Genomic DNA, 230,686 nt, shown 5'->3' with positions numbered 1-230,686 from the left:
TCCGCATTTTTCTTTTGCTCGTCAGTAATGGGGGAAGTTTCAGCAAAAACACCGAAACTGCATGCACTTACTAGTGCACCAAATGCTAGATTCCTAGCGATGTTATTCAATCGGGACATGTGTTCTCCGTGGATTATTTTTATATTTTTGTTTATTTGCGTGAGCAAAAATATGACGTGCTTATCATAGCCAAATTGAGGTGTGCTTTCGAGGTAAACCACAAGCCGAAGTAGTAAGTTAATCGCAAAGCAGGTCTACTTGGTTGTTAAAAATAATGTTACCTTTTAAAAAGGAAAAATAACAAGGAAAGTAAATATGAAAATACCTCTCTATACTTATTTCAAAAATAGAACATTAGACTTCTTGCGCATTATCAACGATAAGACTTATTTCGGTTCATTGGTTTGTGCGTTTTTGCTTGTTGGATGTGGCGGTAGCTCAAATGATAACGACAGTGTAGTAAGGCCAGATTCAGTACTAGGCGTATGGTTTGGGCAAACTTCAACAGTTGAAGATGGGCAAGAAGAGATTGTTATTGCGGTCTCCTCTGAGGGTAAGACTATTGTATTTTCACAGGCCTCGCGAGACACGCTTATTGCTCACGGCGACATAAGCGAAGATACCTTTACTTCTGATGATACCATGCTGTATCCAGGAGAAGGCATGACTAAGCATGGCACAATGCAGCTCACAGCGAATGGTGACAGTTTAGAAGGCTCAGCGACAGTATCGGATCTTACCCTGGATTTCTCTGCCTACAAGGTGGGCGCTACCGAGGATGTTTCACTTATCGATATTGCTGGCAATTATTCAAGTTCTTGGTCTGCTGGCGCTTATACTCGTTCGTTTGCTATCGATAACGAAGGTATGATCAGCGGTTCAGATACTAATGGTTGCGTATACTCAGGCTCTGTAGAGCCAATTAGCGGGATCAGGTCACTTTTCGATATTACGATTAAGGCGGAGACCTGCTTTGAAGATTTCGAATATGAAGGGCTTCTCGCTTATGGTGTATTTCCCTTTGAATATCAAAACTCAATTGTTGAGGGAAATGGTATTGTCATAGCAACAGAGGCTTCATCAAGAGCTTATGCTTTTCGCCAATTTAGCCCTCAAGATTAGCGTTATCTGATACATGAACAAGGAGTCTATAGACTCCTTGGTTGAACCTTAGAGGCTTGCCTTAAGTTCTATTTACGCTTTTTCTTAAGCGCCAATTTTTGCTTTTTCTCTTGTTCTTTCAGCACTTCGTTGATAAAACTCTTTCTGCCGAATTCACGGGTAATAGTACACTTATTTAAATCAAAACCGCGGGCAGGGCAGTATTCTCTGCCGTACAAGATAATCTGCAGATGGAGGTCGTTCCATCTTTCTTTAGGGAACAGGCGTTTTGCATCGCGCTCTGTTTGCTCTACGCTTTTTCCGTTCGATAACCCCCAGCGGTACATTAAGCGGTGAATATGAGTATCTACCGGGAACGCAGGAATACCAAAGCCTTGAGACATAACCACCGCGGCTGTTTTGTGGCCTACAGCAGGCATGGCCTCCAGCGCTTCAAAGTTTGCTGGAACTTCACCATTGTGTTGTTTGATGATCATATCGGACAAATGCCAAATGCCTTTTGACTTCATAGGCGATAATCCACAAGGGCGGATAATATCTTGTATTTCTTCAATACTCATTAACACCATGTCGTAGGGGTTATCTGCGCGAGCGAACAGCTTTGGCGTAATCTGATTAACGCGCTCGTCAGTACATTGTGCCGATAATAGAACCGCAATGAGTAACGTATATGGGTCTTTATGATCTAAAAAAATAGGAATTTCTGGATAAAGGTCATCCAAAATTCTCATTATTTCTTTTACTTTTTCCTGCTTAGAAAGCGGCTTTGCCGGCTTAACTACATCATTCATTTCTATATACTTTTTTAATATGGTCGCTAAACAAGGTGTAAATTTTTTAAGTGGAAACGTTTGCGCCATTTGCTGAAGTTTTCACTTACTCCGTCAAGCCATGCTAACAAATATAGTATGATTTAACTCTCTGCAGTGACGCGCACGCGCTCAGCTTTCACCGCAGGCGATGTTTGCTTAGCTGCTAACTTGGCATCTACGCTGTTTTTAATAGCAATAAGAAGTCCCATTCCTAAAAACGCACCCGGCGGTAATATGGCAAGTAAGAATGGGTTTTCTGTGTTGAACAGTGTAATAGTCCAGTTCGCAGCAATGGGTCCGAATAGCCTATCTGCACCCGCTAATAACGTACCCGCACCCAATATTTCTCGCATGCCGCCTAGTACAACTAATACAGCAGTAAAACCTAAGCCCATCATAAGCCCATCGTATGCGGACGCAAGGGGCCCGTTTTTCGACGCAAAGGCCTCAGCGCGACCTATAATGGCGCAGTTAGTTACAATCAGTGGAATGAAAATACCTAACGCTAAATAAAGGTCGTAGGTGTAGGCATTCATTAGAAGCTGAACAATGGTAACAAATGCTGCAATAATCATAACGAAAACAGGAATACGAACTTCGTTTCTCACCACATTTCGAACGAGTGAAACGGTAACGTTACTGCCAATTAGCACCAACATGGTAGCGAGACCTAGCCCTAAACCATTAATGAAGGTAGCAGTAACAGCTAGTAAGGGACACAATCCTAACAGCTGCACTAACGCTGGGTTGTTCTTCCAAAGCCCTTGCAAAGACAGATCGTGAAAGTCAGTCATGTTATAACTCCTCTACACTATGAGGTTGCGTTTCATCCACGTTAACGGCATCTATTGTTTCAACCGAATCTGTTGTTGCACAGGTGTTAGGGGCGGTGAATAGCGCATTTTGGTTAGCCTGAGCGTAAAGTAAAGCCTCACGTACGGCTGTGACTACCGCTCTTGGCGTTATAGTAGCACCTGTGAATTGGTCAAATTCGCCACCATCTTTTTTGACCTGCCATGGAGCTAAATTATCTGGTGAGAAAGACTTGCCGCTGAAGGTTGTGATCCAATTGCTTACTGCAAGCTCTATTTTATCACCAAGCCCAGGGGTTTCTTTATGTTCGATTACGCGTACGCCAAGCACTCTCATATTGGTCGCTTTTATTTCAGGCGTATTCATTTCGGGAGAACTTGCGTCGAGCTTTGCCATATCGGTAAGCGGTAGTGCAGAGGTATTGAGGTTTTCACCCTCACCGCTACGGGCGTCGTTTTGCATACTCTGTTGTTTATGGTTGCCAGTATGTAGCTCTACTTTTACACCGACAACAATATCTATATCACCGCTATAACCATCTGGAGCGGTGGCTTCCAGCACGAGCGCGCTAGGTTCGCCGTTTAGCGTGGCACGGTATACCTTATGGGCTTTTTTTATGCCCAGTTCGGGGGCTTCGACTTCTGTGCAGTTGGCGTAAAGGGCATTGTCGTGGAATTCACTGGGCACAACTTCATTAAGTACGCTTAGAAGCTTTTGCTGCTTTTGTTGCTCAATTTTGTCTTGAGTGCCGAAAAAGGTTAACGCTATCAACGCTGTGGTAACAACAGCAAACGCGCCTAACATAAGGCCGTTTTTGGCCAAGCTTTCTTTCATCATTACTGCTTACCTCGGCCTTTGCCCACATTTTTACCGTAAACACGGGGGCGGGTGTAATAGTCAATAAGCGGTACCGCCATATTCATAATGATCACCGCAAACGCTACCGCATCGGGGTAACCACCAAACGTGCGTATTATAATTACCCAAAAACCAATCGCAGCCCCAAATATAATTCGGCCTTTTGGGGTCGTTGACGCTGAAACCGGATCGGTTGCGATAAAGAAAGCGCCTACCATTACTGCCCCATTGAATAGGTGGAATAGTGGTGAAGCATAATAATCGGCGTTAACTAAATGAAGCAGTGATGCACAAACTAATACGCTTAGCAGCATGCCACCTGGGATGTGCCAGCTAATAACACGGGTTTTCCATAGGTAAAGACCGCCAAGTAAATAGGCTAGGCTCACCATCCCCCATCCTGCACCAGCAGCGTCGAATATACCGCCATCGAAAATCGGTTTAGCTAAAGACTCTGAATAAGTAACACCTTGCGTTAAGTCAGTTTTTAACGTGTCTAGCGGTGTAGCCATGGTTACACCATCGGCAATAGTTTTAAGCTGAGTAACATCGTAGCCGCTGGTAGTAAAGCCTGTAAATATCAATGATAGCGAGTCAAAGAAGCTTGGCGTAACACCAGCATGGGTTGTAGGAGGGAGCCATAGGCTCATGGCTGCCGGGAATGAAATAAGTAAAACCACGTAGGCTATCATAGCGGGGTTAAAAATATTGAAGCCAAGTCCGCCATAGACTTGTTTAGCAACCGCGATCGCAAAAAATACTCCAATGACCGTCATCCACCACGGCAGAGTAGGTGGAATACTAATAGCGATTAATAAGCCTGTTAAAACCGCGCTGTAATCAGTAAGCGTGCGTTCGATAGGGCGCTTTCTTAAAAATAAAATAATCCCTTCAATAACCAGTGCACTTACTACCGCAATAACCGCTTGAATAAGCATGCCCCAACCAAAAAAAATAGATTGGGCTATCATGCCTGGGATCATGGCGTAAACGACCATGCGCATGACCTGTCCGGTATCGCGTTTAACCCGTTGGTGTGGTGAACTCGATAAACTTAACTTCATTCTGATTCTTTCTCTTGTTCAGCCGCCGCTTTTTTCGCTTTTGCTTTTGCAATGGCTGCTGCTATACGCGCTTTCTTTTCATCTTGGGCAGTGGGTTGAGAAGTTGCTTGCACGCTTGTTACTTGTTCTGCTTCATTAGGCGATTCGCTCTGCTCATATTCCTTGTGGCTTTCTTGTTCAGCAGTATCTTGTGAGGCTACTAAATCGTCATTACCTCTTTGAGCAAGTTTCTTTGCTTTGGCCTTTGCAACGGCGGCAGCTATGCGCGCTTTTTTCTCGTCAGCTTCACTTGTAGATGGGGCGTCGTTAGTATTCTCATTGGGCGTGTTGGATACATCCTGCGCTTTTTGCGTTGGAGCAGCCTCTATGCTGAGGTCACTATTGTTAGCATCTACTTGCTCGCCTTTTATATTATCTTCTAAATTACCTTCCTGTTTAGCCGCTTTTTTGGCTTTTGCTTTCGCCACGGCGGCAGCAATGCGGGCTTTTTTCTGTTCCGCTTCGCTCAAGTTGCTAGATGAATCTAGAGCCTTGTTATTCTGAGCACTATTATCTTGGCCATTGGTGCTTTGAGGATTTGCGTCTTTTGGCAAGTTAACGTCTTGGCTATCTGTGTCAGCTTCACCAACAGGGCTAGATGCTTCTACTTTTTGCGACATTGCCTTTTTGGCTTTAGCTTTAGCAACGGCAGCAGCTATCCTAGCCTGCTTTTCATCTTTAGCATCCATTTCACCTAGGTGTTCTTTAGACTGATTGTCTTGTTGCTCGCCTAGTTTACTGGGCGTAGTCTGCTCAGATTGCCCGCTTGCGTTATTTTTAGCGGCTTTTTGCGCTTTTGCTTTAGCAACTGCCGCTGCAATTCGCGCTTTTTTCTGTTCCTCAACTGATAGGTCTGAGTTAGTTTCAGTCTTTGAAGGTTCAGTATTTGAGGGCTCAGTATTTAAAATTCCAGCAATTTTTTCGTCTTGAGAACCCGCTTGGTTTTCTGTTGACGCATCTGAATGCTGGCCACCTTGAGCTGCTTTTTTCGCTTTCGCTCTGGCGATAGCTGCGGCTACTTTGGCCTTTTTATCATCTACTGGTGATGATGCCAGAGCTGCAGGCTCAGTGGCGTTCCTGGCTTCATCTGAACCTTGAGTTTGGGCTGCTTTTTTGGCTTTTGCTCTGGCAATGGCAGCGGCTACTTGGGCTTTTTTATCCTCTGCCACTGAGTTTGATTCGTCAGCGTTTACTGGTGTACTTTCGTCCTTAGCCTTGGCTTGCATTGCCGCTTTTTTCGCTTTCGCGCGAGCTAATGCCGCCGCTACTTTATCTTTCGCCTCACTTGCACCAGCATCAACCGCGCTATTTACATTATCCACCGCTGCAGCATTTTGTTCTTTGGCTTTATTTGCGGCTAAACGCGCCTCTTTTGCTTTTCTATGCTTAGCTTCACGCTCAAGTTTTTCTCGCTCTAAGCGCTCTTTACGTGCTTCAAATCGCTGCTTTGCCTTTTCTGCCTTATTCTTTTCATCGCGCTGGATGCGTATTTCAGATTTAGCTTGGCGATAATAATGCACCAGAGGGATCTCGCTGGGGCAGACGTATGCGCACGCGCCGCATTCTATACAGTCGAAAAGGTCGTATTCTTCGGCTTTTTCGTATTCTTTTGCTTTGGCGTGCCAAAAGATTTGTTGGGGAAGCAGTGAAGCAGGGCAAGCATCGGCGCACGCGCTACAGCGAATGCATGGGCGCTCTGCATTATCATCTACGAGCTCTTTTTTGGCCGGAACCAGTAAACAGTTTGTGGTTTTAACTACAGGTATAGTAGCGTCTGACAATGTAAAGCCCATCATAGGCCCACCCATAATCACTTTGGGCGCTCTCTGTTTTTTCGGATTGTAGTTTGATTCATCTAATAGATGAGAGACGGGCGTACCCAACAGTGCTCTGAAGTTACTAGGGGATTTAACTGCTTCACCAGTTACAGTAACAATACGCTCTATAAGCGGCTTACCATGCAAAATAGCGTCTGCAATGGCATAGCAGGTGCCCACGTTAAACATCATCACGCCTACATCGGCGGGCAAACCATTTCTTGGTACTTCTCGGCCAGTCAGTACCTGAATAAGCTGTTTTTCACCGCCAGCAGGGTATTTAGTTTCAACGCTAACAACGCGATAGTCTTTCTTATCCTGACAGGCAATATTAAGTGCCTCAAACGCTTCGGGCTTGTTGTCTTCAACCGCGACTACAATTGCTTTAGGTCCAATAAGGTGAGTCAGAATGTCTAAACCTTGGCGTATTTGCCAGGCATGTTCGCGCATCAGGCGATCATCAGATGTGATATAAGGTTCGCATTCAATGCCGTTTAGAATGAGGAACTCAACGGGTTTGGATGTTGAGGTTTTAATGTGGGTAGGGAAGCCTGCGCCCCCCATTCCTGAGATACCTGCTTGGCAAATGGCTTCGATTAGCTTGTTTTTATCTATATCGCCATAGTTAGCAATTGGAGATAGGTCGCACCATGTGTCTTTACCATCCGGGCGTATCGTAATACACATTTCTGTCAAGCCACTAGGATGCGCGACAACATGCGGCGCTATTGCGACGACTTCTCCAGACGTGGGCGCGTGTACAGGTACCGAAAAAGGGGAGGAACTTTGCGAAAGAACTTGCCCTTTTAACACGGTATCGCCAACTTCTACGCAGCATATACCGTCTGAACCGATATGCTGTCGCAGTGGGACTATTAATAACTCAGGCAACGACGGTTTTTTAATTGCCGACGTATTAGAAAGTGATTTTTTGTCGTCAGGATGTACACCACCTGGAAATGAGTACATCTTCCCCGTTTCAAGGGTTTCTATAATTGAATCAAAGCTTGGATACATCACAATTACGATACCATTTTGATAGGGATATCACCTTTAGGTGATGATTCGAAATCCCACTTCCAAGTGGAAGTAGTTTGAACGATTGGCACCATGTCAATGCAGTCGACGGGGCAAGGGTCTACACATAAGTCACATCCTGTACATTCATCAGTAATAACTGTGTGCATATGTTTTGCGGCACCCAATATGGCATCGACAGGGCAGGCTTGAATACACTTAGTACAGCCGATGCATTCATCTTCTCGAATAAAAGCAACTTTCTTAACGTCTTCTTCGCCGTGTGCTGCATCAAGTGGTTTGGGTTCAACCCCCATCAAGTCTGCGAGTTTTTTGATTGTTGCCTCGCCACCAGGTGGGCACTTATTTATGTCATCGCCATCTGCAATAGCTTCAGCATAAGGCTTACAACCTGGATAACCACATTGCCCGCATTGGGTTTGGGGTAACACAGCATCGATTTGCTCAACTAGTGGGTCGCCCTCTACTTTAAAGCGAATGCTCGCATAGCCCAAGACTAGGCCAAAAATAAGGGCAAGGACACCAATTGCAATAACAGCAAGTATGATAGCAGTAGACATTGACATCACACCTTCACCAATCCACTAAATCCCATAAATGCGAGGGACATGAGGCCTGCAGTAATCATGGCGATAGACGCGCCTTTAAAAGAAACGGGTACATCAGCTGCAGCTAGGCGCTCTCGCATGGCTGCGAATAACACTAACACCAGGGAGAAACCTACCGCAGCCCCGAATCCATAGATAAGACTCTGCATGAAATTATGTTGCTCGGTAAGATTCAATAAAGCGACACCAAGAACTGCACAGTTGGTTGTGATAAGAGGAAGGAATATACCTAATAATCTATATAAGGTAGGACTTGTTTTATGCACGACCATTTCTGTGAACTGCACAACTACTGCAATAACAAGAATAAATGCCAGCGTTCTGAGGTAGCCAATACCTAAGGGGGCAAGTAAATAGGTTTCAACTAAGTAACTTGAAGCGGAGGCAAGGGTAAGTACAAATGTTGTGGCCATAGACATACCCATAGCGGTTTCTAGTTTTCCAGATACACCCATAAACGGGCATAAACCGAGAAACTTAACCAACACGAAGTTGTTAACCAGTACTGTACCAATCAATAGCAGTAAAAATTCAGTCATGAATAACGCAATTCCTTCGAGGAATCTTGACGGACAATGCCCGCGAATTAAAAAGAAAAACAGATTAGGTCTATTATCCCTTTTTAGAACGGGTTTAACAACTTGATTGAATTAGGGTTATTTAATGTCTAAACGCGTTGTTTTAGGAATTAAAATAGAATGAAGTGGGTGAGACGATTTAGAAGCCAACTAAGTGGCTCCCCCTCCCCGACTCGAACGGGGGACCTGCGGATTAACAGTCCGTCGCTCTAACCAACTGAGCTAAGGGGGAATCGACACCTAAGTTGTTTGCTGAAGTTGGCTCCCCCTCCCCGACTCGAACGGGGGACCTGCGGATTAACAGTCCGTCGCTCTAACCAACTGAGCTAAGGGGGACCTGTGCTTCAACGGAGGCGAATATTAAAGACGTACTTAGGAACTGTCAACAACATAAATGAAATATTTGTACTGACTGCGCAAAAAATAGCTTTTTGCGGCTTTAATGCTCATTTTGTCGTCAATGTAATGAAAGTAATGGTTAATAACTGCTCATTATTACTTCTTAGCGTGTAAACGAGTGTGCTTTTAATTTCTGAAGAAATGGTTTTTCCCGTTTTCTCGTATATCTCGGTAAAGTTAAGCGCTATAACTAAAAAGAATAAAAAATTGCTTCCATACTGTTATTATGTACAGGCTTTAATAAATCTGTAACCTGTACCTGAGGATTAAAAGGTTAGTCACCACTTACGTGATGAGAATTTAATCGAGCACGAAATCCCGTCGAATATGGTCTAGCGCTAGTTATCCACTAAATCTGTGGATAACTATGTTGATAGCTTATATTCGTCTAATGTTTTTATGAGATCAGGTATAACTTGATCCGTTTGAATAGTACAGCTTATGTTGTAATAATCTATAAAATACATAGGGTTAGGTCTTTTTTGGCGATCGCGATTCTCGATCTAAATAGATCGGTTGAACAAAAAGTAGCTTGTGTGTTAATTCAACGAATGACTAAATGCTATCCAAATAAATCCGTGCTATTTCTCGGTAGCTTACAAGTTGTTAACATTTTTGTTGGTCTTTCAACCGTTAAGCTATGAAAGTCTGATGCGAACGAACTTTAGTAGGGACAATATTAAAAGTGAAATGAATTAGAAATCAAACTGTCATAGATTTACAGAGGCATTGAATGCGCAAAATTACCTATAAGTACTGCTTTTACCGAATAGCGTACGAATTCGTAAAGCGTATGTACTTTTGCCAAAAACACAGTGTTTCTTCTCTCCCTCTTGTGCTTTGCTGTGTTTATCGAAACAGCGTGGCTAAATAGCGTTCACTCTTTTACACTAACGCGCAGTTAATAAGGGGATTTTAGTTAGCCGGAGCTCGAGTGATAAAAAGTAACGCTAAACAACGTACTTCCGACTTATTGGGAGCAGATATAGGTATTACGTTAAAGCGTATGACTATCCCTATGATATTGGGGATGGTAATGATGATGAGCTTTGGGCTTATCGATACCTTTTTCGTGAGCTTGTTGGGTACAGACCCTTTAGCCGCTATCAGTTTTACCTTTCCAGTGACCTTTACAGTAATAAGTCTGAACATTGGTTTAGGTATAGGAACATCTGCAATAATAGGGAAGTTGCAGGGTAGTAAGGAAATAACTAAGTCTCGACACTATGCTACAGGCTCGCTAATGCTGTCTGTTTTACTGGTAGGGACATTGGCAATAATTGGCTTTTTTACCATAGAGCCTGTGTTTAAATTGCTTAATGCGACAGACAACTTAATGCCATACATATCTGATTATATGGGGTTGTGGTATTTGTCGAGCATCTTTTTAGCTATGCCGATGGTGGGCAATAGTGTGCTGCGTGCGTGTGGCGATACCCGAACACCCAGTATAGTTATGGCGGCGGGCGGTGGATTAAACGCATTGCTTGACCCCATCTTCATTTTCGGACTTGGTCCCATTCCGGCGATGGGAATAAAAGGGGCGGCGCTGGCTACTTTTATTGCATGGATAGTCGGTGCACTATGGATACTTTATATTTTAGCCGTCCGGCGAAAGTTGATGTTGCCTCGACTACTAACACTAGCCGAACTGCGTGATAGCAGCCGTGACATTCTGAAAATAGGGCTGCCTGCGGCAGGTGCAAATATGCTAACCCCTGTTGCTGGTGGTGTAATGACAGCTGTAGTTGCTGGTTACGGCGCCGAAGCGGTTGCAGCTTGGGGGGTAGGTAATAGAATGGAGTCTATTGCCAGTATTGTTGTGCTGGCGCTTTCTATGACGCTGCCCCCATTTATCAGCCAAAACGTAGGAGCAGGGCAGGTAGAGCGGGTAAAAAAAGCATATTCGCTTACTTTGAAGTTTGTTCTAGTTTGGCAGTTCGGCATTTTTCTGGTTATGTGGGCAATGTCTAGTTGGATAGCCGTTGCTTTTGCTCATGAAGCAGAGGTAAGCGTATTAATACAGCTGTTTTTGATGATTGTGCCACTGGGTTACGGCATGCAAGGCATTATCATTCTGACTAATTCATCGTTGAACGCAATGCACCGCCCCATGACGGCGTTAGTATTAAGTGTCATCCGCTTATTTATTTTCTTCGTACCAATAAGCGTTGCCGGTAGTTTTTTCTTCGATCTGAAAGGGTTATTTGCCGGTACCGTCATCGCAAATATTGCAATGGCGTGTGTTTCACTTGTTGTTTTCAAGCGGGCGCTAGCTCAGTTGGAAACAGACACGGTAGATGCTCAGCGCGGCTAGCACTAATCTCGTTTCGCTATATTTTTAAGAAAATATGCCCGCAAAAAATATTAAGCAGTAAGCTAAAGGAAAGGTTAAATAAATGAGTAGAGGGTTTGAGCTTCATTCTAAATACAAGCCAGCGGGCGATCAGCCTAAGGCCATTGAAGCTTTGGTAGATGGCTTGGAAAGTGGTTTGGCCGGCCAGACACTGCTGGGTGTTACGGGGTCAGGTAAAACCTTTACTATGGCTAACGTCATTAAAGAAGTGCAGCGACCCACGCTTATACTGGCACACAATAAAACACTTGCGGCTCAGCTATACGGGGAAATGAAAGAGTTCTTCCCCAATAACGCCGTAGAGTACTTTGTTTCATATTACGACTATTATCAGCCAGAAGCTTACGTTCCCAGTACCGATACCTTCATTGAAAAAGATGCCTCGATTAATGATCACATCGAGCAAATGCGCTTATCTGCCACTAAAGCTTTGATGGAGCGCAGAGACGTTGTCATTGTTGCGAGTGTGTCAGCAATCTATGGCTTGGGCGATCCTGAATCCTATATGAAAATGCTGTTGCATCTTCGACAGGGCGATACCATGGATCAGCGTGATATTCTACGTCGCCTTGCTGAACTGCAGTATAAGCGTAACGATTTGGCCTTTGAACGGGGTACATTTCGCGTGCGTGGCGATGTCATTGATATTTTCCCCGCCGACTCTGAAAAGCAAGCCGTAAGGGTTGAGCTGTTTGACGATGAAATAGATAAAATTAGTTTATTTGACCCGTTAACGGGCGCGGTGGATAAGTCAGTTATTCGCGCGACGGTTTTCCCAAAAACACACTATGTAACACCGCGAGAGAAAATCTTAAATGCTATTGAGCATATTAAGGTCGAATTGGGCGATCGCAAAAAGCAGCTTCAAGAAGCGAACAAGCTAATTGAAGAACAACGTATTTCACAGCGTACCCAGTTCGATATCGAAATGATGATGGAGCTAGGCTATTGTTCGGGCATCGAAAACTACTCCCGCTATCTGTCAGGACGTGCACCGGGCGAGCCACCTCCGACCTTATTAGATTATTTCCCAGCAGATGGGTTGATGTTCATCGACGAATCTCACGTAACTGTTTCCCAAGTGGGAGCCATGTATCGAGGGGATCGCTCTAGAAAAGAAACCCTGGTGGAATTCGGTTTCAGATTGCCATCTGCGTTAGACAATCGCCCGCTTAAGTTCGAAGAATTTGAGCAAATCTGCCCTCAAACCATTTATGTTTCTGCAACGCCGGGCGACTATGAGTTGAAGAAAACTGACGGTGAGATAGTTGAGCAAGTGGTACGCCCAACAGGCCTATTAGACCCGGTTATTGAAGTACGCCCTGTAGCAACTCAGGTCGATGATGTACTCTCTGAAATTCAAGAGCGTGTAGAGCTCGACGAACGTGTGCTCATTACTACGCTAACAAAGCGAATGGCCGAGGACTTAAGCGAATACCTAAACGAGCATGGCGTAAAAGTACGCTATCTACATTCTGATATTGATACTGTTGAGCGTATTGAAATTATTCGCGACTTGCGGTTAGGTAAATTTGACGTATTGGTCGGTATCAACCTTTTACGTGAAGGTTTAGACATGCCTGAAGTCTCGCTCGTTGCTATTTTAGATGCCGATAAAGAAGGCTTTTTGCGGGCCGAACGCTCTCTAATTCAGACTATTGGTAGAGCAGCCCGTCATGTTAATGGTAAAGCTATTTTATATGGTGACAGCATTACTAAGTCCATGAAAAAGGCGATAGACGAAACGGATCGTCGTCGTGAAAGGCAAATAGCACACAACGAAGCTAATGGTATTACGCCAATGCGACTCAACAAGCCTATTACCGATATTATGGATTTAGGCGAAAGTGCGCATCCTGCTTCTGGTAAGGTAAGACTGCGCAAAGTTGAAGAAAAGAAAAAGCAACAGAAGACAGCAAGTGCAACCGAGTTGATGGATCAAATTACTGAACTTGAAAAGCAGATGTTTGAATATGCCCGAGAGCTTGAGTTTGAAAAAGCGGCTTCACTTCGTGACGATATTGAATCACTAAGAAAACAGGTAGTTGCGCTTTCTTAAGCATTTTACACAACCAAGGCCCTCAAAACTTATTGGGGGCGCTCCACTTGCCAGACCTTCCTGATGGACGAGTTTAAAATGTCCATACGCTTTGTTGTGTCATCTTAATGTAGAACCACTATACCTACGGTAACACGCCGCGATTACGGGCATTTTAACTCTCGTTGAGTGGGTAATTATCTATACGGACTGGTATAAAGTCTTTAGCGCACATGTTTCGTATAAATCTGAATAACACATCATTATCTTCTCTTCACCTTCGCTTATGTTCTTTTTACTTATGTAAAAATATTCGCGTAGACAACTATTTACTAAACAGAAAAGTTAGCTTTTTATTATTAAATGAGACGAAAAGCAGCAAAATGTCGTTGTAATAGCACGATTAGTTACATATAGTTCTCGTTAGAGTATCTATAACTATACCTAAAAACAGGTGCTAATATGCTTAATCGTCTTCAGGAGTCAGATATCAAGCTACTGCGTGTGTTTTATGCTGTAGCAAGCTGCAACGGATTTACTGCGGCTGAACCCGTGTTACGTATGCAACGTCCAAATATCAGTGCCGCCATTAAAAAGCTGGAAGAGCGTTTGGATTTGGTGCTATGCCATCGTGGGCGTGGTGGTTTTCAAATGACAAAAGAAGGTGAGGTGGTTTTTCAAGAAACCAAGCGCATCTTCAACGCATTCGATAACTTTGTATTCAACCTCAAATCCCTACACGATGACTACTCTGGTCATATCACGCTAGTGTTAATGGCAGGCCTCCCTCTTTCAATGCACATGGCTGTAAGTAAAGCGGTTAAAAGTACAATGAAAAAGTTTGATGATATCCATGTGAATATCCAAACTCGCTTATATAACGAAGTAGAACATGTAGCGCTTTCGGGTGAGTGTCACCTAGTGGTTTCAACCTATGACATGGTAAAACCCGAATCAGTGACTTTTCACCCTGTGGGAATTGAAACTGAAGGGCGTTTATATTGTGCGCCAACCCATCCGTTGGCAAAGTATCGCGACACTGAACTGCCAGAGAATGTGAAAATTGGTGATTATCCTGCGATTGGTATCGCTGGCCTGTCATCGGCTAATTATATTGAAGATGAGACCAGGCTATCTATTCAAACCTTTTCTGATTCTTTTGACGCCGCAATGTCCGCAATTATGACGGGCGAATATATCGGATTGTTACCTGATTACATGGCAAAAGAGCAGGGGGCGGCGTTAGGGCTTGTGCCTATTGCACAAGGTAGTCTCTTTAACTTTAGTCACGAGTTGTTTGTGATGAACGGCAAGAACACGCGATTAAACCCGGTATTGCGTCACTGCATTAAAGAGTTAAGCTATTTTATTTCTGAAAGTCAGAAATAGATTCATAACCACCGCTAATATAAAAACACCTCTTGTTTTAAAACGTTCATAAATGCGCGTGAAACAAGAGGTGCCTTTTATAAAGACTGTTTATCTGTATAAATAGTGCTTATTCGTACTCTAAAGGGTCGGTAGCGTTATTTTCCTTAAAAGCTTCTAAACGCTCTTCACATGCACCGCATTTCCCGCAGGCTTTTTCTCTGCCGTTATAGCATGTCCATGTTTGCCCATAGTCCAAACCCATTGACAAACCGTCGGTCAAAATAGCTGTTTTGCTGTCGTCGATATAAGGCGTCATAATGGTAACGGGGGTATAGTTTGCAATACCGCATACATCATTCATTTTATACACGAATTCTGGGCGGCAGTCGGGGTAAATGGCGTGATCCCCTGAATGTGCACCATAATAGACTTCATTGGCGTCCAAACTCACAGCATAACCAACCGCCAATGACAGCAATATCATGTTACGGTTAGGCACTACCGTTTGTTTCATGCTTGGTTCTTCATAGTGGCCTTCAGGCACGTCGATATCTGACGTTAGAGCAGAGCCGCCAATAAGAGTGTTAATAGCGCTAATATCAACAATTTTGTGTGGCACATTAAGTGATTGACACACGCCAGCCGCATAGTCGAGTTCTTTTTTATGACGCTGACCGTAGTTAAAGCTTAATGCGTGGACTTTTTTGCCTGCCTTTAGTGCTTTGTGCAGTACCGTGAAAGAGTCCATGCCTCCTGAATAGATAACAACAACATTTTCTGACATAGTTTTTTGAAGATTTAAGAAATTATCCCCGAATTTTATGTGATCCTTGGTAAAATCCCAACATACAATCGTTAAAGGGTGTCAATTTGTCTGTAATGTCCACATTAAACATCAATGAGATGTTTGAAACTATCCAGGGTGAAGGAGCTCACACAGGTATTCCTTCTATCTTTGTTCGCCTGCAGGGCTGTCCTGTAGGCTGCCCATGGTGTGATACCAAACATACATGGGAAATTAAGCCTGATTTAAGTGTTTCGCCACAGGCGGTGATAACCAAAGGTAAAGAGTCAGAAAGCTATTTCATCTCAACCGAAGACGCCTTACTGGCCGAATTTAGTAAACAAGGGTACGTGGCAAAACACGTGGTCATCACAGGTGGTGAGCCTTGCATGTATGATCTACGTCCGTTGACAACCTTGCTACACGATAGTGGTTACACCACACAAATTGAGACCAGCGGCACCTTTGAAGTTATGTGTGACGAGCGCACTTACGTTACCGTTTCACCTAAAATAAATATGAAAGGTGGATACGATGTTTTAGTCAGCGCATTAGAAAGAGCAAACGAAATTAAGCATCCTATTGCTATGCAAAAGCATATTGATGAGCTTGACGCGCTGTTGAGCAATGTATCATCGCTAGAAGGAAAACAGGTTTGTTTACAACCAATTAGCCAGCAGAAGCGAGCGACTGAACTGGCTGTGCGTACTTGTATTGAGCGCAACTGGCGGCTATCTTTACAAACACACAAATACATTGGCATTGAGTAAATGTTTAATACGCATCGGCCTCTTGGAAGAATAAAACGCGACTATGAGTGCTCAACTCACTCTTTAACTCACTCTTTAATTCAACGTGGGCATAAAGAAAATGCACAGCTTAAACTTGCTTAAAAAAGCTGTTACTGCAGCGATTACTTTGTGTCTTTTGGCTATCGTACCAATGGCTGATGCCGCTACGTGGACGATTACCTACCCCAGGCCTATCGACGACTCTGACGCGCGGGCTCAATATCCAATCGCTTTACTTAAACTGGCTCTCGATAAAACAGGTGTTAATTACGAGCTGCGTCCTTCGGATCGCATATTACTGACGAGTAAGGCTATGCGTCAGCTTCGTGAGAATAGGGAAGTGAACGTTGTCTGGAGCATGACAGATAACCAGCGTGAAAAAGAACTGACTCCCATTCGAATACCTATCGCCAAAGGGCTTATTGGCTTTCGGGTCTTCGTTATAAACGAAGATAAGAAGTCGAAGTTTGATAACGTATTGTCGCTAAACGATATGCGTAAACTTGTCCCTATCCAAGGGGAAGAGTGGCCCGATACCAAAATTTTGCAAGCTAACGGGTTCAATGTCTTCACTGTGCCTGAATTTCGTGCTGCGTATGACATGATAAAGCAAGGAAAAGGCGACTTTTTTCCCCGCTCGGTGATGGAGGTGAGCGCAGAACTCGAAGAAGAGGGCCTTGTCACTAACCTCTACCTTGAGCCTTCAATGGCACTTTATTACCCCACAGCAATGTATTACTTCGTTAATGTAAATAATAAAACATTAGAAAATCTCATTCACACTGGGTTAAATAGAGCCATAAAAGACGGGTCATTTGACGACTTGTTTGAATCTACCTATTCGCCTATCTTAGAATCTCTAGACGTTAGTGAGCGCAAAATATTTACTTTGGAAAACCCATTGCTTCCTATTGAAACGCCTCTCACTAATTCTGCACTCTGGTATAAAGTAAAACAGCAATAAAAAACGCAGCCTAAGCTGCGTTTTTTACATGTTGTTTTTTCGCTGCGTCTATTAAGACTCGCCAGCGTGAACGTCTTTCATTGAGCGACCAGAAGGGTCGGCATTGTTCTTAAAGCTCTCGTCCCACTCAAGAGCTTCTGCAGTACTACAGGCGATTGACTTGCCGCCTGGTACGCAGCGCGCAGCACTCTCTTGAGGGAAGTAGCTCTCGAAAATAGTGCGGTAGTAGTAGCCTTCTTTGGTGTCAGGTGTATTTACTGGGAAGCGGAATTCCGCAGTAGCCAGCTGCTGGTCGGTTACTTCGTTTTCAACAAAGTCGCGAATTGAGTCAATCCACGAATAACCCACGCCGTCACCAAACTGTTCTTTTTGACGCCATAATACTTCTGCTGGAAGGGTTTCGCCGTTATCAAACGCTTTACGAAGGATCCATTTTTCCATTTTGCCATCAAGACACATCTTGTCTTGTGGGTTAAGGCGCATGGCTACGTCAATAAAGTTCTTATCTAAGAAAGGAACACGTGCTTCAACACCCCATGCTGACGTTGCTTTGTTGGCACGAGCACAGTCAAACATATGAAGACGATCGAGCTTACGTACCGTTTCTTCGTGGAACTCTTTGGCATTTGGTGCCTTATGGAAATACAGATAGCCACCAAAGATTTCATCAGAGCCTTCACCCGATAGCACCATTTTAATGCCCATCGCTTTAATTTTACGGGTCATAAGGTACATAGGAGTCGCGGCGCGGATGGTGGTTGTGTCGTAGGTTTCTAAATGGAAGATAACATCACGAATGGCATCTAAACCTTCTTGAATAGTGAAGTGAATTTCATGGTGAACGGTACCAATCATATCCGCTACTTTCTTCGCTGCTTTAAGGTCAGGAGCACCTTCAAGACCTACAGCAAAACTGTGTAGGCGTGGCCACCACGCGTCAGTCTTGTCTTCATCTTCAACACGTTTGGCTACGTACTGCGCAGCTACAGCAGAAACCAGTGATGAGTCTAGACCTCCAGATAACAATACTGCGTAAGGCACGTCAGACATCATGTGTGACTTCACTGCTTTTTCAAACGCTACGCGAAGTTCGTCTAAATCGCTTGTGTTGTCTTTTACGTTGTCGTATTCCATCCAATCGCGTTTGTAATACTTAGTGATTTTTCCTTCTTTGCTCCACAGGTAGTGACCTGGAGGAAATTCACTAATTGTCTTACATACACCCGCTAGTGCTTTCATTTCTGACGAAACATAAAAGTTACCGTGTTCGTCATAACCCGTATAAAGCGGAATAATGCCAATATGGTCACGGGCAATCAGGTAAGCGTCTTGTTCTTCATCGTAAAGAATAAACGCGAACATACCTTCTAAATCATCAATAAAGTCGATGCCTTTTTGCTGAAAAAGCGGAAGGATAACTTCACAATCTGAACGGGTTTTAAATGGATACGGCTCATCTAAGTCAGCGGCTAGCTGCTTGTGGTTATAAATCTCGCCGTTAACAGCAAGAATTTGCTTATCGTTTTGGCTGATAAGAGGCTGAGCCCCTGTATCTACGTCGACAATCGCCAGTCTTTCGTGACAAAGAATGGTATTGTCATTATTCCAGATACCCGACCAGTCAGGGCCACGGTGGCGCAATAGTTTTGATAAATCGAGGGCTTGGGTTCTGAGTTCAGACACATCGGTTTTGATATCAAGGATACCGAAAATACCACACATATAACGGATTCTCTCTGTTCACTTGTTGAAAAAAAATAATAGAAGCTTTTTTCTGTCGGTACTCGCGTACGAGTGGGCGAAGGATTGTTTTTATTCTTTTTTCGCGTGCCTTGAATGTGCCAGTCTGACAGGAAATTGCAAGTACATTATGATGAGAAAATGGAAATACTTATTCCTTTTATCTCAAAATAGCCGTTTATTAACATTTTTATCCTATTTTGAGTGCATAAATAAATAGCGCGTGAGTTTACTGAATAGTAAAAAATAGCGATTCGAAGCTGCTTGAATCAGTGCTTTGGGAATGATAAACAAGAAAGGGCCTATGAAAAGGCCCTTTTAGCTTTAATGCATAACTAAGCATTTTTAACGTTTAGAACTCAGTGCGTATATTAATTTTTGCGCTGAAACTCACTTGCTTCATTCCATTTAGGCCAAGCATCTGCATTCGCAACGCCCACACCTACATCAAACAGCATCTGCGTGTCTTGAACAATACCGCTTAAGTCCCAATCATCGCGATATTGGTCGCACACTTGATGGTAACAGCCTGTCACGATAACGTTCATACGTTTTCTATATTTAGCCGTTTCTTCATCTGCTGGCTCATTGCCGCCCTCTGCATAAAGTGCCGGTACACCTTGTTTTGCAAAGCTGAAGTGGTCAGAACGGTAGTAGTAACCGGCTTCAGGTCGGCCTTCTTGGGTAAGTGTTCGGCCTTGCTTTGCCGCAGCGGCTTCAAGGTAGTCTTCCATTTCTGATTTGCCCATGCCTACAACAGCAACGTTTTTGGTTTTACCCAATACGTTCATTGCATCCATATTGATGTTTGCAACGGTATTTTCAATAGGAATAACAGGGTTGCTCGCATAAAACTTACTACCCAGTAGCCCTTGCTCTTCAGCCGTAACCACTAAAAACGACACTGAGCGCTTAGGCGCAGGCGAAAGTTCTGAATAGGCTTTAGCCATAGCAAGCATTGCTGCAGAACCTGTGGCGTTGTCGTGAGCGCCGTTATAGATTTGGTCACCTTCTTTGCTTTCGTCTTTACCTAGATGATCCCAATGGGCTGTGTAGATAATATGCTCATCAGGAAACTCGGTACCTGGTAACGTGGCGATTACGTTGTTGCTTTCTGACTTTTTGAAGGTGTTTTTCACGGTAACCGACGCTTTGATATCCATCGCTTTGCTATATGGACCCTGCATAGCGTTTGCTTTTTCTGCCTCGAAATCAAGGCCGGCATCGGCAAACACTTTTTTCGCTGCATCTAACGTAAGCCAACCTTCAACCGCAACGCGGCTCGCGCCTTTGTCGGCACTAACTAAACCATACTGAGGACCACTCCAGCTGTTTGCAACAACAGACCAGCCGTAAGACGCTGGCGCGGTTTCGTGAACAATAATGGCGCCCGCCGCCCCTTGTCGGCTTGCTTCTTCGTATTTGTAACTCCAACGGCCATAATAGGTCATGGTAGTGCCTTGAAACTTACCGCTTTCTGGGTTTTCGAAACCAGGGTCGTTGATTAGCATAACCACGGTTTTGCCCTTAACATCTAACCCTTCGTAATCGTTCCAGTCGTATTCTGGTGCATTTACACCGTAACCAACGAACACCAGTTCAGAGTCTTCAAGAGATACCGAGTTTTGCTCGCGTTTTGAAGAGGCTACCATTTGCTCTTTGTAGGCAAAGGTATTGTCGCCAATGGTCATGGTCATATCAGGATCAGCAGTGATCTCCATAAGCGCTACTTTTTGAAGGAAACTATCCCCATTACCAGGTTTAAGCCCCGCTTTTGTAAATTCGCTTACTAAATAATCAATGGTTTTCTTTTCACCTTCAGTCGTTGGCAAACGACCTTCAAACTCGTCGGAAGACAAGACTTTTAGCGGCTCGCGAATATCAGCATCAGAAATACTGTTGTAAACGCTGTCAAAGTTAGAAGCCACAGGCATACTTTTCAGGGCCGACTCGTTTGTTGAGGTGCTGTCGTTGTTAGGAGTGCAAGCACTTACGCCTAAAAGGGTAGGTACAAGCAATGGCAAAAACATTTTTTTCATTGTTAGTCTCTGTTTGCTCTACAATACGCGACCAGTATAGAGAAAACCCCAAAGCGAACCAATAGTTGATATGCAATCAAACTTAATCCCCTTCTGTAACGACTACTTACTAAAACACGCCAGTAAACCGGTTACGGCGCTTCTTGAAGAGGTTGGCTTGCTAAGTAACGACGAATTCCCTACGCCTGAACAGCTAAATGAATTAGCGACTCGGTATTATGAGCATTGGCAGGGGCCTGTGTTCAAAGGGCAAAGCCAGTTCCCAAATGATGATCAACGTTATTATGAGACTATCATTAGTGAAGACGGTGTAGTTCCTACTCGAGAGCAAAGCTGGCACGACTTATTTAATGCACTTATTTGGCTGCAATTTCCTAAAACAAAATCTCTATTAAATGCGCTACATATCAGCGATATCAATACGCACGGTGTAAACCCCAGAACGGCACGCCGCAACCGCATTACACACTTTGATGAGTGTGGTGTAGTGCTTGCCATTGAAGCGCCTGAGAGCATTGCTTTAAAAAAGCCTGAGCGCTTGACAACACTTGCGGGCTCAAATAATGAAGCACCAGATAAGACCATGAGAGGTACGCCACATAAAAGTGACACCCTTGAAACGTTTTTAGCGGAATTAGCCTCCCATCAGTGGGAGCGTGTCTTTATTGAAAAACGAGCACTGTGGCACACACAGGTTAGCCCTTTTATCTTCGGGCACGCGAATTTAGAGATGATGCTAAACCCATTTGTCGGCCTTACCGGCAAGTGGTTAGCAGTGGCTGTACCAAAAGGCTTTAGCCGTCTCGATAAATGGCGGCAGCGCTTGGTGTTAGATAATGCGATGACAGTACGTATCAAAGCGTTAAATTATTTTGAGAGCACACCGCTTTTAAAGCCATTGCCTCTGCTTGGCGTACCTTTGTGGCACTATCAACAAGATGAAGTGTTTTATCAGAATAAAGACTATTTTAGACCGCTACGGGAGGGAAGTAAGCCGACAATTCAGCTACCATTATGGTCTTAAGAGTTTGGCGCTGCCCCAGTTTTATCGGAGCAGCGTCAACAAATAGCCAAATGGAAAGCGGACTATTGAAAGTGTCTTTTAAAATAGCGCTAAAGCAATCAACCAAATGCCGTAAATAACCACATACGGGGCGCTTGCAATGAGTGCCGCTTTCTTAAGAGGAAAAGACGTCCATTGAGAGATGCCTACAGTGGCCAAATAAATTCCCCAAAAAAGCTCTAGTCTTAAAGCTTGCCCGAAAGCATACCAAGGCGAGTCCATAGGAATACTTGCAATAAAGCCCAAAGAAGCTGGTGACAAGATTGATGGAGCCACCTGATGGTCGCCCGCGAACATCAAAAGCGCAACGCCAACTAAACCAGTTAGCACGTATGGCATTGAAAGCCACCATGCAAAACCGTACCAATCTGTGAAACCGAAAACATGGCTATCGTCTGAACGAGTCATCAGGTTTACGTAAACGGCATAAACAGCGTTAACGATAAGAGGAATAAAAAAAGCGCCGATAATAGAAGACCAAAGAAGCGCATCTCTGGTAAAGAAAGCCTTCATCTGTTCTTCTTCAGCCGGGCTCATATCACCTTGTGCGGCAATGTTCATTTCTGCAAACCACTCAATATCGACAAAGTTCACATAGAGATATTGTGATACCAGCGTAATCGCCATAACCAAGATAAACGGCATCCAGCTCCAGTTGTTGTGCTCGCCAACTGCTTTGAAGACGCCATTCGGTTTAAAAAAGATATCATTACACGCTTGGAAAGGATTCGTCACAGTGTGCATCCCTTGCTCCTCTTTCTTAGTTATTATTTGCTGTTCAGTTTTTGTGTAAAACAATGATTGTAAATTATTGTTCGTTAACACGTGGATAATTATAAAGACTACTGGCGGGCAAAGATTATGTACAGAACAAGATTCTGATAAAGAAACATTTTTTGTAAGGGAAAATGAATAAGGCTAGTTAATTGTAGTGCGCATGCTCGGTTAAAAAGCAGTAAAAAGGGAAGCTAGGCTTCCCTCTTATTTTCTATGGTGGCAAACCATAAACAGTCTATAGATAAGTTATATTCAGCAGTGTTAGCACTATTGTGCTGTACATCACAGATATAGGTAGCCCTATCTTTATAAAATGCGCAAATTTGTAGTTGGCAGCGTTGTAAACTAAGAGGTTGGTTTGGTAACCAAATGGCGATATAAAGCTCGCGCTTGCCGCAAAGGCAACTGCTAAAGCAAATGGCATTAGCGGTGCGCCGATAATTTGCACTAGCCCATAAGCAAACGGGAACATTAATGCTGCAGCCGCATTGTTGGTTACAAACTCGGTTAAAAGTAAGGTGAATAAGTAGATAACCACGAGCGCTACAAACCAGTCAGTACCCGCCAAAAGAGGCATTAGCGCTTCGGTTGTCGACATAATGACCCCAGAGTTTTCGAGTGCAGTGGCTAAACTCAGCGCACCGACGATCACAACAATCAAGTTTAGCGGGAGGTTTCGCTTCATTTCGCCGTTTGACGTAACCCTAACACCGATAAGCACAGCGGCTAAGAACAGTAGACCGATAGCTAATGAAATTATATTAGTCGCGGCTAATAATACTGTGGTAAGGAAACCGCCGAGGGTGATCCACTCTTGCCTATTAGTTAATGGGCGGGCAATTTTTTGCTCAGATAGAATAAAAAAGTTCTTATTCAAGTTTTGACGAGTTGCAAAGTCAGGACCTGTTGCTAAAAGTAAAAAGTCACCGGCTTGAAGTTTTATTTCTCCTAACTTTCCTGATAGTTGTTCACCGTCTCGACGAATGGCCACGACAGCAGCATCGAACAAAGCTCTGAAGCCAAGTTTTTTAATGGTCTGCCCGATAACCTGAGCGCGATTAGCCACCACTACCTCAGTTAAGCTTTCACGCAATACCCCATCGGTTTCTGCGAACATGCTCAGACCTTTTATGTGGCTTAAGTTATCTAGCTTTTGCACATTACCCGAGAAGATTAGCTTGTCGTTTTCCAGAATAACTAAGTCAGGGCCAACTGGAGAGATAAGGTTGCCATTGCGCACCACTTCTACCAAAAATAGCTCGGGCAGGTTACGTAAGTGGTTTTGCTCTACGGTTTTGCCGATTAACTCTGAACCTGGTTCAACTTCTGCCTCAACCATATACGCGTTATAGTTACTATTTTTGTTGCCGATATTGGGCAACAAAGGTAATAACATGAACATAAGAAGGCCACAACTTAGTCCTGCAATAGAGCCATACAAAGTGAAGTCGAAAAAATTGAAGCCTGGGTGCCCATGCTCTTGCAGAAAACTATCTACAATAAGGTTAGTTGAGGTACCAATTAATGTAACGGTACCACCGAGTATTGCGGCGTAGGAAAGCGGGATCAGTAATCGGGAAGCGGGGTGATATTGATTTTGCTTTATGGGGCCAATAAGACTGGCCACAATTGCCGTATTGTTAAGTAGTGCCGAAGAAACAAAAGTGAGTGAAAACAGTCGCCAATAAGACTGCGTAAAGTTAGCACTAACGAGTTTTCTGCCAATGCGTTTTATTAACGCAGTTTTATCAATAGCACTGCTCACTAAAAGTAACAAAACAAGGGTGATTAGGCCCTTGTTTGTTAAGTTCAGCAAGATGTCATCAAGAGATAACTGCTGGGTAACTAGTAATGCTAACACTGCACCCGAAAATACAGTGGAAGGGCGCTGACTGGTAAAAATCAGCGCGCATATCGTACTGGCAAAAATTGCCAGTACGATGAACTGGGTCACATCCATATTGCTCCAGTCCTGCTTATAGTTTACTGATATCCACAGAGTTCCAATGCGGGAAGTGCTTGCGAACTAATGCATTGAATTCAAGTTCAAACTCAGAGAAGTTAGGCGAAGTATGTTGTGCATCACCGGCAATGTCGTCGATGATCATACCAGCACCTACTGTACCATTGGTTAAACGGTCGATAACGATGAATGAACCAGTAGGACGGTTGCGCTTGTAGGGGTCACAGGCGACTGGCTGAGTGAACTTAACGTCAACCACACCGATTTCGTTAAGGTTTAGGTGCATGGCATCTTTTTCTTCCAGCGTGTTCACGTCAATTTGATTATCAATATGAGCAACAACCCCTGGCGTTGACTTAGTCGCAAACTTAAACAAGTATTGCTTGTTTGGCATTAGCGGCTCTTCTGCCATCCACACTAAATGCGTTTTGAACTGAGTATTAAGTAGTGGCAAGTTATCTGATTTAACAATCATGTCGCCACGAGAGATATCAATTTCATCTTCAAGAGTAAGCGTAACCGCTTGAGGTACATAAGCGCGCTCTTGATCGCCTTCAAACGTAACGACTTGCTTCACCTTTGATTTCTTGCCTGATGGAAGTGCAGTCACTTCATCGCCTGGCGCAACCTGACCTGATACAACCGTACCGGCAAAGCCTCGGAAGTCTAGGTTAGGGCGGTTAACATACTGTACCGGGAAGCGGAAGTCTTCTTGGTTGTCGTCTTCACCAATTTCGATGTTTTCTAGCATCTCCATTAGGGGTGTGCCGTCAAACCAAGGCGTATTTTCGCTTTTACCTACTACGTTATCGCCTTCAAGCGCTGAGATAGGAACAAACTGAATGTCAGGGATATCAAGCTGTTCAGCAAACTTAAGATAATCTTCCTGAATCTGCTTGTACACTTCTTCTGAATAGTCCATTAAGTCCATTTTGTTGATTGCAACAATAACGTGCTTAATACCTAGAAGTGAAACTAGGAAGGAGTGACGCTTAGTTTGCACCTTAACACCGCCACGGGCATCAACAAGAATAATCGCAAGGTCGCAAGTAGACGCGCCTGTTACCATGTTACGCGTGTACTGCTCATGCCCAGGGGTATCAGCGATGATGAATTTACGTTTTTCGGTAGAAAAGTAGCGGTATGCTACGTCAATAGTAATACCTTGCTCACGCTCAGATTGAAGACCGTCTACAAGAAGGGCTAGATCAACTTTCTCACCCGTAGTACCCACTTTTTTACTGTCTTTTGTAATAGCAGCAAGCTGATCTTCATAAATCATTTTTGAATCGTGAAGTAAGCGACCAATAAGGGTACTTTTACCGTCGTCTACGCTACCGCAAGTAAGGAAACGTAGCATGTCTTTCTGTTCGTGTTGCTCAAGGTAAGACAGAATGTCCTGTCTTAATAATTCGTTTTCGTTGTTCATGTTATGCGCTCACAAGGAAAAAGGGGTTTAACACAGACTCTTTTTGGTTATAGGTAAGAGCGTCGGCGTTGTCATCTAATGGATTTTCTGGATCTAAAACAGTTACATTTGCTCCTGCAGCTAGTGCGACTGCATGTGCTGCACCTGTATCCCATTCAGATGTTGGGCCCAAACGAGGGTAAAGATGCGCTTCGCCCTCTGCCACTAAGCAAAGTTTTAGTGAACTACCCATCGCCACAAGCTCGGTTTCACCTTCAAGCTGTGCCAATAAATTTTGAATTTCAGGACTTTGGTGAGAACGACTGCCTACCACTTTCCACACTTGTGCACCATCGTGCTTGCGTGCTGAAATTGAGGTAAATTCGCCGTTTACTTCGGTCCATGCACCTTCACCTACAATACCGACATAGCTTTTGTTTAGCGCTGGCGCGTAAACCACACCCATTGTCGGTTTGCCGTTTTCGATAAGTGCAATGTTTACCGTAAATTCACCATTTTTCTTAATAAACTCTTTGGTGCCATCTAGCGGGTCAACCAGCCAGTATGAGGACCATGTTTTGCGTTCATCCCACGAAATATCTGCCGACTCTTCAGAAAGAATAGGCAAGTCCGATTCTGCTTCAAGGGCATTTACAATAACGTTATGGGCGGCAAGGTCAGCTTCGGTTAGCGGGCTGGTGTCTTGCTTTTCATAAATAGCGAAATCTTTTTCGTAAATCGCCATAATTCTATCGCCAGCTTCTTTGGCAATAGTTAGCACTTTTTGTGCAAGTGTATTTAAAGGCTGTGTCATTACACCAATCCCTTTTCTTGAAGCAAAGCATACAAACGCTCAGCGGTTTGCTCTGCCGGTTCATCCTGATAGGTTAAGTGTACTTCCGGTGATTCAGGCGCTTCATAGGCTGAATCTATGCCTGTGAAATCCTTGATCTCGCCGCTGCGCGCTTTCTTATACAAGCCTTTGGGATCACGCTTTTCACACACTTCAAGTGGAGTATCAACAAACACTTCCACAAATTCACCGTCTTCCATTAGGCTACGGCAGTAATCGCGGTCTGCTTTAAACGGAGAAATGAAAGCGGTAAGTACTAGGGTACCAGCGTCAACAAATAGCTTCGCAACTTCACTGATGCGACGAATATTTTCAACGCGATCTTTGTCGCTGAAACCCAAGTCGCCACATAAGCCGTGACGTACGTTGTCGCCATCAAGCAGATAGGTGTGCTTGTTTTGCTCGTGAAGCTTTTTCTCAAGCAAGTTAGCTAATGTTGATTTACCAGAACCACTTAAACCAGTAAGCCAAAATACGCGAGGCGTTTGGCCTAGCTTTTCAGAGCGCGTGGTTTTATTGACTTCGTGTTTATGCCAAACAACGTTGTCTGTGGCCATTAGAAGTACCCTTCCATTTTCTTCTTCTCCATAGAGCCTGCGCTGTCGTGGTCAATAACGCGACCTTGACGCTCAGATGTCTTGGTAAGCAGCATTTCCTGAATAACTTCAGGCAAGGTCGCTGCTTCTGACTCTACCGCACCAGTCAATGGGTAACAGCCTAGGGTACGGAAACGCACAGAGCGCATCTCTGGTACTTCACCTTCTTCAAGTGGCATGCGGTCGTCATCAACCATAATAAGAATGCCGTCGCGCTCAACCACTGGGCGGGGCTTAGAAAGGTAAAGTTGTGGAATATCAATGTTTTCTAGGTAGATGTATTGCCAGATATCTAGCTCAGTCCAATTAGACATTGGGAAAACGCGGATACTTTCGCCTTGGTTAACTTGTGAGTTATAGATATTCCAAAGTTCTGGGCGCTGGTTTTTAGGGTCCCAGCGGTGGTTACTGTCGCGAAACGAGTATACACGTTCTTTTGCGCGAGACTTTTCTTCATCGCGTCGTGCACCACCAAACGCAGCGTCAAACTTATATTTGTTCAACGCTTGCTTAAGCGCTTGGGTTTTCATGATATCAGTGTGTTTCGCTGAGCCGTGGCTGAACGGTCCAACGCCAGCTTCAACACCTTCTTCATTAATGTGAACAAGCAAATCAAAACCGTGTTTCTCTGCTTGCTCATCGCGGAACTTGATCATTTCGCCAAATTTCCACGTGGTGTCTACGTGTAGAAGTGGAAACGGAATTTTGCCTGGCGCGAACGCCTTACGGGCAAGGTGAAGCAGTACTGAAGAGTCTTTTCCTACAGAGTAAAGCATTACTGGGTTTTCAAACTCAGCAGCTACCTCACGGAAAATTTGGATACTCTCGGCTTCGAGTTGTTTCAAATGCGTTACAGACGGGATACTAGCAGTCATTTTGAAGTCCGAATTTATGTTATATACAAAAAAGTTATATGCGGGTTATTTTTCTGCATAGAACGATAACACATTTAAATTCAAAAGTAGTATGCGATTTTGCTATTTAAAATAGCAATCTTATTCCAATAAATAAAACTGTCATGCAATTGAAGCATAAGGCCCTATTTGTCAGGGGTAGAAAAAGATAAAGCCCTGCTTAGAAAACTAAACAGAGCTTTGTATTTACTCTTATTAACGAGGTATTTTTTTAATTACTTTCCATTCAGCTTGGTCTGGAATGCATCGAATGTGTCTACCACGCCTTCTCTTGGTGTACCTGATTTACTCAAAATCATTATGGTTAAGCTCGATAGAATGAACCCGGGGACAATTTCATACATCCACGCACCAAGCTTTTGGCCTCCGATTTCTATCGGAAGATAAATCCACAGTAGTACAGTCACAGCACCAACTATCATTCCGCCTAATGCCGCGCGGCGAGTCATTTCACGTTTAAATAAGCTAAACAGGACTAGCGGGCCAAATGCCGCACCAAAGCCCGCCCACGCATTACTTACTAAGGTCAATATAGTGCTGTCTCTGTCATAAGCCAGATAGATAGCAACAAGTGCAACAGCAACAACACTTACGCGACCCGCTACTACCAACTCACCGTCAGACGCATCTCTGCGCAGGAAGGCTTGGTAAAAGTCGCTGGTAAGTGAACTAGACGTTACTAGTAGCTGGGATGAAATAGTACTCATGATAGCCGCTAGGATCGCAGCTAATAAGAAGCCACCAATAAGTGGGTGGAATAAAATTTGAGAAAGATAGATAAATACTGTTTCTGGATCAATATCATTGCCGTTACCGGTTATATAAGCCAACCCGAATAAACCCGTCATTAGCGCGCCGATGATAGAAACAATCATCCAGCTCATGCCGATGTTTCTAGCGGTAGGAATATCTTTTACCGAACGAATAGCCATAAAACGAACGATAATATGTGGCTGACCAAAGTAGCCTAAACCCCATGACATCAGTGAAACAATACCGATTACGCTTAATGCTTCGTTAGTCGAGGCATCCATAAATGCATCAAATAAAGCAGGGTTAATGGTATCTAGTGCGTCAATTGAAGCCCCAATGCCGCCAAGCTCACTGATGACCACAGCAGGTACCATAATAAGTGATACGAACATTATGCAGCCTTGCACAAAATCGGTCATACTCACTGCCATAAATCCACCCACGAGGGTGTAAGCAACGACAACACCGGCGGTAACGTACAAACCTGTCTCATAGGTTAAGCCAAAAGATGTCTCAAAGAGCTTTCCACCAGCGACAACGCCAGAAGAGGTATAAAGCGTGAAGAAAACGACTATTACCACAGAAGCAATAACTCTCAGTAGACGAGAATTATCGGCAAAACGGTTCTCGAAATAGTCGGGGAGGGTAATGGAGTTGTTAGCCACTTCGGTGTAAACGCGAAGGCGCGGAGCGACCAACATATAATTTGCGAGTGCACCTAGAACTAACCCGACGGCAATCCAGCCTGCAGATAAGCCCGATACGTACATAGCACCAGGTAAACCCATGAGCATCCAGCCACTCATATCTGATGCGCCTGCTGAGAGTGCGGTTACAGCGGGGCCTAACTGGCGGCCGCCAAGCATATAGCCTTCTACGTTGGTGTCTGTTTGCCGATAGGCGAAAAGGCCTATTCCCAACATTACAACAAAATACAAACCCAACGAGATTATCGTGCCAGTAGCCATATAAATTCCCTATGTTTTTTCTTTCATGCTAACACCTATGACTTAGAGTCTCCACGTCAGTCGGCGACCTTGCTTGTTTTCTATACGGCTATAGGTAAATAAAGTTTGGCAAAATTTTTAATAAGCGAAAGATTCTACTCGCGCGCGCCCAGACCTTTTTGCTTTGTAAAGGAGTTCGTCACAGGCTTTAATAATAGTATCCAAATTTGTTTCTCCGCCGACATTTAGCAGCCCGGAAGAAAAGCTAACTGAAAACTTTTTATTGGTATGCGTCCAGTTTTTTTGGTGAGAAAGCGCAACATTTAACTCATCGAGTATACGCTTGGCCGATTGTTCATCTGAGTCAGAGAAGTAGATCAAAAATTCTTCACCACCATATCGGCAAAGCTTATCTGATTTTCTAATCCTATTATTGATGATTCGAGTGAGTGTAGTTAGCACTTCGTCGCCTACGGTGTGGCCATATCTATCGTTAATCTTTTTAAAATTATCAACATCAAGCAGGGCTATGCACGATGTATTGTTGCCCTTAAGCGACTTCTTAAGGCTGTTCAACATTGCGCGACGGGTGAGGGCGCCAGTAAGAGAGTCTCGTTCCGCTAGTAAGTCGCTTTGTCGTTTAGAAATCCAAAGCCACAAAGCAAGTATAAGAAGAATAGTGACAATGAGCGCAAAAATAGTGGTTTTCATTGCCTCTTTATCGGTGGATAGCCCTTCTTTTTCGTCTCGCAGTGCGTTGATTTCTTTTTGTCTATAATGGACAAGCTCAATATCCTTCTCAATGCTGTTGGAGAAGTCAGACGAAGAAAACTGAAATTGCTCTGTGTTCTTCTCGAAGAGAAGTTGGTTGTACGCTTTTAAATGCTCATAGGCTTTTTCGTAATTGCCTGCAGTATCGTAAATTCTTACAAGTTCGCGTTCTTTTCGTAGCAGATATTGTTTCTTAAACTCAGTCGCAGTTAGCTTCTTTAAAACCACATCTTCGAATTTATTAACTGACAAAGAGAGCTGTCTTTCATTATTTTTAACAATGGCTTTATAAGACTGGTAAAGATAAACAAGCTCTTCTGGATTAATTTTAGTTTTATCTATATTTAATGTATCTATCTTGTTTACGACGGACTGTATTTCGTTATCATGAGTTCGCCGAAAACCCATCATGAGTACTCGTAGTCGTTGATAGAGGGTTAGAAACATTTCAAGTTCGGTATTTCTAGTTTTTACGAACTCTAGGGCCTTATCAGAGATAAGAAGCGCATCTTTGTATTTACTTTGAAGAAGAAGAGAGTCAACCGAAGTAAAGTACGCCCATGTAATGAATACATCATTCAACTTGCTTTGCTCGATTATCTTCATCGAATGAGTGAAGGCTCGACTTGGTACCGATAGCTCAGTAAAAGCGATTCGAAGCCATTCATGGGCAGTATCGCTGTCTAATGCATTTTCCATAGTAAGCGTAGAAGAGCGGGCAGGTAAGTGGGGGAGAGCATACTCTAGTTCATTAATTGCTTGAATAGGGTTAGCTAGGGTGAGTTCCATTGACAGCCACACACTAGCTATGGCGGTTGCTGTTTTGCTACCCGTTTCCAGAACTTCACGCTTTAAGCGTTTAAGAGCAGGCACTGTAACATTGATTCGTAATGAGGAGCTGTCAAAGTCGTTAACTGCTCGGGCATAGATATAATACGCCCTTGCGGCAGCGTACAAATCTGTATTTAGCGATTTTAGCTCGTTCCAGTGGCTCTCTAGTAACGGTGTCTTAACGTATATTGGAACTCGAGGGCCTTCCGTTTCGTTAGCTGTCCCCGTAGCAAATAAATGTCTAAAGATTACGCCTTCACTACTATCATCAGTTTGAATTTTTAAATCTTTGATTTTAGCTTTTATCTGGTCATTATCAATATCAGATTGATTATTCCAGTTATAGATAGTTATTGCTGCTAATCGACTATAAGCATCTAACTTTTTAAGCCTCAACTTCTCAGAATTGTTGTCTAACTGTGCTTGAAGCGAGTGACTGAAAAAAATGATGAAAAGTAGACAAAACTTCACCCTTGTAAAACGACACCAAGCGGCCATTGAATTTGCTACCTCTATACTGCGGATAAGCTGAAATGTTTGCTGATAATTAAAACGGTTTTTTTAATCCTAAAGTATAAGTTTTATTGCGTATGTTTTCACCTTAAATTTAGGCAAAAAAAATCGACCACAGTGGGCCGACGAAGGGAAGTGCGTAAATTCAGCACTTTTCTAGAACGGGGACCTGGCTTTTTTCTAAGCCGAAAATTGAATCCTCTCAGATACGGCTTTTTTCATTTCACTCAGGTCAGCATCTTTATCGCCCACTATCATGACATTGGCGTGTCTCATTTTGATGCTTTCACCGTGGTACTGGTCATCAGAGAATTCACTAGGTACAGTGACATCACCGCGCTCAGGCACAACAAATACCGACATTTTCCCTTGTGGGGTATCAAGGATAAGGTGCAGGCTTCTCACTGTACTTAAGTGACAATAGTTCACCACTTCAACACCATCAAGCATCTCACTAAAGCTACCGCCAAAGCTTGCCAATTTTGCATTTACCATATTCAAATCAGCTGGAAGTAGCGAATGCGCAGTTTCCATTTCGGCGTACTGCATATGCGCTAGCGCTTGGCCACCAATACTAAGCGGTTGGTGGTACCACATGGTAAGTCCGATACCTATAGTGAAAGCAACGGATGCGGCCATCGCCAAATACCAACGACTTCTGCGTTTATAGCGATTAAACTCGTCAGTCGACTGTTGCCAAATGAGCTTGCTAGCAAGGTCTTCTGGAACATCGACTTTTAAAGCTTGCTTTAATTGCTTATCTAACTGCTTTTGTTCATTCCAGAAATTGCGTTTGCTTTCATCCGCTTTCGCTGCTTCTACAACATCACTGTCAGTCGTTTCTGGATCGGCGTAGATTCGACGCCTAAATTCTAACTCATCCATTTATACGACCTCTCTGTTCATTTTGTTTCTCTAATGCCTCTTTCAGCTGGTTTCTCGCTCTAAATAAACGCGTCATTACTGTATTTTTATTAAGCCCTAATTGATTGGCAATCTCTTCACCACTGAACCCGAAAATCAATTGAAGGATTAAGGGTTCGCGGTATTCCACACTTAGCCCACCTAACAGTCGCTGAAGCTCTCTGTCTTTCAGGTCGCCGTCTGCATGTTGGGTGTCATCTTGTATATGACAATCGTCAATATCTACCGTGTCGAATTGCTTGCGCTCAAATCTGCGGGCATTCTCACGACGAAGAATGGTGATTAACCATGACTTTGCCGCCTTTTCATCATTTAGGGCGTCTAACGAACGCCACGCACGTAGAAACGTTTCCTGTACAACATCTTCAGCAATGCTCTGGTCTTTTATAAGCCAGAATGCATAGCGGTAAATGTCGGCGTGAAATGCCTTTACCAGTGCTTCATATCTTTGGTGTTTTGCTTTCATACCCGATAAGACCTGACCACTGTCGGATTTATTTCGCCCAAACATAAAAATATCCAAAAACTTAAAGAATTTTCACTATGGCACAAAAAACGCGCCATTTCGTTATCCGAAAGGCGCGTTTTTATTTTAATTCCAGTGATCAGAGCACCTGTTTAGGAATGCTAAGCACTTTTTTGAGTGGCAATCCAAGCGTTGATATTTTCTTCTAAAATAGAAAGTGGTACTGGACCGTATTTTAGCACCTCATCATGGAAGCCTTTCCAATCAAACTTATCACCAAGTTCAGTTTGAGCATGCGCTCTAAGCTCCATGATTTTTAGTTTGCCAATCATATAGGCAGTGGCTTGTCCTGGCATGGCAATATAGCGCTCAATGGCTTTTTGCGCGTCATACTCTGGGTTTGGCGTGTTTTCAATAAGATAATCTACAGCCTCTTCACGACTCCACTTCTTCGCGTGAATACCTGTATCAACTACAAGCCTGCAAGCTCGCCATAGTTCCATAGCTAGACGGCCAAAGTCTGAATAGGGGTCTTCATAAAAGCCCATGTCTTTTGCGAGTTCTTCAGTATAAAGGCCCCAGCCTTCTGTGTACGCGGTAAAGCTCAAGAACTTTTGAAATTGCGGCACGCCTTCAAGCTCTTGTGCAATTGCACGTTGCATGTGGTGACCGGGAATGCCCTCGTGGTATGCCAGCGCCTCTAGCTGATAGGTCGGCATCGCTTTCATATCATACAGGTTTGCATAGTAAATACCTGGGCGGCTGCCGTCTTGCGCTGGGCTTTGATAAAACGCTTTGCCCGCAGACTGTTCGCGAAATGCTTCGACGCGTTTAACAATCATTGGCGCTTCTGGGAGAATTCCAAAATATTCAGGAATAGCGTCTCGCATGTCATCTATGGCAGTTTTCGCCATATCAAGGTATTGCTGTCTGCCTTCATCTGTTGAAGGTAAATAGAATTGTTCGTCTTCACGCATGAAAACAAAAAACTCTTGCAGCGTACCCTCAAATTTTACCTGTTTCATAATGTCGCGCATGGCGTTGTGTATGCGCTCTACATTATCTAGGCCAATTTGATGGACTTCATCAGCAGTAAGGTCAGTAGTAGTAAACCAGTTAAGGCGATTTTGATACCACTTATCGCCGTTCGGTAAACGCCATACACCATCGCCTTCAGGGGTTACTTCACGCTGGTGGGCTAGTTCTTCAATAAACTTTTCGTAGGATGGCATGACCGATGTTACCAAAGCGGCTTTTGCTTCGCCTAGCAGCGTGGTTTTTTCAGCTTCTGTAATATCAAGGTTGTTTACTTTGTTTTGAAAATCTTCCCAAATAGTTGAAGGCGTTTCACTGGAATCAAATGGTGCGCCGGTAATTACGTTTTTAGACGCATCAATCATTTGGTCATAAGCCCATGCCGGTGGGAATACGCCAGCTTTTTCACGAACTTTCATCTGTTCGATAACTTGGTCAAAGTAGGAGCGTACATTGTCTAAACGACCAATATATGCCTGAGCATCTTCTTTGCTTTTTACACTGTGAATATTGATAAGAAAGCTGGGCACTTGAGTATGCGCAGCGCGGAACTGATGCACAATGTAGCGGTGGTGTCTAAATTCGTCGTTAGCCAAGTCACGTTCAATGCCAAGCTTATACAGGCGCAAGCTTAACTTTTCTTGCTCGCTTAACTTGCTGGTGTCGAAACTATTAAGCTTCTCTAAACGGTTTTTGGCGATAGCAACACGGGCATCGGCCTCCTCATCACTGATGTCGTCCCACTTGTCGTAATCCCACTTTTTGCCGAGGTAACTCTGAAATAGGGGAGAACGCTTAAGATCTTCTTCGAAAGTACGCTCAAAAAATGCATTAAGGCGTTCAGACTCAGACTGTCCAGCAGGCTGTTCTGTTTTAATCGGCTCTGGCGCTGTTTGCGCGGTTTCACTTGCTGGAGAGCAAGCAGCTAATGTGGTAACTGCCAACGCAATTGGCGTTAGCTTTAGTAGTGTTTTCTTCATTCTATTCCCCGTCGCGTTTAATTGATTATTTTTATAGGCTACAAGCGGTTCGGATTTTTGAGCCTCTCAAAGGGCACTAAAGACCGAGACTTGTGCTGAATATTAACTACAGATAATGCTTTCAAAACCCTTGCGGCTGTCGTTCAGCTCTATGCAAGGGCTTTAATTACTCAGGTTTCCATGTATTAGCAAATGAAATGCGTTTTATGAAGCAGGATACAAGTTAGATAGCGTGTGGCTGTTCTTTGCACCTGTTTGCTGCCATTTGCTGCGAGCGCGCTTTATTTCATCGGTAAGTTTTTCTAACGTCTTAGATACTTGTTCCGATTGAGCACGTTTATCAGTTTGACTAGCCGAGAAGCGCAGTGCGTAAAGCTCATTTACAGCGGTGTTAATTTCTTCAAACTGTGAAACCTGTGCTTTCCCGCCAGTTAGTGTGCTTATCCATTGCTTAAGTGCAAGAGTTACTGAGCTGGTATCTTTTGCTTTTATCACTGCCATAAGTTTCTGATACTGCGCTTTCTCATCAAACTCATCTGTAGCAATTAAGCGCTGTTTAGGGCCGTGAGTTTGCCCAATAAATCGAGCTTGTTTAAGTTTCCTATAGGTGAATAACCATCCAATAAGTGCAACTAGCAAGAGTACAAGCAGCACACTGCTCACAATCCAATTAGGCTTTGCTTTTTCGCTATGCCCCGCGTTACTGGCAGTGCTATCAGACGGTTTGTCTTCTTTACCAGAGTCATTGGCGGGCTTGACTGCAGTTAACGGTAAATCACTTTGAGTGCCTTCTGCGGACTGACTGCTTGTGGATTGAGGGTTATTTTGATTATTACTGCCAGTCGCCGGAACTACCGTAATGGAGCGAGCAGGGATCGTGGCATACTCAGTTTTTTGAGTAAGCGTATTAAACCAAGGAATAGTAATTTCAGGTAATACGAAGTCGCCAGGCTGCGTTGGAATAACTGCCAAAGACGTTTGGCGCTGTGAAATTAAGCTCTGATCTTTTTCCACTGTCGTTGTATTTGATTGATCTGGATATAACTTAAAGTTCGGCGGATAAAACTCAGGAATGTCCGGCAGCTGTTCTTCTACCACGCCCAGCGCGGTTAGTGTAACAATACGTGTTACCGGTTCGCCTGCGACAAAGCTATCTCCCTGCGGCCACTCTTCGTCAACTCGAACCATTTCAGACGGCAACCAAGGGTAGTCAATTCCCTGAGGGATAGGTTTGATGTTTACCGTAATGTCAGGACCAACACGATTAATTTGCTGGGTACGATTAAAGAAGCCAAAACGCTGGTTAGTGTTAGCCGCCATTACTTCACCTGTAAAGATGGGCCCCCTTAGCGTGAACTCACCTGAAGCTTGAGGGACTACAGCAAATTGACGCTCAATAATCTGATATCGTCTGCCGTTTACTATATCGGTATACTGCTTATCTCCACCTAGTTGGGTAATTTCCGCATTTTGCATTTCTGGTGATTGCAGGCTGCCCCTCTCAATATTGCTCGAGAGAAAAAGCTTAACAGTGTACAGCAGCTGTTGGTTTAAATAGGCCTCTTTCAAGTCGATATCTGTAGTCACGAAATAGTCACGGGCCACGTTACTTTGTTCTTGAACAGGAATAACTTCAACTTGAATAGGCTTTGTTGACTTTCCTTCAATAGTTAACGAAGGAATAGTGAATGTACCTTCTTTTCGAGGGAATAACGTGGTGGTCCAAACCGTAGTGCGTTTGGTGTCGAAATTGACGATAGACGTTTGGCTACTTACCGATGTCCTGCCCACTACAAAGTCTTTTAATAGGGGAGAGCTGTCGAAGGCATCTCTATCGGCGCTTCCATCGGCGGTAATGGTTAAACGAATAGCTTCATCGAGCATAACCGGATTTCGGTCAATGGTTGCTTCAACTGAATTTACATCGGCATAGGCAGCCGCGCTAATGAGTAGGGTTAGTAAAAAAATTATTCCTGTAGATTGTAATAAAGCTCTCATCTACCAATCACTCCGGTTTGAAGGCATACGTTGACGCTGACGCTTTTGTGCTTCTAATTGCATTTTTCGTTTTAGTAAGAATGCTGGGTCGTCTGGCACGCGACGCATTAAACCTTCCATTCGCTGTAGTTCTTCTTTTTGTGCATCAGTAAGCTGGGCTTCTTGACCTTGCATTGCTTGAGCTTCCCGCTGTGGTTCTTTTTCGTCTTCTTGCGCTTGCGCATTGTTTTGCTGCATATTATTACGCTGTCCTGACTCTGCATTTTGTTGCTGTGAGTCTGATGGCTCGTTCTGCTCGCTCATCTCTGGCTGTTGAGAATTATCCCCATCATTTTGTTGTTCATCATTAGAACCCCGCTGGTTTTGGTCAGACTGTTGGCGCTCACTTTCATTTTGCTGGCCATTTTGATCGTTTGAACCTTCCTGCTTATTCTGATCTCCCGATTGCTGCTGGTCGTTATTAGCGCTATCCTGGGCATTATCTTGAGCGTTGTCTTGTTGGTCATCGTTACTATTTTCGCTCTGATTCTGCTGCTGGTCTTGTTGTTGCTGCTGTTTCAGTAAATCCTCAACAACTTTTTTATTGATTTTCGCGTCTTCAAACTCAGGTGCTTCGTCTAAAGCCAGCTCGTATTTCTCGATCGCTTCTTCAAGCTTTCCAAGTTTGGCCAACGCATTGCCCTGATTGTAAAGGCTTTCAGCGCCTGGAATATTTTTGTAAGCATTTAAAGCACCTTCATAGTCACCTGACTTAAAAAGGGATGATGCTTTCCACGCTTCGCTATTGAACTGGCTAACGGCGTCTTTGTATTTACCTCTTTGGTATTTATTCAAAGCTTCCTGATTATCATTCATAAATGGCTTTTGCCACCATGCAAGCGGTTCAGGTTTATTTGCCGTTGCTGGCGTAGACCCTTCCAACATTTTCGCGCTTGGAATAGACGGCGCGCCCGAAGATGTACCTATACTTTGTGCAGCGTGGGCGTTTTTCACTATTGAAGGGCTTAGCAGGCCAACCAATACAATAAATACTAATCCGCGCTTAAACGCAAAGGCCGCAAATGGCAGAAGTAGCAGTAATAAGTAAGGGCCAACTTCTTTCCACTGATCTCCCTGCAAATTACTCTCTTCTTCGTCTTCTTCACTGTTGCCTTTATCTAACAGCGATACCGCGGCTAGAGCATCAATATCATTGTCGTTAGAAGTAAAGGATTCAAAGCGACCGCCGCTCGTTTTCACTACGCCTTTCACCGCGCTTTCATTTAGCTTGGGAATAACAATGCTGCCGGTGAAGTCTTTTAATAGTTCACCGCTTTGCTGCCTAATAGGCGCGCCTTCACTTGTGCCAACGGTAAGTGCATTTACCGTAAAAGGAACAGATGCTACATATTCTTGAAGTTCTTGTTGTTGCTCTAACTCTATACCGTCAGTAATCCAGTAGATCATGCCTGTGTTATAACCCGCATTTGTTAACAGTTCAGCAGCACTTTCAATACCCAGCAATGGGTCGCTTCCGGGTACGGGCATTATCTCGGGCGAAAGACTGGGGATTAAGGTGGTAATATTCCCAGCATCTTCGGTTAAAGGGCTTATAACGAACGCATCGCCCGCATAAGCAACCAAGCCCATTTCACCCTCGCCGATGGCGTTAACTAAATCTATGGCTTTGTATTTCGCCCTTGTCAGTCTGTCTGGCGTCATATCGGTCGCACGCATCGAAAGCGACATATCTATTACTATAACGTGCCCCATTTTTAGCTGATATACTGGCTGGGGGAGGCGCTCCCACGTCGGGCCGGCAAGCGCTATAACACTCACAACCCACACAAAAGCCAGCATCCACATTGGCGGCTTTGCGCCCATCTCGGTTTTGCCAATCACCATATATTGATAAAGGTGAGAAGGGATCACCGACTGCCAACCAGACTGTTTAGCTGTGGTTCTTCTAATTAAAACCACAAGCAACATCAGGGGCACAAGTGCCATAAACCATTCGGGGCGTAAAAAGTGAAATTGATTTAAGAAGTCGAAATCCATTATTTCGCCTCCCTATTTGTTTGAGTTGTTTGTGCTGCATTAGCTGAGTTTAGCTGTTGGGTTGACATGTTATTTCGCTTTTGTACGAACCAACGATATAAAGATATAGAAATAGTGATAAGAGCCCACAGCGCTGACAATAAAATTGCAGCTGCTAGGGGGTAATAAAACAGTGCGCTCAATGGGCGCATTTTACGAGTTTCACCTTCGATAGGTTCAAGCGCATCAAGCTGTTGATAAATTGCCTGAAGCTCTTGAGCATTTCTCGCCCTAAAGTATTGGCCGCCAGTCGCGGTAGCAATATCAGTTAACATGCCTTCATCAAGTTCTTGCGACGGGTTTATCTGTCGGCTGCCAAAAAAGCTTTGGATCAGCATTTTGTCGGCGCCCACGCCAATAGTGTAAACTTTCACACCTTTACTTATAGCCAATTCTTTAGCTTGCTCAGGCGTAATATTTCCTGCGGTGTTTTGTCCGTCAGTAAGAAGAATCAACACATTATTAGATTTTTCCCGTTCGTCAAAGCGCTTCACTGCTAAACCAATTGCGTCGCCTATGGCAGTTTGTTCTCCTACTAAACCAATCACAGCTTCACTAAGAAGCGTAGAAACGGTGTCTCTGTCATAGGTCAGCGGTGCCTGAACATATGCGGTATCGGCAAATAAAATTAGCCCAATTCTATCGCCCACGCGGCGCTGAATAAAGTCATACACGACTGATTTAGTCATGGTTAAACGGTTAACTTGTCGGCCATTTAGCTGCATGTCATCTATCTTCATACTGCCAGATAAATCCACCGCTAACATCATTTCACGGCCTTCATTAGGTATGCTCACAGGTTCACCTAACCACTGAGGCCGAGCGGCAGCCGTTACCAGCAACAGCCATATCAAGCTACTTGCTACTAGCGGTATTTTGGTTTGTTTTAATTGGGTTTGCTCCGATACATCGCCAGGTCGCAAACTGGGAACTCGCAGCGCGGCCATAGGCATATCTTGGGCTTTTCTAGACAGTAGGCGTACCAAAATTGGTAAAGGCAGAGCAAAGAAGACCCACCACCAAGCAAAATTAAGCATGATGCGGCTCCTTTACATTTTCAGAGGAAAGGCCGTTTACCGCCCGCTTATTTTTCGGGAGCTTCGCTTTCGAAAGCCAATTTTTTACCGCCCCTTTGCAGGTTTCAAAGTCACTTGGGTTAGGGGTAGCTTGGTAAACATTGCTTATCAATAATGCCAAGTCACCTTCAAGTTTGTTATCACGACTTTTTAGAGCAGATGTTAAGAACGCTTGCCATTGTTTGCCGTATAGCCCAGCAACCTGTTGAGTTGAGTAATAGCTGATAGCGGTGCGCTTCAAAATTGAGTTTAGGGCTACCGGCCAATTACTTTGTTGTGCTGAAATTGATTCGAGCAATGCTAATGCTTGCTTACGAGGCTTGTTATGCCGTACGTGAGCAGAAATAGCTTTGTAGAGACCAAATAACACCAATAAAACCGCGGCGATAAGTGCCCACCAACCCCAATCTAATGGCCAAATACTGACCTCATTAGGCACGTGTATATCGCGCAGCTGGGCGAGGGGGGCTTGCTGCTGAGGCGCTGCCGGCATTTGATTTGCAGGTGGCATCGATTGTACTGACTTAGGTAAAAGGTTTGATAAAAAATGGGTTGAAAGGTTATTGCTTTGCATTAATCAAGCTCCAACCATTGTTCTTGTTGCATATTTTGAAGCTGTTCATCTAAAGGAAGGCCGGCACTCACACTGAATCTGGCGATATTAGTTTTGCGCAACGTATCGTAAATTGCGCTGTTGTGTTCATTTCGCCATTTTAAATATTGCTGCTGTTCGGTATTGTCACCTAATACCCAGCGCTGTTGATTGTGACCATCTGAAACACTAACGGTTTGCGGTGAACTGGTTTGTGGCAAGGCATGCTCTATCGGGTCATGGATCACAATAGCCCTTACTTCACAATGGCGCGTCAAGTGACTTAAATGCTGAATAGCCTGGGCGCTTAAATGCTGAAAATCTGATACCAGATAAACTAAGCTTCCTGGTCTAGCTAAACGTCTTGCGCGCGCACACGCATCGGCAAAAGCTTGTTCGTCTTTTGCTTTGTCAGCTTTAAACAGTGTGCTTTGTTCATGTAATGCCATGAGCTCATGACAAACGTGAAGTACTGCTTTTTTGCGAGTAAGGGGTTTAATTTCTTTGTGCTGTTGTTGGTTAAATAATAATGCGCCAACCTTATCGCCGCGGGCCGCAGCAGACCAGCTAATTAATGAAGATACATGCGCGGCCTGAACGGCTTTGGTAAGCAGTTGTGTACCAAAGGCCATTGAGGGCAGATAATCACAAAAAAGAAAAACCGGGCGCTCCCGCTCTTCCCGATATACTTTGGTGTGAGTTTTACCCGTGCGCGCAGTAACGCGCCAATCAATAGCGCGAATATCGTCACCGGGTTGGTAATGACGGGCCTCGTCAAACTCCATGCCTCGGCCCTTATGCTTGGTTAAATAGCTCCCAGCAAGTTTGGCTCGTGGCATACGTTTTGGCGCCAAGCTAAAAAGCTTGGCCAACTGCTGGTAGCGAAGTAACTCTGCACTAGACAAAGAGACACCGTTACATTGCAGCTTACTCAGCTGCGCTTGTACATTCACCATAGCTTAAGGAACTGCGACAATAGCAACAATCTTATCGAGTACGTCGTTAATCGTTATACCTTCTGCTTCAGCTTGATAAGACAAGATAATACGATGGCGAAGTACGTTATGAACGACAGCTTGGATGTCGTCAGGCCCGACGAAATCTCTACCGCTAAGCCAAGCGTGGGCACGTGCACAGCGGTCTAAGCTAATGGTGGCGCGAGGACTTGTTCCCATCGCAATCCACTGGCCTAATTCTGCATCAAAACTCGCTGGCTGGCGGGTCGCCATTATTAATTGTACCAAGTATTGCTCTAACTCTGGCGCCATGTATAAGGACAAGGCTTCTTTACGAGATGTGAAAATATCATCTTGTGTTAGCGTAGGCGGTGTAATAGGCGGCTCTGAAAGTGCTTCCCCACGAGTTAAACGCAGTATTTCTAATTCGGTCTCTGCACCTGGGTAATCTATGTCTACGTGCATTAAGAAACGGTCAAGCTGCGCTTCAGGTAGCGGATACGTACCCTCTTGCTCTAATGGGTTTTGCGTTGCCATAACTAAAAACAGCGGGGGGAGGGGATAAGTTTTACTGCCCACGGTAATTTGACGTTCAGCCATCGCCTCTAGTAGCGCTGACTGAACTTTCGCGGGTGCACGGTTGATTTCGTCAGCTAACACTAGGTTATGAAAAAGCGGGCCTTTTTGGAAAACAAATTCGCCGGTTTCGGGGCGATAAATGTCTGTCCCGGTTAAGTCGGCCGGTAAAAGGTCTGGCGTGAACTGCACACGATGGAAATCACCGTCAATACCGTTAGCTAACGCATTAATTGCCCGTGTTTTTGCAAGTCCAGGTGGGCCTTCTACTAGAAGGTGGCCATCGGCCAAAAGAGCGATTAGAAGGCTTTTGGTTAACGCGTTCTGACCAATGATCTGCTGGTCTAAATAAGCGTGTAACTGTTGAAACTGCGCTGCTGCCATAATGCAAAATTTCCGTTTGAGTTCTCGTTATCAGGAAGTGTCAGTTGACCAATAGTGTTAATTAATCAATTAAAAAGTGATCGCCTTAGTAAAAAGTGAATTAACTAACATTACGTTAGTCACACTTTACCGTAGTCACTCTTTACCTTAGTCACAATGACACAAAACAGACTTTAATTTCCATATAAGGTTCATTCTACATTTCTTCAAGTCGTTAAATAGTAATAAAAATGCGATATGTGGTAGGGCATTAACAAGTTACTTGGGCCACCAGAGCATATTTATAGGAGGTAATTGGACGTTTTGCCGATGGTTTGAACTGCTCAGGTAAACTTTAGTTTCATTTATATTGCCCTTAGCTCTGCATTATTTGCTATTTTGTTCATTGTTTGTAAAAATCAGGTTTATTACAGGTCAGACCACTTTGTAGCAACGAGCTATTTTTAAAGTCGGTCATCAATTTAGGTGCATTATGGCAACAAAACAATCAGTTACTACCCGAGAGGGTGATCGCATCGCCATTGTCGCGGGGTTGCGTACTCCGTTTGCGAAAATGGCTACATATTTTCACGGCGTACCGGCTGTTGATTTAGGTAAAATGGTCGTAAACGAACTTCTCGTTCGCCATGGTGTTCAGAAAGAATGGGTTGACCAAGTTGTTTACGGTCAGGTGGTGCAAATGCCTGAGGCGCCAAATATTGCGCGTGAAATCGTGCTTGGTACAGGCATGAATGTTCACACTGACGCTTATAGCGTATCTCGCGCTTGTGCGACGAGTTTTCAGTCTACGGTCAACATCGCTGAAAGCATGATGGCCGGTACGGTTCAGGTGGGCATCGCAGGTGGTGCAGATTCAACATCAGTATCACCTATCGGCGTGTCTAAGAACCTTGCACGTGCTTTGGTAGATTTGCAGAAAACCAAAACCCTTGGTCAGAAGCTTAACATCTTCAAGCGCTTAAGCTTAAAAGACCTAGCGCCTGTTCCACCTGCGGTTGCTGAGTATTCTACCGGTTTGTCGATGGGGCAAACTGCCGAGCAGATGGCAAAAACACATCAGATTTCTCGCGAAGAGCAAGATAAACTAGCACATCGCTCGCACAGCCTAGCCGCTGAAAGCTGGGAAGCAGGTAAACTGTCTAGCGAAGTCATGACTGCTTATGCGGAACCGTACAAAGGCGCGCTCGAGCGCGATAACAATGTACGTTTCGATTCAAAGCTTGAAGGCTACGCGAAGCTTCGCCCAGTATTTGATAAGAAATACGGCTCTGTAACAGCTGCGAACGCAACCCCACTGACAGATGGTGCCTCTGCAGTGATCATGATGACAGAAAGCCGAGCCAAAGAATTAGGCTACACACCGTTAGGCTACATAAAAAGCTACGCGTTCTCGGCAATCGACGTGTGGGAAGACATGCTAATGGGGCCGTCGTACGCGACACCTATTGCGTTAGACCGTGCGGGCATGACGCTAAATGACTTAACACTAATTGAAATGCATGAAGCTTTTGCTGCGCAGACGCTTGCTAACGTTAAGATGTTTGCCAGCGACAAGTTCGCAAAAGAGAAACTAGGGCGCGATAAAGCGACCGGCGAAATTGACATGGACAAGTTTAACGTAATGGGAAGTTCAATTGCCTATGGTCACCCGTTTGCTGCAACTGGTACACGTATGATCACGCAAATGCTTAACGAGCTGAATCGCCGTGGCGGTGGTACAGGTTTAGTGACGGCATGTGCTGCAGGTGGTCTAGGTGCGGCAATGATTGTGGAGACAGAATAATATGAGTCAGGAACAAGAAATGACAAATGAAGTTCAGCCAACATCAGGCGCATTTACGCTAACTAAGCAAGATAATGGCGTTGCTATTCTTAGCATGGACGTACCTGGCGAGAGTATGAATACGCTTAAAGCTGAATTTGGCGATGAAATATCAGCCATGCTTGACGATATCGAGCGTGATAGCAGCATTAAAGGTGTTGTATTGACGAGCGGCAAACCAAACTCATTCGTCGCGGGCGCTGATATTACTATGCTAGCCGCGTGTAAAACTGCTGAAGACGCCACGACTATCGCTGCAGGCGGTCAAGCTATTTTCGATAGAATTGAAAACATGAAGGCTACCTTCGTCGCAGCGATTCACGGCCCTGCGTTAGGTGGTGGTTTAGAGCTTGCGCTTGCGTGTCACTATCGCGTATGTACCGATTCATCTAGTACTCAGGTAGGTCTACCTGAAGTGCAGCTTGGACTATTGCCAGGCAGTGGTGGTACTCAGCGTCTTCCTCGCCTAATAGGCATTCAGCAAGCAATGAAAATGATGCTAACTGGCTCGCCTGCACGGGCCAAGCAAGCCAAGAAATACGGCATTGTTGATGAAGTTGTTCCGCATAGCGTACTTTTGAAAGTGGCAGAGCAGTTTGCTCTTAAACGCAAGCCAGAACGTGAAGCTCCGCAAAAAAGCGCTATGGACAAAATGTTAGAAAAAACGGGTCCAGGCCGTAACATGATGTTCAAAAAAGCCCGTGAAGCAACGTTTGCAAAAACCAAAGGTAACTATCCTGCACCGGCTTACATTATTGACGTTATTGAAACAGGCATGAACGAAGGCATGAAAGCGGGGCTTAGAGCCGAAGCGGAAGCCTTTGGTAAGCTAGTGATGACGCCGGAATCTTTCCAACTTCGTCAGATTTTCTTTGCTACAACTGAAATGAAAAAAGAAAACGGTGTTGAAGGTGTTAAACCTGAAAAGATGAAGAAAGTAGGTGTGCTTGGCGGCGGTTTGATGGGCGGTGGTATCGCATATGTAACTTCAACTAAAGCCGGTGTGCCTGTGCGTATTAAAGACGTACGTGCTGATGGTATCGCAAACGCAATGAAGTACAGCTACGACATCTTAAATAAAAAGGTGAAGAAGCGTTTCATGCGTAACAGCGAAATGCAGAAGCAGTTAGCGCTTCTTACCGGTACGCTGGATTATAGCGGCTACCAAGACGCGGATATCGTGGTTGAAGCGGTATTTGAAGACCTAGATCTTAAACAGAAGATGGTGGCGGATATTGAAGAGAACTGCAAAGAAAGTACAATCTTCGCATCTAACACTTCGTCTATTCCAATTACACAAATTGCAGCGAAAGCGGCACGCCCTGAAAACGTGATTGGCCTCCATTACTTTTCGCCAGTAGACAAAATGCCGTTGGCTGAAGTTATCGCTCACGACAAAACGTCGGACCAAGTCATTTCATCTACGGTAGAGTTTGCAAAGAAGCAAGGCAAAACACCAGTTGTTGTTAAAGACGGTGCGGGCTTCTATGTAAACCGCATTTTGGCGCCTTATATGAATGAAGCGGCAAACCTTATTCTTGACGGTGAGCCTATTGAGCATATCGATAAGTCTTTAGTTAAGTTTGGCTTCCCGGTAGGCCCTGTGAAACTGCTTGACGAAGTGGGCATTGATGTTGGTACTAAAATTATTCCATTCCTTGTAGAGGCGTTTGGCGAGCGTTTCACTGCGCCGAGTGCGTTTGATAAAGTACTGGCAGATGGCAGAAAAGGTAAGAAGAACCAAAAAGGGTTTTATTCTTACGAGGGTAAGAAGCCGGGTAAAGAAGTGGACGAATCAATCTACGAATTACTTGGGTTATCGCCATCTGCCAAACTAAGCGAAAAAGAAGTAGCAGAGCGCTGTGTATTAATGATGCTAAATGAAGCCGCTCGCTGTTTAGACGAAGGCGTCATTCGCAATGCCCGCGACGGCGACATTGGTGCTATCTTCGGCATTGGCTTCCCTCCATTCTTAGGCGGTCCTTTCCGTTATATGGATACACTGGGAATTAAACATGTTGTTGCTCGTTTAAACCACTATGCTACTGCTGTAGGCGGTAAGTTCGCACCTGCTGACGTGTTAGTGAAAATGGCAGAAAATGATCAGAAATTTTATAGTTAAGTTTATAAAATGTTAAAAGCCGGGCTTTGCCCGGTTTTTTTATGTCTAATATCTATTTTTGCTGGTTTATTGTTCTATTTTGGGTAGAATTCGCGTGGTTAAAAAATAAACGTGTCAATTTGTTGGCGTCGATTATCAATGGGTTAACTTCAATAATCGATGGAAACCAGCAACTTCGCATAACTAGGTTAAACAGCTGGAGGTAGTGTGATTTCACTCGTAGTATTAAGCGTTATCTTTTCTCTGTATTTTTATATAGAAGCGTTTAAATGGGGGATGAACGCAAAGAAATGGGCAATAGCGGGTTTCGTATTAGGTCCAATCTTATTACCTATGTTCTCTATCTCTCGCCACATACATTGGCGTAATGCAGTAGGGTTTAATAATCTTTATATAGCTGCGTAAACATAGCAATTACGCTTAATTAACTTATTCTATTATCTTCAGATATAAAAAAAGAGAGTAAGCACTCTCTTTTTTTGAAAATCGTTTCAACTTCAAATTATAAGCCTACGCCATAGCCGCCACCTGTTCTAGGTTTTACGTACTCTAGCTGAGTAGTGGTTTCTTTTTGCGAATCAGGAGCCTGTTTAGCGCCTTCTTGCTTGTCGGCAGCAACTGGGGTAGCGGTAGAAAGTACTAGTGCAACTGCGTACTCTTTTAACATGTTGATTTCCTCTGATTATTATTTTGAACGAACAAACAAAGCCGATTTTTTATATTTGTTACCGGCTCTCTAGTAGTAGCTAGATACGTGCCAACTCGGTTAGGTTTGCATATTGTTATTAAAAATCAATGGGTTAATCTTTTTTGTGTGTTGTGGTTAAAGTAGAGAAAGCGCTAGCGCCATTATAATGACACTAAAGTCTAATATACGAAGGTTTATGGGGCGAAATTTTGCCCTAGTTTGCCGTTTAGGAGGAAGCTAAAAGACAATTAATGCCTTCATTAAGAGAAGGCGTTTTAAAACTGGCTATTGCCTAAAAGCGTGTGCAGCTTTTGATTTTCTGTAAGTAGCTTTTCAAAACGTTCTGCATTTAATGGTCGGCTGTATAGGAAGCCCTGCAACATTTCGCAATCGTAACGACGCAATATGTCTAGTTGAGACTCTTCTTCGACACCTTCGGCGACAACTTTAAGGCCTAGGTTGTGGGCAATGTTGATGATGGCCGCAGCCATATGGCGGTCTACATTGCTTTTTGCAATGTCATCAATAAAGGCTTTGTCGATTTTTAAGGTATTTAAAGGGAAGCGCTTTAAATACGCAAGTGATGAGTAGCCGGTACCAAAATCATCTAGTGCCAGGTGAATACCGCGCTCGCGCAGTCTCGTCATCATCTGAAGGCCGTTTTCAGGGCTTTCCATTAGCGTACCTTCGGTAATTTCGCATTCAAGGTGCAGTGGCGATAATCCCACATCGCTTAGTATTCTATTTATTCTGTCGTCTAAATCTGGCAGTTCGAACTGTTTTGCCGAAATGTTGACGGCAACGCGCCCGCTAAACAAACCTTGCTTTACCCAGCGTTTAGTATCGGCGCAGGCTTTGCGTAGTACCTGCTCGCCAATTTCAATGATTTGGCCGGTCTGCTCTGCTAACGGAATAAATTGCCCCGGGCTTACTATGCCTTTTTGCGGGTGTTCAAAACGTACTAGGGCTTCCATGCTAACCAGTTTCCCCGAGGCTATATCCACTTTGGGTTGGTAATACACGGTGAACAGGTCGTCTTTAATGCCTTGACGGATCAAATTTTCAATTTGCAGCTGCCTAACCGCGTTTTGATTCATTTCACCGCTAAAGAACTGATAGCTGTTGCCGCCATTATTTTTGGCAAAATACATGGCCGTATCAGCATTTTTCAGCATTTCCTGTGGCGACTCGCCATCGTCAGGGTAAAAGGCAATGCCAATACTCGCGCCTAACACAAACTCTTGTTTATTGATAATAAAGGGGCGCGACAGGGTATCTAACAAGCTTTGTGCATAATGGGTCACAGTATGAATATCAGCGTTATCTTCCATTAAAATACTGAACTCATCGCCACCCAATCGATAACAAGTGGCATTTTTGCCGGTAATACGCTGTAGTCGCTTGGCTATTTGTTTGATTAATATATCGCCGGTTTGATGGCCTAACGAATCGTTAATTTTTTTAAAGTTATCCATATCCAAGCAAAGCAGTGAGTGAGCGCTAGATTTACGCACTAGGTTCTGATGGCTCGCCTGGAAGAACGAACGGTTAGGGAGTTCGGTCAACGGGTCGACATTGGCAAGTTTCAAAAGCTCTTTTTCAGTACTCTTACGAGACGTAATGTCGCTGAAAACTCCAACAAAGTGACTTATTTTGCCGTCTTCATCGTGTACAGCATCAATATTTAGCTCCATTTCGTAGCGCTCGCCGTTTACTCGTACGCTCTCTACTTCACCAGACCAGTTACCCTTAGACTTAAGGGTTTTCTTGATTTCCTCGGTAAAGGCGTCTGGGTATAAATGAAAATGCATAAAGCTGGCAAGTGCTTGGTCACGTGTTTCACCGGTATAGCTGCAATATGCATTATTAACGCTAATAAATTTAAATTGGGTATTAGTAATAAATACCCCTTCTGAGATGTTCTCAATCGAGCGCTTAAACAAGTTAAGCTGCTCTTCAGCTTCTTTTAAGTGGTGAATATTTTTGAGCGTGCCTGTCATTCGCACCGGCTGCTCGTTGTGGTCGCGCTCTACCACTTTTCCGCGATCAAGTATCCAAATCCACTGGTTTTTAAATGTCTTAGCACGGTAGGGCCAGTTCATAAAAATCACTACCGCCTTCTAAATGTGCTCTGAGCGCAGATTTAACACGAGTAATATCATTGGGGTGAATATTGGCATCATAGGCGCCAGTAGTACGAATATCGTCTTGAGGGAAGTCTAGTGTACCCCAGGTATTTGCACGGTATACCTGACCTCGATATACATCCCAGTCCCACAGCTCATCGCCTGAACTCCACAGGGTTAACTTCAAACGCTCTTCAGACTCTTTTATGGCAAGCTGATTTGCTTTTCTTATTTGGTATTGTCGTAAAATGAAGGCAAAAAGAGCCAATGCAACTAAACCGTAGAAAACAAGGGCTACGGTGTGAAGCCAAGGAGGGCGCTCTATGGTTATTTTTAAATTTCTACTTTCAGACCACGCTTTACCTGGCTCTTTCGCCTGTACTGAAAATGTATAGTTACCGAAAGAAATATTGTTAAACTGAGCAGTACGTTCTTTGTCGACGTAGACCCACTCACTTTCAAAACCGCTAAGCTTATATCTATAAGTCACCTGATCTGGATAAACCGGATTAACCAGCCCAAACGAAATACTAAAGCGGGTTTCGTCGTGCTTTAGAGCTAGTTGCTTTTCATAGGTAACATTTTCTTTTAAAGATAAGTAGCTCGATGCTTTATCATTTTCATTCTGTTGTTGCCTAGCTTTTGCCAACGAGCCAAATACACTAATTTGATACAATTGTGGAGGAAAAGTTCGCTTAACATGGTCATTCTCTCCAATTGCCTGCTTAGAAATTTTAACAAAGCCTTTATTACCACCAAAATAAATCGTTTTATCAGAAGTGGCAATAACAGCGCCTTCGCCAAGTGAGTTAAATTCTAACTGAGCGTTCGGAATACTATCCGCCTCTCTTAATGTGGGCAAGTGAACTTTATGAACACCTTTAGCATCTGAATACCAGATGCTATTTTCTATCGCAGTCGTTGAAGTGATAAAGCCGCTTTGGTTATCCCTCTCTTGCTTATTCAGTAGGGCGAAACTTTTTTTATCTAGCTGGATAACACCATCTGAGCGTGTGGTTAACCATAAGCCCGAAGGAGTTTCATGCACGCCATATACCAGAGAGTTTATGCCGTTGGATGAGTCCAGAACTCGAATGACTTTATCTTCTTTAACTGAATAGATAACTAATTTTTCACCGGCCCTAAACCAAATGTTATTATCGTTGTCTTCATAGATCGCTAAAATATTTTTGGTTTGGTCAGTAATAACCCCTGTTATTACTTCGTTGTTTTGTACCTGCCCTGAACTGGAGTAAGTATTTATAGATAAAACGCGGCCATCTAATACCTGAAGCCAAATTGCCGAGTTGCTTTTAAAAATATGGTCGATGAATGAACCTTTAAAATACTCATGCACTAACTCAAGGCCATCCCCTGTGTCTTTAAATACGAGCAAGCCGACAGATGACGCGATCCAAATATTATCCTGGCTATCAATTTCGATATCCCAGTAGTGTACGGCAGGGTCCATCTCTTCAAAAAAGTCGAAAAACGAGACACTCCCCGTTTCGCGAGATATTTTTCCTAGCCCTTTTTGCTGTGAAACTAGGTAAAGTGCTTTATCGCTGTTTTCTGCAAAAGCCCAAATGGTAGAGTAATTATCGTCGCTATGGCGTTCGGAATTATAAACAGGTTGAAAGTGCACGCTGGCATATTCAGGGTGGTACTTAAAAGCGCCGCGATGAAAGGTTGCGGCCCAGACCACGCCCGTACGGTCCTCAATTACTCGAAATACGATTGCCGATGGAATACCAGTAGAACTATAGATATCTGAATTCAAATGCAAATAATCAGGTCGATAATCAGCCGATATAGAGCTTTCAGCAGCATCTGACAATAAAAACAGTCCAATATAAGTACCCACCCAAATATCTTTACCAACAACAGAAATTGAAAAAGAATTAACTTCTTCGGTGACTCCCAAGTCATCGCTTTTAATGCGCTTTAAAATGCGGCCGTTAGAGGCTAAAACGATAAGGCCCTCATTTGTTGCTAACCAATAATTACCGTTAATTACAGTGATATCGTGAAGCGCGCGTATATCTAGAGAAACACCCCAGGGGTTAACTTTGCTTGCGTTGTGAACTTCCAACGTTTCAGAGTCTATTATGGCAGCGCCGAATTGGTTAGAGCCTACCCATATACGGTTAGCCTCTTCAAAAATCACTTTTATAAAACTTTCTTCTTTAAAGACTTGCGTTAACACAATTATTTGGGATTTTTCTCTGGAGAAGCGGTAAAGAAATTTACGGTCAGCAAAAAGGATATCACCATTTTTCGCTTCTGAAATTGCCGTGACTAAGTCTGTTTTTATCACAGAGTTGTCTTTATTAAAGACTTTAAAGTCATCCGATTCTGGCTGATAAAGTGCCAGCCCTGAATGAGTTCCAACCCACAGCTGTCCTTCGGAGTCGACAAATAGTGTTTGAATGTAACCGGAGGGTAAAGAGTTAGGATCAACGTCTGATGGGTGGTATTGCTTTACATCATAACCTGAATAGCGGTTAAGGCCATTTGACGTTGCTAGCCAAATGAAGCCCATATCATCTTCCACAATATCTAAAACAGCGGTGTCTGATAGGCCGTGTTGCTTATTCAATTCTGTGAAATGAAGATCAGAAACTTCTATCGCCTTCGCAGGATTAAAGTAAATTCCTGACAAAGCCAACAAAAGAAGCAGCATTGAATTAATTAGGGTTGAGCGCACCTATACACCTTTGGCATACGCCATTTATTATTTTTTTATTTTTTTACTGGCAGCATCCCTAACGACCAGAGTAATAAATATGCCGAATTAACTGAGTCTCTACAAGGACTTTTTAGGGTTAACAGGGATGATGGGTTACTTATTAAGCAATGCTAAATAAGTTTGGAAATAAATCCGGTGTCTATTTATCGACACTGTGGTCAAAAACTTGACGTTTATATCTTGTCTAAATCCTTGGTTGCTATGTGTTTTCTGTAATATGTTGACGAAAAAGAAATATTATGGAAAGAATTTAAAGCCTGCTACTCAAGAAAGACAATAAAAGAGGGCATAAGATGGTCCTTAAACTAAAAGCCGAGTAGCCGGAAGTTTGTAACAGCGCAATAAAAGAAAAACATGCTCAGTAGTAAGGTATTTCTTGTTTGAAGTGTGAAATACTGTTTATTGTACGTTTCTCTTGGGTGGAAATCGCCTCGAACTTTCCTTTTGAAAAAAGGACAAGTTCTCCACAGCGTTCACGCTTAGCAAGTTGCTGCGCAAACCCCTGGATTTCTTCAAAACTCAGTGCTTTGACTCGCTCCGCGAGTTTTACGTTTCGATTAAACCCTAGGTCCTGTGTACCCAAACTCACCCATAGCCGCTGAGATTTCATAGAAAGCGTTAGATCTCGTTCCTCTAACTGTTTTATTAAATTCTGCTGAATAGTCGGCCAGTAGAAGCGATAGAACTCAATTTCATTTAGTTGCTGAAATAAAAAGTCGGTCATTGCATCTAACAAATGCTTCGGGCTGCACTGCGGACTTTGGATGTAGAACGCGATACCAGGGTGCTGGTTGTGCGGCACATAGCCGGTTCCTACAATATAACCCAATTGCTGCTCTGTTCTTAATGCATTGAAAAATGGGGCGGCCAGCATTTGCTCTAATACCATGCAGAGCGCCGTGTCGGTAAAGCCCGGCGAGGGGGCTTGTAGATAAAGCACTACCGCAGAGTCATCGTGGTTACAAAGCACTTCATGATAAAGCGTTCCGCCCACAGGAAGCTTAGATACCGCCCGTGAAAGCGGTCCACCACCTGCATTTTTACATTGTTTTTGTAGGGTTGCTGAAAAGGCTTTTGCTTCTTCGCTAGCCCAGTTTCCGTGCATAAATGCTTCGATAAAATAGTGTTCAAAAGCACGGGTTCTGAAATTAAGCATCTGCTCGTAAGAGATGGTGTCTATCACATCTAATAGTTCTACCGGCGCCTGAGTGTTACGCTGTATGAGTACACTTAATCGTGAAAATAACCGGTTAGTGGGTTTATTTAATAAAGAATTGTGAAGACTCTGAATCTGCAGCGCTTTGTGATGTTCAAAGGCTTTTTCATCAGGTATGAAATCAAGCACGGCAGCGAGAAGCTGATTGGCTAACAGGGTTTGTTGATTAGTGAAGCCTCGGGTGTGAAGCGTAAACCCAGCTTGATGTCCATATATACGATAATGCAGACCGGCTATTTCGGCTCTGTAATATTTAGCTTGCAGGTAATCATTTAACGCGCCCAGCCAGATGCGTTTAGCAGCAACAGCCAGTAGAGAGTCAGAAAATTTCGCCGCGTCAAAAGAGATATAAATATCGCCTTTAGGGCTATGGAACTGCTGATCTTGGGCAAACCAAAAGCGATAACCTCCATTATCCACTAATTTATTAGGAATATTAAAGCCAGCTTCAGGCAAAATGAGGCTGTATTCACTTGCTAAATAAGGGTTAGGTGGAGGAAGCTGCAATTGACTAATGGCCTTTGGTGACGCAAGTTCGCGCAACAGTTCAGGCGAAATTTTCTCTACACTGTATTCGGCTTCGTAGAACGCACAAACTTGTGTGGTTTTCACGTCTTTAGAAATAACCTTAAGGCGAATGTTATCCGGGGCGAAATAGGATAAAGCATGTTCAATGACATCTTTATCATAGCTGTCTATGGTAGAGCGCAGTTTTCCTATTTCGTTTGCTCCAAAAATAAACTGGTGCTGCGCGTATTCAGTCACCACACTAAGTGGCTTGATATTTTCTTCGTACTCAAGAGCTAAAGTATTTAACTTTGATTTTTCGTGAAAGCGCCAATCTTCATGGGATGCTTCTCGAATTATTGAGATGTAACTAAATAATGCTTCCAATACGCGGGTTTTGTTTTCCAGCCCGTTTTGAGTAAGCTGGAAACTAACATTGAAGTCTTTAAAATTGTCTCCCTCAATACCCGAACCAGCAATAAGGTTCAGCGCCCAGTCTTTTTCTTTAAGGTAGGCAAGCAAACTACCTTCGCCTTCATCGCCAATTAAATGACTAATATAATTCAACGGTTTCGTTTTATAGTCATTTTGTAAAGCGGGTAGGGCGAATGTCACTATCATTCGCTTTGCTGACTGAAGTGGGTGAATGTTTATTTGTATACCCAATTCATTTTCGGTGTAAAGGACAGGCCAGTCATCTGTCGCTAACTGTCCTGACGGCATACTTGCAAAACATTGATGCACTAATGCTTCAAGTTGAGGTAAAGGCATGCTACTGGCAATACACAGGCACATGTTCTTTGCGCAGTAATAAGTATGGTGAAGTGCTTTGAGTTGTTGCTTTAACGCAGCGCCCCCATGTTGAGAAAAGGTATCGCTATTACCTACTGAGAATTTAGCGAAAGGATGCTGTGGATTACAGGTTTCTTTGTGAATTTGATAAAGGCGACGAAGGTCATCTTTTTTCTTGAACTCAAATTCCGCATGTATGTTTTTTATTTCGTTGGCGAGGGCTTCTTCCTCGAACAAAGGTTGCCTAAGCATATCGGCAAAAGCAGGTAAGGTTTGCGCAATCGCGTCACCACTACAATTAAAATGGTAATTAGCGTATTCGGTGCCAGTCCACGCGTTTATGGAGCCCCCATGCTGTTCAATAAAGCCATTTATAGCGTTGGGTTTGGGTAAGTGCCGGCTCCCCATAAAAAGCATGTGTTCCAAAAGGTGGGCTAACCCCTGACAGTCGTTGGGGTCGTAGAAGTGTCCTGCTCGTACCGCCATAGAAACGAACGACTCATTTGCCTCGGGCGTATGACACAGCATAACACGCAGGCCGTTAGGCAAAGTTGTGTGATGCGCGTTTTCTAAGTTAATCGTGTTATTCACATTTTCCCATATATGGTCAAGGGCACCTTACTGCTGGAGCATCTATTAAGATAATCTTCACAAAACATTAAATAATAGTCGAAAATTCACATTATTCACGGTTTTGCGCTAGGCGTAGATTCAGCTCTCTGATATCGTTAGCGTACTTTCATTAATACTATGCGCAATGTTATGTCAGGTCAAAGTAGCAACGACGACATTTATCTTTTCATTATGCGTCACGGTGAAGCAGAAGCGCCTCGACTCGATGACAAAAGTAGACAGCTTACCTCGGTAGGCCGGGAGCAAGCGAAGTCCGCTGCACTATGGCTAAAAGGTCAGTATTGCGACGAGGGCGTTGTTGATTTAGCGCTTGTAAGTCCGTATCGCAGGGCTAAGCAAACCTTTGATATGGTGTCGTTAGATGTGGTAGCGAGTAAAGTTGAAAGTAATGAAGATATTGTGCCAGAAGGCTCGCCGCGTTTGGTAAGTGATTATATCGACGGCCTGCTTCACGCAGCAGTTAACTCTAAAAAGCCCATTAAAAAGCTGCTTGTCGTTAGCCATATGCCACTAGTTAGCTATTTGGTTGATGAGCTTTGCCAGTCCTATACCACCAGCTTGTTTTCTACAGCGTCAATCGCGGTTATTAAGTATTCTTTGAATGAGCACAAGGGCACCTTGGTTACGCACTATCAAGGTCTCTAGTTCTGTCCACTCATTCTCACGTGACTCAATAAAAATTGAACAAATACTTGTTAAGTATATCCCTGTCCGGTCGATAGCCTTTTTGAGAGTGTCAAAGTTTATTCTATTGAAGGGTTGGGAAATGGACAGCAAATCTATTCCTGAGCTCCTTAAACGTTCATTGCAATCGCATATGGCGGAGGCTGATTTACGTGAAGATGAGGAGACGCAGGATATTATTGCCAGGTTATCTGAACTATCAGATAAAGTCGCTGCTGCAAAAGCAAGAGCGCTGGCAAATCGTGCACAACGTCTCGCTGACGAAACAAAAGGCTAGCAGATAAGGTCAAAAGGTATAATAACCACTACATTGCTTAGTGGTCATTATTTGACTCGTTAGGTGCAACATAATATTCCGGCATAATCCTGACAGTTTTTATCATGCTTTCTGAAATATCGACGATTTCAAGGGGATAACCTGCCAAACGCACGCTGACCTTGTTTTCTGGAATATCTTCAAGATACTCAAGTAATAGGCCGTTAAGGGTTTTCGGTCCTTCGGTTGGTAATTTCCAGTCCATTTCTCGGTTTAATTCACGCACGTTAGCGCTTCCGTCAACTAATACCGAACCATCTTGCTGCACGTGGGCTTCTTTACTGTGGTCTGGGACCATACTGGTGGTAAAATCACCGATAATTTCTTCAAGAATATCTTCCAGGGTCACCAAACCCATGATATCGCCATATTCATCTACCACTAGAGCAATGCGCTCTTTTTCTGCTTGAAACTTATACATTAGCGTATGCAGAGGCGTAGATTCTGGGGTGTAGTAAATCTCCCGTACTGCGCGAAGCAGGCTCGACTTGGTAAACTGATCTTTCGATAAAAGCCGCAAAGCATCACGCACGTGTACAAAGCCTACCGCATCATCGACGCTATCGCGGTATAACAACACTCGGGTGTGTTGAGCATGGGTCAAGGCTTTTTGAATTTTCTTCCAGTCGTCATTGATATCTATGGCAAAGATTTCGGCGCGGGGCACCATGATATCTTCGGCAGTGACGCTTTCTAAATCCAAAATGCTAACTAACATGTCTTGGTGTCGCTTAGGGATCATAGCACCAGCTTCAAACACTACCGTTCTTAGCTCTTCTCTGCTCAATGAATCATCATTGCCATTTGCAGGACTAATTTTTAGCAGTGCAAGAATACCGTTGGTAATACCGTTTATAGCGGCGACAAAAGGGTACAGTAGAGTGAGTAATGGAAGCAGAATAATAGAACTTGGAAAGGCTATCTTTTCTGGATAAAGTGCCGCCAAGGTTTTAGGGGTGACTTCTGCGAAAATTAGCAATACTAACGTTAGGCCAAAGGTGGCGGCGAACAGCCCCCAATAGTCACCAAATAGGCGAATACAGAGTATGGTGGCAAGCGAAGAAGCCGCTATGTTAACAAGGTTGTTACCGATAAGGATGAGGCCGATTAGGCGGTCTGGTCGTTCTAGAAGCTTTGCAACACGCATAGCCGAGCGGTTGCCTTCTCCTTGCAAGTGCTTAAGTCGATAACGATTTATCGACATCATGCCTGTTTCTGAACTAGAGAAATACGCAGATAGTAATATGAGTACGCCGAGCGCGATAAACAGCGTACTCGTTGATATGTCGTCCAATTAAGGGGTTCCTGTCTAAACTAAGGCTTCAAATGTATTGATTTGAGGGGTGAGTTTCAAGGGGTAATTGTTGATATCACCCTAATTACTTAGAAAGTTCAGCGTAAAGTGAGAGCCGCCTAGCCATGTTGTTGATAGACTCGGCGGCTATATGTGTCTCTATTTAAAGAAGGAACTCGCGAACCAGCTTGCTACCAAAATAGGCAAGAGATAAAAGCGTAACACCCAATACCGTCATTACAATGACCTGACGCCCGCGCCAACCTCGAAGTTTCTGGCCTATCAGAAGAATAAGGAAAACCACGAGCGCTGCAGCGGAAAGCACCGTTTTGTGCGCGTAGGTTTTATTAAACATGTCTTCTAAGAAAACAAAACCGCTAATAAGCGACACGGTTAATAGGCAGGTGCCTGCAAGTAATAACTTGAACAAGATGTTTTCCACCAGCATTAGAGGCGGTAGTGATGAATGGAGTAGCGCCGCACCTTTTTGTTTAAGCCTATAGGTAATGTACGACATTTGAAGTGCATACAAAAATGCAATGACCAAGGTACAGTATGCAAACAAGGATAAGCTGATATGAATAACCAAGCCGGGCTGCAGTTCAATATGCATGATGTACGACACGGGAATAAACTGAGAAGCAAGTACCGAAAGGCAAGCAAAGCCGAATACAACGGGAAGTAAAATTAAATTCGCAATAGCGCGGGCGAAAATGAGCATGGAAATGGTGATTATCCACGACACTAAAGAAAGCACGTTGGTTACACTCATATCCTGACCTGGCGCAACGATAATGGCGTTGGAAAGAAACGCGATATGTGCAATTGCCCCTACACTAGCGATAGATAGACCTAAACGTTTGTTTGGGCCGTCTTGATGTACGAATTTGCCAATAAGCACTGCCGCAGCCAACGCGTAGAGTAAAGCAGCAGAAATGGCGAAAAGGGTGTTCATGATGCGTCCTGTAATAGGTAGGTGATGTCTTCACCGACTGAGTCGGTATTGATACTTCAACTTGCAAGTAAATTCAACCATCTCCTTGATTTTGTTTGTTTCACACCCACTTTTAGTGTGGTTATATAAAGCTCGCATATCTGTGGTCTATTAACCTTTGCCGCGTATCCTAGTGTTAGAACGACAACAAAAAAACAATAGATACCTGAGCAAAAGTTTAAAAATTTAACCGCAATTGTGGGTACGTTACGCTTCGCTTTTACGTTACAATGTGGGCATTACGTCTGAAATAAAAAGAAGTTTCATACTATGTTTGAGAATTTATCAGAACGCTTAGGCCAGACATTACGAAATGTCAGCGGTAAAGGGCGTCTTACTGAAGACAATATTAAAGAAACGCTACGCGAAGTGCGAATGGCACTTCTTGAAGCCGACGTGGCGCTTCCAGTGGTCAAGTCGTTTGTTGCACAGGTAAAAGAGCGTGCTGTTGGTACAGAAGTGACCAAGAGTCTTAAACCTGGCCAAGTATTCATTAAAATTGTTCAGTCTGAACTAGAGTCTGTGATGGGGGAGGCGAACGAGAAGCTTAACCTCGCTACTCAGCCTCCTGCTGTTGTGCTAATGGCTGGCTTACAAGGTGCGGGTAAAACCACCTCTGTAGGTAAACTCGCCAAATATTTAACAGAGCGCGAGAAAAAGAAAGTCATGGTAGTGAGTGCCGACGTATACCGTCCCGCCGCTATCAAGCAGCTTGAAACCCTGGCCGGTGAAGTGAATGTTGCTTTTCATCCGTCAACGATTTTACAAAAGCCGATTGATATCGTTAACGATGCCATTGTTGAAGCGAAGAAGAACTTCTTTGATGTACTGTTAGTGGATACCGCAGGTCGTTTGCATGTTGACAACGACATGATGGACGAAATTAAAGAACTTCACGCTTCCGTTAAGCCTATTGAAACACTGTTTGTGGTTGACGCCATGACGGGGCAAGATGCTGCGAATACGGCAAAAGCCTTTAACGATGCGCTTCCGCTTACCGGTGTAATCCTTACCAAAGCGGATGGTGACGCTCGAGGCGGTGCTGCGCTGTCGGTTCGCCACATTACCGGTAAGCCAATCAAGTTTATCGGTATGGGGGAGAAGGTTGATGCACTTGAGCCTTTCCACCCTGAACGTGTCGCTTCTCGAATCTTGGGCATGGGTGACGTACTTAGCCTTATCGAAGAGGTTGAGCGTAAAGTTGATAAGTCAAAAGCCGAAAAGCTGGCCAAAAAGGTGCAGAAAGGTAAAGGCTTCGATTTGCAAGATTTTAAAGATCAGCTTGAGCAGATGAAGAACATGGGCGGCATGATGGGAATGCTTGATAAGCTGCCTGGCATGGGCGGTATGTCTGATAAAATTAAAGATCAGGCCAATGACAAGCAGTTCAACCAAATGGAAGCCATAATCAATTCAATGACGCCGGCTGAGCGTGCGCGCCCTGATATGATTAAAGGTTCACGTAAGCGTCGTATTGCGGCAGGTTCAGGTACGCAGATTCAAGACGTAAACCGTTTGCTTAAACAGTTTACGCAAATGCAGAAAATGATGAAGAAGATGTCTGGCGGTGGCATGAAGAAAATGATGCGCCAAATGAAAGGCATGATGCCACCGGGCGGTGGCGGCTTTGGAGGCCCTGGCGGTCCGGGCGGCCCAGGTGGATTTGGCGGGGGCGGCTTCGGCGGAGGCGGCGGCTTCCCACCACGCTAATTAGCTATAGTTCTAAAACGACCAAAAACCTCAACAGCAGCAATGCATTGAGGTTTTTTTGTTTTTGTTGCATCCAATATCAAATGTGGTTCGTTTGGCTTGTTGAACAGGACGTGAGCAGTATCTATCGCACAGATTCGCGGTTGACAGCGTCTCTTAAAATAGAACAAGTATGGAGATGAAGATGGAATTCAACAAAACTTCGAAGCAAAAAATGAGATTATCATTATTAGCAACGGCTATGGTTTTTGCTTTAAGCGCCTGTGATGGCGACGATGGGACCGACGGACTAAATGGCACAGATGGTGTCGATGGCACACCAGGCCAAGACGGCGCGCCCGGTTTGGCTGCTGCAACTTTTCTTGTTGCCAATAATGGTGATGATAATCGTAATACGGTAACGGCAGTCGACCAAAACGCTAGCGCGCTAAGTACGGTAACCACTGGCGCAAATGAAGGTCTTGTCTTCACCAATAAAGGTTCTCTTATTCAAGCGGGTGACAGTGACTTACCGCTTTTAAGAACGCAGTGTAATTTTGATGCACAGACAGATTTCATGATGAATAAAGGGCGCGAGATAACGGGGGCGGCTACCGGATTAGTCAATCCTAAAGGTATAGCTTTCGCTGAAAATACTGGCCTAGTAATGGTGGCAGACTTTAACGGTCAAAAAATAAGTGTGTTTGGTAGTCAAGCGGCAGGGGACGTTGCACCTATTGCTGAGATAATGGTATCTGCAAAACCATGGGATTTGGCCTACGACGAGCAAAGCGATAGGTTATTCGTAGCACTTACCGATGGCACGCTAGCGGTGTACGACGATGTGGCAAGTTCAGATTTTGCACCTACTGTGATGCGTTCAGTTGTTCCTTCGGATGCCGATGGAAACCAAATTTCAATTAATTTACACGGCATTGTGTACGAGCCTAAATCTAACCGTATGGTGTTATCAGATGTGGGTGATGCTTCTGTGGCCGACGACGGTCAAATATTTGTGATTGAAAATGTATCTTCAGCAGATGGGGCGGCTGTACCAACCAGAGTAATAGGCGGAGCATCTACCCAGCTTGGCAATCCAGTAGACATTTTTCTCACCGGGTCTAACCTTCGCGTGGCGGAAAAATCAAACGACGCCATTCTGGTTTTCTCAAATATCTTCAACGGAGAGAGCGGCGATATTGCACCGACGTTATCAACGCCATCGGTGAAGCCGGAGTCTTTAGCTGAGTTTAGAGAATTAGACGAAATGAAAGACGCTTCGGACGACGGCATAACAACTATGCCTATTATGGGGCTTTCGGTATCAAGTAACCCTTCAACTGAAAGCGAAACAACAGGGCAGGTGGCTCAATACAGCGCAGTATTATCCAGCGAGTTGAGTTCTTTTGATGCAGGTATGAGCATTGAAAGTGCTGCGTTTACGGCAAGTGGTGACGGTGTTATCACTTTTGATGATTTGGATACATCAACAGGCGGCTTACTGGTAATCAATCGCTTGAAAACTATGCGCGATGAGATGATGTACAGCGATAGTTACGACCACATGATTATGGGGAGTGAAACCGGGCTGATTGCACCGAAAGGGTTAGATATTGTTTCTGAAGCCGGTGTGGTATTTGTGGCTGATGTTAATGAAAGTACGCCTGCTGTAAGAGTATTTTCGCCATGTGCATCGGGTAATGTTGCGCCTCTATTAACGCTTGAAGCCGCTGATGGTGGACGTCCTTGGGATGTGGATTACGACCCATCGACTGACAGTGCGTATTTAGCATTAACCAACGGTACTGTTGCAGTTTTTGAAGAAGTAATGCGCAAACTTCAAAGCGGTGAGACCGTAATTACAGGTGAAGATAGGTTAATCGTACCAGCGAGCGACGGTGCTGCATTTGAGGCACCAACGAACATCCATGGTATAGACTACGATAGCCAAAGCGATAGCCTAGTTATTTCTGACGTTGGTAGCGCTGCAGATGCAACAGACGGCAAACTTTATGTCATTGCTGGTGCTGGCAATGCAGATGGCTTAACCGATGTATCGGTTAATATTGCAGGGCCGAGTTCAATGCTGGGTAACCCAGTGGATCTGATGCTCAGCAACGGTCATGTTTACGTCGCGGAAAAATCAAACGGTATGATCCTTCGCTTCGATAACATTTTAAATTCAGCCTCGGGTGACATTGCGCCGACTTTCAGCATGATGTACCCCGCGCCAGAGTCTGTGAATGTACTAGCTGTTAAATAGGTAAAGTAGTGGTTGGAAGGCGCATAATAGCGCTTTCCCACGTGATAGTTTAAAAACACACTGTCAAAGCTAAATGAGTGCGGTAAGTAAACCTGTGTATTGCTTACCGCCATTTTTAAAAGAACACCTGAAAACGTTTTTCGACTACTCCCAGTATCCCTTAAAGTGAAAACATCGATTGAGTAGCTTCAATTGCAAATCAAAGCGTACCTTTTCTAATAACGAAGTTAGCAAACTTCACTCGTTCTTCCTGTTGGCGTAACTTATCTATTTCAGCGGTAGAGCGGTAAATACCCCACTTAGGGCGGATGAAGTCCTCATTAGATACACCGCGCCACATATCTATATTTGTTTCGTTAATATCTACTATAGTAGCGTCGTCGCTAACGCGGGTTATTTGCATGGTGAAGTTGCCTTCATCTAAAAAGGTTGCTTGCACAGATACCTTAACCCACTCATCGGCGATATCGCTCCAGTTTGCTCGAACTAAATAGACATCGCTGGTGCGAGAACCGTCAGAGTTAAACCCTACACTGTGTCTTACTTGTAGTTCTTTACCGGAACTGTCTTTTTCGACAGCGGAAAGGGTAATAACGGGCTGATCGTCGTTACCATTACTATTATCTTCACTGTCGTTTCGTGCTTTAAGCTGGAAGAAGTGGCTAAACTTACTGGTTAAAGACATATCGCTGGCGACATAGAAATACCATTCAAACTGCATAGTGTCCCCTTCGAACCCGAGTACTTCGTCATCGCTTTTATCATAAGTTTTTATCTCGTTGCGCTGACGGTCAGACTGAACACCTTTATTAAAGTCGTCATCTCGGTGGGCTAAAAACACAAAGTGGGGGCCTACAACGCTATCGGTTTCCTCTAAAATATGCGGCGTAGAAGTATGATCGCCAACGAACAAGTCGGGTGCTTCTATGCTGCCTTCTCCAAACACGTTCTCGATTGATTCGTAGGTTTCGCTAGCGTTTGCAGCGCCCGGGGCACTGAGCAGGATTTCAGACACTAGGGTAAATTCTGCTTGTTCTTCAGTGGGCGTTTCTCCACCACCTTGAGAATCAGGTACAGAAACAGATTGATCGGGTGTATTACTTTTAGAGCTACCTCCACAGGCCGATACAGCTGTCACAACCAATGCAATTAAAAAGAAGTAAAAAAGTACTATTAGGGTTTCTTGTAAGACGTTTTCGTTTTTGTTGTTCGTAGACACGGCTTTTACCAAATGTTTATCATTGGTTAATAAGATGTTTTAAAATTGGTCGACCAGCAAGTGTAAAAGTTAGTCTATTTAGAAATATTATTGAATTTTTTATTTTTAATTTGAAGCGGGGCAAACCTCGAAAGAGAGAAACATGAAACGTTCTTAAAGCCATAGCATGCTTTGTAACCAACAAATCACCGCGCATCTGTGCAAATTCGTGAATTCATAATACACTGACGGGCTACATCGTGCGCATGTGCTCGGCTTCTATTCGATATACAGAATTTTTGTATACCTAAGCAGGCACTATTTTGTGCTGTGTGAGGATTCACGCGGCAGAGTTATTGATACAGGAACACTATGGCAGGCTTAAAACGTATTATTCTTATCGACACGCATTTACCGGGCGTAGTCGAGCTAAAGCTTGATGGACACACCAATATTTGTGGTACCAATGCGTCGGGTAAAACCACGCTTCAGCGACTTATTCCCGTGTTTTACGGCGAATACCCTAGTCGTGTGGTACCGGCAACCCGCGATAGCTTTGAACGCTGGTACTTACCGCGCCTATCTAGTTTTATTATCTATGAATATACACGCGCTGAAGGCGACCTATGCCAAGCTGTATTAAGCTCAAACGGAACCGGTGTAAATTACCGTTTAATTGGTAAGCCGTTTGAAATTGGTGACTATCTAATAGAACAAAAGAATGGCAAGCACGCCAGTGTGAGTAGCGCAAAGCTTGCACGCGCCATGAAGCGCAATAATATACTGGTAACGAGCTTACTGAATACCAAAGACTTCCGCGCAATCATTCAAAACGACCAAGGTGTGCTCAACCAAAGTAACAATGCGCGCGAATTATTAGGCTACGCCAAAATCTTTAGTTTGTGCGAACCTTCAAAGCATATGCGCCACATAGAAAAGTTGGCAAAAGCGGTGCACTCTAAAGAAGGCAAAATGGAAACCATTAAAGCCATGATTGCCGCTATTTTAGAAGAAGATGGCGTTACGCCACCAACTTCAGGTCTTAGCCGCCATAGGGTTGATGACTGGATTAAAGAGTGTCATCTAATTAAGCAGTTCGACAAAATTCGCCCTGAGTTTTCTAAACTCGAGCAAGCGGACATGGCGCTAACAAGTACCGAGCAAGTGCTTGCTAATCTTAAGCATAGCTTTGAACTCGATAAGACATATTTAGCAGCGCGGGTTGAAACTACCAAGAACGAGCTTGATGAAAATAGCTTCCAGCGAAAACAAACGGACAGTGAATGGGGTGATACCCGCGATCATTTAAACCAAGTTATTTCTTCTGCTCGCGCCGATGTGGAAAAGTTTACTAGCGAACTGGATACGGTAGAGCGTGAATTCGACAAGTGGCAAGACGAAAATATTGAGCAGCTTAAAGAAGACGTTGCAAATCTAGCGCAGTGGCAAAATGAAAAAGCCATGGCCGACAGTCGTTACGTTTTGCTCACTGAAAAGCACCAGGACATTGAGTCAGCCTACAACAAGCGCTTAGCTGAGCTAGGTGAAAAGCTTTCAATTACTTTGGAAGAAATGTCTGCAGCTAGACAGGAAGCTGCAGAAAACAAAGCTGAACAACAGCAGAGCGAGCGTGAAGCGTTAAGTCGAATACAAAGCGATTACAACAGCCAGCTAAGTACGCTACAGCATGATTACCAGAATCGTTTAAATGATCTGAAAGTAGCGGAGGCTGAGCTTAAAGCTTCACTTAGTAACGCAGGCTATAACGAGTTTGAGCAATCTCAGCTAGACATTTTAGACGCGGCTATAAAAGAAGCCTCTATTAATGAAGATTCGGCACGTGGCGAATTACGACAAGCGCAACAAGCACACAGTAAATCAGTAGAATTTCGCAAAGAATGTTCGAATGCGTTAGACAAAGCGCGCAACGCCTTTCAACAAGATGAAAAAGCGGTTAATAAAATTAATGCGCTTCTTTACCCCGGCGAAGGCGCGTTGCTTGAGTTCCTGCGCGCCAATGTAGACGACTGGGAATTATCCTTAGGTAAAGTTATTCGTCCGGAGCTACTCGAGCGCACTGATTTAGCCCCTGTAATGGCAAAGGATGCACAAAGCGCTAGTGATACCTTCATGGGCGTTAAGTTAGCGCTTACTGAATTGGATACCCCTGACTACGCCTTCACTGAACAAGCACTCAAACAGCAATTGCAAGAAGCTGAAATACGTCAGGCTGCCGCCCTTGCCGCGCAAAACGAATGTGAACAGCGTTTAGCAAAAGCCAACGAAGACGTGCGTAACGCAGAGCTTGTGGTTACCCAGAAAGACAACGCAGTCAAGAGCGCGGAAGCCAGTCGTAAGCGGGCACAGCAGGACCGCGATACGGTGCTCAGTGAATACCAACAAGCGCTTTCTGCACGTAAGCAAAAAGCCAAAACTAAGTTAGAAGCTAATCAGCAGTCGCAAAAGCAGGCGAAGGCGCAGTTTGAGCTTAGCCGAGACGAAATCAAAGACCAGCAGCGTGAAGCGGAAACCGAGCACAAATTTCACTGGCAGCAGCTTATTGCCGACAGTGAGGCGCGTATTTCTCAGCTTGATAACGATATGCGAAAAGCGAAGGAGAGTGCTGCCCAAGACCGAAAAGATATGCAAGATTGGCTAGAAAGCGAATTAAGCAATCGCGGTGTGGATGTTGATGAAATAGGTCAGCTTAAAAAGCAAATTAATAAACTTAAAGAAAATATTACACGCACTGAAACGCATCGTCATAAAGTGGCTGACTATGAACGTTGGTACACAAACGTATTTACTAAGCAAAAGGTGATTTGGCAAGAAGGCTTGTCTAAGTCGCGTAAACTATTGGGTGAATCAGAGCGTGATTTGGCAAGCAAACAAGCCACATATAAAGCTAATCGCGAGCAACTTCAAGAGCAGCATGCACAGCTTGAAAGTACGCTCAAAACTGCCAGCGAACATTTAGAGCAAGTTAAAACGTTGAGTAAGTCGTTAGCTAAGCTAACGCTTCAGGCTGGAGACGAAACAGCAGAAATTAAGCACGATGATGTCAGTATTAGTCAGCGTATCTCGGAGGTACAAAGCCAGCTTCAGGAACGGGAAAACTTATTGAGCGATGTACGAGCTTATGTAGAAAGGTTTGATCAGCTAATAGCTGCGCAAGCGGGGACAGGTCTATCTGACACCTGGGAACGCGCCCGTGAAGAGTGTGCAACGCTAAACGCCCACGGTGTGAAGAGCTTTGATCACCGTCGCATGGTGTCGCACCTAGCACAGCTTCTGAATGTGATCGTCCCGCAGAAACTGCAGGGCTTGCGTGAGCAAGGCCGTATATTCGGTGCTGATCTCTCGCAATACTATTTCGTTCTTGCCGATATTGATAAACGCATTGTGTCGCAAAGCCGCCGCATTACCCAAGAGGTGGACGGCGATCTTTCCCTTGATGGTGTATCAGATTCTGCTGTTAAAATTCGCTCGCGTATCAGCGAACTTGAATTTTGGCCTGAACTTGAGCAATTCAGAAAACTCTATGAGCACTGGATGGAAGAGGGAGCAAACGAGCTACCGGAAGAAGAATACGGGCAAAGTATGCGCCGGGTATTAGATATTCTTGGTCGCGCGGCACTTACCGGCGGTATCAGCAAGCTACTTGATATTGAGCTTCACCTGCGTGAGGGGAACAGCGATCTTGTTATCCGCACCGACCGACAGTTAAACGAATCGTCGAGCCACGGTATGGCCTACCTTATCCTGTGTAAATTCTTACTTGCCTTTACCCGTCTTTTACGAGGCGATGCCGACGCTACCGTGCATTGGCCCATTGATGAATTAGGTACACTTCACCAAAATAATGTGAAGAAAATCTTTGAAGCCTGTCAAAACAATAACATCAGTGTAGTGGGGGCGTTCCCTAATCCAGAATCGGAAGTATTGACGCTATTTGAAAACCGCTACTTGATAGATAAAGTGACTCGCCAACTGCAGGTGGTTCAACCAAAAGCAAGCTCGATAGGCGCACGCATAAAACTAAAAAAAGAAGCAGAAAAGAACAGTGAAGTAGCAGGCAAGGAGACATCAGCATGATGACAGAACAAGGCCGTGTACTAAGTGCACTTTTACAAGGCGCGTTTATTTGTCAGGTGACCGATGAAGAGGCGTGGCGTTTTCTTAAATCAAGAGATAACGCTGCTCAGCTAGAGCCCCACTTAGCATTGCTGAACCGCACACTCTCAACTACCGCAGAAGGTGATGTATTCTTTGCTAGCTTCCTCACCATTGGTGAAAACGAACGTAAAGTGCTAACCCAGCAGTTCCAAGATACGGCGTCTAACCTTGTCCCTCTGGTCGAGTGGTTATTACTGGTTCAACAAGCCAATGAATCTGACATGCCAATAACTATGGGCAGCGCTATTCGTTTGAACGAGCTGCAAACAACCATTGAAGACACGCCGGCCTATGCCGAGCAATTAGAGAAAATTTCGCGCTATCGTATGTTCGGTTCTACCAGCGTGAATTTAGATGGCCAGCTAAAACAGGTTTTTAAACGCTTAACAGAAATGGGTTACTTAATTAAACCTAACCCGGATAAACAGATTTATCTGGGCACGGGCAAAATTGAGCACCTTTATGAAATGCTACGTTTTATCGACGAAACTGAAGCGTTGAGTTTATCTGAGCAGGCGGAGGCCGCTATTTCGCAAGGTAGTTTGATATGAGCCAGGTGTTAATTCAGGCGGGGACTAAACTACTAAATGCGTTGGGTCGTCACAGCGACCTTATTATGCAGGCGTACGTTAATGGTTCGGTAAAAGAGCGCGACCACAGCCCTAAGGTATTAGAACAGCTCGTTCAATTAGGTGTTTTGTGGCGCCCTGAAGCGCAAAGTGAATTGCGCTTAAAAAGCGCGGTAAGAACGCTTCTAGAAGGAAGCCTACAAGACGAACGCAATCGGACCATCAATGCCAATATTGGTGCGTCGCTTGCTAGCCTTAAAACACTGACCGAGCATTATAAAGAAGCGCTTCATTACAACAAATATAATGAAGCAGCAGCCCACATGGGTGATTTAACCGAGCACGTGTATCAGCTTTCAGAATCATTGAGTAATAGCGTGCGTGTGATGTTCGGCCGTATTAATAATGAATTTGGTTATGTGTCGTCGGTTGAAGCTAAAATTCGCGAAAACGAGTTAGCGCAAGGGCAGGTAACGGATTTGCTTGCTCAGCTTGAGTGTTTCCGTTTCGATGAGTTAAGTGAACTGGCTGGGTCTAACCGCGAACTACGCCATTTATTGGTAGTATCGCTCCAGCAGCGCTTTTCTAAAGCCGCACAAGAGTTATCTGTTGTACAAGCGCGTTTGCTAGACTTGTTAGGCCGATTTAGAGAGTTTCAAGGTCGTACCCGGTTACTTAAAGGTTTTTTGCTACACATGGAGCAGCAGCCTGATTTTGCGCCGGGTAACTATGCTAATCTGACCAATGTGCCAGTATTGTTTAATCAATCAGACTCGATTATTGCCAATGCAGCAGCTGACGTGAATAACGTTGAGCACGAAGCAGATTATCAAAATATTGTGGCGTCTTTGACCCATGTACACAAACGTCAGTCTCAGCACGAAGATACTAAGCCTGTTGACATCGATGTGACCGAGCAATCTACTCTGTCGCTTGAAAAAGATCCCCTGCAGCAGGCAGTTGAAGCTTACTTCTGTGAGGTAATTGATTCAGGCCAGCCTAAAACCGCCCTGGATTATTTTGAAGAGCAGGCTTTAGACTTTGATCCTGAAGTATGGATTTATCAGGTAATTGGGGGATATCAAGCCCTAAACGATGAAGATAAGCAGTTTTTTGCATTAGAATCTCACGGTAATAACGATAAAGTCTATACAGGCAACTTCTACATCAATGACATCACTTTGGGCTTGCGTTGATGCCATTTCCTAAGTGCCCCTAAAGTTTGTTGAATAAAGTCTGGACCCTGTAAATCAAAGGGACGCCAGACTTTTCACTTAGCTACGGTTAGTTGGTATTTAAAGTGAACTTTCAAATTCGAACAATGCAAACCTTCTCGAGAGTCTTTCATATTTTGCGGTGACTGCCACTTGGAACCTGTTAAAAAAGACCTATAATGCAATAGGTGTTTACACTAATTTAACATTGTGAACTAAAAGCATCATCGCTGCGTAATGTTACCGTCAATCGAGCGGTCTATATTAATAGAACGGTGGCCTTTGGAACCAAAGTAAAGGCTGACAGGTCCTAAAGCAGTCACTAAGCGCTTTCAAGCTTTCGATGTTTAATCGCTCGATGCAGGCACAGAAAATTTACGCTACTGCTAGGATGCAGAGCATGTTGTGGTACTGCTGCGTACAGTACGAAGAGGAAGAGAGTTATGCAATTATCAGAACAACAAAGTTTTAACCAAGCCCTTATCAAACTTTCAGTTTTACTTTATCAGGTCGATGGAATGGTAACCTTGACCGAACAAGACTACTTGAATGCTATGGTTGAATCGTTAGATTGGCAAAGCCCAATCTGTCGCGAAGCATTTCTAAACGACACTATCTATCAAGCTCGAAAAGCCATCGATACTGGCGATACTGTTACTTTCTTAAAAAGTCTTAAAAACGATCTATCGTTTAATGCAGAAAAAACGTTAGAGGTAGCTATGGCGATTACTGGTGTAGATGGCGAGCGAAGTGAAGAAGAAACCGAGCTTCTTTCATTACTTACTCATAAATTACTCGCTAAGGCATTGGTTTCGGGTAAAGATACACTGCAATAATCGCTTTTCATTACCATAAACCTATACGTTAACCATGCCTAAATTTACTTTTAAAGCAGTGCACGTGTGCGCTGCTTCTGTTGCGCTGTTCTCATTAAGCGGGTGTCATTCGTCGCACAGTTCTCAATTCAGTGCCAGCACTCAGGCCTTTCCGGTTGGTGTTCAGCCTTTCGATAACTACTTGGATAATGTCGAAAGTTATCTTCTTGAACACAGAACATTTATTTCTGATAACCAAGCAAAAGAGATATCAATGAATATGCCTTTTGAATGTGGTACACAATACCGAGACATCGGTGTGTTGCTGGTTCATGGCCTTGGCGATTCACCTTATTTTTTTCGCGATGTAGCAAACGCTATGTGTGATGAAGGCATTCATGTAAGAAGTATATTGTTACCGGGTCATGGCTCAAAGCCAGGGGATATGCTAAACGTGAGCTATGAGCAGTGGCAGGCAGAAACAAATCACCACATAAGGCTGTTTTCTGAAGAAGTAGATAACCTCTACGTTGGGGGCTTCTCGACGGGTGCTAATTTAACCACTATTGCAAGTTTTTCAATGGCCGAAGAGCTCGATATTAAGGGGCTCATGCATTTTTCACCGGCCTTTAAGTCACGCTTTTTTGTGTCCCGCCTGGCGCCTTACATCGATTCATTGTTTCCTTGGCCTAATGTAGAAGAGGAAGACAATCCAAGTCGTTATAATTCCACGGCTATGCCGGGGTTCGCTGCCTATCAGGAAAGCGTAAACGTGCTTCAAGACTTGTTTTCTCAATCAGAAGAAGAAAAGCGAACTTTAAATCTTCCTGTGCTGATGGTGGTGGCCGAAAAAGACAGTGTTGTGGATACTATAAAGATCGCTGAACAATTCAGAGATAATTTCATTCATCCACGTAAATGTTTATTGTGGCAAGGTGAAAATGTACCTGAGGTATCCGATAATACCCTCATTATGCAAACCATGGACTTACCCGAGCAGCGAATTAGTGCGGCCTCTCATATGAGTACTCTTTTTTCTGAACATAACATCTTGTATGGAACGGAAAGTAGGTTTCGCATTTGTGACAACGGACAAGGAAGTGATGCTGAAGCGCGCTGCAGAGCAGGAGAAGACGTATGGTATGGGCCCTGGGGATTTAAACCAGAGATAGAGAACAACGCGCTTGTCAGCGATAAGGAAGAAAGAGTGTACGCGCGGCTCACCTATAACCCTTACTTCGATAGAATGGTCGGTCAGTTGCTAGCCTTCACTGGTAAGACTAAAACTTTCTGTAAAAGCCATTAAGAAGTTTAGTTCTTATATCGCGATTAATTTGTCTTTCTTATTCGTGCAGTATTTTAACAAAAAGCGCCCAAGCTAAGGACGTAATAACATTTATGTTTGTTATTACGCCCTTAGCTTAGTCATCTCTTTTAGTTCTTGGTGTACACAGAGTGGCAAAGTAACTGCCTAATCTCGGTTTGACTGGGTTTAAGCACGGCTTGGACATGGAAATACGGCACTAGCACCGCCTAAACACCGCTTAAATAGGCACAGCGCCTACCTAAGCGGGGGAACCTTCTAAGAGTGCTGCGCGTTAGCTTCTTCCATCTCTTTTTCAAGCTTAGCGCTTTCATCTGCACGAGGTTTGGTAAAGCGTGCTAGTGCTAGGTAAAGTACAGGCGTAAGGTAAAGAGTAAATACCACTGCAATACCAAGGCCGCCAAACACAACCCAGCCAATAGCATTACGTGCTTCAGCACCTGCTCCTGTTGATAGTATTAACGGAAGGCCTCCTAAAATGGTAGATACCAAGGTCATCATAATGGGGCGCAAACGCACTTTTCCGGCTTCAACGATAGCGTCGTAGATACCAAAACCTTTATCGCGAAGCTGGTCCGCAAACTCAATCAGCAGGATAGCATTTTTGGCAAGTAGACCAATTAACATAACCAGTCCAATTTGCGAGTAAATGTTAATACTAGTGCCGGTTAAAAACAGCGCATAAACCGCAGCAGCAATACCAAAGGGCACAGTCAGCATAACTACAACAGCGCTATTAACGCTTTCAAATTGGGCGGCTAGTACAAGCAATACAATAACAAAAGCTAAGATATAGGTGAGGGCAACCTGCTTAGACGTTTCTTCAAAGGTTTGTGCTTCACCTAAAAAGACTAATCCGATGCCATCGGGCAAAGTATCTAGCGCTAGCGCACGTATTTGATCTACTACCTCACTAAGTGCCACATCTTCTGGCAGTTCCATCTCCACTTTTATTGCCCGTCGCTGGGCTTGACGTTCTAGTTCAGCAGCAACGCCTTCTTCGCTAATAAATGCAACACTAGAAAGGGGCACTAGGTTTCCGTCGACACTTTTTACATACAAACTGGTAAGCTCTGACGGGTCTAGCGTACTGCGATTATTCGTTTGCAACATAATAGGAATAGCTTGGTCGCCTACGTTCAAATCGGCAATATCATCGCCATTAACAGCAGCGCGCAGCGTACTGGCGATGTCGGTAAGCGGCACGCCCAACTCCTCTGCACGACGGCGGTCTATATTTACGCGCATCTGTGGTTGAGTAGGGTCATAGCTAATTCTGGGTCTGCCAAGTTCGGGCAGCTTTTCCTCAAGCTGCCGGGAAAAGTTTTGCGCTGCTAGAAAAATGTTTTCATAGGTATCACCGGTAAGCGCAATCTCCAAACCGCCACCTTGACCACGCAAATTAAGGCTATTGCCACCAAAGGCGTTGCCAGGCGCACCAGGAATTTGCTGTAGTTTAGGGCGGATTTCGTTAACGACATCTTGAAGTGATTTATCCCGTTCATCCCAGTGCTTAAGCGGAGCGGTAATAAATACAATGTTCGGATCCCATGAACCTACTACCGTGTAAATCGAATCTATGGTGCCGTTTTCAACATAAGGAAGCAGCAGTTCTTCCATTTTCTCGGCTTGTCTATCCATAAAGTTCAGCCCCGCGCCATCAGGGCCTCGAGCAAATATCCGGATTGTGCCTCTATCTTCGCTCGGCAAAAGCTCATTATCGATATTTTGTGACAGTATATAAGCACCACCGCCAGCGGCTAGGCTAAGTATGCCTACTACCCAGCCGTATTTAAGGGCTTTTAACAGTGAAGCTTGATATATACCAAGGCATGCATTACCAAAACGGCCAAAAGTTTTACTAAACAAACCGTTTTCTTTCGTTTCTTTTACTTTAAGGCGTGCGGTAAGTGCAGGCACCAAAGAAAGCGCAACAAAAGAAGAGATTACGACAGCGCCTGCTAATACGCCGCCAAACTCTCTAAACAATCGCCCAGCGGTTGACGGAAGAAATGCGATGGGGATAAATACAGAGGCAAGCACTGCAGTAGTTGCCACTACCGCAAAAAATACTTCCCGGGTACCAATTACGGCGGCAGCACGAGCACCTAACCCCATACTTCTGCGACGCTGAATATTTTCAGAAACAACAATCGCATCGTCCACAATCATACCCGTGGCCAAAACAAGGGCGAGCAGGGTAAGGATGTTAATTGAAAATCCCATGCCCCATATAATTGCCAAAGCACCTGCCAGTGAAACAGGGATAGAAAGCGCCGGAACAATGGTCGCGCGCCATGAACCAATAAATACCAATAACGTCACTACCACTAAAGCAACGGTAAGGCTAAGCGATATCACAACTTCTTTTACAGAATCTCTAATAAACTCTGCGTCGTCTGCCGTTACCGTGATATGCATGTCGGTGAAGCGCTTGTCTAGGTCTTTGACCATGGCTAGCACTTCATCAGAAATTTCTATGGTATTAGAGCTAGCTTGTCGAATGACTCCTACGCCAATAACTGGTGTGCCGTCTAAGCGAACTACGCTGGTAGTATCGGCGGGGCCGAAATAAACACTGGCGACATCATTAATGCGAATATCCCCGCTCACAACAATGTTACCAACATCTTCTGCCGAAACTGACGTTGCATCTGCGCGCACGATAAGTGCCTGTTCGGCCGACTGTATACTGCCAGCGGGAACATCAAAAGGCGCGAGCGATAAGGCATCGGCTATATCACTCATTGAAAGGCTAAAACTGGTAAGGCGAAGCGGGTCAACGGACACGCGCAATACACGCTCTCTGTCACCGTTTAGAGTAACGTCAGCGACGCCTGGAATACTGAGAAACAAAGGGGCTACGTCTGTATCGACCCGCTCGGTGAGGGTTTCCATATCCAATGTATCACTAGAAATAGCAAGGCTAACAACCGCTTGGGCATCGCTGTCTGCGCGAATAATTGCCACTTGCTCTACATCCTCAGGAAGTTGACGCTGCACGCGACTTACCGATTCGCGTATTTCATTCGCTGCATCTTCTAAATTGACGCCGGGACGAAATTCCACGCGTACACGTGATGAGTTTTCCTCACTTTGAGCTGAAATATTCTTTACACCGCTAACGCGGGCTACAGCACCCTCGAGACGTCCCGTTATTTCAGCATCGACTGTTTCGGGCGAGGCACCAGGAAACTCGGCAGTAACAGTTACACGGGGAGTATCAACATCAGGAAGTTCCCGCACTTCAAGCCCGCTCAAAGCAGCAAGACCTGCAATAGCAATAAGCAAGTTTAAAACGACGATTAAAACTGGGCGTCGTATCGACAGTGAGGGAAGGTCGCTGACTGAAGACGATAGATTTGGATCACTCACCTTGAGGCCCTCCGGCCAGTTCAGTGGTAATTTCTTGGCCTGTACGTAAGCGCTGAACACCTTCTGAAATTAACGCATCACCCTCTTCGATATCGCCTGAAACTAAAATGGTTCCTCTTAAACGCTGGTGGACACTTACGTCCACACGTTTAGCTTTCCCGTCTTCAGCAAGCCAAATGTAAGCGCCGGTTGCTCCCCATAGTAATGCGGCTTCAGGCACGGCCGCGTAGCGATCACCTTCAATGCTCAAATTAACTCTAAAACTCATACCCGGACGGAATTTATCCGAAGAGTTATCTAATAATGCGCGCGCACGAAGAGTGCGATCAGCTTCATTAATACGAGAATCGACCTGCGCTATTTCGGCTTTCACCAGTTGCTCTTTGTCGCTCCAAGGTTCAAGTGTGACGCTCGGTGCATTTAGCAAAACAGGAAGGGCGGCTTCAGGCGCTTTGAAGTTGATAAATAGCTTGCTTCGGTTGTCTAGTGTGGTGATGACTGTTTGTTCGTTAATCCGATCGCCTACCTCAACATCGGTAATGCCAACAATACCGTCAAATGGCGCAACAATATGTCTGTCTTCTAAATCTGCTTTCGCTTCTTCTAGTGCGACCTCAGCAAGGTCGCGCTGAGTGCGTGCTAGGTCTAGTTCACTAACGGGCACTGCACCTTGTTTATAGCTTGAGGCTAAGCGCTCTACCGTGCGCTGGGCATCTTCTAGAGTAAGCTTAGCGCGCTTCAAGGCAGTTTGTTGCCGTCTATCGTCAAGGCGAACCAGAACCTTACCTTTCTCCACCGATTGGCCTGGTACGAAGTTGATTTCTGTTACTTCATCAGAAACGGCAGGGTACAACACGATAGAGCGTACGGCTTCTGCACTGCCAACCGCTTCTACTTTCCGTGTTTCGTTCATAAATTGAATGGGCTTGGTTACAACAAGCTTGGCCTGTCTGTCGCCCATAAACTGCGCGTTCGCAGTTGATACCATCACTAAAAAAAGAGCACAAAGACGTGTCCATGTCTTTAATGCATCATAGACTGAATATTTCATTTTAAACCCGTAGCGTTAGTTGAGTTTACTCTGCTCGTCGCTGTAGAGAGCGGTAAACCCTTTATTTTTGTATGACCAAAACGGATGTTTAATAGCCGATTGGTTAACCTAATTGTTTGTACCGTATAGCACCACAGGCGGTTCAGCTAAGCAATTGCAGTTCAGCGTATTCCCTGTACAGGGTATCGCTTTTCATCAAAGAGGCGTGATTGCCACTTCCCACAACCTGACCTTTATCCATGACCAGAATACGGTCTGCATGCTGTACTGTGGCTAGACGATGGGCAATGACAATGCTTGTTTTACCTACCATTAATCTATCTATGGCTTGCTGAACCATACGCTCACTCATGGCATCAAGGGCACTTGTTGCTTCATCAAGAAGTAAGATTGGTCGGTCGGCTAAAATAGCGCGCGCTATAGCGATACGCTGTTTTTGCCCACCAGAAAGCTTCACGCCCCTTTCGCCTAACTGGGTGCTATAACGTTCATCAAGGCTATCAATAAATTCGTGAGCAAAGGCTTGCTTCGCAGCATTTACGACGGCTTCATCTGTTGCTTCAGGACTGCCGTAACGAATGTTCTCCATTACAGTATCTGCAAACACCACGGGCTCTTGGGTTACTATCGCAATATGTCGCCTCAAGACATCAATGGGCATTTTATTAATAGGCGTTCCGTTAAACAGAATTTGCCCGCTACTTGGGTCGTAAAAACGCATTAGCAATTGAAAGAGGGTGGTTTTACCTGCACCACTCGCGCCAACTAAAGCAAGGCGTTCTCCGGCTTGTATATCAATGTTCAAGTTATCAAACAAAGGTTTACTATCTGGATATGCAAAGTTGACCTTGTCCAACTGAATTCTTGGGGCGGCCTTGGAAATTAAAACCTTATCATCAACCTCTCTGAGGTTAGATTCTACTGCGTGCTCAGGCTCGGTAATTTTCTTCGCCTCATCTGATACAGGTTTGATAGCTGACTCAGTAGTAAATAGTTCGTATAAACGTTCGCTTGCCCCCACACCACGCTGTACTTCGCCTATGACTTCACTAATTGTGGCTACACTGCCGCCAGCCATAACGGCATAGAAAAGAAAAGCTGAAAGCTCGCCGACCGTCATGGTTCCGTCGAGTACTTGCCTTGCACCTACCCACGCGATAAAAATTATAGCTGTCATGCTGATACACATAATGCAGCCAATTAACAATGAACGGTAATGGATACGCTTTTTGGCTACGTCCATAGCAAGCTCCACTTTTCTAGAAAAATGTAGGCGTTCGGCATTTTCAGCTGTGTAAGCTTGAACTGTCATTATTTCATGTAAACTTTCATCAATACGCGCGCCTAGATCTGCCACTTTGTCTTGGCTTGCTTTTGCATAACGACGAACTTGGGGCGCGAGTACTTTAATTGGAACGAGTACTGCCGGCACGGCAACAATTACACAAAATGTTAGCAGTGGGCTGGAAAAGGTCATTAACGCCAATGCACCTACGAAGGTGACAATAGAACGCAGCGTCATGGATAAACTCATTCCCACTACAGTTTGGATGATTGTTGTATCGCTGGTAAATCTAGATATTACTTCTCCAGTTCGAAGCTCTGCGAAAAATGACGGTGGCAGCGAGAGAAGATGCGCATATACTTGGTTTCTAATGTCAGCGCTAACCCGTTCACCGAGCCAAGTCATTAAGTAAAAGCGCGCATAAGTTGCCAAACAGGCGATGATGGTTATAGCAAGCACCATAACCGTAGCTTTGTTTAAGGTGTCGGCGGCATTTTCGATAAAGCCGCTATCTATCGCGTATTTAATGCCTTGTCCAAGCAAAAGCCATGCGATAGCTGCGGTAAAAAGGGCAATGACAGCGCCTACAACTCTCGTTTTATATTGAAGTAAATGTGAGCCAATCCACTGTAAGACTTGCTTTGTTGATACGGTTGGTAGCGGTGTCGTCAAAATTACCTCTTTGCGTGCATTACTTCTTTAAAGCGCTATCTTTAAAGCGCCATTTGACATTGATGATTGGATTATACGGTAAAGCGTGTACATTGGACGTAACCAATGCGACTACAGCGACAGTATTTACGCTGGGATGAGAATTTAGTGAAGCATTAAACGAGTAACGCAGTAAATTAATAAAGCTAAATTTATGTAGCGTTAACTTGAGTAAAGAATTAAGTGTTTTCGTTAGGCAGCGGCCAGCAAAGGTGACATTGATGGAAGAGAAGCGAACTTTATATTACGTGCACGACCCAATGTGCAGCTGGTGCTGGGCGTTTGTTCCCGCCTGGGAAAAAATACAAAGGGACTTGCCCAGTGATATTGAGGCTGTCTATTTACTTGGCGGTCTTGCACCAGATAGTAGCGTACCGATGCCTGAACAGATGAAGCTTACTATTGCTGGATACTGGAAAACTATTCAAGAACGAGTACCAGGCACCCAGTTTAATTACGATTTTTGGACGCAATGTCAGCCTCGTCGTTCAACCTATCCTTCTTGTCGCGCGGTTCTTGCGGCAAAAGCGCAGGCTAAAGATAGTGATGAAGCAAAAGTATTAGAGCAAGCAATGATCAAGGCAATTCAAGAAGGGTATTACTTGAACGCAAGAAACCCTTCGGATTTTGATACCTTGATAGCATTTGCTAAAGAAATAGGGCTTGATGCTAAGCGTTTTGAGTTAGAGCTTAATAGTGAAAGTACGATTGAGAAATTAAATGAAGAAATTCAGCTATCACGCAGCATCGGTGCACAAGGCTTTCCCAGCTTAATACTCAACTCGAACAAACTTGCTGAGGCAGAAGATTCAAAGTCACAAAAGCTGAAAAATGTACAGTGGCAAAACGTTCCTTACGACTACAACGACGCAAGTGTAACCCTGCGTCGTCTATAATCGTTATTGAAAAAAGCGAGTACTTTTAAACTGTGCCTTCCTTGCATTGTTCAAGGCGTAAATTTCCCACCGATTTTGGGTATTCAACACGGGTTGTAACGATGTCAGAAACTGGGACGCCAGAATCCGTTTCTTGGAGCCATACTTTCATATCGTGATGGTCACGAGATTGGTTGAGCGAGTAACGCTTGCCGCCTTCTAAGTTTACATCTAGCCTAACTATCGCCTCGCGAGTGGTACCATCAGGCAGGTCAGTGTTTACGACACTGGCTTGAACAAATAGAACATGCTCTCCCGGCTCAACATCCCGAAGAACTAACGCACCGTTAGGGCGTTGGTTAAAACACATCAACTTTACGTACTCTCGCTTATTGTCAAAGGCTTCTCCGCGGTTAGCGAAAAAGTCTATACGAGCTTCATTGGGTTGGACTTCTGCTTGTTGTGTGACCATATCTGTAGCGGATGAACACGCGAAAAGTGGAGCAATTGATGTAGCGAGTATGAGTGATGATAATTTCATTCGAATAATCCTTCTTCGTGATCCATTTACTGAAGCCTTTGATTAACAAATGCGCCAGAGAAAAACTAAAATCCAGTTAACTGCCATCCTTTAAACTGCATATGGCTTAAGTTTTTTATCCACACTAAATCCTAGTTCTACGTTAACAATACACCACCAGATGATATTTTAAAGAAACTTGCGAAAGATCATGCATGTGTATTTGCGTTCTTAGGCCATCACCTACTTACGGGAGCGATATTGAACTAAACAAAGGATAAATCAGGTTTTTACTTGCATTGAGTGGTGATATCCGTATAATTCGGCGGCCTTCCAATTGGCGTCTAATTTTTAGTCGTTGAATGAAGGCTTAAGTTAACGGTAACGCTACAACGAGTTTGAGGCATTTATGGTTACTATTCGTTTACAGCGTGGTGGCGCGAAAAAGCGTCCATTTTATCAACTAGTGGTGGCTGATAGCCGTCGTGCAAGAAACGGTCGTTTCATTGAAAACATCGGTTTCTTCAACCCAACTGCACAAGGTCAAGCGGAACGTCTTCGCGTAGATCTAGAGCGTGTAGATTACTGGGTTGGCGTAGGCGCGAGCTTATCAGATCGCGTTTCTAGCTTGGTAAAAGAAGCGAAAAAATCTGCAGCGTAAGCTGTTATTAACTGGTGGTATAGATGAGTCTAGCGTCTGACAAAGTGATTGTTGGCAAAATTGGCGCACCGTACGGTGTTAAAGGTTGGGTCAAAATCAACAGCTATACAGAAACGCCAGAAGGTATTTTCGAGTACACGCCTTGGTTTCTTGGCGAAGAAAGAGAATACCAAATTGACCAGTGGCGACCGCACGGTAAAAACCTCGTTGCAAAAATTGTGGGCGTTGATAGTCGAGATGATGCCGAGCGCATCAAAAACTTGGATATCAATATAAATGCTTCACAGCTGCCTGATTTAGGTGACGAAGGGGTTTATTGGCGTGAGCTCACCGGCATGAAAGTGGTAACAACGCAAGGTTACGACTTAGGTGTGGTGAAAGAAGTGTTTAATACAGGAGCGAACGACGTGATTCACGTTAAAGCGAACGTAGGTGATGCTTTTGGTCAAAAAGAAAGACTATTACCTTTTGTGTTCGACGAAGTCGTACAAGAGGTAGATAAAGAAGCGAAGGTCATTAAAGTTGACTGGGACCCGGGGTTTTAAGTGACACCGGAAAAGTGGTTTGGCGTTGTTAGCCTGTTTCCAGATATGTTTGCCCCTTTTACCCAACAGGGTGTGATAGGACGAGCTGTTAAGTTTGGAACGGTATCGGTTGACACCTTCAACCCCCGTGACTTTACACATGACCGCCATCGTACAGTAGACGACCGCCCCTACGGAGGCGGCCCCGGTATGCTGATGATGGTAAAACCGCTAACTGACGCGATACAAGCCGCCAAGCAAGTGGGCGGTGAAAAAAGTAAGGTGATCTACTTATCACCCCAAGGGAAACCCCTTGACCAAGCGGGCGTACAACGCCTTGCTAATATTGACCGCACAATTTTAATTTGCGGGCGATATGAAGGCATCGACGAGCGGGTAATCGAAAGCCATGTAGATGAAGAAGTGTCTATTGGTGATTACGTGTTAAGCGGCGGTGAACTACCTGCAATGGTCCTTATGGATGCCGTTGCTAGGCTTGTTCCCGGTGTGTTGGGGCATAAAGCTTCAGCAATCGAAGATTCTTTCACTGACGGTCTTTTGGATTGTCCGCATTATACGCGGCCCGAAATACTTGATGGTCAAAAGGTACCTGAGGTGTTGTTAAGTGGGGACCATGAAAAAATTAGGCAGTGGCGATTGATGCAGTCATTAGGTAGAACCTGGCAGCGTCGCCCTGAATTGTTAAATCACCTAGCTCTGACTGAGGAGCAACAACGTTTGCTTGATCAATATCAAGCACTGTTGCGGCAAGATGACAGTTAACTAGGACGAGAGGATATGATGAGCAAAGTCAGTCAAGATATCATCAAAAAAATCGAAGAAGCACAGCTAAAGACTGATGTTCCTGCGTTTGGTCCAGGTGACACAGTAGTTGTTAAAGTTCGCGTTACCGAAGGTGACAAAGAGCGTCTTCAGGCATATGAAGGTGTTGTTATCGCTAAGCGTAACCGTGGTCTGCACTCGTCTTTTACCGTGCGTAAAATTTCTAGCGGCGAAGGCGTTGAGCGTGTGTTCCAAACACACAGCCCGGCAGTTTCTTCAATTGAAGTTAAACGTCGCGGTGCGGTTCGTCGTGCTAAGCTTTACTATCTACGTGAGCGTTCAGGTAAATCTGCACGTATCAAAGAGAAGCTTAACTAAGATTACTAATCCTTGCGTTATTGTTAACTTCGAAAAAGCCCGCTTCAAGCGGGCTTTTTTGTGCCTGAAATTCGATCTTTTTCCTGTTCTATCCATTACATACATTAAGGTTTTTTAATAGAGAGCAGAATGACTTCTGAATATTTCATTGTGCTAGGCATTTTGGGTGTCGCGTTCTTCGCTATATCAGGCGCACTGTTGGGGCATGAGAAGAAAATTAACGGTTTCGGAATAGTGGTTGTGGGCGTTATGACGGCGCTCGGCGGAGGCACGCTAAGAGATTTACTTTTGGGAAAACCAATATTTTGGGTAGAAACATCCGAATACCTTTTAGCAACTTACAGTGCGATTATCGCTACTGTGTTATTAATACGCTATTTTCCGTCTCCTTCAAACTCTTATTTCATTTTGATTGATACAATAGGGCTCGCTATATTTAACGTAATAGGTATTGAAAAAGCCTTAATTAGCGGTACAGGGATGATTGTTGCTTTAACCATGGGGATGACCACAGGCATATTCGGTGGTTTAATGAGGGACGTGGTGTGCAGAGAGGTGCCTTATGTTATGCGTGGAGATATCTATGCGAGCGCTTGTTTTGCGGGAGGACTAACATATGCCGCGCTATTTGCAGTCGATATACCCTATATTTGGTGTATTTTGGGCTCAGTTGGTGTAACAGTTTTAATGCGGATAGCATCACTTCATTGGGGAGTGAATGTAGATTTGTTCAGAAAACGGACGTCAAAGCCTTCAAAAAAAAACACTAGTAGTAATTAAATTCCTCAATAGAAATTACTATGTAAAGCTGTGTTAACTTCTTGGTTCACACAGCTTTGTTAGATGTAATACCAGTCCGCTAGATAATTAAGCCATAAGAGAGAGGGCTTCAATAAGTGGCTTATTCTCGCTGTCTATAGTGTGAACAATATGTTTGTGCAGTCGCTTTTTGTGTTCGCCAAATATACCTCGCTTTTTATCAAAGGTTTTGGCGTAGTTCAGCGCACCCTCCAGCAAGCTTTCATGAGTATCGTATGCTTTCTCGACCACATGATCTTGTTCTAATTCCTTACCGGAAACACGTCTTCCTGAAAGCTTCATTTCGTTAAACCGATAATAAGGCATCGCTTTTTTAACAAACTCAATCATTCCCGGCAAAAAGGGAATAGATAAGTCTACCTCAGGGAAGCAGAAAAAGCCTTTGTCTGAGCGCATGAACCTAAAGTCGCAAGCACACGCCAAAATTGCTCCATTACCAAAGGCGTGGCCATTGATAGCCGCGATAACAGGGAGTGGGTAGAGGAGTAGGGTTTTAAATACATTGTCCATGTCATGCATGAACTGCTTAATTTCATCATTGCGCCCCGCTTTCATAGCCGGCATCAGCCAATCGGTATCAATACCTAAGCTAAAGCATTTCTCATCATTTGATGTGATCACCAGTGCTTTACAGCTTTCATTACTTTTAACATCATCTAAAGCTAAAAGCATCTCTTTTGCAAATACAGGGTTATGGCGGTTTTCACCATTTGTCATAGTCAACGTAGCTACGTTGCCAGTATAGGTGATAGTTAAATGTTGCATCGTGTTCTCGTTATTATTCCTTTGTGACAATCATACAAAACCTAGACAATGAATGAGAAATTTAGCTTATTTATGCCCGTTAATAACTCGAGCTACATAAATTTAAGGTACATAGATCTATGGTGCTCGAAGATGTGAATCACTAACGTAAGCACGCTTAGCTTCTTCGAGGATAAAAAGTGAAGCAAATATATATTAAATTTATTGCCACTCAATTGGGATTATCGGTGTTGATGTTTGCTGCCTGGAGCTTTTTTAGTGGCATCGAGAATGCAAGAGAGATGTTATTTCTAATAGCAGTCTTATCGAGTGCGATGGCTGGCGATGTACTTATGGGGGACGCTTACAAACTGGGCAAGCTAAGTTAAAAGGATTAAACCTCACTGCCGATTAAAATTTGAGCTTTAAATATGGGGCATTGCCATTTAGTCATGCTCATTTGCTTCGAATCTACCCTAGATTAAAGTATTATTCGTTATTGCTTGCGCGATTATGCTTAAGTTGTTAAAAAGTCAATGACGTTAAAGAAATATAGAAAAGCTGGTTGTATAATAAAGTTTACATGCAGATTACACACTCTTTTGGCGTTTAATTTTCCGTTTTTATTTGTAGTTAAGAGAGTAAGAGAGCTCCCATGATCAAGGACACCGTAAATAATGTTCACGTAAGTACAGAAGATGTACTTATTACCCCAGAAGCGCTTAGTGCTGAATTGCCTGTGTCAGACAAAGCGTTAGCGGCGATATCAGAGTCGAGAAAAATCGTATCAGATATCATTCATCGCCGTGATCACAGATTACTTGTTGTGTGTGGTCCCTGTTCTATACACGATATTGAAGCAGCCAAAGAGTATGCGCTTAAGCTTAAAGAGCTTCATGAGTCATGCAAAGATACGCTGTTTATCGTTATGCGTGTGTACTTCGAAAAGCCGCGTACTACAACAGGCTGGAAAGGCCTAATTAACGACCCTCATATTGATGGGACGTTTGATATTGAAACGGGTCTTCGCAAAGCAAGAGAGCTTCTAATTTGGTTAGCTGAGCTGGAATTGCCTGTTGCTACAGAAGCACTAGATCCAATAAGCCCTCAATACCTTGCTGAACTATTTAGTTGGGCGGCTATTGGTGCGCGCACCTCTGAGTCACAAACACACCGAGAAATGGCCAGTGGCCTGTCGATGCCAGTGGGCTTTAAAAATGGTACAGATGGAAGCCTAGATATTGCAATTAATGCGCTTAAATCTGCCGCCTCAGGCCATCGCTTTATGGGAATCAACAAGCAGGGGCAGGTAAGTATTATCGGTACCAGTGGTAACCCTGACGGCCATATCATTCTGCGCGGCGGTAAGCAGCCAAATTACGATTCGGTATGTGTATCAGAATGCGAAATTGAGCTTCAGGATGCTGGATTGACTGCGGGGCTAGTGGTTGACTGTAGCCATGCAAATTCTTCAAAAGATTACCGTCGCCAGCCGTTAGTTGCGCAGAACGTGGTAAATCAAATCCTGGAAGGTAATCAGTCTATTATTGGCGTTATGCTGGAAAGTCATTTGAAGCCCGGTAACCAAAAAGCGGAAGGTAAGAAGCCCGAAGAACTAGAGTACGGAGTTTCAATTACAGACGGTTGTATCGATTGGGAAACAACAGAAAACTTAATCTCTCAAACCAGAGATAAATTAATAACTGTGTTACCCTTACGCCAAAATAAGCGCACGGTGGCCTAATAAAAAGTGACGCCTAATGGGCAATATAAAATTGCCCATAAGCCCCGTGCCATTTGATTCAAGGATAAGACAGAATGGCCGATTTATCGCAGCACTTAAAACAGTTAGATACGCTGCGAGAAGGTATCGACGAGCTGGATTCCCAGCTTGTCGAGTTACTCGCAAAACGCAATCAAATCACAACCCAAGTCGGCCAGATTAAGGCTGAAGCAGGCATGCCTGTTTATGTACCTGAACGTGAAAAAGCGTTGATTGCATCACGCCGCGCTCAGGCCGAGGCACTAGGGGTTTCTCCCGAGCTCACAGAAGACTTATTACGACGCGTAATGCGAGAGTCTTATCACACGCAAAATAACAAGTATCGATGCGTAAAACCCGATACTGACAACGTCGTAGTAATTGGTGGTGCTGGTGCACTTGGTCGCGTGTTTGTCAGTTTATTTGAACGAAGCAACTATAAAGTTTCGGTGGTTGAAAAAGACGATTGGGAAAGTGGTAGAGCGGCATCGATGCTTAGCTGTGCTTCACTCGTTGTTGTTGCTGTACCTATAAACTTAACAGAAGCCGTGATCAGCAAATTAACTATGCTGCCAAAAGATTGCGTGCTCGCAGATATAACGAGTATTAAAGCTAAGCCTTTAGAGGCGATGCTTGCCGTGCATAGCGGTCCTGTTGTTGGATTGCACCCTATGTTTGGCCCTGATGCGCCAGGCATGATCAAACAAGTCGTTGTAGTATGTGATGGACGCCATAGTGAAAAATACAGTTGGCTGATTGAGCAAATGCGAATTTGGGGGGCCACGATTCATGACTCAAGTGCACAAGAGCACGATCAAGCTATGGCGTATATTCAGGTCATGCGTCACTTCAACACTTTTGTGTACGGGCAACATTTGAAAGGTGAAGATCCTAACCTTGAATCCCTGACCATGTTTAGCTCGCCTATTTATCGATTAGAGCTAGCAATGGTTGGAAGACTGTTTGCACAGTCTCCGCAGCTTTATGCTGATATTATCTTTAATAACCCCGACAATTTTGCACTGCTACGCCGTTTTTACGAACGTTTTGGAATTGCATTGTCATTACTTGAGAGTGGCGATAAAAAAGGGTTTGTCGAGCAGTTTATGAGAGTCGGTGCTTGGTTTGGAGACTACGCGAAGAAGTGCTTGGTAGATAGTAAACAAATGCTATTAAAGGCAGATGACGGTCAGCTTCTAAGAGATAAGTAAACCAAACGAATGAATAAGAAGGCGAGCCAGTGAGCTCGCCTTTTTCGCGTTAGTCAGTCAGTGCACTTGCTGCTGCCACTTTGGTAGGGCTAATTTCCTCACTTGGGTAACATCCCAATACTTTGATGTAGCGCGTAATACCACGCAGAGCATCAAGGGCATTTTGTACAGGGCCGTCTTCTACGTTGCCTTCCACATCAATGTAAAACATTTCTTCCCAAGGGTTACCCGGAATTGGGCGAGATTCAAGCTTAGTCATGTTAATGCTGTTTTCTCGAAGCACAAGTAGCGCTTCAACAAGAGCCCCCGGCTTTTGAATAGTAGACATTACAAGGGTTGTTTTAGCTGGCACTTGTAACGGCACTACCACTGGATTGCGTGCCACAACAATAAAGCGACTGTGGTTTTCTTTTTGATTCGCTAAGTTACTCTTAATTGCCATAAGGCCGTATAGATTGCCGCCAGCTTCGCTTCCAATAGCAGCTACGTCGTCGCGCTGAAGTTCGCTAACTGTCAACATAGCTGAGCTTGTGCTGTCCATGGTTTTTACTTCAATGTTACCGAGTTCTGCTAAGAAGTGGCTGCATTGGGTGAACACCTGTGGATGCGCATAAAGCGTTTTAATCTTATCTATACTGGTGTTAGTTCCCACCAACAATGTATGTCGAATAGGGTGGGTAAGCTCGCCAATAATACTTAGCTGAGTATGCTGCAGCTGATCGTACACTTCATTGATACTGCCCGAAGTTGTATTTTCAATAGGCAGAACCGCGTAATCAGCTTCTGTACTTTCAACTTTGTGAATGATTTCAGCAAAGCTCTGGCAGCCTATTTCAAGTAATTCCCCAGGTCTACGCGAGAAATACTTCTGCGTAGCTAAATATGAGTAAGAGCCTTTGTCGCCTAAAAACGCCACGCGGTTTAACGGCAGTGTGCTGCCTGGGTTGGCGCGCTCTGCAAGCATAGCTTGTTGGTTTAAAACAGAGTCTTCGATAATAACGTGAAAGATCTGTGTTACATAATGAGGGTCTAAACCGATATTTTGCCCTTCTTTTATTAGGCGAACTAACAGCTGTTCTTCGCGCTTTTGATCTCTCACTGGGATGTGATGCTTTATTTTCGTCTCAGCAACTTCGTTGGTTAATTTTCTGCGTTCTGAGAGTAGTGTAAGTAATTCACTGTCTAAAGCGGTAATGCGCTCTCTAACAGTATCTAATGCATTGTCTGACATAGGGTTCCCGTGCGAGTCGTATAAAAATGTTGCTAAAAAAAAACCTCCCTGGAGGGAGGTTTTCATGCATGTAGCTGCGCCTCCCTAATTAAAGGATGTAAACGCAAAAAAGAAAAATGCTACGTGCTTTATATTCTGTTTCATAATGATGAATGTATGTTGAAGCCCTATTTGTGTCAACTCATTTTTACAAAATGTATAGTCGTTTTTGATATGAGGGTCTTGAAAAAGAAATAAAAATAAGTTTGCCGCAAGTCGAGAGCCTTTCGCGATATGCGGCTATAGTTTAGAAAGGCTTTAAAAAAGCTAGTTACCTAAAAGTGCAGAGAGCATTTGGCGTACTTCATTTGGCTCAAATGGCTTATCGCACAACGCATTTACCCCAGTTTGCTGAATGTTTGCCATGTGGGCGCTATCTGCCGATTCAGACGTCACCATAATAATAGGAATGTGGGTGGTTTCTGGATTAAAACGAATGAACTCAGACAATTCTCGACCATCCATTTCCGGCATATTGTAATCAGTCACAACGAGATCGAAAGCTTGGTCTTTTATCAAAGTAAGTGCAGCGGCACCATTTTCTGCCTCTTGAATTCGCTGTAGCCCCATACCTTCAAGCACGCGTCTAATATGATTTCGTGCAAGTTTGCTGTCATCAACCAGCAGCACTCGAACATCGTGTACGTCGAATAAATCGAGTTCTAATTCGTCGTGGTTTATAAGGTCAAGGCTTGCGTTTAGCGCTCGCGACAAGTGAAGAGGCTCAAACGGTTTGGGAAGAATAGCGGCAACACCGGCTTGTTTAAATTCTTCTAACTTGCTCAATCGATTTTCGCTAGATACCAACATAAATGGAATGCTCTTAAATTCATCATCTTCTTTGATGAATTTAAGAAGTTCTAATGCAGTTCCATCTTCATAGTACATTGCGCTAACAATTAAATCGGCGCCATGTGCTTTAACTGCAGAACGGGCTTCGGAAAGGGTACTGACGGGGTCAATTTCCTTAACGTTTTCTTTTAACAGCAACGTAGTAATAATTTTTCGTTGTGTATCAGAAGGCTCAACCAAAATAATGTGTAAATCAGAAATTGACAGCTTTTCCATTTCAGACTCTTTTTGTTATATGTTTATGAAAAAGTGAGAGCGAACCAGTAGTTTTGTATCGCTAACTACCAGCAAGCTTAACTTTGTACCCTTTGTCGGTAAGTAGCGAGCGCAGCTTTTCTCTGTCATCAGTTTGAACTTCAATGACTCCCTCTTTTACTGCCCCACCGCAACCGCATTTCTTTTTTAATTCTGAGCCTAATTTCTTTAGTTCATCTGAAGGGAGATCTAGCCCTTTGATTAACGACACGCCTTTCCCTTTGCGACCCTTTGTTTCTCGATGAATTCGCACTACGCCGTCAGTGGAAACTGAACGTTGCTCAGCTTTTTGCTCAGGCTTTATTTTGCCGCTCTGTGTACTGTAAACCAAAAGAGCGTCTTGCCAATCTTGCATAAATACCTCAATAAATTCTGTAAAACCATCTTTAATACACAAAACAAAGTGTAATCATACGAAAGTTTAATTAGCCTTCGATGGCGATGTAGAAAAGTTCAACTAAACTAAGAATAGCAAAGATAAAAGCAACTATTGAAGCATTTCTGCTGACATTTTAAGGAAAGCATATGGAAATAACGTCGAACTATCAGAATCAAGGGAAAGTGTTAGTTATCGATGTAGGTACAAAGTTCGACTTCAGTAAAGTGGAGGACTTTAGAAACGCCTACAGTGAACTTAATAATGAAGTCAGTCATATCACTGTCGACCTTTCTCGTACAGAGTATATGGATAGCTCAGCCTTAGGCATGTTGCTAAATATGCAAAAAACGCTTGCCGAAAGAACGCTTACCTACAGCATCGAAAATGCCCGACCGCAAGTGGCTAAGATCCTCAAAATATCCCGGTTCGACAAGAAGTTCGACATTAAATAGCCTGTAAAGGACCCCTTTCTTGAAAATCCTTATTGTCGATGACGAGGCTATCAACCGTACTTTATTGACTAACATGCTTTATAACGCAGGCTATAAAAAATGCGTAGAAGCCGTCAATGGCATAGAGGCGATTGAAAAGTTCACTGAAGAGCAGCCAGATCTCGTGCTGCTTGATGTGGTTATGCCGGGCCTGTCAGGCTTTGATGTTGCGCCTAAAATTCGACAACTCGCAAAAGGCCCTTATCTTCCAATTCTTTTTATCACTGCTTTAGAAGATAAAGACAGTTTAGTACGTTGTTTGGAAGTAGGGGGCAATGATTTTGCAACTAAACCCTTCGACCGTCATATCTTAATTGCAAAAATTCGAGCGCATTTAAAAATACGCGCGCTCAGTGAATACGTTGAAGAACAAAACAAGACACTGCGACTCTTTAACCAACGGGTTGCTCGCGAGCACTCCATCGTAGAACATATATTCAGCCATGCCATCGTTAATCGCCCAGAAGTGCAGGCGCACTTCAATTGTTTCCTCAAACCTGCTGAAACCTTTAACGGCGACTTATTTCTGTGTGAAGCGAGCCCAAGCGGTGGCATTTATTTCATTGTAGGAGATTTTACCGGTCATGGTCTTGCCTCGGCCATTGGAGCGCTGCCTGTGACGCGTGCGTTTCAGGAGTTAACGCAGCAAGGCGTCTCTGTATCTGAAATTGTTAGTGAACTAAATCAAATACTCATCAGGTTTTTGCCCAGTGACATGTTTATGGCGGCAGTTATCGGTGAAATTAATGCTCAAGGGAATCGTATAAATCTATGGCAAGGCGGGATGCCTGCAGTGATTATCCCTGCTAAAACGAATATGTTGCTGCGGAAATTCTCTTCTCGCCACATGGCTTTGGGTATTTTGGAAGAGCATGAGCTAAACACGGATACTGACACGATTAATTTAGGGCATAACGAGCAGTTGGTTGTATGCAGTGACGGGCTTATAGAAATTTCCAATGACGACGGAGATATGCTGTTAGAAGACGGGTTAGTTGACATAATAAAAGAGCAAATGACAGAGAAGGGGGCTATTAATGCAAAGTCTTTATTTGACCGCGCCAACGCACACTGTGCGACATCTACATTTCATGATGATGTGACCCTGGTTGTATTTACTTCAAAACCAATAAAGATGGCGTTACACAGCCAAGTCGAAAGTAGTTTTCCCTCAGTACATGAAGTTGTTCTTGAGGCAAAACATCTTAAAGAACCCGATGTTCTGCCTCGTGTACTTCAATTAACCGGGCAGTGTGAGGGAATTCAAGGTATCCGCTCAATTGTGTACACGGTTTTATCAGAATTATTTAATAATGCACTTGAGCACGGTATTCTGAATTTAAACTCAAAGCTGAAGCGTGATAGCAGGGGCTTTCAACAGTATTACGAAAACCGTGAAGCGTCATTAAGAGTGTTGGAACACGGGCGAATTATCATAAGAGTCGAGTCCTTACCCATGAAAGGTAAAGTGCTGATCTCGGTTGAGGATAGTGGACAAGGGTTTCAATGGGAAGATAAAACCTATTTAGCAAGAACTCGCTCATCTAATGATGAGTGTCACGGTCGAGGCATTCCCCTTATCACCGCACTCTGCGAGAGAGTATGGTTTGAAAATAACGGAAGCAAAGTCCTTTGTCTGTTAAGCACTCAACATTAGCCAAAGGCTAGTCATGCCTTTTTAGCTTTGTTAACGTGGTCTATATAACCTTCCCCCCCCTAGAGTTATCCAAGGAATTAAGCAACTAATCGAAATCTCCTTCCACTCAGTATGAATTAGCTAAATACTCAGTTTCCTTTAGTAAAAACTGTGTTGCCATAACTTTAAACCTGAGGGCTTATGCTGAAATCATTTCTTAAACTCTTTGAAGAGTCTCACAAAAAAGAGGAACCTGCCTATACCATCGAACTTGCCACGGCTGCCTTACTTAGCGAATTGGTTAACGCAGATAATCAGGTAACCGATACGGAAAAAGAAGAATATGAAAAGCAGCTTAAACGTTTGGTAAATGTCGATGATGAAGCTATAGAGCTTTTGCTAAAGCGAGGGCATCAAACAGCGGATGATGCAGTAGACCTTGTTCACTTTACTCAAGTTCTCAATAAACATTATTCTGCAGAGGAAAAAGTTAGCGTAATTAAAAGCCTTTGGGTTATCGCGTACGCTGATAAATCATTAGCGCCACTTGAAGAAAGTACGATAAGACAAATCGCAGATTTGCTGTATGTTCCTCACAGCCAATTCATTAAAACAAAGCTTGAAGTTGTTGAAGGCTCGAAATAATCAACGTTTAATGCGGTGAAATTATTACCTTTAAAAATCCATTTTTAATTTTTTAGTCCGTGACATACTATTGCAGTCAAAATAATAAAAAAGTGGCTGTGTTAAGGAGGTCGTCAACCTTGCATGTACCGCTTTAAACAAAGTAGTAGGCAAGGACACATAAGTGTTAAAAACATTGAAAATTCCCATTGGGATTGCCGTGGCCCTATCCACCGCAGTCTTAATCACTTCAATCGCTATGGTTAATAAATTAGACAATAGCGAGTCTGTAGTTGAGGTGGTAAAAAACAACACCGCCGCTTTAAGTAATTCGCTTGCGCTACAACTATCAGTGATAATGGAAAGAAACCCTGGAAACGATGCGTTACTTTCTACGCTGTTTCAACCCATAAAAGAATATGAGCATCTTATATCTGCAGCCTTTTACGACAATAACTATAGCGTTATTTCTTCATTTCAACCCGAAAGAGTGCTCGAAATAAGCGACCCAGCGGTGCCCAAAACTCCACAAAGTGTTCCTTTTGGTATGAACCAATACGAGGGGGTCATTGTGGCCCACCAAATTGTTGGCAGTAGCCTTTATCCCCTAGGGCACATTGTTATTTATGCCGACATCGACAACGTTCAAACAACAAATAGTGCTCGGCAGTTTTTAGAACAATTACCTGTTTTTCTGGCACTTTGGCTATTGTGTACTGGCGTATGTATTTTCATAGTATCCCGATTAATTTCACCTTTGGCCTCGTTAAGGCGGTTTACACAAGACGTGTTTGAAACCAAAGATTACGCGCTAAGAAGCTCGATAAATTCTTCTAACGAGATAGGCAGGATAGCCACCAATATTAATAGCCTGTTAGATGCAATCGAAGTTGAGTTACTTGTGAACTTTGAACAAAAAGAAACCTTGGTAGATCAGCAAGAGACAATGTCTCGCCTTGCAAATTTTGATAGTTTGACAGGGTTACCTAACAGGCAGTTTGTTCTTGATAATCTGAGACTGGAATTAGCCCGAGCAAAGAGAAATGACGAAGATTTATTGCTGTTATTTTTCGACTTGGACGGCTTTAAAGGAATAAATGATTCGCTAGGACACGAAACTGGCGACCTTATTTTGATAGAAGTTGCAGATAGGGTGCAGTGTTTACTCAGAGACGGTGATTTGTTTGCTCGGTTAGGTGGGGACGAGTTTTTAGTTCTACCAGATAGAGATGCATCGGCAGATCAAGCAAAGCGTTTAGCAATGCGGTTAATTACAGCGTTCGACGAGCCCTTTGAACTTAGAGGGCTCTCACTTACCGTGGGGTTGAGTGTCGGCGTAGCTACAGCTTCTGATGCAGGATATGACCTAAGTGAGCTTATGAGTAACGCTGACTTAGCCATGTATCGTTCAAAGGCAAGGGGAAGGGGAAGCTACACATTATTTACGCCGGATATGGTGGAATCTCACAAGCGTAAACTGCATCTAGCCAATGGTATTGAACAAGGTATATCCAACGATGAGTTTGTCGTTTACTACCAGGTTAAAGTAAACAACAACGGGAACGTAATTGGTGCTGAAGCCTTGATTCGTTGGCAACATCCTGAGTTTGGCCTTGTTATGCCGAACGAGTTTATTCCTATTGCAGAGCAAGGCGGGAAGATCACCGCTATTACGCAATGGGTCATCAAGCAAGTGTGCATGGATATGCCCGACCTTACACGCTGGGCAAAGGGGGATTTCAGAGCCTCTATTAATCTATCGGGCCATGATTTAAGAAGTAATCAACTGTTCGATCATATTTACAATACGTTTACGCTTTATGACGTGAACCCAGAGAATATTGAATTTGAAGTTACCGAAAGTGCTTATCTTGAAAATTTCTCGCTTTCCAATAAGTTTTTCAGGCGCATTAGTAATATGGGATGTGCTATCGCTCTTGACGATTTTGGTACGGGTTATTCGTCTTTGAGTTACCTCACTCAAATCAATATTGATACCCTCAAAGTAGACAGGCAGTTTGTGACTGAACTCCAATCGTCAGAACGAAGCCGACTAGTAACAGGCGCTATTATCGATTTGGCAAAACGCCTATCACTTTCAGTTTGCGCTGAGGGGATAGAAAACCTTGACCAATGGCATTATCTAATAGAGCACGGCTGTGACAACGTTCAGGGGTTCATGTTTAGTAAACCTATTCCCATCAATGACCTTGTCGCTTCTCCCTACCAGTATAAAACTGGACAATTCGTGTAAAACTATAAAAGTATGCCGGCAATATTGGCGACATACGTTCATGACCAGTGTTTCTTTATTGCAACACCCGCCCTTTAATTACAGGCAAGGGGCAGATGGGGGGTGGCTTAAGTTATTGTTATAAATATTAATATTTCTTTTGGTCTGAAAATGGCATAGGAAGTTTAAATGCATTAAACATAGTGGTTAATTGAAGACTAATGGTAATATCCACATCACTGATTGCAAAATGGCGGTAACCAACAGAGATTAGCAATTGGCGAATTGAGAAGGATTTTAAAAAGCGTTTAGCGGAGGATTCATGATGAAACGTCTCGAAAAAGTTTTCTTAGCACTTTGTGCCGTTACTGCGGTACAAGCCGTTGCAGTAGCCGACGCGCATGCTACACCAGCGCGCACGCTAATGCAGAAATTAGACACAGACAAAGATGGTCTTATATCACTTAAAGAAGCAGTAAGACATACAGAACTACTGCGAAACTTTGGGCTGATTGACGACAATGAAGACGGTAAGCTTTCAGAAGCCGAGTTGGCAAAGAGCAAGCTTACGCCAGGTAACAAAAAGCTCACCGCGAGTGAGTAGATAAGAATATCAACATCTATGAGGGTAGGGTTCTGATAAACAAGGTATCGTTTGGTGAGCGCTTGGTACAACTTGGTTCACTAAGGCAGTTAACATTAGGAAGTTTTGTACTGGCCCTTATTCCTCTTATTGCGCTTCTTTGGCAAAGCCAAAGCGACTTGGCCAAGGTAGGTCAAATGACTACCCTAGAAACACGCTTTGTGGTCGATGTTGTAAGTGATATGCAACGTCTGGACAATGCAGTGGTCGATGTTGAGCGCAGTATCAGACAGTTTGCCGTTTTACGTAACGACCGGGTGGCGCAGCTCTCTGATAATGCCATAGACCAATTTGCTGTGGCGGCCGATAACTTATGCCAGGCGCTTTCCGTGCCGACAACCTGTTCCCGTTTATCTGAGCAGCTTAATCAACTCGCCGAATATCGTGCCATTGAAGATCAGCTGCTGCTTAATGCGTATCTAGCATCAGTAGGAGATAGTGTTGACCAACTGCGGGACGATGTAGAAGCGGCCATCACAGAGCGGGTTAAAGTACAACAAGACGACTTAAACGCCATGCAGGCAAAACAGGCATGGTCCACCGCAATGCTGGTTAGCGTGTCGTTACTTCTGATATTGATGGGTAGCCAACTGATTGTAAATCCCGTTAATAACCTCAAAAAAATTATTCGGATCATGGCACATAGCGATGGTCAGCTTCCCCCACTGTCTAAACAGGCACCTAGAGAACTTATTGATGTAGAGAAAGATTTGCACTGGCTTTACGATCGACTACAGCAGCTAGAGCACATCAGAACCGCTCTATTGAGGCATGCCGCCCACGAACTAAAAACACCCTTAGCAAGCATTAAAGAAGGCTGTAGTTTGTTGTCAGAAAACGTGGTAGGTGAATTAAATAACGCTCAACGAGAAGTTCTGTCATTACTTACTGCAAGTACCCAGCGTCTCAATACTCTGGTTGAAAAACTACTCGACTATAATCTGCTACTACAACAAGCACAGCCTAAAATTGTTGAAAGTAATGCAAATAAATTAGTTGATGCCTGTTTAGAGGATTACGCCCTTGCCATTCAAGATAGAGAGGTAGACGTGAATATCTCCTCATCTTCAGTACATATAGACGAGGAATTATTTAGAAGAATACTTGATAACCTAGTGTCCAATGCTGTAGCACATGGAGCAGTTGGACGGCCGATAAATATTAGCCTTTATAACGAAAATGATAGCCTTGTACTGGACGTCGCCAACCGAGGAAAGCGCATAGCGCCAGAATCAGTACACACGCTGTTTGAACCTTTTATCCGCGGGACCGAGCCAAGAAACGACAATGTTATCGGAACGGGGTTAGGATTATCAATTGTTGCCGATTGCGCTCGACTAATGCATGGTGATGTAAAAGTGGTAGATGTAGACTATGCCGATGTTTGCTTTAGAGTGACCATTCCGCAACAGGAAAAATAAAATGAGAATAAGTGGTTTAATTGTTGCCTTACTGGTACTGACAGGATGTCAGAGTTTAACCAGAAACAGCAGCAACACGGGTGAGCCAGAAGAAGTGACACCTGTAACAGAAATAGAACGTGGTATCTGTTTGTTTAACGAGCCGCCCCCAGTTTTCGAACACAATTGTGATGCGGCTTATTGGCTTAATACGTGGATTGCAGCAGCCAACCAACCTTGGATGGAGCGTAAGCAGGCTTTAAAAGCATTAGGGGATTCAGCGTTTGACACCATCCATGCTTATATCTTAACGCTACCCACTGATACCCCTTATCAAGATAGGTTGCGCGCACAACTAGCATTAAATGATATCGCGGGCACATTCACGGCAGAAGCCCAAGAAGTAGTTAATGTTATTGCTGCTTCGCAAAACAACCAGATAATGCAGCTTGAGTCTGCAATGGTAGTGTTGGAACAAGAAAATACATCTCGTGGAGAGAAGGTTAAGGCGCTAGAACAAGAAGCCGTTAACCTGCGTAAAAAATTAGAAGAACTGTTGCAAATAGAAGCAACACTGATGGACAAAAACAGGAGTACACAACAGTGAGCGAGAAGGCGAGTAGTAACCCTAACTTATTGTTGGTTGATGATGATAAAAGTTTATTGCGCTTGTTGACTATTCGCCTTGAAGGCGAGGGGTACAATGTGACCGCAGTGGAAGACGGTCAATCGGCGCTGAGAAAACTTCAGAACGATAACTATGATGTTGTATTAAGCGATCTACGCATGCCGGGCTTAGACGGTTTAAGCCTATTTGAAGAGATAATGGGAATTAGAAAAGACATCCCCGTTATTTTAATGACGGCCCATGGCACTATTGCCGATGCGGTTGCTGCCACTCAGCGCGGTGTATTTGGTTTCCTACCAAAACCCGTTGATCACGATGAATTGCGCGCATTATTGCAAAAAGCATTGAGTCAATCTCAAGCTGCGCAGCCGGGGGATTGGGCAAAAAACATAATCACCCGTTCACCCGAAATGCTCAATGTCCTTGACCAAGCGTTTCGTATTGCCCAGCGCGAAGTATCTGTTCTTATCAGTGGCGCCAGCGGCACAGGTAAAGAACTGTTGGCGAACGCTATCCATAAAGCCAGTAACCGCAGCGATAAACCATTTGTAGCCATTAACTGTGGTGCGCTACCTGAAAACTTACTTGAATCTGAATTGTTTGGTCACGCAAAGGGCGCGTTTACTGGCGCTGTAGCAGCTCATCCTGGCTTATTTAGGGAAGCCGACGGTGGTACGCTATTTCTAGACGAAATTGGCGATATGCCAATGACACTTCAAGTTAAACTTCTTCGCGCATTACAAGAACGCCAGATTCGTCCGGTTGGCAGCAGTAAACACGTAGATATTGATGTACGTATTATTTCTGCCACGCACAAAGATTTGCATAAAGAAATGGAAGAGGGCACCTTCCGCGAAGACTTGTACTACCGCTTGAATGTAGTCAACCTTAAGCTTCCATCGCTGAAATCGCGTAGTGAGGACATTCCACTATTGGCTCGCTCGCTGCTTCAGCAAAGTGCACAGCGTCATGGTGTGAATGTAAGTCAGTTCTCTGACGATGCAATGCAGCAGTTAGTGACTTCATCTTGGCCGGGTAACGTACGTCAGCTTGTAAACGTGGTTGAGCAATGCGTAGCTTTAACGCAAACACCTGTCATCCCTCTACATTTAGTAGAACAAGCTCTTTCCGCTACTAAGCAGAGCTGGCCAACGCTCACAGAGGCTCGCGACGCCTTTGAACAGCAATATCTTCATAAGCTTCTTAAAATGACCGATGGCAATGTAACGCGCGCTGCTGAGCTTGCAGGTAGAAACCGAACGGACATGCACAAACTTATGAAAAAGCATGATTTAGACGCGGCTGATTTCAGATAAGGCAGTTTTAAATTGTGACTGAACTAACAGGGGCTAAAAGCCCCTGTTTTTATTTCTGCATTATTCTTTAGTTTATTTTTTGAACGGAAACGGTGTAAGCCACTAACATTCTACTATCTTTATATTAGGTGTTATGTATATGGTGATACACTATGTTTTTGCATACCAATGTAGCCACACAACAGGCTACAAACACCCTGTTTGGTGTAAACAAAGGCCTGAGTCGTTCCTTCGAACAACTCAGTTCAGGGCTTCGTATCAACAAAGCGAGTGATGATGCGGCGGGCCTCCAAATTTCTGAGCGTCTTAGCAGTCAAACAATCGGACTCAATCAAGCCGTCGAAAACGCTAATAGCGGGCAAGCGCTGTTACAAGTAGTTGATGGTAGCCTAAGCGAAGTCACTCGCCATTTGAATGACATTCGCACGCTGTCTATAGCTTCACAAAACGGCATCTACGGTAAAAGCGACCTAGCTTCTATAAATCAAGAAGTTCAGGCGCACCTCAACGAAATAGCACGTATTGCTGACTCTACTACTTATGCAGGTGAGAAACTTTTTGACGGTAACTTTATCCGCGATTTTGCGATAAGTGCGAACGGCAGCAGCAACATTCGCGTCGATTTAACGCAAGATGGTGATGGGATTGGTCTTGCCGGACTGGGTTTGACGGGGTTTTCAGTATCAGCGTCTGGTCAACAACCTCAAAGCTTGTCAGGGCAGAGTGTATCCGGATCGAGCGCACTAAATGCCGGCGAAGTGATACTTCAAGCGCAGGATAATCCCGGAGAAAAAAGATTGAGCGTTTCAACCGATAGCGGGTTAACGTTTGTAGAACGGGCTGTTCAGTTAGTGGAAAATCAAGGCGTTAATGCGGCGCTAATTAGCACTACGGCCAACGAAATTTTAGGGCTCAATGCAACAAGCACTAATTTGGTAACAGGCGATGTAATCCTTAATCAGGCCAATGCCGATATCCGCGTGGCTACCCCGACAGGCGAGTTTCAAATATCGTCGAGTTTGAACAGCAAAGTCGGTCAGTACGATGCGCAAAGTGCACAGCAAAATGGAAGCGCATTAGACATGGTCGATAACGCCATTGAAATTATAAGTAATTTGCGAACAGATATGGGGGCAACGTCAAACCGCTTTTCTTCAGCGCTCAAAAGTATGTCGAGCACGAGCGTAAATTTACAGCGTGCCAGTGCCCAAATAACTCAGTCGGATTTTGCTAGCGTTACTGCCCAAGAAACGCGTTTTTCTATTCTACAGAAGGCCAATATCAGTGTCTTAGCAATGGCCAATCAAATGCCACAAAATGTTCTGTTCCTGTTAAATTAAACCTACACTCGAAGTAGTGTGTGGGATGACAAACTTAATGTTCTGAAAAAATGATAATTTCCGCTGTGCGAGCATAGTTTTTTAAGCTCACTATTTCAGTATCTGTAAAGTATCTTGGTTCATCAAACAGGAGGCATAAGGTACCTAGTTCATAGCCGTCTTTATTACGTAAAATTGCACCCGCATACGCACGAATATATGGCTTGCCAGTTACCAACGGGTTATTAGCGAATACTTTGTCAGCTTTTGCATCAGGTACTATTAAATATTCCTCTTCTGCAATGGCATAAGTGCAAAAAGAGATGTTACGCGGTGTTTCTGTAGCGTCCATGCATTGACGCGACTTAAACCATTGACGGTCTTCAGCAACCAGGCTTACCAAGCAGGTTTTAGCACTAAATTCTTCCTGTACTTTTTTGGTAAGCGTATCAAGTTTTTCGCTGGGGGAGGTGTCTAATATATCTAACGATTCCAAAGCAGCCAGACGTGCTTTTTCGTATTCATGATTCATTGAGGGGGTCACGATAAAAAGTGGTTTAACACAAAAACTAATAACAGCCGTAGTTTACCTTTAAATCAGAAAAATACTATCTATTAAGCAGTTATTGTCTAAAACAAGGCGTTTTGAGCTGGCTGATTTCTAATTGAAAGATTGTCTAACCGGTGGGCTATCTCTTCAGCGTTGTACAAATCAATAAACTGTTGCGCCAGCCATGGTGCGTCTTTGTTGTCAGGGCGGTGACAAAAAAAGTACACATCTTTTCCTTCGCTTTGCCAAAGCTTCACTTTTTTCACCCAAGGCAATAAACAGCGAACGTTGTCTTCATCCACGTCATTACCCACAAAACGTACAATGGGAGTTTGACCAGTGGCGATAACGTTAACGGGAACCCGCGGCTTTTTCTGCCTGACTTCTTCCAGCATTGCACGCTTATCTATTCCCCCTGCATCTAAAGACCCGCTAAATAAAGCTCGGGTGTCCATGATGATTCTATTAACACCGTGGCGGATCAAAAGTTGGTTAAGCGCTTTTTCCTCATTACCTTTAGCGAAAAACGCCAAGTGGCGCACTTCAACTGCTACGTTTAATGTTTGGGGTAGCGCTGCTAGAAATGTATCCAGAATGGGCAATTTTTCTGGCCCGAAAGAAGCAGCGAGTTGCAGCATCACCACCCCTAACTTTTCTTTTAGTGGGCTTAACAAAGAAAGCTGTTGAGCCACCTCTTCGTCACAATGCTGTAATTGGTGAACATGAGTAATGTTCTGATGAAACTTGAAGGTAAATCTAAAATGGTCGGGCACCGAATCGCGCCATCTCGCCACGGCGTCTTCATGGGGAAGGGAGTAAAATGTGGTATTCCCCTCAACCGTATTACACTCATTAGCATACAGTGACAACCCATTATCAGACTTGGGGTAATTAGCAAACCAGGTGCTCGGCCAATGGCTGTGTTGCCACATTGGCAATCCAATATAGAGATTTCCTCGCGATATGGCTGATTTGTGTATATTTGTCATTGGGCTTTATCAAGCATTTGTTTATACTATGCGGCCTTTAAATCATTACATTATGCATGTTGTGGGTGGGCCGGTAAATTGGCCAGCAAGTTTACGCGAATTTTGGCAAAGTCTTAAGCCTCAAAAGTAAACGGTTTTGAACACCAATGCGTTGCATGCGAAGCAAGAAGAAAACATCAGGGGTCAAGGACCATGCGCACAGATTACTGTGGGAATATCGATTCATCATACATTGGACAAGAAGTTACCCTTTGCGGGTGGGTTAATAAGCGTCGCGATTTAGGCGGTGTAATTTTCATCGACTTACGCGACCGCGAAGGTATCGTACAAGTGGTGTTCGACCCAGATTTACCAGACGTGCTATCGGTAGCGAATACCTTGCGCAGTGAGTTCTGCGTTAAGTTAACGGGAAAAGTACGCGCGCGTCCTGAAGGTCAAATTAATAAAGACATGCGCACAGGTGAAATTGAAATTCTAGGTACAGGCCTTGAAGTGATCAACAAATCTGACGTACTTCCACTGGACTGGAACCAAGAAAACTCAGAAGAACAGCGCCTTCGCTATCGTTACCTAGACCTTCGCCGTCCTGTAATGAGCCAACGCTTGCAGTTTCGTGCAAAAGTAACCGGTGCTGTACGTCGTTTCCTAGAGGAAGAAGGTTTCTTAGATATTGAAACACCTATTCTTACTAAGGCAACGCCAGAAGGTGCCCGTGACTACCTAGTGCCAAGCCGCACGCACAAAGGCGAGTTCTTTGCACTTCCGCAGTCGCCACAGCTTTTCAAACAGCTTCTGATGATGTCGGGCATGGACCGCTACTATCAAATCGTTAAATGCTTCCGCGATGAAGATTTACGTGCTGATCGCCAGCCAGAATTTACCCAAATCGATATTGAGACTACGTTCTTAGACGCTGACGGCGTGATGTCTATTACCGAGCGTATGATCCGCGACTTGTTCAACAAGATGCTAGATGTTGACCTTGGCGACTTCCCGCGTATGACTTACGCAGAAGCCATGACGCGCTTTGGTAGCGACAAGCCAGACCTACGTAACCCGCTAGAGTTAACAGACGTTGCCGACCTACTTGCAAACGTTGATTTTAAAGTATTCAGCGGCCCGGCGAACGACCCGAAAGGTCGCGTTGCGGCTATCCGTGTACCTGGTGGTGCCTCGCTTTCGCGTAAGCAAATTGACGAATACACCAAGTTTGTAGGTATTTACGGTGCAAAAGGTTTAGCGTGGATTAAAGTCAACGATGCTGGTGCTGGTCTTGAAGGTCTACAGTCGCCAATTCTTAAATTCCTAACGGAAGACATTACTAACGCAATCATTGAGCGCTCTGGCGCACAAAGCGGCGATATTCTATTGTTCGGTGCAGACAGCTACACAGTAGTGACTGAAGCAATGGGCGCACTTCGTCTTAAGCTTGGTGAAGATTTTGAGCTTCTTGAAGGCGAGTGGAAGCCACTTTGGGTTGTTGACTTCCCAATGTTCGAAGAATTTGACGGTCAGCTTCACGCTATTCACCACCCGTTTACCGCGCCACGTGGTTTAACGCCAGAAGAACTTAAAGCTAACCCAGCTGAAGCCTTATCTGACGCGTACGACATGGTATTAAACGGTGTTGAATTAGGCGGTGGTTCTGTACGTATTCACAATGAAGACATGCAGTCTACGGTATTTAACATTCTTGGCATTGACGATGAAGAAGCGAAGAACAAGTTTGGCTTCTTGCTTGATGCACTTCGCTTCGGTGCGCCACCGCACGCAGGTCTTGCATTCGGTTTAGACCGTCTTGTCATGCTAATGACGGGCGCAACCTCTATTCGTGATGTAATGGCGTTTCCGAAAACTACTACAGCGGCGTGCCCGTTAACATCGGCGCCTAGCCCAGCAAATCCACAGCAGCTTGAAGAGCTCGCTATTGCTACGGTGAAAAAGCAATCGTAATTTATGGCGTATAAGAAGCCTGAATCTGCACTGGTAGTGTTGTATGACCAACACTACCGAGTGCTGCTTTTACAGCGACAAGACGACCCCACCTTTTGGCAGTCGGTAACCGGCGCGTTAGAAGAGGGGGAGTTACCCTTAGAAACGGCCTACCGTGAAGTGTGTGAAGAAATTGGTATCGATGCCAAAGCACACGGATTTGTGGTGAACGACCACGGTAAGCAAAATAAATATGTTATTCGTAGCCGCTGGCTACACCGTTATCCCCCAGGTACTGTGCACAATACAGAGCACGTATTTTCCCTTCAAATAAACAGCGATTTACCTATTGTTTTGACAGAGCATTTGCAGTTTGAATGGGTGTCGAAAGATGAAGCGTTAACGCGTTTATGGTCTCCCTCCAATAGAGAAGCGGTATCTTTGTTTGTACCGAGTGTGCCTTAATGGTTATACTGGGTATAGATCCAGGTTCTCGGATTACAGGCTACGGCATAATAGCACGCAAGCAAGGTAAGCTAGTGTATGTGGCAAGCGGATGTATTCGCGTTGGTACAACCGATTTGCCTTCTCGTCTTGCTAACATTTTTACCGGCGTTGGCGATATTATTCGCCAATATAAGCCTGAACAATTTGCTATTGAGCAAGTATTCATGGCGAAAAACCCTGACTCGGCGTTAAAGCTTGGACAAGCGAGAGGTGCAGCCATAGTAGCAGCCACTCAAGCGCAGCTTCCTGTTGCCGAATACAGTGCAAGGCAAATTAAACAATCGGTAGTTGGCAAAGGTGGCGCCGATAAAACGCAAGTTCAGCATATGGTTAAGCACCTGCTGAATTTAAGTGGTACACCGCAAGCCGATGCTGCCGATGCTTTAGCCGTCGCCTTGTGTCACGCACACACCGAACAGAGCCTGATAAACATGGCAGGACAAGCTCGCAAAACCGTACGTGGACGATTGCGCTAATCCTGCCAGAAGCTAACGCTTTTACAGAGATTATTCATGATAGGACGAATTCGCGGTACGTTGGCTGAAAAACAGCCTCCAGAAATTCTTGTAGACGTAGCTGGTGTTGGTTACGAAATTCATATGCCCATGACCAGTTTTTACCAGCTGCCAGCAGTCGGTGAGGAAGTGGTGGTATATACCCACTTTGTGGTACGTGAAGATGCCCAGCTTCTTTTCGGCTTTGCCGATAAAATGGAAAGAGGCTTATTTCGCGAGTTAATAAAAGCTAATGGTGTAGGCCCTAAACTGGGCTTAGCTATTTTATCTGGTATGTCGGCTGGGCAATTTTTGGCAAGTGTGCAGAATGAAGACGTTTCAGCATTGGTAAGTTTACCGGGTATTGGTAAGAAAACCGCAGAACGTTTAGTGGTCGAACTCAAAGACAGGCTCGCTAAGTTTGGTAAAGCGCAAAGTATTGTAATGCCGCCGCCTAGCAGTGACTTGTTATCGAATAACACTATTGTCGAAGTAAACGACGCCCGTGAAGAGGCACAAAGCGCACTTATCGCATTAGGCTATAAACCGGCACAGGCCAGTAAGCTGGTTGAAAGTGTATACACTGAAGGTATGGAAAGCGAAGCTGTAATTCGCGAAGCCTTAAAAGCCGCTATATAATGGCGCGCGTAGTGAAGTCAGCGGTCATGATGTGATGCTGTCTTCGTGTTATTCCCTAAAGTAGAGCTATCATGATTGAAGCAGACAGACTGATTACGCCTGACGCAAGTACCGAAGACGAGGTGATTGATCGTGCCATTCGCCCTAAAATGTTGGAAGACTACACAGGGCAGCCTCACGTTTGTGAGCAAATGGAAATATTTATTCAGGCGGCACGCAATCGAGATGATGCGCTCGACCATCTTCTTATTTTTGGCCCGCCAGGTTTAGGTAAAACAACCTTGGCAAATATTGTGGCTAATGAGATGGGGGTAAATATCAAAACCACGTCTGGGCCTGTGTTAGAAAAAGCCGGGGACCTTGCCGCATTGCTTACCAACCTTGAGCGCAACGATGTATTGTTCATTGATGAAATACACAGGTTGAGCCCAGTAGTAGAAGAAATCCTTTATCCGGCAATGGAAGACTACCAACTTGATATTATGATAGGGGAAGGGCCAGCTGCGCGCTCTATCAAGCTCGACCTTCCTCCTTTTACCTTAGTGGGGGCCACCACACGCGCAGGCTCATTAACATCGCCATTACGGGACCGTTTCGGGATTGTACAACGGCTGGAATTTTACAATGTAAAAGACCTCACTAGCATCGTTGCAAGAAGTGCAAGCTATCTTAATTTAGAAATGAATGAGGAAGGCGCTCAAGAAGTGGCACGTCGCTCTAGAGGTACACCGCGTATCGCTAATCGCTTACTTCGCCGTGTTCGAGATTATGCCGAGATTAAATCTGATGGTACCGTAGGCGCTGATGTCGCTGCTAAAGCCCTCGATATGCTTGATGTAGACAAAGAAGGCTTTGATTACATGGACCGCAAATTGCTTACGGCTATTATTGAAAAGTTTGATGGAGGGCCAGTAGGCTTAGACAATTTGGCCGCAGCCATTGGCGAAGAGAAAGAAACCATAGAAGACGTAATTGAACCCTTCCTTATTCAACAGGGCTTCTTACAGCGCACACCACGGGGACGTATCGTGTCGCAGCGCGCCTATCTGCACTTTGGCTTTACTCCTTCAGAATAATTCAACGCTTTGTTTAACAGGGGGTTGATTTGTATTAAAGGCCTAGCTGGATAGCTGGGCTTTTTTAGGCTTAGGCAATAGTTAAAGTTATACAGGTTTATGCTAAGTGGAAACAAATTCGGCTCGTTGTAGAACGCGGGTATAGAGCGAGCGGCTAGTGTAGGTGCTGATTACTTCGTTTGAAACAATGTCAAACTGAGGGTAAAAAAAAGCCCGCTCAGAGAGCGGGCTAAAACAACAAGTGTTGAAGGAAATAAATCCAGGGAACTCATGTCTAACAGGAGAAAAACTCTTGCATGACCGTGCTAAGCACCATCACGCTCTGTACGACTGATGCTGTGCATTATAGGGAGTGTTGAAAAAAGCACAATTGAGTAAAATTGTTGACAAAGATTAGAAAAACTAATGTGTTAAATATGTGTTTAATATTGGTTTAGTTTTGATTAATGGTTAGTCTTAACGGGGTCTGTAGGGATTTTTTGTTCTGCATTTTATCGCTTAAAATAGTAGTTCTAACTACATTTGGGATTAATTAATTTAAAGGTGAAGGAATAGTTATGCATTTACATCAGGTAAGAGTGTATTACGAAGACACCGACGCAGGCGGCATAGTCTATTATGCAAATTACCTTAAGTTTATGGAGAGGGCCCGAACCGAGTGGCTTCGCGGGCTAGGTTACGAACAAGATACGCTAATGGAACAATCCATAGCTTTTGTCGTCAAACACGTTGAAATGCATAACTATGCGCCCGCGCGGTTTAATCAGTTGTTGAGTATTGAAACTCGCGTTGTAGAATTGAAAGGCGCTAGTATGACGTTTCAACAAAATATTAAAAATGAACAAGGCGTTACCTTAGTATCTGGAAATATTAAGGTTGCCTGCGTCGATTTGGCTGTAATGAAGCCAAAAAGATTACCACGTACTTTGTTAGGGGAAATTTCGCGTGTCATCTGATCTCACTTTTATTGGCTTGTTCTTACAAGCAAGCTTTATTGTTCAACTTGTTATGCTTTTACTATTAAGCGTTTCAGTCGCGTCTTGGACATTTATATTTCAACGAAGTAAAGCACTGTCAGCTGCTCGCAATGAAATGCGTCAATTTGAAGATAAGTTCTGGTCAGGCGCTGACCTGAACCGTCTTTATCAAGAGCTGTCAGCACGAACTAACCTAACCGGTATGGGCAGCATCTTTTGTTCAGGTTTTAAAGAGTTTGTTCGCCTGCGCAAATCAAACACGGCAACTAACGGCATTGTTGACGGTACGTACCGCGCTATGCGCGTTTCTATGTCTCGCCAAGTAGAAGAACTAGAAAGTCGTCTACCTTTTTTAGCTACTGCAGGCTCTATTAGTCCTTACATTGGTCTTTTCGGAACTGTTTGGGGAATAATGAATGCCTTCATCGCGTTAGGTGAAGTACAGCAAGCTACCCTTGCAATGGTAGCGCCTGGTATTGCAGAAGCGCTTATTGCAACTGCCATTGGTCTATTCGCCGCTATTCCAGCTGTGATCGCATACAACCGCTTTAGTCACCAAGTTGAAAAGCTAGAAAATAGCTATGGCAACTTCATGGAAGAGTTCTCTGCAATTCTTCATCGCCAAGCGGTTGCTGCGCAAGCACAACAACAAGCCTAAGCGTTTACATTCCAAACGGAGGACTTGTTATGTATGTAAGAAAACGCCGCAGACCGGTATCAGAGATAAACGTTGTACCTTACATCGATGTGATGTTAGTGCTACTGATTATCTTCATGGTAACGGCGCCACTTATTTCGCAAGGGGTAAAGGTTGACCTGCCTAAAGCAAGCGCTAACCCAATCGAGCAAGAAGATAACCCACCCATTATTGCGTCGGTAGATGTTAAAGGCCGCTACTTTTTGAATGTTGGTGAAGACCAAGAATCTCCAATTAGTGAAGATGAACTGGGCGCTATTGTTAAAGCACAGTTGACCAAAGAGCCTAATACACCCGTAGTGGTTAAGGGCGATGGACAGGTGGCGTATAACGAAGTGATACAGTTGATGGTATTGTTGCAAGAAGCTGGTGTGCCTTCAGTAGGGTTAATGACGGATCCGGTTGAGTAAAATAGATATGTCGAAACCTGAAGTGTCCAACAGCACTGAGCACAAAAATGCTTCTTCGGAAGAAGGAGCGCGCGCGGGGGCGAAACAAAAAGGTAACAAGAAAGAAAGTAAATTGACGCCTGAACAACTTGGTTTATACAAGTCGTTAGGCCTGCATGCCATTATTGCAGCACTGTTACTTATTAGCGTCAGTTTCTCGCCCGAACCGCTTCCTAACGCTCCCTCTAATGCGCCAGTAATTGAAGCAACCTTTATTGATGCGCAAGCGATAGCCGACCAGAAAAAGGCCCAGGCACAAGCCGAAGCGCAGGCGCGAGCCCAAGAGCGAGAGAAACAAAGAAAAGCACAGGCGGCAGCAGAGAAAAAACGTCAACAGCAGCTAGCTGCAAAGCGAGCTCGAGAAAAGCGTGAAGCTGAAGCCGCCGAGGCGAAAAGACAAAAAGACTTAGAACGCCTTGCTGCGCAAAAGGAACAAGAGCGCAAGGAACGTGAAGCAAAAGCGAAAGCTGAAGCCGAGCGTAAGAAGAAAGAAGCGGCTGAACGTGCAGAGATGGAAAGGATCATGCAAGAGCAGTTAGCGCAAGAGCAAGCGGCTCAGCGAGAGCGTAGACGAAAGCAAGTGTTAACTGAAGTTGAGCGCTACACTGCGCTAATTCAGCAAACTATCAAGCGCAACCTATATTCTGACGACAGCTATAGCGGTAAAACTTGTCGCTTGAATATACGGCTGGCGACCACAGGATTTGTAACCAGCATTCGTGTACTTGGTGGTAACGACGCGCTATGTCGCGCCGCAGAGAGTGCAGTGCGCCGTGCAGAAAAGCTACCTGTGTCAGATGCACCCGATGTTTACGAGCAGCTAAAAGACATAACTTTAAAAGTGGAATTATAGTGGTATGAAAAAACTAGGTTTATGGATAGCGCTTATTACGATGGCCTTTAGTGTCAAAGTATTTGCATCCTTAGAAATTGTAATAACCGAAGGCGTAGATAGCGCCCGGCCAATCGGTGTTGTGCCATTTAAATGGAAAGGACAAGGCAGTATGCCAGGCGACATTTCTAAAGTGGTGATGGCTGATTTGATGCGAAGCGGTAAATTTAACCCGGTATCTGTAGATAAAATGCCACAGTATCCAGAAACCGCTGAGCAAGTGTCTTACACAGCGTGGGCAACGCTTGGTGTTGATACCGTATTAGTAGGAAGCATCGAGCCTCAAGGCGGGGACCGCTTCCTTGTATCTTATGAACTTATTGATGTGCTTAAGGGGCAAGTTGATAACGGCCAGGCTAAAGTACTTAAAGACGGCAACTTAGTATCGAGTAACAATCATGTTCTTGCTTCCCGTCAGGCGGTAATTAACGGGCGAGATTTTCGCCAGTATGCGCATCGAATTAGCGACATCGTCTATGAAAAATTAACCGGCGTTCGCGGTGCATTTTTAACGAAAATTGCTTATGTCATTGTTCGCGACCGCGATACCGTGGACAAGCCTTATCAATTAGTGATTGCAGATTATGATGGCGAGAACGAAACCCGTCTGTTGTCGTCACCTGAGCCACTTATGTCGCCGGTATGGTCCCCTGACGGCGAAAAGTTAGCTTATGTAAGCTTTGAAAACCGTAGACCACAAATATTCATTCAAGATATTTACACCAGTGAGCGTACACGCATTACTGATTTTCCTGGAATAAACAGTAGCCCTACATTTTCGCCAGATGGCAAGCAACTTGCTATGGTTTTATCGAAAGATGGAAACCCTGAACTCTATGTGATGGACTTAGCGACGAAAAATCTGCGCCGAGTTACACGCAATAGAGCGATTGATACGGAGCCTGCATGGCTACCCGATGGCAGCGGTTTAATATTTAGCTCGGAACGGGGTGGTAAACCCCAGATATATAGCGTAAATTTAAATTCTGGGAAAGTAAGGCGCGTTACCTTCGTAGGTGAGCAAAACCTTGGCGGTACGCTAACCCCTGACGGCAAGCAAATGATTATGGTCAACCAAACTAATGGGAACTATCACATTGCTAAGCAGTCTTTGGATGGTGGTTCACCTCAAGTACTGACACGGACGTACTTAGACGAATCACCAAGTGTAGCGCCGAATGGAAGCATGATTATTTACAGCACCCTTCACGAGGGGACTCAAGTACTATCACTTGTCTCTTTAGATGGGCGTTTTAAAGCTAGGTTACCAGCAGCCAATGGGCAAGTTAAATCGCCAAGTTGGTCACCATTTTTGTTCTAACAATTTAACGACTAAACAATAAAATTTAAGGATTAGTAGGATGCAAATGAATAAAGTGATGAAGAGCTTCATTATCGCATTGCCAGTAGTGACAATGATGGCATGTTCTTCAGGCCCTAGCGAAGAAGAATTGGCAGCTGAACGTAACCGTCTTGCACAAGAACAAGCGGCTGCAGAAGCTGAAGCTCGTGAAGCTGAAGCACAGCGCGTTAAAGCCGAAGCTGCTCAGCGCATGAAGCGTCAGGAAGAAATGGTTCAGCAAGAAATGGAAGCGCTAAAAAACGAACAAACTGTTTACTTTGACTTTGACCGCTCAAGCATCAAGCCAGAGTTCCAGCGTATTCTAGACAAACATGCGGCGTTCTTGGTTAAAAACCCAAGCACTAAAGTGACTATCGAAGGTCACACTGACAGCCGTGGTACACCAGAGTACAACATCGCACTTGGCGAGCGTCGTGCACAGTCTGTTGAAACTTACCTACTTAATGCTGGCGTAAGCAGCAGCCAAGTAACAGTGGTTTCATACGGTGAAGAAAAACCAGCAGTGATGGGTTCTACTGAGTATGCATTTGCTCAAAACCGTCGCGGAGTGGTTGTTTACCGCTAATGACTATTCTGGCGAATAAGACATTAAAAATGGGCGTCACGTTAAGTGCCGCCCTTGCTGTTTCTACCGCATTTGCGCAAGCGCCTGTGGTAGACGCCAATGGCGGCAGTGAGTTAGAGCAGCGTATCGTTGTGCTAGAGCGTATTGTAAAAAGCCGAACCGAAATGCAGCACAGGCTTCAAACCCAGCTAGACAACATGCAAATGGAAGTCGACCAACTACGCGGTGCGGTTGAAGTGAATACCAACGAGCTTCAAAAAGTACTTGAGCGTCAGCGTGAGCTTTACCTTGAAATAGATAAGCGCGTAGAGGCTCTTAAGCAAAGTGGTGCGCTACAGGGGAGTGCCATGCCTAGTGCAGGTGTTGACCCAGGCTCAGTAAGTTCAACGCCTTCACCAACGCCAGCACAGGCTCTAACGCCACAGGCAGGTGAAGATGAAGCGTATGAAAATGCAGTGAACCTCATTCTCAAGTCTCGTGAGTACGATAAAGCCATTCCTGCGTTTCAATCGTTCATTTCGCGCTTTCCAAACAGTGGTTACGCGCCAAATGCGCATTACTGGTTAGGCCAACTGTTGTTTAATAAGCAGCAGTGGAGTGAGGCAAGTGAGCAATTTAATATTGTAGCTAATCGCTTTACCGACTCTACTAAGCGCCCTGACGCTTTGTTGAAACTTGGTGTAATTGCCGAACGTACGGGAGACAGTGCAACGGCTCGACAGCTGTTTCAACAAGTCGTAAATGAATATCCAGATTCCTCAGCAAAACGCCTTGCTGAATCTAGATTAAATAACTTGTAATGAACAAAGCCTCTTTTAAAGAGGCTTTTTTATGAGTTAAACAAAAAAACTCCAAAATATTTCGCTTTAGCGACCTAAAATTCGTGCACCAAATTTTACTGTGCTCCGTAAAAAAGCAACTAAACTCGATTAACACTGGTATAAATACTCAGCGATTTGTTTTCATTTTGACCGTTTAGTCGTAATTTGACAGAAAAATGAAAATAAAAGGACGTTATGGGTTGCGTCGAATAAAAATCTGAGTATTATATGCCGCCGTTGCCAAGACACAGGCAACAACAGGAAAGAAAGGGTCGTTAGCTCAGTTGGTAGAGCAGTTGACTTTTAATCAATTGGTCGCTGGTTCGAATCCAGCACGACCCACCACTTTCTCTCCTAGCATCAAATGATGGGTCGTTAGCTCAGTTGGTAGAGCAGTTGACTTTTAATCAATTGGTCGCTGGTTCGAATCCAGCACGACCCACCATCATTTGAATTGCTAAACTTATCTGTGTGTCACTTGATGGGTCGTTAGCTCAGTTGGTAGAGCAGTTGACTTTTAATCAATTGGTCGCTGGTTCGAATCCAGCACGACCCACCATCAAGTCTTCTTAACGTTCAAACCACGCTACTCAAATCGCACATTCTGAAATTCAGTTTTCATTTCTCTTTGCATTGTCACTCATCTCATTTGCACTTTAATCTAGTTTACTTAACCCCATGTAGTAGAAAAGGTAAGTACAAATACGACTATTTAATTACGCTTATGTTGAATAGGTAGTATGTAATTTTTATGACAGTTGGGTATAATCCGCACCCTTGTCGCAACAGAGATGTAGGTTAATGTCAGTAGCATTTCGAGTGGAGCAGGTAGAGTACCCGTTCCCAGCAAAACCACAGCCATTATCAGAAGCACGTAAAGCTGAGTTAAAGGCAGAGATCAAAGCCTTACTTAAGGCGCGTAACGCTGTGCTTGTCGCACACTATTACACCGACCATGAAATTCAGGCGCTTGCTGAAGAAACTGGCGGTTGTGTAGCTGATTCGTTAGAAATGGCGCGATTTGGTAGAGATGTAGAAGAGCAAACATTAATTGTTGCTGGCGTTCGTTTTATGGGTGAAACGGCGAAAATTCTTAGCCCAGAAAAGACCGTGCTAATGCCTACCCTTGAAGCGACCTGTTCCCTTGATATCGGTTGCCCGGTAAAAGAGTTCAGCGAGTTTTGTGATCAGCACCCTGACCACACTGTTGTGGTTTACGCAAATACTTCGGCGGCTGTGAAAGCGCGCGCTGATTGGGTAGTGACGTCAAGCATCGCGCTGGAAATTGTTGAGCACTTAGACAGCCAGGGCAAAAAGATCATTTGGGGCCCTGACAGACACCTAGGCTCTTACATTGCTAAGCAAACCGGTGCTGACATGTTGATGTGGCAGGGCGAGTGTATTGTTCACGATGAGTTCTCTGCGCAGAAGCTTGCTGATATGAAAGCGCTGTACCCGAATGCGGCAGTTTTGGTTCACCCTGAATCACCCGCAAGCGTGGTAGAGATGGCCGATGCGGTTGGTTCAACCAGTCAGTTGATAAAAGCCTCGCAAACCATGGATAACGACACCTTTATTGTTGCTACCGATAAAGGCATCTTTTACAAGATGCAACAACTTACTCCAGAGAAGACGTTTATAGAGGCTCCAACGGGCGGTAACGGCGCTACGTGTAAAAGCTGTGCTCACTGTCCTTGGATGGCAATGAACGGCTTAGAAGCGATTAAGGCGTCTTTAACGGGCGAAAGTGATGGCCATGAAATCTTTGTTGATGATGAATTGCGTAAAGGTGCACTTATTCCCCTAGACCGCATGCTTAACTTCTCAGCCGAGTTAAAAGCGAAAGGCGGACTATAAGCGCACGTTTTATAAGCACTTGTTGAATAATTTCCAGCAAGTTCTTGATTAAGCGCGCGGCTTTACCTACTATACGCGCGCTCAAGGGTTTTCGTAGTTGAAATCTTCTTGATACAAAATTTGGAGAGATGGCTGAGTGGCTGAAGGCGCACGCCTGGAAAGTGTGTATACGTTTATAGCGTATCGAGGGTTCGAATCCCTCTCTCTCCGCCAAATACAAAGAACCGGCTTTAGGCCGGTTTTTTTGTGCCATAAAAATTATGGTTTAAGTAGTAATAAAGAGTGTTGTTAATATAAGTCGCCAGCTAACACTCTCAATTCGTGATCTTCCGCTTTCTGTTCTAGGTATCTCTACTACGTAGTATTCGCAATTCTCTATTGTTTTCTACGGAGCACATTTCCATGGTATCTCGAAGGAGTTTCATCAAAGCTGGGGCTGCACTAGGCCTCACATCAGCAGTAAGTTCTAACGCACTCGCAGACAAGCTTAAAATCAAAGCGTCATCTGGTGAGGTTATGCCGACCAGAGGGCTCTACAATAGTCACGAAATGTTACCCGTAAACAGGCCTGGGGACAGTAAAAGGTACCGCCCTCTATCGCGTATGGGGCTGGGAGGCTTGGCCGCTGGCAATGGTTTCAATACCATATCGCCAGATGAGGAAATTTTAAGTATGCTTCACGCAGCTTGGGATTCAGGTATACGTTACTTCGATACCTCACCGTTTTATGGTTTAAGTTTAAGTGAACGCAGATTTGGTGACTTATTACGTAACAAAAGTCGCGACGATTATGTCCTATCCTCTAAAGTTGGTCGTTTACTTACGCCTTCTTCAGAGCCTCTAAAGAAAAAGTGGCATTGGGCAGACCATTCCCCCTTTCACTACAAATATGACTATACAGCGTCAGGTACACGACGTTCAGTAGAAGACACCTTACATCGTATTGGAGTGTCGTCTTTAGACATAGTCTATATCCACGATCTTTCTCCGCAAAACAGCGATATGGGCGAGGACTGGGTAAAGTATTACGATGAAGCCGTTAAAGGCGCAATGCCTGAGCTTTCAAAAATGCGTGACGAAGGCATCATAAAAGCTTGGGGGTTCGGTATAAATACACCTGAGGCTGTTTATAAATCGCTTGAAGACTCTGACCCTGACATATTTTTACTCGCACTGCAGTATTCATTGCTCGATCATGAAAATGCGTTAGAGAAAACCTTTCCTATGATAGAAAAGCGCGATATGTCGGTGGTAGTGGGCGCACCGCTTAATGGTGGCTACTTGGCTGGACGCGATAGATTTAATTACGACAGCGCAATACCTGAAAAAATGAAGCAAAAATATGCTGCAATTAGCAATATTGCTTATAAATATGGTATCGACATGAAGACAGCGGCGTTACAGTTCGCAGAAGCGCCAGAAGTTGTTTCAGCAATAATTCCTGGTGCAAGAACCGAAGAGCAAATACACGAAAATGTAGCTGCAATGAAGGTTAAAGTACCCAACGACTTTTGGAGTGAGCTTAAAAGCGAAGGGCTTATTGCCCAAGCAGCGCCAGTCCCCAATGCTTAACGCAGCACTTAGGGTCATGAAATATTGGCCCTTTTATTATTTTAGCTGTTCATCTTAAAGCGCTTAATTGTTATTGCACTTCACCTAACGACATCAGCCAGTCATCGCTATTTGAAAACGTTCTCGCAGTGAGCGCGTAAACATAAATATCAAAGGAATTTGCCACTTCAATGGAGAATGCTATGAAAAACAACGTGCGCACAGCTATTGTCACAGGGTCATCGCGAGGTATTGGTGCTGAAATCGCTAAACGATTGAGTCAAGAAAACACTCAGGTTGTTGTAAATTACTCGGGAAGTGAAGAGCAAGCGCAAAGTGTGGTTGATGATATAAAGAAGAAAGGGGGAGTCGCGTGTGCCATTCAAGCCGATGTATCTGATATTAACGATGTAAAACGTCTATTTGATGAGACTGAAAAGCAATTTGGTTCGGTCGATATACTTATTAATAATGCGGGTGTTTTATCTATGGATGCATTAGCAGATGTGAGTGAAGATACCATTCATCAACATGTGGATATCAATCTCAAAGGCGTCATGTTCACCACGCAGCAAGCAGTCAATCGACTAAACCAAGGTGGTCGAATCGTAAATATATCTACCTCCATAGTTGGTCTTAAATTGGAAAAATATGGCGTTTACGCCGCAACAAAAGCTGGCGTTGAAACGCTAACAGCTATTACGTCTAAAGAGTTACGGGGAAAAGACATTACGGTAAACGCAGTTGCACCAGGCCCGACTGATACTGATTTGTTTATGAAAGGCAAGTCGGAAGACTTTGTTGAGAAGTTAAAAAATATGGCGCCGCTAGAACGTTTAGGTACGCCAGAGGATATCGCTAATGTTGTAGCTTTCTTATGCAGCGAAGAGAGTATTTGGATAAACGGTCAAGTTATCAGAGCGAATGGTGGCATTGTTTAGAACTTATTGGGTTTAAAACTCTAATTAAAAAGAAACCCGTTATTAAACGGGTTTCTTTATTAGCAAATTATATAGCAATCTATTAAGCGATTAAGCTAACGCCTCTAGTTAGGTAGGCGCTATCCTTAAGCTTTAGTTACTTAGCAATTTGCTGGTGAACTTTGATTAAGTCAGGAAGCTTTTTCGCGTAAATCGCTTTCTTAGTACCTGGGTGGAGTAGTTGGCTTACAAAAGTGCGTAGGAAGCCAAGTACAAACGTTTGAACTCGGTCAGCGTCTGCTTCACCTGGGTTAGCGATAAGCTTTTCTGTTTCTTCTTGTACTTTATGTACAATTGGGTCCATGGTGTCTTTGCCTGCGACAAGGTCGTTGCCTGTCACTACACCTTTGCCAAGTAAGTCGCGTACGGCATCGTAAAGGTCCGCAGAAACCGCATTGGTTTGCCCCCAATTTGCAATGTTGTACTCTTCAGAAATTTTATCTAGCTCTGCAGTTGGATCGCTAGATTTCAATAAGCCTTCAATAAGTGTGTGCGCTTCGGTTTGTTTTACAGGTGTTGATAATTCTGACATGATTTACTTGATGAAATAGTGAAAAAACGTTTTATAAATACTTTTCTATTTGCTGTCAAGGTGGCTAATTTTTAGACGTAATTATTTTTTTTACTTATCAGTCGGTTACACTTTATCGTGTGGCAAAAACCGTTAACAGTTATAGACTAGGTTATTTTTTCCATGTCACTTAAGTTAGTTTTACGATACATACCATGAAAGCCATTTTCTTCGACCACGACGGTACACTAATCGACTCAGAAATGACGCATTTCGAGTTATGGAAAGCCATGCTTGCGGATATGGGCAAAGAACTGACATTTGATTATTACCACACGCGTATGGCTGGTATTTCAGTAATGAACAATGCGAGCGATATCATTCAGGATTTCTCGCTTGCTCTAACGCCCCAAGAACTCTTTAAGAAGAGAAGGGCGCTAACACTACAGTTTATACAGCGCCAAGCGTTTCCCTTGATGCGTGGTGCAAAAGAAGCCCTTATGTTCTGTAAATCTCATGACTTGCGCGTAGCTATAGTAACAGGAGGCGCCCGTTTAGCGGTTGAAAAGACAGTGTCTTTCTATGGCTTTGCAGATATCGTTGAGTGTATTGTTTCCTCTGATGACGTAGTTGAAGGTAAACCATCACCTGATTGCTATTTAGCAGCCTTATCGCAAATGCAGTTGGCACCACATGAAGTGATGGCAGTTGAAGATACAGAATTTGGATTACAAGCTGCTGTTAGCGCAGGAATTAAAACTGTGGCAATTCCCACGCCCTTGTCGGCTAATCATGATTTTTCTAAAGCGGTAGGCGTGTTTGAAAGTCTTGAGGGCTGGGCAGCTTCGCTGCCCCAAAGATAAGGAGAGCTTCGCTGCCCCAAAGATGAGGAGAGCATCGCTGCCCAAGAGATCAGGAAAGCATCGCTGCCCCAGAAGTAAATAGAGCGGTAACTATGCAGTCATCCGCTTATCTTCTTTCTGCGTTTTCACTTGCGGCCTCAAACGTCCAGGAAAAGGAAGTGTAAGTAGAGTTCGTTTTGCCTTCGCTTCTTTACCTGTTGCCTTACCTGTTGCCATTTCAACGGTTTTCGCAACACGAATATTATCGCTACGTGAGGTTTTCACTTCACTATCATTAGTAACTGCCGCAAAAACTTCACTTTCGTACTGGGCTTCTATCGCATTTTCAGCTTCTAGAAAAGCAATACCAGCCTTCTTGCCAAGGTTGTAATCGTGACGAAGTTGCGCATCTGTGCTACCTAACAGCTTACTTTGAAGCTTGTTAGGTGCAAAAATTTGAATTACCTCCACCCCTTCAGGTGGATTTTCGATAAACGCTAACTCTTTTTGATACGCATGTTCGTGTTGCAGTAAATAGTCGATAGTTTTCGGGCAGGTACCCGTTGCACACATCACTGCGCTTAGCTTTTGTAGCCAAGGTGATTGGGCTTGAAAACCCTCATCTACGGTTCTGATCACTACGATTTTGGTAGCACCACGGTTGTAAGCCTCAGTTACAGGTAAAGGCGCGGCTAAACCACCATCTAAGTAAAAATCAGTATTCGCAGCTTGCTTGGCTTCAATTTCAGTGTGAAGCGGAACGCCTTGTTTATATAACAAGGGCAGTGCGCTCGATGCTTTAATCAATTCAACCCAGTTGTTTTGGCTTTTCATAGGGTTTAGAAAATAGGCTTTTCTGTCTCGAGAGTTCGTAGCCGTAAACAGTATTTCTCTATCTGCCACATTGCTTTTAGCGGTATCTAAATCCAGTAAACGGTTCGCTTCTTGGGTTTTATCAAAGTACCAGTCTAAATCGACAATATGTTTGCCCATTAAACCGCGGCCCATCTGAAAGAAACGCTTGTGCCGTGTTAACCCTCGAATCAAGCGTTTTGCATAGCCTTTTTGACGTGCCACAAAGCTTGTTAAGTTTTGCGAGCCTGCCGATGTGCCAATAAGGATATCGAAAGGGTCATGCCCCGCATCTAACCAGGTATCCAGTACACCTGCTGTAAAAATACCGCGTTGGCCGCCACCTTCTGCAACCAAAGCAACTTTGCTACTGGCAGAACGTTCTGCATTGCGAGTATTGGTTAACGCAGTTTGTTGACCGAACATGATGACCCTCTACTTGACCATATATAAATTGACTACTCGGTCTAATTGTAGGGAGATCACGTACGAGGGGAAAATTGAAATATTGAATCAAACTAATAGAAAATAACTGATACAAAACGTATTTTTGTTATTAGTATGTGTCTTTTATATTTACATTTTGATCATTGCGAAGCAGTCTAACTAAATAGCAGAAAGTTAGGCATGATAGGAAAAACATCGATGAATATTGTGGTGTTAGGCGCGGGTAGTATCGGCTGTTATGTTGCGGGTTGTTTGTTGGCTTCGGGCCCTGTGTTCAACAGTTCAAATACGCTTACACTTATAGGCCGGCAACGATTATGCAACGACATCGTAGCAAATGGATTGAAAGTGACCGACTGGCGGGGCCGCAAACAAATGACCGATGCTAATCACGTCAATTTTTCATTAAATAACGATAGCTTAGCTAGTGCAGATATCATTCTACTATGTGTTAAAAGCCAAGATACCGAAAGCGCTGCCAGAATAATTAAGCAGTATGGAAAGCCTAATGCGCTTGTGGTTAGCCTGCAAAACGGTGTTCGCAACGCTGACCTATTACGACAACATTTAGAACAGGTTGTTATTGCAGGCATGGTGCCTTTCAATGTTTTTTACAAAGGGGGAGGGCACTTTCATTGCGGTACTGAGGGAGATATAGCTTTAGAAGATCCCGGTAATCACTGTGCAGAATTCATTAAGGCACTTGAAAGCGCTTCGCTGCCAGTGACGGTTTATAGTGATATGGCGGCAGTACAGTATGGCAAGCTTATTATGAACTTGAATAACGCGGTCAATGCATTGTCGGGCATACCGCTTAAATCGCAACTAGGGAATAGGCAATACAGGTTGGTAATGGCAAAAGTATTGTCCGAGGCGCTGACAGTGCTAAACGCCGAAGGGATAACACCTGCACGTACTGGGAAGGTTATCCCCAAACTTATGCCGACAATCATGAAACTACCTAACTTTTTGTTCAACTTGGTCGCTGCATCGACGCTCAAAATTGACCCCGAAGCCCGCTCTTCCATGTATGAAGATTTGGTATTAGGAAGGCGTACTGAAATAGACTATTTAAACGGTGAGATAACTAGGTTAGGCAAAAAACATCATATAGCTACACCGGTAAATAAGCATATCGTTGAACTAATTAAACAAAGTGAGCAGGCGCAGAAAGGAAGTCCTCACTTACCAGCAAACTCACTATCGGGCAACTAAAGAGCGCAGATAACCTTTATATAAAAGAGCGCTACATTGCTAAGTAATCATTAAATATTTCATTTTTATGTCACTTTTGTGTCAGCGCTCTTGATTCTTATACTAAAGTATATATCCTTCGCATAAATTTCCGTTTTACGTAGTGTGCTTTGTTTTTCAGAATTCATTCTTCTTTTTGCCTTATATTTAATGCTGTTTTAACGTTATTTTTCTCCTCGGCAGCGTTAGCGTCTAAGGTTGATGCTGAGCGAGTGTCTTACGAGACTTTACCCGAATACAATGGCGACGGTTTAACATTTCAAAGTGACAACAACGGCTTTTCGTTGCGTGCTCGAGGGAGAGTGCAGTTTCGCTATGCTAACCCTGGCATTGGCCAGCCAACTGAACTTGCCGACTTTAACCACAACGCTGGAAATCAATTCGGTATTAACAGGGCGCGAGTTAAATTAGACGGTCACATTGCTATGCCGTGGATTAACTACGCTGTGGAATACGATGCCGTCGATCAGCGCACGCTAAGTGCGACGCTAGCCTTTGAAAAGTATGATGCGCTTCGGTTTAAGTTTGGTCAGTGGAAAGTTGAATATTCCAGAGAGCGCAGTGTTAGCAGTGGCGGTCAACAAATGATGGATCGTTCTATCATCAATAGAATATTCACACTAGACAGGCAAATGGGCGCTTCTATCTACGGTTATATCGATAACGGCGGTGCTGCTAATTTCAATTACTGGGCAGGTGTGTTTAATGGTTCAGGTCGTGGTGACTATAGTAATCATGACGGTGAGGCCATGTATTCGGGTCGACTGCAGTGGAATTTTTTAGGTAAAGAAGTCGGTTTTAAAAATAGCGACATTGCTCGTTCATCTACTCCGAAAGCCGCGATAGCTATCGCGGGCGCTAAGTTTAAAAGTCAGTTCACGCGTTTCTCTTCATCTGGAGCAAGCAATTTGACCCACTTTGATGAAGGTGAGACTGAAGGGCAGTACGATATTCAGCAGTTTGTGATTGACGGTGCGTACTTTTATCAAGGCTTTAACGCGCAGGCAGAATATCACGAAAAGGAAATCGTGGACGTAGCTAATGACAACATCAAAACAACATTACGCGGATATTACGTTCAAGCTGGCTACTTTATAAATGAGACATTAAGCTGGTGGCCAAAGCCTTTAGAAATTGCTGTCCGCTATGCTACCTATTCACCTAATACTAGCGAAAAAGACGAAGATTTTTACGAAAAATCACTGGCGTTTAACTGGTTTTTTAAAGGTCACGACAACAAACTTACTGCGCAGGTAAGCAGAATCTCTCTTGATCAGTTCGATATTGAAGTCGGCGATAGTACAATCTATTCACTGCAGTGGGATGTAAGCTTTTAGCCTTGCACTCGGCATACACGGCCGTACTTTGCATTTACCGTAACGGCGCAACCCAACGAACAGAGTTATGTCTGTATAGTCGACTCGATAATGATTAGTGCTATGATACTGTCAAATTCGCGCATCGCCAGGCATAACCCTCATGCAGGAAAGTACTAAACTTAACTATGTTGAATTTGCATCCCTTGATCTAGAACGTTCAAAAGCCTTTTTCGAAAATGCTTTTAGCTGGTGCTTTACTGACTACGGTAGTGAGTATAGTGCCTTTAGTAATGCAGGGTTAGAGGGTGGCATATTCGCAGCGGAACGGGTTTCAAAGGCAGAAAGCGGGGCGCCCTTGTTAGTACTCTATGCCGGTAACATAGCTAAAGTACAGTACAATGTAGAAAGCGCGGGCGGAACAATTACCAAACCCTTATTTAATTTTCCCGGTGGTTGCCGTTTTCATTTTGTAGAGCCAGGTGGCAATGAACTTGCTGTTTGGTCTGAGTCGGCTTACTAGGATCATACTCTTTTCTGATGTTTTACGTATATTACGAGGAATACTAGAAATAAAAAACGCCTTACCAGTCACTGGTAAGGCGTTTTAGGATTTATTAAGTAAAACTAAGTATTAGTTTTGCTCAAGCACAATGCGCAACATTCTGCGAAGTGGCTCTGCAGCACCCCATAAAAGCTGATCGCCAACGGTGAACGCTGAGATATACTCAGGGCCCATGTTTAGCTTACGGATACGACCTACTGGAATAGACAGGGTACCGGTAACTTTGGCTGGCGTGAGTTCCTGCATAGTTACATCACGATCATCAGGCACGACTTTTACCCAATCATTGTGCTTAGCTAAGATCTCTTCAATCTCGCTCACTGGTAAGTCTTTTTTGAGTTTAAGCGTAATCGCCTGGCTGTGACAGCGCATAGCGCCTACGCGCACACAAATACCATCAATAGGCACTTCACTGCCCTTAATACCTAAAATCTTGTTAGCTTCGGCTTGTGCTTTCCACTCTTCACGGCTTTGTCCAGATGGAAGCTGTGAGTCGATATACGGAATTAAGCTTCCTGCAAGAGGAACGCCGAACTGCTCGCTTGGGTATTCTGAGCTTCTAATAAATTCAGCTACTTGTTGATCGATATCCAATATAGCGGTAGCCGGATCTTCCACTTTATCTTTAACATTGCTATGAATCGCGCCCATTTGGCTAATAAGTTCACGCATATGCTTAGCGCCAGACCCTGAGGCCGCTTGGTAGGTCATCGGTGATGCCCATTCAACAAGGTCTTGTTCAAATAAGCCGCCTAGAGCCAACAGCATTAGTGACACTGTGCAGTTTCCGCCAACGTATGTACGAATACCTTTTTCAATGCCACTATCAATTTCTTTACGGTTCACTGGGTCTAGTACAATAATCGCATGGTCTTTCATGCGAAGGGCCGACGCTGCATCAATCCAATAACCATTCCAGCCAGACGCGCGAAGGTCGTCGTAAACGGCTTTCGTGTAGTCACCGCCCTGACAAGTAATAACAATATCTTGTTTTGATAGCGCCTCGATGTCGTGCGCATCTTCTAAAACACCTGCATCTTTGCCAGCAAAGTTTGGCGCTGCAATACCCTTTTGAGAGGTGGTAAAAAAGGTGGGCTCAATGTGCGCGAAATCTTGCTCTTCTTGCATGCGCTGCATTAATACTGAGCCAACCATACCGCGCCAGCCCACTAAACCTACTTTTTGTTGTGACATTAAATTGAGAACCCTTGTTACTAAATTGAAAAGTACCTCATCATATGCGCGTTAATTTACATGTGGCACACCACTATTTAAAAGTGGGTAAGGGCACCAGCGTATCTTGCACATGATGGCGAACGCCCCGATAGAATGCGGGCGTAATACCTGTCGTTTTTTATTTTTATTCCCGCAGTCTAAGTGTTATTGAAGTCGCTGGCTAGATGGTTTTTATAAATTATCTGTTGCTGATATAAGCATTTTAAACAGCATTAAAACGAAAGCTGTTGATTATATAGATTACATTGAAACAGCTTTAAGCAATTACACCATTATCAGTCTTCTACTTCACTGTTAATGTACCCCAAAGCAGGTTGATTGGTATATGTCGCTTGCACTGAGTTTTGGGCTTTATTTACGGCAGAGTATGAGATGAAGACGATATTGATAACTGGGGCGACTGACGGCATCGGTCTAGAAACAGCAAAAATGTTAGCCAAAGAAGGACATAACCTTTTTTTACACGGCAGAAGCCAAGGTAAATTAGATAATGTTAAAGGCGCATTAGAAGCGCAATTTCCCAAAACCAGCATTACTGTTCTTCAGGCTGATTTATCGTTGTTTGACGACGTTAAAAAACTTGCCGTAGAGTTAAAAGCAAACACCGACCGTTTAGACATACTTATCAATAACGCAGGTGTTTTTTCCATAGAAAACCCTATTACTGCTGCAGGGCTAGATGCTCGGTTCATGGTTAACACTATTGCGCCCTATATGCTTACGCTGTCCCTTGCAGATGTTATGGATGAGCACAGTCGTGTGATTAACGTCTCTTCTGCTGCACAAGCGCCGGTGAACTTTGCTGCCCTAAGAGGTGAAACTCAACTTTCGGATGGCGCAGCTTATGCGCAGAGTAAGTTGGGTATTACTATGTGGACAGCTTATCTTGGGGAAAAGTATCAGTTAAACGGACCTAAGATGGTTTCGGTGAACCCTAAGTCTTTATTAGGTAGTAAAATGGTTAAAGATGCCTATGGTATTGCAGGTGGCGATTTAAAAGAGGGAGCTAAAATATTTATTGAGGCAGCACTATCTGAACGTTTTGCTAACGTCGCTGGCGATTACTTTGACAATGACCATAATACTTTTGCATCTCCACACCCTTTTGCTAGTTATTCAACGAATAGAAAAGCATTGATATCAGAACTTGAAGTAATTATTTCCGCTAACTAGCTATGCTTTTTTGGCAGTGCTAGATGCACGCCACCGGCAAATGAAACGCTGTAGGGGGAGTTCCGGCCCCCATATACTCACATCCATCTCAATGAATCTTCACTTGCTTTTAAAAGCGCCCTCGAAATTGCTGGCCTTGAATTTGCTAATCAAATTTACTTTAGTACCTTCAGATAATTCCTTACAATGTGTAAGGAAATATAAAGTGCCAAGATACGCTTTATGGAAAACGTAGTTCTTGGTATGAACAATTGGAGTGAGAAAAGCATGCAGTACGATAGTTATAACAAATTTGCTACTACTACGGTCATTCTACATTGGCTGGTGGGATTAACCATTATAGGGTTACTTGCCACAGGTATCTACATGACAGAGAACAATGTCTACGAGCTATTTAATTGGCATAAGGCATTTGGTTTTCTTGTGCTAATAGTCGCGATAGCCCGCGTTATATGGCGAATGAAAAATGGTTGGCCCAGCCCTGCATCGAACTACAAGCCAATTGAGCACAAGCTTGCATCTATCGTTCATTGGGTTTTGATCATAGCTACTTTATTAATGCCTATTTCAGGGTTGATGACGTCAGTATTGGGTGGTCACGGTCTATCCGTGTTCGGATTAGAAGTATTTGCTCAAAACTTTAGCGTAGATGACCCAGAAAAAACCTTACCGATTAATTATGAGTTATCGAAGTTAGGAGGCACTATTCACTTCTATCTCGGATATACCGTTATTGTTGCTTTATTGCTACACATTGCTGGCGCACTTAAGCACCACATTATTGACAAAGACGGTACGTTAAAGCGTATGCTGGGCAAAACAATTAATGAATAAAGTGTGAAACACTCAAATTCTTCTTTATAGCGCAGCATTGAGTTAGAAACTCAAAGCTGAAAGGAAAGCCGAGTTAATAAATAACTCGGCTTTTTTTCGTATTAGAAAGGTGCAAAACTATCTTTTGGCGTGTTGGGAACTGTCCACCTCGATTTAGCAACCGCTTTCGACGTCGGCAAAGCGCCTCGTGGTATTTGCATACTATTACCATATAACCACAACACCATATTGGTTCTACTGCCGCCAGTAATAGGCTGTACGGCGTGAGGTACGCTGCCTCTATGCAGCATAGCAACACCAGGTTCAAACACCGTACGTGTCACTTTTCCCGTGTTCTGATTAAAGAAGTCTACTTCCGACCCTTTAAAGGTTTCCCCTGGCACGTTAAGGTTTACATTCATTGTCGCTGCAGACGCATCAGTATGCGGGCGAAGCGATGTATCCATACCTTCTTGATATTGGATTGAAAATCCGAAGGTTTGGCTATCGAATCCCATGACCTCAGGGAACAATAAGCGAGATATAGGACGCATGTATTTGTCCATGATCACGTTATAAAAGTCTTGGAACGTTGGCGCTGCTAAATACCCTTCAGAGCGTGCATCTAGCATGCCGCCGTTGCGATTCAAAGCAATACCATAAGGAGGGCGAACGGGAATACCCGCATCAGCTACACCGTCAAGATAATTTCGCAATAATTGCAGTTTGTCGACATCGAACAGCTGAGCTTGGTATACACCTGGCACGACTTCCTCCCACAAATCTGCCACTGCTTGTTCTTTTGCTGGGTCTTCCCACGCTAGCGTGACAGCATTGCGAAGTGGCTCGCTTATCAAACTTTCGGTTACCCACTCAGCTAATGGTTCGTTTTGCACATCCCACTCTTTCCATGCTTTTTCTAATAGCGAACGGTTGGTATCCCAAAATCTTTGTACGGACGGTGCTCGTTTAAGCATTTCATCTCTTGAAGGAAGGGTAAGCGCACGAGCCTGTTGCAGCGCTCCTACTGACTCTATTTCAGTACCAGTGTTTTCTACATAGCTTTTTACATCAGACATATTTGATCTCCAATTTATTGTGTCACGACCAACCCTAAAAGACTTATTAGGTTGTGTGCCATTTGATGATTGAAGAATATTTCACTTTCAAAAATATAAAAATGCGTTATTTATTGAGTCAGTATTTAGTTTATTTTGATAATTAGACATTCACAGCCTTGTTCACGCTTATAGTTGAAGAAAACTAACGGTCGGTTTCTCTGCCGCTTAGTTATTAACTGCTTTCAGAATATGTTAAGTGCTAGCGAAAGGAGATTATCAACATAATCTAAATACTGCTTCAGCCTGTAAGTGGTTTTTCATATTTTTTGCTACGGGTATAGTTCGCCCCCTAAACGGGTTGGGTAGGTTTCAAAACCCAGTATTCCGGTGATTTTTACTTTTTCGGGGGAAGCGATATGAATGCATCTGTAAATTATCATGTTAAGAAGCCTTTTACTCAGGCTTTTGAATTTGACGTGGACGGTATAGACGGCAATTTGGTCTCGCCTGAGTTAGATACAACGGGTGTTAACGTTTGCGACCTTAGAGAAAGCCAAACAAACACGGTTTTTGAGGTCCATGGAATAACCTTTTTAGAAAAACTGAATGCGGTGGCTTATCCGTTCACGGCTGAACAAGAACAAGTGTACAACAAAGAAATTCAAACATTGCTGTCCACACATGTCAGTGCAAAAGACGTACTCGTGTTCGACCATACCATTCGTATAGACGATGAAAGCGCTTCTCGGCGGCCAGCCAGAAATGTTCATAACGATTACAGCGAAAAAGGAATTCAACAACGCCTTATTGACTTAGTGGGCGAACAAAAAGCGGCTGAATACAACAAGGGACATTTTGGCTTTGTAAATATTTGGCGACCGGTAGAAGACACTATAATGTCATCGCCGTTAGGCTTTATTTGCCCAGACTCTATGAACGATGAAGACTGGATGACTATTGCTCTAAAATACCCAGACCGTCAGGGAGAGATTTTGGGCGTGGCGGCAAACCGTCAACATCGTTGGTTCTACAAATCGAAAATGCAGGTGGATGAAGCTATCATTTTTAATATATACGACAATAAAGGCTTACCTTATTTGGCCCACAGTGCTTTAGATATGAAGGAAAAGGGCGCTGCCGACAATATCGTACGCAAGAGTATTGAAAGTAGGATGTTGGTTAAGTATTAGGGGGCTTGAGGCTCGCTAACTCATATCTTCATCGTCTAGCCGGCATTGGTTTGCAAAGATAAGGTAGTCGTCTGGCGCCGATATCTTATTTTGTTTCGCTTTGTACATAGCAATATCGGCCAGCTTAATTAGGGCATGCAAATTGCGACTTGTTTGAGGGTAAAAAGCCACGCCGACGCTCATTGAGACTACAGTCGGCTTGCTATCGTTATTAAAATAAAAAGGTTGTTTAACACCAGTATTCACTTTTTCTATAACGCTTTTTACAGACTCTTCATCATCAGCTTGCAGTAACATCATAAATTCATCGCCGCCCCAACGTATAGCGACATCGTTTTTGCGTATTTTTTCTTTTAATTGTTCAGCAACAAAAATGAGCACCTCATCGCCTGCGTCGTGGCCGTAAATATCGTTTACTGCTTTAAATCCATTAAGATCGATTAGAGCTAAAGCAAACTGATGCTCTTTTCTCATGAGTTTAGCAATGAGCTTTTCACCACCATTTCTATTATAGATACCCGTTAAGGCGTCGAAGTCTGCTTGCAGCGCAAGCTTTTGTAACTCTTGCCTACGACTCGAAATATCATTTAACGTAAGCTGGTAGTAACGTTCATTTTCTTCTGTCAACAATGGGCTAGCAATAAGTTGAACCCAAATAGCACTGTTATTTGCGCTGCTTTTTAACTTGTACTCACCTGTAGCAAACTCGTTTCGCGCAAAGGCCTCTTTAAGCGCAGACTTCATTGCCTCAGGAGTGTCGAATAGCTCATCTAACAGCTCGCCGTAGCCTTGCTTTATCCGAAGCCCCGTCTTCTCTACTAAATCATTAAACGCATCGTTGCGAAGCTCTATCATGCCATTTTCAGTCATTAACACGGTTGCAGTTTTGGCGTTCTCAAACAGCATTCTAAATCGCTTTTCAAGAAACTCTATTTCTTCTCTAAGCTGACGCTCCTGGGTAAATTGCTCTTCAACTTTATTCAGTAGCTGATTGGTGTCGTAAACGAGTTTACCTATTTCACTGCGGGAGTGATATTTAGGCGTTGGGATCCTCTGAGATGTTCCAGGCGTGATTTGGTGTAAAGAGCGGCCTACTCGTAACATAGGGGAAATAATGATGTAATAGGTGATTATCAATGCCACTATGCCAACTACTAAGGCTTCAGCGTACAGTGAGTAGCTGTTATCGGTACTGGTTTTTTCTGCTTGGTGAATAATGTATTCAAAGTTGGGGTAGACATTCACCTCAGCAAGTGATTCTTCTGGCATAAAAGGATGCCTGACCACAAACACCCTAGGTTTAGTGCCTTTATTAATAGCTTCAGTCACATTCGTTTGGTAGTAAAGGGCTTCGCTTTTTATCGAGGCCGCTAAAATTTTGTCAGTTTTAACTAAGCCATTAATAGCTTCTGTGGCCAAGTCTTCATCTTCTAAGAAGGCGGCGATGGATGCGGTTGCGCCAACGGTTTGGTAAAGCTCTTCAATATCGCTGTTAGCTTCGCTTATTTCGTTTTCATACGTGACACGATAAAAGAACTCAGCGGTAGTAAATACCACTATCATTGCCGCTGCGACTAGAAACAGCGAAAAACGAAACCCCAGACCTTGCATGTTAATCAAAACGGTATACTACCTTCATACTGTCGGTCACAGTCGACTCATACACATAAGCTAGCGCCGATTCGTCTTGCTCAAGCCGTCGCTTGATATCGTCGAGGGTTTGTTCCACCGCAGGAGGTTTAACGCGGCCTGAAAATTTAAGTCGCGACCAGTAGGCATTCACCCTTGCAAGGGGGAGCCCAACCAAAGACTTGTAAAACTGGCTTTTTAATTCGGAATCTAGTTCTACATCAATAGGCGTGGCTTCTTTTCCATTGGGGAACGCCGAGTATTTACCCATAAATAAATCAATTAAGCCTTTTTTATCCAATACCTGTAGATCATTATTAAGGTTAGTGACAACGACAATTTTTTCTTGCGCTTGTGCCATGAAAGTTGTGCATTGCATTAGCAGCGCTAAAGCAATTATCAAGGGGAGGCGTTTAAATAATTTCATGCTCCTCCCCTTAAAAGCTAAAGCTTAAAGCGAGGAATAAGGTGTGCGCGACACCCTCTTCATCGTCAACAACTAAACCATCGCGTGCTCGAAGCCCGGTGCCTCTTGCTTTGATGTCAGTTCGTTCAACTTGCGCTTTAAACGCTAGGTTTTCTCGTAAGTCCCATCGCCAACCCACAGAAAACGATTGCTGGCGATGTGCTAGCGTGCTTGCTACTTCTTCTACAAAAATAGCTAACTCGGCAGTATTCGCGTTTATTGGGAAGCCTGGCTGCTCTTCACTAAGGTAGTACGGATCAGCCTCTGCAAAAGAATACAGCGCATAGAAAGTGTGGGCTCCGTAAAGATAGCTAAGATTGAGAAAGCCGTTAAAAGAAGGTCTCAGTGCGATAGAGTCTGAATCTATATAGGATAGTTCTCCAGATAGGTCCCAATCACCCAAGAAACGATTAAAGTACAAAGAAGTGTATTGAATTGTAGCGCCGCGTAAGCTTAATGAATCGGCAAACGCATTGGCACCGCTCCAAAAAGGCTGAAGCTGTGCAACGGAAGTGGAAACGAACGCGGAGTCAGCATTGTCGTTTTTAGCTTCAGTTTGGGTATGTTTTAGCGCTACGCTCCAGTCAAAAGCTACAAATTCAATGCCTAATGAGCGTAAATCGTTAAATGTTATCGGGCTATAATCGCCGCTGGTAAAATCGCTTTCACCGCTTCCCCAAAAGCCTTTGATTGACAAATTGAAGTCGCTAAAGGGCGCGGTGTAACTTATGTCGGCACCATCGAAACTCCTAGCGGGTACAATACCGTAAACTTCAGTAGGTACCTTTACCCAAGGATAAGCGATAGAAACGTCTCTGGTATCACTAAAATGAAAAATATCCGCTGCTAATCTACCCGCTCTTACTTGCCACGCCGGCGAGATGTCGTACCTCAAAAAGGCCATTTGGGTGATGGAATCGAGATTCTGCTCATCTTGTTCTCGATAAACAAATTGTCCTACAAAGTCGAGGTTGCTTGTTACACTGTAATCAAGCTGCACACCAATTAAACTCAACGGCTTATATGCAAAGCCATCCTTTTTAGCAAATTCTGCTTGTGAACGGTCGGTGCGAAATTGATATTTGTTGGTATCAGCAGTAGCCGTGGCTAAGGTACCAAAACCGCTAATATCTAACTTGTTTTGTTCTGCTGACGTGCAGTTAGCCAACAGCAAACTGAAGATGGCCGCGAAGAACGAGTACGGCTTTTTCATCATTATTTACCTAATTCAAAGTCTGTGATAAATGTTGCCTAAAGCAATGCATGGTGACGATATTACTTTAGTACAAGCATAGTAGAGAAACTAAGAAGTGACTGAAAAATTTGTGATTTTTGTTTAAAAAAATAAGAAGCTAAAACATGATTTTTTTTAACTGATACGGTTTCACACTACAACACCGTTTAGCTCTTCATCCCAATAAGGTGTGCCGCTAAAGCGGTCGGCTAAGAAATCAATAAATGCGCGTACTTTGGGGGCTAATAAACGGTTGCTAGGATACACTGCCCATAACGCACAGTCGGTAGCAAGCGGGTAATCTTGTAGTATCTGTACTAGCTCGCCTTTCTCCAGATATGGAGAGCTGCACCAAGTAGCAGTAAGGGTTATACCGCAGCCTTGAATACAGGCATCGCGCACCGCTTCACCATTATCCATACGCAAATGATTAGGCGTTTTCACCGAGGTAACCCCATGGGCTCCCTTAAAGTCCCACACTTCTAGCCCGGTAAGGTTTACTATTTTGTGGTTTTTTAAATCAGATGGTGTTTCAGGCACGCCGTATTTATCTATATAGCTTTTGGCGGCGACAATAATACGTTTGTCATCAGCAAGTTTTTTCGCGTGTAAATTTGAGTCTTTCAATTCTGCATCGCGAATGGCAACATCAAAGCCACCTTCTACCACGTCCAAAATACTGTCGCTGAATCGGAAGTCGATATTTAGCTTTGGGTATTGTTCTAAAAATTCAGGAATCGCAGGTACTAAATGCATTCGACCAAATGAAGCAGGGGCGGTAACGCGCAATGTCCCGTGAGGCGTTTGTGCCCCGCTACCCACAGCAGCTTGTGCAGTTTCAATGCTGTCTAGCACTTCTTGAGCATGGGGAAGAAAAAGCTTTCCATCGTCGGTAAGCGATACTTTTCGGGTAGTTCTGTGAATTAATCGAACCCCAAGCGTTTCTTCAAGCTTACCAATGTGCGCACTCGCCACTGCAGGTGAAATGTTGAGCTCACGCCCAGCTAGGCTGATGTTTGCAGTGCTCGCGATACGCACAAAAAGCTTAAGGTGTTCTATGTTCATTAGGATTATCAATAAAATCTAAAAACTGTATGCCTTTATACACTAATTATCATCTGGAGTTCTAGTGTTTATGATTAGTTCTGTACTCATACAACAGGCTTTAAAGGAGCTTAATCATGAAAGCGATGGTAATAAACGAATTTGGCGGTTCTGAACAATTTACGCAAAACGATATTGCAGAGCCTACCGTAAAGGCAGGTCACGTTATTGTGCGTATTGCAGCAAGCAGCGTTAACACAATCGATATGATGATTCGTCAGTCGGGTGCTGATTTACCTTTTGCTCCACAGTTACCCAATGGTGTTCTGGGTATGGATTTCGCAGGTACCATTGAAGCTGTTGGTGAGGGTGTAACTGAATATAAAGTAGGCGATGAGGTTTACGGCTGTGCAGGTGGTTTGGGTGATTTACAAGGTTCACTTGCCGAAAAAATGCTTGCCGATGTTCGCCTTATCGCTCACAAGCCAGCTTCTCTTTCAATGAAAGAAGCGGCAGCCATTCCTCTTGTTGGTATTACTGCGTTTGAGGGACTAACTCGCGCACTCACCGGTGAGGGGCAAAAAGTACTTGTTCATGGCGGTGCTGGTGGAGTAGGCCATATTGCAGTACAACTTGCCAAGTATATGAAGGCTACTGTATTTGCCACAGGTGGCTCTGATGAGCAAGAAGACATTATTGAATCTTTAGCTGCAACTTACATCGATTATCGTAGTGAATCAGTTGAAGATTACGTAAATAAATACACAGATGGTAATGGCTTTGACGTTATTTTCGATACCGTAGGTGGTAATAATCTTCAAAACTCATTCGCAGCAGCCAAGCTTAATGGGCAGGTGTCTACTACTTTATCTTTATTAGAGACCGACTTGTCACCCGTTCACTTTCGCGGTTTAAGTTTAAACGTGGTGTTTATGCTACTTCCTATGATTCACAACGTGGGCCGAGAAGCGCATGGTGAAACACTTAAACAGTTGGCGAGCATTGTAGATGCTGGTGCGCTTAAACCTATTATAGACGCGGAAAATTTCTCTTTTGAGCAGATAGCACAGGCACATGACCGTCTGGCAAGTGGTAAAGCTGTGGGTAAAGTCGTAGTTACCGTAGAATAGTTTTATCTTCTGGAGTTTAAACAAACTTCCCGTAGTGCTTCCCTTAGCACACCCTTCGCCGCAGTAACCTTTACTGCGGCTTTTTTGCTTTATATAAAAGTGATGCCTCAGGAAAATGAGACCTGTCCACTAGGTTTTAATGCTTTATAATTCTTCGTACAAAGGAGAAATTAAACGTGAATGAATATGCTCGGTATTTTAATGGTTACCCCCCGACTATCGTGGAACAAGCGCTAAAGCTAATTTCAAACAATCAGCTAAAGACTTATCTGCTAAAAAAGTACCCAGAAGCCCATGACGTAACCACCGACAAATTACTGTATCAGTATGCGACTGAATTAAAGAAGCAGTTTTTAAAAAATGCTCTTCCATTTGGGCGCGCCGCGTTTAAAAAGCAAGGGGATATGATAACCAACGCGTTAGGTACGCATACCTACCGAATGCAAGGTAAAACGCGTAAGCACGATTTGGCCATTAATAAAGACCTACTATATGCGCCAGAGCCCTTATTGAAAGCGCTCGTTGTGCATGAATTAGCGCACTTCAAAGAGAAAGACCATAACAAAGCCTTCTATAAACTTTGTTGCTACATGGAGCCTGATTACCATCAGCTTGAGCTAGACTTGCGGTTATTCTGCGTCGCCGTGGCCATGGGCGATAACCCATACGTTTAGTGTTTATATTCAATCCTTGTTAAGCTAAATCTATGGCATATGGAGCTACTTAGCTAATTACCTAAACTAAGGCTCTGAGCTGATATTCCGAGTTAATAGACCAGGCTAATACCCTGAGTTAGGGCTACCAGTTATACTTGTAATAACACTAATGCAAAGAGCTAGAGTGAAAGTAAAAAGGAAACTTGATGAGTATTGCTAATATTATGTCTACGCGTGTAGTTAGCGTGCACATGGATGACAGCTTGCAGTCGTTAAGGGTGCTATTCGCGGCAACGGGGTTTCATCATTTGACCGTGGTTCACGATAATAAACTTCAGGGCATTATCTCTGATAGGGACTTGATGAAGTCAGTGAGCCCTTTTGTCGACACGTTAAGTGAGCGCATGCTTGATCGCGCCACGCTAGATAAACGTGCCCATCAAATTATGACCCGTGAAGTGATAACGCTGAATCCTACTGACTCGGTATTCGCGGCCATTGAGCTTTTCAATACGCATAAAATTTCCTGCATTCCCATCATCGATAAAGATAAGCACCCGGTTGGCATGGTATCCTGGCGCGATGTTATGAAGTTCATGCAAAGTAGGGTAGAGGCTAAGCGCTAGTCTAGCGGGTTTGCGTTAATAGCGTAAACATGGCTAACAAAGAAGTGGCCTCTCTACCAGCGTTTATAACTATTCTGATAAAGAGACCATTAGTTTTTAAGCCCTAGCTCTTGCGATAGCTAACTTTAAACAGCAAGCTGTAAAGCACAGGTACAGCGATAAGCGTAAGTATCGTGGCAAACGCCAAGCCGCCCATAATCGTTACAGCCATGTCGGCAAAGAAGGCGTCAAATAGCAGCGGCGCCATGCCTAAAATAGTCGTTACCGCAGCTAATGAAACCGGGCGTACACGGCTGATAGTAGCATCGACAATCGCTTGCCTGATAGCTAAGCCTTCCTCTATTTGAAGGTCAATTTCTTCAATAAGCACAATGGCATTTTTAATCAGCATTCCAAACAAGCTCAAAAAGCCGAGTAGCGACATAAAGCCAAACGGCATATCAGTACCCAATAAGCCCGTTACTACGCCCACCACAGCCATAGGCACTACAAGCCAAATGATAAGTGGCTGGCGCGCATGACCAAATAGCAATACTGAGATAATAAACATGACTAAAAAGCCTGCGGGCAACCCGGCACCCAGCGCTTTTTGTGCATCGCTAGAGCTTTCAAATTCGCCGCCCCATTCCAGCGTATAACCTGCTGGCAGCTCAATATCTTCGATAAGCGGGCGGATTCTAGCTAACGCTTTAGCAGCGGTTTCATGGTCACCTGGCTCTGCTTCTACCGTAATAGTACGCACGCGATCGCGACGGTGAATACGCATTTCTTCGGTCATAAGCTCTAGGCCTTGCGACACCTGTGTGAAAGGCACGTACTGTCGCTGCTGCGTAGACCATACTTGAGATTCTCGGATAGACTGCAGTTCAGTGTCTTCTGCCTTGCCCATTTTCGCAATAATGTTGTAGGCATAGTCGCCATCTTGCACTGTGCCTAGCTGAACACCGCTACTTGCGTACTGTATGGTTTGGCTAAAGTCGCTATGCGATACGCCAGCAATACCCGCGTTGTAGTTATCAAACTGCGTGTTGATGGCAAAGCCTTTTTCACGCCAGTTGTGGCGTACGTCTTTCACTTGTCCATCAGCAAAAAGTAGCGCTTTAGCTTCTTCAGCTAACTTGCGAAGCACTTCGGTATCTGGGCCAGAAAATCGTGCTTCCAATTTTGCACCAGAGCCGGGTCCAAACTGCATACGTTCCATGTAGAAGTTAGCGTCGAAATCTAAGTCGGTAAGCTTGTTTCTGAGCTGCTCTTGAATAGCTGGGATGTTATCCAGTTCGTTCGCGCGAACCATGAAAAAAGCATAGTTTTCGTTAGCGCTTTTAGGCGCGTATGTGAGGGTGAAGCGATCTGCACCTTGTCCAATAAAGGTGGTTACAGCCGTCACATTTTCCATTGCCAAAATGCGTGATTCTGCTTCTTTTGCTATCACTTCAGTGGCTCGTATATCTCTGTCTTGTGGGCCCCAATAATGTACAAAAAATAGTGGTGCATTTGACGGAGGGAAGAAGCCTTGTTTTACCATACCAAAGCTTCCATAAGCCACGATGGTAATGATAAAAAGCACACCAATAGTTACCCAACGAAGTTTAAGTGCGCCTAACAACGTGCGCTTAAACCAGCGTTGCGATGCAGAAAGTTCGTTACCTGCAGTCTGACCCATACCTTTACGGTAGAAATACGCGCCGAGTACAGGCACTAACGTTACTGCTAATATCCAGCTGATCATTAGTGAAACTAACACTACGGCAAACAGAGAGTAAAGAAACTCGCCGGTGGCATCATTTGAAAGACCTATCCCTGAGAATGCGGCGATACCAATAACGGTTGCGCCAAGTAGCGGCCATTGCGTACGCTTAACAATAAAGCTTGCAGATTCTTTAGCCGTAGAGCCAGTGGCCATGCGAAGCATCATACCTTCAGCAACCACAATAGCGTTATCCACCAGCATTCCCATGGCGATAACCATAGCACCAAGGGATATTCGCTGAAGCTGAATATCCATTAGCCACATGACGAGTATCGTACCTAGCACGGTAACAAGAAGGACAGAGCCAACTACTACACCTGAGCGCCATCCCATAAATAAACATAGGGTTAAGGTAACAACGGCTACTGACATCACCAAGTTATTAATGAAACCCGTTACAGACTCATCAACCACGGAAGCCTGGTCGTATATAGGCGTAAGCGTAATACCGACAGGCAGCTCTTGTAGCAGTTTTTCTACTTTTGCGTTAACGCGCTCGCCCACATCAACAATGTTAACGTCAGTTAGGGCCGAAACAGAAAGCGTCAGTGCTTCTTCGCCGTTGTAGCGTACATGAACAGGCTGTATGTCGGCAGGCTCTAACTTTAATGTGGCGATGTCCGCAACTCTAAGCGAACGGTTGGTACCCGGCACTACCACTGAAAGGTTCGAAATCTCTTCTAGCCTGTCTGGAGCGCGCTCAACAATTAAACGTACATTTTTTTCGTCTACTTTAATCCGACCGCCGTTAAAGGGCCGCAAATTATCTTCAAAAAGAGCGGCTAGATCAGGGAAGGATATGCCTAAGCCTGCGAGTTGATAGGGGTTGATATACGCCACTATCTGTTCTGTTTGAACGCCAGTTACATTAACTTTGGCAACCCCTTCTGTGGTAAGTAGATCGCGTCGGATAATACGTGCAAATTCGCGAAGTTCGCGAGTGTCAAAATCTGGCGCGCTCAAGGCATAGTAGAGACCATATACATCTCCGAAGTCGTCGTAAACAATGGGGTCTTGTGCGCCGGTGGGAAGTGAACTTGCGGTGTCGCGAAGCCGTTTTCTTAGCTCATCCCAAATCTGCGGCAATATATTACTGTCGTAAGTACTTTTAACTTCAACCGTAATCTCTGATAGGCCGGGCGATGAAATTGATGTCACTTCCTTTAACTGCGGCATTTGTTGAATAGCAATTTCTAAGCGCTCGGTGACTTCGCGTTCTACTTTTTCAGCACTGGCCCCAGGGTAGCTGGTGTATACCTTTACTTGTTTAATAGTAAAGGCGGGGTCTTCCAAACGACCTATTTTGCTCATGGCTAAGATGCCGCCTAGAAGCAGGATGACCACCATCAGCCAAATGTTGACGGGCTTATCAATCGAATAACGTGCGATATCCATAAATTACTTCTCTCCTTGGTAAGGAAGTACTTTCATATCTGCACGCATTTGTGTCGCTCCGGCAGCAACGACTTGAAGACCCAGTGTTATATCACCTTGGTTTTTGCCTTTTATGATCGCGAGCTCGTTTTCTATATGTTTCACATCAACTGGCGTTTTTATCACCGAACTCGTTTCGTCGTTATATACCCATACTGCAAAGCCCGAATTTTCTTCTTCTACAAGGGATCTTACCGGCACAACGAAGCCCTCAGGATATACGCTTCCCTGAAGACTTACTTTTACTACTGCTCGAGCCCCCGGCGTCAATGGCAGTTCTTCACGAGGCTCCATCGCAAACACCACTTCATAGGTTTGTGACACAGGATCAGGCTGTGTTGAGTGCTCTACATAATTCACGGGATACCATTGGTTGCGATTGGTCGCTAGTGTCGCGCTAGCTTGTTTGATCCCACGTCCAATATTGGCGGTTAGCAGGCGTTCAGGCACATTGATATTGAAGTAGATTTTTGACACATCTTGAAGGCGAGCAATAGGAGTGCCCGCAGCAACAAAGCTGTTGTTTTCAACAAGGCGTTGTGACACCTTTGCGTCAAACGGGGCATATAGCTGGGTGTAACTTAAATCTTGCTCTGCATTTTTTAGGTCGATCACTGCAAGCTCATAAGATGTTTTCGCGGTATCTAGTGCGCTTTGTGCAACTAGCTTTTGCGCAAACATTTTCTCAATTCTATCTAGTTCACGCTTTGATTGATCTAGGCGTGTCTTCGACTCTTCCACGCGGCGCTCAAACGGTTTACGGTCGATGGTAGCCAGCAGCTTTCCTTTCTCTATATCGCTGCCTGTCACTAAGTCGGTTTGGATAAGACGACCCGAGACTTCGAAGCTTAAATCTACGGTTTTAACCGCCGAAACGACAGCTGGAAAAGTGAACTCATCGAAATCTGGTATGTTGCTTACCGTAGCAAGCTTCACGTAGCGAGGAGTCGCGTTTGATTGCTGCTCGGCAGGCGCTTCTTGTGAACATGCAGTTAGGGTTGAAACTGATAAAACGCTTAAAAATAGAATGTGAGAGAATCGCATTATGGACATAGGTGTGTGTAATCCATTGTCAGGGTAATTAAAGTATAGACATGAAAACGTTAGGTAATGATGCTCTAGCACGAGAGCGAAAAAGCAGCGATTACCTAAAGTAAACTGATGAGTGCATTTTAGTGCGGCCACATTGAAAAGTAAACTGTTCGGTGTAAAATGATAAAGCAAAAAAAAAACAGACAAAGTAACTGGCAAGGCATAGAGGATTTATTTTGAGAGTTTCGATATGGTAGGCAACACGAGAACGCGCAGTGATATAAAGCGCGAAGCCATCATCCAGGCTGCAACTCAGGCATTCCAGGAGTTCGGCGTAAACGGCACCAGCATGGATAAGTTGGCTGAACTGGCGAATGTGTCAAAGCGCACTGTGTATAATCATTTCGCTACGAAAGAAGAGTTAGTAATGCACTTGGTGACAAAGCAATTTGAAAACGCCAAGCTAAGCGTCACGGTGGAATACGACTCTTCTCGTGATTTATCCGAACAGCTTTCTGAACTAATACTACAAGACATTGAATTTACGGTCACTGAAGAACATTTAGATATTGCACGGGTTGCAATAGGGCACTTTTTTTATGACCCTGATAAGCTGAAAGACGAAGTCGCTCAATTAAAAGCTCAAGAAACGGCATTGCATCGTTGGTTAAAGGCAGCGAAGGCAGATAATAGAATTGAGTATGATGACCTAAGCCGTGTTGTTGATGAAATTGATAGCTTAGTAAAAGGGCAGTGTTTTTGGCCTCAGCTTTTTAAAATTGAAGATGCATTAAGCGACAACAACAAAAAAAATGTAGCGAAAAATACAGTCGCGCTAATACTAGGCCGTTATGCTAAAGCGTAGCGGTTAGTTATTGTTTTAAACGGGCTAAAGTCTAGCACGGGTTCTAGTTACTCATTTGAGACGTTTCGTCATATCTTTTTAGCCTAAATGCTTTACCACCACATACTCAATCAGTTCGTATACTGAAAACGCCATATCATAATAGATGTAGGTGCCAATAGGCAGTGTCCATCACTTAAAACCTTCCCGTTCACACGTCACTATAAGTTCATCGGGTTCGACAGGCTCTAAGTCAGTTATTTAGCTAGCAAGTTTAATTAGCGTTGAAAAAACTAACGGACTTTTGCAATACAACAGCTGCTATTAGTTTTAAGTGCAGGGATATAGTAACGCTCAAATTTTAGCTAACAACGCGGAAACGACGAACACACAAAGCGGGCTTTTTGCGTTTTTCTTAATTAACTTTTTTAAAACAATTTGAGACAAAACAGGTATTTTTTTACTTGTTATGCTCGAAAAATGTACTCTTTAGCGTTTTTTTAGACTAAAGATTAAGAAAGTTTATAAAGAGTTTTTAAATTTTGATGTATTTGCTCTCGTCATCTTGCCATTTTTTCTATATTATCCAGACCACAAATAGCAACTATTATTATTTGCAATTGCATAACGAATGAGAAGTCGAGTGGCTTGGAAAAGCTAGTCACTCAAAAAAAGTAATGCCAAATAATAAGGTTCTTGGTTGCCAATAAACACACAACACTTTGAAGAACCCTTGGAGAGTAATTTTGAAATTCAAACTTACGAGTATTGCCACTGCGATAATATTGAGCCCAGCTGTACTTGCTGCTGATATGGAAGACATTGAAAGATTAACGGTAGAAGGTAAGTACCTTTCTGTTAACCAGTCAAACTCTATTAAAAGCCCAACGCCTATCCTCGACGTACCGCAAAGCTTGTCAATCATCACCGCTGAAGAAATTACAGCGCGTGGTATTACAAGTATTGGACAAATTATTGACTACGCACCAGGTGTTAATACTTCTCAAGGTGAAGGTCACCGTGACGCAGTAGTATTTCGTGGTGTACGTTCAACAGCCGACTTCTACTTAGATGGTAATCGCGACGACGTTCAGTACTATCGTGCGCTTTACAACGTCGAACAAGTAGAGATTCTTCGTGGACCGAATGCATTGCTATTCGGCCGTGGCGGTACGGGCGGTATCCTAAACCGAGTATCTAAAAAAGCGAAAACGGGCGAAAAATTCGTAAACTATAACGTTTCTGCTAACACCTTTGGCGCTTACAACTTTCAACTAGATACCAACGTTGATACAGGCGATAAGTCTGCGCTTCGCATTAATGCAATGTATGAAAGCCTTGATAACCACCGTGACTTTTACGATGGCGACCGCTATGGTTTTAACCCAACTGCACGTTTTGAAGTAAGCGACGATACCATTGTTGATGTGTCATATGAATATATCGATCACGAGCGCTTCATTGACCGTGGTGTGCCAACGGCAAACGGTGAACCCGTAGAAGCATTTGAAGAAATTGTATTTGGTGACCCAGAAAATAACTACCAAACTCTTGGTGCCGACGTATTTCGTGCAAACGTCGAGCATACATTCTCAGACAACTTAAAAGGTAACTTCAACGCCTTTTATGGTGACTACGACAAAGTTTACTCAAACTTTTATGCTGCCGCTTATGACGCCGATACTGAAGTAGTAACTCTTGATGGTTATGTGGATACTACGCAGCGTGAAAACCTTATCTTGTCTTCAAACTTAGTGGGCGAGTTCGCAACAGGCAGTATTGAGCATACGGTTATTTTTGGTGGCGAGGTTATTAATACCAAGTCAAACCAAGACCGTTATAACCCAGTATTTGATTCTACAGATGGCGATAGAGAAGCGTTTAATGTAACTCGCCCACTTAGTTTCAGAGGCCTAACTGGTACTAACGCTGTTGGCGAAACAGTTACTGCTGCTTTTAGTGATGTAAACGACGATACACACGTAGACCTTGATGTTTACTCTTTCTACGTGCAAGACGAAATTGCACTATCAGAAAACTTCGACCTAGTGCTAGGCGCACGCTTTGATAGCTTCGATATTGAAGTGTTTAACGTTGTTGCAGCAGAAACGCGCAGCAGAAAAGACGAAGAAGTATCGCCGCGTGCGGGCCTTGTTTATAAGCCTCAAGAAAATATCTCAATTTACGCAAGCTACAGCGAGTCATTCTTACCACGTAGTGGCGAGCAGTATGCGAATATCAATGGTGATGCGGACGCACTGGACCCGGATACCTTCACTAACCAAGAAGTTGGTATTAAGTGGGACTTCAGTGAGAGCATGAGCTTTACGGCTGCTATCTTTGAAAATGAGCAAACGTCACTTGATAACGACCCTAACGATGCAGAAAGCTTCGTAGAAGTAGACTCAGATGTATCAGGTTTTGAGCTTCAGCTTCAAGGTTATATCACTGACAAGTGGTACGTTACCGCTAACTACAGCAACCTTGATGGGGAAAATGCAAGCGGTGTGGAGCTTCGTGAGCTACCTGAAAACACCATGTCAGTATGGACAACGTATGAAGTGAATGAAGTATTTGGCTTCGGCATTGGTGCAACATACCAAGACGAAAGCAAGGTATCGACAAGTGCTACGTCGCCTGTACTGCCAAGCTATACCCGTGTTGATGCATCAGCGTACTACACACTTAGCGACAAGACACGTCTTCAGCTAAACGTAGAAAACTTAACTGATACGCTTTACTTCCCTAATGCACATTCTACGCATCAGGTTACAGTAGGTGCGCCAATCAACGCACGCTTATCACTGATTGGTTCTTTCTAAGTAAAACTGAAAGATTATCCAAAGAACTTGAAAGCCATTCGTGAAAGCGAATGGCTTTTTTATTTTGCAGGCAAACTGTAACGAGTCAGCGTTAACCCTGTTTTGCGAAGTCGATAAGTGTCTGTCCATCCATGCGATAGCCTAGCCATTCACTCTTGGGTTTAGCGCCAAGAGACTCATAAAAATCGATAGCGGGTTTATTCCAATCTAAAACACTCCACTCAAAACGGCCGCAGTCGTTTTCTACCGCTGTTTTTGCTAAATGTTGTAGCAGCGCTTTACCCGCACCTAGGCCACGAGATTTCGGCGAAACATAAAGATCTTCAAGATAAAGCCCGTTGCGACCTTGCCAAGTGGAATAATTAAAGAAGTACACGGCAAAGCCAATGGGAGCCTCATTATTTTCGCAAATAACACAATGCGCGGTGGCACCTTCGCCAAATAGTGTCTTTAAAAGCGCTTCTTCAGAGGCTTCTACTTCATGCTCAGCCTTTTCATATATGGCAAGTTCTAGAATGAACTGACGAATTTGCGAAATATCGCCAGGCGTTGCTGGTCTTATTGAAATTGCGTTTTCCATAGCCTTTTCCTTTCAATATGCTCGAAAAAAATGAGCCTTGCAGGCTCATTTTTAAAAGTAAAGTGCGTTTATAACACGTAGTTGTGGTGGCTACATAGTCAGTACTAGCCGCTATTTAGCAGAACTCGAAGGCTCAGTTGTATATGTTTCACTTGCACTACTACTTACGACCCCAACGCTTGACTTCCTGCGAAAAATTAACCCTTTTATGTAGGAGAAAGGACCACGCAAATCTAGCAGTATCAAGTACAAACAAGGTACCAAAATGAGAGTTACCAAAGTGGCATAAAGCACTGCAAAGCCAAGCGCTGCCGCCATGGGCACTACAAATGCTGCCTGTAGACTAGTCTCAAACATAATTGGCAATACGCCCACAAAAGTGGTGATAGAGGTTAATGTAATTGCCCTAAAGCGCGCGGTACCGGCCTCAGTTACCGCCTCTTTTATACTGTAGCCTTGTGCACGGCGCTGATTCACAAAATCAGTCATAACTAGCGAGTCGTTGATAACAACCCCGGCTGCTGCAATAAGGCCAAAGTTAGACATCATTGATAAATCTAAGCCTAGTACAAAGTGACCGAACACTGCACCTGTAAAGCTAAATGGAATAACCGACATAATAATAAGTGGTTGCCCATAACTTTTTAGCGGTACAGCTAAAAGGATATACACCATGATCATGGCCGCTAGGAAGAAGAGTATTTGCTCGTTTTGTTGCGCTTGCTGCTCTTCAATATCGCCGCCAAGCTCAGTCATCACAGATGGGAACGACTCTTTAAGTTGAGGGAGCAATTTGTCCTGAATTTCTGTGACGACTTCATTAGGTTCAACTTTTTCTTCATCAATGTTGCCCCAGATATAAACACTGCGGTAACCACCTTCTCGGCGAATGTAGCTAATACCCGGCTTTTCTTCTAATGCGACCACGTCACCAAGCATCACTTCTTGGCCATTAGGCGTTTTGATTAAAGAGTATTTCAAGTCAGCAAAGCGCTCGCGGGTGAGTTCAGGGTAGCGAACCATAACCTTAACTTCTTCGCCGTTTCGAATAACACGTTGTGCTTCGCCGCCGTAAAAACCTGCGCCAACCTGCGAGGCGATATTAGAAAGAGTTAATTCCAAATCGTAGGCAACCGGAAGTAACGTCATTTGCACTTCTTTGCTTGGCGGGTCGATAGTCGAGCTCACATCAAATAAGCCTTCTTGCTGCTGCAGCATTTCAATGAACTTAAGGCCCGCAGCGTTTAGCGTGTTGATGTCTGGACCAAATAATAAGTAGCCGAATTCGCCGTCATCACCGTCACCGTTTACATCGTCAATAACGGTAAACGACTTCATGCCCGAAATTTCAGGGATAGCTTCACGCCAGCGACGTGCAAGCTCAAAGGTATCGATAGGACGGTCTTCTTCGTTAACCAGTGGCGTGAGTATACGCCCTTCATTGCTGTCTTCGTTAAAGGCGAGGCGATCACGGATCATGCCTTGACCAAATTCATCAATGATTTGTTCTTCTACATCGAGAATGGTTTGCTCAACAATTTTAAGCGCATTTATAGTAGCAAGGTCAGAGACGTTTTCGTTCATCTCTATTTTTACGCTAGGGAAGTCGTGCGGCACTTTAGGGTTTGGTACCATACGCACGTAGTTTGCCCCAATCAGCCCCAAGCTTAGCATTAGCATAGCCACGAACATCATAAGTACTGCCCAGCGCCATTCAATCGCTTTTGTAACTGTGCGTTTGTATGGGCCATTAACAAATGCAAAGAAGCCTTTGTTAAAGCGTGCACGCCAGCTGTCTTGTCGTACTGGAGAGAACTTAGTGTGAGCTAAATGCGCTGGCAAGATTAGTTTTGACTCAATCAAACTAAAAGCCAAGCACAAAATAACTACCACAGCGATATTATAGAAAAATGCACCTTCAGGGCCACTGCTCAGTGTAAATGGGGCAAATACCGCGATGGTAGTGAGTACGCCAAATGTTGCGGGTGTCGCAACGCGCTTTGCACCGCGAACCACGTTATCAACGCCGCCGCCTTTGCTCTCAATTTCGGTATAGGCGCTTTCACCAATAACGATTGCATCATCGACCACAATGCCCAGCACCATAATGAACGCAAAGAGCGAAAGAATATTAATACTCACCCCGAAAACAGGCATAAGCATCATAGCACCTAAGAAACACACTGGCAGGCCGACCATTACCCACAGTGCCAGTCGGAAACGTAAGAAAAGGGTAAGCATAATCGCAACGAGTACAGACCCTTGAACAAGGTTCGATAACATCATGTCTAGGCGTGCGTTAAGGTAGTAGGTCATATCTACTAAAACTTCTAAACTAACGCCCTGAGGAAGGTTTTCGTTTTTCTGTTCTATATAGGTTTTAACCGTTTCTGCAACGGGAATCGTGTTCTGTGTTTTAGTGGCTTTCACAGCGATGTAGATGGCGTTCATGCCGTTGTACTTAAAGTAACGTTCACCTTCAACGAACCCATCGTTGATATAGGCAACATCACCTAAGGTTACTTTCGCGCCGCCAGCGCCAATTTTAATTGGGATTTGTTTGAACTCGTCGCCGCTGTAGTATTGATTTTCAACTCGAACTGACACTATCCCTGAATTAGTTCTTAGCTGGCCTGCAGAGATATTTGCTGAATAACTATTAATGGCCTGTGTAACATCGGCAATAGTCAAACCGTACTTTCTCAGCGTATCGGGCTTAATTTCAATGGCAATTTCATCATCGGGCGTATTGGCCTCCACTAACGAAATAGAACCAAGTTGCAGTAGTTCGTCTTCGACTTCTTTAGCCAGCACTTTCAGTTCAGATAAAGGTAGGTCGCCAACAATGGGCATTTCGATAACTTGCTGCTGGAACTCTACTTGCGAAACATTAACAGGCTCCATACCCGCAGGGAAGGTAGCAATGCTGTCTACGCGAAGTTTGACTTTGTCTAGAACGTCAGTCAGTTCAGCTTTTGTATCAATTTCCAAGGTGACTGCACCGCCGCCGCGAAATGCTCTAGATACGGTACGTTTAATTTCAGTGATGTCTTTTACCGCTTCCTCAACTTTGATGAAGATACTTTCTTCAATTTCTTGAGGAGAAGCGCCAGGGTAGTTGGCTTCAACGGTAATATAATTAATTTCGATGTTAGGAAACATCTGACGCTGAATAGTAAAGTAGCTGGCTACCCCCATGACAATAATGAAGAACATCAGAAGGTTGGCTGCTACAGAGTTTCTTGCAAACCAAGAAATAATGCCGCTTTGCGTATTGTTATGATTTTCCATGACAGCTCCTTAATTAGCTTGCGCTGTCACAATTTCAGTCGTAGTCTCAATAACCTTAACCGGCATGCCGTTTTGCGGGTATTCAGGCAGACTCATTACCACTTTTTTCGCGTTGAATTCACCTTGTATAAGGAAGTCGCCGTTCTCCTCACGTACAACCTTCACTTTATGAGATTTCAATCTGTCTTCATCATCAAGGGTCCACAGCAGGCGGTTATTTATCAATTCCTGTGGTACACGGTATACGTCGCTTAGCGTTTTCCCTTCAAAAGCTATAGTGCTATATGAGCCAAATTTAACAATAGGTTTTGAGGAGTTAATCGCGTAGGGGTCTTCAATACGGGCTACGAAATAACTCATACGCGTGGTGGTATCTACTACACCTGTATCCCTGTGAATGGTACCCTTAACGGTAGCGCCCTGTATGTCGTCGACTTCTATCGCAATTTCGCTTCCTATGGTTTTATCCGAAAGAAAAATACGGTCGAAACCGGCAATAGGGAAAGTGACTTCGGCATACTCTATATTATTGAGAACCGCAACTGGGGAGCCCTGGGTAACGTAGTCACCTGTGCTGATGTCTCTTGATACGATAAGTGCATCATAAGGCGCTTTCACCTTGCAGTTATCTAAGTCACGCTTTGCTATTTTGAGCTGCGCTTCGGCCGATTTAACGCCAGCCTTTGCGCTCATAACTTGAGGCTTGCGAAGGTATAGGTCGGTTACCCGTGCGTTTGGCATTGTTTTCGCCTCTTTGGCGGCCACTTCTGCCTGCGCCTCTTCTTGAATAAGTTGTGCTTGAGCGCTGGCAAGGTTTGCCTCTGCTAACAATAGGGCCGCTTCATAGGCATCGGCTTCTATTTCAAACAGTGTTTCACCACGTCTGACTAAACCACCGCTTACAAACTTGGGGTTCCATCTCTCAACTTCACCCGATACTTGCGCAGCAAGATTTGTGCTCTCAAGTGGCATGATTTCGCCATAAGAGGTCAGTTGCACGCGTACATCCTCTGGCGATAACGCTTCAATAGTAACGGTTGGGCGAGTATCTACCTCTTCGGTAATAGCGCTGTCGGAAGCAGAAGCTTCGATTCCTTTCATACCTAAATAGCCTACTAGTAAGACACCAATAGGTAATGCAACTTTCATCCATTTCATGGCTAGATCTACTTTTATAGCGAATACTTTACATAGTGTAGCGCTAAAGTGTTTCAGGAATACAGCGCAAATGTAACGAAACATGAGTCAATTTTGTGTAAAGGACACAAAATTATTGATTACTCTTCTTTTAAAAGCGTAGAGCTAGATAAAGGTGACGGGCTTATAGATGAAGAGGCACAAACACGGTTGCGCCCGGTATCTTTTGCGAAATAGAGCGCTTGATCTGCACGACGTATAGCGCTTGAGGTATCCATATCAGCGCTGACTTCACTTACGCCAAAGCTACTAGTAACATGAATTTGCTTACTATTTATATCTAATGGGGCTTTATTGAGTACTTCTTTTATACTTTCTAATGCCTTCACCGCACCGGCTTCGTTAGTATCGGCAAAGATAAACATAAATTCTTCACCTCCCCAACGCGCGAGTATATCTTGCCCGCGAAGCCGAGAGCTAAATATCTTAGCGATCTGTCGAAGCACCTCGTCGCCTTGTTCGTGACCGAGCGTATCGTTTATGCTTTTGAATCTATCTACATCGGCGATGGCAACAGAGAAAGGGCGTTTACTGCGGAGCATTCTCGCGTACTCTCTGTCTAGACACTGCTGGGCACCACGTCGATTCAACAAATTTGTTAAATGGTCGTGCTTTGCTTGCCTTTCAAACTGTTCACTGAGATAGAGTGCGGTGTCGTAACTTTTCTGCCTGCTATATTCGTAAAAAGCAGATAAAAAAGATACGGTTAAAAATGAGTAGAGTAGGCGGGTTTTAAACGCATAGGTGTAGTCGGCAACAAAGGCTGCATCGTTAAACCCAAACAGAAATATTGCACAGGTGATGGTAAAGGCGATAAGTGCCAGTAGTCCACCAACAAATCCAGCGAAAAACATAGTGACAGGTGGAACAAGGTACATCCACAGTGGGCCCGTGTTGTCCTTACCACCCGTAATAATCAATAGTAATGTCAGTACCATCAAACAGCTGATGAGCAGGGTAATAGACCATGTACGAGCGCGAGCTGTCGAGAAGCGTACTTGCAATTGTTGCGATGTGGCGAAGACCACACTTGCGATATAAAGTGTTGTAGAAAGTGAATATTCCGCGTCGATAAAGGCGCGAGTACCAAGCAAAAATGTAATAGACATACCAACGGCCGCAAACAGGTTGAGCACAATAATACGCCTATTAGTCTCGTCTTTATGGTGGTTTTTTACGCCACTGAATACGTATTGCTTTAACCTACCGAACATGATTAGGTTTGCGGGTTCATCGTTGTGTTAATGTCCTTAGCCAGTTTTTCGATAGCTGACCTCATGGCTTTTATGCTAGATGCAAAGCCATCATTACTAAGCACGGCCTTGAACATAAATGGATGGATGCTGGCTTCTTCTGACGTACGCGTAATGGCGTATTGTCCTGAAAATATCACTTCGCCTTCGTATGTACTGACAAAATCGTTAATGTATAACGATATATGCAACGCCCCTTCACTAGCATAATGGTCGGGACGAACAAGTGCTACATTATTTAAACCCAAAGCACTAGTGAGCGCTTTAGTCAGCCCTTCGTCTACAGGCTCTGCCCATAAATGACTGGTAGAAATGTGAAGATTAGTGTCGCTCGTTTGATACACCAAACCTCTATGTTTTAAATACTCTGGTAATGTTACTTTATCTAAAACCGCTATTTGCTTCGCCTCGCTATGCAAAACTGAAGTATCACTCGTGGAATGAAGTAGATAATAGGTCAACGCGTTAGGCGCGCTACTGCACGCAGATAAAAAAGAAAAAAATACGGCTAAAATAGTGATTTTAAGGGGGGCATTCCCCTTATTGAAAGAAAAAGTCTTAACCTGCATTATCATATAATTTAATCCTTTCACCCCTGTTTACGGGTACGCTACCTTGAATGTTGGGTAGGTTTTACAATCTTTCCAAAAATAAAGCTTAGGGTATATGCCTAATTAGTCGAATTAAGGCATATCTCGTCAAACTACAGCTTGTTCATTATTCATTATTTGCGCCAGATTGAATATTTTCTATACAATTCTTGTCGGGGATTATTCTAAGTAGATACATCAATTTCTTGCCTTTGGCTGAATATCAGCCTCGCTATCCTTTGAAAATATCAAGCTGTTAGGAGACTGATTTAATTTCAACAGTAACGGCTGAATATTTCGCATGGTTTCTTGTAAGGCATCGACGGTTTCTTTAATTTCAGATTGATTAAATCCGCCCTCACTGTAATTCTTCAGTAGGCTATCGAGGCTAACCAGAACCTGATTAAGGTTGCTGTTAAGGGCCTTGGCATCGATGTCGGCAATAAGCAAATCGAAGTCGTCACTGGCTGTTTCTACTGATTCTGCCGCTAGTCGCATATCTTCAACAGCTAGTTGTACATTCTCTACCATTTGTTTAAGTGGCAATTGATTAATTTTATCTAGGATCGCATCAGCTTTTTGCGTTAACTGAGTAAACTCGTTACTGACAGTAGGAATTACTTCATAACCGTTTATAACGGCAATTTCGTTGCTGGCGTCAGCGTCAGGAATATGCTGCAAATCTACGTACAAACCGCCGGTCAAAACATTGCCCATGCGAAGTGAAGCCCTAAGATCGCGGTGTAACCAGTTTCGGATGGTCTGCTTGATGGCATTTAGCCCTTCTTCGGTATCGGGTTGTCGCGCTTTCCCCGGGTAGATGTTAATAAGCACTGGAATAGGGTAGTCTCTTTCTAAAATGCTGCCTTCAACAGCAGGGAAGGAGTTGATAGCAGTGACATTGCCGATTTCAATCCCCCGATATTCAACGGGAGCTCCAACAGTCAGCCCCCTAACACTTTCATCGATAAGCAACAGATATTCAGCAGCGACTTTATAACGGGCATCTGAGGCAGAAGCACTATCACCATAAATAGTGAAGAAGGCGTTATCGAGTACTTGCTCTCCCTTTGGAACGCCTTCGGGAATGCCAAAGGTAATGCCATTGGCTAATAAGGTTTCTAAACTTCCTGTTTCTACACTGACCCCATTTGATTCAAGCAGAAGTTTTATGCCACTAACGTCCCAAAAGCGGGTCGTGTTAGTAATTAGCTTGTGGTAGGGCGCTTCAATAAAGGCATCGTAATATACGACACGCTCTTCAATGTTAAATGTGGCATCTTCAAACTCACCAACTTTAAAGCCCTTATAAATGATGGGGTCGCCAGGTTTATAAGCAAATTCGTCGTCGCTTTTTAGCATAACGTGAAGACCTGGGGTGCCGGGCGGCGTAACCGGTGGGCGCTCAAGCGCAGTGAAGTGCAGCTGTTCTTTGCCTTTGTCGTCAGCCGACATGGCAATGTAACTACCAGATAAAAGGGTATTGAGCCCAGATACTTCCGAGAAACTAATACGGGGGGCGACCACCCAAAATTTTGCATTTTCATTGAGCAGATGAGTCGCACTGGCATCAATTCTAGCCGTAACAAGCACACCGTTTAAATCGGGGTTCAGTGTTATTTTCTTTACCTGACCAATGTCTAAGTCGCGCACTTTTATTGGGGTTTTGTTTACTTCAATACCCGTTGCTGACTGCAATTCAATAGTTATAAGTGGGCCTTGATTTTTCCATTGGTAATAGACCATCCAGCCACCAATAACAATCACAAGTATTGGAATTATCCAAATGCGAGAAACCGATGAGGTGGGTTTAACCTTTGCCTCGTTAATATTGGGGTCGTTTGTGCTCATGGTAATTGCTTCCACTGCTGCCAAATTAGCCTCGAATCAAATGTCATCGCGGCTATCATTGTTACAAATACTACGGCGCAAAAGGCGAGTGCCGCTTGGCCTGGGTAAATAGACATAGTGTTTCCCATCTGTATAAGAGACACCAATACTGCTACTACAAAAACGTCTATCATCGACCAGCGACCTATCGCCTCGGTAATGCGGTAGTAACGTATACGTAATTGTTTTGAAGTGGTTTTCTCTCGCTGCACGGAAAAATTAAGCCAAGCAAGAATTAAGATTTTCGCAACCGGTACAACCACACTGGCAATTAGGATAATTATCGCAACCGGATACGAGCCAGATTCCCAAAGTGAGATAACACCGCCAATAATGGTATTTGGTGTTTCTTGGCCAAAGAATTCAGTATACATAATTGGCAGTACATTAGCAGGAATATATAAAATACAAGCGGTTAACAATAATGCCCATGTGCGCTGAATACTAGCTTGCGCTTGTTTTTCGCATAGTGGCTTGGGCTGTAGGGGGTGACCTTGTGACATCCACAAGGCATAACTTGTTGTGTCGAATTGATATATACAAAGGGCAGTAAATGCTGAAAAGCCGACAAATGCATAAAACGATAGCCCTATAGATACGTCGGCTAACTCGGTAATTTTGATAAGGCTTACCAAGGTGCCAACAAGAAATATTTCAGCCATGCTCCATGGCAAGAGCGCTTTAACCAGCTTATAAAGCCTAGTCAAGTAAAAGGGGCGACGGTTTTGTATTTGAGCTAATGACAGAAGTAGCAGGCCAGCGAGGACCATTCCAGGTAGTAAAAGCGTGGCTAAACTGGTTATTATCGCTAGTGACAAATAGTCGTTTTCTATGAGTACGGTAATACCCGTTGGCAGGTCGATACTGTGCTTTTGCCCGCTCGCTTTAAACGTCAGAAAGTTAAAGGGTAACGAAAGCAACAAAAAAACAAGGGCACTGAAAGCATAAGCGAGTAACTTCTCGCTCGCTCCTACGCGATGTGAGACTAACGTGTGGCTGCAAACGGGGCACACAGCCCTTTGTCTGTGCGCTAGCGCCGGTATGCGAACCTTAGTATGGCATTGCTCACAAACTATAGATAACGTATTAGATTCAGCCATAAAGTTTTAGTGCGCCACTTTTCATACACTGGATGTATGATAGAGAGTAGCCAAAAGAAATAACTCGTTGTTTTCGAATTCAACAGAATAGCCTATTGCGGCCACATCGGGAAGTAAAGTCATTCGTGTTCAGAATCATAACAACAATAATTGACGAGTAAATGATGGAAACGACAAACGAAATTCGCGGCACCTACAGAAAAGTTAAAAAGCAAGGGAATCGCTTATTGCTAAAAAGGCGTATAGGTTTTTTGCGCTTTTGGGGAAGTATCACTTTTGCTCAGCGGTGCTACTTTCTGGCCACGGCAATGCTTTTATTACAGCTTTTTTTTGATATTAAAAGTGGCTTATTTGAAACGGTCATGTTTGGCTTTGCCCTTAGTGGCATTGTTAGTGAAACTTGGCCAAGATTTATGGCGCTTTGGAATAGTTTACCGGGTAAAGCGGCAATTTTGTTTGTCTATGCCGTTATCGCCAATTTTGCTCTCGCTTCTGCTAGCGGATTAGTAAATAGTATAACCGGTGTTTCCGCAGGTGCGCTGCCCTACAGCCATAACTTCGCACTCATCCTGATGGTGCCCGGTTGGTTTTTTGTCACCACACTAATGGCGCTAGTTGGCGGAATGCTAATTATCTTCATTTATCTGTTTTTTCTACTGCTACTCAAGCCTTTTGGTGTGCAAAGACTGTGGCATAAGCCGGGCTATCGTTATGTACTGTCTACCGCTGTGGCGCGATTTGTTTGGACATTAGGCGTAGCGCTTCAGCTGAGTGTGTTAGCGGGGCAAGTAGGGTTACTTTCCGAGTTTGATGGTGAAAACACAAGCCAGCTAATCACAATTGAAAACGAGATTGAAACGTCAATTGACGGCGGTGAGGCATCACTAATTAAGGAACAAGCGGAAGGTACTTTTGAGCTAGAAGAAGATTTAACCGCGTTTATTACTGATACTAAACAAAAAAGTTTCCGCTATAAAAGGGCGCAACGCCAAGCGTTAGCCAGTTTTATTTATGAGTTTGAGGCGGATTCTCGTTCCCGCTGTGCTCACCCTGAAGGAGCGCGTGTCATTGAGCTTAATGATTATGAGATCCTGCAAATAACGAAAGCGCCTGAAGATGAAATTGGCTATACGTATACAGTAAAGCCTTGTCGTTCAGCCGCTATTGGGCTTGATTAAAGAGACGACTTCTGAAGGTTATGCTTAGTAATGCCTATACTAATAAGCTAAGAGACATTCTATTAGAAAGTCTCTTAGTAGCAAAAGTCGAACCCAAACTTTCTATAGTTTTTGTCGCTACTTAATATCTCTTACACACCTAACGCTAAACATATAGTCTTTGTTAAGCTTAGCTCTTCTAATTTCGCCCTTATGTGAGTTCCACCACGAATAGGCGAGGGTACGGGCGTATGCCTCTTTATCAGTGGCGCTTGTACTTGTCCAAAACTCGGTGTACATGCCTTGCGTGATATACCAATTGCCTATTTTTACACCTGCTGCAGTAGCACCAAAATGGTTTTGGTTAACACGAGTTTGGTCGAATTTTTTGAATAAGGTGTCTGGCTGTTCAGCTTTAAGGGTAATAGCAATATCGTTTTTACCTCGCCAGCCTTCATTGGTAAGTTCACTTTCAGCAATACCAATGGCGCGCTCCATATCCTGCCAATCTTCATCGGTCGCTATTCGCCATCCTGAAGGGCATAGCTTTCGCTCGTCACTTACGTCTTGCCAGTGATAAAGCCTGCCGTATTTAAGTAGGTTCTTCTCGTCGTCTTTTGGAATAGAACCTGAACCGACAGGGCTACTATCTTGAAACTGCGTTGCGCGCAAGTTTTCTGCAAACCATTCAAGCTTACCGAGCTTAACAGTTTGATAACGGTTACCTTCCACGTCTGTAAAAGCGCCAACGATATTACCTGTGGCGCTAATTTTGTCTGTTGAAGCCGTGTTCGCGAGCGTTGATGACATTGATAATATTCCTAATAAAAAAAGAGCACTCTTCATTTCATTACACTCTCGGTACGTCCAAACCAGTTAATCAGAATCGCCAAGAAAAGCCCGTTTGTTCTTCTGACAGCGCCCAAAGTTTGGTCAATACCTGTTTATCTACTGCAAAGTCTTCTAGCTTACATTCTCCAACAGGACCGCCAAAATTCATTAAACCTGTTGGCCCATAATAGGCACGTTGTTTAAGATTTTCTTCGGTGGCGCACATAACTTCAGGGTAGGCTCCTTTTTCGGCAGACTGCGCCAGCCCTATTTTCACCATAAAAGACCAAGAGATACGGGTTAAGAAGCTAGCACTTTCTCGTATAAGAGTAGTGTTCGACGCTCCAGGGTGGCACACAAATACTTTAACTTGCTTGTTGTGTGCTTTTACCTTGTCTTGTAGTTCGTACGCAAACATCATTTGCGCAAGTTTACTTTGGCTGTATACCTTATTGGGGTTGTAATTTTTATCCCAGTTCATGTCGTCAAACTGCATGGTTCTTAAGCCCATTTTATGTCCTTCGCTGGCAACGACTACAATTCGTCCTTTCGATTCATTTATGCGATCGAATAACAATCCACATAGTAAAAAGTGTCCATAATGATTAACGCCTAATTGGCTTTCAAAGCCATCTTCGGTGAATTGTTGGGTTGATATTTGCGCTATAGCTGCATTACAAATTAGTGCATCAATAACTGGAACTTGCGCTAAAATTTCTTTCGCCGATTGCCTTACAGAATCAAGGCTGCTTAGGTCAAGGCGTATATAGCTGACATTCGCATCGTCGCCAAACTCTTGTTTTAGCGTAGTGATAGCGTCATGAGATTTGCTCGGGCTTCGGTTCAACATAACGACTTTAGCACCTTTGGTAAGCAAAATACGTGTTGCTTCATACCCCGCGCCAGTATTAGCGCCTGTTATCAAAAATGTCTTATCTTTTGCGTTTTTAATACGTGAAGGCGTCCACCCGCCTTTTCCAAATTGATTACTCTTTGCCATTTGCTTCGCACCTTCTGTCACTAAAATTTGTATATTTGCAATATAATGACTATTGGGTTATTTAGGTAGGCGATAAGCTCTTTAAAAATTGCCTATTCGTATCACTTTGTTGTTTTGAGTAAAGTTTGTTGCTAGATTGCAAAAAAACAGAGAAAAGCACGTAACGAAAATAAATGATGAGGTAGTGGTTTAAAACACTATGAACAAAACACTATGAGCAAAGCATTAATAAAGCAGTTAATCGAAGAGAAAGTGGAAAGCAGCGGCTTATACGAAACCGGGATGGACGGTGTTCAATTGTTTAAGATAACACAGCCCATCGAGTGTACTCCTGTGGTGTACGAACCGTCATTAACCGCTATTGTTTACGGTAAAAAGGAAGCCATTTTAAATGGAGAAAAGCATACGTTTAATCCCAGTAAATACACCTGCTGCACTATGTCTATGCCGGTAGAGGCGGGTATTCCCGATGCTTCTGAGGATAGTCCTCTAATGGGGGTATATATTTCATTAAATAGCAGAATGATGACCGATTTAGCTATTGAGTTTGAAAGTGTCGGCGGTAATTTCAGACAATCGTCAGCCTCGTCTGCACTCTCGGGTATTGCTTCTGCGCATTGGGATGCTGATTTCACCGAAGCTTTATACCGCTTACTTCTTCTCACCGATAATGCTACCGATATTGCTATGTTAGCAAGTACGCGTTTACGCGAGCTGTATTACTCGGTATTAAAAGGAGAAGCTGGCAGCACAGTAAGAGGTAGTTTTGGGGTAGGTAACGCCATAGGGCGCGCTATTGAATACTTAGCTTCCCATGTAAATGAAAGTGTCACTATTGACGATATAGCAAGCAAAGTTGGAATGAGTAAGGCTGTATTTCATCGTAAATTTAAACAAGCCACTAATATGTCGCCTATTCAGTTTGTTAAGTCGATGAGGTTAAACAACGCAGCAAAACGTATAGCTGACGGTACAAACGTGAGCGTTGCAGCAATGGATGTTGGTTATGTGAGTTCGTCGCAATTTAGCCGCGACTTTAAGCGAATGTATGGCTTATCACCAAAACAATGGGAAAAGGAAAATAAGGCGAAGGCCGCGACTATGCTGCAATAGGTTGCTCAACATAAGGTGGTGACTTAAAGAAGTTAAGCGATAGGGATATAAAAAAGCTCGCGACAGCATGCTGAAGCGAGCTTTCTATTTATTAGTAGAGCAACCGCTTAGAAGCTAGCGTTGCCTGGGGTACGTGGGAATGGGATAACGTCACGTACGTTTTGCATGCCGGTTACATATGCAACAAGACGTTCGAAACCTAGACCGAAACCTGAGTGAGGTACGGTGCCGTAGCGGCGTAGGTCGCGATACCATGCGTAGTCTTCTTTAGATAGTCCCATTTCTTCAAGACGAGCATCGAAAACATCTAATCGTTCTTCACGCTGAGAACCACCAATAATTTCACCGATGCCTGGCGCTAGTACGTCCATTGCTGCAACGGTTTTGCCGTCGTCGTTAATGCGCATGTAGAAGGCTTTAATATCTTTTGGATAGTTCTGCATGATGATAGGTGCGCCAACATGCTCTTCTGCAAGGTAACGCTCGTGTTCAGAAGATAAATCAATACCCCATTCAACAGGGAATTCGAATTTCTTGCCACAGTTTTGAAGAATCTCAATAGCGTCAGTGTAATCCATGCGAACGAAGTCAGAGCTAACCAGCTTTTCTAAACGCTCAACCGCATCTTTCTTAATGCGCTGGGCGAAGAATGCCATATCATCAGGTAACTCTTCTAGCACTGCTTTACACACATACTTCAGCATGTCTTCAGCTAGCTGCGCTACGTCTTTAAGTTCAGCGAATGCCACTTCAGGCTCAATCATCCAAAACTCTGCAAGGTGGCGAGACGTATTTGAGTTTTCAGCGCGGAACGTAGGACCGAAAGTGTACACCTTAGACATAGCCGTACAGTAAGTTTCAACGTTAAGCTGACCTGATACCGTTAGGTAGGTTTCTTTACCGAAGAAGTCTTCTGAGTAGTCAACATTGCCTTTGTCGTCTAGCGGAAGGTTCATCATATCAAGGGTTGATACGCGGAACATCTCACCTGCACCTTCTGTATCGCTAGCCGTTAGAATAGGGGTAGAGATCCAATAGTAGCCTTTTCCATGGAAAAAGCGATGAATGGCCTGAGACAAACAGTTACGTACACGGGTTACTGCACCTATAACATTGGTACGGGGGCGTAGGTGTGCGTATTCACGTAGATATTCAATGCTGTGGCGCTTCGCTGCCATCGGATAGGTATCTGGGTTTTCAACCAAACCTACAATTTCTACCTCGGTCGCATCGATTTCTAGTGCTTGCCCTTGGCCTTGCGATTCTTTCACTGTACCGGTTACCGACAATGAACAACCAGCAGTAAGACGCTGGATGTCGGCGTAATTTGACAGAGAATTTAGCGCAATAACTTGTACAGGATCGAAGCAACTACCATCGTGTAGTGCAATGAATGATAACCCCGCTTTAGAGTCGCGGCGTGTTCTTACCCAACCCTTAACGGTTACCGATTCGCCAACGGCGTACTTACCTTTAAGCACGTCAACTACGGGCGCATGCGTCATGTTAATTTCTCCGTCTTACTGATCTTATGTTGTGCTCGAATACCATCGAGCGTATCAACGCAGTGCATTAAACTATGTATGAAAAAGTGCACTAAAATTTGCTGTATGGTCAATGTTTTGGATTGCGGTGCCGATAAGTCTTTAATGCCGGTGAAATGCGTTTTGAAATTAAAGTTAACTTCTTTATGTCATTTATGTATCGCAAATTATATAAATAATGAGATACACCGAACGGAATTCGCTACGGCGAAGTAAAAATAACCAATGAAATACAATCCAATAGCACGCTAGTATACCCAACATAAAGCGGGATGCCAGAGAACAGAGTGACAAATGGGAAATAAAAATGATTCAGGCACGTCGGTAGGTAACCAGCAGCAAACGCAGGGGGAATCGCAACGTGCGTCACAATCTTCTGCAACAGGCGATATTGACAGGCGTTCTATGACCTATGAGCAATTAGCAGAACGGCGTTCGACACCGCGCTCAAAAACACCATTTTATAAGGTAATGCTTGGCCTTAATGTCTTCGGTTGGGTGGGAATGGTGGTGGTGCTCATATTGTTTCACTACGCTAGGCCCGACTTCATTAGTGGCGTTCAGCAATATTGGGGGATAGAAGGGGACTCGTCATGGTCCGAAGGTCATTTGTCTGCCATGACTATTATGCTGCAGATATGCTTAATAGTAAGTCTTGTTAGCATTGTAATGCGTGCAAGACGCAATCGTCGACGCACAGACTCTTTCGGCGTTAATCTTATTATTTTGTTTGCTATTGCGGCAATTAGTTTAATTACCCTTGCCACTACGTTGGGGTTATAGCGCCAGTTAACGAACGAGAGTATTGGCGAGAAAATAAAAAAAGCTTGGTACTTTACGTCAGTAGAGCAGCCAAGCTTTTAGTTGTCAGTTATAAATTTTCACTTACATTGTACAATACTAAGGCTTATATAAACGCTGCTTGAACTAGCCAATAGGTATAAGCAACATAGGCCAGCACAAATGCGCCCCCTTCTAGGCGATTAAGGCGACCTTGACGTTTAATACCGATACAGAAAATGAAAAGTGCCACGGTAGAGGCAAACATCACCATAGCATCACGGTAAAGGAACTCAGCCCCTACGGTCATAGGTTGTATCGTCCCTGCAATACCCACAACAGTAAGGGTATTAAACATATTGGAGCCAATAACATTACCAATCGCTAAATCATGCTCGCCTTTTTTAACTGCTATTAATGACGATGCGAGTTCAGGCAATGACGTACCAATAGCTATCACGGTAAGGCCTATTATCGTATCGCTTACACCAAAAAAGGTGGCGTATTCCACCGCGCCCCAAACTAGCATGCGCGAGCTCGCAACAAGTAACAACAAGCCAGCAATTAACCATATCACGTGGGTTTTGACCGTGCCCTCGTTACTGTTGATCTCTTCGTCGTATTCTTCGGCAAGGGCGTCTTTATCGCCTTTCATACCATGATAGATACTCCAAGATATCAACAATACAAACAGCCCTAATAAAGAAAATGCATCATCTTTAGAAACCGTTAAATCCCACACCTGCCATACGGCAAAAAAAGTGATTCCTAGTAAAACAGGTAATTCTTTTTTGATAATTTCCGATCTAACCGCAATAGGGCTAATAACAGCCGTCAAGCCTAGGATTAACAAAATGTTGGCGATATTCGAGCCGTACGCATTACCTAGCGCTATGCCCGAGTTACCCTGAAGCGCGGCGAAAATGGAAACGATGATTTCAGGAGCGGACGTACCAAACCCGATAATAAGCATGCCTATTAGAAGGGGGGATACGCCAAAATGATTAGCGACGGATGCGGCGCCACCTACAAACTTTCCTGCACTCCAAAGCAGTACCGGTAAACCGATCAAAATAGCCAGACTGGCTAGTAACATACTTACTCCTCAAACCCTTTGTGTCGTTCTGCCTATCTCTATTTATAGACAAAATTAATAAATAAAAGCCGTATCAATAGAATTAATTGTACATCAGTTTTTATTGTCATTTCGATGAAAAAAAGCCGTACAGATTGTGCTATGCAAAATAGAAGTTAGGCGTAAACTTCGCGCTTTAATAACTGTGTACGCTATTTGAGCGGCGCAGTTTAAATGTTAACTAACCTATTATTATCTAGAAGCGACAGTAATGCACAAAACCTTGATTGTTACTGATGACGTTACCCCTTTTCGTAACTCTTCATTAACCGTACTTACTTTTCAAGATTATCTTGCTGAGTTCCCAAAGTTAAACGAACCCAAAACACGGGTTATCAATATTTGCGATACCACGCGATATTTGAGTGAGGGCTATTACTGTTCGCTGCTGGCCCAGGCTCGTAATCACTCTGTGTTGCCTTCAGTAAATACCATCAATGATCTACGTATGGCGGAAGAAAAGAGTATCGATCGCATTGCTTTTTCCTTGCCGGTATCTCAAGACAATACCGAAATTGAAAATGCGCCTTTATTAGTACTTTTCGGTGAAGTGAAAGATCAGCGCTTTAAACGCTTAGCCCGCCAAGCGTTTGAGAAGTATCCGTATCCGGTATTAGTGTTAAGTCTCATGGTTACCGATGGTAGTGTATTGCCTAAAACTGCGGCTAAAGCACAAATTGAGGGCTTTGCAACACTGCAGGCTAAAGCGTTTAAAGACCTAGATACCGTGCAACAAGCATGCTTTATTGAGCAGCTTAAAAAGCACACAAAAATACAGTGGAAGGCAAGTAAAACGAGTAAACGTACACGTTGGGATATGGCTATTCTGGTTAATCCAGAAGAGAGTACACCTCCTAGTGATGAGCGCGCCATTAGAAACTTTGTAAAAGCGGCAGAAAAAGTGGGCTTTCGGGCTGATGTAGTAAGCCGGTTGTCGCCAGAAGAATTAGGTCACTATGACGCGCTATTTATTCGTGAAACTACTGCAATTGACCATCACACTTATCGTTTAGCCCGCGCTGCTGAGCGAGAAGGAATCGTGGTCATGGACGACACGCAGTCAATTTTGCGCTGTTGTAACAAAGTGTACTTGCAAGATGCATTTGCATACCAAAAAGTACCCGCGCCGAAAGCAACCTTTGTATCAAGTGCCACTGACGAAGTGTGCGATACGCTCATTGCTGACTTTGGCTTGCCGATGGTATTAAAGCTGCCTGAAAGCTCATTTTCCCGGGGTGTGCATAAAGCGGAAAATAAAGAAGTGTTAAAAGTGCGTTTAGAGCAAATGCTGGCTGAATCGGCGCTTGTACTCGTTCAAGAATATATATTCACTGAGTTCGATTGGCGAATAGGGGTGTTAGGCGGCAGACCTATCTATGCTTGCCAGTATTTTATGGTGCGCAATCATTGGCAGATATATAACCATCAGGGTGATAGATTCTCCTCAGGTGGATTTACCACTATGCCCACGTTTGAAGTACCTAAGCCAGTATTACAAGCTGCCATTAAGGCCGCAAAGGCAGTAGGTGATGGCTTATATGGCGTAGACATTAAACAAACCGGAAATGCGGTTTATGTTATTGAAGTGAACGACAACCCAAGTATTGACTCGGGCGTTGAAGATAAATATTTAGGCAAAGAACTGTACGAATTAATTATGCAGGAATTTGCTGATAGGTTGGAGCAAAGAGGGCGATGATTACCTCGGCTGAGCAAGTAACTGAAGTGAATAATGCAAGTTCACAGGAAAGCGCAATTCGTGCATATGGCCTAGGAGAGGGCGCGTCGAAGACTATGTCGACAACAGGTGCCGGTGCGCCTTCAATGCAGCCGAATGTAGTGCTGCGTGTTGCGACATTACAAGATCTTGCTTCTCTTCAGCATATTGAGCAAATCTGTTTCACAACCGATAGACTAAGTAAAAGCCGTTTCAAATTTTACATTGATGCACAGCATGCAGAGCTTATTGTAGCTGAACGTGAACCGTTGACTACAAACTCGACGCTCACAAAAGCAAGTAATAAAAGTATTGTGGGTTATGGGTTATTGTTGTTACGACGCGGTACACAGCTTACTAGACTGTACTCCATTGCGGTTCTTCCCGAGGCACGAGGGCTTGGCGTTGCTGAAAAGCTCATAAATAGCCTGGGGGAGCGGGCGCTGTTACGGGGAAAGCGATTTATGCGCCTGGAAGTGGCCGTAGGTAATGCTGGCGCCATAGCTCTGTATAAAAAATTAGGGTTTAGTCAGTTCGGTATGTATAGCGACTACTACGACGATCACACCGACGCATTGCGTATGCAGAAAGTATTGGTGCCGAGTAAATCGGTTAAGACAGAGATCTATCCGTGGTACCAGCAAACTACAGATTTCACCTGCGGCCCGTCGGCATTAATGATGGCAATGTGTGCGTTGAGCAATCGCTATGAAATGACGCAAGAAAAAGAGCTATTTTTGTGGCGCACTGCTACCACGATATTCATGATGTCAGGACACGGAGGCTGTCACCCTGTGGGGTTAGCACTCGCTGCGGTACACGAAGGCTATGCTGCGAAAGTGGTTATTAATCAGGAGGTTCCACTTTTTGTTGATGGAGTAAGAGATGATAGCAAAAAAACGATAGTCGAAAATGTCGAATTGCAGTTTATGGCAGAAGCTCGGAAAAAAGGCATTTCTGTTGAAATAGCAGACTGGCGTATGGATGTTATCGACCAAACTCTAAAAACTGGTGGGGCAGTATTGTGCTTAATCAGCACATACGCATTTGATAAGAAAAAGGTGCCCCATTGGGTAGCGGTGACTAGCTGCGACTCTCACTGTTACTATTTGCACGATCCAGATGCGAGCGAAGGGCAGCCCGTTGAATATCAACACATTCCGGTTGCCCGCGAAGACTTTCTAAGGCTTGCCAGCTATGGCACGCGTAAAGTAAGAACATTGGTACTCCTTAAAAAGAAAAAGTAGCACGCGTCTCGATTTGGCCTTAGGCATGCAGAAATTTAGGCATGCAGAAGTGCCCGAGGCCTTAGTGATGTACTTGAGTAACGTTAACTTTTTTATTAAGAGTTTTGAGCTGGGATACCAGTTGAGACAATTCTTTTACCGAGCCTGAATAATCGATATGCTTATTCATTTCTTGGCCTTTCACTGCACTTTTATAGAGCGCCTCACTTTCAAAGCATGCAGTTTTCTTATCTAATTTGTCCCATTCCGCTTCTAGATCGCTTGGGATGCAATGACGCTTTGCAATAATTTTGTCTTTTATTTGCAACACTTTCCCGATCAATAATTGAGCATCTGTTGGCATAATAGTATCTCCTTTGCTAATTGGTCTTGGTAAGTCGCTAATAATTAAACGTTTCTTTTTTCCTTTAAAACGATAAGTTAATAGTTCGCGTCTCACCGTTAAATAAAGTTTTGCATTATCGATGCCAAATTCGATAAAAAGCGAAATAAATGATTTTTCTACAGCGTCAAAGCGCTCACTGAAGAAGCAAAAGCGCAAAAGGGATTAGGAAAGTAAACGGCAAAGTGGATAGAAGTTTATAGTGACTTAAAGTTATGGGAACTTCATTTAATCTATAGTCACATTTATAAAAAATGCGTTTAAGCGGTAGCTTTAATGAGAATTAGAGAGCAGATGCTCATTGCGAACCTGCTCTAACCTTAAGCTGGTGGGATTTACGTCACCATTAACCACAAACTCATCAATAATCGCCATTACGGCTGCGGCGAATGTTTCCTTGGCATCACGGTCGAAAAATTGTGAAAAGCCATCAGCTTCAGAAAGTACTGAGTAGGCTTCTTTAGTAAGCTTGTCCATGCGCCTATTCAACTTTGGTCGTTATACAAAACGCGCAGCTTTAATGGGTTCGCTACCTATAGGAATAGCGTTTGGGTTTGTCTTTGATTTTCTTGACCTGACAATAGCAAAAGTGCGGTGTCCAAATTAATAAATTAAGCAAAATAGCGGTAACAAGGCTAAAGACTATTGACGACGGTGTAAGCGGTACTGATGGACTAAAATTATCAAGTACGCGATTTAACGTACCGTATTGAGAAGGCGAGGCCATAAACACCAGCTTTTCGAAGTAGTGGCCATGTTCAAGTTTTCTCATACCTTGTTCTAATGTAGTGAGCTGTGCAAAACGACTCGCTTTCATGGATGCATTTTCACGCACTACTGGCTCGCTATTTTTCTGTAAGCTGTCGAGCATAGCGTCCACAGAAGAAAAACCATGCTCTTTAGCAAGTACAGAAGAACTGGATACTTCATCTCTTAGTGCATCATAGTAGCCGTTCAAATATTGGCGGTAGTGATCCGCTAAAATAGGTACCTGCAGTGTAATAATGAATAAAACTGCAAAGACCACTTTATCAAGAACACGCACTACCATTTAAAAACTCGCTATAAAATAATCAGTATTGTCGACCCATTAATGACCCGCTTCTCATCGCTGACTTCCAAAATTCGTTTATAGAAGTCTTTTAACGCTAGGGGCTCCCGACATTGAATTTATCTCATGTGACAAAAAGTAAGTGTTTAGCGTGACAACCTCTTACGCTATCTCAAGGCTGTGTAAATCGCATGGGTTAGCTTACTTAGTTGTTCTGAAGATATGATATAGGGAGGCATAATGTATACCAGTTTACCAAATGGCCGTATCCATACCCCTTGTTCGACGAAATGGCGTTGAATTTCGGCAACAGTGACCGGATTTACCGTTTCAACCACCCCAATAGCGCCTAGCACTCTTACATCAGCAACACGAGGTAAGTCTGCACATTTTGCCAACTCGGATTGTAATTGTTTCTCAATACTGGGAACTTGCTGCTGCCAATGATTTTCGTTAATTAACGATAAGCTAGCGTTGGCGACTGCACAGGCTAACGGGTTACCCATATAAGTTGGTCCATGCATGAAGACGCCGGGTTCACCTTGGCAAACCCCTAGCGCGACATCTTCGGTGCACAAAGTAGCGGCTAACGTCATATAGCCGCCAGTAATCGCTTTGCCTAAACACAGAATATCAGGCGAAATACCGGCATGCTCACAGGCGAAGAGCTTCCCCGTACGACCGAAACCAGTAGCGATTTCATCGCAAATCAAAAGCACATTATAGGTATCACAAAGTTGACGACAGCGTTTTAAGTATTCAGGATGGTAAATACGCATGCCACCTGCACCTTGAACGATAGGCTCTAAAATTAACGCCGCCATAGAATTATGATGCTTCTCGAAAATCTCTTCTAGCGGAAGAATGTCGTCTTCACTGAAAGTTTGACCAAAGCGAGTTTGAGGGGCGGGCGCAAAAATCTGCTTACTTAGTACACCCTCAAATAAACTATGCATACCGTTTACTGGATCGCACACGCTCATTGCAGCGAACGTGTCGCCGTGGTAGCCATTTCGCGGCGCAACAATGCGCGACTTCTCTGAGCGCCCTTGGCACGCCCAATACTGAATTGCCATTTTTATCGCGACTTCAACAGACACCGAGCCAGAGTCAGCTAAAAACACTCGCTCTAAACCGGCCGGCACCATGCTAAGTAAAGATTTACATAAATCCACCGCCGGCTGGTGAGTAATACCGCCAAACATTACATGAGAAAACGCTTCGATTTGCTGATGCGCTGCATCGTTGAGCGCGGGATGGTTGTAACCGTGAATAGCGGCCCACCAGCTAGACATACCGTCTACCAATATTTCACCAGTGGCCAAGGTAAGCTCAGCGCCTTTTGCGCCAACTACTTCATAGCAGGGAAGAGGATTAACCGCCGAGGTATAAGGGTGCCAAATGTGTTGTTTATCAAATTCTATATTGTTCACAAAATAACCATTGGTAAAGGTTTTGAATTGGTCAGAGTTGACAACTTGATATTGGGGCATAGACTAAGCCAGCAATAATAATTAGTAAAGGACAGTTAATGACGCTGGCTAGTGCGCCTTCTGCGCAAACGACAACTATTCGAAACGATTGGAGCAAAGCCGAAGTCGAAGCTTTGTTTGCTATGCCATTTAATGATTTACTGTTTAATGCTCAAGTGGTGCATAGACAGTATTTTAATCCTAATGAAGTGCAGGTTAGCACGCTTTTGTCGATTAAAACCGGTGCATGCCCTGAAGACTGCAAGTACTGCCCACAAAGCGCTCGTTATGATACGGGGCTTGAAAAAGAGCGGCTGTTGGAAATTGAGAAGGTCATCCAGCGAGCAAAAGAAGCAAAACAAGTCGGCTCTACCCGTTTTTGTATGGGGGCCGCATGGCGTAATCCCCGCGACAGAGATATGCCTTATATTTTGAAAATGGTTGAAGAGGTAAAAAGCCTAGGACTGGAAACCTGTATGACGCTGGGTATGTTAACCCGTGACCAAGCGGTTGCGTTAAAACAAGCGGGCTTGGATTACTATAACCACAACCTAGACACCTCGCCGGAATACTACGGCGATATTATTACCACCCGTACATATCAAGACCGCCTAAATACGTTGGAAAATGTTCGGGCTGCGGGTATGAATGTTTGCTCAGGTGGCATTGTGGGCATGGGAGAAACGGTGAGCGACCGCGCCAGTATGCTGGTGCAGCTAGCTAACCTTCCCGAACAGCCGCAGAGTGTGCCTATTAATATGTTGGTAAAAGTTAAAGGTACGCCGCTAGATAGTGTAGAAGACCTGGACTATTTTGAGTTCATTCGCACCATTGCTGTTGCCCGCATTATGATGCCTAAGTCACACGTACGCCTGTCGGCGGGACGTGAGGCCATGAACGAGCAAATGCAGGCGCTGTGCTTTATGGCGGGAGCTAATTCCATATTCTATGGCTGCAAACTGTTAACCACCTCTAATCCTGATACTCATGAAGATGTCATGCTGTTCAAAAAGCTTGGTATCAACACTGAGCGTACGCGAGATTATTCTGATGAAGCGCATCAACAAGTGTTAGAAGAAGAGATCGCACAGCAACAAGAGCAGGCTGACGACAGCAACGACTTGTTTATCGATGCAACCAAGCCTAAGGTAGCGGCAAAGAAACAGCAATTAACGGAGGCGTAATGGCCTTTAATTGGTTAGGCGATTCATTGAGCGCGAGCGCTCAAGAAGGCTTGCTGCGCCAGCGTCACTGCCAGCAGTACGAGAAAGACAGCATTATTTGTATTAATGGTGAGCACTACCTTAATTTTTCGAGCAACGATTATCTAGGAATGCGGCAGCATGAAGGCGTATTGCAAAGTTGGGTTGAAGGGTTGGCGCAATTTGGTGGGGGCAGCGGTGCATCGCCCTTGGTAACGGGGCATACGCAGGCTCATTTAGCTGTTGAAGCTTATATTGCCGATGGTTTAAACCGTGAAGCAGCACTGTTATTTAACTCCGGCTTTGCCGCCAATCAAGCTTTGTGTATGGCACTTTTCCCTCACATTCCTCACGCCGGAAGAAGCGGGGCGTCAGGGCATATTATTGCTGACAAGCTTATGCACGCGTCGTTTTTAGAAGGGGCGCAGTGTGTTTCTCAAAGCGCTAAGCTTCGCCGCTTTAGGCATAATGATCTGAACCATTTAGATAGCGTACTTTCGAGTGTTTGCAATAACCCTATTCTGGCTGCGGATAAGCATAGCGAAATTGAAGCTGAAGCTAATTTTAAATTAAGCCAACAAGATATTCTTATTGCCAGCGAAGGCGTGTTTAGCATGGACGGTGATGTTGCGCCTTGCAAAGACATGGCTGATATCGCCTCAAAATACAATGCATGGTTTATGTTAGACGATGCACATGGCATGGGGATTTTAGGCGATAATGGTTTTGGCACTGTTGAAGCACACAACCTAAGCCAACAACAGGTTCCAGTTGTTATGGGAACGTTCGGTAAAGCGGTAGGCACAGCAGGAGCATTTATTGCCGGAAGCCAAACTTTAATTGATTATCTGGTGAATTTTTCTAAACACTATGTGTATTCCACTGCCATGCCTCCAGCACAAGCAGTCGCAACCTTATATTCACTTACCCATATTGCCAGCGATACCGCTCGTCGCGAGTTGCTTATCAAGAATATTTCCTATTTTAGAGAGTCGTTCCAAAAACGTTTTGGACAGACACTCAATACGAACAAGGAAAGCGATAATTCAGACCATATCACCTTGGGAACTATCACCTTGGGAGCCTCGCAAAGCGCTATTCAGCCCGTTATTGTCGGCAGCCCCGAGCGTGCCGTTGCGTTAAGTGAAGGTTTAAAACAACGAGGAATTTGGGCAACCGCTATCCGGCAACCTACAGTACCGAAAAACCAAGACAGGCTGCGCATAACCTTAACCGCAAATCATAGGGCCCAAGATATCGACGTATTAATTGACGCCCTTGAGTTGTCACTAAATGGTTTAAACGAGCTATCGTGCGGTGGGTTAAGTGAACCGTCTGTTAAAGGGGGAGCATAAAGCACGATGAGTGCCTTAACCGCCCCAAAATCCGTAAACCAGAATGAGATGTAAAGATGTTGGCAAGCCCAGCTGCAAAATCAGCTTCATTGACAGAGTCATTGAAACCTTTGGAAGGTAAGACATTAAGTGGTACGGCAAGAGTGCTTCCTGATAATGAAGACGCTTTTGTAGCAGAGTCTTGTAATTCCGCTGTTGCTGTATCAGCTAACGGTACCGGCAAAGCTAAAAACGCGGTTACCACACGAAAAGTTAGTGAGCAGAGCGTAGCATATAGATTTTCAAAAGCAGCAGCGCGGTACAATAGTATTGCGAATATTCAGCGTATTATTGCCGAGCAAGCGTTGGCAAACTTGCCTAGCGCTTTGCAAGACGAGGCGCTCGATATCGGCTGTGGCACAGGTATTCATACACTGGCGCTTTCAAAAAAAGGCGCAGTTGTAACAGGAGTAGACATTGCTGAGGGTATGTTGGCGCAGGCACAAAAAAAGTACTCTGACCCCATTTTTGGCCCTTTTTTCGTAAAAGGAAGCGCCGTTGACTTGCCCTTCTGTGAAAACACGTTTTCAACGGTGTTTTCGTCCATGGCGCTACAATGGGCGAGTGACACCAACCTCGTGGGCAGCGAGATCGCGCGAGTGCTTAAACAGGATGGTATCGCTGAGCTGGCTATTATGGTGTCGGGCTCTTTTGATGAGCTTAAAACCGCGCGTAAAGTGGCGCAACTCCCGCAAGCGGACACTTACATGCCGACAACCGCACAGTGGGTAAGCGGGTTTAAGCAATCCGGACTTCGCTTACAACGAGTTATAACCAAAGATTATGTAGATACTCACCAAGATATTATGTCGCTATTGCGCTCTGTGAAAGGTGTGGGTGCAGGTGAAACTGGACGTAAACAACCTCCGCTCACCCGCCGAGATATTAAAAAATTAGCCATGGCTTACAGCAACATGAGTAATTTAGAAAGTAAGTTACCGCTTACCTACCGCGTGAGTCATTTTAGGTTAGAAAAACGATGAAACAGTATTTCATTACCGGTACCGACACAGAGGTAGGAAAAACCTATGTCACCTGCCAATTATTAAAAGCCGCGCAGCAGGCATCGCTTACCTGCATCGGCTATAAACCTATTTCAGCTGGTTGTGAGCAGGTCAACGGTGAGTGGGTTAACGAAGATGCGCTAAATATACAAAAAGCATGTTCCAAAATACGCGAAAACAAAGCTGTTAGTAGTGTAGGAGATAAGAAGCGAGAAAACGCGAGGGAGAAAAACGAAGAAAGTGGACAGACACTTCCTTTACATCAAATAAATCCTATCGCATTAAGGCCGCCCATTGCGCCACATATCGCTGCACTTGAAGAGGGCGTGGCGTTAACCTTTGAAAATATTGCGCAAGGACTTGATAAGCTGCATGCCTATCAACCAGACCTTCTGTTAATGGAGGGCGCAGGTGGGTGGCGATTACCCTTAACGCTAGGTGATGAGTATAAACCTACGTATTATCTTTCCGACGTTGTGAAAGCGCTCAACATGGACGTGATTTTAGTTGTGGGTATGCGACTAGGTTGCTTAAACCATGCGCTATTAAGCGCAGAAGCAATACGGGCTGATGGGTTGACTATAAAAGGGTGGGTGGCCAACGACATCACAGGTAACATGACGCGATACCAGGAAAACCTGCATTCTCTTAAAGCCATGTTACCCGAACCGCTGCTGGCGGAAATTCCCTACCAGCGTGAGCCTGATGAAGAGGCGCTATTCGCCGCTATCAAGCAAATAAGTTAAATCATCACCTGAATTAATTGGCGTTTTTTCTTCACCTAAGAAGATGAAGCCGTCTTTTTCGCCGACTAAAGTAAGTTGGTTATCACAAAGACGCAGCGCCGTACCTTCACGGATAGCCACTACCGGTGTGGTTGGGTTTAGCGTAGTAAACTCTTCCAATCGCTGATCCCGGGTTTCACCGTTATGGCCAGGAGGCTGATAATCGGTGTAGTGCGGGTTCAACTGGAACGGCACGATATCTAGTGCATCAAAACTAGGCGGCTCAATAATAGGCATATCATTAGTGGTTCTAATTGATTGACCACATATATTAGAGCCTGCACTCCAGCCTATATAGGGTGTGCAATCGGCGATGGCATGCTTTATTGGTACAATAAGCGCGTTCGCATAAAGTGTTGAAAGCAGGTGAAAGGTATTTCCACCACCTACCACAATAGCTTGGCCGTTTTTCTTTGCGTTATTTACCGCGGCAACCGGATCTTCAACGGTATGTAGCCCAGTAACATTGCATTCTGGCAGAGCAGCAGCAACAGCATCTACATAACTGTCGTAAGATTGAGTTACAGCTGCGTAAGGAACAAATAGAATGTCGCGAATTTCGCCTAAGTGTGCAAAAATAAGCGCTCTAGCGTGCTCTAGGTAAGCTTCGTCGCCTTGGCGAGAGCTACTTAGCATAAGTACATGTGCGGTCATACTAACTCCACAATTTTTCTGACGGCGTATCATACGCGAAACTGAGCATAAAGTTTAGTCGCGCTCCGTCACTGCATTTAAATAGGATTTTGAATGAAACAATCTACATCGGTGTTGTTCGTGTGTTTGGGTAATATTTGCCGTTCTCCAACCGCTGAAGCTGTATTTAAACGTAAAGCGAGCGAGGCCGGCCTCAATATTTATATCGAGTCTGCCGGAACCCATGGCTACCACATTGGGAAACCCGCAGATAAGCGTTCACAGGCGGCTGGGGTAGAGCGAGGTTACAGTTTTAAGGGGCTTAAATGTCGACGGGTCGATGAAAGTGACTTTGAGCGCTTCGACTATATTTTAGCCATGGATAACAGCAACTTCAAAAATCTTCTCGGCATGGCGCCTAGCCAGTATCAGGAAAAGATTAAGCTATTTTTGGACTTTGCAGATGTGGAAGACAAAGAAGTACCTGACCCATACTACGGAGGAAAGCGCGGCTTTGAGCTGGTGTTAGACCTAATTGAAGAAGCGTCGGATGGCTTGATTGCGCATATTAAACAAGCCCAGTAATTATAAGCGGAAGCCTTATTTTTAAGCCAAAATTGAGAAACCGCACTTAGCGCTAACGTTGAGAGACAAATAGAGAACCGATTTTGAGAACCTCAGAAACTAAACGCACAGCCGTCTCTTTGGTTGTATTAACGCTACTTTGTTCGCTAGTCGTTGGCGTGGTGGGTATCATTGGCGTGACAGGGCTTTCTAGCACTGCTGCTGACTTAAAGCAGCACATTATCGTTCAGCTTCAAATACCGCTTATACTTACCGCATGCCTAGTAGGGGCGGCACTTTCCGTTAGTGGCGCCACATTGCAGGTGGTACTGCGAAACCCACTTGCCGACCCAGGAATCATAGGCATCACCAGCGGGGCAAGTTTGGTTGCCGCACTATTGCTTCTGTTAACGCCTCAATGGGCTTCAGCGTACCTGCATTACTTACTGCCCTTTGGGTGCTTTGTGGGGGCATTGTTATCTACTTTTGTTATTTACCGTTTAGCTAGGAAATTGCTGGGCTCCTCCACTGCGGTAATTCTGGCTGGTATTGCCATATCGACTCTTAGTGGGGCTGTTATTGCCTGGCTTTATATGTTCAGCGACGCTAATGCCCTTCGTAACCTCACTTTTTGGCTAATGGGCAGCTTATACCAAACTAACTGGTTAATTTTATCGGTTGGAGGCCCGTTGATAGTTATAGCTGTAGGTTTACAGCTTATTTTCGCTGGCGATTTAAACAAGCTATATGCCGGTGAACTTGCGGCTAAAAGTAGCGGTGTGGACGTAGAAAAAGTTACCGAACGTTCTCTTATCGTCTGTGCTATCGCGGTGGGTACGGCGGTATCGATGGCTGGGTCTATCGCGTTTGTAGGCTTATTAATACCCCATATTTTGCGATTGATCATAGGGCATAATAATCGCTATTTGTTGCCCTTAAGTGCGTTAAGTGGTGCAAGTCTTTTAATGCTGGTAGCGCTAAGTTCAGAAATGACTCGCGCCATTACACTTCCTGTCTCTATGATTACAGCAACGTTAGGTGGCCCGTTGCTTATATGGGCACTGGCAAAAGGCCAGCTTAAAGGCTGATAAAATGACGACACCGAATCCTTTTACACAAAAACAACTTGATTCTTGCGGCATCGGAGACACAAGCAAAGATGAACGTCATGCGGCTAGCTTTAGCACAAATATGAGCACTAGCGAAAGCGCTTCGGATACCGCAGTGATTTTAAGCCTAGAAAACGTTAGGGTTGGTTCGCGACTTTGGGTGGAAGGCTTAAACGCGAAAAAGGGCGAATGTATTCATATCATAGGGCCAAATGGGGCAGGGAAGACAACGCTGCTACTTACCCTTGCGGGTCTTATTGATGCTGATGAAGGTAAAGTGTCGCTTCATAGCAAGCCAATGGATAATTGGTCTCTTGCCGCACTTGCCAGCGTACGTACTTTGCTAGCTCAGCAAAGCGAAAGTGGTTTTCACCTTTCGGTAAAGGAATATTTAAGCTTTTATACAACAGCTAAACAACCCTCGTTTATTCCTGGGGTTCTAGAAAAAGCCCTTGAAGTGTCTGGCTTTTTGAACAAAATTCTTACTCAGCTTTCTGGTGGCGAGCGCCAACGGGTAGAAATTTGTCGAGCGCTACTGCAAATTTGGCCGCAGTTAGAGCGTGGAGAGGGCATTGCCTATTTAGATGAGCCTCTGCAGGGGCTTGATATTAGGCATCAATACGCACTGGCTAGCTTGGTGAAGTTCCTTTGTAGTAAAGGAAATACAATACTTATGACTTCTCACGATATCGCACTTAGCGCAAACTATTGCGATAGTCTATGGTTAATGCAGAAAGGCTGTATGGTCGCGCTGGGAGAGCCACAAGACGTAGTGACCCAGGCAAACCTTGAGAATGTGTTCGAATGCCATTTTGCTATAAGCAAGCACGATAACTTTCTAGAAATTCAAGTTTGCGCACCTATTTCCTTAGAATAAATGTGGTAAAGTGCAACCACATTTTTTAGATTCATATTTTCACATTAGGCTGATTATAAAAATGCACTACAGGCATACTGTGAAGCGCGCTACAGTCTTTTTATTTGAAGCATTACGTTTCAATAACTATTTTCAGTAAAACGTTTGCCCTACGTTTTTTATTCAGGAGAACACCGTTGAGTAATTGGCAAGTAGACAGTTGGAGAAATAAACCTATTCTTCAGCAACCACAGTACGATGACAAAGTACGTTTAAAAGAAGTAGAGCAAACGCTAAGTTCTTATCCTCCATTAGTATTCGCCGCAGAAGCCCGTGAACTTAGACGTCAGCTAGGTGAAGTAAGCTTGGGTAAAGGCTTTCTTTTACAAGGCGGTGACTGCGCAGAGTCGTTTGACGAGTTTAACGCCCCTAAAATTCGCGATACCTTTAAAGTTATCCTTCAAATGGCGATTGTGCTTACTTTTGCTGGTCGCTGCCCGGTAACTAAGGTTGCACGCATGGCAGGCCAGTACGCCAAGCCCCGTTCATCAGATTTTGAAACTCGTGGTGACGTGACCTTGCCAAGCTATCGCGGCGATATCATTAATAACTTTGAGTTTACCGAAGCAGCACGTCGACCTGACCCTGATCGCTTGTTAGAAGCGTACCACCGCAGTGCTTCAACGTTGAACCTTCTTCGCGCATTTGCCCAAGGTGGTTTGGCCGACCTTCACGAAGTGAACCGTTGGAACATGGCGTTTGTTGAAAACAGCCCGCTTAAAGAGCGTTATTCGGATATGGCCAACCGTATTCAAGATACGCTTGAGTTTATGGATGTTATTGGCATTAACGCACAAACTAGCTCTACGCTTCATGAAACCTCGCTGTTTACGTCGCACGAAGCCTTGCTTTTAAACTACGAACAGGCGCTTACGCGTATTGATACGCTTACCGGCAAGCCTTACGACTGCTCTGCGCATATGGTGTGGATTGGCGAGCGTACTCGTCAGCTAGATCATGCGCACGTCGAGTTCTTCCGTGGTATTCACAACCCAATTGGTGTGAAAGTAGGACCAAGCATGCAGGAAGACGAGCTTATTCGTTTAATCGATGCGCTTAACCCGCTAAACGACCCTGGGCGTTTAACGCTTATTACGCGGATGGGAGCCGATAACTTAGCTGACAACTTGCCACGCTTACTGCGTAAAGTAAAAGCGGAAGGTAGGCATGTCGTGTGGAGTTCTGACCCAATGCATGGCAACACGTTCTCGGCATCTAGCGGCTATAAAACCCGTAACTTCGATGCAATCTTGAAAGAAATTAAACAGTTCTTCCAAGCGCATGAATCAGAAGGTACGCACGCTGGTGGTATTCACCTTGAAATGACTGGCCAGCACGTAACGGAATGTACTGGTGGCGCTTATCAAATTAGCGATGATGATTTAGCACAAGCATATAAGACACAATGCGATCCGCGCCTAAATGCGGACCAAGTGCTTGAAATGGCGTTCTTAGTGGCTGATCATCTGCGTAATGCGTAAATAGTAGTAAGACTTACAAACGGGCAGCGAAACAAACGCTGCCCGTTTTTTTATAACACTTGCTGTCTTTCTTCTTCACTTAAAATTCCAGTGAAAATGGTTTCTCTTCTTAAATTGGCTGTGCGCTCATCATCGGCTAACAATAGCGCTTTGAATACGTCGGGTTCACTGCGGGCCTCAATGATTCCTTTCCAAAGCAGGTAGCTACCATAACGCATCATTTTGTTTTTATACCGAGTTTCTAAAGTGTGTTCGGCTTGTTCAAAAAGCTCTGGATGAGACAGCAACTTGTCAGCGATGGCGCTGTGAATTTTTTTGATGCGTTCGTTTACGTCACTTCGACGTTGCTTTCTGGGTCTTGCAAACATAAATCTTCTTGCTGTGTTGGTGAGTCTATCGCGGGTCGTATTTACGTTGAAAATACGGTGTTGAGTTATCGGTTTATAGCGCTTTTTATCTTGCCCCTTGCCTTATTCACGCGGTTAAACCAACTATAAAGTCAGGGAATAACAGAATTTAAGATTGTTATCACCACCTATATAACTTGGCAACCACAATAAAAACTACGGAAATAAGGTAATGCCCGTCATAAAGCAGTTGTCGTCATAAGACTCTTGCTAGTCATCATCTAAAAGGGGCTCTACAACAGATTCTAAGCCGTTTAACTTTATTTCATACATTAAAGCGAGCTGTTCACCTAACTTGTTTTCAGGGAAGCCCTGTTTGTGAAACCAAACCAGGTAAGGCTCAGGTAAATGGAAGAGGCGTCTTCCCGCATATTTTCCGAACGGCATCACTTGATTAATGGCGGCTTTCATAAGCGTCGGGTCCATCTATTAACTACCTTTTACATCTTTATCTGTATTTGTATCTACATCTTCACGCTGTTGAGCTTGCCATAGGGTTGCATATTCACCGCCTTGTTCCAGCAAGTAAGTGTGTGTCCCTTGCTCTACTATGGTACCGTTTTTTAGTACGAGGATCTTGTCGGCATCAACAATAGTGGACAGTCTATGGGCAATGACCAAACTAGTATGTCCCTTCGCTGCATCGCGCAAGGCAGACAAAATTGCCCTTTCTGACGTGCTGTCTAACGAGCTGGTAGCCTCGTCGAAAATCATTATAGGCGCACCTTTAAGCAAGGCTCGTGCGATAGATACACGCTGCTTTTCGCCGCCAGAAAGCTTTAGTCCTCGTTCACCTACGGTTGTTTCTAGCTTATCAGGCAGGCTTTCTACAAAGGTTTCAAGGTGTGCAAGTTTAATTACTTGTTTAATATCTTCATCGCTGGCATCAGGGTTACCGTAGCGAATATTTTCTAGCAATGTGGTGTTAAACAGTACCGTGTCTTGGGGAACAATACCGATATGTGAGCGCAGGCTTTGTTGCGTAAGCGAGGCAATATTGTTTCCGTCAATGGTAATGCTGCCTTGTTGAGGGTCGTAAAAACGGAAAAGTAACTTCATTAGCGTAGATTTTCCCGCGCCGCTTTCGCCTACTACTGCTACTTTGGCTCCAGGCGGTACATCAAAGCTCAATCCGTTTAATATTTGCCTATTTTCGTTATAGGCGAAATGCACATTATTAAAACGTAGTGCTGGGTTAACGCAGGTTAATTCGGTGGCGTCTTCTGCATCGCTAATAGCTGGGTTTTGAGATAGAAGGTCGAATAACTTATCGATATTGGCAAGGCTGCCACGAATTTCACGGTATACAAAACCCAAAAAATTCAAGGGCATAAAAATCTGCATGGTGAAGGCGTTGATGAGTACAAAGTCGCCTATGGTCATCTCGCCATTCATGACGCCAAAAGCAGCGTTTGCCATCATTGAAGTCATGGCAATGGCAATGATAGCGGCTTGACCACCGTTTAGTGCAAATAGCGATAAGCGGTTCTTCCTTCGCGCCTTTTCCCAGGCAGCTAAGTCGGTATCGTACCGGTTGGCTTCAAATGATTCGTTATTGAAATATTTTACAGTTTCAAAATTAAGCAGACTGTCTACCGCTCTTGAGTTGGTGGTTGAGTCTGCTTCGTTCATTTGTGTGACAAAACGGGTGCGCCAGTCAGTAGCCTTCATCGAAAAACCAATATAGGCCACTACGCTAAGCACAATTATCAGCGCGAAAGATACGCCGAACTGGAATAAGAGCAAGCCAACTACAAGGGCGATCTCCAATAGGGTAGGGACGATATTAAACACCATAAAGCGCATTAAAAAGCTAACGCCGTTGGTGCCGCGCTCGATATCTCGCGACAATCCGCCTGTACGTCGATTTAGATGAAAACCTAAGTCTAGATTGTGTAGATGCTTAAAAACCTTAAGCCCTAGACGGCGCATGGCGCGCTCAGTAACGCGACCAAATAGCGTATCTCGCACTTCGCCTAGTAAAACATTCAGTAAGCGCAGCGTTCCGTAGGCGACGATTAAGCTAATAGGAACCGACAAAGCTAGCGTAGTTAAATCGCCATTTAAGCTATCGACTGTGTACTTCAGCACATAGGGTAAGCCGATACTGGCAAGCTTTGCTGCTACTAGGCACAGCAAGGCTAAAAATACGCGCTGCTTAAACTCGAGAAGATAAGGCCAAAGCTGCGAAAGAACATGCCATTTAACAGGTTCATTGGCATTCGTGGGGAAACGGTTTTTTCTCATTTTATAGTGTGCTTTATTGTTTGGTGTACTGTACTAAGAGCGGGAAGATTTGGAAAATAATTTGGCGTAGCCTCTTTATTAGGAATTGAGCAAGTTTGTGTGTATGTAATTATTTTCACCCTTAGTAATACGTTTTGAAATAGGCTAGAGATTAAAATGGTCTTATTTATAGCAACGAATGTGTTTAATTTTAATTTCACCCCGCGTACACTAAAGGTGGTTTAATTTAGTTACCTTGTTATTTACTCAATGATTTGCTGGGTTTTGTCGCGTCTGAAAATCCCTGTAGCGACTCATAAAGCAGCAAAGGATTAAGGAGTTGGTTTGTTAGAAGATAGTTTCGGTAGACAGTTTCACTATTTGCGTTTGTCAGTGACCGAAGCGTGTAACTTTCGCTGTCAGTACTGCTTGCCGGATGGGTATGAAGGACCAACGAGCGATCAGTTTATGACATTAAGCGAAATTGATACATTACTTAAAGCGTTTGCTCGGCTAGGTACCTCAAAAGTGCGTCTAACAGGCGGTGAGCCAACCCTGCGAAGGGACTTCCTTGATATCTTACAACTAACCAGTAATACGCCGGGTATAGAGCGTGTAGCGATGACAACACATGGCGCGCGAATGGAAAAATTTGCCCACCAGTGGAAAGATGCAGGGTTAGATCAAGTAAACGTCAGTATCGATAGTTTAGACCCACGGCAATTCGCTGCCATAACAGGGCAAGACAAGCTAAAGGCGGTATTGCGAGGTTTAGATGCTGCAATTGATGCTGACCTTGATGTAAAAGTTAACTCTGTATTACTTAACGACTTTTCCGATAGCCGTCTACATCGTTTCCTTGCTTGGCTTAAAAATATGCCGGTGACACTCCGATTTATTGAGTTGATGGAAACGGGCGATTTAAACCAGTTTTTCAATAAGCAGCATCAAAGCGGTTCACCATTAAAAACTACCCTGTTAGATATGGGATGGCAGCCTTTATTGCGAAGGAAAGATGCGGGACCAGCGCAGGAGTTTTATCACCCGGATTATGCCGGCAAGATTGGTTTGATCATGCCATACAGCAAGGACTTTTGTAAAACTTGTAACCGTCTTCGTGTTTCCGCACCAGGCAAGTTACACCTTTGCTTGTTTAGCGAAAACGGTATCGATATGAGGCATCTACTTGCAAATGGTAATGTAGATGACGTGGTAGCTTTCCTAAAAGATGTGCTGGGGCAAAAGCACGAAACCCATTATCTACATGAAGGGAAAACTGGGGCAACTAAGCATTTAGCCATGCTGGGTGGATAGTGATTTACCCCTACCTCAATGGTAAATGTAGGTCGAAATAAAAAGCATCGAATAAGTTTGGTTTGTTGTAAAAATAAGCTATATTCAGCGCTGTAAGTATATTAAAAATAATAATCATAAAGGAAGTATATGCATATCAAGGACAGTGCGCGTCTCTCCTACCATTATATCACCGAAAAAGACGCCGATTTCTTATGGGAGCTCGACCAAGACGAGCAAGTCATGAAGTATATAAACGGTGGTAAAAAGTCCTCAAAAGAAGATATCCGTGATATTTTCGTTCCTCGTTTTCAAGCATATTCCAACCCTGCTTTGGGGTGGGGGCTTTGGCGTGTAGAGACGCTAACAGAAAAAGAAAGCATCGGTTGGATTTTAGTTCGCCCTTTTGGTTTTTTTACCCAACACCCCGAAAGTGACAATATGGAATTAGGCTGGCGGTTTAAAAGTCACACGTGGGGCAAGGGGTACGCCACTGAGGCTGCTCAAGCAATAAAAAGCGCCCTTTATGACATTGGTGTAGAAAAGTTTTCGGCAATTGCTAACCCAGAAAATAGTGCGTCTATTAATATTATGAAAAAGCTGGGCATGACATTCAGTCATGAGCTTGAATACAAAGACAAACTCTATCATGAGACAGTGGTAGTCTATTCAAACTAGTCTATTGCGCTATTAAACCAAAGAGCGGATTGGTGAAATTATTGGTTCTTCAATATGTTCTTTACATTCTGGTAGCGGGCATGCTGATCTTCAGATAGGGCTGTTGTTTCAAGAGTCTTTCTGCATTTGTTAATGGCCGCTACTGTGTCAGGAAGCATAGGCGCGTTAGCCTTTCTTGCTCTAATAATGGCTTGAAGGTAGTTAAGTGCAATTGAAGGGTTTTTAGGCATAACCTGAAATGCTTGCGCGAAGGTGGTATAAGATTGCTCCAAATTACCCCGCTTATACTGGGCCACTGCCGTGTTGTTGAGTGTTTTAGGGCTTAATGTAATCGCTTCTTTTTCTTCTTTCTCCTGCTTTAAATAGGTTGCCATTAGGTTTAATTCATCATCACTCTCTTGCTGCCTTGAATAAATCGCATCTAAGATTGCAAGAGACTCTTTTTTTAGCCCAACCTCATGAAGCGCTTTGGCTCTATCAAGTAATGCTTCTGAGGAATGGTGTTGAGCATGGTCTGTGTGAAAGTCTGACAACAGCATTTGGGCTTTGGCCGTATCATCCTTTAAGTAGTGAAGTCGGGCGTCGATCACTGTTAATTCATCATTTACAGCCGCTTTGGGGTGGGCTCTTTTCAGCTGACGTAAATAGTCGTTTGTTTGTTTAACAATGCTGTTTACGTGTTCAGGCTCAGCGGTCATCGCAAAATCAACACCTGCTCTGGCGGCAGTTAGATAAATATCTGGTTTATCGTAGATAGAGTTTTTTGCATAGCGTACAACTTTTTTCGCACTGTTAAACTGGCTTTCGTAATCGTGTGTGATACGTGCAAGGTTTATCGCTGTCTGATGCCTGGGGATATTATGAGGTGAAATGTTGCATGCTAGCGCTATACACTCTAGCGCATCATCAAACGATGATTGCTTAATCTGTAGTTTGGCGAGTAAGTCGTATGCCTCTAATGCAGAATCAGGGCGCATTGCCAGCTGGATTATTTCTCTTTCTGCATCATCAAGCTCATTTAGTGCTAGAAGACATTTCGCAATCCCCATTTGAGCCCAGCTAAAATCTTGGATGTTTATTATTGACTCAAAGAAGGCTAAAGCTTCCTGGAATCTCTCGGTGATAATAAATAAATCACCTTTAATCTTCATCGCTAGAGGAAAATGTTCGGCATGCTCGGGTTGTAACAGGAAATGCTCAACTTCGGCAAGGGCCTTCTCATAATCCTGTTTGTCCATGAATGAATAAACATTTTCAAGAGCCTTTTTCCTTGCTAGAACGCGGGAAAGCCGACGGTCTAATTCGTTAACAGAAAATGGCTTGGCAATGAATTCGTCTGGCTGCAGTTCGATGATTGCGTGGACGACTTCTGCCGATGTATCTGCGCTAGTGAAGATAAATGCGCTGGTGAGGGGGAGTGAGTGAGAGTCGTTGAGTTGCTCAAGTAAAAAGTAGCCGCCTTGTTCCGAACGTAAGTTATAAGAACAAATGATGGCGTCATAAGTGTGTTCTTGTAGCGCTGACAGTGCATGAGACGGCCTATCAACATAGTCCATATTCCTAAAACCTAGCTGCTCAAGGGCATAGTGCATATGGCTTTTTGCCAGCACCTGATCTTCGGCAATTAACAACTTAGTATTTCTAGCTAAGTGTAGCTTCATTAAAGGGTAGCCTTTAGGACAGTTGTGGGACTCACCATACCACGATAATTATTTTTAAAGTATAGCTCGTCATAGAGACTATCGCATAGTTGAGGTAATTCGTAGTGAATATAGTCAGTAGAAACTTCGTGGTAAATAGGGTGGTTAAGTGATTGGTTCGATTTTGGGAGGCGCAATCTTTGGCATAGCTAAGCGGTAAGGGTAAGTGGTAAGCAACAGCATTGCTGATTTAGTGCTTTTTTTACAAGTGACTGATTTGGTTTAAAGTGTTAATTGATTTTGCACTATCAAGGTGAAGATAAACTGAGACTGTTAGTTTTAAGGCGTAAGTACGACGATTTTAAGGAATACTTAAAGAGGATGGTGGACGCTACTGGGCTTGAACCAGTGACCCTCGCCTTGTAAGGGCGATGCTCTCCCAACTGAGCTAAGCGTCCGTATTTTGATTTCACTGTTTAGCCACTGTGAGGAAGTGGTGGACGCTACTGGGCTTGAACCAGTGACCCTCGCCTTGTAAGGGCGATGCTCTCCCAACTGAGCTAAGCGTCCGTATTTTGATTTCACTGTTTAGCCACTGTGAGGAAGTGGTGGACGCTACTGGGCTTGAACCAGTGACCCTCGCCTTGTAAGGGCGATGCTCTCCCAACTGAGCTAAGCGTCCGTATTTTGATTTCACTGTTTAGCCACTGTGAAGAAGTGGTGGACGCTACTGGGCTTGAACCAGTGACCCTCGCCTTGTAAGGGCGATGCTCTCCCAACTGAGCTAAGCGTCCGTATTTTGTAAAACCTTGCCTAAGCAAGTGGGGCGGTATTATAGAGTCGGTTCCGTTAGTGTCAACAATAAAATTAAAGAAAAATGACTGTGTGCCCGAAATTTAGCCACTCTGACTGCATCTTAACTAAATTGATGAAAAGAGCAGCGTTTTTAAATGAGATGTTTAGATATAAGGAAGTGCTTAAAATGTGCTGGAAGGGGACAGACACTAATTTGAAATGCTTAAAATGGACAGACACTCGCTTCAAGTTGGTGCGGGAAGGCACCCTTACCAAGTTCAAGCCTGCAATTAGTATTCAGATTATTCATGTCTATTTATAAAAGGTTAAAGTGAAGTTAAAGTGGACACACACTTATTAATGCAGAATTAAACGCGACCAACCCTAAAAGCATTTCAGCTCATATCATCGGACACCCACTTATAAATCAAAAAAGTGTCTGTCCCTTTTTGGCTCGTTGAGCAATAGATTGTCATTCGGTGAGTTCATTTGAGCTGAAAAAGCTGTTGGATAATTAACTAGGGACAATAAGTGCCTGTCCACTTTATTATCCTTCTACTCTCAACCTACTTTTGAAGTCGTGCGGAGACTGGTAGAATGCGCCCATCTTTAGAAATACTATTAACAATAGAGAGTGACCATGTCGGTTGTTACACGATTTGCACCTAGCCCCACAGGCTATCTTCATGTTGGTGGCGCACGAACTGCGCTTTATTCTTGGCTTCTTGCGAAAAGCAAAGGCGGTGAGTTTGTTCTTCGTATTGAAGATACAGATATTGAACGTTCAACAGAAGAGGCTAAGCAGGCTATTCTAGACGGTATGCAATGGTTAGGTTTAACCTGGGATACAGGCCCTATCTATCAAACTGAGCGTTTTGATAGATATAAAGAACTTATCCAGCAGCTTCTGGATGAAGGAAAAGCGTACAAATGCTTTATGAGTTCTGAAGAACTAGATGCTATTCGTGAAGCACAAAAAGAGCGCGGTGAAAAACCTCGTTATCCAGGTACATGGAGAGACAGAACTGACCACCCTGAAGGTCAGCCGTTTGTAATTCGCTTTAAAAACCCTTTAGAAGGCAAAGTGGTTATTAACGACCATGTCCGTGGAAAAATTGAGATAAGCAATACAGAGCTTGATGATCTTATTATTCAGCGCACTGATGGCACGCCTACCTATAACTTCTGTGTAGTTGTGGATGATTGGGACATGGGGATTTCGCATGTAGTGCGTGGTGAAGACCACATTAATAACACGCCACGTCAAATAAATATTCTTGAAGCCCTTGGTGCACCGGTTCCAGAATATGCCCACGTTTCTATGATTTTGGGTGATGACGGTAAGAAACTGTCAAAACGTCATGGTGCAGTAAGCGTCATGCAGTATCGTGATGATGGTTTCCTACCGCAGGCTGTACTTAATTACCTTGTTAGATTGGGATGGTCACACGGCGACCAAGAAGTTTTCTCTGTCGATGAGATGATTGAGAAATTTAGTTTGGATGCAATAGGGCAGTCTGCATCGGCATTTAATACAGAAAAGCTAATTTGGTTAAATCAGCATTACATAAAGTCATTGCCAGCAAGCGAGGTTGCCTCACATGCTAAATGGCATTTCGAACAGTTAAACGTTGATTTAACAACGGGCCCAGCGCTTGAATCGATAATTGCTATTCAAGCGGATAGAGTTAAAACACTTAAAGAGTTAGCAGAGATTTCTACGTACTTTTATCAAGACTATGAAGATTTCGACGCGAACGCCGCGAAAAAACACCTTCGTCCTGTCGCTCGAGGCCCATTAGAGCTTGCTAAAGATAAATTAATGGCAATTGAAGAGTGGAACCCAGAAAATATCCAAGCTGCTATTAATAGTACGGCTGAAGAACTGGAAGTAGGTATGGGTAAAGTAGGCATGCCGCTGCGTGTAGCTGTGACAGGTGGTGGCAATTCACCGTCTCTAGATATCACGTTGAATCTTATCTCAAAAGAGAAAATTGGCGAGAGAATCGACAAAGCGCTTACTTTTATAGCAAACAGAGAAAATTCATAAAAAAAGCGTTGACATGACAGAAGGGGATGCCTAGAATGCGCCCCGCTGTCACGGAACAGTCACACAAAATGACTGGTACCATGATGGGGCCATAGCTCAGCTGGGAGAGCGCCTGCATGGCATGCAGGAGGTCGGCGGTTCGATCCCGCCTGGCTCCACCAAGTCACATTGAGTTGTGGTTTGATATAGGCTGAAGTTTATTAAACTTCGGATAGAAATTTCAGTAAGAATAAGGTCGCTCGGTTCGCAGAGCTCACCTCTCCTTACAGAAATTTAGTGAAGCTTAGCTTCATTGAACAAAATTTCTGTCCCCTTCGTCTAGAGGCCTAGGACACCGCCCTTTCACGGCGGTAACAGGGGTTCGAATCCCCTAGGGGACGCCATTTTATCGCGTCACAGTCGATTAAAACTGTGAAATAGGCTGGAGTTGATTAAACTTCGGATAGAAATTTCAGTAAGAATAAGGTCGCTCGGTTCGCAGAGTTCACCTCTCCTTACAGAAATTTAGTGAAGCTTTGCTTCACTGAACAAAATTTCTGTCCCCTTCGTCTAGAGGCCTAGGACACCGCCCTTTCACGGCGGTAACAGGGGTTCGAATCCCCTAGGGGACGCCATTTTATCGCGTCACAGTCGATTAAAACTGTGAAATAGGCTGGAGTTGATTAAACTTCGGATAGAAATTTCAGTAAGAATAAGGTCGCTCGGTTCGCAGAGCTCACCTCTCCTTACAGAAATTTAGTGAAGCTTCGCTTCACTGAACAAAATTTCTGTCCCCTTCGTCTAGAGGCCTAGGACACCGCCCTTTCACGGCGGTAACAGGGGTTCGAATCCCCTAGGGGACGCCATTTTATCGCGTCACAGTCGATTAAAACTGTGAAATAGGCTGGAGTTGATTATTCAACTTCTGACTGAAAGTTTCGGTAGGGTAAGGTCGCTCAGTTCGCTGGCTCACTTCTCCTTACTGAAAATATCGAAGGCAAAGCTTTCGAAAGAAGATTTTCAGTCCCCTTCGTCTAGAGGCCTAGGACACCGCCCTTTCACGGCGGTAACAGGGGTTCGAATCCCCTAGGGGACGCCATATCGAGAAAACCAGCCATCCGGCTGGTTTTTTTGTTTTTGTCTCCGGAAACTTTGTGGACAGACACTTTTATACTTCCTCAACCACTAACCGCTTTTAACTGCCAGTGCTGCTAGCGGACAGTCACTTATATTTTCTTCCTCAGCAAATAACTATTGAAGTGCAGCCAGTGGACAGTCACTCACATTTTTTTCTTAGCAAATAGCCATCCAAGTAATACTAAGTAAACCTTTCATTCTTATTCTAGAGTGAACTAATCGTTTGCAAGGGTAGGCGCCAACACACCGCTGAACATTTAACTTTTTAGGATATGAAGCGTAAAGATCTTATGTCACAACTGTCGATTAATCTCTTTTAGAATAGATACGAAAGCTTACTGAGCTGTTATGATCTTCTAAATAGAAAAAGAGGTGTTATATGCAGAATTATCCAATTGGGACTCCGGGTGAACCATGGAGCGAGAAAGAGAAATCGCAGTGGAAATCTCAACAGACTGTCAAAAGAAGTTACCAAGAAGAAGTACTCGATAAACTTTTCAATATTATTCATGAAGGCTTTGAACTAAAGCAGTATGGTTCTCTCCCATACGATTCTGAGCGCTATCCGTTATATGCAGTAGTTCCAAATAACTTTGATACTAAAAAGCCTACAGCGCTCGTTACGGGTGGAGTTCACGGTTATGAAACGAGTGGCGTGCAAGGCGCGCTTCAGTTCATTGATACAAAGTTGTCTCATTATGCAGAGCGGATAAATATTGTTATCGTGCCGTGTGTAAGCCCTTGGGGCTACGAGACGATAAATCGATGGAATCCAATGGCAGTAGATCCAAATCGTTCATTTTACAGCGACTCTCCGGCACCAGAATCCGCTCTGCTCATGCAGCTAGTGTCTGACCTAGCGTTGTCGTTAATGCTTCATATCGATTTACATGAAACTACCGATACAGATAATACTGAATTCAGACCAGCGCTGGCAGCACGGGATGGTGTTAGCCATGATAACTGGAATATACCTGACGGTTTCTATATGGTTGCAAACACGTCGAATCCACAAATAGAGTTTCAAAAAGCTGTGATTAATGCGGTGAAAAAAGTAACGCATGTTGCTCCTGCAGACGAGAACGGCAAGATTATTGGAGCAAATGTAGTGAGTGAAGGTGTTATCTGCTATGACAAAAAGGCTTTGTACCTATGTGGAGGTATGACAGATGCCAAATACGTTACAACAACGGAAGTTTATCCCGATAGTGATAACGCGACACCTGAAAACTGTAACGACGCTCAGGTAGCCGCGATCTGTGCAGCGCTCGATTATTTAAAATAGACGGTTGAACGTTTAGACGTCTAGATGTATATTTGAGCCTCTTTTATAGGAGGCTTCTGTGTTTATTTATTCTGCAGTTATTTACGACGGCAAAAAACAAAATTTAGTGCGGTATGAATGTCGGACAGACACTGAGTTTGCTTCATATCTTGAATCGCGTTTTGGTTGTCATGTTTGTTTATGGTCAAATAAAGAACTGTCGGAAAACACAATGGCGGCTATAGCTACTTCGCATGCAAAAAGTAAAAATGAAGGTTTAGATAAAACAGAAGCTTTATGAGTTCAACATCACCGTGTATCGCCTTGTGTAGATTGAATGAAGATGAAATTTGCGTCGGATGCAAACGTACTATTGATGAAATCGTAAAATGGCGGACATACACTGACAACCAAAAGCTGGCCGTACTTGCTCGCCTAAAGAGTATAGATAAGGATACTACTTCCAAATGATGTGATAATGATAAGCTAAAATTTGACGTTGTAACTAAGATAATAAACCGCTTTATAACAGCCCCTTTTTTAGTGGACAGACACTCAAGCTTTAACTCAGCACTTAGCCGAAAAGCCACACGACTTAGTTAGCTCCGTGGACAGGTACGACTTAGATAGCTTCGTAGACAGGCACTTACTCATCATTAGGACAATCCATTCAGCAGTGTTCTTAGTCCAATGAAACGGACAGTCACAAAGTTGATAAACTAAGCACCAAAGTCTGGCTGAAATTAACGCTTTTTGCTAAACTCCCGCGCCAATTTTATGTTCTATTAACGTGAGACGTCTGTAATGAAAGTAATGCTTGCCCCCATGGAGGGCGTTGTCGACCACTTAATGAGGGATATGCTCACTCGTGTGGGTGGTTTCGACCAGTGCGTTACTGAGTTTGTAAGGGTTGTTGATCAAAAATTGCCTAAGAAAACGTTTTATCGACTTTGTCCGGAGCTAAACAACGGCGGCAAGACACCCTCAGGCGTACCAGTAAGAGTCCAACTGCTAGGGCAACATCCACAGTGGCTTGCAGAAAATGCCCAAACAGCGATAGAGTTGGGCTCTCCGGGCGTTGACTTAAACTTTGGTTGTCCTGCCAAAACAGTTAATAAGAGTAAGGGAGGCGCGGTGTTGTTAAAGGAGACCCAAACCCTTTACGATATTGTGAAAGCTGTAAAGGACGCCGTTCCAGCAGAAATCCCAGTTTCAGCCAAAATAAGATTGGGCTTCGATGATAAATCTTTAGCTATCGATAACGCTATTGCAATCACTGAAGCCGGCGCATCTGAGCTCGTTGTTCATGCACGGACTAAAACTGAAGGTTATAAACCACCTGCTTATTGGGACTGGATAGCGAAGATCAAGCAGCACACTGATATTCCAATCGTAGCAAATGGCGAAATTTGGAATGCTGAAGATGCAATACGTTGTCAGAATCAGTCGGAATGCACTAATCTAATGATCGGGCGAGGGGCCTTGGCAATGCCTAATTTGGCGTTGAGTATCAAAGAAGGTAACGCCCCTATGCCCTGGTCTGAACTTGCAGCGTTACTAATACAATATTCTGGCTACGAAATTTTCGGTGATAAAGGAAAATATTACCCTAATCGCATAAAACAGTGGTGCGGCTACCTAAAAAGACAATACCCAGAAGCTGAAATACTATTTAATGACATCAGACGTCTCACGAACTCTCAAGACATCGTCGACGTCCTTGCTCGCCAAGCTGATATTTAGCTAAATAATGTCGTTGCTTTATCGACTCAAGATAAATATTTCTGAGCATTAGAAACGTTGGGGCGACATGCTCTTTGGCAACATCTAGCAAAATTCTCCATCATCTCTGGACACCCGACAGGACCGGTAAAGAGGGTTTCGAAGTTACTGGTCACTAGGTGCCAATTTTCTTTTGTCATCCCAAGCTTATCGAGCAATCTGTTAGGAAGCTTTGGCACTCTGCAGGTCTTGCTATTCCGCTCTACGTTCAATGTATCAGTAACAAGTTGTAAGTAATCTTTAAAAGCAAAAGGCAAACTCTCAGCTAGCTTTTTCTTACTGTCATTAAAGGGCATTAGAAACTTAGGTACTTTGTTCGAGCGCTTTGCATTTAAGCGGTACTGAATACTAGTGTAATGGGAGTTGTTGAGTGTTTTCGCTGTCTTTGCTCTGATGGGGTTCAAATCGACATATGCCATCACGCTTGCCAGCGCTTTTTCATCCAGTATTGCTTGAGATCTAAATCTTCTCTCCCAGAAATAGCCTTTACACTCATCTTCTTTATTAGCTTTGCGAGCTATGTATTCATTTAACAGGCGCATAAACCAGCTTATGCTTTGAAGTCGCTCTCGATATATAACAGATAGCGACTTCAATTCTTCTCGCTCTTCTACTGTTACTGATTCAAAGTCTTCTAGATATCGCTGTACTAGGGGAGGGCATTTGTAAAACATTCTCCATCTAAGCAATACTTCATCCATGGTCCAGCCATCAGCTCTCCCCTTCGCTATATGGAGTACAACATGAATATGGTTATGCATTACAGCGTAAGCGCATAAATCAATTGCAAAAGCTTGCGATAGCTTGTGAAGCCTATCTTGAATCCATTTTCTTCTATGTTCGTAGTTTATGCCCGTGCGTGAATCACGACCACACAGATAGGATTGCCTTACGCAGCGAGAAATACAATGGTAGTAAGGCGTGACATCGGTGTTAATTTGTTTGTAACGAGGTAAAGGCATATCCGTATCCCATAGCTATTTATTAGTATTATGAGATTTACAGCGCTAATTTTAAGTGGTCTTTGGAACAGTTTTGTTGATGTTAGCGAATGGCTGATTCTAAAAAGGACTTCCTGGTTAACTTTTCGAACGGTAGTTAGTTAATAGTTGAGAAGGGAAATCATGGACAGACACTCAAGTTTGATAGTGGGAGAGGAGTAATGGATAGACACTTAAGTTTGATAGTGAATAGGTAAACACTCATATGTCAAAAAATAAAAAATGCATAAGAAAAAGGACAGACAATCTTTGGCTAGCAAGTGTCTGTCCTTTATACGCTTTTTTAGAAAACTATACGAATACATCCACTCTTGAACCCACTCGTCCATCATTGGTACTTGCTGCCTGCTGCGTACCTTGGGGCTGGGTCTCGCGACTTTCCTGCACATTACGCGGTTCAGCCTGCTGAGCAGGTCGCTGAGGCGATTCTAAAATAGTGGAAACGGGCGTCGAATTGACAGAAGAAACATCCATAAACAAACCTCATGTTGAAGCAACTTATCAATTAAAGGTAGCACATTTATTGAGCTTTAAGGATTAAACTTCTTAAGTGTCTGTCCATAAGTTTAGCGATCAACGGTTGTGCCTCAGCATTTGGGTGAATTCCATCGTTTTGCATTAAGTCTTTATTCAGCGCTATGTCTTCGAGAAAAAAAGGAATTTTCTGAACGTTTTGGATCTCGGCTACCTTACTGAAGTTTTCGGTAAACATTTGGGTATAACGCCTTCCATAATTAGAAGGAATTTGCATTTCTTGCAAAAATACGACGGCATTATTTTCTTTTGCAACCTTTACCAATGAACTCAAGTTGTTTCTAATCTTGCCAATATTATGACCCTGAAGCCCGTCGTTGCCTCCCAGTTCAATTAGTACATGGGTAGGGTTGTGTTGCTCTAATAAACGGGGAAATCGCGCTAAGCCGCCATCAGTGGTTTCTCCGCTTACCGCAGCGTTTACAATATCAATCGGAATATTATCGTCTTGCCACATTTTTTGTAACAAACTGACCCAACCTTCATGTTGCTGTAATCCATAAGCCGCGGATAAACTGTCACCCAAGACTAGCAAAACCGCATTTTCGCTTGTGTCACTGTTCTTGGCTTGATCTGATAGCGCTTGAAAGGGTATTAAAAGAATAAGTAAAAAAGCGAACAAATAACGAAATTTAACAAACACGAATTGATGACCTCTTATGATAAAAGCTAATGCTGTAACCAAAGTAGTGGATACGAGCGAAGGTTCACTGCAGATCCTTCGTCCTATTTCTTTTGAAGTCAAGTCTGGTGAGTCCGTCGCCATTATTGGTGCGTCAGGCTCTGGTAAATCAACCCTTTTGGGGTTATTAGCTGGGCTTGACCAAGTTACAGAAGGAGAAATATTTCTAGATAGCGAAGCACTTCACAGCATGAACGAAGAAGAGCGCGCTATTTTAAGAGGAAATAAAGTGGGCTTTATCTTCCAAAGCTTTATGTTAGTTCAAAGCTTAACAGCGCTTGAAAACGTCATGCTGCCAGCAGAAATTGCAGGGCTTGATAACCCTAAAGCGCTTGCTCTTGATATTCTTGAGCAGGTTGGTTTAAAGCATCGCGCGCATCACTTCCCTAATCAGTTATCCGGGGGCGAGCAGCAACGCGTTGCCATTGCGCGAGCGTTTATCACCTCGCCTAAAATACTTTTCGCCGATGAGCCTACCGGCAACCTCGACGCCAAAAATAGTGAAAAGATAGAAGCACTTCTATTTAAAATGAATAGAGAAAAAGGAACGACTCTTGTCCTCGTTACCCACGATAATGAGCTCGCAGAACATTGTGATAGGCAACTCACCATGAATGCGGGAGAGTTAATTGAAACAACGGGCGCGAACTCAATAAATAAGAAAGAGGCGGTGTAGATGTCGACGTCTTTTAATTTAGCTTGGCGGCTTTTTAAGCATGAAGCCAGGCGCGGCGAACTCACCATTATATTGCTGGCTATAGTGTTGTCTGTAGCGGCCGTGTTGTCGCTGTCGCTGTTTAGTGAGCGCTTGCAAGGCGCACTCAAGTCTCGCTCAGCTGCGTTTATTGCAGCAGATGCTCAGCTTCGTTCAGACGACCCTATAAACGAAGATTGGTTAGCTAGAGCGCGAGAAGAAGGGCTCGCGACTGCAAAGCAAGTGGCGACACGCTCAATGGTATTTAAAGATGACGAGATGTCGCTTGTCGATTTGCGAGCGGTGAACAACGCTTATCCTCTAAAAGGGACAGTCAATATTACTAATCAGCCTTTTGGAGAAAAACGCGCTACTACTGAACTGCCAAAGCCGGGCGAAGTCTGGGTTCAGTCTCGGCTTTTTCAGAATTTAGGGCTCACTATTGGCGATGACATAGAAATTGGCGATGGCACTTTTACGGTAACGCATGTTTTAGTAGACATTCCGGATGCAGGTTTTAGTGTATTTAACACCGACCCAATCGCACTTATCGATTTGAGCGATTTAGATAAAACCGCCGTTACTGGTCCAGGAAGTCGGGCTCGTTATGTTGGCTTTTTTGCGGGTGACTTAGGCGATCTGGAAAGTTTCAATAAATGGTTACTGCCTCAACTGAATGACGATTTACATTCGTGGCGGACAGTCGAAGATGATGAGTCAGCAATAGGACGCTCAGTGGCAAGTGCCGAGCGTTATTTTCTTTTAGCGAGTTTGTTAGCCATAGTGTTGGCAGCGGTCTCGATTGCTGTTGCTGCGCAGCGTTATGCCCAGCGCCACTTTGACCCCGTAGCAATAATGAAGACCTTAGGTGCAACAAGTAAAATAATCCGAAAAGTATACTTGTTTCAGATTTTATTTATTACCGTACTGGGTATTTTCATCGGTCTTGTTATCGGTTTTATCGGACAACAAGTAGTGGTTACTCTGGTAGCGGATAGAGTGGATGTATCCCTTGACGTTTGGCACTGGCGGCCGGTCTTAATTGCCGTTGCTACAGGCGCGACTTGTGCTTTGCTCTTTTCCCTGTATCCGCTTTTGCAGCTGTTTTCAGTGCCCCCGCTTCGCGTATTAAGAAAAGACATCTCGGCGAATCTCCGTTCCAGAAGCATTCAGTTTGTGGCTTCAGGCGGCGCGATATTCTTATTGATGTGGATGTACAGTCGCGATCTCAAAATTAGCGCTATTTTATTTGTGTCTGGTGCCGCGCTTGTTCTTGGGCTGCTTGGCGCAACCTATATCCTAATTGCGATTGGTCGCAAGCTGGGTAGTGGCAGAATGGGCCCATGGCAATTAGCTTGGGCACGCATTAAGCGCAGAGCGATGGACAACAGTGTGCAGCTTATTAGCTTTTCAGTCACTATAATGCTGCTTTTAGTGGTTCTAGTAATGCGAAATGACATGGTTTCGCAATGGCGTTCGCAATTACCCGAAGGTACACCAAACTACTTCTTGATAAACATCACACCGGACATTCAGCCAGAATTGGACAGGCACTTCGCTGATAATGGGGTAAATATCGAAGAGTTTTATCCTGTTATCCGAGGGCGATTCGTTTCGGTAAATGGGGAAGGGGTCAATACTGAAGTTTCCAAAGAGGACGAGCCAAATCGTGAAGGTCGAAGAGGTCTAGGTAGAGAAGCGAACCTAACGTGGAGTAACTCGTTACAAAAAGAAAACGAGATTATTGAAGGGAAATGGCATGGAAATGTGGAAACACAGTACACCGAAGGATGGTTCCCAGTCTCTGTTGAAGAAGGTGTGGCTAAAAGATTAAATATTGAAATGGGCGATAGGCTTACTTTTAATGTGGGAAGCGAAATCGTTGAAACGAAAGTAACGAGTATTCGAACCGTTAACTGGCAGACCATGCAGCCTAATTTCTTTTTCGTTATCCATCCAGATGCGATGGCTGCGTTCAGCCCAACGTATATCACTAGTTTTTACCTGCCCACCGATAGGAAGGCTGAGTTAACGAACCTCTTAAAGCCATTTGCTTCAATCACAATGTTTGATGTAGACGCTCGAATAAATCAACTTCGAGAGATTGTGGACCAGGTTTCTGTCGCCGTTGAGTTTATTTTGGTACTGGTTTTAATGTCGGGAAGTCTAGTATTAATAGCGCAGGTACAGGCGAGTATGGATGAGCGCAAGCAGGAAATAGCCATACTTCGCACACTTGGTGCTAAGGGCAGTCTAATAAGGAAAAGCGTAATTTTTGAATTTGTTATCATCGGCGTAGTCGCAGGCTTTATGGCTGCAATGGCGAACGAATTAAGTTTGTACTTACTGCAAACCACAGTATTTCAAATGGAAGCGAGTTTACATCCTGAGTACTGGGCTATAGCACCAAGCGTCGGTGCCATTGTTGTAGGCGTTCTAGGTGCGTTTGGTTGCTATCGGTTGCTTACGCTGAATACTGGACAGATGCTAAGGAATATGGTTTAGGTCTACATTTATGGTTTGGACAGTCACTCAGCTACAAAGAGTGGCTGTTCGCTTTAGGTGTCTGCAGAGAGAGTCTGTTCATTTTTGTTTTGCCCGCCTTGGATTTCTTCTTACTCAAACACAACGATTCATAATACACTTACACTGTGATGTATTTTGGAAGCAAGTAGTATCCTTGTCCGAAGCGAGTTTGTCAGCAGTCAAAAGTATCAAATGTGGACACACACTTTCTTTTGAATTTGAGTGTCTGTCCACAATTTTTGGGAGTTACTGGGTATTCGATTAGCTGCTGTATATCTCGTCCAGCGCTTCTTCGATAGACGGGAGCCCGAACTTGAAGCCAGCAGAGATAAGCTTTTGAGGAATGACTCGTTGACCCTCTAATATCATCTTTGATGACTCGCCCATTGCTATCTTCATAACGAAGCTCGGTACGTTAAAAAGGCAAGGGCGACCCAGCGCTTTCGCAAGCGTTTTAGAAAACACCTTGTTCGTAACAGGCTCCGGAGCAGTTAAATTGAACGCACCAGTACAAGCGCTATCTTCTAACAAAAAAGAGATAGCACTAACCATGTCCTGTAAGTGAATCCAAGCTAAGTACTGATTTCCACTCCCCAGTGTACCTCCGGCACCTAGCTTAAAGGGCATAGCCATTTTTCCAAGCGCTCCGCCTTTATCGGTAAGCACTACGCCAGTACGGAGCGTAACCACACGAGTTTTCGTTTGATCTACGCCTTGAGCAATAGCTTCCCATTTTGCACATAAATCATGGGTGAACTCATCGCGAGCAGAGGTCTCTTCAGTTACAAGCCTGTCTCCCTGGCTGCCGTAATAACCAATTGCAGAACCCGATAAGAAAACTGACGGCGGTGTTTCACAGCTGTTTATTTTAGAAACTAATTCAGCAGTAATATCCCAACGGCTATCGCAAATCCTTTTCTTTTGAGTGGCTGTCCAACGTTTATCAGCGATAGGTTCACCAGCTAAATTTATAACAGCATCGAAGTTCTCGAAGTTTTTTATCGAAGCAATGCTTTCTACAATATCAACTCGATTTCCTAGTTTATTCTTTGCCTTTGCAATATCGCGAGAAATCACAGTGAATGAGTGTTTATCTGAATATTGGCGAATAAATTCTCTGCCAATCAGCCCGGTACCACCAGTCAAAAGAATGTTCACGATTAGCTCCTTCCGGTATAACCTATCCCGATTTATTACAAGACAGCGTCAGAGACACTGAATCAGAAAATCTAAGCGCGTGGGGCTTATCAACTTCAACCTCGGCGTAACGTACTGAAGAGTGTTCCGACGCAATACTTAGTACATCTGCGGTAAGCTTTTCTAAAAGGGAGAAACGGTTGTCTTCGACGAGTTTGATAATTGCCTTTGTAATCGTTTTATAATTGAGCGCGTCACTCATATCGTCGGTGTTTGTCGCCTTTTCAGCGTCATAATCAATTTTTACGTTAACGACAACATCCTGTTTGTTTTTTATCTCATCTTCATTGATGCCAATGTATGTGCGTAGTCTTAAGTTTTTAATTTTAATAGTGGCAAGATTAAAGTTCATTGAAGTCTCTTGTTTGTAGTTGTTTATAAGTCGTTGTAAAGTACTGTCGTTTCAGTTAGGAATGTAGCACATAATGTCAATGGAACTACGCTCGCCAACAGCAAAGATTCTTATCGTTTTAGCGTGTTTAGTGATAGTGATGGCAGGAATTAAAGCTGCCAGCACAATCATGGTACCGTTTTTTCTCTCTATTTTTATAGCGATCGCGTGTAGTCCAATTATACGCTGGACCTCTAAATTCGGCGTCCCCAAATGGCTATCAATCACCTTTGTTATACTGCTTATTGTTGTTTTTGGTTTTCTTTTAGCTGGCTTAGTCGGCCAGTCTATGACCGAGTTTAGAGAAAACTTGCCGGAGTATAGAAGTAAGCTTGATACAGAGTTTGCTTGGGTTGTGGCGAAGTTGGCTCAGTTCAACATTCACATAAATAGAGAGTTGATCGCTTCTCACCTTGACCCAGCAACGGCCATGTCTGTGGCAACGAATTTTATTAGCGGAATGGGCGGCGTTCTTTCTAACCTATTCCTAATACTTTTGACTGTCATTTTCATGCTTTTTGAAGCAGATAGTATTCCTCGCCGTTTTCATATCGCGCTTGCAGATCCTGGGATGAAACTGAAGCACATCGACAAATTTATACGTTCTGTAAACAGTTATTTAGCGATAAAAACTGTAGTTAGTTTAGGTACTGGTTTGATAATTGGTGTTTGGCTGTACGTGCTGGGGGTAGACCACTTCATGTTATGGGCCGTGTTGGCCTTCATGCTCAACTTTATTCCAAACATAGGTTCTATTATTGCGGCAGTGCCGGCAGTATTAATCGCATTTGTTCAACTTGGTCCAGCCTCAGCAGGCTTCGCTGCACTCGGTTTTGTACTTGTAAATACCATCATGGGTAATATGGTCGAGCCTAGACTAATGGGGAAGGGCATGGGGCTCTCTACACTTGTAGTATTCCTATCATTGATATTTTGGGGTTGGTTATTGGGCACCGTCGGAATGCTGCTATCGGTACCTTTAACCATGGTAGTAAAAATAGCACTTGAATCTCGCGAAGAAAGTAAGTGGCTTGCGGTGTTGTTATCAAGTGAAGGCGAAAAATCCACTTCGTAAACCTAGATCAATATAGCGCATCAATAGATAGTGGACAGACACTTGCTTGGACTTGTGCAAAGTACTTTCTTTAGAGGACAGGCACTTTTTTAAAGAAAGTGACTGTCCATTACAAGCTACTGGTCCATAAAGCTTTAAAGAGAAAGTTGTAAAAGGGACAGACACTCAAATGTTTTTAGCAACCTTAATGCCGCATAGCTAAACGGTAAATTTAAAAAGTGTCTGTCCGATATCAGGCTTTTTGAGAAAAATTAAGTGTGTGTCCTTTTTAGGCTCGCTTTCAACCGTTAAAGGCTCACTGCTTTATGCCTTAGCCTGTGGACTTTTACACAACTAATCGTGATTTGGGAATTGAATAACGATACGAGCGCCGCCAAGCGCGCTGTCTTTGATAAGCATTCTACCCTCGTAGATTGAAACTAGGTCGGTAGCCAGGGCCATTCCAATTCCGTGGCCTTCTGTGTAGGTATCAAGTCGGGTTCCTCGCTCTAGTAAAAGTACTTTTTTGTCGTCCGGTATACCTGGTCCGTCATCTTCAACATTGATTGTGAGCCAACCCCCACTCGTTTCTGCAGAGATAACGATTCTACCCCGAGCCGCTTTGCACGCATTATCTAAGAGGTTGCCACAAAGCTCCATAAAGTCTGTTTCGTCCCCTTTGAACTGGAGGTTATCATCCATTTCGATTTCAATGGTTAGGGCTTTCTCTTGATAAACTTTGTCCATAGCATCGGCAAGTTTGTGCAATACGGGCAAAACATCAATAGCTTGTTGCCAACCAGATTTTCCTGCACTTGCTCTTTTCAGCTGGCGTTTAATGATTCTGTCAATTTGCTGAAGCGAGTCTTTTACTTCGGTTGGTAAATTGCTATTCCCCGAAGCTACTGCAAGTGGTGTTTTCAAACTATGTGCTAGGTCACCTAAGCTGTTTTTATACCTAGCTCTTTGGGCAGCTTCAGTTTGAAGTAATCCGTTGATAGACTCTTTTAAAGAATCAAATTCGACGGGGTATCGAGATTCTAACTCTCGTTTGTTACCGCTAGAAGCTTGTGAAATTTCGTCAATCAGCTTTCTAACAGGTAGAAGAACTAAGCTTATACCTATAATGATAAAGACTAAAAGTGCAATGCAAAGAGTGACTATCCATTGCCACGTTGTGCTTAAAAAAGTATTTCTCTCAGCTTCAAAAAGTGCTTTATTATTAAATATATAAAACCTTACTGGTTCGAAATCTCTGCTTGATGCAAACTCAGCAGTAAAGGCATATACAAAAAATTGGGATGCTTCCTCAAATGTGGGAGTATAGGATTCCAAGAACAACTCGTTACCTACTGCCACGTCTATTTCGGGTGGAGAAAAAGTATACTCTAGGGCAGAAGCTGACTGCCAAATCACTTCATCTCGAAAAACGATAACGCCAAGATAACCAGAGCCAGGTAGGTTTAGCTGTTCTTCGTATAAAATTTCAGGCATATAGGGCAGGTCGCCATCTAACTCGAAAGCAGATAGCAGCCCCAAGTTCATCAACCTAAGCTCGCTCATCTTGGCTTGTGTAAGGCTATCGGTATAAGCTTCGTCCAAAATGACAACAGTAAAAGGCGCAAAAAGTGCAAGTAGAACTATCGCTAGAAATATACTTCGTAAACGAAGCGACAACTGCCTCATAAACTTCTATTGATCCTGTAGCCTCTACCTCGAAGCGTTTCGATTGGTTTCAATTCACCTGACGGGTCTAATTTCTTGCGCAGTCTTCCTACAAAAACTTCAATGACATTGCTGTCTAAATCGAAATCTTGATCGTAAATATGTTCGGTTAGCTCTGTTTTAGAGATGACCTTTTGCGGATTGAGCATAAGGTACTCCATAACTTTGTATTCATACGCGGTTAAATCTAAAGCCTCACCGTTTAGCGATAGCTCTTCGCTTACTGTATCCAGCGAAATAGGACCGAACTGAATCGTAGGGTTTGCTTGTCCTGAAGCTCTTCGAATGAGAGCTTTCGTCCGAGCAAGCAGTTCTTCGTTATGAAAAGGCTTAGTGAGGTAGTCATCGGCGCCTGCATCAAGTCCTTCTACCTTTTCTTGCCAACGATCTCTCGCTGTTAGAATAAGTATGGGGCATGCGATGTCAGCTTGGCGAGCTTTTCTTATAACCTCAAAGCCGTCAAGTTTTGGCATACCTATGTCGACGATAGCCAAGTCATAGCTATATTCTTTAATGAGGAAAAGCGCGTGTTCGCCGTTATCAGCTAAATCTACGCTGTAACCGTTTTGTTGAAGCAGTGCATCAAGTTGAGTTAATAATCTGCTGTCGTCTTCCGCTACCAGAATGCGCATGTTAGTCCTTATCTTTGCTTGTTTTCACCTTGCCGGAACGTTTGTCTACATCTACCGATACTACTCGTCCCGACTTTTTGAGGACTTTAACACGGTAGTTTTTTGAGGTTTTTTCAACTTTTAAAACGCGTCCATTTGCAGCAGCGCGAGCGCGCTCTGCTGCTTCGCTTTTTGAGATATCGCTCCCAGAGCCTTGCAACGCCATAGCGGGCGCTATGTTAGATGAGGCTAACATTAAACAAACTACTGCAACACGAAGCGATGATGTCATACAACCTCACAAATATTATCCCATTCAGGCCAAACTAAAGATAAGTATAACTTGGTTAACTGAACCCATTCTGAACTAGGTTTTAGTCTACCTTGCAGATTAAAAACTGTATATAAGCCTTAAGTAAATGGCATTTACAAAAGAGTGGACAGACATAGACAAGATTAGTTAGCCATATGAGTGGCTGCGTAAAATTTTAAAGCAAAGTACAGGTGTGGACAGACACTTAGATGGGCATAGGTTTCGAGGTTAATTGTAGAGTGTCTGTACAAAGTTTGGTTTTAAAGCTCGATTCAAAGTCTGGTTTGCAGGAGTTACTGATCTAAAAAATTAGAAGGTTATTAACGCAACGGTATTGAGTAATCTTTACTCTGGCTTTGAAAAAGTGTCTGTCCACAATATTGTTTTCTGATACAGCAAACGGGGGCACTGTGCTTTTGAGTGACTGTCCACCATTTTCACTAGAACTTTTAGAAATGAAATTACAAAGTTAGTGTCTGTCCGAACCTGCACTTCTCAGGGGGTAGATGGAAGTGACCATGTCTCTTAACAATAGCTTTTGGCAAGAAAATTGGCTGGCTTTTGTTTCTTTGGCATACCATGTGCGAGTCATAGACTTCAAATAAACCAAAAGCTTGAAAGTAATGTGCTTAGTTCAGCCGCTTAAATAGTAGAGGCGTTGGACAGACACTTTACGTTCAACAAGGAGGAACAATGTCGAGCGATATTAAGAAAACTATGTGGAAAGCAATGTCAGATAGCCCAAAGGTAATGGTAAGTCTGGTCGGTGAGGATATGCATGCCGAGCCTATGTACGCCCAAATTGATAAAGACGCTGATAGCGAGTTTTGGTTTTACACTAGTCGAGACAACCGCATTGCTAAAGGTGGAAAAGCCATGGTTCACTTTGCTTCTAAGGGGCACGATGTATTTGCGTGTATTCGAGGCAATCTCACCGTTGAGTCACGCAAAGAGGTGATTGATAAATATTGGTCTAACCCAGTAGAAGCATGGTTCGAGAAAGGTAAAGATGACCCTGCTTTGTTAATGCTTCGCTTTGAGTTAGCTGATGCAGAGGTGTGGGATGCAGACCCTTCACTTAAAGGCATGTTCAAAATGATGACGGGGAAAACAGTGAAGCCAGAAGAGATGGGCGACCACGAAAAGGTAGACCTGTAAACCCAATGTTTAGAGTCAATGGCATAACGTATTTTTGAAAAGCTACGAAAGCGGCTCAGTCAAACAAGTGTCTGTCCACAATCAAACGTGGGTATAGTTACAAGTGACTGTCTGAAATTGGCTTACAAAATAAGTGTCTGTCCACTATTGGCTATATCCACTATTGGCTATATAAAAGTAAATAAAAAAGCCCCTGAAAATCGGAGTAACCCGGTTTTCAGGGGCTTTCGCTATTTGTTTCTTACGACATAGCGTTTAGCTAAAAGCCTAAGGTAAAACCTTTTTATAAGGCTTAACTACAACACTTTCGTAAACACCTGCCTCAATATACGGGTCGCCGTCTGCCCATGCTTGGGCGTCCTCTAGTGAATCAAACTCTGCTACCACTAGCGAGCCCGTGAAACCAGCTGGACCTGGATCTGGGCTGTCTACCGCTGGGAAGGGGCCAGCCATGACTAAACGGCCTGCGTCTTTTAATGTATTCAAACGCTCAAGGTGGGCAGGGCGCGCCGCAAGTCGCTTTTCTAGACTGTCCGCAACATCGGTTGCACAAATCATATATAGCATGCGCTTATCCTTTCGCCGTAGCCGCTTTCATGTTTTCAACGAAGCTGCCGAGCTCACTTAGCATTTTGTGACTGTCCGATAAATTCGCAGCGATGATATTCACTGTCGCCGAGCCCGAAATCGCACCCGCGGCTCCAGCGTCAATGGCAGATTTAACCTGTTCAGGTGTAGAAATACCAAAACCTAACAAGGCTGGTGCTGCTTTGTGTTTGTTTAAGCGTTCAATAAGCTCTGACGCAGGTACGTTTGCGGCAGTTTCTGCGCCAGTAACGCCCGCACGACCCAGCAAATACGTGTAACCTTTCGAGTATTCCCCGATTTTTTCCATAGTTTCATCAGTAGCATTAGGCGGTGCAATCAGAATTTGTGAAATGCCCGTTGCTTCCGCAGCCTTCTGGAAAGGTGCCGCCTCGCGAATTGGCACGTCGGCAACCAAAATTGAATCAACACCTGCTTCTTGCGCTTTGCTATAAAAATTCTCAACACCTTGAGCCATAACCAGGTTACTGTATAGCAATAAACCAATCGGAACGTTAGGATATTTTGCGCGAACCCGTGAAATTACGCCTAAGCAATCCGCTACCGTTACCTTGTTACTTAATGCGCGGATGGCTGAGGCTTGAATAGTCGGGCCATCAGCGATAGGGTCAGAGTAAGGAATACCTAACTCAAGAGCATCCGCACCACTCTCAACAAGCTTGCAAATAACGGCTTCAGATTGTTCTAAATCAGGGTCGCCTACCATAACGAAAGGTACGAATGCGCCTTGGTTCTTTTCATCAAGGCCGGCAAACATTTGTGCATATCTATCCATTATAAATCGTCCCCTAAAATGTTGATAACGTGCGCTAAATCTTTGTCGCCACGACCTGATAAGTTAACTACGATGATGGTCTCTTCTTCCGCTTCATCTGCCATGTTAAGCGCGTGCGCTAAAGCATGCGACGATTCAAGGGCAGGAATAATACCTTCTTTTCTAGCAAGCAATTGGAATGCGTTTAGCGCTTCTTCGTCGGTTGCTGCTACGTATTCCGCTCGTCCAATGTCGTGAAGATAGGCATGCTGAGGGCCTACAGCAGGGTAGTCGAGACCAGCCGATACTGAGTAGCTCTCTTCAATCTGGCCTTCGTTGTCTTGCATAATGAAGGTGTAAGCGCCGTGAAGAATACCTTTTGTTCCCGTCACGATAGTTGCACCGTGTTCTTTGGTATGCACCCCTTTACCCGCAGGCTCAACGCCCACTAGGCGTACAGAAGGCTCATCAATGAAGTCTGCGAACATACCGATAGCATTTGAGCCTCCGCCCACACATGCCACTACTGCATCAGGAAGGCGGCCTTCTTTTTCCATAATTTGTGCACGAGTCTCTTCGCCTATCATTCGGTGATATTCACGAACAATAGTAGGGAACGGATGAGGGCCCGCAGCGGTACCTAATAAGTAGTGCGCTTTATCATAGTTTGCTGACCAGTCGCGCATGGCTTCATTTACGGCATCTTTAAGCGTACCTGAGCCCGCGTTTACAGGGATAACCTCTGCGCCCATAAGCTTCATACGGAACACGTTTGGCGCTTGGCGTTCAACGTCTTTCGCACCCATATAAATACGTGCTTTAAGCCCAAGCAACGCACATGCTAAAGCAGTAGCAACACCGTGCTGACCTGCGCCAGTTTCGGCAATAACTTCTTTTTTACCCATACGCTTGGTAAGTAGCGCTTGGCCTAATACTTGGTTAGTTTTGTGCGCGCCGCCGTGAAGTAAGTCTTCACGTTTTAAGTATAATTTTACTTTTGGGTTACTCACTAGGTTGCGAGTTAACGTCATTGATGTCGGGCGACCGGCATAGTCTTTTAACAAAGATAAAAACTCTTCGTTGAAGGCTGGGTCGTCCTTGGCATCCAAAAATGCTTTTTCCAGCTGGTCTAGCGCTGGAATAAGTAGTTCGGGCACGTACATGCCACCAAATTCGCCAAACTTTGTATCTAACTGGTTCATTACGTTGTCCTGTATTTAAATTAGTAACGGCGGCAAATGGCAAAAAGCGCGTCGAGTCTTTCTTCGCATTTCTCGCCGGGTGCGGTTTCTACACCTGAATTTACATCAATAGCACCGCTGCCGGTTGCAATAGCATCTGCAACGTTCTGGGCGTTGATACCGCCAGCAAGCACTAACTTATGCTTCGCTTCGATATCATTTAATAACTGCCAGTCGAATGCTTCGCCTGTACCGCCTTTTGCATTACCTACTTGGCAATCCAGAAGAACGCGGCTGATAAGGCTGTTATTTAAGTGTCTGTCCACTGTTTCTGGTAGAGCGTCAGAAGAAGCTGCTTTAACGCCTTCGACGTTCCAAATTTCACAACCTTCTGGTAGCTTGTCTGCAAGCGCAGAAATGTAGGTTTCATCTTCGCTACCGTGTAGCTGAACGGCGAACAAATTGAGTGAAGTGGCAAGAGAAGCAACGTCATCAACGTCGTGATTAACGAACACGCCAACAAAAGCGCCGTTAACGCTTTGAGTTATATTCAAAGCCTGTGCTTCACTCACGCAGCGCGGCGATTTTTCAGCAAAGATAAGCCCACCAAAACTTGCGCCCTTATCAAACGCCATTTGTGCTTGTTCGGAGCTGGTAAGCCCACACACTTTTACTGCACCATTCACTAACGTTTTCACTGCGCGTGGTAGGTCAGCCTCGGCCATTAACGCACTGCCTACTAAAAAGCCTTGGGATATAGGTGCTAAACGAAGCACGTCTTGATGTGTGTATATGCCCGACTCAGAAATAACCACATAGTCGTGGGTAGCTTTTTCTAGCATGGGCACCAAGCGTTCGGTGGTCGCTAAATCGGTCGAAAGATCGCGTAAGTTGCGATTGTTGATGCCAATGATGTTGGCTTCAAGGGCAATGGCACGCTCCATCTCTTCTTCGTTACTTACCTCGGTAAGAATGTCTAATGACAGCTCGTTAGCAACGCTTGCCAATTCGCGATACTCATCGTCATTTAGCACACTAAGCATCAATAGCACAGCATCAGCATTGTAGTGACGGGCTAAATAGACTTGATAAGTATCAACGAAAAAATCTTTGTTAAGCACAGGCTGAGCTACGCGTTCGGTAACATAAGCTAAGTACTCAAATTTACCTTGGAAGTACTTCTCGTCTGTCAGCACAGAAATACCGGCAGCATAGGGCGTGTAAGCAGCTAAAATCTCGTCTAAATCGAAGTGCTCTCGAATAAGGCCTTTTGAAGGCGATGCTTTTTTACATTCGAAGATAAAGCCTGCGTTTGGCTCACTAAGCGCCGCAAATAGACTCTTTTCCGAAGGAACTAGGTTCGCCTTGAAGCTTTCTAGCGGCAGTGCTTCTTTGCGTGCGGCCACTTCTTCTCGTTTGTCTGCAACAATTTTCTCAAGCACATTAGCCATTCGTGCTTACCTCCTGAGTAATTTTGGCAACTTTCGTTAATAACTGCATGGGTAACCCTTCGGTCATAGCGTTCATTGCCATTTCTGCCCCTTCTTTAAAGGTTGAGGCTTTACCGGTTACTTTCAACAGTGCTCCGCAATTCATTGCGATAGCCGCGCGGTGCGCCTCTTTGCCTTCGCCGTTTAGCGCTGCTTCAACAAACTGTCGGTTTTCTTCAGGCTCGCCACCTTCAATCGCCGAAAGAGGATAATGAGGTAAACCGAAGTCTTCAGCTGTAACGGTAAGCTTGCGGATGTCGCCATGCTCAAGGTCGTAAATCATTGATTCGCCGTGAAGCGCCAGTTCATCCAAGCCATCGCCATGCACTATCATTGCGCGGTGTTGGCCAAGCAGCATAAGGGTTTTTGCGTAAGGTTCAAGCAGTTCGGGGGAGTATACGCCGAAAACGCCGTGAGTTGGACCCGCCGGGTTTGCCAGTGGCCCCAGTATATTAAACAAGGTTCTGGTCTTCATCGCAGCGCGCACGGGGGCTGCGTGGCGCATACCTGCGTGATATACCGGCGCAAAAAGAAATGTGAAATTTGCTTCATCTAGGCACTTACGCGAAGTTTCTGGGCTTATCTCTAAGTTAAGTCCAAATTGGCGAAACAAATCGGCTGATCCAGATTTGCTCGATACACTGCGATTACCGTGTTTCGCCACCTTCACACCACAAGATGCGGCAACCACCCCAGCTGCACTAGAAATATTAATGGTGTTGTGGCCATCGCCACCTGTACCCACGATGTCTGCAAACTCATAAGACGGTGTTGGGAAGGGCAGTGCATTGGCAACCATGGCACTCGCTGCACCCGCAATTTCACCGGGAGATTCTTTTTTCATTTTCAGCGCAGTCAGCACTGAAGCAATCATCACTTCGCTTTGCTCACCGTGCATGATGCTGTTAAACAAGCTGTAAGCCTCGGTTTGCGACAGCGGTTCGCGCAACATAATTTGTTCTAGTAGAGGGCCTGCGTTAAGCATGGTTCGCTCCCTGTAACGTTAAATAATCAATACTTTGTTTTAACAGCAAACTACCGTGGGCTGTTAAAATAGATTCTGGGTGAAACTGGAAACCCAACATGCGATCTTCGCTATTGTAAACTGCCATTACAGCTTCACTGCCATCATCGTTTATTGTAGATGCGCACACAGTAAGCTTTTCAGGCAATGTATGTGCCACTAAAGAGTGGTATCGTGCTACGTGTAAAGGCTGCTGTAAGCCTTTGAACATGGCATCTTCAGAATGGGTAATTGCAGAAGACTTGCCGTGCATAACTTGGCTGGCGCGACCTACGGTGCCGCCGTAATGCTCAACAATAGCTTGATGGCCTAAACAAATACCAATTACGGGGAACACCCCGTGTACCTTTTTAAGTAGCTCAGGCATACATCCAGCTTCACTTGGTGCGCCTGGACCTGGCGACAACATAAGAAGCACAGGGCCTTTCGTTGCTTGTTCCTGCATTCTTTCAAACAAAGCATCTGCTGAAACCGTGTTGCGATACACTTTAATGTCTAGATTTAAGGTGCGCAGTTCGTCAACAAGGTTGTAGGTAAATGAGTCTACATTGTCGAGCAAAAATAGGGTGGTCACTTGCTGATTCATGCGTTGCCTCCTTCATTTAATGCAACGTTGATACTTTCAGCTTCTTTTTGTAGCGCTGCTTTTACTGCACCAATTACCGCTTGCGCCTTAGCGCGGGTTTCATCAGCTTCAGCTTGTGGAACCGAGTCATATACTACGCCTGCACCCGCTTGAATATAAGCCGTGCCGTTTTTCACAAACGCTGAGCGGATGACAATGCAGGTGTCCATATCGCCTTGACCATTCAAGTAGCCAACCGCGCCGCCATAACTGCCGCGGCGTTTTTTCTCTACTTCGCGAATTAACGTCGCTGCGCTTACTTTTGGTGCGCCAACTAGGGTGCCCATATTCATGCAGGCTTGATAAGCGTGCAGTGGATCTAAGTCGTCACGCAATTGGCCAACTACGCGCGATACTAAGTGCATCACATGAGAGTAACGGTCGACTTTAAGCAAGTCTTTCACATAGCGCGTGCCCGGACGACTCACCTTTGCCACATCGTTTCGGGCAAGGTCAACCAGCATGATGTGCTCAGACTTTTCTTTGGTGTCTTCGCGAAGGTTTAGTTCAATGCGACTGTCCAAATCCATATCAATACTACCATCTGGACGCTTTCCGCGAGGACGCGTGCCTGCAATCGGGTAAATCTCTACCTGATTACTTTCCCGTTCGTACTTAAGTGCTGACTCTGGAGAGGCGCCAAATATGCTGAAAGCGGCATCTTGCATGTAAAACATGTAAGGGCTTGGGTTTGATTCTTTTAGTTTAGCGTAAGCAAGTAGCGGTGACGGGCAGGGGAGAGAGAATGTGCGCGAGGGCACAACCTGAAATATGTCGCCAGCTAAAATATGCTGCTTTAAGTCAAGCACGTGACTGCAAAATTGTTCATCACTTAAATTAACGCTAACTTCAGCGCCCGGGTCAAAAGAAGAAAGTGACTGTCCACTTTCTGCTTCTGTGCTTACTAGCACGGGCTTGGCAGGCATATCGTGTAACTGCTGATGAATTGCTTCTAAGCGCTGTGCAATGGCAAAGTATTGCTGGGCAACGTCTTCTCCGCTAAAAACACTGCCGATTAAATGGGTTTCGCGGGTTTGGTGGTCAACGGTAATTAGAGTTTCTGCCAAGTAAAACACAAAGTCTGGACAGTCATTTTCACCTTCTGCTACGTCAGGCAACTTTTCAAAGCCTGCCAGCATGTCGTAGGCAAAAACGCCGCCTAAAAATATGGCGTGCGGGTGTTGGCGAATAGGCGTTATTTTATTGATAACAATGCGAAGCGCGTCCATTACGCTTGCGGCCTTTAAACGACTGTCTTCATCAAGCTCGCCATCAGCTTCATCGCATACCATCGTAATTGAAGTGTCTGTCCTTTCTTTTACATGCAAGCCGTCAGGAGCATGAGTGGCAAACAAAGGCAATACTGAAGCGCCGTTGCCGGTCAGTGCTTTTACTTCTACTCGGTTGCCTCTACATTCCATGCGCAGGGCTGCATCAACCATTAATAAGCTTTGTAAATCGTCTTTAGAATCGATTTCTGCCGATTCCAAAAGCAGCGCGTTGCTTTTGCTTCCGCAAAGGTGGGCAAACGCAGCAAGTGGGTCATCTACATAGTGCCCTACTTGTTCAATTGTCTCTACCTTACCTGGGGAGGTCCCCAGTTCCGCTAAACTCATTTTTGCTACTCTCCAACTGCAAAAAGATAAAAAAAAGGCCCGTATAAACGGGCCTTTAAGTGTTTTCATTCACGCACTACAGTGCACACCGCCCGTTAAGTTAGGGAGTGCCACCACCAAGCTGCAACTGTCATTGTTGTCGAAATGTCGTATGAATGCATGAATTACTCGTTGTTTCTACAAACTTCAATAGGATTTGAAGCCGTTAGTACGTATACTTTGTTTATATAGAAGAAAACAAATTGCCCTTTGTGTCAACCTAAAATTTGCATAAGACATTGAAAATAGATCTACATAGCCACACAAAATTTTCTGATGGCCACCTAACGCCAGAAGAGTTAATCCTTCGCGCGCACACCATGCAGGTGGATGCGCTTGCCGTAACTGATCACGATACCGTTGCTGGTTTAGAAGAAGCGCATGCTACTCAATCAAAGCAAAAACGTGCATTAACTATTATTGATGGTGTTGAAATTTCCACCACTTGGCATAGTTTCGATATCCATATTGTTGGATTGAATGTGGACAGACACTGCCCAACGTTTCTTGAACGTCTACAAGGTCAATCGGAAACGCGCGAAGCTCGGGCTGAAAAAATTGCCAATAAGCTTGAAAAATGTGGGTTTGAAGGTGTTTTGGCGCGGGCGAAAACATTAGCCGGGGTTGGTCAGGTAACGCGGGCTCACTTCGCGAGAGTACTGGTTAACAATTACGGTGTACCGAGTATGGATGCCGCGTTTAAAAAGTATCTGGGTAAAGGTAAACGTGCGGCAGTGAAAGCTGAATGGCCAAGTATTGAAACGGCTATCGCGTGGATCCACGATGCAGGTGGTCAAGCTGTACTGGCTCACCCAGCCCATTATGACATGACGGCAAAATGGCTTAGGCGCTTAGTTGCCCTTTTTGAACAAGCGGGTGGTGATGCCATTGAAACCGCATTTCCAGGCATTAATAAAACTAAGCAAGAGCTTATTAATGAGCTTGCACAAACCCATCAATTGTTAGCATCAGCGGGCTCAGATTTTCATTTTCCTTCTCGTTGGACTGAATTAGGTAAGAACTTGGGCATTAGCAGTAAGCTCACGCCAGTGTGGCATAATTGGCAGCAGTTTGAAGGGCAAACGGCTGAGGGTTAAGAAAATCTAATTGGCCAAGTTTGTGGTATAAAACAGTGATTAAGGGGAAATGGTTATTCACAGTTGATAAGCACTTTTGCCAACAAGTGTAATAATCGTGAACCGCATTCACAAAAAGTGTAGCGACGAACCGAGTAAGTGGAGACTAGTAAAAATACAGTCAGTCGCCTTTGCGGCGTTACGGCACTATTGGCCTGCACTTCATCAGCCTACACTTTTTTTAGAAAAGGAAGTATTTATGAGTCAATTTTTCTATGTTCACCCAGACAACCCGCAAAAACGCCTAATTAGCCAGGCATGCGAGTTAATTCGAGAAGGCGCTGTAGTAGTGTATCCAACAGACTCAGGCTACGCTATAGGCTGTCAAATGGAAGACAAAAAGGCGCTTGAGCAGTTATGTCGTATTCGTCAAATTGATAAAGACCACAATTTTACGTTAATGTGCCGGGATATGTCCGAGCTATCAATTTACGCAAAGGTAGATAACACGGCATTTAGGCAAATTAAAAATAACACGCCGGGGCGTTACACGTTTGTGTTGAAAGCGACACGCGAAGTACCAAAGCGCTTGCAAAACCCGAAACGCAAAACCATTGGTATTCGCGTACCGGATAACGCGATTGCATTGGCATTATTGGAAGAACTTGGCGAGCCATTGATGTCTACGTCTTTGATTTTGCCAGGTAATACCATGGCAGAGTCAGACCCTGATGTCATCCGTGATAATCTGGAAAAGCAAGTTGGGCTTATCATCCATGGTGGTTACATTGGTGAGCAGCCGACTACCGTAGTGGATTTGTCGGAAGATACACCAGCTATAGTGCGCCATGGTACGGGTGATCCGTCTCCATTTGAGTAACTTTCGTTTGCCTGGTTTTTAAATAGCTTTTTTTGCTAGTTGCAGGTGAAAGTTATAGTAAGAAACCGTAAGCTAAATTTCCGGGGCCTGTTGTACGGGGATGTACAGCAACGCACAATAGGTCCTTGTATGAACGCGTAAATAATAATATCAATAATCGCCGCTTTGTTAGCGCGTAAAAACGGTTGTGGAACTGTGTCAGAGCTTGTTGAAAAAAATAATAAAAGTCATGAAGCCCCTCTTGACGAGGAGCTTGCCACACCTGTTCAACAACCGTTGCCGCTTGCGTTTATTAATGGCGAAGCGCTTATTGAGAAACCTGAAGATCTCTTCATACCTCCCGATGCGTTAGAAGTTATTCTAGAAACCTTTGAAGGTCCTCTCGACTTATTGCTTTACCTCATCAGAAAGCAAAAGTTTGATATCACCACACTGCCTATTGCCGATGTTACCAAGCAGTATATGGAATATGTGGATGCCATGATGTCGCTGAAATTAGAATTGGCGGCAGAGTATTTGTTGATGGCAGCCATATTGGCAGAAATAAAGTCTAGGCTTTTATTACCTAAACGCAGTGACGACGCTGATGAGGAAGAAGACCCTCGGGCAGAGCTTATTCGCCGATTAAAAGAATACGAACTAGTAAAGCAAGCGGCGGAAGATTTAGATATACAGCCAAGGCTTGAGCGAGACATTTTTACCACTCACGTCGAATTAAGTGAGAGTGTGGCGCCAATTCGTATTGAGCCCGATGTCTCTCTGGCCGAAATTGTATTAGCGTTTAGCGCGGCCATGAAGCGCGCTGAAGCTTTTGAACACCATACTATTGCACGGGAAGCATTAAGCACGCGAGAGCGCATGTCGCTTATTCTGTCGTTACTTACATCTACAGAATATACGCCGCTTGAGCGCCTGTTTACCGCTGAAGAAGGAAAAGCTGGCGTGGTGGTTTGCTTCTTAGCCATTTTAGAATTAGTAAAAGAACAGCTAATTTTATGCATTCAGGCAGGTCCTTATGCAAAAATTCATGTAAAATTAGGTGCCCATGAAGAAAATTAACACGGCGCAGCTTAAGCAATTGGTCGAGGCAGCAATATTTGTCGCTGATAAACCTATTTCAAAGCAGCATTTAAAAGAAACGGTACTTAATGAGTTTACCGTTGCTGATAGAACCTTGAGTAAGGTACTCAACGAGCTAAAGCTTGACTATCAGCCAAGAGGCATTCAACTGGTGGAAGTAGCAAGTGGCTATCGCTTTCAGTCGTTAGATGCATTAAGTCCGTGGTTAAGTAAATTGTGGCAAGAGAATGCGCCGAAGTATTCTAGAGCAATGCTCGAAACTTTGGCACTCATTGCCTATCGCCAACCTATAACCCGCGGAGAAATAGAGCAGGTTAGGGGCGTGGCGGTAAGCAGTAATATTATAAAGACACTCACAGAACGAGACTGGGTGAAGGTAGTTGGCCACAAAGAAGTGCCTGGGCGACCAGCGCTTTACGCAACTACCAAAGGCTTCTTAGACTATTTTTCGATGACGTCGTTGAGCGATTTGCCCAATGCTGATGCTTTCGAAAACATGGCTGAAAGCGTTGCGTCAGACTCGCCGCTTAAGGTGTTAAATGAGGCACCGTCAAAATAGACCGTGCGACCGTAAACAAGCAATTAAAGAGTGAAAACCCATGACTGAAAAGTTGCAAAAAGTACTGGCTAACCAAGGGCTAGGCTCGCGACGAGAAATGGAACGTTGGATTGAAGAAGGCCGAGTATCGGTCGGTGGCACCAAAGCAACATTAGGAGATAGAGTCGATCACACCGCACAAATTCGTGTTGATGGTCATTTGTTATCTCGTCAGACAGAACAGCCTGTCTGCCGTGTGTTGATGTACAATAAGCCTGAAGGTGAATTGTGCAGCCGTCACGACCCCGAAGGTCGAGATACAGTATTTGACCGTCTTCCCGCTATTCGATTAGGGCGCTGGATCACGGTTGGTCGTCTAGATATGAATACCAGTGGCCTACTGTTATTCACCAACGATGGTGAATTAGCTAACCGCCTAATGCACCCTAAGTGCGAAGTAGAGCGTGAATACGCAGTGCGTGTATTCGGTGAAGTAACAGGCAAAACACTTAATACCCTTCAAAAAGGTGTAGAGCTGGAAGACGGCGAAGCGAAGTTCCTGACAATTTCAGGAGCGCCTACGCCACAGCATGCTGAAGATGAAAGCATGAACCGTTGGTATAACGTAACGTTAAAAGAGGGGCGTAACCGCGAAGTACGTCGTCTTTGGGAGTCTCAAGGCGTTCAAGTTAGCCGTCTTATTCGCGTTAAGTATGGCCCAATCGAACTGCAAAAACGTCTACCACAAGGTGCGTGGGTAGAGCTAGGATTAGAGGACGTAAACGCGCTTCGTAGCCATGTTCAGTTACCGGATGAAACGCAGACGATGGTTAATGTGCGCCAGGGTAAACTTGACCACGCCCGCTTAAGTCGTATGCGTCGTTCGGTTAAAAAGCACAAAGTGCGCAAGCAGCAAGGCTTGAACAAACGCGCTGGACGCCCCGGTAAGCGTAAGTAGCATCTAACTATAACTATGTAAATACTCTAGGCCGCTTTGATAATTTTATCGGCGGCCTTTTAATATTTCTGATTTGACAGAATAAGTGTAATTTAGCGAATGAAGCTATTGAATGTCTTGCTGAAAAAGAACCTCTTCAGAAAATTACACTTTTTTAATAGCTCTCACTTACTAAAAGCATTAGCGCTAAGTTGTTATACGCTTTGCTCGCCTGGCTCTATTTCCTTAATTACTCTGGCAGGATTACCACCTATGACCAGGTTATCACCGAATGATTTAGTTACTACCGCGCCAGAGGCCACAACTACATTATCACCCAATGTCACACCAGGGTTTATCACCGCCATCCCACCAATCCAACAGTTGTTGCCTAAAGTAATGGGCTTGGCGAACTCTATACCTGTTGCTCTTTGTACAGGGTCTATGGGGTGGGTGGCTGTGTAAAGCCCAACCTGGGGTGCTATCATACAGTTGTCACCAATTGTCACCTTTGCCGCGTCCAAAATGACACAATTGAAATTGGCATAAAAGTTTTCGCCAACGTGGATGTTTTCGCCATAATCGCATTTAAACGAAGACTCGATGTACAGTCTTTTTCCTGTACTGCCAAACAACTGCTTTAGCAATTTAGTGCGCTTTTTGTGGTCACTTTGGCAAGTTGCATTAAGCTCGTCCAATTGAATACGGCATTGCTTTCGCAATGCCGTTAAGGTTTTGTCTGACGGGTAATATAACTCGCCAGCAAGCATCTTTTCTTGTTCAGTCATGTATTTTCGAAACGTTAGGCTTAGATATTTAAGCCGATACGTTACTGCGCACCACTGTAGCTTACAACGACTTTTTGCTTTAAATCGTCGCTTTCGATGTCTAAGTTTACAGGGCGATGCAAAACAATATTGCCATCTACAGTAACAGAGGCACTAATTGATAGAGTGGGTTTGTTATCTGACTTGTTTCCCCAGGAGCTTTCACTTTCTTTATAAACAATGTCACCCGCAACATGGGTTGAACCAGACAGCGTAATATCTCCATTTAGTGTTTTGATGTGCTTTTCGATGGTTGTATCTACAGCGGTGATATCACCGTTCACAGTTTCAACGCTAGCGCCAATCGTGCTTTGTGTAGGAAGCGCGACATTCCCATTTACCGTCTCGATACCCTTAACCACGCTCAGATTCGAATCTGCAGTAACATCGCCATTTACAATATCAATATTTCGGACAGTCACATGGTTACCCATTTCTAGGTTTCCATTAACAATACTAATTTCATCTGCGCCGCCATGATCGCTTATTTCTACGTTGCCATTTACCGAGGAAATGTCGCCGGCGTGTTTTCCTTCGGCAATGTCGATATTACCCAGAATTGAACTAAAATCACTGCCTTCCAAAGCGTTTGCGTTGCCGACATGGACGACGCAGCCACTTAGTAGAGTGGCGGAGAGCAACATAGCAGCACTGGCAATTATCGACTTTTTCATATTCTTATATCCTTAATGGTTTTTATATATTCTAGATAGCACGGTCTAATGATGTTGGTGCCAAACACAACTTTTGATGTGGCGTGTTATGTGTTCATCGGTCTTATCGCCCCCATCACCCGTATTACCTGAATCACGTATCGTGCCATTCTTTAAAAGTTAATAAAATCATAAGGTTAATCTAATTTTATGAAAAGGGAGAGCAAATCTAGTAGCGTGATGATTAGTTTTGTAGCTTTTATTACCAATAGATAGCGCATTTGACCATCGGAATTAACATGCACTTAAGTGTAGAAGTGGACAGACACTTATTTAGCTTTAAGAAGTGAGCTGGACGCTCTAATTTAGTGGTAAAGCTCCAACAAGACTGTTTATCTGATTATTTTTCCACATAGTATCAAGTTAGAAACTTTGTATGTCCGCGCTGTACAGGTGCGACGTGATTAGTTTGTAGAAAAGCGTGTGTGTGTCCGCGCTGTACAGGTGCGACGTGATTAGTTTGTAGAAAAGCGTGTGTGTGTCCGCGCTGTACAGGTGCGACGTGATTAGTTTGTAGAAAAGCGTGTGTGTGTCCGCGCTGTACAGGTGCGACGTGATTAGTTTGTAGAAAAGCGTGTGTGTGTCCGCGCTGTACAGGTGCGACGTGATTAGTTTGTAGAAAAGCGTGTGTGTGTCCGCGCTGTACAGGTGAGACGTGATTGGTTTGTAGAAAAGCGAGTGTGTGTCCACTGCGTACAGGTTGAGAGTTGAGCCTATTTAGGTGCTTGGCTTTGAATTGATGTTGAAGCACTCTATTTGGGTGAATAGGCCTATTGTTTGCATTCCGAAACCTGAATATGAAAAAACATTTTTTACTTTCTGGGCTAAAAGAAGATAAGGTCGATACTGGCAACGCGAACGACACATTGAAGCTATGTGGACCCTGTTAGGCAATGGTGAAGAGCGTACCTGAATGGACATAAGGTCCTTTTGCTAAAGAAGACTGGGCGCCACTTATGGACCAAGATGGTAAACAAATAATTTAAGCGGAGTAGTTTATGACGGACAAATATGCACAGCTAAACCAAGCCAAAAGACTTGCGTTAGCCTGTTTGGTTTTTGCCGCAAGTGTATTTGTCTTTACGGTATTACTGCCCAAGTTTTACCCAAGCTTACAGGATGCGTGGTGGTTAGGGCTTATAAAGATGGCGAGTGAGGCCGCGCTCATCGGTGGTCTGGCTGACTGGTTTGCTGTAACTGCGTTGTTTAAGCCAATACCAGCCCAGTATCCCATTCCCCATACTAATATAGTGGCAAGCAATAAATCGGTCATTGCCAACAATTTATCACTGTTTGTTAAAGAAAAATTCTTTCACCCAGAAGCAATTGAAAAGCTAATTCGGGACAGCGACCCCGCTAAAGGAGCGGGAAGGTGGTTGTCTCAAGACAGAAACGCTAGTCGATTGAGCCGTTTTCTATGTGACGCTTTTGCAGGCGTTTTGCGTGTGCTTGATGACAAACCAGTAAAAGCTTTTATCGCTAAAACAGTGCAGAAGGGTATTAACCAACTAGACCTTAGGCAGCTGATGGCAACCTCGCTAAGCGCTGTGACGAAAGAGCGCCAACACCAAGTTGTCCTTGATAGGGTATTAGGGAAATTAGCCAAACTGCTTGCAGAGCCAGAAACTCAGATTTATATAGCAGATACGTTAGTTGTTTGGTTAAAAACTGAGTACAGCCGCATCGAAAAACTATTGCCGTCTAGCTGGCTAAGCGAACAGGGTGCACTCATTGCTGTTAAAGCGGTTTCTAGTATTTTAGAAGATATATACGAAGATGAGCATCACCCCATTCGCCATGCCTTTGATGAGCAGGTTCACGAATTCTTGTACGAATTACAGCACAGCCCATTAATGGAAAAAAAGGTAAACAGCTATCGCGAAAAAATCATCAATGACCCGGCATTAAATACCTATGTTCAGCAGTCATGGGCCAAATTCCATCAATGGCTTTTAAGGTCGCTTGAAGAGCAAAATGGCAAGGCAGAAACAAAGGTGTCTGGCCTTATGAAAGATTTGGGCACAACGTTAACGCAGGACAGTGAGTTAGCAAAAGCGTTTAATAAGCATATTGGTGAAGCGGCGAAATACATGGCGCCAGAATTGGCTGAATTTCTAACCCGTCACATACGCGACACAATTAATAGTTGGGATGAGCGCGAGATGGCGGAGCAGGTAGAGCTAAATATCGGTCGTGACCTTCAAAAAGTGCGAATTAATGGCACCATCGTCGGTGGTTTAATAGGTGCGATACTGTTTGGGGTCGAGGCATTGCTAGGACTATAGACGCTGCCTTTAGCAACATTATTGGCAATGCAAGCAGAAGGGGGCAACCGAATTTGCCATTTGAATTCGAAGTGATTGCTTGGTTCAGAGGCTATATACCTGCAACGGAAGGCAGCAATAAGGCCTACTTTGCTGTTAGTGCAAATACCAAGTTATCGGCGTCTACTTTGCCTTTTAAGCCGCCTTTAAGCATTGAACGCTCTAACCTTTTAATGTGGTAGTCGCCAGAGTAAAGTAAATCAACGGTTTTCTCGTTTACGCTAAATGGAGGGCCAGCCATTTCATTCTGGTCATACTCGAATGAAATAATTAGCTGAGGCGCGCATTGAGTAATAGCAATTAGGTGTGCAGCGTATTGCTCGCGAAGGGGGCTAGGCAATGCAACCAAAGCTGCTCTATCGTAAACCCCCGAAACATTACCAAGGTCGCTTGATGTGAGTTTAAAAATATCGCCCACGAATACGGTTAAGCCGTCTTTGGTGTAAGCCTTACCCTTTGCAGTGGTAGTAACGTTAGGCTCGGCACCAAGCTCTTCAAATAGCTGTATGATAGCCACTTCACTCAGTTCAGCACCTACCACCTCACAACCTTGAGAAAGCAACCAGCCGATGTCACGGGTTTTCCCACATAGCGGAACAAATATACGTTTCAAAGCCGAGTTAGCGCTTTCGTCGTCAAGCAGAAAAGACGCATACTTAACGAGAAGCGCGTTGCCTTCGGTTTCATGAAATCCAATTTCGTTCTTTTGCCATTTACTATGCCAAAAACTGTGTTCCATATAGGCCTCAATCAGGTAAGTGATGTAACTCGAAAAATAGGCGTTGTTACCAAGGGTATTAGAAACTAAAAAGGTAGCGTCAAGACGCTACCTTTTTAAATATGATTAGTTATCAAGCGGGGTGTTGAAGTCTTCAGATAACTCGAAGTCACCTTCAACCGTGGTGACTTTGTTATCTACGAAGTTTATCACCATTCGCTTTTGAAAATCTTTACCACGCTTTTCCATACCGCGTTTCATATCGTAAACGTAGTACCAAGTGTCATCGTCGAACGAGTCTTGAACAACAGGATTACCTAATACATAAATAACCTGTTCTTTTGTCATTCCAACGCGAAGCTTTTCTACGTCTCTTTGATCAAGGAAATTTCCTTGAGGAACGTCGATCCGATATATCCAGTTCGAACAAGCGGTTGATGTAAGTGAGATACCAAGAATTACTAATAGGTGTTGCAACTTCATGCGTTAATTTGTCCACTATTGCCTTTGTTAGTGCCAACAAAATTCGCGAAGGCGAATTTCGAGACTGTTTTATTGCAAGCGCGAAGGCATGCTACATTGACAACTATGACCAATCAACTGCATTTTAGTTCGATGCTGCGCTTTTAAGCAGTTCTTTTGCATTTGCTAAGGCCGATTTGGTTACTTTGTCACCAGCTAGCAATCTCGCTAGCTCATCAATACGGTCTTGCTTAGTAAGCGGTAGCATTTGCGTTTCTGTGCTCTCCCCATCAGTAAGCTTAGTGACGAAAAGCTGGTTATGCGCCTGCGCAGCTACTTGTGGTAAATGCGTTACACACATAACTTGTGACTGCTTGCCCAATTTGCGTAATAGGCCACCAACGATAGACGCAGTTGGCCCGCTGATACCCGTATCTACCTCATCGAAAATCATGGTGGGCGTGGCGTGGTTGTCACTTGCAATTACCTGGATAGCTAGCCCTATACGCGACAGTTCACCACCAGACACCACTTTTTCTAACTTGTCTGCATCCTGTCCAGGGTTGGTAGATACTTTGAATTCGACAGTATCAAGACCTGTACTAACTGGCTTCTTAAGCTCATCGTACTGAATTTGAATGTCTACTTTTGCATGAGGCATATTCATTTGACGTATCTGAGCTTCAATATCTCTACTTAACTTACCTGCAGCACGTTGCCTACTTTCAGACAACCCTTTGGTCGCAGTTAGGTACGTTGCTCTCGCTTCTTCTACTTCACCTTCAAGTGTCCCTAACAGCGTTTCTTGTTCAGATAATGAATTGAATTCGGCAGCTAATTCTTGATGGTATTGATATAGCCCTTCTGGCATCACATTGTGTTTGCGCGCAAGTTCCATCGCCTTAGCATAGCGCGCCTCAACTTGCTGAAGGCGAAACGGATCGATCTCTAACTGATCGCAGTAGCTACGCAGCTCCCCCGCAGCTTCTTCTACTTGAATTGCTGCGTCGTTTAATAACGCTATCATAGGCGTTAAGCTTGCATCGTGGGCTTCTAATTCACCTAAGCGCTCAATGCTGCTTTGAATCACTGATAATGCGTTGCCTTCGTCGCTCTCATATAGGTTGTACACACTAGTCTGCGCTTGTTCTAAAAGACTTTGACCATTGCTCAATCGCTTGTGTTCTATTTCTAACTCTTCGAACTCGCCCTCTTCAATAGCAAACTCATCAAGTTCTTGAACCTGATAGGTTAACAGCTGAATTCTATCTTCACGCTGTTGAGCTTGCTCTTGAAGTGCCTTTAGTGTGCGTTGTTTATCACGCCAAATTGAGTAAGTTTCTGTAACTTGCGTTAACAATTCATCATGCTTAGCGTAGCCATCAACCAGTTCTCTTTGGTAATCTTCTTTCAACAGTTGAAGATGGGTGTTTTGACCATGAATGGCCAACAAATACTTGCCTAAGCCTTTCAACTGCTGAAGTGAAGCGGGAATACCATTGATAAACGCTTTTGAACGACCTTCCTTAGAGATAACTCTGCGAATAAAGCAGCTATTCTCATCCTCATCTGAGGTGAGCTCATGTTCATCGAGAAAGGCTTTAGCTAATGTGTTATCGCTCAAAGAAAAATGTGCGATGATCTCAGCTTTCGTACTGTCTTTACGCACGGCGTTTGCGTCGGCACGTTCACCTAAGCACAAGCTTAACGCATCAATAGCGATTGATTTACCTGCGCCGGTTTCACCGGTTATTGCAGTAAGCCCGTTTTCCAGTTGAACCGATAATTGTTTTACAACAGCAAAATTAGAAATAGAAAGATGCGCTAACATAACCACACTCGAAAAAGTTGAACATGATGATATATACAGTAACTGATAATATATACAGTATTTTGGCCATGTAAAGTTAAGTCGAGAAAAAATTACGCTAAAATGAAGGTGTATAATAATAAATGTTGTTAAATCAGTGGTTTGTGTTTGGTGTGTTAGTGGGGTTATTAGTAACTCGGTAAAGAGAGAATAAACCGGTCGCGTGTTTTACAGAAATTTATACAGTACTAAGTTAGATAAAATATTAATAGCAAATAGGTTTGTAGCCCAGTACGCTATTCTACTCTTGTGTTTATTAAAACCAAACAGCAAAAAGGAGAGCCTAAGCTCTCCTTTAGAATCCTAACTTTAATCAATTCACAGATAGTTAGGTGTCTATCTAAAATTCAATAATTAACGCTTATTGCTGCAATTCACCGCTTCCAGATTCAATGTGCGCACGGACAAACCACTGAAATTGTTCTAAGTCTGCCAGCTGGCCGGTGATCATATCTTCTGATACTGGGTCAATCTCGCCAAGAAGTTCTAGCGCTTTTCTGTGGTCGCCGTTAACGCCATCATACACAGCATCTAAAGCTTTAAGGTGGTCAAGTACTAAACCCTTACCTAATTCATAATCTTTCCAGCTACGACCGTCTACAATTGCTTTAGGTGTGCCTTTAGGTACGCCGCCTAATGTGGCAATACGTTCGGCAATGGTGTCGGTCATTTCGCGTACTGTATCTACCTGTGGGTCTAGCATTTCATGCACGCCAATAAAATTTGGACCTACCACATTCCAGTGAATGTGCTTTAAGGTTAACTGTAAATCTAATAGTGCAACCAATCGCTGATCCAATACCTTAATTGTTTTGGCAGCAGCATCGTTGTCCATTCCCGGGGCTGTAAATTTGATATTGGTGTTACTCATGATATCTCCTATTGAATGCAAATAAATCAGCACGATGAAAAACATCGAAAGGGTCAAAGTCTCGCTAACCCTGTGCCAACAACTTAGTTCAACGGTTGCAACGGGTATGCCGAAATCTGAGACTTTTATAAGTACGCGTTTTTAATAGAAAAATATGAAGAGATTAAAAAATCTTTATTTTTCAAGCCTGTAGCATTCAAGAAAAAGCTACAGGCTAGTGTAATAAATGCACATTAGATAACATGAATGGGGGGCTAGTAAAGTTTACTGCCCCAACCCAACTTTTTGCGAAGTACGTTGAAATAGCTGTAGCCCTTGGGGTGAACTAAATGAAGCTTATCTACGCTCTTATTAATGCGGATTTCATCGCCGGGTAACACAGGTAGAACAATGTGGCTATCGCAGCTCACTTGTAACGAGTCACTGTTTACCTTTGATACTTTCATCGATACCTGACTGTCTGCATCAACAACAATGGGACGACTGCTCAATGTGTGAGGAAACATAGGTACCAAGGTAAGTGCATCTAGCGTTGGCATGATGATGGGACCGCCTGCGGATAAAGAGTAAGCTGTAGAGCCTGTAGGTGTGGCGACAATTAATCCATCGCTACGCTGACTAAATACAAATTGCTCATCGATATAAATTTCAAATTCCATCATGTGGGCAACTTTACCGTGGTGCAGCACCACTTCGTTTACGGCAGAGTTGTTACTTTTGAGCTTTTCGTGCCGATAAACTTCGACTTCAAGTAAGAAGCGCTCTTCAACCACGCATTCACCATTAAAGATAAGGTCAAGCTGTTGAACAATATCATCAGGGTGAATGTCTGTTAAAAAGCCGAGGTTACCTCGGTTTACGCCCACAACATGAATGTCAAAGCGAGCGAGTACGCGCGCAGCACCTAGCATGCTGCCGTCACCACCTACTACAACGGCAAGGTCAGCCTCTTTACCAATAGTAACAAGGTTACAGCTTTTGAGGTTTTCAGTTTCAAGCTCTTCAGCAATATTTTCCTCAACCAATAGTTTGCAGCCTTTTGCCAAAAGAAATTCGGCAAGAATATTCAAACTGTCATGAGTTGCAGCGTGCTGAGGTTTTCCAATTAAAGCAACGGTTTGATAGGGCATGGAATGCTAATGTCCTTTCATTTCCAATGGTCGGACATTAGCACAGGTATTTTGCAAAAGAAAAGCGTAAAACGTTGCAGAGCACCAGGTTTAGCGATCTTCTAACCGATTATAGTCGAGAAGGCCTCCTTCAATAGAGTAGTGTTCCCTGAACCATTGAATCACTTTGTCGTGAAAGGCCAAAAAAGTTTGTGGGTTGTTCGGCTTACGTTAATAACGTTGAAAAGGTGCTCGGATTGAGGCAAAGAGATAACATTATTTTTACATTGTCATTGCTTTAGACATCTCGGCAGGTATGCTGGAGAAAAGCAATCACAGGAGGGAAGCATGTCTCATCAAATTATTTTGCCTAGAGTGATGCATATAGGGAAGGGCGCGAGTCAGCGGGTGGCTGAAACGCTCAAAGGCCTTAACTGTCGCAAACCGTTATTGGTTACCGATAAGGTGATGGTTGAATTGGGATATAGCGCTGCCATAGTGCAAGTGCTAAAAGAGGCTGGAATCAGCGCAGATGTATTCTCAGAGACGGTACCAGAACCAACAGTAAAATCGATTAACCGAGGTGTGGATGCATTTAAAGCTGACGATTATGACAGTATTATCGCCTTAGGTGGCGGAAGCCCTATCGATAGCGCAAAAGCCATTGCCATATTGGGCAAATATGGCGGCGAAATGCGAGACTACAAATTTCCACGGGTTGTTGATGACGCGGGTTTACCGATTATCGCTATTCCCACAACGGCGGGCACAGGCTCTGAAGCAACGCGATTTACTATTATTACTGACGAAGATACAACGGAGAAAATGTTGTGTGTTGGTCTTGGGTTTATGCCAACGGCAGCGTTGGTCGATTATTCGTTAACGCAAAGTTTGCCTGCCCGCGTTACCGCCGATACAGGCATTGATGCGCTCACTCACGCTATTGAGGCGTTCGTAAGCCGCAAAGCCAATCTTTATAGCGATGCACAGGCACTGTCAGCCATGGCATTAATCGCCCCCAATCTGCGTACCGTATTTGCAGATCCAACAAATGAAACGGCGAGAGAATCAATGATGCTGGGCTCAACGCTTGCGGGTATTGCTTTTTCAAACGCATCAGTGGCCCTTGTTCATGGAATGAGTCGACCTATAGGCGCTGCGTTTCATGTCCCTCACGGTTTATCGAATGCCATGTTATTGCCTGCGGTTACCGCCTTTTCAATTCCAAGTTCACCAGTGCGCTATGCCCAATGTGCCCGCGCCATGGGTGTTGCTACGCAAAGTGACTCAGATGAGGTTGCGAATCAAAAGCTTATCAACGAGCTAAAAGCGCTGAATGCTGATTTACAAGTACCAACGCCAAGCGAGTTCGGAATTGATAAAGAGACGTTTTTCGCTTCGACTTCAACAATGGCAGAACAAGCTTTGGCATCTGGCTCTCCCGGCAATAACCCTCGCGTACCCACCATTGAAGAGATGGTCGCCATTTATGTCTCCCTCTGGGAGTAGTGTTTTTGCTAGAAGTTAAAACGAAAAAAAGACTGCGCCTTGCAGTCTTTTCAACACGGAGAGAAACACGCTACAACCACCAATCGTAAAGCGTTAAATTCACTATCAGCTATCGCGCCGTCCACCCCCCGTCGAGTACCATGGTTTGACCGGTAATATTGCGGGCACTAGCAGACATTAAAAAGCTTGCGGTATCAGCAAGTTCTTCAACGCTAACAAATTGCTTTTTAGGCATGGGTTCTAACATGATTTTTGTAATTACCTCTTCCTCGGTGAGGTTATTTTCTTTCGCCTGTGCTGTAATTTGCTTTTCTACTAGTGGGGTCTTTACGTAGGCGGGGCATAGGGTATTGATAGTCACATCACAGTCAGCCGTTTCAAGAGCAATAGTTTTTGCAAACCCCAATAGTCCATGCTTCGCCGCTACATAAGCAGATTTATATGGCGAGGCGACTAAAGAGTGGATAGAGCCCACATTGATAATGCGCCCGTAGTTTTGCTTACGCATTGCTGGCAAAAACGCTTGGGTTAATAGAGCAGGGCCAACAAGCATGATATTTATAAGCTGCTGCCATTTATCTGAAGGGAAGTCCTCTATACGAGAAACGTGCTGTATTCCTGCGTTGTTGATTAATACATCGACGTTGTGTTTCCCTAGTACGTTAGGTAGCGCAGCAACTTGCTCTGCACTGCACACGTCTACTGCCACTGCGCTGGCCGAACCGTCTAAATGTGCAAGTTTAGTCACGGCCTCTTTAGCTGCTTGTTCATTTATATCGGCAATGATCACATGATGGCCTTGTTTCATCATTGACTCGGCAATGCCAAAGCCAATGCCACTTGCGCCGCCTGTGATAAATATTGTGCGCTTACTCATTGGTACTCCCTTCGGCTTTAATTGATGAGGTTGCACTATTTAATGAAAACAACAGCTTTTTTACCGCCTTTATTTGCGCGCCGTCTCTGTTCGCATAATCGCTTGATGCATAACCCCACCAGTCCCAACAGCCCTGTGGGTTTAGTGGCATAAATAGTGACTTTTTCGTTTGTGGATACAGCACAACAATATTGTTGTCATCAGCCCATTCATTGAGCCCTGTTTGGGTAGTGTAGGCGTCGCCTACGGCATCGGCATACTGATTACAGCCGTGAAAACTAATATGAGCTCTGCACGGCTCGCCTTGTGCGCAGCTTGCCGGTACATAAACAAAGCCTTCGCTTGCCAATGTTTTTGCATCGTTACCGGCCACCTTTTGCTGGTCGATGAAGTATAAATGCCCTGAAAGTGTCTCGTCGGGTGCAGAAACACCTTCTACAATATGGGAGAGCATGGCGCCTGCCGCATCGTAGTCGCAGTTTCCGATAAAGGGGCTCTCTGATTTCATGCAGTCCACGCCGTTATTTTCTGTGGGAAACAGGTGTGCCATGGGTCTGTCGTTGACGTAAGTAATATTTTGAGTGTCTGTCCACAATTTGTATTGCTCGAACAGTAAGTCGCTCACTTTTGCAATTACTCTGTTGTCTTGCGTGCCGTGAAAAAGCCAAACTTTTGTGCCTTTCATATTAGAAAGCGAAGCTATTTTCCCCTCAGCTTCATATTGTTCAGCTTTCTCATTTAATGCTTCAAGGTTAATTTCTCCCTCTACCTTATTCACGCACTGTGCTAGGGCAGTGGTTATGTCACCGTGGGCACAAAAGTAAGGGCCGCCAGCAATCACGCCAACGCCTTTTACCCAGTCGCTGTGTGCTAACTGAAATTGTGTTGCCATGTAGCCGCCTGAGGATAAGCCTGATACGGTGACATTTTCTAAATCGAGGGTAAGTGAAGGGATATCGTCCTGCGCTGTCGACGCTGCGCTGACGATCGGCGCTGTGAAGACTAACGCGCTCGCGCTTAACAAAGATAGACAAAGCGCGTGGCGTAAAAAGGGTGAAGGTTTCATCATTGCATTGCTACCTTATCATTTTCTAAAAATTGACGAATGGCTTCGGCTTGAGCAGATACATTCGTCACGCCTTCTAAATGCCCTAATTTTCCATTTAGCGTAACCAATGTGCTGTCATTATTTATTGAAGTTAAACCTTGGTGTGCACCTTGCGATAAGTAAGGCATAAGAAGTAAATCAGTTTGTGCTGGAATAAAGAGCGTTTTTGCCTTTATAGACGCCAGCCCTTGCTTAAGATTATCTTGATGCCCAGTAATAAAAAGCTGACAAGCGCGAACCAAATATAAAAGATGGTTGGCATCCATTTTTTGAGCGCGCGCTTTTGCTCTTTCGCGAAGCCAGCTAACAATACTGTGAGATTGGCGTATGTCATTTAGCGGTGCGGACTCAACATTTTTAAAATCCAATGTGTTGCCTTGTTCATTGAAAAACGAGGGTGTAAGAGCGTTTTGTGTAATGAGCATAAGCGAGGCTGCTAAGCCATCAAGGGGAGCCTCTTCTTTGTTGTAATCACCATTGTTCCAGTTTTTATCAAGCGTAATTGGCGTTGCCCAGTGTTCCAGTGCTGCGGTGGTCCAAGCATCGCTTTGACCTGCGCCGATAACTGAAATCATACGTTCAACCCAGTCGGGGTAAGCGCTCGCCCAATCTATAGCCTGCATAGAGCCCATAGAAGGTCCAATAACCGCGTACAGTTTGCTAATACCTAAGCTTTCAAGAAGTGCTTTTTGAACATTGACAAAGTCACGTATGGTGACAACAGGAAAGTCCAGTCCGTAAGGTTTTCCTGTGTCTGGATTTATTGATGCAGGGCCTGTGGTGATCACGTGAGGGTCGTAAGCATTTAAGTTGACCAGCGTATCTACGCTTATTACATAAAAGCGGTCTGTATCAATGGCTTTTCCTGGGCCGATAATACTATCCCAGTAGCCTGACGCTGTGTCGTTTTCATCATACTTTCCTGCGGCATGAGAAGTGCCAGAAAAATAGTGGGTAATAAGTATCACGTTACTTTTGGTGTCGTTTAGTGTTCCGTACGCTTCCCAACCTACTTTTACGTTTGTGATTTGTTTGCCGCCAAAGGTGGTGAAGTGGGGCATTTCAAACATCTGCTTTTCTACTAGCAGAGCATCTTTTTGCTCAATCTCATTTGCGATCACTTGAAAGTGTAAAGTTATGAGTAGCGGCGCTAGCAATCCCACTATGGAGCACAGCTTTCTAGCTAAGTAAAAGTCTACCTGTTTGGGTAAAGTTATAGATTTAGTGTTCGATATAACGCATGGCACTCTTAATGGTTTATTGTTGCGCTTGCTTCCTCTCCACAATAGCTTTGGAGCACACTTAGTTTTCCAGTTCATTTTCTTTAATCCTTCATCATTTTTCACTGCGCAGCCTTTTTAGCAGTGTCTTTATATAAGGTGACCCTAGCTTCGCCTTTATCAGCGCTTACCCTTTGCGCAATTTCGTTTTTATCAGCTAAGTCCACGTGTTACATAAAGCTAAACAAGCCAATCGCCATTGCCAGCCCAATCACTGGCACCACTACAGTCAGGGCGCCAACCGCCCAATACGCTGCTTGATGGGTTTCGTTACAAATGGCGCGTATGGTTGTTACCACATAGCCATTGTGAGGCAATGAATCTAATGCGCCAGAAGATATAGATACAATTCTATGCAGCTGTTCTGGTTCTACGCCTTGCTCCATGTAATGTGGGGCCACTAAGGGTAAGGCAATAGCTTGTCCGCCAGATGCACTTCCTGTTAACCCAGCAATAACGCTTACGGCAATGGCGGCACCAATAAGCTCGTTACCAGGAATTTGGGTCATAAGCGCAACCGTTGTTTGAAATGCGTCGGTGTTTTTTGCAATGGAACCGAAACCCACAACTGCGGCAGTGTTGCCTATTGCGATCAACGCCCCTGTCGTACCTGCATTAATGGCGATAGGTAAACTGCGAAAATGTTTGTAGTTAATCGCTAATAAACACAGCACCCCGCCGCCTAACGCCAAAATAAGTGCTAGTTGAGCGAGCTCTTCATGGAATAAAAACGAAATGACTAGCACCACAACCAGCGGAACAATGCCGGTAAGCGGGTGAGGTAGCGCCCTGTCTCGTACTTCAGGGTCGCTTGCTCTGGCTTCAAACACTTCGCCGTTATTTATGGCTTTTCTGATCATTTTAGCAAGCCACCAGTAGCCAAAACATGCCATGAATATGGCTACGACAAGACTGACTTCCCATGCAGCAAAAGGGGATGTACCCAAATATTTAATGGGGATCCAATTTTGAATTTCGGGCGAGCCTGCCGAGGTCATAGTAAATGTTACCGACCCAAACGCCATGGCCGCTGGTATGAAGCGGCGGGGTATATTGGCATCTTTAAACAAGCTCACCGCCATCGGGTAGACAGAAAACGCTACCACGAACACGCTAACACCACCGTAGGTCAAAATAGCGCAAGCTAGCACAACAGCTAATACAGCGCGTTTGTAACCAATTTTGGTGATAATCCAGCGAGAAACAGCATCCGCTGCCCCAGTGTCTTCCATGAATTTACCGAATAATGCGCCAAGTAAAAACATAAAAAACCAAGATGCAATGAAGCCTGAGAAGCCACTCATATAGGTTTGAACAAAATTTACGTCGCCAGTGAAGACGCCGATATTATTGGTGATGGCCACCACAAGCGCGCACAAAGGTGCAGCAATAAAAAGGTTCATTCCGCGTATTGTCAAAACAATAAGCAATAACAGACCGCCTACTAAGCCAATCATACTTAACATAGTTATAATTCCTTAAAAAATCTGTGACCGCAGATGAACCGAAACAGTTAAGTTGATTAAAGATTTGCCCCACCCCAAACCACAAAGTGTATGCAAATCAGATAAAAAGCATTCATAACAGACATAAAGTTTGACGTTACTTTTATCAAAATCCCATAGTACGATGGTACTACATACTATTAACAATTAATTAACTAAAGTGATTTTGACCGTAGGCAATACATCCGACAGTGACGTGAGCCTATTGCTCTTTGCGGATTTGGAGTACAGCAAAGACCAACAGGCCCTAGAACTTAGAACAACAAGGACTCACTATGTCTAAATCAACACACACTAACAGCTTGGTATCACCCTACCAGACATATTCCGCCGCAGTTACATCAGGTAAATACAAAAGAACTTCAGTAAAACGCCCCGTGCATAGCTTATGCGCCCTTGCGGTGGCTAGCGTATTAAGTACCGCGCCAGTATTCGCTCAGGAGGATCAGGCCAATGCTGACGCACAAGAGCAAAAAGGAAAGCTAGAGCGCATTGAAGTGACTGCGCGAAAAACCGTAGAGTCGTTACAAGCAACGCCGGTTGCTATTACATCTGTTGGCGCTGCCGAGCTTGGCGAAAAAGGGATTAGCGTACTTACCGAGGTACAGCAGTTTTCACCGAATACAACGCTGCAAACCAGTCGTGGTACTAACTCAACCTTAACGGCATTTATTCGCGGACTGGGTCAGCAAGACCCGCTTTGGGGCTATGAACCTGGCGTAGGTATTTATGTTGATGATGTCTATATTGCTCGTCCTCAAGGAGCCGTGCTTGATTTGTTAGATGTACAGCGTATTGAAGTATTACGAGGACCACAGGGAACGCTTTACGGAAAGAACACCATTGGTGGCGCAGTTAAATACGTAACTAAAGAAATGACCGGCGATACGCAAATGAACGTTGAGGCTACCGTAGGTAGCTACAGCCAGCGCGATATTAAAGTGACAGGTCAAATTCCACTTATTGAAAACACTGTGTTTCTTGGCGTGGGTTATGCCAATTTAAACCGAGACGGTTTCGGTGAGTACCTAGTAAGCGCGTTGCCTGATCAAGACAAAGAAAACTACAACAAAGATCTTTGGGCAGCCCGCGTAACACTTGAGGTACATCCTAGTGAAGATTTGTTTTTCCGTATTGGCTGGGATAAAACCGAAGATAAATCAAATGCTAAGGGCGGCTATCGTTTAATTCCCAGTATTTTGACAGATGCGCCCGTACCCGATTCGGTTTACGATTCTTACACCAGTTTACCTACATGGAATAAAGTCGAGCTAGAAGGCTATAACTGGCTGGCGCGATACCAACTGAATGATAATTTAGAGCTTAAATATATTGGTTCGCACAGAGAGAGTTATTCACCTACCAACATTGATTTCGATAATACACCTCTGCCTATTTTTGATGTGCCAGCAGAATACGACGACAGTAACGATACTCACGAGATTCAAGCAAACTATACAGGGAACGCGTTTAGCCTAGTGTCAGGGCTTTATTTTTACGATGGTGAAAGCTGCGGTAACTTTGATGCAATTTTAGGTGTGTTAGGACAAGCGCTGGGTGCACCAGGTTTAACTCGCGAAGTGACGGGTTGTAATAACTCAGAAAGTTGGGCTGCCTATGCGCAGATGAATTACGACGTTACCGATAAGTTATCGCTTTCTCTTGGTGCCCGTTACACCGACGAAGAAAAGACAGCCACTGTAAACAACGGTTTGGTCTTCGCCAATGTTTATCCTTATACCGATTGGATAGATGGCTATGTGCGCCCTGATGGACAATTAGTGCCGCAAGTACTTGGGACAGACACCGATGGCGATGACCTGTTAGATGCCCCAGCGGTAGAAAGTTGGTCTCGCTTTACTCCTCGAGTGGGCGTGGAGTATCAAATGGACCGCGATACCATGTTCTTCGCAAGTTATTCACAAGGCTTCAAATCGGGCACGTTTAACCCTCGTGCTCAAACTAACGAGCCTGGTGTTGAACCTGAAGTCGTAGACAGCTTCGAAGTTGGTGTGAAGAGCGACTTAACCGATGCACTTCGCATGAATGTCACTTTATTTTCATATGATCACAAAGATCGTCAGTATATTGGTGTAGAAGGGGATTTATCTGATCCAACAGCCCTTGACCAACGTCTGCGCAATGCTGCAGAAACTGCAGCAAAAGGTGCCGAGTTAGAAATGACGTGGGTAGCAACTGATAACCTTCAGTTTGACGTTGCCTATGGTTATATTGACTTTGAAATTAAGAAAAACAATGCAATCCCTCCGTTAATTGGCCTAGCAAGTACGCCAGAGAATACCTTTAATCTTAACGCCAACTACTTACTAGAAACGCGCTTTGGGGATATTACTTTTAACGCTAACTACTACTATCGCGATGATTACTTAATATTTGAAACCAGCGACCTTATCCAACAAGATGCCTATGGTCTGGTGAACTTAAGCGCCCGTTGGGAAAGTGTTGAAGGCGACTGGTATGCTGGATTGCACGTCAAAAACCTGACCGATGAAGAGTATCTGGTTGGCGGTTATGACTTTGTCACTCAAGACGGTGAAGGTAACTTTGGCCCGGGCCTTGGTGGCGATACCACACTTATCGGTTATTACGGTGACCCGCGTACTGTGCATCTTACGGTAGGTTATAGCTTCTAAACGATATACTTGATAAAAATTAATGCCACTTTTCACGCCTAGGCCGTTGCGCTTAGGCGTGCTCACTTTTACTAGACTCGCTTCTGTGAAAATGTTGACTAGCGGATGTGTAGATCAGTGAAGAGTGTCATGTAGATTATTGCACCAATAACATTACCTTTTTTAACCGGCGTGTTAGTATGTTAATTAACAAAGTGGTTACAAGTTGATAGCATTATGTCCGTGAAAATTTTGATTGCTGACGATCATCCTCTGTTCAGGGCCGCGATGTGCCACGCGTTAACTAGTGTGGGACATATTGAGCTTGTAGAGACGTCCACATTCCCCGATACGCTTACTTACCTTGAGTTAAATGACGACATCGATCTACTTTTCTTAGATCTCACCATGCCCGGCAATGAAGGGTTGAATGGCCTTGCGGAAGTACATGCGCGCTACCCTGATGTTCTTGTTGTTGTGGTTACTGCGCAAGAAGAGCCTGATGTGATGGCAAAGTCGTTTGCGTTAGGCGCAAGTGGGTTTGTTCCTAAATCTGCCTCAGTAGACTGTATCATTGAAGCGGTAGATACGGTA

195 protein-coding genes, 15 tRNA genes and 1 pseudogene (2 of these 211 running past the window's edge) are annotated in these 230,686 nt (G+C 44.1%); 105 read left to right on the top strand and 106 right to left on the bottom strand.

Going from position 1 to position 230,686, the window contains the following annotated elements; genetic code table 11:
- Nucleotides 1–119 carry the 5' portion of a M20/M25/M40 family metallo-hydrolase gene (locus tag D1814_RS02060; RefSeq protein ID WP_118489870.1) on the bottom strand. 1,297 nt of this gene lie to the left of the window's left edge, so the window shows 119 of its 1,416 coding nt (coding positions 1–119); it begins with the start codon at nt 117–119; the stop codon falls past the left edge of the window.
- 196 nt (nt 120–315) lie between these two features.
- Here D1814_RS02060 and D1814_RS02055 point away from each other — a divergent pair, with 196 nt between their 5' ends.
- On the top strand, nt 316–1,122 hold the full coding sequence (locus tag D1814_RS02055) for a hypothetical protein (RefSeq protein WP_118489869.1): 807 nt from the start codon (nt 316–318) through the stop codon (nt 1,120–1,122).
- Between the two features lie 68 nt (nt 1,123–1,190).
- On the opposite strand, the gene D1814_RS02050 is transcribed toward D1814_RS02055, so the two are convergent.
- The 9 genes from D1814_RS02050 to D1814_RS02010 form a co-directional block, all read right to left on the bottom strand.
- Nucleotides 1,191–1,913 carry an endonuclease III domain-containing protein gene (locus D1814_RS02050; RefSeq protein ID WP_118495283.1) on the bottom strand — a complete coding sequence of 241 codons (723 nt, stop codon included), beginning with the start codon at nt 1,911–1,913 and terminating at the stop codon, nt 1,191–1,193.
- A gap of 122 nt (nt 1,914–2,035) precedes the next feature.
- On the bottom strand, nt 2,036–2,728 hold the full coding sequence (locus D1814_RS02045; RefSeq protein WP_118489868.1) for an electron transport complex subunit E: 693 nt from the start codon (nt 2,726–2,728) through the stop codon (nt 2,036–2,038).
- A gap of 1 nt (nt 2,729) precedes the next feature.
- The gene (locus D1814_RS02040; RefSeq protein WP_118489867.1) at nt 2,730–3,584 is read right to left on the bottom strand and encodes an RnfABCDGE type electron transport complex subunit G; all 855 of its coding nucleotides are present in this window, start codon (nt 3,582–3,584) and stop codon (nt 2,730–2,732) included.
- Nucleotides 3,584–4,669 (bottom strand): electron transport complex subunit RsxD, encoded by a 1,086-nt coding sequence (gene rsxD, locus D1814_RS02035; protein ID WP_118489866.1) that lies wholly within the window; start codon nt 4,667–4,669, stop codon nt 3,584–3,586. Before rsxD ends, D1814_RS02040 begins: the two co-directional genes overlap by 1 nt.
- Nucleotides 4,666–7,542, bottom strand: coding sequence for an electron transport complex subunit RsxC (gene rsxC / locus D1814_RS02030; RefSeq protein ID WP_118489865.1), 2,877 nt, complete (start codon nt 7,540–7,542; stop codon nt 4,666–4,668). Before rsxC ends, rsxD begins: the two co-directional genes overlap by 4 nt.
- A 5-nt stretch (nt 7,543–7,547) precedes the next feature.
- Complete coding sequence (gene rsxB / locus D1814_RS02025; RefSeq protein ID WP_118489864.1) at nt 7,548–8,129, bottom strand: electron transport complex subunit RsxB; 582 nt, start codon at nt 8,127–8,129, stop codon at nt 7,548–7,550.
- Nucleotides 8,129–8,710, bottom strand: a complete 582-nt coding sequence (gene rsxA, locus D1814_RS02020; RefSeq protein ID WP_014975993.1) for an electron transport complex subunit RsxA — start codon at nt 8,708–8,710, stop codon at nt 8,129–8,131. Before rsxA ends, rsxB begins: the two co-directional genes overlap by 1 nt.
- 194 nt (nt 8,711–8,904) lie before the next feature.
- Nucleotides 8,905–8,981 (bottom strand) — tRNA-Asn (locus tag D1814_RS02015).
- A 27-nt stretch (nt 8,982–9,008) separates the two neighbouring features.
- Nucleotides 9,009–9,085, bottom strand: a tRNA-Asn gene (locus tag D1814_RS02010).
- A 997-nt stretch (nt 9,086–10,082) separates the two neighbouring features.
- Here D1814_RS02010 and D1814_RS02005 point away from each other — a divergent pair.
- The 3 genes from D1814_RS02005 (at nt 10,083) to D1814_RS01995 (ending at nt 14,931) form a co-directional block, all read left to right on the top strand.
- Nucleotides 10,083–11,465: an MATE family efflux transporter gene (locus D1814_RS02005; RefSeq protein ID WP_162889811.1), complete on the top strand. Its 1,383-nt coding sequence runs from the start codon at nt 10,083–10,085 to the stop codon at nt 11,463–11,465.
- An 82-nt stretch (nt 11,466–11,547) separates the two neighbouring features.
- The gene (gene uvrB / locus D1814_RS02000) at nt 11,548–13,563 is read left to right on the top strand and encodes an excinuclease ABC subunit UvrB (protein ID WP_118489863.1); all 2,016 of its coding nucleotides are present in this window, start codon (nt 11,548–11,550) and stop codon (nt 13,561–13,563) included.
- A gap of 441 nt (nt 13,564–14,004) precedes the next feature.
- Nucleotides 14,005–14,931 carry a LysR family transcriptional regulator gene (locus tag D1814_RS01995; RefSeq protein WP_118489862.1) on the top strand — a complete coding sequence of 309 codons (927 nt, stop codon included), beginning with the start codon at nt 14,005–14,007 and terminating at the stop codon, nt 14,929–14,931.
- A 109-nt stretch (nt 14,932–15,040) separates the two neighbouring features.
- Here the strand turns inward: D1814_RS01995 and queC are convergent, their stop codons facing one another.
- Nucleotides 15,041–15,697: a 7-cyano-7-deazaguanine synthase QueC gene (queC, locus tag D1814_RS01990; protein WP_118489861.1), complete on the bottom strand. Its 657-nt coding sequence runs from the start codon at nt 15,695–15,697 to the stop codon at nt 15,041–15,043.
- Between the two features lie 95 nt (nt 15,698–15,792).
- On the opposite strand from queC, the gene queE reads away from it, so the two are divergent.
- Nucleotides 15,793–16,467 carry a 7-carboxy-7-deazaguanine synthase QueE gene (gene queE / locus D1814_RS01985; RefSeq protein ID WP_118489860.1) on the top strand — a complete coding sequence of 225 codons (675 nt, stop codon included), beginning with the start codon at nt 15,793–15,795 and terminating at the stop codon, nt 16,465–16,467.
- 100 nt (nt 16,468–16,567) lie between these two features.
- Complete coding sequence (locus D1814_RS01980; RefSeq protein ID WP_118489859.1) at nt 16,568–17,452, top strand: amino acid ABC transporter substrate-binding protein; 885 nt, start codon at nt 16,568–16,570, stop codon at nt 17,450–17,452.
- A 51-nt stretch (nt 17,453–17,503) separates the two neighbouring features.
- On the opposite strand, the gene asnB is transcribed toward D1814_RS01980, so the two are convergent.
- Nucleotides 17,504–19,174, bottom strand: a complete 1,671-nt coding sequence (gene asnB / locus D1814_RS01975) for an asparagine synthase B (protein ID WP_118489858.1) — start codon at nt 19,172–19,174, stop codon at nt 17,504–17,506.
- 389 nt (nt 19,175–19,563) lie between these two features.
- On the bottom strand, nt 19,564–21,231 hold the full coding sequence (locus D1814_RS01970; protein WP_118489857.1) for a M28 family metallopeptidase: 1,668 nt from the start codon (nt 21,229–21,231) through the stop codon (nt 19,564–19,566).
- Nucleotides 21,232–21,301: 70 nt separating this feature from the next.
- Here D1814_RS01970 and D1814_RS01965 point away from each other — a divergent pair, with 70 nt between their 5' ends.
- Complete coding sequence (locus D1814_RS01965) at nt 21,302–22,255, top strand: DUF3025 domain-containing protein (protein WP_118489856.1); 954 nt, start codon at nt 21,302–21,304, stop codon at nt 22,253–22,255.
- 78 nt (nt 22,256–22,333) lie between these two features.
- Here D1814_RS01965 and D1814_RS01960 read toward each other — a convergent pair whose 3' ends face one another.
- The 17 genes from D1814_RS01960 to D1814_RS01880 form a co-directional block, all read right to left on the bottom strand.
- A complete protein-coding gene (locus tag D1814_RS01960; protein WP_118489855.1) occupies nt 22,334–23,038 on the bottom strand; it encodes a YIP1 family protein in 705 nt (234 codons plus the stop codon).
- A gap of 268 nt (nt 23,039–23,306) precedes the next feature.
- Nucleotides 23,307–25,031, bottom strand: coding sequence for an SLC13 family permease (locus D1814_RS01955; protein WP_118489854.1), 1,725 nt, complete (start codon nt 25,029–25,031; stop codon nt 23,307–23,309).
- Between the two features lie 16 nt (nt 25,032–25,047).
- Nucleotides 25,048–26,463: a sulfate adenylyltransferase subunit CysN gene (gene cysN, locus D1814_RS01950; protein ID WP_118489853.1), complete on the bottom strand. Its 1,416-nt coding sequence runs from the start codon at nt 26,461–26,463 to the stop codon at nt 25,048–25,050.
- 1 nt (nt 26,464) lies between these two features.
- The gene (gene cysQ / locus D1814_RS01945; RefSeq protein WP_118489852.1) at nt 26,465–27,256 is read right to left on the bottom strand and encodes a 3'(2'),5'-bisphosphate nucleotidase CysQ; all 792 of its coding nucleotides are present in this window, start codon (nt 27,254–27,256) and stop codon (nt 26,465–26,467) included.
- Nucleotides 27,256–27,852 (bottom strand): adenylyl-sulfate kinase, encoded by a 597-nt coding sequence (gene cysC, locus D1814_RS01940; RefSeq protein ID WP_118489851.1) that lies wholly within the window; start codon nt 27,850–27,852, stop codon nt 27,256–27,258. The genes cysQ and cysC overlap by 1 nt, the downstream gene beginning before the upstream one ends.
- Entirely contained in the window at nt 27,852–28,766 is a 915-nt protein-coding gene (cysD, locus tag D1814_RS01935; protein WP_118489850.1) for a sulfate adenylyltransferase subunit CysD, read from the bottom strand. The genes cysC and cysD overlap by 1 nt, the downstream gene beginning before the upstream one ends.
- A gap of 254 nt (nt 28,767–29,020) precedes the next feature.
- On the bottom strand, nt 29,021–30,526 hold the full coding sequence (gene putP / locus D1814_RS01930) for a sodium/proline symporter PutP (RefSeq protein WP_118489849.1): 1,506 nt from the start codon (nt 30,524–30,526) through the stop codon (nt 29,021–29,023).
- Nucleotides 30,527–30,643: 117 nt separating this feature from the next.
- Nucleotides 30,644–32,605 (bottom strand): GGDEF domain-containing protein, encoded by a 1,962-nt coding sequence (locus D1814_RS01925; protein ID WP_118489848.1) that lies wholly within the window; start codon nt 32,603–32,605, stop codon nt 30,644–30,646.
- 195 nt (nt 32,606–32,800) lie between these two features.
- Nucleotides 32,801–33,505: a DUF3379 family protein gene (locus tag D1814_RS01920; RefSeq protein WP_118489847.1), complete on the bottom strand. Its 705-nt coding sequence runs from the start codon at nt 33,503–33,505 to the stop codon at nt 32,801–32,803.
- Nucleotides 33,498–34,055 carry a sigma-70 family RNA polymerase sigma factor gene (locus tag D1814_RS01915; protein WP_118489846.1) on the bottom strand — a complete coding sequence of 186 codons (558 nt, stop codon included), beginning with the start codon at nt 34,053–34,055 and terminating at the stop codon, nt 33,498–33,500. Before D1814_RS01915 ends, D1814_RS01920 begins: the two co-directional genes overlap by 8 nt.
- A gap of 116 nt (nt 34,056–34,171) precedes the next feature.
- Entirely contained in the window at nt 34,172–36,025 is a 1,854-nt protein-coding gene (locus D1814_RS01910; protein WP_118489845.1) for a DUF885 domain-containing protein, read from the bottom strand.
- A 204-nt stretch (nt 36,026–36,229) separates the two neighbouring features.
- On the bottom strand, nt 36,230–38,023 hold the full coding sequence (locus tag D1814_RS01905; protein WP_118489844.1) for a BatD family protein: 1,794 nt from the start codon (nt 38,021–38,023) through the stop codon (nt 36,230–36,232).
- Nucleotides 38,024–40,060 (bottom strand): vWA domain-containing protein, encoded by a 2,037-nt coding sequence (locus tag D1814_RS01900; RefSeq protein ID WP_118489843.1) that lies wholly within the window; start codon nt 40,058–40,060, stop codon nt 38,024–38,026.
- Nucleotides 40,060–41,136, bottom strand: a complete 1,077-nt coding sequence (locus tag D1814_RS01895; protein ID WP_118489842.1) for a vWA domain-containing protein — start codon at nt 41,134–41,136, stop codon at nt 40,060–40,062. Before D1814_RS01895 ends, D1814_RS01900 begins: the two co-directional genes overlap by 1 nt.
- Complete coding sequence (locus D1814_RS01890) at nt 41,129–41,749, bottom strand: DUF4381 domain-containing protein (RefSeq protein WP_118489841.1); 621 nt, start codon at nt 41,747–41,749, stop codon at nt 41,129–41,131. The genes D1814_RS01895 and D1814_RS01890 overlap by 8 nt, the downstream gene beginning before the upstream one ends.
- Nucleotides 41,749–42,723, bottom strand: a complete 975-nt coding sequence (locus D1814_RS01885; protein ID WP_118489840.1) for a DUF58 domain-containing protein — start codon at nt 42,721–42,723, stop codon at nt 41,749–41,751. The genes D1814_RS01890 and D1814_RS01885 overlap by 1 nt, the downstream gene beginning before the upstream one ends.
- Before the next feature lie 3 nt (nt 42,724–42,726).
- Nucleotides 42,727–43,683, bottom strand: coding sequence for an AAA family ATPase (locus tag D1814_RS01880; protein WP_118489839.1), 957 nt, complete (start codon nt 43,681–43,683; stop codon nt 42,727–42,729).
- A gap of 472 nt (nt 43,684–44,155) precedes the next feature.
- On the opposite strand from D1814_RS01880, the gene fadI reads away from it, so the two are divergent.
- From fadI to D1814_RS01865, 3 genes are all read left to right on the top strand, one after another.
- Nucleotides 44,156–45,466, top strand: coding sequence for an acetyl-CoA C-acyltransferase FadI (gene fadI, locus D1814_RS01875; RefSeq protein WP_118489838.1), 1,311 nt, complete (start codon nt 44,156–44,158; stop codon nt 45,464–45,466).
- Between the two features lie 19 nt (nt 45,467–45,485).
- Nucleotides 45,486–47,627: a fatty acid oxidation complex subunit alpha FadJ gene (fadJ, locus tag D1814_RS01870; protein WP_118495281.1), complete on the top strand. Its 2,142-nt coding sequence runs from the start codon at nt 45,486–45,488 to the stop codon at nt 47,625–47,627.
- 207 nt (nt 47,628–47,834) lie between these two features.
- Nucleotides 47,835–48,032: a hypothetical protein gene (locus D1814_RS01865; RefSeq protein ID WP_118489837.1), complete on the top strand. Its 198-nt coding sequence runs from the start codon at nt 47,835–47,837 to the stop codon at nt 48,030–48,032.
- Between the two features lie 97 nt (nt 48,033–48,129).
- Here D1814_RS01865 and D1814_RS19370 read toward each other — a convergent pair whose 3' ends face one another.
- From D1814_RS19370 to D1814_RS01855, 3 genes and pseudogenes are all read right to left on the bottom strand, one after another.
- On the bottom strand, nt 48,130–48,294 hold the full coding sequence (locus D1814_RS19370; RefSeq protein WP_162889810.1) for a hypothetical protein: 165 nt from the start codon (nt 48,292–48,294) through the stop codon (nt 48,130–48,132).
- Between the two features lie 296 nt (nt 48,295–48,590).
- Nucleotides 48,591–53,148, bottom strand: a pseudogene (locus tag D1814_RS19780) (EAL domain-containing protein).
- Between the two features lie 400 nt (nt 53,149–53,548).
- Complete coding sequence (locus D1814_RS01855; protein WP_118489836.1) at nt 53,549–56,296, bottom strand: insulinase family protein; 2,748 nt, start codon at nt 56,294–56,296, stop codon at nt 53,549–53,551.
- A gap of 171 nt (nt 56,297–56,467) precedes the next feature.
- Here D1814_RS01855 and sixA point away from each other — a divergent pair, with 171 nt between their 5' ends.
- Together sixA and D1814_RS01845 are read left to right on the top strand one after the other, a co-directional pair.
- Nucleotides 56,468–56,983: a phosphohistidine phosphatase SixA gene (sixA, locus tag D1814_RS01850; RefSeq protein WP_232368955.1), complete on the top strand. Its 516-nt coding sequence runs from the start codon at nt 56,468–56,470 to the stop codon at nt 56,981–56,983.
- A 121-nt stretch (nt 56,984–57,104) separates the two neighbouring features.
- A complete protein-coding gene (locus tag D1814_RS01845) occupies nt 57,105–57,299 on the top strand; it encodes a hypothetical protein (protein ID WP_118489834.1) in 195 nt (64 codons plus the stop codon).
- Between the two features lie 37 nt (nt 57,300–57,336).
- Here D1814_RS01845 and D1814_RS01840 read toward each other — a convergent pair whose 3' ends face one another.
- Together D1814_RS01840 and D1814_RS01835 are read right to left on the bottom strand one after the other, a co-directional pair.
- The gene (locus D1814_RS01840; RefSeq protein ID WP_118489833.1) at nt 57,337–58,632 is read right to left on the bottom strand and encodes an HlyC/CorC family transporter; all 1,296 of its coding nucleotides are present in this window, start codon (nt 58,630–58,632) and stop codon (nt 57,337–57,339) included.
- Between the two features lie 163 nt (nt 58,633–58,795).
- Entirely contained in the window at nt 58,796–59,587 is a 792-nt protein-coding gene (locus D1814_RS01835; RefSeq protein ID WP_118489832.1) for a cytochrome C assembly family protein, read from the bottom strand.
- A gap of 309 nt (nt 59,588–59,896) precedes the next feature.
- On the opposite strand from D1814_RS01835, the gene ffh reads away from it, so the two are divergent.
- Together ffh and D1814_RS01825 are read left to right on the top strand one after the other, a co-directional pair.
- Nucleotides 59,897–61,336: a signal recognition particle protein gene (ffh, locus tag D1814_RS01830; protein ID WP_118489831.1), complete on the top strand. Its 1,440-nt coding sequence runs from the start codon at nt 59,897–59,899 to the stop codon at nt 61,334–61,336.
- Nucleotides 61,337–61,520: 184 nt separating this feature from the next.
- Nucleotides 61,521–63,578: a YncE family protein gene (locus D1814_RS01825; RefSeq protein WP_118489830.1), complete on the top strand. Its 2,058-nt coding sequence runs from the start codon at nt 61,521–61,523 to the stop codon at nt 63,576–63,578.
- A gap of 199 nt (nt 63,579–63,777) precedes the next feature.
- Here D1814_RS01825 and D1814_RS01820 read toward each other — a convergent pair whose 3' ends face one another.
- Nucleotides 63,778–64,797, bottom strand: coding sequence for a heparin lyase I family protein (locus tag D1814_RS01820; protein WP_232368954.1), 1,020 nt, complete (start codon nt 64,795–64,797; stop codon nt 63,778–63,780).
- 351 nt (nt 64,798–65,148) lie between these two features.
- On the opposite strand from D1814_RS01820, the gene D1814_RS01815 reads away from it, so the two are divergent.
- The 5 genes from D1814_RS01815 (at nt 65,149) to D1814_RS01795 (ending at nt 72,856) form a co-directional block, all read left to right on the top strand.
- Complete coding sequence (locus D1814_RS01815) at nt 65,149–68,871, top strand: ATP-binding protein (protein WP_118489829.1); 3,723 nt, start codon at nt 65,149–65,151, stop codon at nt 68,869–68,871.
- A complete protein-coding gene (locus D1814_RS01810) occupies nt 68,868–69,503 on the top strand; it encodes a condensin complex protein MksE (protein WP_014978725.1) in 636 nt (211 codons plus the stop codon). The genes D1814_RS01815 and D1814_RS01810 overlap by 4 nt, the downstream gene beginning before the upstream one ends.
- A complete protein-coding gene (locus D1814_RS01805) occupies nt 69,500–70,717 on the top strand; it encodes a phosphoenolpyruvate carboxylase (RefSeq protein WP_118489828.1) in 1,218 nt (405 codons plus the stop codon). The genes D1814_RS01810 and D1814_RS01805 overlap by 4 nt, the downstream gene beginning before the upstream one ends.
- 461 nt (nt 70,718–71,178) lie before the next feature.
- Nucleotides 71,179–71,571, top strand: coding sequence for a TerB family tellurite resistance protein (locus tag D1814_RS01800; protein ID WP_118489827.1), 393 nt, complete (start codon nt 71,179–71,181; stop codon nt 71,569–71,571).
- Nucleotides 71,572–71,605: 34 nt separating this feature from the next.
- Nucleotides 71,606–72,856: an alpha/beta hydrolase gene (locus D1814_RS01795; protein ID WP_118489826.1), complete on the top strand. Its 1,251-nt coding sequence runs from the start codon at nt 71,606–71,608 to the stop codon at nt 72,854–72,856.
- 276 nt (nt 72,857–73,132) lie between these two features.
- On the opposite strand, the gene D1814_RS01790 is transcribed toward D1814_RS01795, so the two are convergent.
- From D1814_RS01790 to D1814_RS01780, 3 genes are all read right to left on the bottom strand, one after another.
- Complete coding sequence (locus D1814_RS01790; protein ID WP_118489825.1) at nt 73,133–76,249, bottom strand: efflux RND transporter permease subunit; 3,117 nt, start codon at nt 76,247–76,249, stop codon at nt 73,133–73,135.
- Nucleotides 76,242–77,300 (bottom strand): efflux RND transporter periplasmic adaptor subunit, encoded by a 1,059-nt coding sequence (locus D1814_RS01785; protein ID WP_118489824.1) that lies wholly within the window; start codon nt 77,298–77,300, stop codon nt 76,242–76,244. Before D1814_RS01785 ends, D1814_RS01790 begins: the two co-directional genes overlap by 8 nt.
- A 142-nt stretch (nt 77,301–77,442) precedes the next feature.
- On the bottom strand, nt 77,443–79,257 hold the full coding sequence (locus D1814_RS01780; protein WP_118489823.1) for an ABC transporter transmembrane domain-containing protein: 1,815 nt from the start codon (nt 79,255–79,257) through the stop codon (nt 77,443–77,445).
- A gap of 260 nt (nt 79,258–79,517) precedes the next feature.
- On the opposite strand from D1814_RS01780, the gene D1814_RS01775 reads away from it, so the two are divergent.
- Entirely contained in the window at nt 79,518–80,192 is a 675-nt protein-coding gene (locus tag D1814_RS01775; protein ID WP_118489822.1) for a DsbA family protein, read from the top strand.
- A gap of 25 nt (nt 80,193–80,217) precedes the next feature.
- On the opposite strand, the gene D1814_RS01770 is transcribed toward D1814_RS01775, so the two are convergent.
- The gene (locus D1814_RS01770; protein WP_118489821.1) at nt 80,218–80,712 is read right to left on the bottom strand and encodes a hypothetical protein; all 495 of its coding nucleotides are present in this window, start codon (nt 80,710–80,712) and stop codon (nt 80,218–80,220) included.
- 388 nt (nt 80,713–81,100) lie between these two features.
- Here D1814_RS01770 and rpsP point away from each other — a divergent pair, with 388 nt between their 5' ends.
- From rpsP to D1814_RS01745, 5 genes are all read left to right on the top strand, one after another.
- Nucleotides 81,101–81,352 carry a 30S ribosomal protein S16 gene (gene rpsP / locus D1814_RS01765; RefSeq protein WP_105931878.1) on the top strand — a complete coding sequence of 84 codons (252 nt, stop codon included), beginning with the start codon at nt 81,101–81,103 and terminating at the stop codon, nt 81,350–81,352.
- A 23-nt stretch (nt 81,353–81,375) separates the two neighbouring features.
- A complete protein-coding gene (rimM, locus tag D1814_RS01760; protein ID WP_118489820.1) occupies nt 81,376–81,897 on the top strand; it encodes a ribosome maturation factor RimM in 522 nt (173 codons plus the stop codon).
- Nucleotides 81,898–82,659 (top strand): tRNA (guanosine(37)-N1)-methyltransferase TrmD, encoded by a 762-nt coding sequence (gene trmD / locus D1814_RS01755; protein WP_118489819.1) that lies wholly within the window; start codon nt 81,898–81,900, stop codon nt 82,657–82,659.
- Between the two features lie 18 nt (nt 82,660–82,677).
- Nucleotides 82,678–83,037: a 50S ribosomal protein L19 gene (gene rplS / locus D1814_RS01750; RefSeq protein ID WP_024015986.1), complete on the top strand. Its 360-nt coding sequence runs from the start codon at nt 82,678–82,680 to the stop codon at nt 83,035–83,037.
- Nucleotides 83,038–83,166: 129 nt separating this feature from the next.
- Nucleotides 83,167–83,817 (top strand): trimeric intracellular cation channel family protein, encoded by a 651-nt coding sequence (locus D1814_RS01745; protein WP_118489818.1) that lies wholly within the window; start codon nt 83,167–83,169, stop codon nt 83,815–83,817.
- A gap of 87 nt (nt 83,818–83,904) precedes the next feature.
- Here D1814_RS01745 and D1814_RS01740 read toward each other — a convergent pair whose 3' ends face one another.
- Nucleotides 83,905–84,621: an enoyl-CoA hydratase/isomerase family protein gene (locus tag D1814_RS01740; RefSeq protein ID WP_118489817.1), complete on the bottom strand. Its 717-nt coding sequence runs from the start codon at nt 84,619–84,621 to the stop codon at nt 83,905–83,907.
- A gap of 634 nt (nt 84,622–85,255) precedes the next feature.
- Between D1814_RS01740 and D1814_RS01730 the strand changes: the two genes are divergently transcribed.
- Both D1814_RS01730 and tyrA read left to right on the top strand, forming a co-directional pair.
- Nucleotides 85,256–86,344 (top strand): 3-deoxy-7-phosphoheptulonate synthase, encoded by a 1,089-nt coding sequence (locus tag D1814_RS01730; RefSeq protein WP_118489815.1) that lies wholly within the window; start codon nt 85,256–85,258, stop codon nt 86,342–86,344.
- A 74-nt stretch (nt 86,345–86,418) separates the two neighbouring features.
- On the top strand, nt 86,419–87,573 hold the full coding sequence (tyrA, locus tag D1814_RS01725) for a bifunctional chorismate mutase/prephenate dehydrogenase (RefSeq protein ID WP_118489814.1): 1,155 nt from the start codon (nt 86,419–86,421) through the stop codon (nt 87,571–87,573).
- A 49-nt stretch (nt 87,574–87,622) separates the two neighbouring features.
- Here tyrA and pheA read toward each other — a convergent pair whose 3' ends face one another.
- From pheA to yciH, 3 genes are all read right to left on the bottom strand, one after another.
- Entirely contained in the window at nt 87,623–88,804 is a 1,182-nt protein-coding gene (gene pheA / locus D1814_RS01720; protein ID WP_118489813.1) for a prephenate dehydratase, read from the bottom strand.
- Between the two features lie 306 nt (nt 88,805–89,110).
- On the bottom strand, nt 89,111–89,911 hold the full coding sequence (locus D1814_RS01715; protein WP_118489812.1) for a response regulator: 801 nt from the start codon (nt 89,909–89,911) through the stop codon (nt 89,111–89,113).
- Between the two features lie 61 nt (nt 89,912–89,972).
- Nucleotides 89,973–90,305 (bottom strand): stress response translation initiation inhibitor YciH, encoded by a 333-nt coding sequence (gene yciH, locus D1814_RS01710; RefSeq protein WP_118495279.1) that lies wholly within the window; start codon nt 90,303–90,305, stop codon nt 89,973–89,975.
- 170 nt (nt 90,306–90,475) lie between these two features.
- Between yciH and D1814_RS01705 the strand changes: the two genes are divergently transcribed.
- The 9 genes from D1814_RS01705 to D1814_RS01665 all read left to right on the top strand — a co-directional run bounded on the left by D1814_RS01705 (nt 90,476) and on the right by D1814_RS01665 (nt 100,640).
- A complete protein-coding gene (locus D1814_RS01705; protein WP_118489811.1) occupies nt 90,476–90,781 on the top strand; it encodes an STAS domain-containing protein in 306 nt (101 codons plus the stop codon).
- A gap of 19 nt (nt 90,782–90,800) precedes the next feature.
- Entirely contained in the window at nt 90,801–92,477 is a 1,677-nt protein-coding gene (locus D1814_RS01700; protein WP_118489810.1) for a fused response regulator/phosphatase, read from the top strand.
- A 180-nt stretch (nt 92,478–92,657) separates the two neighbouring features.
- Nucleotides 92,658–93,101: a tellurite resistance TerB family protein gene (locus D1814_RS01695; protein ID WP_118489809.1), complete on the top strand. Its 444-nt coding sequence runs from the start codon at nt 92,658–92,660 to the stop codon at nt 93,099–93,101.
- Between the two features lie 163 nt (nt 93,102–93,264).
- Nucleotides 93,265–95,334, top strand: coding sequence for a putative bifunctional diguanylate cyclase/phosphodiesterase (locus D1814_RS01690; protein WP_118489808.1), 2,070 nt, complete (start codon nt 93,265–93,267; stop codon nt 95,332–95,334).
- A 301-nt stretch (nt 95,335–95,635) separates the two neighbouring features.
- Nucleotides 95,636–95,917 (top strand): calcium-binding protein, encoded by a 282-nt coding sequence (locus D1814_RS01685; protein WP_232368953.1) that lies wholly within the window; start codon nt 95,636–95,638, stop codon nt 95,915–95,917.
- Nucleotides 95,918–95,979: 62 nt separating this feature from the next.
- On the top strand, nt 95,980–97,377 hold the full coding sequence (locus D1814_RS01680; protein ID WP_118489807.1) for a sensor histidine kinase: 1,398 nt from the start codon (nt 95,980–95,982) through the stop codon (nt 97,375–97,377).
- 1 nt (nt 97,378) lies between these two features.
- Nucleotides 97,379–97,963, top strand: coding sequence for a hypothetical protein (locus tag D1814_RS01675; RefSeq protein WP_118489806.1), 585 nt, complete (start codon nt 97,379–97,381; stop codon nt 97,961–97,963).
- Complete coding sequence (locus D1814_RS01670) at nt 97,960–99,300, top strand: sigma 54-interacting transcriptional regulator (RefSeq protein ID WP_118489805.1); 1,341 nt, start codon at nt 97,960–97,962, stop codon at nt 99,298–99,300. The genes D1814_RS01675 and D1814_RS01670 overlap by 4 nt, the downstream gene beginning before the upstream one ends.
- A 152-nt stretch (nt 99,301–99,452) precedes the next feature.
- A complete protein-coding gene (locus D1814_RS01665; RefSeq protein ID WP_118489804.1) occupies nt 99,453–100,640 on the top strand; it encodes a flagellin N-terminal helical domain-containing protein in 1,188 nt (395 codons plus the stop codon).
- Between the two features lie 34 nt (nt 100,641–100,674).
- Here the strand turns inward: D1814_RS01665 and D1814_RS01660 are convergent, their stop codons facing one another.
- Nucleotides 100,675–101,151 carry a GAF domain-containing protein gene (locus D1814_RS01660; protein WP_118489803.1) on the bottom strand — a complete coding sequence of 159 codons (477 nt, stop codon included), beginning with the start codon at nt 101,149–101,151 and terminating at the stop codon, nt 100,675–100,677.
- Between the two features lie 98 nt (nt 101,152–101,249).
- Entirely contained in the window at nt 101,250–102,101 is an 852-nt protein-coding gene (locus D1814_RS01655; RefSeq protein ID WP_118489802.1) for a DUF72 domain-containing protein, read from the bottom strand.
- 249 nt (nt 102,102–102,350) lie between these two features.
- Between D1814_RS01655 and aspS the strand changes: the two genes are divergently transcribed.
- From aspS to D1814_RS01560, 19 genes are all read left to right on the top strand, one after another.
- Nucleotides 102,351–104,111: an aspartate--tRNA ligase gene (gene aspS / locus D1814_RS01650; protein WP_118489801.1), complete on the top strand. Its 1,761-nt coding sequence runs from the start codon at nt 102,351–102,353 to the stop codon at nt 104,109–104,111.
- Nucleotides 104,112–104,114: 3 nt separating this feature from the next.
- Nucleotides 104,115–104,555 carry a dihydroneopterin triphosphate diphosphatase gene (gene nudB, locus D1814_RS01645; RefSeq protein WP_118489800.1) on the top strand — a complete coding sequence of 147 codons (441 nt, stop codon included), beginning with the start codon at nt 104,115–104,117 and terminating at the stop codon, nt 104,553–104,555.
- On the top strand, nt 104,555–105,073 hold the full coding sequence (ruvC, locus tag D1814_RS01640; protein ID WP_025254596.1) for a crossover junction endodeoxyribonuclease RuvC: 519 nt from the start codon (nt 104,555–104,557) through the stop codon (nt 105,071–105,073). Before nudB ends, ruvC begins: the two co-directional genes overlap by 1 nt.
- 36 nt (nt 105,074–105,109) lie before the next feature.
- Complete coding sequence (gene ruvA / locus D1814_RS01635) at nt 105,110–105,730, top strand: Holliday junction branch migration protein RuvA (protein WP_025254597.1); 621 nt, start codon at nt 105,110–105,112, stop codon at nt 105,728–105,730.
- 71 nt (nt 105,731–105,801) lie between these two features.
- Nucleotides 105,802–106,806 carry a Holliday junction branch migration DNA helicase RuvB gene (ruvB, locus tag D1814_RS01630; RefSeq protein ID WP_118489799.1) on the top strand — a complete coding sequence of 335 codons (1,005 nt, stop codon included), beginning with the start codon at nt 105,802–105,804 and terminating at the stop codon, nt 106,804–106,806.
- Nucleotides 106,807–107,363: 557 nt separating this feature from the next.
- A complete protein-coding gene (ybgC, locus tag D1814_RS01625) occupies nt 107,364–107,762 on the top strand; it encodes a tol-pal system-associated acyl-CoA thioesterase (protein ID WP_118489798.1) in 399 nt (132 codons plus the stop codon).
- Nucleotides 107,752–108,441 (top strand): protein TolQ, encoded by a 690-nt coding sequence (gene tolQ, locus D1814_RS01620; protein WP_025254600.1) that lies wholly within the window; start codon nt 107,752–107,754, stop codon nt 108,439–108,441. Before ybgC ends, tolQ begins: the two co-directional genes overlap by 11 nt.
- Before the next feature lie 29 nt (nt 108,442–108,470).
- Complete coding sequence (gene tolR / locus D1814_RS01615; RefSeq protein ID WP_118489797.1) at nt 108,471–108,890, top strand: protein TolR; 420 nt, start codon at nt 108,471–108,473, stop codon at nt 108,888–108,890.
- Nucleotides 108,891–108,897: 7 nt separating this feature from the next.
- Nucleotides 108,898–109,782, top strand: a complete 885-nt coding sequence (gene tolA, locus D1814_RS01610) for a cell envelope integrity protein TolA (protein ID WP_118495277.1) — start codon at nt 108,898–108,900, stop codon at nt 109,780–109,782.
- A 4-nt stretch (nt 109,783–109,786) separates the two neighbouring features.
- Nucleotides 109,787–111,142 carry a Tol-Pal system beta propeller repeat protein TolB gene (gene tolB, locus D1814_RS01605; RefSeq protein ID WP_118489796.1) on the top strand — a complete coding sequence of 452 codons (1,356 nt, stop codon included), beginning with the start codon at nt 109,787–109,789 and terminating at the stop codon, nt 111,140–111,142.
- Between the two features lie 40 nt (nt 111,143–111,182).
- Nucleotides 111,183–111,749 (top strand): peptidoglycan-associated lipoprotein Pal, encoded by a 567-nt coding sequence (gene pal / locus D1814_RS01600; RefSeq protein WP_014948870.1) that lies wholly within the window; start codon nt 111,183–111,185, stop codon nt 111,747–111,749.
- On the top strand, nt 111,749–112,549 hold the full coding sequence (gene ybgF / locus D1814_RS01595; RefSeq protein WP_118489795.1) for a tol-pal system protein YbgF: 801 nt from the start codon (nt 111,749–111,751) through the stop codon (nt 112,547–112,549). Before pal ends, ybgF begins: the two co-directional genes overlap by 1 nt.
- A gap of 290 nt (nt 112,550–112,839) precedes the next feature.
- Nucleotides 112,840–112,915 (top strand) — tRNA-Lys (locus tag D1814_RS01590).
- Between the two features lie 24 nt (nt 112,916–112,939).
- Nucleotides 112,940–113,015, top strand: a tRNA-Lys gene (locus tag D1814_RS01585).
- 38 nt (nt 113,016–113,053) lie between these two features.
- Nucleotides 113,054–113,129 (top strand) — tRNA-Lys (locus D1814_RS01580).
- Between the two features lie 242 nt (nt 113,130–113,371).
- Entirely contained in the window at nt 113,372–114,427 is a 1,056-nt protein-coding gene (gene nadA, locus D1814_RS01575; protein ID WP_118489794.1) for a quinolinate synthase NadA, read from the top strand.
- A 122-nt stretch (nt 114,428–114,549) separates the two neighbouring features.
- Nucleotides 114,550–114,640: transfer RNA gene (locus D1814_RS01570), tRNA-Ser, on the top strand.
- Nucleotides 114,641–114,829: 189 nt separating this feature from the next.
- Nucleotides 114,830–115,999, top strand: coding sequence for an aldo/keto reductase (locus D1814_RS01565; protein ID WP_118489793.1), 1,170 nt, complete (start codon nt 114,830–114,832; stop codon nt 115,997–115,999).
- A 182-nt stretch (nt 116,000–116,181) separates the two neighbouring features.
- Nucleotides 116,182–116,919 carry an SDR family oxidoreductase gene (locus tag D1814_RS01560; RefSeq protein WP_118495276.1) on the top strand — a complete coding sequence of 246 codons (738 nt, stop codon included), beginning with the start codon at nt 116,182–116,184 and terminating at the stop codon, nt 116,917–116,919.
- 136 nt (nt 116,920–117,055) lie between these two features.
- Here the strand turns inward: D1814_RS01560 and D1814_RS01555 are convergent, their stop codons facing one another.
- Nucleotides 117,056–117,490, bottom strand: coding sequence for a hypothetical protein (locus D1814_RS01555; RefSeq protein WP_118489792.1), 435 nt, complete (start codon nt 117,488–117,490; stop codon nt 117,056–117,058).
- Nucleotides 117,491–117,684: 194 nt separating this feature from the next.
- Here D1814_RS01555 and D1814_RS01550 point away from each other — a divergent pair, with 194 nt between their 5' ends.
- Nucleotides 117,685–118,332 (top strand): HAD family hydrolase, encoded by a 648-nt coding sequence (locus D1814_RS01550; RefSeq protein ID WP_118489791.1) that lies wholly within the window; start codon nt 117,685–117,687, stop codon nt 118,330–118,332.
- Nucleotides 118,333–118,422: 90 nt separating this feature from the next.
- Here the strand turns inward: D1814_RS01550 and D1814_RS01545 are convergent, their stop codons facing one another.
- Nucleotides 118,423–119,589 carry a patatin-like phospholipase family protein gene (locus tag D1814_RS01545; RefSeq protein ID WP_118489790.1) on the bottom strand — a complete coding sequence of 389 codons (1,167 nt, stop codon included), beginning with the start codon at nt 119,587–119,589 and terminating at the stop codon, nt 118,423–118,425.
- Nucleotides 119,590–119,808: 219 nt separating this feature from the next.
- Here D1814_RS01545 and D1814_RS01540 point away from each other — a divergent pair, with 219 nt between their 5' ends.
- From D1814_RS01540 to D1814_RS01530, 3 genes are all read left to right on the top strand, one after another.
- Entirely contained in the window at nt 119,809–120,825 is a 1,017-nt protein-coding gene (locus D1814_RS01540; protein ID WP_118489789.1) for a 2-dehydropantoate 2-reductase, read from the top strand.
- Nucleotides 120,826–120,974: 149 nt separating this feature from the next.
- Entirely contained in the window at nt 120,975–122,201 is a 1,227-nt protein-coding gene (locus tag D1814_RS01535; protein ID WP_118489788.1) for a porin, read from the top strand.
- A gap of 142 nt (nt 122,202–122,343) precedes the next feature.
- Nucleotides 122,344–122,703, top strand: a complete 360-nt coding sequence (locus D1814_RS01530) for a VOC family protein (RefSeq protein ID WP_118489787.1) — start codon at nt 122,344–122,346, stop codon at nt 122,701–122,703.
- A gap of 111 nt (nt 122,704–122,814) precedes the next feature.
- Here the strand turns inward: D1814_RS01530 and asd are convergent, their stop codons facing one another.
- Entirely contained in the window at nt 122,815–123,939 is a 1,125-nt protein-coding gene (gene asd / locus D1814_RS01525; protein WP_118489786.1) for an aspartate-semialdehyde dehydrogenase, read from the bottom strand.
- Between the two features lie 414 nt (nt 123,940–124,353).
- Here asd and D1814_RS01520 point away from each other — a divergent pair, with 414 nt between their 5' ends.
- Nucleotides 124,354–125,154 carry an SDR family NAD(P)-dependent oxidoreductase gene (locus tag D1814_RS01520; protein WP_118489785.1) on the top strand — a complete coding sequence of 267 codons (801 nt, stop codon included), beginning with the start codon at nt 124,354–124,356 and terminating at the stop codon, nt 125,152–125,154.
- Nucleotides 125,155–125,376: 222 nt separating this feature from the next.
- A complete protein-coding gene (locus tag D1814_RS01515; protein ID WP_232368952.1) occupies nt 125,377–125,988 on the top strand; it encodes a cytochrome b in 612 nt (203 codons plus the stop codon).
- A gap of 101 nt (nt 125,989–126,089) precedes the next feature.
- Here D1814_RS01515 and D1814_RS01510 read toward each other — a convergent pair whose 3' ends face one another.
- Complete coding sequence (locus D1814_RS01510) at nt 126,090–127,046, bottom strand: 2OG-Fe(II) oxygenase family protein (RefSeq protein WP_118489784.1); 957 nt, start codon at nt 127,044–127,046, stop codon at nt 126,090–126,092.
- A 398-nt stretch (nt 127,047–127,444) separates the two neighbouring features.
- Here D1814_RS01510 and D1814_RS01505 point away from each other — a divergent pair, with 398 nt between their 5' ends.
- On the top strand, nt 127,445–128,218 hold the full coding sequence (locus tag D1814_RS01505; RefSeq protein ID WP_118489783.1) for a CmcJ/NvfI family oxidoreductase: 774 nt from the start codon (nt 127,445–127,447) through the stop codon (nt 128,216–128,218).
- A 15-nt stretch (nt 128,219–128,233) separates the two neighbouring features.
- Here D1814_RS01505 and D1814_RS01500 read toward each other — a convergent pair whose 3' ends face one another.
- The 4 genes from D1814_RS01500 to D1814_RS01485 form a co-directional block, all read right to left on the bottom strand.
- Complete coding sequence (locus tag D1814_RS01500; RefSeq protein ID WP_232369038.1) at nt 128,234–129,829, bottom strand: sensor domain-containing diguanylate cyclase; 1,596 nt, start codon at nt 129,827–129,829, stop codon at nt 128,234–128,236.
- Nucleotide 129,830: 1 nt separating this feature from the next.
- Nucleotides 129,831–130,274 (bottom strand): hypothetical protein, encoded by a 444-nt coding sequence (locus D1814_RS01495; protein ID WP_118489781.1) that lies wholly within the window; start codon nt 130,272–130,274, stop codon nt 129,831–129,833.
- A 10-nt stretch (nt 130,275–130,284) separates the two neighbouring features.
- Nucleotides 130,285–131,529: a hypothetical protein gene (locus tag D1814_RS01490; RefSeq protein WP_118489780.1), complete on the bottom strand. Its 1,245-nt coding sequence runs from the start codon at nt 131,527–131,529 to the stop codon at nt 130,285–130,287.
- Nucleotides 131,530–131,697: 168 nt separating this feature from the next.
- Entirely contained in the window at nt 131,698–132,612 is a 915-nt protein-coding gene (locus D1814_RS01485; RefSeq protein ID WP_118489779.1) for a LysR family transcriptional regulator, read from the bottom strand.
- Nucleotides 132,613–132,728: 116 nt separating this feature from the next.
- Here D1814_RS01485 and D1814_RS01480 point away from each other — a divergent pair, with 116 nt between their 5' ends.
- From D1814_RS01480 to D1814_RS01470, 3 genes are all read left to right on the top strand, one after another.
- Entirely contained in the window at nt 132,729–133,721 is a 993-nt protein-coding gene (locus D1814_RS01480; RefSeq protein ID WP_118489778.1) for a zinc-dependent alcohol dehydrogenase family protein, read from the top strand.
- Between the two features lie 176 nt (nt 133,722–133,897).
- Nucleotides 133,898–134,395: a M48 metallopeptidase family protein gene (locus tag D1814_RS01475; protein ID WP_118489777.1), complete on the top strand. Its 498-nt coding sequence runs from the start codon at nt 133,898–133,900 to the stop codon at nt 134,393–134,395.
- Between the two features lie 188 nt (nt 134,396–134,583).
- Entirely contained in the window at nt 134,584–135,003 is a 420-nt protein-coding gene (locus tag D1814_RS01470; protein ID WP_118489776.1) for a CBS domain-containing protein, read from the top strand.
- Between the two features lie 103 nt (nt 135,004–135,106).
- Here the strand turns inward: D1814_RS01470 and D1814_RS01465 are convergent, their stop codons facing one another.
- Together D1814_RS01465 and D1814_RS01460 are read right to left on the bottom strand one after the other, a co-directional pair.
- Complete coding sequence (locus tag D1814_RS01465) at nt 135,107–138,148, bottom strand: efflux RND transporter permease subunit (RefSeq protein WP_118489775.1); 3,042 nt, start codon at nt 138,146–138,148, stop codon at nt 135,107–135,109.
- Nucleotides 138,149–138,151: 3 nt separating this feature from the next.
- On the bottom strand, nt 138,152–139,240 hold the full coding sequence (locus tag D1814_RS01460; protein ID WP_232368951.1) for an efflux RND transporter periplasmic adaptor subunit: 1,089 nt from the start codon (nt 139,238–139,240) through the stop codon (nt 138,152–138,154).
- A 229-nt stretch (nt 139,241–139,469) separates the two neighbouring features.
- Between D1814_RS01460 and D1814_RS01455 the strand changes: the two genes are divergently transcribed.
- Both D1814_RS01455 and D1814_RS01450 read left to right on the top strand, forming a co-directional pair.
- Complete coding sequence (locus tag D1814_RS01455) at nt 139,470–140,084, top strand: TetR/AcrR family transcriptional regulator (protein WP_118489774.1); 615 nt, start codon at nt 139,470–139,472, stop codon at nt 140,082–140,084.
- Nucleotides 140,085–140,809: 725 nt separating this feature from the next.
- Complete coding sequence (locus D1814_RS01450) at nt 140,810–142,885, top strand: TonB-dependent receptor (protein ID WP_118489773.1); 2,076 nt, start codon at nt 140,810–140,812, stop codon at nt 142,883–142,885.
- Between the two features lie 91 nt (nt 142,886–142,976).
- Here the strand turns inward: D1814_RS01450 and D1814_RS01445 are convergent, their stop codons facing one another.
- The 7 genes from D1814_RS01445 to D1814_RS01415 form a co-directional block, all read right to left on the bottom strand.
- Entirely contained in the window at nt 142,977–143,465 is a 489-nt protein-coding gene (locus tag D1814_RS01445) for a GNAT family N-acetyltransferase (RefSeq protein ID WP_118489772.1), read from the bottom strand.
- Nucleotides 143,466–143,576: 111 nt separating this feature from the next.
- Nucleotides 143,577–146,756, bottom strand: coding sequence for an efflux RND transporter permease subunit (locus D1814_RS01440; protein WP_118489771.1), 3,180 nt, complete (start codon nt 146,754–146,756; stop codon nt 143,577–143,579).
- 9 nt (nt 146,757–146,765) lie between these two features.
- Complete coding sequence (locus D1814_RS01435) at nt 146,766–147,914, bottom strand: efflux RND transporter periplasmic adaptor subunit (RefSeq protein WP_118489770.1); 1,149 nt, start codon at nt 147,912–147,914, stop codon at nt 146,766–146,768.
- A 119-nt stretch (nt 147,915–148,033) separates the two neighbouring features.
- Nucleotides 148,034–149,062, bottom strand: a complete 1,029-nt coding sequence (locus D1814_RS01430; protein WP_232368950.1) for a GGDEF domain-containing protein — start codon at nt 149,060–149,062, stop codon at nt 148,034–148,036.
- 107 nt (nt 149,063–149,169) lie between these two features.
- Nucleotides 149,170–149,781: a PqiC family protein gene (locus D1814_RS01425; RefSeq protein WP_118489768.1), complete on the bottom strand. Its 612-nt coding sequence runs from the start codon at nt 149,779–149,781 to the stop codon at nt 149,170–149,172.
- A 213-nt stretch (nt 149,782–149,994) separates the two neighbouring features.
- Entirely contained in the window at nt 149,995–151,647 is a 1,653-nt protein-coding gene (gene pqiB, locus D1814_RS01420) for an intermembrane transport protein PqiB (protein WP_118489767.1), read from the bottom strand.
- Entirely contained in the window at nt 151,644–152,786 is a 1,143-nt protein-coding gene (locus tag D1814_RS01415; RefSeq protein ID WP_118489766.1) for a paraquat-inducible protein A, read from the bottom strand. Before D1814_RS01415 ends, pqiB begins: the two co-directional genes overlap by 4 nt.
- Before the next feature lie 164 nt (nt 152,787–152,950).
- Here D1814_RS01415 and D1814_RS01410 point away from each other — a divergent pair, with 164 nt between their 5' ends.
- Complete coding sequence (locus D1814_RS01410; RefSeq protein WP_118489765.1) at nt 152,951–153,964, top strand: hypothetical protein; 1,014 nt, start codon at nt 152,951–152,953, stop codon at nt 153,962–153,964.
- 117 nt (nt 153,965–154,081) lie between these two features.
- Here the strand turns inward: D1814_RS01410 and D1814_RS01405 are convergent, their stop codons facing one another.
- Together D1814_RS01405 and D1814_RS01400 are read right to left on the bottom strand one after the other, a co-directional pair.
- On the bottom strand, nt 154,082–154,753 hold the full coding sequence (locus tag D1814_RS01405; RefSeq protein WP_118489764.1) for a fibrobacter succinogenes major paralogous domain-containing protein: 672 nt from the start codon (nt 154,751–154,753) through the stop codon (nt 154,082–154,084).
- A gap of 70 nt (nt 154,754–154,823) precedes the next feature.
- Nucleotides 154,824–155,774, bottom strand: coding sequence for an SDR family oxidoreductase (locus D1814_RS01400; RefSeq protein WP_118489763.1), 951 nt, complete (start codon nt 155,772–155,774; stop codon nt 154,824–154,826).
- Nucleotides 155,775–155,987: 213 nt separating this feature from the next.
- Between D1814_RS01400 and D1814_RS01395 the strand changes: the two genes are divergently transcribed.
- Nucleotides 155,988–156,887, top strand: a complete 900-nt coding sequence (locus tag D1814_RS01395) for an AraC family transcriptional regulator (RefSeq protein WP_118489762.1) — start codon at nt 155,988–155,990, stop codon at nt 156,885–156,887.
- A 107-nt stretch (nt 156,888–156,994) separates the two neighbouring features.
- On the opposite strand, the gene asnS is transcribed toward D1814_RS01395, so the two are convergent.
- Entirely contained in the window at nt 156,995–158,392 is a 1,398-nt protein-coding gene (asnS, locus tag D1814_RS01390) for an asparagine--tRNA ligase (RefSeq protein WP_118489761.1), read from the bottom strand.
- Between the two features lie 444 nt (nt 158,393–158,836).
- On the opposite strand from asnS, the gene D1814_RS01385 reads away from it, so the two are divergent.
- Nucleotides 158,837–159,214 (top strand): hypothetical protein, encoded by a 378-nt coding sequence (locus D1814_RS01385; protein ID WP_409049196.1) that lies wholly within the window; start codon nt 158,837–158,839, stop codon nt 159,212–159,214.
- A gap of 124 nt (nt 159,215–159,338) precedes the next feature.
- Here the strand turns inward: D1814_RS01385 and D1814_RS01380 are convergent, their stop codons facing one another.
- Nucleotides 159,339–160,307, bottom strand: coding sequence for a calcium/sodium antiporter (locus D1814_RS01380; protein WP_025254661.1), 969 nt, complete (start codon nt 160,305–160,307; stop codon nt 159,339–159,341).
- A gap of 250 nt (nt 160,308–160,557) precedes the next feature.
- On the opposite strand from D1814_RS01380, the gene D1814_RS01375 reads away from it, so the two are divergent.
- Both D1814_RS01375 and D1814_RS01370 read left to right on the top strand, forming a co-directional pair.
- Complete coding sequence (locus D1814_RS01375; RefSeq protein WP_118489759.1) at nt 160,558–162,045, top strand: RimK family protein; 1,488 nt, start codon at nt 160,558–160,560, stop codon at nt 162,043–162,045.
- Nucleotides 162,042–163,310 (top strand): GNAT family N-acetyltransferase/peptidase C39 family protein, encoded by a 1,269-nt coding sequence (locus D1814_RS01370; RefSeq protein ID WP_118489758.1) that lies wholly within the window; start codon nt 162,042–162,044, stop codon nt 163,308–163,310. The genes D1814_RS01375 and D1814_RS01370 overlap by 4 nt, the downstream gene beginning before the upstream one ends.
- 61 nt (nt 163,311–163,371) lie before the next feature.
- Here D1814_RS01370 and D1814_RS01365 read toward each other — a convergent pair whose 3' ends face one another.
- The 4 genes from D1814_RS01365 to bioA form a co-directional block, all read right to left on the bottom strand.
- Entirely contained in the window at nt 163,372–163,653 is a 282-nt protein-coding gene (locus tag D1814_RS01365) for a hypothetical protein (protein ID WP_025254664.1), read from the bottom strand.
- A gap of 312 nt (nt 163,654–163,965) precedes the next feature.
- A complete protein-coding gene (locus D1814_RS01360) occupies nt 163,966–164,169 on the bottom strand; it encodes a hypothetical protein (RefSeq protein WP_118489757.1) in 204 nt (67 codons plus the stop codon).
- Nucleotides 164,170–164,221: 52 nt separating this feature from the next.
- The gene (locus D1814_RS01355) at nt 164,222–164,743 is read right to left on the bottom strand and encodes a DUF2937 family protein (protein ID WP_118489756.1); all 522 of its coding nucleotides are present in this window, start codon (nt 164,741–164,743) and stop codon (nt 164,222–164,224) included.
- Nucleotides 164,744–164,910: 167 nt separating this feature from the next.
- A complete protein-coding gene (gene bioA, locus D1814_RS01350) occupies nt 164,911–166,176 on the bottom strand; it encodes an adenosylmethionine--8-amino-7-oxononanoate transaminase (protein WP_118495273.1) in 1,266 nt (421 codons plus the stop codon).
- 98 nt (nt 166,177–166,274) lie between these two features.
- On the opposite strand from bioA, the gene bioB reads away from it, so the two are divergent.
- Genes bioB through bioD form a run of 4 tightly spaced genes read left to right on the top strand, consistent with a single transcriptional unit; the run spans nt 166,275 to nt 170,561 of the window.
- The gene (gene bioB / locus D1814_RS01345; RefSeq protein ID WP_118489755.1) at nt 166,275–167,399 is read left to right on the top strand and encodes a biotin synthase BioB; all 1,125 of its coding nucleotides are present in this window, start codon (nt 166,275–166,277) and stop codon (nt 167,397–167,399) included.
- Nucleotides 167,399–168,772: an aminotransferase class I/II-fold pyridoxal phosphate-dependent enzyme gene (locus D1814_RS01340; protein WP_118489754.1), complete on the top strand. Its 1,374-nt coding sequence runs from the start codon at nt 167,399–167,401 to the stop codon at nt 168,770–168,772. The genes bioB and D1814_RS01340 overlap by 1 nt, the downstream gene beginning before the upstream one ends.
- Before the next feature lie 56 nt (nt 168,773–168,828).
- Nucleotides 168,829–169,794 carry a methyltransferase domain-containing protein gene (locus tag D1814_RS01335; RefSeq protein ID WP_118489753.1) on the top strand — a complete coding sequence of 322 codons (966 nt, stop codon included), beginning with the start codon at nt 168,829–168,831 and terminating at the stop codon, nt 169,792–169,794.
- Nucleotides 169,791–170,561, top strand: coding sequence for a dethiobiotin synthase (bioD, locus tag D1814_RS01330; RefSeq protein WP_118489752.1), 771 nt, complete (start codon nt 169,791–169,793; stop codon nt 170,559–170,561). Before D1814_RS01335 ends, bioD begins: the two co-directional genes overlap by 4 nt.
- On the opposite strand, the gene pepE is transcribed toward bioD, so the two are convergent.
- Nucleotides 170,532–171,254, bottom strand: coding sequence for a dipeptidase PepE (pepE, locus tag D1814_RS01325; RefSeq protein WP_118489751.1), 723 nt, complete (start codon nt 171,252–171,254; stop codon nt 170,532–170,534). The two genes, bioD and pepE, sit on opposite strands and share 30 nt — an antisense overlap.
- Before the next feature lie 93 nt (nt 171,255–171,347).
- Here pepE and D1814_RS01320 point away from each other — a divergent pair, with 93 nt between their 5' ends.
- The 4 genes from D1814_RS01320 (at nt 171,348) to D1814_RS01305 (ending at nt 175,303) form a co-directional block, all read left to right on the top strand.
- The gene (locus D1814_RS01320; protein WP_118489750.1) at nt 171,348–171,818 is read left to right on the top strand and encodes a low molecular weight protein-tyrosine-phosphatase; all 471 of its coding nucleotides are present in this window, start codon (nt 171,348–171,350) and stop codon (nt 171,816–171,818) included.
- A gap of 119 nt (nt 171,819–171,937) precedes the next feature.
- Nucleotides 171,938–172,885, top strand: a complete 948-nt coding sequence (locus D1814_RS01315) for a FecCD family ABC transporter permease (RefSeq protein WP_118495272.1) — start codon at nt 171,938–171,940, stop codon at nt 172,883–172,885.
- 103 nt (nt 172,886–172,988) lie between these two features.
- Nucleotides 172,989–173,783 carry an ABC transporter ATP-binding protein gene (locus D1814_RS01310; RefSeq protein WP_232369037.1) on the top strand — a complete coding sequence of 265 codons (795 nt, stop codon included), beginning with the start codon at nt 172,989–172,991 and terminating at the stop codon, nt 173,781–173,783.
- A gap of 176 nt (nt 173,784–173,959) precedes the next feature.
- Nucleotides 173,960–175,303, top strand: coding sequence for a class II 3-deoxy-7-phosphoheptulonate synthase (locus tag D1814_RS01305; RefSeq protein ID WP_118489748.1), 1,344 nt, complete (start codon nt 173,960–173,962; stop codon nt 175,301–175,303).
- A gap of 50 nt (nt 175,304–175,353) precedes the next feature.
- Here the strand turns inward: D1814_RS01305 and D1814_RS01300 are convergent, their stop codons facing one another.
- From D1814_RS01300 to D1814_RS01290, 3 genes are all read right to left on the bottom strand, one after another.
- Nucleotides 175,354–175,671 (bottom strand): hypothetical protein, encoded by a 318-nt coding sequence (locus D1814_RS01300; protein WP_118489747.1) that lies wholly within the window; start codon nt 175,669–175,671, stop codon nt 175,354–175,356.
- A 249-nt stretch (nt 175,672–175,920) separates the two neighbouring features.
- Entirely contained in the window at nt 175,921–176,136 is a 216-nt protein-coding gene (locus D1814_RS01295) for a DUF3820 family protein (RefSeq protein WP_118489746.1), read from the bottom strand.
- A 3-nt stretch (nt 176,137–176,139) separates the two neighbouring features.
- The gene (locus D1814_RS01290; RefSeq protein ID WP_118489745.1) at nt 176,140–177,957 is read right to left on the bottom strand and encodes an ABCB family ABC transporter ATP-binding protein/permease; all 1,818 of its coding nucleotides are present in this window, start codon (nt 177,955–177,957) and stop codon (nt 176,140–176,142) included.
- 324 nt (nt 177,958–178,281) lie between these two features.
- On the opposite strand from D1814_RS01290, the gene moaA reads away from it, so the two are divergent.
- The gene (gene moaA, locus D1814_RS01285) at nt 178,282–179,250 is read left to right on the top strand and encodes a GTP 3',8-cyclase MoaA (RefSeq protein ID WP_118489744.1); all 969 of its coding nucleotides are present in this window, start codon (nt 178,282–178,284) and stop codon (nt 179,248–179,250) included.
- Nucleotides 179,251–179,379: 129 nt separating this feature from the next.
- On the top strand, nt 179,380–179,907 hold the full coding sequence (locus tag D1814_RS01280; protein ID WP_118489743.1) for a GNAT family N-acetyltransferase: 528 nt from the start codon (nt 179,380–179,382) through the stop codon (nt 179,905–179,907).
- A 38-nt stretch (nt 179,908–179,945) separates the two neighbouring features.
- Here D1814_RS01280 and D1814_RS01275 read toward each other — a convergent pair whose 3' ends face one another.
- From D1814_RS01275 to D1814_RS01255, 5 genes are all read right to left on the bottom strand, one after another.
- A complete protein-coding gene (locus tag D1814_RS01275) occupies nt 179,946–181,568 on the bottom strand; it encodes a response regulator (protein ID WP_118489742.1) in 1,623 nt (540 codons plus the stop codon).
- 361 nt (nt 181,569–181,929) lie between these two features.
- Nucleotides 181,930–182,005 (bottom strand) — tRNA-Val (locus D1814_RS01270).
- 36 nt (nt 182,006–182,041) lie between these two features.
- Nucleotides 182,042–182,117, bottom strand: a tRNA-Val gene (locus D1814_RS01265).
- Between the two features lie 36 nt (nt 182,118–182,153).
- A tRNA-Val gene (locus tag D1814_RS01260) sits at nt 182,154–182,229 on the bottom strand.
- A 36-nt stretch (nt 182,230–182,265) separates the two neighbouring features.
- Nucleotides 182,266–182,341: transfer RNA gene (locus D1814_RS01255), tRNA-Val, on the bottom strand.
- A 641-nt stretch (nt 182,342–182,982) separates the two neighbouring features.
- On the opposite strand from D1814_RS01255, the gene gltX reads away from it, so the two are divergent.
- From gltX to dusC, 10 genes are all read left to right on the top strand, one after another.
- The gene (gltX, locus tag D1814_RS01245) at nt 182,983–184,392 is read left to right on the top strand and encodes a glutamate--tRNA ligase (RefSeq protein WP_118489740.1); all 1,410 of its coding nucleotides are present in this window, start codon (nt 182,983–182,985) and stop codon (nt 184,390–184,392) included.
- A gap of 85 nt (nt 184,393–184,477) precedes the next feature.
- A tRNA-Ala gene (locus tag D1814_RS01240) sits at nt 184,478–184,553 on the top strand.
- Nucleotides 184,554–184,699: 146 nt separating this feature from the next.
- Nucleotides 184,700–184,775: transfer RNA gene (locus tag D1814_RS01235), tRNA-Glu, on the top strand.
- A gap of 155 nt (nt 184,776–184,930) precedes the next feature.
- Nucleotides 184,931–185,006: transfer RNA gene (locus D1814_RS01230), tRNA-Glu, on the top strand.
- A 155-nt stretch (nt 185,007–185,161) separates the two neighbouring features.
- Nucleotides 185,162–185,237 (top strand) — tRNA-Glu (locus tag D1814_RS01225).
- A 157-nt stretch (nt 185,238–185,394) separates the two neighbouring features.
- A tRNA-Glu gene (locus tag D1814_RS01220) sits at nt 185,395–185,470 on the top strand.
- A 417-nt stretch (nt 185,471–185,887) separates the two neighbouring features.
- Nucleotides 185,888–186,793: a M14 family metallopeptidase gene (locus D1814_RS01215; RefSeq protein WP_118489739.1), complete on the top strand. Its 906-nt coding sequence runs from the start codon at nt 185,888–185,890 to the stop codon at nt 186,791–186,793.
- A gap of 58 nt (nt 186,794–186,851) precedes the next feature.
- Nucleotides 186,852–187,073: a hypothetical protein gene (locus D1814_RS01210; RefSeq protein WP_118489738.1), complete on the top strand. Its 222-nt coding sequence runs from the start codon at nt 186,852–186,854 to the stop codon at nt 187,071–187,073.
- The gene (locus tag D1814_RS01205; RefSeq protein ID WP_118489737.1) at nt 187,070–187,243 is read left to right on the top strand and encodes a DUF1289 domain-containing protein; all 174 of its coding nucleotides are present in this window, start codon (nt 187,070–187,072) and stop codon (nt 187,241–187,243) included. The genes D1814_RS01210 and D1814_RS01205 overlap by 4 nt, the downstream gene beginning before the upstream one ends.
- Before the next feature lie 333 nt (nt 187,244–187,576).
- A complete protein-coding gene (gene dusC / locus D1814_RS01200; protein WP_118489736.1) occupies nt 187,577–188,515 on the top strand; it encodes a tRNA dihydrouridine(16) synthase DusC in 939 nt (312 codons plus the stop codon).
- Nucleotides 188,516–188,541: 26 nt separating this feature from the next.
- Here the strand turns inward: dusC and D1814_RS01195 are convergent, their stop codons facing one another.
- The 3 genes from D1814_RS01195 to D1814_RS01185 form a co-directional block, all read right to left on the bottom strand.
- The gene (locus D1814_RS01195) at nt 188,542–189,516 is read right to left on the bottom strand and encodes a transposase (protein WP_118489735.1); all 975 of its coding nucleotides are present in this window, start codon (nt 189,514–189,516) and stop codon (nt 188,542–188,544) included.
- A gap of 330 nt (nt 189,517–189,846) precedes the next feature.
- Nucleotides 189,847–190,029, bottom strand: a complete 183-nt coding sequence (locus D1814_RS01190; protein ID WP_118489734.1) for a hypothetical protein — start codon at nt 190,027–190,029, stop codon at nt 189,847–189,849.
- Between the two features lie 46 nt (nt 190,030–190,075).
- Nucleotides 190,076–190,732: an arylesterase gene (locus D1814_RS01185; RefSeq protein WP_118489733.1), complete on the bottom strand. Its 657-nt coding sequence runs from the start codon at nt 190,730–190,732 to the stop codon at nt 190,076–190,078.
- A gap of 16 nt (nt 190,733–190,748) precedes the next feature.
- Here D1814_RS01185 and D1814_RS01180 point away from each other — a divergent pair, with 16 nt between their 5' ends.
- Both D1814_RS01180 and D1814_RS01175 read left to right on the top strand, forming a co-directional pair.
- Nucleotides 190,749–191,447 carry an ABC transporter ATP-binding protein gene (locus D1814_RS01180; protein ID WP_118489732.1) on the top strand — a complete coding sequence of 233 codons (699 nt, stop codon included), beginning with the start codon at nt 190,749–190,751 and terminating at the stop codon, nt 191,445–191,447.
- Entirely contained in the window at nt 191,448–193,970 is a 2,523-nt protein-coding gene (locus D1814_RS01175) for an ABC transporter permease (protein ID WP_118489731.1), read from the top strand.
- Nucleotides 193,971–194,252: 282 nt separating this feature from the next.
- Here D1814_RS01175 and D1814_RS01170 read toward each other — a convergent pair whose 3' ends face one another.
- Nucleotides 194,253–195,149: a TIGR01777 family oxidoreductase gene (locus D1814_RS01170; protein WP_118489730.1), complete on the bottom strand. Its 897-nt coding sequence runs from the start codon at nt 195,147–195,149 to the stop codon at nt 194,253–194,255.
- 22 nt (nt 195,150–195,171) lie between these two features.
- The gene (gene folX, locus D1814_RS01165) at nt 195,172–195,540 is read right to left on the bottom strand and encodes a dihydroneopterin triphosphate 2'-epimerase (protein WP_118489729.1); all 369 of its coding nucleotides are present in this window, start codon (nt 195,538–195,540) and stop codon (nt 195,172–195,174) included.
- Between the two features lie 73 nt (nt 195,541–195,613).
- Between folX and D1814_RS01160 the strand changes: the two genes are divergently transcribed.
- Complete coding sequence (locus tag D1814_RS01160) at nt 195,614–196,654, top strand: AI-2E family transporter (RefSeq protein WP_118489728.1); 1,041 nt, start codon at nt 195,614–195,616, stop codon at nt 196,652–196,654.
- 333 nt (nt 196,655–196,987) lie between these two features.
- On the opposite strand, the gene D1814_RS01155 is transcribed toward D1814_RS01160, so the two are convergent.
- Genes D1814_RS01155 through D1814_RS01145 form a run of 3 tightly spaced genes read right to left on the bottom strand, consistent with a single transcriptional unit; the run spans nt 196,988 to nt 199,261 of the window.
- Nucleotides 196,988–198,319 (bottom strand): ATP-binding protein, encoded by a 1,332-nt coding sequence (locus tag D1814_RS01155; protein ID WP_118489727.1) that lies wholly within the window; start codon nt 198,317–198,319, stop codon nt 196,988–196,990.
- Complete coding sequence (locus tag D1814_RS01150) at nt 198,316–198,990, bottom strand: response regulator transcription factor (RefSeq protein ID WP_118489726.1); 675 nt, start codon at nt 198,988–198,990, stop codon at nt 198,316–198,318. Before D1814_RS01150 ends, D1814_RS01155 begins: the two co-directional genes overlap by 4 nt.
- Nucleotide 198,991: 1 nt before the next feature.
- The gene (locus D1814_RS01145) at nt 198,992–199,261 is read right to left on the bottom strand and encodes a PepSY domain-containing protein (RefSeq protein WP_118489725.1); all 270 of its coding nucleotides are present in this window, start codon (nt 199,259–199,261) and stop codon (nt 198,992–198,994) included.
- 714 nt (nt 199,262–199,975) lie between these two features.
- Between D1814_RS01145 and D1814_RS01140 the strand changes: the two genes are divergently transcribed.
- A complete protein-coding gene (locus tag D1814_RS01140; RefSeq protein ID WP_118489724.1) occupies nt 199,976–200,440 on the top strand; it encodes a pyridoxamine 5'-phosphate oxidase family protein in 465 nt (154 codons plus the stop codon).
- Nucleotides 200,441–200,707: 267 nt separating this feature from the next.
- On the opposite strand, the gene D1814_RS01135 is transcribed toward D1814_RS01140, so the two are convergent.
- The 7 genes from D1814_RS01135 to D1814_RS01105 are packed head-to-tail and all read right to left on the bottom strand — an operon-like array spanning nt 200,708 to nt 207,736.
- Nucleotides 200,708–201,007, bottom strand: a complete 300-nt coding sequence (locus D1814_RS01135; RefSeq protein ID WP_118489723.1) for a YciI family protein — start codon at nt 201,005–201,007, stop codon at nt 200,708–200,710.
- Nucleotides 201,008–201,011: 4 nt separating this feature from the next.
- Nucleotides 201,012–201,821 carry a tryptophan synthase subunit alpha gene (gene trpA / locus D1814_RS01130; RefSeq protein WP_118489722.1) on the bottom strand — a complete coding sequence of 270 codons (810 nt, stop codon included), beginning with the start codon at nt 201,819–201,821 and terminating at the stop codon, nt 201,012–201,014.
- Nucleotides 201,821–203,002 (bottom strand): tryptophan synthase subunit beta, encoded by a 1,182-nt coding sequence (gene trpB, locus D1814_RS01125; RefSeq protein ID WP_118489721.1) that lies wholly within the window; start codon nt 203,000–203,002, stop codon nt 201,821–201,823. Before trpB ends, trpA begins: the two co-directional genes overlap by 1 nt.
- 20 nt (nt 203,003–203,022) lie before the next feature.
- Nucleotides 203,023–204,432, bottom strand: a complete 1,410-nt coding sequence (gene trpCF / locus D1814_RS01120; RefSeq protein WP_118489720.1) for a bifunctional indole-3-glycerol-phosphate synthase TrpC/phosphoribosylanthranilate isomerase TrpF — start codon at nt 204,430–204,432, stop codon at nt 203,023–203,025.
- Nucleotides 204,425–205,456: an anthranilate phosphoribosyltransferase gene (gene trpD / locus D1814_RS01115; RefSeq protein ID WP_118489719.1), complete on the bottom strand. Its 1,032-nt coding sequence runs from the start codon at nt 205,454–205,456 to the stop codon at nt 204,425–204,427. Before trpD ends, trpCF begins: the two co-directional genes overlap by 8 nt.
- Nucleotides 205,449–206,081 (bottom strand): aminodeoxychorismate/anthranilate synthase component II, encoded by a 633-nt coding sequence (locus D1814_RS01110; protein WP_118489718.1) that lies wholly within the window; start codon nt 206,079–206,081, stop codon nt 205,449–205,451. The genes trpD and D1814_RS01110 overlap by 8 nt, the downstream gene beginning before the upstream one ends.
- Nucleotides 206,078–207,736 carry an anthranilate synthase component 1 gene (locus D1814_RS01105; protein WP_118489717.1) on the bottom strand — a complete coding sequence of 553 codons (1,659 nt, stop codon included), beginning with the start codon at nt 207,734–207,736 and terminating at the stop codon, nt 206,078–206,080. The genes D1814_RS01110 and D1814_RS01105 overlap by 4 nt, the downstream gene beginning before the upstream one ends.
- Before the next feature lie 278 nt (nt 207,737–208,014).
- Here D1814_RS01105 and D1814_RS01100 point away from each other — a divergent pair, with 278 nt between their 5' ends.
- The 5 genes from D1814_RS01100 (at nt 208,015) to rluB (ending at nt 212,307) form a co-directional block, all read left to right on the top strand.
- Entirely contained in the window at nt 208,015–208,872 is an 858-nt protein-coding gene (locus tag D1814_RS01100; RefSeq protein ID WP_118489716.1) for a PHP domain-containing protein, read from the top strand.
- Between the two features lie 238 nt (nt 208,873–209,110).
- Nucleotides 209,111–209,731: an L-threonylcarbamoyladenylate synthase gene (locus D1814_RS01095; protein WP_118489715.1), complete on the top strand. Its 621-nt coding sequence runs from the start codon at nt 209,111–209,113 to the stop codon at nt 209,729–209,731.
- 195 nt (nt 209,732–209,926) lie between these two features.
- Nucleotides 209,927–210,790, top strand: coding sequence for a segregation and condensation protein A (locus D1814_RS01090; RefSeq protein WP_118489714.1), 864 nt, complete (start codon nt 209,927–209,929; stop codon nt 210,788–210,790).
- On the top strand, nt 210,777–211,370 hold the full coding sequence (gene scpB / locus D1814_RS01085) for an SMC-Scp complex subunit ScpB (RefSeq protein ID WP_118489713.1): 594 nt from the start codon (nt 210,777–210,779) through the stop codon (nt 211,368–211,370). Before D1814_RS01090 ends, scpB begins: the two co-directional genes overlap by 14 nt.
- 40 nt (nt 211,371–211,410) lie before the next feature.
- A complete protein-coding gene (gene rluB, locus D1814_RS01080; RefSeq protein ID WP_118489712.1) occupies nt 211,411–212,307 on the top strand; it encodes a 23S rRNA pseudouridine(2605) synthase RluB in 897 nt (298 codons plus the stop codon).
- A 194-nt stretch (nt 212,308–212,501) separates the two neighbouring features.
- Here rluB and D1814_RS01075 read toward each other — a convergent pair whose 3' ends face one another.
- Both D1814_RS01075 and D1814_RS01070 read right to left on the bottom strand, forming a co-directional pair.
- Nucleotides 212,502–213,074 (bottom strand): sugar O-acetyltransferase, encoded by a 573-nt coding sequence (locus D1814_RS01075; protein WP_118489711.1) that lies wholly within the window; start codon nt 213,072–213,074, stop codon nt 212,502–212,504.
- Nucleotides 213,075–213,115: 41 nt separating this feature from the next.
- Nucleotides 213,116–213,787, bottom strand: coding sequence for a hypothetical protein (locus D1814_RS01070; RefSeq protein WP_118489710.1), 672 nt, complete (start codon nt 213,785–213,787; stop codon nt 213,116–213,118).
- A gap of 1,037 nt (nt 213,788–214,824) precedes the next feature.
- Here D1814_RS01070 and D1814_RS01065 point away from each other — a divergent pair.
- Nucleotides 214,825–216,111: a DUF445 domain-containing protein gene (locus D1814_RS01065; protein ID WP_118489709.1), complete on the top strand. Its 1,287-nt coding sequence runs from the start codon at nt 214,825–214,827 to the stop codon at nt 216,109–216,111.
- 124 nt (nt 216,112–216,235) lie between these two features.
- Here D1814_RS01065 and tmpT read toward each other — a convergent pair whose 3' ends face one another.
- From tmpT to nadK, 5 genes are all read right to left on the bottom strand, one after another.
- Entirely contained in the window at nt 216,236–216,889 is a 654-nt protein-coding gene (tmpT, locus tag D1814_RS01060) for a thiopurine S-methyltransferase (RefSeq protein ID WP_118489708.1), read from the bottom strand.
- Nucleotides 216,890–216,994: 105 nt separating this feature from the next.
- On the bottom strand, nt 216,995–217,351 hold the full coding sequence (locus D1814_RS01055; protein WP_118489707.1) for an outer membrane protein assembly factor BamE: 357 nt from the start codon (nt 217,349–217,351) through the stop codon (nt 216,995–216,997).
- Nucleotides 217,352–217,475: 124 nt separating this feature from the next.
- Complete coding sequence (gene recN, locus D1814_RS01050) at nt 217,476–219,161, bottom strand: DNA repair protein RecN (RefSeq protein WP_118489706.1); 1,686 nt, start codon at nt 219,159–219,161, stop codon at nt 217,476–217,478.
- A gap of 400 nt (nt 219,162–219,561) precedes the next feature.
- A complete protein-coding gene (dps, locus tag D1814_RS01045; RefSeq protein WP_118489705.1) occupies nt 219,562–220,071 on the bottom strand; it encodes a DNA starvation/stationary phase protection protein Dps in 510 nt (169 codons plus the stop codon).
- Nucleotides 220,072–220,325: 254 nt separating this feature from the next.
- Nucleotides 220,326–221,201 (bottom strand): NAD(+) kinase, encoded by an 876-nt coding sequence (gene nadK, locus D1814_RS01040; RefSeq protein ID WP_118489704.1) that lies wholly within the window; start codon nt 221,199–221,201, stop codon nt 220,326–220,328.
- 327 nt (nt 221,202–221,528) lie between these two features.
- On the opposite strand from nadK, the gene D1814_RS01035 reads away from it, so the two are divergent.
- On the top strand, nt 221,529–222,689 hold the full coding sequence (locus tag D1814_RS01035; RefSeq protein WP_118489703.1) for an iron-containing alcohol dehydrogenase: 1,161 nt from the start codon (nt 221,529–221,531) through the stop codon (nt 222,687–222,689).
- A 109-nt stretch (nt 222,690–222,798) separates the two neighbouring features.
- On the opposite strand, the gene D1814_RS01030 is transcribed toward D1814_RS01035, so the two are convergent.
- From D1814_RS01030 to D1814_RS01015, 4 genes are all read right to left on the bottom strand, one after another.
- Nucleotides 222,799–223,566: a 3-hydroxybutyrate dehydrogenase gene (locus tag D1814_RS01030; protein ID WP_118489702.1), complete on the bottom strand. Its 768-nt coding sequence runs from the start codon at nt 223,564–223,566 to the stop codon at nt 222,799–222,801.
- Nucleotides 223,559–224,635: an extracellular catalytic domain type 2 short-chain-length polyhydroxyalkanoate depolymerase gene (locus D1814_RS01025; RefSeq protein WP_118489701.1), complete on the bottom strand. Its 1,077-nt coding sequence runs from the start codon at nt 224,633–224,635 to the stop codon at nt 223,559–223,561. Before D1814_RS01025 ends, D1814_RS01030 begins: the two co-directional genes overlap by 8 nt.
- Complete coding sequence (locus D1814_RS01020; protein WP_409049190.1) at nt 224,632–226,020, bottom strand: E22 family MetX-like putative esterase; 1,389 nt, start codon at nt 226,018–226,020, stop codon at nt 224,632–224,634. The genes D1814_RS01025 and D1814_RS01020 overlap by 4 nt, the downstream gene beginning before the upstream one ends.
- A 104-nt stretch (nt 226,021–226,124) precedes the next feature.
- On the bottom strand, nt 226,125–227,420 hold the full coding sequence (locus D1814_RS01015) for a GntP family permease (RefSeq protein ID WP_118489700.1): 1,296 nt from the start codon (nt 227,418–227,420) through the stop codon (nt 226,125–226,127).
- Nucleotides 227,421–227,734: 314 nt separating this feature from the next.
- On the opposite strand from D1814_RS01015, the gene D1814_RS01010 reads away from it, so the two are divergent.
- Nucleotides 227,735–230,113: a TonB-dependent receptor gene (locus D1814_RS01010; protein ID WP_118489699.1), complete on the top strand. Its 2,379-nt coding sequence runs from the start codon at nt 227,735–227,737 to the stop codon at nt 230,111–230,113.
- A 216-nt stretch (nt 230,114–230,329) separates the two neighbouring features.
- Nucleotides 230,330–230,686: the 5' portion of a response regulator gene (locus tag D1814_RS01005; protein WP_118489698.1), read on the top strand. Its footprint extends 312 nt past the window's final position; the window shows 357 of its 669 coding nt (coding positions 1–357); its start codon is at nt 230,330–230,332; the stop codon falls past the right edge of the window.

The organism is Alteromonas sp. BL110, from assembly GCF_003443615.1.
Lineage (GTDB): Bacteria > Pseudomonadota > Gammaproteobacteria > Enterobacterales > Alteromonadaceae > Alteromonas.
The sequence above is the reverse complement of the archived record's forward strand: the minus strand, read 5'-3'. Positions and strand labels throughout refer to the sequence as shown.

What these genes read in the sequence shown, in the direction of transcription:
- D1814_RS01015 (WP_118489700.1), bottom strand. Translation starts at nt 227,420, where the DNA reads ATGTTAAGTATGATTGGCTTAGTAGGCGGTCTGTTATTGCTTATTGTT.
- pal (WP_014948870.1), top strand. Translation starts at nt 111,183, where the DNA reads ATGCAAATGAATAAAGTGATGAAGAGCTTCATTATCGCATTGCCAGTA.
- rplS (WP_024015986.1), top strand. Translation starts at nt 82,678, where the DNA reads ATGAGCAAAGTCAGTCAAGATATCATCAAAAAAATCGAAGAAGCACAG.
- D1814_RS01815 (WP_118489829.1), top strand. Translation starts at nt 65,149, where the DNA reads ATGGCAGGCTTAAAACGTATTATTCTTATCGACACGCATTTACCGGGC.
- D1814_RS01435 (WP_118489770.1), bottom strand. Translation starts at nt 147,914, where the DNA reads ATGAAATGGATGAAAGTTGCATTACCTATTGGTGTCTTACTAGTAGGC.
- recN (WP_118489706.1), bottom strand. Translation starts at nt 219,161, where the DNA reads ATGTTAGCGCATCTTTCTATTTCTAATTTTGCTGTTGTAAAACAATTA.
- D1814_RS02050 (WP_118495283.1), bottom strand. Translation starts at nt 1,913, where the DNA reads ATGAATGATGTAGTTAAGCCGGCAAAGCCGCTTTCTAAGCAGGAAAAA.
- D1814_RS01455 (WP_118489774.1), top strand. Translation starts at nt 139,470, where the DNA reads ATGGTAGGCAACACGAGAACGCGCAGTGATATAAAGCGCGAAGCCATC.
- asnB (WP_118489858.1), bottom strand. Translation starts at nt 19,174, where the DNA reads ATGTGTGGTATTTTCGGTATCCTTGATATCAAAACCGATGTGTCTGAA.
- folX (WP_118489729.1), bottom strand. Translation starts at nt 195,540, where the DNA reads ATGAACTTTAATCTTGCCACTATTAAAATTAAAAACTTAAGACTACGC.
- D1814_RS01365 (WP_025254664.1), bottom strand. Translation starts at nt 163,653, where the DNA reads ATGCCAACAGATGCTCAATTATTGATCGGGAAAGTGTTGCAAATAAAA.
- tmpT (WP_118489708.1), bottom strand. Translation starts at nt 216,889, where the DNA reads ATGGAACACAGTTTTTGGCATAGTAAATGGCAAAAGAACGAAATTGGA.
- D1814_RS01665 (WP_118489804.1), top strand. Translation starts at nt 99,453, where the DNA reads ATGTTTTTGCATACCAATGTAGCCACACAACAGGCTACAAACACCCTG.
- trpCF (WP_118489720.1), bottom strand. Translation starts at nt 204,432, where the DNA reads ATGGCTAATGTGCTTGAGAAAATTGTTGCAGACAAACGAGAAGAAGTG.
- D1814_RS01800 (WP_118489827.1), top strand. Translation starts at nt 71,179, where the DNA reads ATGCAATTATCAGAACAACAAAGTTTTAACCAAGCCCTTATCAAACTT.
- D1814_RS01965 (WP_118489856.1), top strand. Translation starts at nt 21,302, where the DNA reads ATGCAATCAAACTTAATCCCCTTCTGTAACGACTACTTACTAAAACAC.
- D1814_RS01895 (WP_118489842.1), bottom strand. Translation starts at nt 41,136, where the DNA reads ATGCTTAATTTTGCTTGGTGGTGGGTCTTCTTTGCTCTGCCTTTACCA.
- D1814_RS01810 (WP_014978725.1), top strand. Translation starts at nt 68,868, where the DNA reads ATGATGACAGAACAAGGCCGTGTACTAAGTGCACTTTTACAAGGCGCG.
- tolB (WP_118489796.1), top strand. Translation starts at nt 109,787, where the DNA reads ATGAAAAAACTAGGTTTATGGATAGCGCTTATTACGATGGCCTTTAGT.
- ruvC (WP_025254596.1), top strand. Translation starts at nt 104,555, where the DNA reads ATGGTTATACTGGGTATAGATCCAGGTTCTCGGATTACAGGCTACGGC.
- D1814_RS01910 (WP_118489845.1), bottom strand. Translation starts at nt 36,025, where the DNA reads ATGAAGAAAACACTACTAAAGCTAACGCCAATTGCGTTGGCAGTTACC.
- D1814_RS01565 (WP_118489793.1), top strand. Translation starts at nt 114,830, where the DNA reads ATGGTATCTCGAAGGAGTTTCATCAAAGCTGGGGCTGCACTAGGCCTC.
- D1814_RS01745 (WP_118489818.1), top strand. Translation starts at nt 83,167, where the DNA reads ATGACTTCTGAATATTTCATTGTGCTAGGCATTTTGGGTGTCGCGTTC.
- D1814_RS01205 (WP_118489737.1), top strand. Translation starts at nt 187,070, where the DNA reads ATGAGTTCAACATCACCGTGTATCGCCTTGTGTAGATTGAATGAAGAT.
- rluB (WP_118489712.1), top strand. Translation starts at nt 211,411, where the DNA reads ATGACTGAAAAGTTGCAAAAAGTACTGGCTAACCAAGGGCTAGGCTCG.
- asd (WP_118489786.1), bottom strand. Translation starts at nt 123,939, where the DNA reads ATGTCACAACAAAAAGTAGGTTTAGTGGGCTGGCGCGGTATGGTTGGC.
- D1814_RS01485 (WP_118489779.1), bottom strand. Translation starts at nt 132,612, where the DNA reads ATGAACATAGAACACCTTAAGCTTTTTGTGCGTATCGCGAGCACTGCA.
- D1814_RS01405 (WP_118489764.1), bottom strand. Translation starts at nt 154,753, where the DNA reads ATGTCATCAACGCTCGCGAACACGGCTTCAACAGACAAAATTAGCGCC.
- fadI (WP_118489838.1), top strand. Translation starts at nt 44,156, where the DNA reads ATGGCAACAAAACAATCAGTTACTACCCGAGAGGGTGATCGCATCGCC.
- D1814_RS01160 (WP_118489728.1), top strand. Translation starts at nt 195,614, where the DNA reads ATGTCAATGGAACTACGCTCGCCAACAGCAAAGATTCTTATCGTTTTA.
- D1814_RS19370 (WP_162889810.1), bottom strand. Translation starts at nt 48,294, where the DNA reads ATGTTAAAAGAGTACGCAGTTGCACTAGTACTTTCTACCGCTACCCCA.
- D1814_RS01555 (WP_118489792.1), bottom strand. Translation starts at nt 117,490, where the DNA reads ATGTCAGAATTATCAACACCTGTAAAACAAACCGAAGCGCACACACTT.
- D1814_RS01430 (WP_232368950.1), bottom strand. Translation starts at nt 149,062, where the DNA reads ATGTCTATTACATTTTTGCTTGGTACTCGCGCCTTTATCGACGCGGAA.
- D1814_RS01395 (WP_118489762.1), top strand. Translation starts at nt 155,988, where the DNA reads ATGAGCAAAGCATTAATAAAGCAGTTAATCGAAGAGAAAGTGGAAAGC.
- D1814_RS01445 (WP_118489772.1), bottom strand. Translation starts at nt 143,465, where the DNA reads ATGGAAAACGCAATTTCAATAAGACCAGCAACGCCTGGCGATATTTCG.
- D1814_RS01825 (WP_118489830.1), top strand. Translation starts at nt 61,521, where the DNA reads ATGGAATTCAACAAAACTTCGAAGCAAAAAATGAGATTATCATTATTA.
- D1814_RS01685 (WP_232368953.1), top strand. Translation starts at nt 95,636, where the DNA reads ATGATGAAACGTCTCGAAAAAGTTTTCTTAGCACTTTGTGCCGTTACT.
- dusC (WP_118489736.1), top strand. Translation starts at nt 187,577, where the DNA reads ATGAAAGTAATGCTTGCCCCCATGGAGGGCGTTGTCGACCACTTAATG.
- D1814_RS01775 (WP_118489822.1), top strand. Translation starts at nt 79,518, where the DNA reads ATGGAAGAGAAGCGAACTTTATATTACGTGCACGACCCAATGTGCAGC.
- queC (WP_118489861.1), bottom strand. Translation starts at nt 15,697, where the DNA reads ATGTCAGAAAATGTTGTTGTTATCTATTCAGGAGGCATGGACTCTTTC.
- D1814_RS01375 (WP_118489759.1), top strand. Translation starts at nt 160,558, where the DNA reads ATGCACAAAACCTTGATTGTTACTGATGACGTTACCCCTTTTCGTAAC.
- trpD (WP_118489719.1), bottom strand. Translation starts at nt 205,456, where the DNA reads ATGCTTAACGCAGGCCCTCTACTAGAACAAATTATGTTGCGCGAACCG.
- aspS (WP_118489801.1), top strand. Translation starts at nt 102,351, where the DNA reads ATGCGCACAGATTACTGTGGGAATATCGATTCATCATACATTGGACAA.
- rpsP (WP_105931878.1), top strand. Translation starts at nt 81,101, where the DNA reads ATGGTTACTATTCGTTTACAGCGTGGTGGCGCGAAAAAGCGTCCATTT.
- D1814_RS01980 (WP_118489859.1), top strand. Translation starts at nt 16,568, where the DNA reads ATGCACAGCTTAAACTTGCTTAAAAAAGCTGTTACTGCAGCGATTACT.
- D1814_RS01290 (WP_118489745.1), bottom strand. Translation starts at nt 177,957, where the DNA reads ATGAGAAAAAACCGTTTCCCCACGAATGCCAATGAACCTGTTAAATGG.
- tolA (WP_118495277.1), top strand. Translation starts at nt 108,898, where the DNA reads ATGTCGAAACCTGAAGTGTCCAACAGCACTGAGCACAAAAATGCTTCT.
- D1814_RS01075 (WP_118489711.1), bottom strand. Translation starts at nt 213,074, where the DNA reads ATGACTGAACAAGAAAAGATGCTTGCTGGCGAGTTATATTACCCGTCA.
- D1814_RS01795 (WP_118489826.1), top strand. Translation starts at nt 71,606, where the DNA reads ATGCCTAAATTTACTTTTAAAGCAGTGCACGTGTGCGCTGCTTCTGTT.
- scpB (WP_118489713.1), top strand. Translation starts at nt 210,777, where the DNA reads ATGAAGAAAATTAACACGGCGCAGCTTAAGCAATTGGTCGAGGCAGCA.
- D1814_RS01900 (WP_118489843.1), bottom strand. Translation starts at nt 40,060, where the DNA reads ATGGATTTCGACTTCTTAAATCAATTTCACTTTTTACGCCCCGAATGG.
- D1814_RS01425 (WP_118489768.1), bottom strand. Translation starts at nt 149,781, where the DNA reads ATGATAATGCAGGTTAAGACTTTTTCTTTCAATAAGGGGAATGCCCCC.
- D1814_RS02055 (WP_118489869.1), top strand. Translation starts at nt 316, where the DNA reads ATGAAAATACCTCTCTATACTTATTTCAAAAATAGAACATTAGACTTC.
- D1814_RS01675 (WP_118489806.1), top strand. Translation starts at nt 97,379, where the DNA reads ATGAGAATAAGTGGTTTAATTGTTGCCTTACTGGTACTGACAGGATGT.
- rsxD (WP_118489866.1), bottom strand. Translation starts at nt 4,669, where the DNA reads ATGAAGTTAAGTTTATCGAGTTCACCACACCAACGGGTTAAACGCGAT.
- D1814_RS01905 (WP_118489844.1), bottom strand. Translation starts at nt 38,023, where the DNA reads ATGAGAGCTTTATTACAATCTACAGGAATAATTTTTTTACTAACCCTA.
- pepE (WP_118489751.1), bottom strand. Translation starts at nt 171,254, where the DNA reads ATGACCGCACATGTACTTATGCTAAGTAGCTCTCGCCAAGGCGACGAA.
- D1814_RS01275 (WP_118489742.1), bottom strand. Translation starts at nt 181,568, where the DNA reads ATGAAGCTACACTTAGCTAGAAATACTAAGTTGTTAATTGCCGAAGAT.
- D1814_RS01400 (WP_118489763.1), bottom strand. Translation starts at nt 155,774, where the DNA reads ATGGCAAAGAGTAATCAATTTGGAAAAGGCGGGTGGACGCCTTCACGT.
- D1814_RS01095 (WP_118489715.1), top strand. Translation starts at nt 209,111, where the DNA reads ATGAGTCAATTTTTCTATGTTCACCCAGACAACCCGCAAAAACGCCTA.
- D1814_RS01155 (WP_118489727.1), bottom strand. Translation starts at nt 198,319, where the DNA reads ATGAGGCAGTTGTCGCTTCGTTTACGAAGTATATTTCTAGCGATAGTT.
- D1814_RS01520 (WP_118489785.1), top strand. Translation starts at nt 124,354, where the DNA reads ATGAAGACGATATTGATAACTGGGGCGACTGACGGCATCGGTCTAGAA.
- D1814_RS01655 (WP_118489802.1), bottom strand. Translation starts at nt 102,101, where the DNA reads ATGTGGCAACACAGCCATTGGCCGAGCACCTGGTTTGCTAATTACCCC.
- D1814_RS01845 (WP_118489834.1), top strand. Translation starts at nt 57,105, where the DNA reads ATGGACAGCAAATCTATTCCTGAGCTCCTTAAACGTTCATTGCAATCG.
- D1814_RS01410 (WP_118489765.1), top strand. Translation starts at nt 152,951, where the DNA reads ATGGAAACGACAAACGAAATTCGCGGCACCTACAGAAAAGTTAAAAAG.
- D1814_RS01550 (WP_118489791.1), top strand. Translation starts at nt 117,685, where the DNA reads ATGAAAGCCATTTTCTTCGACCACGACGGTACACTAATCGACTCAGAA.
- queE (WP_118489860.1), top strand. Translation starts at nt 15,793, where the DNA reads ATGTCCACATTAAACATCAATGAGATGTTTGAAACTATCCAGGGTGAA.
- D1814_RS01035 (WP_118489703.1), top strand. Translation starts at nt 221,529, where the DNA reads ATGTCTCATCAAATTATTTTGCCTAGAGTGATGCATATAGGGAAGGGC.
- D1814_RS01510 (WP_118489784.1), bottom strand. Translation starts at nt 127,046, where the DNA reads ATGTCTGATGTAAAAAGCTATGTAGAAAACACTGGTACTGAAATAGAG.
- nadA (WP_118489794.1), top strand. Translation starts at nt 113,372, where the DNA reads ATGTCAGTAGCATTTCGAGTGGAGCAGGTAGAGTACCCGTTCCCAGCA.
- D1814_RS01380 (WP_025254661.1), bottom strand. Translation starts at nt 160,307, where the DNA reads ATGTTACTAGCCAGTCTGGCTATTTTGATCGGTTTACCGGTACTGCTT.
- D1814_RS01065 (WP_118489709.1), top strand. Translation starts at nt 214,825, where the DNA reads ATGACGGACAAATATGCACAGCTAAACCAAGCCAAAAGACTTGCGTTA.
- tyrA (WP_118489814.1), top strand. Translation starts at nt 86,419, where the DNA reads ATGGCCGATTTATCGCAGCACTTAAAACAGTTAGATACGCTGCGAGAA.
- D1814_RS01925 (WP_118489848.1), bottom strand. Translation starts at nt 32,605, where the DNA reads ATGGCCGCTTGGTGTCGTTTTACAAGGGTGAAGTTTTGTCTACTTTTC.
- ruvB (WP_118489799.1), top strand. Translation starts at nt 105,802, where the DNA reads ATGATTGAAGCAGACAGACTGATTACGCCTGACGCAAGTACCGAAGAC.
- D1814_RS01730 (WP_118489815.1), top strand. Translation starts at nt 85,256, where the DNA reads ATGATCAAGGACACCGTAAATAATGTTCACGTAAGTACAGAAGATGTA.
- yciH (WP_118495279.1), bottom strand. Translation starts at nt 90,305, where the DNA reads ATGCAAGATTGGCAAGACGCTCTTTTGGTTTACAGTACACAGAGCGGC.
- dps (WP_118489705.1), bottom strand. Translation starts at nt 220,071, where the DNA reads ATGAGTAACACCAATATCAAATTTACAGCCCCGGGAATGGACAACGAT.
- D1814_RS01660 (WP_118489803.1), bottom strand. Translation starts at nt 101,151, where the DNA reads ATGAATCATGAATACGAAAAAGCACGTCTGGCTGCTTTGGAATCGTTA.
- D1814_RS01070 (WP_118489710.1), bottom strand. Translation starts at nt 213,787, where the DNA reads ATGAAAAAGTCGATAATTGCCAGTGCTGCTATGTTGCTCTCCGCCACT.
- ruvA (WP_025254597.1), top strand. Translation starts at nt 105,110, where the DNA reads ATGATAGGACGAATTCGCGGTACGTTGGCTGAAAAACAGCCTCCAGAA.
- D1814_RS01890 (WP_118489841.1), bottom strand. Translation starts at nt 41,749, where the DNA reads ATGCAAAGCAATAACCTTTCAACCCATTTTTTATCAAACCTTTTACCT.
- D1814_RS01955 (WP_118489854.1), bottom strand. Translation starts at nt 25,031, where the DNA reads ATGGATGTGACCCAGTTCATCGTACTGGCAATTTTTGCCAGTACGATA.
- D1814_RS01145 (WP_118489725.1), bottom strand. Translation starts at nt 199,261, where the DNA reads ATGACATCATCGCTTCGTGTTGCAGTAGTTTGTTTAATGTTAGCCTCA.
- D1814_RS01480 (WP_118489778.1), top strand. Translation starts at nt 132,729, where the DNA reads ATGAAAGCGATGGTAATAAACGAATTTGGCGGTTCTGAACAATTTACG.
- nudB (WP_118489800.1), top strand. Translation starts at nt 104,115, where the DNA reads ATGGCGTATAAGAAGCCTGAATCTGCACTGGTAGTGTTGTATGACCAA.
- bioD (WP_118489752.1), top strand. Translation starts at nt 169,791, where the DNA reads ATGAAACAGTATTTCATTACCGGTACCGACACAGAGGTAGGAAAAACC.
- D1814_RS01340 (WP_118489754.1), top strand. Translation starts at nt 167,399, where the DNA reads ATGGCCTTTAATTGGTTAGGCGATTCATTGAGCGCGAGCGCTCAAGAA.
- D1814_RS01960 (WP_118489855.1), bottom strand. Translation starts at nt 23,038, where the DNA reads ATGCACACTGTGACGAATCCTTTCCAAGCGTGTAATGATATCTTTTTT.
- D1814_RS01460 (WP_232368951.1), bottom strand. Translation starts at nt 139,240, where the DNA reads ATGTCCATAATGCGATTCTCTCACATTCTATTTTTAAGCGTTTTATCA.
- D1814_RS01280 (WP_118489743.1), top strand. Translation starts at nt 179,380, where the DNA reads ATGCATATCAAGGACAGTGCGCGTCTCTCCTACCATTATATCACCGAA.
- cysC (WP_118489851.1), bottom strand. Translation starts at nt 27,852, where the DNA reads ATGGCCACAGACAACGTTGTTTGGCATAAACACGAAGTCAATAAAACC.
- D1814_RS01010 (WP_118489699.1), top strand. Translation starts at nt 227,735, where the DNA reads ATGTCTAAATCAACACACACTAACAGCTTGGTATCACCCTACCAGACA.
- putP (WP_118489849.1), bottom strand. Translation starts at nt 30,526, where the DNA reads ATGGCTACTGGCACGATAATCTCGTTGGGTTTGTATTTTGTTGTAATG.
- pheA (WP_118489813.1), bottom strand. Translation starts at nt 88,804, where the DNA reads ATGTCAGACAATGCATTAGATACTGTTAGAGAGCGCATTACCGCTTTA.
- D1814_RS01885 (WP_118489840.1), bottom strand. Translation starts at nt 42,723, where the DNA reads ATGGTGAATGTACAAGCGCAGCTGAGTAAGCTGCAATGTAACGGTGTC.
- D1814_RS01785 (WP_118489824.1), bottom strand. Translation starts at nt 77,300, where the DNA reads ATGAAATATTCAGTCTATGATGCATTAAAGACATGGACACGTCTTTGT.
- pqiB (WP_118489767.1), bottom strand. Translation starts at nt 151,647, where the DNA reads ATGAGCACAAACGACCCCAATATTAACGAGGCAAAGGTTAAACCCACC.
- D1814_RS01465 (WP_118489775.1), bottom strand. Translation starts at nt 138,148, where the DNA reads ATGGATATCGCACGTTATTCGATTGATAAGCCCGTCAACATTTGGCTG.
- D1814_RS01320 (WP_118489750.1), top strand. Translation starts at nt 171,348, where the DNA reads ATGAAACAATCTACATCGGTGTTGTTCGTGTGTTTGGGTAATATTTGC.
- D1814_RS01300 (WP_118489747.1), bottom strand. Translation starts at nt 175,671, where the DNA reads ATGTTTGCAAGACCCAGAAAGCAACGTCGAAGTGACGTAAACGAACGC.
- ffh (WP_118489831.1), top strand. Translation starts at nt 59,897, where the DNA reads ATGTTTGAGAATTTATCAGAACGCTTAGGCCAGACATTACGAAATGTC.
- nadK (WP_118489704.1), bottom strand. Translation starts at nt 221,201, where the DNA reads ATGCCCTATCAAACCGTTGCTTTAATTGGAAAACCTCAGCACGCTGCA.
- D1814_RS01805 (WP_118489828.1), top strand. Translation starts at nt 69,500, where the DNA reads ATGAGCCAGGTGTTAATTCAGGCGGGGACTAAACTACTAAATGCGTTG.
- rsxC (WP_118489865.1), bottom strand. Translation starts at nt 7,542, where the DNA reads ATGTATCCAAGCTTTGATTCAATTATAGAAACCCTTGAAACGGGGAAG.
- ybgF (WP_118489795.1), top strand. Translation starts at nt 111,749, where the DNA reads ATGACTATTCTGGCGAATAAGACATTAAAAATGGGCGTCACGTTAAGT.
- D1814_RS01970 (WP_118489857.1), bottom strand. Translation starts at nt 21,231, where the DNA reads ATGAAAAAAATGTTTTTGCCATTGCTTGTACCTACCCTTTTAGGCGTA.
- D1814_RS01195 (WP_118489735.1), bottom strand. Translation starts at nt 189,516, where the DNA reads ATGCCTTTACCTCGTTACAAACAAATTAACACCGATGTCACGCCTTAC.
- D1814_RS01995 (WP_118489862.1), top strand. Translation starts at nt 14,005, where the DNA reads ATGCTTAATCGTCTTCAGGAGTCAGATATCAAGCTACTGCGTGTGTTT.
- D1814_RS01545 (WP_118489790.1), bottom strand. Translation starts at nt 119,589, where the DNA reads ATGTTCGGTCAACAAACTGCGTTAACCAATACTCGCAATGCAGAACGT.
- rsxA (WP_014975993.1), bottom strand. Translation starts at nt 8,710, where the DNA reads ATGACTGAATTTTTACTGCTATTGATTGGTACAGTACTGGTTAACAAC.
- D1814_RS01470 (WP_118489776.1), top strand. Translation starts at nt 134,584, where the DNA reads ATGAGTATTGCTAATATTATGTCTACGCGTGTAGTTAGCGTGCACATG.
- asnS (WP_118489761.1), bottom strand. Translation starts at nt 158,392, where the DNA reads ATGACGCATGCGCCCGTAGTTGACGTGCTTAAAGGTAAGTACGCCGTT.
- D1814_RS01180 (WP_118489732.1), top strand. Translation starts at nt 190,749, where the DNA reads ATGATAAAAGCTAATGCTGTAACCAAAGTAGTGGATACGAGCGAAGGT.
- ybgC (WP_118489798.1), top strand. Translation starts at nt 107,364, where the DNA reads ATGCATTTACATCAGGTAAGAGTGTATTACGAAGACACCGACGCAGGC.
- sixA (WP_232368955.1), top strand. Translation starts at nt 56,468, where the DNA reads ATGTCAGGTCAAAGTAGCAACGACGACATTTATCTTTTCATTATGCGT.
- D1814_RS01505 (WP_118489783.1), top strand. Translation starts at nt 127,445, where the DNA reads ATGAATGCATCTGTAAATTATCATGTTAAGAAGCCTTTTACTCAGGCT.
- D1814_RS01135 (WP_118489723.1), bottom strand. Translation starts at nt 201,007, where the DNA reads ATGCTATATATGATTTGTGCAACCGATGTTGCGGACAGTCTAGAAAAG.
- D1814_RS01705 (WP_118489811.1), top strand. Translation starts at nt 90,476, where the DNA reads ATGGAAATAACGTCGAACTATCAGAATCAAGGGAAAGTGTTAGTTATC.
- cysD (WP_118489850.1), bottom strand. Translation starts at nt 28,766, where the DNA reads ATGACTGCTAGTATCCCGTCTGTAACGCATTTGAAACAACTCGAAGCC.
- trpA (WP_118489722.1), bottom strand. Translation starts at nt 201,821, where the DNA reads ATGGATAGATATGCACAAATGTTTGCCGGCCTTGATGAAAAGAACCAA.
- D1814_RS01140 (WP_118489724.1), top strand. Translation starts at nt 199,976, where the DNA reads ATGTCGAGCGATATTAAGAAAACTATGTGGAAAGCAATGTCAGATAGC.
- D1814_RS01360 (WP_118489757.1), bottom strand. Translation starts at nt 164,169, where the DNA reads ATGGACAAGCTTACTAAAGAAGCCTACTCAGTACTTTCTGAAGCTGAT.
- D1814_RS01440 (WP_118489771.1), bottom strand. Translation starts at nt 146,756, where the DNA reads ATGGAAAATCATAACAATACGCAAAGCGGCATTATTTCTTGGTTTGCA.
- D1814_RS01495 (WP_118489781.1), bottom strand. Translation starts at nt 130,274, where the DNA reads ATGAAATTATTTAAACGCCTCCCCTTGATAATTGCTTTAGCGCTGCTA.
- D1814_RS01105 (WP_118489717.1), bottom strand. Translation starts at nt 207,736, where the DNA reads ATGAGTTTAGCGGAACTGGGGACCTCCCCAGGTAAGGTAGAGACAATT.
- D1814_RS01370 (WP_118489758.1), top strand. Translation starts at nt 162,042, where the DNA reads ATGATTACCTCGGCTGAGCAAGTAACTGAAGTGAATAATGCAAGTTCA.
- D1814_RS01540 (WP_118489789.1), top strand. Translation starts at nt 119,809, where the DNA reads ATGAATATTGTGGTGTTAGGCGCGGGTAGTATCGGCTGTTATGTTGCG.
- cysQ (WP_118489852.1), bottom strand. Translation starts at nt 27,256, where the DNA reads ATGACACAGCCTTTAAATACACTTGCACAAAAAGTGCTAACTATTGCC.
- D1814_RS01415 (WP_118489766.1), bottom strand. Translation starts at nt 152,786, where the DNA reads ATGGCTGAATCTAATACGTTATCTATAGTTTGTGAGCAATGCCATACT.
- D1814_RS01025 (WP_118489701.1), bottom strand. Translation starts at nt 224,635, where the DNA reads ATGATGAAACCTTCACCCTTTTTACGCCACGCGCTTTGTCTATCTTTG.
- D1814_RS01355 (WP_118489756.1), bottom strand. Translation starts at nt 164,743, where the DNA reads ATGGTAGTGCGTGTTCTTGATAAAGTGGTCTTTGCAGTTTTATTCATT.
- D1814_RS01215 (WP_118489739.1), top strand. Translation starts at nt 185,888, where the DNA reads ATGCAGAATTATCCAATTGGGACTCCGGGTGAACCATGGAGCGAGAAA.
- D1814_RS01715 (WP_118489812.1), bottom strand. Translation starts at nt 89,911, where the DNA reads ATGGAAAAGCTGTCAATTTCTGATTTACACATTATTTTGGTTGAGCCT.
- D1814_RS01560 (WP_118495276.1), top strand. Translation starts at nt 116,182, where the DNA reads ATGAAAAACAACGTGCGCACAGCTATTGTCACAGGGTCATCGCGAGGT.
- rimM (WP_118489820.1), top strand. Translation starts at nt 81,376, where the DNA reads ATGAGTCTAGCGTCTGACAAAGTGATTGTTGGCAAAATTGGCGCACCG.
- D1814_RS01515 (WP_232368952.1), top strand. Translation starts at nt 125,377, where the DNA reads ATGGAAAACGTAGTTCTTGGTATGAACAATTGGAGTGAGAAAAGCATG.
- D1814_RS01915 (WP_118489846.1), bottom strand. Translation starts at nt 34,055, where the DNA reads ATGTTTGGGCGAAATAAATCCGACAGTGGTCAGGTCTTATCGGGTATG.
- D1814_RS01190 (WP_118489734.1), bottom strand. Translation starts at nt 190,029, where the DNA reads ATGGATGTTTCTTCTGTCAATTCGACGCCCGTTTCCACTATTTTAGAA.
- D1814_RS01835 (WP_118489832.1), bottom strand. Translation starts at nt 59,587, where the DNA reads ATGAACACCCTTTTCGCCATTTCTGCTGCTTTACTCTACGCGTTGGCT.
- cysN (WP_118489853.1), bottom strand. Translation starts at nt 26,463, where the DNA reads ATGAACAACGAAAACGAATTATTAAGACAGGACATTCTGTCTTACCTT.
- D1814_RS01770 (WP_118489821.1), bottom strand. Translation starts at nt 80,712, where the DNA reads ATGAAATTATCATCACTCATACTCGCTACATCAATTGCTCCACTTTTC.
- D1814_RS01385 (WP_409049196.1), top strand. Translation starts at nt 158,837, where the DNA reads ATGACCTATGAGCAATTAGCAGAACGGCGTTCGACACCGCGCTCAAAA.
- trpB (WP_118489721.1), bottom strand. Translation starts at nt 203,002, where the DNA reads ATGAACCAGTTAGATACAAAGTTTGGCGAATTTGGTGGCATGTACGTG.
- D1814_RS01530 (WP_118489787.1), top strand. Translation starts at nt 122,344, where the DNA reads ATGCAGGAAAGTACTAAACTTAACTATGTTGAATTTGCATCCCTTGAT.
- D1814_RS02040 (WP_118489867.1), bottom strand. Translation starts at nt 3,584, where the DNA reads ATGATGAAAGAAAGCTTGGCCAAAAACGGCCTTATGTTAGGCGCGTTT.
- D1814_RS01880 (WP_118489839.1), bottom strand. Translation starts at nt 43,683, where the DNA reads ATGGCAGCAGCGCAGTTTCAACAGTTACACGCTTATTTAGACCAGCAG.
- D1814_RS01055 (WP_118489707.1), bottom strand. Translation starts at nt 217,351, where the DNA reads ATGAAGTTGCAACACCTATTAGTAATTCTTGGTATCTCACTTACATCA.
- D1814_RS01335 (WP_118489753.1), top strand. Translation starts at nt 168,829, where the DNA reads ATGTTGGCAAGCCCAGCTGCAAAATCAGCTTCATTGACAGAGTCATTG.
- gltX (WP_118489740.1), top strand. Translation starts at nt 182,983, where the DNA reads ATGTCGGTTGTTACACGATTTGCACCTAGCCCCACAGGCTATCTTCAT.
- uvrB (WP_118489863.1), top strand. Translation starts at nt 11,548, where the DNA reads ATGAGTAGAGGGTTTGAGCTTCATTCTAAATACAAGCCAGCGGGCGAT.
- D1814_RS01175 (WP_118489731.1), top strand. Translation starts at nt 191,448, where the DNA reads ATGTCGACGTCTTTTAATTTAGCTTGGCGGCTTTTTAAGCATGAAGCC.
- D1814_RS01110 (WP_118489718.1), bottom strand. Translation starts at nt 206,081, where the DNA reads ATGAATCAGCAAGTGACCACCCTATTTTTGCTCGACAATGTAGACTCA.
- bioB (WP_118489755.1), top strand. Translation starts at nt 166,275, where the DNA reads ATGACGCTGGCTAGTGCGCCTTCTGCGCAAACGACAACTATTCGAAAC.
- D1814_RS01740 (WP_118489817.1), bottom strand. Translation starts at nt 84,621, where the DNA reads ATGCAACATTTAACTATCACCTATACTGGCAACGTAGCTACGTTGACT.
- D1814_RS01500 (WP_232369038.1), bottom strand. Translation starts at nt 129,829, where the DNA reads ATGCAAGGTCTGGGGTTTCGTTTTTCGCTGTTTCTAGTCGCAGCGGCA.
- D1814_RS02045 (WP_118489868.1), bottom strand. Translation starts at nt 2,728, where the DNA reads ATGACTGACTTTCACGATCTGTCTTTGCAAGGGCTTTGGAAGAACAAC.
- tolR (WP_118489797.1), top strand. Translation starts at nt 108,471, where the DNA reads ATGTATGTAAGAAAACGCCGCAGACCGGTATCAGAGATAAACGTTGTA.
- D1814_RS01030 (WP_118489702.1), bottom strand. Translation starts at nt 223,566, where the DNA reads ATGAGTAAGCGCACAATATTTATCACAGGCGGCGCAAGTGGCATTGGC.
- D1814_RS01695 (WP_118489809.1), top strand. Translation starts at nt 92,658, where the DNA reads ATGCTGAAATCATTTCTTAAACTCTTTGAAGAGTCTCACAAAAAAGAG.
- fadJ (WP_118495281.1), top strand. Translation starts at nt 45,486, where the DNA reads ATGACAAATGAAGTTCAGCCAACATCAGGCGCATTTACGCTAACTAAG.
- D1814_RS01310 (WP_232369037.1), top strand. Translation starts at nt 172,989, where the DNA reads ATGAGCACTAGCGAAAGCGCTTCGGATACCGCAGTGATTTTAAGCCTA.
- D1814_RS01150 (WP_118489726.1), bottom strand. Translation starts at nt 198,990, where the DNA reads ATGCGCATTCTGGTAGCGGAAGACGACAGCAGATTATTAACTCAACTT.
- D1814_RS01490 (WP_118489780.1), bottom strand. Translation starts at nt 131,529, where the DNA reads ATGATGAAAAAGCCGTACTCGTTCTTCGCGGCCATCTTCAGTTTGCTG.
- D1814_RS01920 (WP_118489847.1), bottom strand. Translation starts at nt 33,505, where the DNA reads ATGGATGAGTTAGAATTTAGGCGTCGAATCTACGCCGATCCAGAAACG.
- D1814_RS01295 (WP_118489746.1), bottom strand. Translation starts at nt 176,136, where the DNA reads ATGGACCCGACGCTTATGAAAGCCGCCATTAATCAAGTGATGCCGTTC.
- rsxB (WP_118489864.1), bottom strand. Translation starts at nt 8,129, where the DNA reads ATGTCAATGTCTACTGCTATCATACTTGCTGTTATTGCAATTGGTGTC.